Source organism: Shewanella eurypsychrophilus (assembly GCF_007004545.3).
In the GTDB taxonomy this organism is placed as follows: domain Bacteria; phylum Pseudomonadota; class Gammaproteobacteria; order Enterobacterales; family Shewanellaceae; genus Shewanella; species Shewanella eurypsychrophilus.
The window spans coordinates 1,726,618-1,957,303 of sequence record NZ_CP045503.2; the positions used below are offsets into that span (position 1 = coordinate 1,726,618).

A 230,686-nucleotide genomic window follows, 5' to 3' on the forward strand; every position below is an offset into this window, starting at 1 on the left:
GATGAAAAGCCAAGCATGTCTTGGCTTTTGTTTGAGGATGGCCGTATTGAGTTTATTCCGGCCATCATCCCTTTGCTGAAACTGTCGTTTTTATTCAATCTTATGTTCCGCCTATCTCGTATTATTTATCCATCGAAAGCGAATTGTCTATTAGTAAGCGATTCGTTTCCCAAATACATTTTTAGGTACAGAGCAAAGCCATGTTAGAAATTAAAACGCTTGGATCCTTAAGCGAGATCACTGAGCTAAAACAGCAATATTTTGCACTTTCAACCGTTCCACTCGATGGAATGTGGCATTTCGGTTTTGTGCCTATGTCTGCCCATTTTGCTTTTTTTGAGGAGAGTATCCCAGTAGGTTTCTGCTGCATCAATGGTGAAGGCTATATGTTGCAGTTTTATCTATCGCCAAGGGCAAAATGCCAAGTGACAGAGTTGTTTACTTTGATTGCGGAGCAAAAAAGTGATGTTATTGGTGAAGTACAGGGTGCATTTGTTAGTACAGCGGAAACAGCTTACCTTTCACTCTGCTTAGATAGCTCATCTTCATTCAAGATTAATGCCTTAATGTACCAGCAGAACAAACAGCAACAGGTTGGGACGTTTGAGCCGTTAGAGATGGCATTGGCAAATCAGCAACAGCTATCTCATTTCGTTAGCTTTGCTGCTGATAATATTGGTGCCCCAGAGCAATGGTTGTCGGGTTACTATGCTAACTTGATCCAACGCCAAGAGTTATGGGGTTACTGGTGTGAGGGCAAGTTATTAGCCACTGGAGAGTGCCGCTTATTTGATGAGTATCAGGTTGGATATGCCGAGCTAGGAATGATCGTCGCTGAAGCTGAGCGTGGTAAAGGTATAGCAACACGTGTGCTCAATCATTTGATAAATCATGCATCAAAACAAGGGTTAAAACCGATCTGTTCGACAGAAAGTAGTAATATTGGCGCTCAAAAAGCCATTTCTCGAGCAGGATTAATTTCTGAAAATCGAATTATCCAGTTTGAATTTACTAAGGGTAATTGACCATTTTTATAGATTCATGCCTATTTCTGTATGAGCCTATTTGCTTACTAAGCCAGTAAGCGAACTGTAATTATTGATGGTTTAGCATATAGTCATAATCCAAGATGACAGTTAGAGAATATAATGATCAATTGGCTTCAGGTGCCCAAGTCCCAAGACGTCGCCAAATATATTGAGTGCTATTGGCTTATTGAGAAACTCCCTGGTGCTGAAAGTTATCAGTATCCCAAGTTAAACCCAGATCCTGCGGCTCACTTAATCATCTCCCCTAGTCATCAAGCTTATCATTATGGTATGGATGTAGGCACAGCTGATGGTTATGGGAGTCATCTGCTGTTACCTCATTTGCAAACTTTTCAGCTCGATCATTCGAAGCCATTTATTCATTTAGGCGTTAAATTCAATATTGGCGCATTGTACTCTCTAGGGTTGTCAGCGTATTCCCATCCAAGCTTAGATGCTATTGAGGGTGTAAATCTTGCTAGCCTATTTAGTTCAAGTGAGTTTAATCAACAGAGGCTGATGGATATCGCTATCAATGATCCTGAAGCTTGTTGCGATCAATTGGATGCTTTATTTTTGCCTTGGCTTGATAAGGTGAAAGAAGATCAACATAGCGCATTGACTCGAAAAGCGCTTACCGTTCTGGACAGCACATCAATATCTGCAATGGGTGAGCAGCTTTTCTGCTCACAAAGAACATTAGAAAGGAGTTTTAGCCGAGTCACTGGATTGACATTGAAACAGTGCCAGACAATGAACAAGTTAGAGGCGATGTTGGAATACCTTTATCAACGCAATGCCGATGAGATCGATTGGGTTGACGTCGCGTTGAAGTTTGGTTTTAGCGATCAGCCTCACCTTATTCGTCACTTGAAAAAGCAGATAGGCCAAACACCGAAAAAGTACGCTAAAGACAGAGGCTTAACCATTGATGTTTACGGTGGTGTTAACTAATACCAATTCCATTAAACATATGATCAATTCAGAGCTTTCTCAGGGCTTTAAATTCAAGACGCATTGTTGACGAAATGGTTATTCCCTTTTGAGGCAATGCAACGCAGAAGTAGAAGCCCTGAGAAGCTCACGAAGTGCGGGTTTAAAAACACTTTAAGCTGCGAAAGTGGCTTTCGATATAGAATAACTATTAGCTTCAATCCCCTTATCTTGCCTACAGCGTTTTTAACTCCCGCTGAATGGTCACTTATTTAATGGAAATGGTATAAGGCTTGGATTGTAGAGTCTGGCGTAATACGTGTGAGCTGACACATCACCTCTGACTGATACCCGTTGGTATAAGAGGCATGGCGATGTGTTTATTGAGCGTAAGTGCCTATTGAATGTAAATGCTTTGGCCTATGACGCGTTAGCTTCTACAAAATCACTTTCACGAGCAAATTTAATAGCGTGCTCACATAAGTTAATTTTTTGCTCTTTGTTGGCAGAATTGTACTTAAGCATATGTTCGTCGAGTAGGTCGCTAGTTGCTTTTGACATTACCATCTCTTCAATACCAGCATTTCTATGTGCCGTCATCGACTGCCCCACAATAGCACCTTCAATTTGCATATCATTTTCGCTGTAAAAAGTGGTGCAGAACATTAAGCTTGCCATGCCAAGTGCGACATCTGTTTCAAGGTTCTTAGCGGATGCCGAACCCATAAATAAACAACTCATGAGCCCTGCGAGTAGTATTTTTTTCATTACAATAAACCCTATTCTGATTCCATCAATGCATCTGTTATCTAGATGATATTGCATAGCATTTCTAATTTATGTGAGTTGCTATGTTTCGATGGACGAGGCTAGCACGTATATCAAAGTTAGGTATGTGACGCTGCGCTAAGTTGATGATGAACAATTTGTTTTTGTGCTGCTTATCACTGTTTATTCAATGCTTGAAAGCGCTTGAGTGAGTTGTTTTATCTCGTCGTGTTCTCTCGTGATAGATTAAGGTATTGAGATTAATAGAATATGATTAATTTCCCATACGTTCATTCATGCATTCATATGAGCCGACTTCAAACTCTCGACAAACCCATGGTCGGTGCTCATAGATTGAACACATTAAAGTATCTCTATTTAGCGCAGAACACCTACCATCATCTAAACGCAACATTGTTTCATTCCCATAAAAATCAATATCGATATGATGATTGGGAACACCGGTATCTGAAATAATCCTGACTTCCAAACTGCAACAACATGCCTGGCAGGTTGAACATGTGACTTCGGGAACGGGTATGTTTTTTACTTTAATGGTCATAAACAACAACAATAAACTCAATGGCCAATAGGATACTCTATAATGATTGGGTTCTCGAGTTAATATAGCCTTAATACCTCGTAAGGTGCGACAAACCTGAATTCAACCTGCAAGGCACTAAGCTTCATTGTTGTTAACAAAGCTGACGAGCAGATGTTACTATCTGAGTTATCAGTATTAAATTGGATAACAGCAGTTGCAGGTTAAAACCTTAATATTCTCATTATTTACTATTATAGCTTTGACTCATTTTCAAGCTCGTGCCAACGAGCCCAAACAGCCAGCTGTAGTGAGCAATACAGAACTATCGAATGTAAAGAAGACCGATAAATCAGTACAAGTGAAAGCCACAGCCGATAAGGCTGCAGAGGTCATCGATCCCTGTTTAACCCATTCCGCCGATGATACCGCCTTCGATCAAGCCTTCGATTATCTCAATACTAAGTTTTGTCAGCCAGCTATCTGGTTCGATAGCTTCTTCGTCGATGAGCGCACACAAGAAGACGCTCGGGCCGGGACCTTAGTCCGCTGGACTAATGACTTCTCCTATTACGGCATCGAAGGCTTTAAATACAGGACAAACCTTAATGCCAGATTTAATCTACCCGGCGTGAATGAAAAACTTAAAGTCATCATAGATTCACAAGGGGAAGATGACCCGTTTGCTTTTCTGAAAGGGCCGAATGATGATGGCGAACGAGATATTGGTCTTAGGTATGACTGGTATGCTAAAGACAGAGTCAGCTTCAATATTAAGGCCAATTTTAAGCCTAAGCTAGAGGCTAGATGGCGTTATACCTATCCCATTTCACAAAGCACCATCACCCGGCTTACACAGAAAATCTATCAAGAGAAAAAGGTGACCGGAGAGTCGACAGAGTTTGATATTGAGCACTCTTTCGATGAAGATTTCTTATTGCGTTGGAGCGCTGTTGCTCAGTATGAAAATCGTGATAATGGCTGGGAGTTTGGTAGTAGCTTGAATCTGTATCATTACATCAGCAGCAAACAGGCGCTTAATTATATTGCCAGTATCTATGGTGTCGATACGCCGTATCATTATGTTGAAAATGCCAGAATCGCGGTAACCTATCGACAAAACTTCTTACGTGAATGGTTGTTCTTCGAGATCACCCCCGAATATAACTGGAGCAAAGAGTTGGATAAAGACAGGTTAGATCAAGCCATCATCACCTTACGGTTAGAGGTGATGTTCCAGAATATTTAAACACTACTGACACTATGGTGTCAGTAGGCCTGTTTTATGCTTGTTTCATCGCTAAGGGACAAACACTCATATTGAGTGTTAGCTTAGTTATTACAAGGAGTTCAACATGTTACAACAAGCACCGTTGGTTTGGGGCGAAATAGCCGTCGAAAACATGGATAGAGCCGTTGAGTTTTATGGCAAGCATTTTTCTGTCAGCTTCAGACGTGAAACCATGAACGATATGGAGATGGCTGTTCTGGAGACTGAGGATAAGGAAGCGGCCAGTATTGGCTTAGTTAAACATGAAATGATGAAGCCATCAGCCCATGGTAGTGTGTTGTACCTTCACTTGAGTGATGAACTAACACCTTTGGTAGACAGTATTGCTAAAGCTGGCGTGAAAGTGCTACTGCCTGTGATGCCAATCAAGGAAGGCGAATGTGGCTTCATCGCCTTATTTGAAGACAGCGAAGGCAACACGGTCGGTCTCTGGTCAAAAAACAGATAGTGACCGCTTAAGCCGAATAATATTCGGCTTAAGCTCTGCTTAGACTGCATGGTTTTATTGAAGTAAGACTGTATTGAAGTAAGGAAAGTGAATGAGTGAGATTAAGGACGTCATGGTATCACCAGAATTGGTTACTCAAGCGACCATATGTGTGTGTGGGCTGGCAGTAACGACATCGAATCACGCCGAACAAGATGTAGAGACACAGAAAATTGCCCCACTTTGGCAGCAATTTATGAGTCGTAGTGAAGTACAGAGCAATACTCAATCACCTGTTTATGGCTGTTACTATGACTATGAGTCCGATCATAATGGTGAGTTTTCTGTTCTTACGGGATTGTTGGCGGGTTTGAGTCAAGCGGGAGCTGGTAATGCTGAGTTAACTGAGCTGACGTTAGCTGCTGGGGAATACCTGTGTTTTAGTGCTAAGGGTGAGATGCCTGGGATTGTGATCAGCCTATGGGGCCAGATATGGCAGTACTTTGAAGCTAGCAGCTGTCAGTTTGAGCGCAGCTATAATACCGATTATGAATGCTATACCTCGATGGACGGGGTGGATATCTACATTGGTATAAAACAAAAATAGGCTAAGTTACTGTTTAATGCTGTAGATACTGAGACCTATTATGAGTGCTATACCGATTATAAATGGGGTGGATATCTACATTGGTATAAAACAAAAATAGGCTAAGTTACTGTTTAATGCTGTAGATACAGAGACCTATTATGAGTGCTATACCGATTATAAATGGGGTGGATATCTACATTGGTATAAAACAAAAATAGGCTAAGTTACTGTTTAATGCTGTAGATACAAAGACCTATTATGAGTGCTATACCGATTATGAATGGTGTGGATATCTACATTGGTGTGAAACAAAGGAAATAGGTTAAGCTCTGTTTAAATCGGTAGATACAAACATCAAGGAAAGATATGCGTCGAGCGGATCGGTTATTTCAGATAGTACAAGTTCTTCGAACTCGGCGATTAACGACGGCGCAGCAGCTGGCCGAACGGCTGGAAGTCTCGACCCGAACCATATATCGCGATGTCCAAGATCTGTGTTTAAGCGGCATCCCTATCGAAGGTGAAGCAGGAGTGGGTTACTTGCTTCGCCAAGAGGTGAATGTGCCTCCGCTGATGTTTAATGAGGCTGAACTTGAGGCGATTCAGGTTGGCATGCGCATGGTGCAGGCCTGGGGTGGCAAAGAGCTCTCCAGCGCTGCTAAACAGGCGATGATCAAGGTTGAAGCTGTCTTACCAGAACGCTTGCAGGATTATCAATCCTTGATGTTTGCTCCGGACTTTCATATCGATAGCGATGAGTTTAAGTTTCTCGATGTGCTCAGAAAGTCCTCACGATTAAGAGAGTATCTATTGATGGATTATCGCGATGCTAAAGAAGATACCAGTCAAAGGGAGATACGTCCTCTGGCCATCTATTTTTGGAAGGGAACTTGGACCTTGTTGGCCTGGTGTGAATTGAGAAATGATTTTCGTAACTTCAGAGTCGATAGGATCACCGGACTCATAAATCAGCAGCGACACTTTGCGGTATCACCGGGTGAAGAGATGCATGATTACATCGCGATGATGGAAGCTAAGTATGGTACGGAGTAGGGAGGGGAATCCAGCTTTGTAGACAGACTCTGCTCTAATCTTTCTTTAGTTTAAGATTGGCCGCATAAAATTTCGCTCATACCTTAAGATGAATTTGTGCTTTTTGGCATAATCAAATGCAACGAGACAATCGGCATCATTGGCTGATTCATTTCGGTAGGTCTCATAATCAGCCAGACTAGGAAATGAAAATAAGGCTAACGCGATATCATTTGCTCCCTCGCTAGGCAGAAAGTAACCATGATGCTGGCCACCAAACTTTTCAACCAACGGGATCCAGAGCTGGGCATAGTGCTCAAATTCTTCAATCATATCCGGATTGATTATATATTTAACATGACAGGTGACGTTCATTGTTGAGTGTTTCAAAGTTAAATTCCTATCTGATTAATGAATGAAAAAAAACAATCCCATGCTCACTACTGTAGTCAGTAAGACACTGCGCGTTGTGTATGCCAAAAATGCGGCTAAGATAGCGCATATCAAATAGCTGTTATCTAAGCTCAAATCTAAATGTTCTTCCCGAATAAAGACGATGGGAGCAAAAATGGCTGTGAGTACGGCTGGGGCTGAATAACTCAAAAATGCCAACGTATTCTTGCTGAGTCGTACCGGAAGTTTGGGCTCTAAAAACAGGTATCGGCTGCCAAATACTACAGCCGCCATGGCAAAAATTGTCAACCAGATCATGTTTTCTCTCCCGTAAGTTTGGCGTAGAGAGTACCGCAGGTCATACCAAGCAAGGCTGCGATAAGTAATCCTGCGGGAATGGCTAATAGCTCACAGACCACTGCGCCGACTAAAGAGACCAGTACACAAAATAGGACCGATGGTTTCTTCACCGAAGGCACGACAATGGCGATAAAGGTCGCAGCAATAGCGAAATCCAGCCCCCAAGTGTCCAGATTGGGAATTGTTTGACCCGCGATAATGCCAGCTGCTGTGGCGAGGTTCCAACCTAAGTAAAAGCTAAATCCACCGCCTAAGGCGTACCAAGGATTTAGCTTGTGCTGTTTACCTTGGTTGGCGATGGCAAAGAGCTCATCGGTAAGCAGAAAGCCTAAGACGAGTCGCCATTTGAATGGCATGGGACTGATTTGCGGCCGCATGGCCATGCCATAGAGAAAGTGCCGTGATGTGATGAGTAAGGTGGTGATTAAAATACTGGTTAAGCCAATTCCTGCTTTTATCATTCCAGTTGCAACCAGCTGCGCTGAACCTGCAAAAATAATGGCAGACATGGCCTGACTCTCGAAAGGAGATAAGCCGGCATCCAGAGCAAAAGAGCCTGCTAAAATCCCCCAAGGGATCACGGCTATGGTGAGTGGCATTACAGCTAAGGCGCCTTTTAAGAAACCGCTAAATTTCCCCTCTTGCTTTATTACTTGCGTCTGGGAACTCATTAATCTTTTGATCACTTTTATTGATAACATTAGCCATTAAGTTAACTTAACTGAGATACGCTGGCTTGTACAAACTTGCACTTTTTCTCATACCAGTAAACTCTTTGGCGTACTGTCCCGGTGTGACGCCCATGGTGCGTTTAAAGTGACGGTTAAGGTGGCTCTGGTCGTGAAAGCCGCAGGCTAAGGCGACATCCAGCAATTTATTGCCGTTTCGAATTTGTTTTTTGGCGAGCCTGATTCGCGCTTGGATTTGATAGGCATGGGGAGGCAGACCAAAGGTGTGCTGAAATTGTTTAATCAAATAGAAAGGGCTAAGTCCTGCTAATTGCGCCAGTTCTTCCAGTGATACATCGGCGCCAGGATGATCATCGAGAAACTGTTTCACCAGTGCCAGTTGAGGCTGAGCTAATGTCTGTGATTGCTGCTCGCCTTTGTGCTTGCTGTGACGTGCCATGAGCTTAATCATGGTGGCATAAACAACAGATTCTCGTAGTAGTCTGTTATCGGACTCTTTAAGAGTCTGAAATGTCATGCGAAGCATGTCGGCCATCGACTTGTCGTGGACCACGGCCTCGGGAAAATAAGGTGCACCTTTCGAGGAAAGTCCTAATTCTTGGTTAATCGAGGAGAACTGCTCAGGCAGCGGGTACATGGCACGATAAGACCAGCCATTGTCAGTGGCTGAGCAGCCGTTATGTACCTCATCGGCGTTGACCAGTATTATACTGTTCTGTGGTGCTAAGTGATTGCTGCCGGTACGGAAGAATTTCTGTGCACCAGTTTCTATCACCCCAACTGTGTAGCCTTCATGGCTGTGACGGGAGAAGTTCTGTTTTTGATAACTGGCATCGAGCAGCTCAATACCCCCTAGCTCTTGAGCCAAGGTAAAATCCGCTTTTTCGCTACTGTTTCTCTGCTTTGCAGAATCTTGCTTGTCTGCCTTAAGTGCCGTTTGCGCCATGATGCTCCTCGTTGTGCTGAGTCATCATAGCGCATAAATGGATATTGCTTTTGTACAAAATTGTTCGCTCGTTACATTTAACGATTATCAAGGGCAAGCTACAGTAGCGAGTCATTCAGTCGCCGCTCATTGCCGTTAATGCGGTGAACCTTTGCCCGTTAGCGGCATCTGTTTTGCCGCTGCTATGAATGCCTGTAGCTACGAAAGTTAGTCGCTATGAAGGCCAGTTGCTACGAGAGTTCTTGGTCATTGAATTGCCGCTGATTTTGCTCATTTTTCTCGACAAACTCTTGTATCAGCTGAGTCTTTTGCTCCTCTAACAGTTTGATCTGTGCTTCTTTCTGCTCATTGCTTAAGGTGTCACTTTTCGCAATGGCTTGTATTTGAGCTTCGATCTCATCTAATTTTTCACGGTCAATGCCAGTGCGTTTGTCCAGTATGGTCTGCATTACATCTTGTAAGCTGGCTCTTTGCTTGGCTTGTGAGCCAAGTTGTTCATAGGTGTCGGCTTCGGGCTTTTTAGAGGCTTGTGAGTCTGATGAAAGCGTGACTATGTCTTGATATTGCCTGTCTTGGTATTGTCTGGCTGGGTCGATGACATGACTCTGGGCTTGCGGAGTTTTGACTGAGTTTGACGCAATTGCCTGGCTAGCTTGAGTCTCTGCAGGCTTATTAATTTGTGTACCTGTATTTAAATAAGCATTGTAGCCATTAACTGTCATCATGTTACTGTCCTTCCTCTGGATACGATTGTTAAATCTAAAGCCTGAAGCCTTTAGCTATTTCTCTAACGATTTCTTTAAATTAAAGAGTTAGCAATTTCTGAACCAGATATTGGGGATTAATTGTAAATCTCAAATTCAAACTCAAACTCAAACTCAAACTCAATAACCACTTGGTCACTTAGCCACTTGGTTTAGAACTTGGCGTAACGTTTGGTTTAAGAGAAGGCCAGTTAAGCATGGTTAAGCAATAAAGGAGTGCCATGGAAACCAGAAATATCATCATCTTCGATGGTGTGTGTAATCTCTGCAATGGTGCGGTCAACTTCATCATTAAGCGAGATCCTAAGCAGAGGTTTTGCTTTACGCCTATGCAAAGCGAGGCTGCGAAAGACTTGATGAGCAGATATTCCCTTGTGAGTGATTATGGCGATACCTTCTTTCTTATCAAGCAGGGAAAATGTTACACCCGTACCGATGCGGCGCTTGAGATCTGTAAGGACTTAGCTGGTGTTTGGAAGTTACTGCTAGTTTTTAAGGTATTGCCACGTTCATTTAGGGATTTTTTCTATAACGGGCTGGGCAGTCGGCGTTACTCTCTGTTCGGTAAGCGTGATACCTGTATGTTACCTACAGAAGAGCTGCGCAGCCGGTTTATTGATTGACTCGCAATCCAATAAAGTATCGAGCTCAAGACAAGGCTAAGAAAGCCTCGAGTCACGAGCTATAGACTTAAGTTCGTCACTCGCTATTTGGCCGTTTCTAAACTGTGCTGCCGTTCTGGTTGGTTTTTCAGTATGAAAGTAGAACGGGGCGAGGAGGCACGCCTCGTCTGATAGCCGGAATAGAAAAACACACAGATGAAGATCAGTGTCATCAGCATGATGATGGTTGGCGCCGGGGCGCTATCGATAAAGAAGCTGAGGTAGACCCCCAAGAAGGAAGTCAGGGTCGAGATAAGCAGCGCGATTAGCATCATAGATTGAAACTTTCGGGTTAACAGGAAGGCGATGGCACCGGGGGCGATCAACATGGCGACAACCAGAATCATACCTACAGCCTTAAGTGCACCGACTATGGTGAGGGAGAGTATCGACAGTAGACCATAATGTAGCAGTCCCACAGGCAGACCTATGGCCTTGGCATGTTGGTGATCGAACACAAACACCAGCAGATCCCGCCCCTTGAATAGAATGAAACTGATGACAAGCAGCGCAATGCCACCCGCTTCTAGTATATCTATCCAGCTCACACCGAGTACATCGCCGAACAAGATATGATCTAGGTGCACCCCGGTCTCAATCTTAGTCATCAGCACTAAGCCTAAGCCAAACATGCTGGAAAACACCACTCCCATCACAGTGTCCTCCTTGAGACGACTATTGTCCTTGATAAATCCAGTGGCTAACGCGCAGAACATACCGGCGGCGAATGCCCCTATGGCATAGGGGATAGACAGCACATAGGCCAAGATAACTCCGGGGAGTACCGAATGGGAGATGGCATCCCCCATCAGCGACCAGCCCTTGAGCACTAGAAAACAGGAGAGCACAGAGGTGGGAATTGCCACTAACAGGACAATCGCAAAGGCTTGATGCATGAAGGTAAAGCTAAAGGGTAAGAGCAATGCGTCCAGACCCGAGTTAAATAAGCTGGTCATTGGGGACTCCTGTACTGGCTGCAATGTTTTTCGGCTTTTGTTTAGAGGCGGCTTTTAAGTTAGTGGCTGAGACGTGTTTTGCCCTTCGTCTTGTCGCCAGGTAGCCATGCTTAGGCGCGAACACAAATGTCAGCACGAAAACGCACGCCTGTAGCACCACAATAATGCCGCCGGTAGCCCCATCGATAAAAAAGCTCAGGTAGGCGCCGACTAATGAGGTCATCGCGCCTATGGCGACACTCAAGATGACGACAATGCCAAATCGGTCGCTAAGCTGATAAGCGGTCGCCCCCGGTGTCACGACCATGGCAATAACCAGAAACGCGCCTACTGTCTGCAACGCCGCCACTGTCGATGCACTCAGTAAAGTGAAGAAGAGGATCTTCAGGCCATTGGGGTTGAGGCCTATGCTTCTGGCATGGTGTTCATCGAAGAAAACCACCATAAGATCTCGCCATTTCAGCATTAATACGACCAGAGATATGCCGCTAATCAACAGGAGTTGTAGGGTATCTTCTGGGGTGATGGCCAGAATATTGCCCAGCACTATGGTTTGAATGTTCACCGAAGTGGGAGAAAGAGAGACCATAAACAGGCCGAGGCCGAAGAAGGAAGTGAAGATAAGTCCTATGATGGCATCTTCTTTGAGCTTAGAGCGTTGACTGAGAAATAGCATGGTCGTTGCCGCGAGCCCCCCGGAGAAGAAGGCGCCCAGCGCGAAGGGCAGACCTAACATATAGGCGCCGGCGACACCGGGAACGATAGAGTGTGACAGCGCATCGCCAATCAGGGACCAGCCCTTAAGCATCAGGTAGGCGGATAGGAAGGCGCATACACCTCCGACCAAGGCACTGATGAATATGGCATTTACCATGTAACTATATTCGAAGGGTTGTAATAGAGTTTCAATCATAGGATTCACTTTTTGTTGCTATTTACTAAGCGCTATTCGCTTCTGACCACTTGTGTGTCGCGCTCATCACCATATAGCACCACTGGCCGCTCATGATCTGTCAGCAAGGTTACCTGTCTGGCGTCATCATCCTGATGAAGATCTTTGCCGCCTAATACGAAGTGGCGCAACACGCCGCCAAATGCTTGCTGCAGATTCTCTTGAGTGAATACTGACTTGGTGGGGCCGGCGGCGAGTACGGTGCGGTTGATGAGGACGGTTCTGTCACAAAACTCGGGCACGCTGCCCAGATTATGGGTCGATACCAAGATAACCTTGCCCTCGGCGCGTAGCTCACGCAGTAGTGCCATGATCTGATCTTCTGTCTTCACATCCACGCCGGTGAAAGGTTCATCGAGCAAGATGACTTGGCCTTCTTGGGCCAGAGCTCTGGCGAGAAAGATGCGTTTCTTCTGTCCGCCGGACAGTTCACCGATTTGACGCTTGCGAAATGCCCTCATGTTGACTCTGTCTAGGGCAATATTCACCATCTCTTCATCACGCTTGTTGGCGATGCGAAACATGTTCATATGGCCATATCGCCCCATCATGACCACATCTTCCACCAACACAGGAAAGTTCCAGTCTATCTCTTCGCTCTGAGGGACGTAGGCCACTAGGTTGCTTTTTAGCGCCTGTTTAACTGACAAACCTAATATCTCAACCTTACCCTTTGCCAAAGTGACGAAGCCCATGATGGATTTAAATAGGGTGGACTTACCGCTGCCATTAACGCCGACCAGTGCTGTGATAGAGCCCTTGGGTAAGTCAAAGCTGGCATCGTGAATCGCTGTATGACCGTTGCGGTAGGTGACAGTAATGTCGTTGACTGTGAGTCCACTTGCTAATTTACTCATTTAGCCCCCTGGCTATGGTGCTCAGTGTCGTAGTGAGTAACTCGATATAGGTCGGCACCGGTCCAGAGCTGCTGCTCAGAGAGTCCACATAAAGCACACCGCCGTATTTAGCTCCGGTTTCTCTTGCCACTTGCTGAGCGGGTTTGGCCGATACCGTGCTCTCACTGAAGATGACGGGGATTTTCTGCTGCCTCATCTGGTCGATAACCTTTCTTACCTGCTGCGGGGTGCCTTGAGCATCAGCATTGATAGGCCAAAGGTAGAGCTCTTTTAGATCATAGTCTCGAGTCAGGTAGCTAAATGCCCCCTCGCTGGTCACCAGCCAACGTTTGTCTTTCGCGACTGCGTCTAACTGCGCCTTGAATGGTTCGACGGCGGCGAGGATTTGCGCCGAATACCGTTTGGCATTGGCGTTATAGCTTGGCGCATTTTTACTGTCATAGCGGACCAAGGCCAGACGGATATTTTCCACATAGATCAGGGCATTGGGGGCTGACATCCAGGCGTGGGGATTAGGCTTACCTGAGTAAGGGCCCTGAGAAATCCCCATAGGCTCTATGCCTTTGGTGACTATGGTGCGGGGAACCTCATTGAGATTGTGAAAAAACTTGTCGAACCAGAGTTCCAGATTGAGACCGTTATACAAAATGAGATCGGCTCCCTGGGCCCGACGAATATCTCCCGGTGTCGCCTGATAGTTATGAATTTCGGCATCTGGTTTGGTGATTGACTCGACAATAGCGGCATCGCCCGCCACGTTTCTCGCCATATCTGCGATAACGGTGAAGGTGGTGATGACCTTAAATTTATCACTCTGGCTGGCAAGCAGGTCTTGAGACCAGAAGGAGAGGGTGATAGTGAGCAGCAAACCAAATGTACGAAGCATATTTGTTCCTTGTTATGTGCGCTTATGTGCGGGAGGGAGACTCAAGGCTAGCAGGGAATAAAGAAAACCTCAATGCAAATGATAATTATTATCAATTAAGGGGGGTGAGAGTAGGGATGAGCATGGGGATGTAACTCGTAGGGGCAGGGTAGGCTGAATTCTAATGCTTTATAGCACCTGTTAGCTGATGCTAGGCCTCTGGTTAAGAGACTGGTGCAGACCACCTATGAAGCCATGTGGGAGGGGGTTAAATTGGTTAAACCCGGGATTAGAAGTTCTCAGCCCAGTGGAAGCACACACTTTTGTTGAGTGAGAATAGTGACAGAGGCGGGTTATGAGGTATTGAGTTTAGGTTTAAGGGAAGCGGAAGCCGTTTGATAAACGGCTTCTTTATGGTTTTGTCACATGGTTAAGACGAGTGAGAGGCGAGTGCTAACAGTTGCGGCAAGAACTTATTATCTTGCTTGGCTATCTCTATCTGCTCGGCTAGGACCTGTTGCAGTATTTCATGGGTGGTGAGGGGATTAGCCAAGACCACACGAAACACCACAGATTGAATATTGAGTCCGCTGCTACTTTCGGGATTAATACGGGTACGAGAAACAAATGAGGTGCCTTGTTCTCGTTGACGTTTCTGCACAAATTTAGTCAGGCCGTCGAGTAAGCCGTTAAATTCGATTAACTTTTCAGTGTTACCGCTCTCTCTTGCCTTTAACATTGCCTGTTGCACCGATTTGGGAACATAACGGTAAGTGAGTAGACAGAGTTCCGGTTCAGATACCACTTCAAAATCTTCATTTTTATGAATAAGCTCAGCAAAGTAACGAGCTTTTTCTAAGCTGTTATTTATTAGGATTTCGTAACCATCTCGGCCAATGACCTGCAGGCAGGCATGGACCAACATGGCCATACCCGGGCGTGAACCTTCCAAGGTTTGACTGCCTAAATCTTTAGAGCCCTTTCGTAAAATATATTCTGCATGATGCTTAATGGCGTTGGCAAAGCTTGGGTCTTTGAAGATAACCATACCTGCGCCCATGGGCACATACATCTGTTTGTGCGCATCGATTGTGACTGAGTCCGCACGCTCTATGCCCTTAAGCAGATGGCGGTACTTGTTCGATAATAGCGAGGCGCCACCCCAAGCCGCATCGACGTGGAAATGGCACTTAAGTTCACTTGCCAATGTAGCAAGCTCATCTAAGGGGTCGATATTGCCCGTCTCTGTGGTGCCCGCAACGCCGACGATGGCCATCACCTTGATGTTGTCATGCTTAAGCTGTTTTGCCATGGCGCGCATCTTATCCACATCGACCTTGTTATCACTCGATGTGGGGATTTTAATGATGTTCTCACGGCCTATGCCAAGCAAGTCTGCCGTTTTTGCTAACGAGTAATGACCACGCTCTGAGACTAAGATGGCTAAATCAGCATAGCCATAGTGACGCAGGGCCTTCATCAGGCCTTGAGCCGATACGCCTTTGAAGTCGCCATCTGCTTTTAACAGCTGATTGCGCGCTATCCATAGGGCTGTGATGTTAGCAACCGTGCCGCCTGAGCAAAATGCCCCGAGGGAGTAGTTAGCACTGTGCATCCAGTTTTTATAAAACTTATCGTCTTCACTGTAGATCAGGTGATGCATCATGCCTAAGACCTGACGTTCCAGTGGCGTGAAGGCCTTAGATGTCTCGATTTTTACCAGGTTTTGATTCAGACCAACCATCATCTTAGACAAGGGCAAGACGAAATATGGAAGAGCAGATGTCATATGACCGATAAAGCTAGGCGATGAGGTATGAACCGAGTGGGCCACTAAGGTCTTCATCATCTCATCGGCATAGTCTGAAACAAACTGAGGTGCTGAGGGAATTTGATGCTGCTGAAAGTCTAATTCTATCTCAGACAGAGGCTTCTCGATGGCAACCACACTTTCTTGCAGGAAGCCCATCAAGTTTTGCGATATGTTCTGTTCGATGACGCTTAATGTTGAATCAGGGGCTTCTGGTACGGTGAAGATACGCAGTAATGCCTCTTCAGAAGCTGTGGCTCGTCTTGGTGTCATCGACATGTTTATCTCTTAACTATCACACTATTCAACAGGAACTGCTATTTGTTGCAGTTTTCCAAAGGGGGGTCACTTTACTTTATGCGCTTTGGTGCATCAAGTGGCAAAGTTAAAACGATTCATGGGGAATGTAAAGCGATGGCGATTGTTTAGGCTCAGTGCCATTGAGGTTATCTGAAGACGGTAAACAGAGGAAGACTCCATTTTACCGTCTCTGGGATACTTATGACTGCTTTATTTTCATGGCATAGAGAGCGGCGATATTCTGTGAGGCGCTAAACAAGTTATGTTTAGCATTGGCCAGTACGTCTTCCAAAGGAAGTGCCCTTGGCGTGATAGAGAAGATGGCTGATATACCATGTTCGAGCAACACATTAGCATCATCACTGACACAGCCTGCGATGGCGATAACCGGGATCCCCTGTGCGTTGGCGACGCGTGTGACGCCCATAGGGGTCTTACCGTGCAGAGTTTGGCTATCGAGTTTACCTTCCCCTGTGATCACTAAGTCTGCGCCTCGTATCTTCTCATCGAGCTTAACCGTCTCCATAACGATATCTATGCCGGGTCTGAGTGTGGCGTTGAGGAAGGCCATGACCCCTAATCCCATTCCGCCAGCCGCGCCCGCACCTGGGGTGTGACGTTTATCTTCAAGTACTGTGTTATTGAGGTGTTTGTTGGCAATCGTGCTGGCAATAATATCCGCGTATTGGGATAGCGCACTGTCAAGAACTGTCACCATCTCGGGTGTTGCGCCTTTTTGTGGACCAAAAATAGCCGATGCTCCTTTATCACCGCATAAGGGATTATCTACATCGCACGCCACGATAAATTCACATTGCTGGATAAGCGGGTGTCTATCTTTCATCTCTATGGTGTGAAGCTCGTTAAGTGCTGAGCCGCCGACACTGAGCGCCTTGCCTGACTCATCGAGTAGATGAATGCCAAGGGCTTGGGCCATACCAGCACCACCATCGTTAGTGGCACTGCCGCCTAAGCCGATAAGAATGCGCGTGATGCCGCGATTTAGTGCATCACAGATAAGTTGTCCTGTGCCGTAGCTGGTGGTCACTCGAGGATCGCGCTTTTCAACTGAAACATGATGCAGGCCAGAGGCCGCTGCCATCTCGATGATGGCGGTCTTTCTATCTGACTGATACCCATCGCCCAGTATGCCGTAATGTGCTGCAACTCTGTTGCCCAGGGGGCCGATAACGTCGAGTTCGATAATGGAGCCCTTGGTCGCATCGACCATAGACTGCACTGTGCCTTCGCCGCCATCGGCAACAGGTAGTTTTAGATACTCTGCATTGGGTAGGACTGATTTAAAGCCGCGTTCTATTTCGTTGGCGACTTCCATGGCACTCAGGCTTTCTTTGAATGAATCGGGAGCGATAACTATTTTCATTGATTGGGATCCTAAAGCGGCTGTCGGAAGAACAAGGTGCTGAGTGAAGTATAAAATGTCAGTGGCTGCTGTGACAGCCACTGAACTGTGGGCCGAGCGTTTAAAGCAGAATGAGACTCAAGATATACACTAAGGTCATTGCGGTAAGACCTTGAACCAGCGTCGCCATGGTTTGCGCTTTATAGGCTTGTTTAACGCTCATGCGGCTAAACTGAGTCACGACCCAGAAGAAGCTGTCATTAGCATGAGAAACAGTCATAGCACCGGCACCGATTGCCATCACTGTCAGTACGCGGCCCATGTCACTGGCAAGGCCAATATCACCCAGCATTGGAGCAACCAATGCCGATGTAGCCACTAGGGCGACAGTTGATGAGCCTTGAGCTGATTTCAGTGCTGCTGCCACAATGAATGGCATAAATATACCGATACCTAATGCTGAAAGTGATGTACCTAAGAAGGCACCAATCTCAGTCGCCTTAAGCACGGCGCCAAATGCACCGCCAGCACCTGTGATTAACAAAATAGGCGCAGCAACGACTAAACCTTGAGTGATACGCTCGCTGAACTCTTTAACCTTTTCACTGCTTTTAAGTAGCGAAATAGACAGGAACAGACCAATCATCAATGCATTGACAGGCTGGCCTAGGAAGGCAAGTACGTCAAATAATATGCCATTGCCTAGCGGCGCCGAAGGGAAGTTAGCGACTGAGCCAAAACAGATAAGCAAGATAGGCACGAAGATAGGGGCAAATGCACGAGTAGGGCTCGGTAATGTACCGTAGGCTTCTTTTAGCGTGTCGAAGTCTTCTACATTATTTTTAAGCTCTTCGGCGCCTTCACCATCAGGTTCGACATTGGCAAAACGATTAGCCCACAGCGTGCCTGCTAGTGCGGCTACTGCTGCGACAAACACACCAACAAAGATGACTAAGCCAAGATTCGATTCTAGACCTAAGTTACCGGCAGCGGCAATTGGGCCCGGCGTCGGTGGGACAAATGTGTGAGTCGCGTACAGACCCGTCGCTAAGGCGACACTCATAGAGACACTCGAGACCTTCATGCGATTGGCCATCGACTGCTTGAGTGAGTTCAAAATAACAAAACCTGAGTCACAGAAGACTGGAATTGAGACCAGGTAGCCGATGATCGACATGGTCAAGGTCGGAAAACGTTTCCCCAGTACCTTGATGACTACGTCTGCCATGGTGATGGCCGCGCCGCTCTTCTCTAATATGGTACCAATAATGGTACCGAGTACGATAACCAGACCGATATAGCCAAGAATACCACCAAATCCGCTAGTGATAGTCTTGGCAATATCTGCGCTAGGAAGGCCATAGGCAAATGCAGTAAGGAATGAGGCTAAAATCAGCGTCAAAAATGGATGTAGTTTGAATTTTGAGGTGGCAATAACAATGAAAAATATCACTGCCAACAAGATCAGTACTTGGCTCATAGGGGGTCCCTGGTTTATGGGTATTATTAATAGCTATTTTTATGGGTTAACCCGGCTCGCTAGTCGTATTTAAGATCGACGGCTAAGGTATTTCAGGCTTTGGGTATTATCCTGTGCTAAGTACAATCAGGCATCGTGACTAGAGACTAATTTATCACCTTTATTAGTCAGTAATTTGTGCGTACGCACAAAAGTGCGTGGTGGTCAGATGAGATCCTGCAATAATTTGAGCGTTTAAACACTGTTGTTGAGGTGAGGTATAGGTATTTGCATTAATTTAATGCCGGATCATTCGTAAGCTGTTCTGCTAATAAGTCAACCAGACTGCGCACCTTGGCCGAACCATTGGGGCCCTCTCGATGGATGATGTGCACAGGCCTTGGCTCTGGCTCATAGTCTTCCAGTAAAATTTTAAGCTCACCCGAGGCGAGTTGCCCAGCGATTTGATATGAGAGTAAACGGGTGATCCCCAAGCCCTCGATGGCCGATGAGATGGCGGCGTCGTTGGTGGTGACGGTTAGACGGGGTTTGACCTTAACCGACTTAATCATTTTGCCATCAGGAAAACGCCAGTCTAGGCCATTATTGCCGGCCTTTGAGGCAATAATCGTGTGTTGATGCAGATCATCTGGGTGTTGGGGAAGGCCGTGGATCTGGATATATTGTGGTGATGCACAAAGCACCAACCTGACTGAGCCTACCCGTCTTGCACGCATACTCGAATCAGGCAGTTGACCTATCCTTACTCCCACATCTATACCCTCTTCGAGCATATTAACCACCCGATCTAGAAAGATGGCTGAGACTTCCATTTTGGGGTGTATCTGCAGGTATCGGACTATGGTCGGCATAACGAACAGACTACCAAACATCACAGGCGCCGTGACGGTAAGATGTCCCTGTGGCTCTGCGTTTATGCCCGTTACCGCTTCATCGGCAGCGCTAAGGTCTGCCAAGATACGCCTAGCATCATCTAAGTAACGCAGCCCAACATCGGTCGCCCTGACAAAACGTGTGGTGCGGTTGAGTAGTTTGACATTGAGCTGCTGCTCGAGCCCTGCGATGGCGCGGGTAACCGCAGGTGGCGACATGTTCAGTCTTCTTGCCGCGGCAGCGAACCCTTGCTCTTCAGCTACGGCAATAAATACTTTGAGAAGATGAAATCTATCCATTTGTTATTCCATTATTTCACTAGCCCATTACTTCACTAGCTATTAATTTACTAGAGTTCTTATTCCATTTACTGGAATTATAAAATGTAATATACGGGTATTCTTCTTTAAAGTGAAATTTGGCAATCTAGTTACCAAGCAAGCACAGAAGGCTTGTTACCGATAAACCAACGAGCAATTTATATAATGGAGAACGACCATGAGCCGCATTAATTTAATCGAAAACGAAACTGCCAATAATGAACAAAAAGCACTTTTAGAGGCGATTCAGTCTCAGCTGGGTATGGTGCCAAATTTCTTGAAAGTGTTCGCCAACTCACCCGCTGCGCTTCGCGCTTTTCTAGGCTTACATGGCATTGCCGGGGAAGGTAGCTTAACGCCGCTGACTCGTGAGCGTATTGCGTTAGCCTTGGCTGAACAAAACGGCTGTGAGTATTGCCTATCAGCTCACACGGCACTGGGTCGTAAAGCGGGTCTCAATGGTGATGAAATAGAGGCCAATCGCGCTGGCACCAGCCAAGATGCAAAGGCTGCAGAGGCGGTTAAATTTGCTACCTCTCTCGCCGAACATAACGGTGATGTGACCAATGCAGAGTTAACCGCGGTGCGCGCAGCGGGCTACACCGAAGCAGATATTGTCGAGATCATTACTCATGTCGGCATGAACCTAATGACCAACATTCTCGGTAAGGCGAGTCAATTAGATATCGACTTTCCAAAAGTGTCACTGAACAAAGTGGCTTAATTGACGTGAGTTGAAACAACAAAACTTGACACTTGTGTCAGATACTTGTTTCACTTGTATTAGGGCACTATTCTCACCTGTATTAGAGAGCTATTTTTAACTCTGCCAGGTGAGATACGCTGCTGTCACGCTTTAGCAGGCATATCAGCTAAAAAGTGACAGTCGGATAAGTTTATCGAGTTATTGGAGATAAAGTCATGGGTCATAAATTTGCTGAGATAGGCTTCACACTTGCCGTGAAAGAGGTCCAGGCGAGGCTTGGCAGCCGTAAAGGCTATGAGGGGATGGAAGGTGGCGAGGATTTTAATGATCGCCTTGGCGTTGCTGAAACAGCATTTATCCAGGCTCGTGACAGTTTCTATATGGCCAGTGTGAGTGAAACCGACTGGCCTTACATTCAACATCGTGGTGGGCCGCAAGGCTTTATGAAAGTGCTCGATGACAAGACCATTGGCTTTGCCGATTATAACGGTAATCGCCAGTATATCAGTACAGGTAATTTTGCTAACAATGACAAGGTGTCACTGTTTTTTATGGATTATCCCAACAAGACCCGACTTAAGTTGCTCGGGAGGGTAAAGCTTGTGGATGTGAATGACTCAGAAATGTTGAGTCAATTGCAGGACGATGATTACCGGGCTAGGGTCGAGCGCGCTTTCGTTATCCAAGTTGAAGCCTTCGATTGGAACTGCCCTAAACATATCACGCCCAGATATAGTGAAGCTGAGGTAGAGGACATTGTAGCGGCAAGACTCGCCGAAGCTAAGCGATTAGAAACTAAACAGCTTAAGCAAGCTGAAAGTAAGCCAGTGGAAAAGGCTGAAAACCTTGGCAGCCTGAGCCCTGCCACTTTAGGTGAGGGGACACTGAGTCTGGTTATCAGCGGCATACGTCAATTGACACCTGAAGTACGTGCCTTTGAATTTAAAGCGGCTGGTGGAGGAGAACTGCCTTTAGTGACTGCAGGTTCTCATATTCGAGTGCCGGTTCTGCTCAATGATGGCACTTTGGTGCATCGCTCCTACTCTATCTGCTCTAATCCTTCGCGCCGAAACTTCTATGAGATAGCCGTACTCGCTAAACGCTTAAGCTGCGAGACTGGCCAAGGTCTGGAGCATGTTCTGCACAAGAGTGCATCCCATTCGATCCACCATAACTTTCAAATTGGCATGGTGATTAACTGTGATCTACCAAGCAACCATTTCGATGTGCACTCAGGGACTGAGCCTGCAATCTTGATTGCTGGAGGGGTTGGGATCACTGTGATAAAGCCGCTGTCGCAATACCTAAAGTCGAGAGGCGTAACACTTTCACTGCACTATTGTGGGCGAAGTATTAAGGATATGGCTTTTAGGGATCGACTAGAGCGAGAGTTTGGTGAGTCGATATCAATTTATCCCAGTGACGACAATAGGCGAATGAATTTACGTCATGTGTTATCGAGGGCGCCCAAAAATACCATCTTCTATATCTGCGGCCCGCAAAAGATGCTCAGTGAGATGAAGTTTATGGCCAATGAGCTGGGTATCGATAGCGACCGCATCAGAAGCGAAGGCTTCGGTGGCGTTGTAGACGGATCAGTAGAAGATAAGGCATTCACAGTGGATCTTGTTAAGTCGAAACTGACACTTACAGTTGCTGCCGATGAGTCGGTACTCGATGCCTTACTCACTGCCGATATTGATACACCTTTTAGCTGTCAGTCTGGAAGCTGTAAACAGTGTGCGATACCTGTGATAGAGGGAAAACCTGAGCATAGAGACAGTGTGCTGTCCGATATTGAAAAAGAGCAGCTACAGTTATTTTGTCCCTGTGTTTCCCGAGCAAAGACGCAAGTGCTGACTCTGGATCTTTGATGAAAACGGCTTGATGGAGCAGCGCCACGCCAGCATCAATGATCTTAAGATTGATGAGAGTGAACGTAAGTTTCATTGGCCCATAGGACGCCGCCCAGATGAACATCCTGGTCTCACTGAATTAGGGCTTTAGCCATTAACTTAGCCATTAACTTGGTCTTAGTCATTTAGTTCTAGTCACTGCCCTGATGAATCAAAAGTTAGGCTATTTCGACAGACTTCAAACTCTTATAGATAAATCGGGCTAAAAACTTTCATATTAATAGACTTTTTTGATAATATTTAATGGCATAAACGTCTTACCCTCAGTCACCTTTTGAGAGATTAATGGAACTATTCTCCTTACTATTAAAAATTCGCACAGAGCTTGAATCTACTCAAGCTGAGATGGTTGAAAAGCTGTCTTTGCATCATGAGGTTTTTGCCAATCTCGATCTGATCACCTACAGCCGTTGGGAGCGTGGTGTTTCAATGCCCTCAACCTTGCGGATCATACATCTTCTCTCTTTCGCTCAATATGATGTCATACGTTATCTGGTTAAGTTAGATCTCAAACTGTCTAAAACTAAGATTAATCAGATGAGACGAATCGAGGCCCATGCTTACGATCAACATGACTTGATTCAGGGCGCTTTCTATCCTATTCCCGATGCCAGTTTTAAGCATCATAGTGGATCTGAGCCTTTGACCGATATGGATAAATTACAGAGAATTTGCGATAGCAGTGGGCGTTTTTTTAAATTCGATCATCTTGCTGTGCGGGAGAGGTGTGAGCGATCCATTATCCTGCAACAGAAGCATGCACTGCATATATTAACCTGTGAAGGTAAAGATGATTCTCTATACGCACATGCCATGTTATCCGTGCATAACATGCATGAGAGAGAGCAATTGAGAAGTGAGTTTAGACATTTTTATAACACGCCTCGCGCTGCTCAACTCAGTGGCGATAAAGTGATGTTTTTTCACTCTGTGATGCGGTTTAATTTGAAATGGTGGGAGTTTACCTGTTTATATTTAATTCAGGTTTTATGTCGTGAGCCTGATATTCAAGAACTTTTCATGATTGTCAGAGATAAAAGTGCTGCACAAATATATGCTAACTTTGGTTTTAAGGTTGAAGCCAAGGCTGAGAATGAAGATATAAACCCCTTCGGCGGTAGACGAAAGCTTATCAGTATTAGCCGAGATGATTTTCTCTCACACCATGGGATCATCGCTTGGTTAAAGGCTCATGCCGATCTTCTTAAAGATTAGGATAGCTCCTATCATCAGATAAAATCCTCCTTATATTCAGCTTCTATAGGCATAGTTAAGTTCTTTGTTGCTAAAGTGCCGCCTTCGCTTCTCTAAATGGTCACTATAACTGGTTAACTCTAGTAGGGTGCCGACAGGTCCGTGGAATAGCTTACCAAATTCGCAGGTGAGCTTTATCCACTTTTCCGTATCAATTTCAGCCTTATCAGAACCTTTTCAGCATTGGGCGATATTGAGCCTCGCTTGTCATCACGAATCACCCTGCCAGTTTCATCCACAAGCTCAAGGTAATCCTGCAAAGCAAAGTTTATCCCCTTAGGTTGATTAAAGCATTCATCACCAATAAATGGCAGTAACCTTGTCAGTTGCTTCCCATTTATTGCGGCTTTTATACGCAGCTGAAGACTGGTGTAGTCTGAGCTTTCTGGGGTTGTAGCCATCTTAGTTCGAATGGGGTGAGCTCCACATAAGCCATACAGGCCAACAGGGCTGCTTCATCGAGTAGCGCTTGGCTTTTGAAACGGCCCTCCCAAAAGTGCCCAGTGCAGTTATCCTCGATATTCGCCTATCTGTTAATTGAGAATGCATAAGCACAGATATCGATTGAGAAAACACCTGATAGTTCGAGGATTCTAGACTTGACCCAATCACGGCGATGCTCAAAGGATGGCCCCGTGTAACGGTCAACTCCGGTAAGGTAGGCTTTTCGTATGCATCTCGACACGCAGTGATAAAACGGTGTGTCTTCTAGACTGACTTGCGTGCTTCTAGGTCTGGCCATGGGAACCTCAATGCAATGACGCTCCCTTAAGCTTAGCCCCTCCCCAAACAACCACCAGAATTATGGGTGGCCATGTTATTTGATAAAAGGCCAATCCCAAATATAGGCGCTTTTGTTTTATATTTTCCCAGCTCGCCCTGTCATGTTTCATTGAAATGATTATTATCATCAGCTTTTCCGCCCGCCTTCGTCGGTTGAATTTTAAGCAGTGATTTGAGGTTATGATGAAATTATTTATAAAATATTTTTCACTTGTGGTGTTTATTTCAGTCTTATTTGGCTGTGGTAATGATAGCAGCGAACCAGTGTCTCCCCCTACGCCTCCTCCTGTTGTCGAATCACAGGTCACTGCTATCGACTTTCGTCAGGCCATTGAATTTGAAGCGCCACAACTGAACGAAGAGACGGGTATTATCAGTGTTAATCCATTGACCTTTAGTCTGTCTAATTATGTGACCTATAGCACGGCTAAAAACATTAAAGTAAAAAACATTAAAGTATTAACCGACTCAGAGAGTTGTAAAATAACGCACTTAGATACTGATAACCTGTCTTTTACCATTACCCCTGAAAAAGCGGGCAGCTGTGATTATCGTTATACGGTGAGTGACGGTAAAGAAGATAAAACCGCCTGGGCATCGATTAACTTTTCTGAAAAACGTGGTGTACAAATTGCCCGTAATGCTTTTCAAATTATCCCCAAGGCAAATCTATTACCGGATATTAAGCAAGCCACCTCGGTGGGTGAAGCGATTAAATTTAGTATTTACGATGAATTAGCTCCTGAATTATTAGCCATGACAAATCCGGTTTTTGAGAGTTCTACGGTGGTGGAAGGCAGTGGTATAGCATCGATGTCTGAAGGGGGCGATTTTAGTTATCAAGCCGTCGAGCTCGGCATGACCAAGGTATCCTATTCCGTAGTTGATGAGTATGGCTTAGCTTTTACCGGCCTTATTATTATTGATGTTTCCGGGGATAGTAATACTGCGCCTATTGCAAACGATGCGACCTATGGCCGTGTTCAAGGAGTGGGTGAAGAAACAACCTTTGATATTATGAATTTCCCTGGATTTGGGGCTTTAGTAGAAGATGCCGAAGGTGACAGAATTCAATTAGTTTCACTACAAGCTTTTGGTGCCGAGGTAAAACTACTCGACGCCAATGACGTGACCAATACCTCTTTTACTTTCCGTGGTGATAGTAAAGCTCTCTATACGGTGAACTATACCGTTTATGACCATGAGGTAGACGGTATTAGCAGTGGCACTATCACCATTGAAACCGATTATATCCGCGAAGGTATTCTTGAGTTTTCTTTTCATGGTTTTATCAAACTATTTGCTGATGGGGAACTGGGGGCGGCCGGCCGTTCTCTCTTAATGCGACCGTTTGAAGACGATTTAATACCTTATATGCACGATAATAGCCTCTATGCGACAGGACTTAAAAACATTGGTTTTGGTAATTTCAAAATTGATGTGAGCAGTGAAAATGGGGGTGAAAATGAAATCATATTATTTGCCGCCGATAATGAGCTGCAAGAGGACCTAAAAAATATCATTACATTACCGGCAACTAGTCAGGTTTATTATGGCCTCACCTATTCGGATCGTATCCTAGGTTATGGCGGGCTGATTTTTGAGGTAACAGAAGCGGGTAGCCTTAATGTGTTTAATCAAATCACTGGCACCGCTAACCTTACATACAAGAAATTCACCGACAAAATGAATACCTTAAACTTAACTGATGTTAAAAAAGTAGACAGCTTTGGTCCATATTCTGCGGTGGTATTTTTCGAAAATGGCACGGCAACTTATTACACTATTAACACCCCCAATGGCTCGTTATACAGCAAAGATTGGACAACACATATAGGCAAAGTAGCTCAATGCTGGGATGCACCCACTGAGGCTAGACAAATGGGTAGTTTTTATTGTCTCAACAAGGATCAGAGTAGTTACTCTTTTTGGAAAAATCAGTCAGATTTAGACCCCGATAAAAACCCTAACTTTTTTCTTCAATTTATCAAAGAGATGAATGACAAAGGTGTCAAGATAGTTAAAGCAACACAGGTGCTAAGAGGTATTGCTGCTTTAACCGATAAAGGTGACTTATATGTTTCCTTTAAGGGTAAAGATGCCGATGGGAAGACCTATCCTAAGGGAAAAAGAGTCGCAAGAAAGGTAATGAGTTATCAACAAGCGAGCAATTATGTCACTTATATGTATATGCATGAAGATGATGATTATCGCGCCGACAAAAACAATAGTGGCAGTAACGAAGCGCGTGATGATGATTATTATCTAGAATTTAATGGTTATGCACAGCAGCACCAAGAAAAATTACCCGATTCTGTGGGTGGTAAAACCGTGAACATGACACTCGATTTTAAAAAAATAAGTCACAGCAACCGTAAAAAAGTAAAGTTTTATGAAAATACCGCCAATGCAGTGGCGTTATTGATTGATGATGAATTAAAAATATTAACCCATAATGGCCTTAAGCCATACGGTGGTCGCGATCACCATAATAATATTATTGGCGATTCGGGAAACTCTACTGGTACTTATACCGCTACCTTAGGACAAGGCCTAAGTACCTTTTTTGCACGTGGCAATAAAACTGCCCATGAGGATCATTGGGAACTTTACTCTCCATTGGAAGAAGTGCATAAGAGCTTAACCTGTGAGGACAAACCTAGACACGGTGAAGTTTCTTATCCGTATATTTTAACCGGCTGTCTGTATCTTGATTTTAAAATGAATGGGGCAGTCATTGCGTCATCTGACGCTATTAGTGTTTATCCAGAGGTACGTTTTGCTAATGAAGATGCCAGTGGCAATGTTTACCCTGATTTAGTAGATTTAGATAAAGATGGTTTATCCACGGAAAGTGAAATTAAAAAATGTTTAGCTGATCGTACTACATATCACGCGGGGGATGTTGAATATTGCTCTCAGCCTATTTTATCCGACAGTGACGCAGATGATGTATTAGATAGCTTTGAATTTTTACATCAGGATAAAGGCGCGGGTAAAGGTAATTATAACAGCCGTTATAGTAATATTGTCGGCGATTATAAGGACAATACCATTGCTCCCTCTGATGGTAATAGAGATATCGACAATAATGGTCAGCTTGATAAATACGATAACTAGATTAATCGTATTTAATGGCTAGATATGCATCGAGCTATTTAATGAACTTAGCATTTAGCTAACTTGGCCTTTAATTAGTCAGGTTTAATTAGTTAAACATCGAAATATAAAATGGCAGCGTCTTTATTCAAGCGCTGCCATTTTTTTGCTTGAATAGTACCCAAACCTTCAAAACCTTCAAAACCTTCAAAACCTTCAAAACCTTCAAATATCAACTTCCAGTGAACAGCCTAATAATGCTTGTTTATTCTTCGGTTTGTAGTTTTTAGATCATAATTATTGCCATTCTAGTGTGTTTTTCAAACTAAGTAGGCGTTTTTGATTTTTAAATTTCAGTTTTGACCTGTCGGTAATATACCCAAGCGCTAATATGTACTCCGAAGTTTCACCTATCAAACATATATGTAACTAGCAAGGCATTTGACATAAAAGTGGTCTCGTCCTGCATGTTATGTAAATCGAATTTATAAAAGGATGTTGTTTATGAATGCAAAAATTTTATTACCAATCGCTCTACTTACCCTATCAGGCTCTGCTTTGGCTGGCGATATGGCTGATGCAACAACGACGCTGCATTGGAAAGGTATCGTACCGACAGTAGTACCTGGTGAAGCCGTTATCATCACAGGCCCTTCTGGTCGTATTCCATATATCGACTCTGCAGGCTTAGATGTGAAAGATACAACGGGTGTTTTTACTTCAGATCAGATCTCATTAGAGCTGCATTACCGTATGTGTAGTGATGGAAGCACTTCTGATGGTAGTTGTGGTGAAGCAGGGTATATGGAAGGTGAGGTGGCTGAAGCTGTTGGCGATCTTATTCCTGATGCTGATTGGACCATGACCTCGTTAGAGACAGTGATTGGTACGCTAGATACAACTGGTGTCGGCACCGTCGTTAAGATGGAAGGCACTAAGATGGATAAGTCTATTCCTGTTACTGCAACCACTGGCACTGTGACCTTTACCACCGAGAATGCTGAGAGCGTAGAAACTTCAATGGGCGCAGAGCTTAAACCTGGCCAGAACATTGAAGTCCATACCGTTATTAATTCAGCGAAAGCTATCTAATTTTCGTTAGTTAATCTTTGGATATATCAAGAGCATTTTTATGAAATATGTAAAAGCAATCTGTATTACATCTCTATGCTTTATAGCTAATTATGCCTGTGCTCTTGATATATCTTCATCCGATAAACAACACGAATTTAGCGTCGATACCCATATTGAGCTGGATAAGTTTTATGACAGAGACATTATCAAATTTGAGTTTGTAAAAAAGAACTGGGAACTGGAGTTCGATGGTCGCAATTACAAATTTAATGATATCTCCGATCTGCTGCAACTAGAAACCAGCATAGGCAAAAGTGATCCGCTTAATTCATATTCACTCAACTTAATTGAGAATAAATCACTCTGTTTTGACGTGAAAGGGGCACCAACGGATAGCCAAGATCTCGTCACTGTGATTGTTGACGGGGCAGAGATCAAAATTGGTGAAGGCCTGAATAATCTGGAGTTTGATGGTGTAAGCCGAGTCGGTAAATATAGCAACTTCGATGTAGAGCTTAAATTTAAGCCTGTGAGCTTAAAGGATGACTACTGCAAAGGGATCATTAAGATGAGCATAGAGTTAGATATATGAGATATAACAGACTAGCCTTATCCATTCTATTTTGTCTCTCTAGCAGCCTTAATCCGCTATTTTCATTACCCGCTTATGCGTCGGTAAAAAGTGAAGGCATTGAGATCCCTGCAGAGTTTGCCGACATGTATGCCGGCAGTACTGAACGTTTCACGTTCGAACTTGCCAGTGCTAATGAGCAACTTTCCATTGAACTAAATTCTACGCCTACCTCGGCTTCACTCAATACCTCTAGTCTTAGGGATGTCGAGCAGTATCTGTCCCGCTATTACGTTAAGAAAGAGTCTATTGCAGAGATAGTCTCTTCTATGAAGAATGTGGCCACATCATCTCTGTGCCAAGGTAAGATCTCTGAATGTAACTTGATGCCTGAGCGTTATGCATTCGCCTATGACTTTGAGCAGAAGCAGCTTACGCTTTTTATCAATGCAGGGTTAATTGATAGCCATAAGACGGCAAAGGCGTTTCATGATGCGACTAACGATCAATATGGGGCGATTAATAGTATCAATCTGAACTATCACTATTTCAGTGATGGGGGCTCATCTTTAATTGCCCGTGATGAAACTTTGGTGGGCTTAAAGTATGGCTCGATTACGTCGAGTATCTACGCCGATACCTCCAGTGATAAATTTGAAGCTGAGCAGCTTTCCTATGACTTTGAGACTGGGTATCACCGTTTTCAAATGGGTCATTTTAAATACGGTTATGAGCAGAATAGCACCTCATTTATGGACCTTTCTGGCAGCTACTCTCAGGATGTGATCAATCATTCATCTTCGAAAAATCTGATTGATGGCGGTAAGCAGAATAATCGACGTTTGTTCTATATTTTACCCAATAAGGGGCGTATCGAAGTATATCGTGATGGCCACTTAATCCACAGTCAGAATGTCGATGCAGGACAGCAAAGTATTGCCTTTCGTGACCTGCCCTATGGTTCGTACACTGCCACTATTGTTGTGATTTCAGCTGGGCGTGAAATCCTAAAAGAGCGCCAGCAGATATTTAATAACAGCGCGTTTTCTCTCAATAAAGGCGAATATGATTATAGTTTTTCTGCGGGTATTTTAAATGACCGCTATGAGGATATAGAGGACACAATCGATGGCCAGAGTCGTGAGATTAGGACGCTCCAAGATAAGTTAGGTTATCGCGTCGATGTGGATACGTTAATGAGTGATGGCATCTATTACGGTGTAAATGGAATGGCATTCGAACGCTACTTGCAGAATGAAAGCCAGGTTCAAAAACTGGAGTTAGAGACCAATAATTTTGTAGAGGGAAAGGCCAGCTACCAGTTAACCGACAGTACTATGATAGGGGCTCGAGTGTTATCAAATTCAGACAGTATGATGACTGAACTTGGTGTTAAACAGTCGATTAATGATGTGTCTACTGCCCAGCTTAAATATGCATCATATTCTAATGGCAGCCAGTTTATTGCTGGCGACGTTAACTTCTATAATGTCGGTGTCGGTTATGAGAGGTTCGACTCAGCCGATAGTGACTATGGGCTGGATAACTATATGTTATCTAATACTGGCTACGAGCGCCTTAACGTCAATGTTTCTTCCAATATCTTGGGTGGCCAAGGCTATCTCTTGTATGTCAATAACAAGGTCGATGAGGACAATGTGCCTGACTTGTATATCGAACAGAGCAACTATTGGTCGATAAGCGCCGGTTACTCTCACTCATTTGTTGCAGATTCGGTCATTAACTTCTCGGCGACTTTACAAGGTGGTCAAAGCTTCGGTATCAATGATGATTGGTATGCTGGAGTATTGTGGACTGTGCCGCTTTCAGCAGGTTGGAGTGCAAGCTCATCGGTATCGCTGAGTGCTCAAGGGCTTGATGAGTTTAGAAATAGTGTCGCCCATGATGTGCAGTTTGGTGATTACTTATCGATGAATAATGAGCTTGGCATTAGCTACAGGGGGACAGATGTAGATCAAAATATGAGTTCAGATCTTTCCAGTAATATCAGCTATAACGATGAGCATATTATGTCTGATACCTATGCCTATATTAGCTCGGATGGTACTAGCTCGGTCAGTACCAGCTTAAACAGTACCCAAGTGCTGTCGGGTAAAGGAGAGCTCTATTTTACTTCTCAGAAAAGTGACTCTTATATTATTGTCGATGCCGACAACCAAGGTGGTAAAGATACTCATCGTGGGCTTTTGTCTATTTATAACGATAACACCTTAAGTTATAGCGAGAATATCGATAGAGAAGACACGGTTGTTCCTGTCGATAAGTATAAGGCGTTCAACGTTCGCTTGGATACTGACTCGTCTAATTACATTAGTGATCAAGCCCACGAAGCAGCCGGGTATAGCTTGCCTGGTACTGTGATCTCTTTAGATATTGATTTAGTGAAAATTAAGACCTTTATCTCTTCATTCGATGATCTGAATAACAACTCCATTGCGAAAATTGAGTGCAGTGGTGAAGGCTGTGTCGATATCGAAGATGTTGCTCTAGGGGTGTTTAAGATCTCAGTGATCGCAGGATCTGATTATCAACTGGTTTCACAAAATCAAACCTGTGTGACGCCAAGCCTTGATAGATATTCAACTTATATCGTCAATACGGGTAATAACTACTGTTTACCTGGATTAGATAACGATGAAGCAAACATGCTTGCCAATGGCAGTAAATTACAGCCCGTCACTATCGATGGCAATGAATATTACTTTGTTGGTGTATTCAACAATGAAACCGATCTTATTAATACTGAGCGAACGCTCAATGATGTTGGCTTGTCTGTTATTACCCGAGCCGTAGGTTTGCGTAAATATATCTATGCTACCAATGAGTCTAGCTTAACGGTTAAGCAGGAAACGGTATTAAACGAATTAAGTCTTTATGCGAAGAGTCTGATTAAACAAGACAACTTTGCCAGTAACTGGAATTAAATTATGAATGCGATGAAAAGTTTATTGTTTATTTGCTTATCGTTTTTAGTGCTTGATGTTCAAGCGATGGCGATCAGCAGTTTAATGTTAACCAACCCAGACAGTAAAGCAGGGGTGTTTACCTTAGACAATACTGACGAAATTACCTATTTCTTGAAAACCTCAGTGTCTAAAGTCGAGATTGTGAATAATGAAATAATCAAGACGCCATACACCAGAGAAAATCTCGACTCGTGGGGGATAGCGACTAAGCCATCTAAACTGGTTATCGAGCCAAATATGGTCAAAGAAATTCAGATAGAAAGCATCTGCGGTGACAAGTGTGTGACAGATAGAGACCAAGTTTATCAGATCAATATTCAACCCGTGTCTTACAGCACTGATGATAAAGAGCAGTCAAAAATCAGTATGTTGTTTGGTTTTTCTCCCTATTACATAGTGCCAGCTAAAGAGAGCAAGGTTGAGTATCAATTTGACTATAGCGGCAATACTATCACAGCGAAAAATAGCGGAAATACCATGATAGATATCGTTATCGACCAGTGCAGCAAGGATAGCTTCTTTGATATCAATAGCGATGAGAAGAGTGATAAGGCGCTATGTAAAGCTAACTTCACTATTCTTGCTGGCAGAACCCGAGATGTGCATGTGCCAATCGAACTACAGCGTGATGAGCTGGAGGTGATAGTGCTCAATCATGATGAGTCTTTTAAGGAAGAGATCACCTTAAATCGAGGAGAGTAAGATGCATGCGCTATCGATAAAGCCATCTTTGGGTATTCACATTAGTGCTGTACAGAAGTTGTTAGCTATTAGTAGCTTGGTACTATTTTCATTGCTATGCGCACAACCTGCGACAGCATTTACCATCAACGGTAAGCTCACTGGTGATAAACTGGAGTGGGCTAATGCCAGCAGTGATGGTGAGTTTATTCGGCCTAACTATTGGTTCACACCTGCTAGGCTACCAGAGACCACCAAATGGGTGCCAGGAACCTATACCACGGCTACCAATATGAATATTGAGCTATCGAGTGGTTCAGATCATGTGTCAATGCCGATAAAAATGAGCGGGGTTAAGTACCAGGTCTCAGGTCAGTTTACTCAGACGCCATATGCCGATAGCTACGCAGTATGTGATCAATCAACGATTGCTGCTACTAGCACAGTGTTAAGCACAGGTGCTGGTGGTTTTTGTATTGCAAATCAGAGTATTAATTTCGATAACCCGACAGCACCTTTTAAGCGCTATCAGCCCATTATCCGTTTAGATAAAGGTCAATTAATTCAGCGCTTGAAGGGCAAGCCCAAAGGGATATATTCGGGCACGGTGACTGCGGTTATCAGCTATGGCTTTAAAGCTAACATCTCTGAGGCGGTTAAGACCTATCGCAATATCCCCATCACGTTTTCAATGCAGATTGCCTACAACCCGAGCATGATCAGTCGTATCAATGTGCTAGGTAACGGTCATATGGCACCTGAATATGACACCTATAAGCATACAGTGAGTGGTAGCACAGGTTTTAAGATCTCAGCGTTGGGTTATTTTCAGAATGGGCTTAAATTCACGCTTATTAATAAAGATGCCAATGACTATACATTGAAACCTGAAATGGGTGGCTCTACCAGTATTCCCTATAGCATTAGCTGTCAGGGATGTAGCTCTGCACCTGAGCTGGTCAACAGTGGCAGTTTAGTCGATGAAGGCATAGGGCAGATAGATGCTCCTGGTGCCAGCATTATCCCATTTATGTTGAATGTAAATTTTGAAGATGTGTCGATTAAAGATGTTGAAGAGAAGCATTATAACGACCATTTTACTGTGATGTTTGAGGTGCTTCTTTGAAGTTGCGCTGGCAGTTAAAGGTATTAACTATCAACAACTTAGGCATTTTAGCGGCTAAGGCTGTGAGTCTTCAGTTTATAGCTTGAGGGCGATAATACTCATGTATTATCGCCCTGCATTTATGTCTGTGCCAGCTTATTAGCTGTTGGCGTTCTTAGCCGCTATCCACTGAGACATATACTTAGTGCTCGCCATGGAGTGATGCTTCATCATGGCGCCGGTAAAGTTATTTAGCCTATGTTGGTCAATATTTTCTATTGTATGAGCCAACTTTTTCATCCAGTTCTGTCCTAACACCTCACCATCGTATCGCACGGTTAATAGACTCGAGGCGTGACTTTGAGCCTCTGTCCAGAGCGATTCTTGAGTGTATAAATCAACGGCGGCTTGTGCAAAGCATTCCACATCATCTGTGATATGTCCTGGCCACTGTTCATCGTCCATCATGCCTTCACTGCCGATACTTGTAGTGACGCTTGGGGTTTGCATGATCATGGCATCGAGCAGTTTTCCCTTTATGCCAGCACCAAAGCGAATGGGTGCTAAACAGACACGAGACAGCTCCATCACTTGATAAGCATCTTCCGCCCAGCCCTTAATGATAAAGCCAGTCTTGGGGTTATTGAGTGCGGTGGCTTTCGGTGGTGGGTAGGAGCCATAGATATGCAGTTCGGCTTGGGGGAGCTGTTTTCGAATTAATGGCCAGATTTTTTGCAGGTATAATACGGCGTCCCAGTTAGGGGCGTGGCGAAAGTTGCCTATGGTCATAAAGTGGTGACGTTCAGTGAAGCTTTTTGTCTGTGCTGGGCACTTGTTTAGATCCACCATAAATGGCAAATGATGCAAAATACTTGGGTCAATTTTAAACTGGCTTTGTAAAAGCGCCATCTCAAAACTTGAGATGATAAGTGAGATATCACAGCGAAGAATCGCGGCTATTTCACGTTTTGCTATATCGCTGAACAAGTCGGCTTGAGTTAGCGCTCGCTCACCCTTAACGGCTTGATGACGTGCATTACGCAGGCACTGCAGGTCTTCGGTATCGAGTATCTTTAATGCAGTAGGGCAGTGCTTTTCGACGCGCCAGCCAAACTGTTCTTCCATCATAAAGCGGTCAAACATCACAATATCTGGCTGATACTCCAAGATATAAGCATCGAAGCTGTCACAGTTAAGGCTAATGTTTTTACTGCTTATACCTTCTAAGCTGAGGTCTATCATGTGATCTGATGGCTGCGCCGGGGTGGCGAATTCGACCTGCCAACCTTGCTGCTTGTAAAGCCTCAATAGCGACAACATATGGGTACCTGCAGCTGACGAGTTGGGTTCAGGCCACACATAGCCGATCACTAATACTTTTTTCATTATTTCTCACATAATAGGTACTTTAATGGGAGGGTATTGTATACCAACTGAAGGTTCAAGCTTGTCGGATAACAAGTTGGTTAAATATCTATTCTGGGTTCATTTGGCTGGTTTTGGTATTTGGTTAGTTTGCTGAGTACCAATACAGTATTGGTATCAAACGCCTGCCCGGCGAGGGATGTGCGAACACTTCTGCGACACGCTGTGAACACATCCGTGTGCGCTCTACGGTTTCATCCCTGAAACCGAAGGTCACAGCCGCGTTCACACCTGATTATTTGTCTCTTCGATTGTAATTTTACTGGCCAGAAACAAAGTTAACTCTGACCCTACATACCTATCTAAATGATGGTGTCGATTGAGCAACGGGAAGATAAAAGCCGTTTGTTAGCGGCTTTTTTTTGATCTCATTGTCTAGTTTAAAAGATATCTATGTTGTTGAATTCTGATAATATATGCGCGTTACATGTGACTTTATAAGGACATATAAATCAATGCGTAAATTAACAATTTCTACTTTCGTTCTGTCTACACTTCTATTGGCCGCTTGTGGTGGTTCAGATTCAGCAATAGATACAGCCCCAGTGACAACACCGGATCCAATACCTTCGGTAGTGATGCCAAGCGGCGTTTGGCAGGGAACATATGTTTACCAGTCTGACGGCTTTACTACTCCAATTGTGGCTCTAATTACGCCTAATGGCGAAGCTAGACTTATTGTTGATAATGGTTATCAGGCGGAAGGGAAGTTAAACCTCGATGGACAAAGCTTTAGCGGTGATATGGTCTTTTATAGTATTGCGGGTTTCCACAGGGATAGCGGTACGTTTAAAGGTTCTTATACGCCGGAAGCCATCACAGCCGAAATGACAGTCCATGGTAATGTGATTAGCAAAGTAAGCTTAACTCTTGATTCAAGTACCGGGGCAGGGGCTAGCTTTGAGAAATTAGCCGGGACATTCGTAACCGAAGATCAGAAAACCAGTATCGGCATCGATAAGGGTGGCGCGATTTCAGGCAGTAACATGCTGGGTTGTACCTACGGTGGTTCAGTTCAAATTCCGGATGCCGATATCAATGTTTATGCTTTATCGATTGATGTAAGCAGTTGTGATGTGTTTGACGGTAGTTACAGCGGCTTGGGTACGGTTCAGCAAAAGGACGGTGTGACAGGTTTTATCTTCCAAGCTGATAACGGTCAATTTCTTATAACAGATTACATCTATAAGTAACTAAGATTAGTGTTGCTATGTAGTGGTCAACCTTTTTTGGCCACAGTTTTATACGCAAGCCAGAATCTTCTCCCTGACTCATTTGGTGTCAGGCCACTATTATATTGATCTGGCTGTAATATCCAACGATATAGTTAGTGATTGATGTTTTAGCTTCACTAAAGCAAGTGTAACCCGATGATGGTACCCATTCTGTTTTTAAGCTTCTAAAGAACGGTTCCATCGGAGAGTTGTCCCAGCAATTCCCTCGTCGACTTAAGCTCTGTTTTATTTGATAACGCCAAAGTAATTGACAGTATTTTCGACTCGTATAGTGGCACCCTTGATCGCTATGAAACATGATTCCTTTTGGTTTCCTCTTGATTCAAATGCCATTGATAATGCTTTTCTTGATAAGTTCGGACACGGTCCCTGTGGGCTCTGCCGTGACATCCATGTCACAGCCGAGTTCACACCTGAGTATTTTCTTCTTCGATTTTAGCTTTACTGGCTAGTAACACGTTGCTGGACAAAGCGTGCTAGAGCATTCGGCCTAACTCAACAGATATTTTAAAACTGAACAAAAGCGATTCACCACGGAGAACACAGAGGGCACGGAGAAAGGCAACAGTGAAAGCCTTTGGAGCTCTTCATCTTTACCTCCGTGTTCTTCGTGGAAGCGAAACGATCCGTGGTGATATTATGCTCGAGTTGAAGATGCCCCTTTCTGTAGAACACCCTGTGTAGGTACGGCTGCGAGCTTCGATTTCAGGGATGAAATCGCAGAGCTTATAGGGATATATTCACAGCGTCTCGCAGAAGTATCTGCATAAAAGCCCGCTGCAAGTGATAAATAACAATGAAGGGAAAAGTTATAAACAAACTACCCAATACAAACTCAGCCAAACGCTAAACAAGAAGATGTAATCAGCCTTCATTCGAAGGCTAGCTAATTTTGGGCAAAAGCAATTCACCACGAAGTACACAGAGGACACGAAGAAGAGCATAAAGAGCTAAATCGAAGAGATAAAATAACTCAGTGTAATGCGGCTGCGAGCTTCCGAAACATGGCCAAAAATGTTCCCTACATTTTCTGGCATTCCCCACATCCATGTGGGTCAGATGTTTTGGCAGAGCCCACACGGCCAATTTTGTTCCATACAAAATTTGGCATTTCCTCCATCCCTGGAGGTCAGAAGTGCTTGCGGCGTTTCGCAGAGCTTTCTCAAAACAAGAGTACATCCCCCCCGCTGGGAAGCGTTAGATTGCAATGAAGGGTCGACCTTCAAACACACTACCCAACATACAAGACTGGATTCCGGCCCAAAAGAGCTACCGGAATGACGGTTATACAAACAACAAGAAAATGCAATAAGCCTTCATTCGAAGGCTAGCTAACTTTCGGCAAAAGCAATTCACCACGGAGTACACAGAGGACACGAAGAAGAGCATAAAAAGCTCAATCGAAGAGAGAAAATAACTCAGTGCAGATGCGGCTGCGAGCTTCCAAAACAGGGATGTTTTGGTAGAGCCCACATGGATGTGTTCACGGCGTCTCGCAGAAGTAGCTGTACATTCCTCGCCGGACAGGCGTTAGGTTAAATTGAAGGGTCGACCTTCAAACATACTGCCCAATAACCCTTGGATTCCGGCTCAAAAGCTCTACCGGAATGACGAGAAGGAACAAGCAAAACAAAATGAACTAAACAAAAAATGTAATCAGTCTTCATTCGAAGACTGAGGATTATTGTTTACTCAATACCTGGCCCAGATATAGCTGAAGTAGGCCATCGAGCGACTGTATGTCTACACCTGTGAGCTGCTGAATCCTATCCAGGCGATATCTTAAGGTATTTCTATGGATAAAGAGTTCATTAGCACACTGCTGTAGATCGCCAAAATGCTGCAGGTAAGCGGTTAATGTTTTACTGAGTTGACCGTTTTTGTCAGCATCCACTAATGATTGATAGGGGGTGGTCAACTCATCTCCTCGCCAGTCTCCTCTGAGTCCAGAGAGGAGCACTAGTAGTGAGAAGTCTTCATAGAGGTATTTACTTTCATCGGGTCTGAGCTGCTGACCTAGAGCTAAGGTTTCCCTTGCTGTGGTGTAGGAGCGACTGATATCGGCAGGGCTAGGGAAAAAGTGGCCTAGTGCAATCTTTAATCGGACATTAAGTTCTTCGGGGATACGAGTGAGAAGCTGATCGATGCGCTGACTCTCAAGCTGTGGATCCCACTTGTTGCCATCCAGAAACGCGGGCTTTAAGATCACTAACTCAGTCATTGAGGTCATGGCGACCAAGTTACCACGTGAAGGGGTCTCTAACAGGTTGAGCACTTTCTTGAGTAAGGAGTTTGCAGAGGTTTGCTCTTCATCACCCTGGACTTGAATCACGGCGACCACACGTGGGGCGTCTATCTCTATGTTAAGCTGCAATGCCCAGTCTCTAAGCTGAGGAGAAAATTCAGTGTCTGATCTTAGCAGTTGTAGAATAAACTCCTCTTTTTGACGATATTGCCATTGGGCAAGCTCTAAAGAGTTAGCTTGCTCGACGATCATCTCGGCGGTCATTTTAAGTAGCTCACCGTAGTTCCTTAAGGTTTCAGGCTCACCTGTGATGCCAATAACGCCAATGATCTCGCCTTTATAGTGTAAGGGTAAGTTAATGCCTGCTTTTACCCCATGAAGATTAGCAGCCATGGCTGAATTAATTTCAACACTTCGATTTTGGCTAATCGCCAGCAGGGCACCTTCATGAGTGGAACCGATACGATGTGGGTCGCCAGAGCCTAAGATGACGGCTTTATCATTCATCACATTAATATTGTGATGGATAATCTTCATGGTTCGTTCAACAATCTGCTGGGCTAGGTTGGGATCTAGAAAATACACATTTAGGGTCTCGAAGGTGTTTTTAATAGCTTAAGGTATTTTGGAAGGGCTAACTATGAGATATGGCAAACTTTTATACCGATACTTTTGTTTACTGCTCTGGTTTACCGCTCTTGTTTGTCCATAGGCAGGGGACAGACAAGAACTGCGGCTTTTATGGCTCGATGGTATAAATAACGTTATTCGGAATAGTGATTTATTTGCCAGCTAGATGTTGTTCCAGGTTTGGCGACCAATACACTCAGAGTGTCATTTGACTCTTGAGTGATAACGGCTTGAAATAGATAATTGCTGGTGTTGCTGTAATCTGGCATTGTTCCCGAGGGGATGGCAAAAATATTGATCTCTGCCAGGCTTTGATCGTATTTAATAGGCGCAGATATTTGATTAAACGCTAAGTTTAGCACTATGGCAGTTTGCGCATTCGCGTTATAAATATCGATTTTACGAGGGTCTAAGGCATTGGCATGAAACAAGCGGTAGCTATTTGTCTCGCCTTCTAACTTGTTGACCCGGGTGATTGATACGGCTTGGGTTGATGGCCTCTCTCCTGTAGCCAATAAAAAGACATCTTTTTGAGTATTGTTATAGCCCATGATGTTTGTGCTGAGTGAAGACTGATTATTGAGTGAGTCTTTAACGATGAAAGTTAGATTGGCTTGCGATAAACCAGTCCAACCAAACTTTGAGGTTCTTTGTTGCGCTAAATAATCAATATTTGAGGCTATTTCAACTTCGTCTATGCCGGTATGTTTGTAGAACAGATCGACTTTAGTGTCGAGTTGAGAACTCGCAATTGGGATCAGATTTATAAAGTCAGCTGTAAATTGGTAGGTGTTTGAGCTGGCTGATGAACCATTCGCCTCTTCGCTGGAGTTTGCGCCGCCACCACCACATGCTGTGAGAATACTGATTGAAAATAGGGTGAATAACAGAGGTAAGTGAAATCGTGCCGTGCGTGAAGATACTGCTGAGGCCATAAGTTTAAGTTCCGTCTAAAATAATCCATTCAGTAGTGATTTTATAGGTGTTACTGGTGTTTCATCAAGGGATATATCCCGTTTTATCTCACATTAAAAGCGGCTTACGCTAAGGATGAGATTTTTTTGCAAGCTTATTTTGATACATGTATTCGTCGGCAACCTTTAATAAAGACTCTAGATCGCTTGCCTCACCAGGCTTGATCACCGCATAACCGAAAGAATATTTTATATCGGGCTTTAAGGGGCAATCCGATAAATGCTCATCCATTCTGTGATTAAACAGCTCAACGCAGCGTTCGTTTTCTGCATGGATCAACACCAGAAACTCATCGCCGCCCCACCTAGCAACTAAGTCACAACTACGGCTATTCATTTTTAGGGTCTTGGCGAAGATTTTTAAGATGTCATCGCCAATTTCATGACCGAAATTATCATTGGCTTCCTTGAAGTGATCGAGATCGAAATAAAGCAGAATAAGTTGCCTGTTGAGTCTTTGGGCTAAATCTTGAGTACTGATTAACAGATCTTCGAAACCGCGGCGGTTGTAAATTTGAGTGAGAGGGTCGGTATAGCTGAGTGTAAGAAGCTGATTTTCTTTGTATAGATGGCGAAGATCACTGTCGATAACCTCTTTAATGACTCCAAGTGCATTGATGTAAGTCTCAGGGTAATCTGTGACCTTAGTGTCCAGCACGCAAAGCGTACCGAATATACTGCCATCGGGCCATGAGATGGGTAGGCCTAAGTAAGATACATAGTTGTCTTCGGTGTACTCGGGGTTATTACACCATTGAGGATCGAGTTTGGCATCTCTTACATACAGTTCGCTTGAGTTCTTAACAACATGATGGCAATAGATATTAGTGTCTAAATCGACACTGCCAGGTTGATAATGGGTCTCTGGTTTCTCTGACGCTATGATGACCTCAATGCCTTTGAGGTTGGCTTGATTGATGAAGGTGGCGGGGGCGTTAAACATGTCTGCGACAGTATTAACCAAGCGTTGCCAGCGGCGCCAATCAATCTCTTCAATTTCAAGCTCTAAAATTGAAGTGTATGGGTACGGGATTGCAGTATTTTTGACATGCTGACTCACAAGCGCCTCTGAACCGTGTCATTTTTATTAAGTTTAGCAAGCAATGTTGTTTTGTGTTTGCTGGGCTGAAATAACTTATCCGAGTGGATTAAGGTGAAAGAATCTCTGACACTCTTTGTTTTAGCACTGGTAATATATCGGTCTCAAATTGAGGGTGGCGCTTAATCCAGATATTATTTCGCGGGCTTGGATGTGGTAAAACGATGTTTTCGGGCCAATACTCTTGCCAGTTCATTACAGCGTCAGTTACCGATAGTTTCTTGGGTTGAGCATTAGTTTTGGCTTGAGCATGAGTTAAGTGATAGTCGATAGCATATTGGCCAAGAATAATAGTGAGTTCAACGTGATTGAGCTCTTTTAAAACAGATGCTCGCCATGTCTTAGCACATTGGGCCATAGGCGGTTTATCACCGGATTTTTTACCATTTCTGATGATGGTGCCAGGGAAGCAAAACCCCATGGGCAGAATGGCAAAAAGCCGGTCATCGTAAAATTGCTCTTCTGTCACCCCTAACCAGTCTCTCAGCCTTTTGCCACTCGCGTCGTGAAAGGGGAGGCCTTTCTCGTGGGCTTTTATGCCTGGGGCTTGCCCGGCGATAAGTATTTTAGAATGTTGAGATAACTGAACTATTGGCTTTGCAGGCAGAGGCAGATCAGCCTGGCATAAGTGACAGGCTAATATTTGCTGTTTGAGGTTAATAACTGCATTCATGAGCATTATTCACAGGTATGAAGCATCATTATGACTCATTTATTGTGTGAAGGCTTGCCAGGTTTGTACTCCCCAGTTAGCGACAACTAAATACCCGCAAATAAGCACTAGTGCACTAGCTACTCGGTTTTTGATATTTGCATTGCTGATAAATGCGACATGGGCGGCAGCAATAGCAAAAATTGCAATGGGTTGTATCAGATAGGAGAGGGCCAGGAATCCTGCAGCCCCAATAGTGAGCAGCAAACTCGTGTAGCTATGTTGTTCTTTTTGATGCAAAGAGAGCTGCAGAGGCAATAAACTTAACCCTACAGCCACTACGATAAGACCCATGTTTATTGCCAAATCAGCAAAGCCCACGTGATTGATTAAGGTCCAAATAAGAGCTATGGCTGGTAAAACTAAGCTGATTATCGTATGGCCTTGGCTAAAACGTTTGCTGTGGTATTTACCTGCGAAAAAGAACAATCCATTTAAGATAAGGTTCAATAAAATAAAGCCGCCAAGCACTAAAATGATAAAAGCGGTCGCTGTGTAGGCTGACATGTTAACTCGTAGGGTTATAAATTTATTGCGTTACCTTCTCCTAAAGTAGCGATTAATTCAAGGCTTGTCAGTCGGTTCTGAGAGCTAGATGGTGATGAGATACTGAGGAAATGACTTCGTTGATACCAATAAAAATGCCAGCTGCTAATAAGTTAGCGGCTGGCATTTATGTTTCATCTAGTTTCTAGAACCTAGAACCTTATTACAACCTATAACTCATACTTAGCATGATCAGATGGGCGTTGTAATCGTGGCTGTTAGAGCCGAAGCTCAACACGTTCCAAATCCCGTCTGGTGCAATGTCATTGCCAGCATCATTGTCTTTATAGTTTTCCATCTTATAGTCGATGCGCACGTCCATTTTGTCGGTGGCACGATATAAGGCGTAAACGTTGACGTTATGTACTTTGGCGTAGTAATCACCGTAGTCACCGGTAACACCTTGAGTGACTTGAGTATTACTGTCTGAATTAGAGTAAGTATAATCTACGCCTACGCGTAACTTCTTCTCCATCAGGTTGTTGTAACTCCAGCCTGCACCGATAACATCGACCTGATCTTCAACGACGCCAAACCAGTTAGGACTACTGAAGTTAGTGCTACCTGCCTGATCTGATTCTATGTTCTGACGGTTATAAAACGCCGTTAATGTCATGTCATCATTGATCAAGTAACTTGCACTGACATCGTAGCTAATATCTCTCGATTCAGTTAAGCCGATCTGAGTGTCGTTGTAATCATCTAGTGCATAACGCGCACCGAAATCGATAGTCAATACATCAATTGGGCTATGAGTGATACGCGCTTCAACTTGAGTACGGTTTCTATCTGCTAAGTTGTATTTACGCAGTAGGTCGTTCGACTCATTAGAAGTCCACTCTGACGCTTGGTATTCAGAGCCGTCACGTTGACCGTAGCTACCTTTGACCCACATGTCCCACTTGTCGAATGCACTTAGACGATATTTTGCCCAAACAGTACTTTCTTCAGTGGTTTCGCGATCTTGATAGCTGCGTTCATCTTTACGGTAGTCATAACCACCTTCAAGCTTATGACCACGTGCTAGACGGTAGTCTGCACCCAGTTTAGCTTTGTTGGTGGTGATGTCGTAAGGCGTGTTGTAAGCCGCTTGCCCTGTGGTTGAGTCGATGCTGATCTGCGTCCACTCTTCCACGTTGGTCTGATTATCACGGTCGTTATAATCGTAACTCGCGTTTAAACGAAGTTGACGATTAATACGTGAAACAACCTTAAGGGTTGCACCGCGAGTTTCGACTTTTCCATCCAGAGATTCACTTGGCATCTGGTAACCATAACCGGATGTCGTAAAGTCTTGATCTTGTGTCATCTGGCCATAATGAACACGTCCGTTCATTATCGTTTTACCCGCAACATACTGACCCATCAAGGAAATAGTATGAGCTTCATTGTCTGGGTCTAGTGACATATAGCCTGTAGTCTGAGCACCGAAGGTGGGACTAAAGGCATTGTCGTAAGACAGCTCACTAAACTCATTTTTGAAGGTTGAGCCGTTATAGTTCAGCGCGGTAAACCAGTTATCGCCTTTGAGCCTGATACCAGCTTCAAGTGTATCTGTGGTGTAGTCAACGGGCTCAGCAAGCATCATAGATTGATTTGAGAAGCTACCAGAAGCTTGTTTTAGTCCGGTTTTGTCTTCACGCTGATAGTTGATATAAGTGCTCCACAACGAATCAGCTTGATATTCAAGGCCTAAGCCTGCTCTCTTACGCTTTAACGAAAGCTCTATTGGGTTAAGGCTTGAATTTAGGTTGGCCATATCCTGAGTGCTGCCGCCATGTACCCAGTCATCTGCCAGGGTAAGGTTATCACTGCCCACGCCTTGATAAGGACTCATTGCCTTATCAGTTTTGTAGGTGGCAATCTGACGGTAGTTTAGGTTCAGGTTATATTGACCCGACTTACCAACATTGATGTCGGCACGGCTGTTTTCCATGCCGATATTGTCGGCTTCAATACTCGCTTGATAGCCACTTTTACCTGCATATTTAAGGTCTGCATCGAGTTTACCAGCGAACTCATCCTCTGCGGCAAACGCATTGGCTGAACGAATATCATCGCTACTGTTGTATCCAACACCCACACCGACACTGCCGCTGTAACCAGTTTCAACTGCACAGCGCTTACAATCCCACTTCTCGAACTTAACTTTATCGGTATTCGCATTTTGAATACCGTAGCCGCCAGCTGCCATTGCTGTGCTGACAAGGCCAGCATTAGCGAGTAGGGCGAGGGTGACTAAATTTAATTTGAATTTCATCTTCTCGACTCCGTTTAGCGCTGAAATAGCTTGCCAGATGGGTGGTTAGAACCATGGATCTGGCTATGACAGTTCAAACAGCTGCGACCACCGGTGAACGCATTGCCACCTACGGTTGAGCCTTGATCTGTGTTGCCCATGTAGGCGCTACTAGCATGACCGTCACTGGCATGACATTGCTGACAAAGTTGTGGAGCACGCGTTTTCAGCATCCCTTCGTTCACCGAACCATGTGGATTATGACAAGCGACACAATCTTCAGTTACGGGTGCATGCTCCCACAATTTTGGGCCGCGCTTCTCTGCGTGACATGAATAACAGGTTTCATTGACCGTAGGTTTAACTAAGTCTGAATCTGCCATGGTGCCATGTGGATTATGACAATCACTACATACCATTTGAGCCCATTTCATTGGGTGGCTTGAGCGTTTGTTCATATCTGCTTTTTGCTTAGTGTGACAGCTAGTACAGACTTCCATTTCAGTGTTTTTAGACAAAACAGGGTCTTTATCTGTGTGTACTGAGTGGCAAGATGCGCAAGCTACGTCGGCGTTGTCATGGTGTCCACCATTCCAATCCATGCGCTTGTCATCTTTGTGACAGCTCATACAAACACTATTTTGTAGTTCAGCAGAAAGTGTTGAGTCAGGACCAAAAGCGATCATTGGCTCGTTGCCACCACGGTTATGTTTACCCATAGGTCCATGACACGCTTCACACTGAAGGCCTGCCATTGGGCTTTTACTTGAGTCGATTGAGCCGTGAACACCTTTGAAGATATCCATGACTTTTTCAGACTTTCTATGACACATAAGACAAGAGTCTGCGCCTTTAGGTGAATATTTACCTTCGGCAAACTTTTGATCTAATGTGGCTTCGACTTCATCGGGAGTCATCTTGGCATCCCACTTAGACGCGTGAGCGACTGAGGTCATACCTAGAGACAAGACTGCTGACACTATCAGTGCTGGTAGCACTGATAGTGAAGCAGATTTAAGTATTTTTGATAATTTCATATTTGGCTTCCTAATCTGCACAAATTCGCTTGAAAGTAGGGGGAGAGGACTCCCCCTTCAAACTCTCTACTGCTAAGGCTACAAAAATAGCGTTAACAAGAGTTGAGCAAATTACATCTTCACCGAAGTGTGATCATTGATGCTTGGGTTATGACACATGAAACACGTTTCAAGTTGAGCAGCTTCAGTCGCTTCTTCTTTAGTTACGTTAACTAATGCGCCTTGACCTTCTACGTGAGCCTTGAAGCTATCCATGTTGTAGCCATGACATGAGACACAAGTCGCAGCGATAGGAGTGGTGTAAGTACCACTTGCCGTTGCTAACGCGCCCTTCTTTTTGAATGCATCAAAATTGAAGTCGTTATGGCACTGGTCACAGTTCATGCCAGGAATAACAGCGTAATCACCTTGGCTATGAGTTTTGTGCAACTTCATCTCTAGTGCACCTTTGTTCGCGCCACCTGCGTATGTACCGTCAGGTGTGTGACAAGCCACACAGCCATCAACACCGACAATGGTTTCACCGTTTACGATTTGAGCAAGTTGCTCGCTCATAACAAAACCTGGGTGATGCGTCCCTTTATGCACTTCGAAGCTGTCGCCATGACAATTAATACAGGTGTTAAAGTTCACTGAATCTACATGACGCATGCTAGGAGCTTCGCCAGATAACGTTGCGAAGGTTAGATCAGCCTTCATGCCTGTATAGTAAGCGTCTACCAAGTAACCATCTTCATCAAGGTTTCCGTCCACTGCAACAGTGTCACAGTTAACAAATTCGCCTTTATCAGAACATAACGAAAGGCCGGTAAAGGTAAATGCAGTATCTGCATCCTCACCCGTAGCACCAAATGTGAGCGCTTTAGTGGTGTAGCTGATAGCCCCTGCTTCTGTGATAGTCGCTGCTGGGTTGAGCTGACCATTTAACACTAGGTTCAAGCTGTCTTTACCGTAGTAGCCTAACTTCACGTTGTTTGGACCGACGTTAGTGGTTGCTTCAACTCGTTGAATTTGTGGTAACAAGCTTGATGCATTAACCGCTTCACCGCTCGCGTCAACGAATGATACTGTCACTGTCGTAGTCATATCTTGATTGACAACTAGGCTGGTATTCATACCGTAAGAGTCGATCAGCGTCTTAGTTTGGGCAAAGTCACCTGTGTGCAGCTCTTCTGTCCAGCTCGCGTTATGACAAGCGATACAGTTGCTGTTGTCATTTTGCTGAGAGTGTCCTTTACCCGCTTTAAAGTCGATATTGGTATGACAGCTAGTACACGTTTCCATGGTTGGAACCCGTGACCAGTTGCCCCATTCAGCGAGTTCACCACTATCGGCGTCTGGCTCGACGTGACATGATTTACAGTTGTTTTGGATAAGTGCTTCTGCGGCTTCGCCTGTGTACTCTTTACCGTACTTATCTTCAAATGTCTTAGCTGTGTTGTGAATGTTGTGGATCAAGTGATTCCACTGCGATTCGGTAGACATTGAGCTGCTGTGACAAGTGGCACAGGTCTCTTGGGTATAGTAACTACTGTGACGCGTTGTTAGTGGCTTGCCTTCGGCGTGACAGTTAGTACAGGTTTCATGAGAAACGATATTCTTGGTGTATAAAGCTTCGTAGCCTTCACCTGAAAAGTCTTCAACCATTTCAGTGCGTGGAACAGAAGTTACGCCATCGGCGAGTGTAGAGCCTTCGCCGCCAGCGGTTACATTATAGCGCTGAGTCATATCAACGTTGTATTCACTGAGTTCAAGCGTGAATGTGTATGAACCATCTTTGTTGTCGACATAGTTATCAGCGCCTGAAACACGGGCTGTACGTGTCCACTGTGCGCTATTGCCTGCGCCAGTTGCACCTTGTGGTGTAAGCTGTGCTGCTACAACGCCAAGATCGATAAGGCCAACAACAGGTAAGTCTTCTTCGTTGGTCGCGAAGACTTTGACTGTCGGCATGCCGTCTTGATAAGTCACTTTAGTCACATCGAGATTAAGTACGTTAACCACGTTGGCAGCTGGGCCACCTGGGTTGCCGTCTTCACCACTGTTGCCATCATCTCCACCACAGCCCGTTAAGGCCAGAGACACAGCACTTGCTGCCAATAGCAGCGCAAACTTGTTATTTTTTACGTTCATCATTTTTTTCCCTGCATAGGTTTGACATTGGCTCAAGTGCTTGGTTAGTCAAACTAACCGTTTATCATCTAGATGATTTCATTATTAGTGGCTACTTAAGTCGATGCTGGAAATATTATTCCCTATGGAAAGGCTAACGTAACGAAGGCTTAAAATCTGCAAATCAGGTGCTAATGTGTGACCAAGATCAGTCTATTTATAAAGGGGTAGTTTAGACGGAGGTGAAACGCGGGTTCAGATCAATAAATGAGCGGGTTAGTTGATAACTATTCTCAGTTAAGTTGATGTTATGTATGGTAACTGTTTCTTTTTCTATTTTTGCGTTTAGCGGATAAAAACAAAGGGAGGCTAAGCCTCCCTTTGGGTATAAATGATGATGATTTAGCGGCTAGATAGCGAGTGCTAATTCATCATCTTTAGCCAGTACTTACCAGTGGTTTTAGCCAGTACTTACCAGTGGTTAATGACCAGTGATTAGTTACCGTGAAGTTCCATCAACTTCTCAGGTGAGTGACAAGTCGAACAAGTCTCTTTAGCGCGATTTTGAACGTCTTCAGCGCTGATCCCATCTAAGATACCACCGTTGGTTTCAATGTGAGACTTACCTGAATCACTAAGGTATTTCTGGTGACAGCTCATACAAGCACCTGCATCAGAAGAGACCCACATGTCTTCTCCAGTCAACATGTCACCGTAGCGCCATGTACGCTCAGGTGCACGACCCAATTTAATACCGTCATCAGTGTGACAAGTCATACAGTCAGTTTTAACGACAGTGCTTGAACCAACACCTGCATACTTGAGGTAATGTCCTTCAGCTTCATGGGCTTTATAGGCAAAGCTTGTCGGTGCGTTTCCGCCCCAAGCATTTAGACCTTTATCTGAGGTATGGCAGGTTTGACAATTTACACCATTATCATAATGAACAATCTCTTGGTTGTGACAACCCATGCACTTGCTGCTATCGATAATATCACGACGAGCTGTTGCAGGCTCGCTTGTGTCAGTATCATTCCAAGTAAAGCTTAGAGGTGCATCTTGGATATAGGCAGCATCGGTTAGTAGCTTAGTAGGGTCTGTTTCGTCATATTCACATGCTGTAGGCTCAACAAGTGGACGACCATAACCTCCCGATTTGAAGCAAGTTGCTACACCAGCAAATAACTCAACACTTTTACCATTAAGATTCACTGGTAACTCAAGAGCACTATTGGTGCTGTCGATGCTGAAGGTTTTTGTCTCTGCATTATAGTCAGAAACATCTGTGTTTAGCAGAGCAAAACCACGGGCACTGTATTTTGTTCCATCTGTGTATGCTGGATAGTCTTTGTCGGTATCCCAAGAGAAGTAGATGCTAGATTTAGTATACTGGCTGGTGTTTGCTATAAACTCTTTAGCAACAGCTTGGCCTTGCTCATCAAGGATTTGTACATCAAATGTAAGTACGTTGTCAGTGACAGTTACTTTGCTGAACTTAGCAGAGTAACTCTGGCTTTCCTTATAGCGCTTTGTTGCGTCTCCATGGGCTTCTTCAGCACTTCGGGCATAACCTTCTTGTATATGACAAGAGATACAGTTTTCATTGCTTGGGTCATGGTAGGCTTTTGGCATAGTCGTGTGACAAGCTATACATGCAGTATTACTCTTATTACCTAAGAATAGTTCAGCATCGGCAGGTGCAGTTTCACCTGTGACGTGACATGCTGCACAATCTGCTGCAGGCGTTTGCGGATACATAACCTTGCCGTAATCGTGAACGCCCCCACCGTATCCTATGACCTTGTAAGGTGCTGGGATATTGCCTTTTTCATCAGCATCAGGTGAGTCAGGGCTATAAGTCGTTCTGCTATTTCCTTTATGGATAGCGTGGATCATATAGGTGAAGTCGACACTGTTACCACTTTCAGGATCGCCTGAAGTAGCAGTATGACAAGATACACAGTTTTCTAGGTTAATACGGCGACCACCGTGAAACTCTAGGCTATCTGGCTGGTGACAGGTGTAACAGGTTTCGATAGAAACGACTTCACGAGTTTGAATGCCTTCAGTGGTACCTGTAGATGGCTGCCAATCATAATTTGCATTTGCAGCAAAGTTAGGTAATTCAAGCTCTAGTGTGGCACGTTGACTGTAGTCTGCGTTGTAAACGACTTCAACAGGCGTTGTGACGTTGCCAATATTTTGTTGGAAAGTGTAGGTATATGTCCCATCGTCATTATCAACAAAACAGGTTTCGCAATCACTGGCTTTTTCTACATTAGCCTGAAACTGTGTTTTTGGATCTAAGTGAGAGGTATCATCTGGCATTGAGCCAGGCTCTTTCTGACTGTTGATGTATGCTTGCCATTGGAAGCCACGATCATATTCAGTAGGAACGCCACCATTATCATTCATCGTCTCTGTGACATGAGCAAGTTGAGCGATACCGAATCTTAGGTCGTGGTCTTTGGTTAATCCAAGAACAGCGACACCGTTGTCATTTTCAAGAGAGAAGTTGACAGTAACCGCACCAGCATCAACAGCCGCATCAGTAAACACTACATTGACACTTTTAGCTGAATCTATTTGTACGCCTACTACACCATCTTCTCCATTTTCACCGTCTTTACCGTCGCTGCCGCAACCAGCAAGTGCAAAAGAGAGTATCCCTGCACTGAGTACAGCTTTGGCTGCTGCACTCTTTTTTGTATTAAAAGAGTTGAACTTTTTCATCATGATTATTCCCTGCAATAGTTTTAATCATCACTGAGTCACTACTTAACGGCTTGCTATATAAGCTTAACGGTATATAAGAGTGCTTCTTATTATCATTTTGTTGTTAAACAGTAACTTAGTGTGTGGAATTTATTTCCCTTGGTAAGGCTAACTAAGCAACGAATTTTTAGCAGTTGTTTTAGCTGCTTTATGTGAACTCGATCTGACTATTTCTTTAGGGGTAGATAAAAAGTGACTTTTTCAGTCGATTTTAAGCCTAAAATCAGTTTTAGAGCAGAGTTACCCCTGTGATGTTAACGTGATGTGAGTGTTGCTTTTCTTCGCTGTGAAAGTGTAGGTCTATGTGTTTTTTATTCGTCGGTAAGTTGTGGTTTATAAAAATGGTCATTGAGATGTATTTATACCGATTGGTTTTAGGAAGTGACTCTCAAGATATCAAGTTGACCAACTAGATATTTCAGAAGGTATTGTAGGGGAAGGTATTTATGTCAAAAATAAAAAAGCAGGAAGATTAACTTCCTGCTTTTAGTGACTAAATTAAACTATTTTCGTAGCTCGTAGCTCGTAGCTCGTAGCTCGTAGCTCGTAGCTCGTAGCTCGTAGCTATTAACTAATAACCGTTAATAGTTAGTTGGATGAACTTTATCAACACCGAATGACTTTCCTTCGGCGTGACAAGTTGCACAGCTTTCAGTGCCGTCATAAGTGCCAATAGGGGCACCGTAAACACCACCATTGCTCTCAACATGGCCTCTTAGGGAATCACTATTTTTGGTATGACAGCCAGCACAAGTTGCAGCAATAGGTGAGAACTCAACCGCATCACCGCGCTCAGTAGCACCTTCTCTTGCTGTGATGGTTGCTGGTAAGCTATGTAGCTCTTTCATCTCTAACTGGCCTTTATCATGACAAGTTGAACAGTCACCATAGTGGTTAGGGAATGTGATCGAGTCTACATCTTTATCACCATAAGACTTTGTACGCTTACTTGCATGAAGCGTATGTACAAGGTTGCGATAATCAAGAGTATTATTTAGCTGACGGAATGGCTGAATATCACCTGGTGTATGCTTCGAAGTTGCGTTCAGATACATAGTCATCTTGCTGTTATGGCAACTCGCACAGTTGCCATCAGTAAAGCTGGTCGCAGTAACTGGTGAGTGACATGCACCACAGCCAGAGTCTGATGGATTGCTATTACGGTTGTGAACGGCTTTGATGTCGAATTCACCTTCATGACAGCTAATACACTTAGCTTCAGAGGCTGCGTCTCTACGGTTTTCAGTTGCACCAAATACCGTACTTTCAGCAACGAGAGTGACTTCTAGCAGTTCAATTTCATTCTCATCACCTGCGGCCACTTCACAAGAAGTTAGCACTTGGCTCATTTTATCCGTACATACAATAGCTTTAGCCATAAGCATGCCTGAATGAGCGACACCAAAGTCATTGGCATTGATATTCTCAATAGTGAACTTGGTTGAGAATGCAGACTCTTCAGCTGAAACATTAGCATTTGATACTAGATCCCAGACTTTGCGAGACTGGTTATTTGCCACTTCACTGGTGAAATCGTTATCGACTTCGCCTGCTGCTGTTAACCATACATTGGCAACATTATCGGCAAACACGCTCTCTAAACCTTTATGGCTTAATGTGAATGTCATCGTCGATGCTTCACCCTCAACAAGCAGTGATGCATTAGTCAGCGCTAATTCGATGTCAGAGATGATTTGATCACGAGTGTTGGTATGAGCCATATGGAATATAGCTGCCCCTTGTGGGTTGCTATCGTCAGCATGACAGCTTGAACAAGACTGGTTTTCAAACACACCACGGACATCGGCACCTGCAACTCCATCGGTTTCTGGGTCGGCATAATAGTGGAAATAGTTGCCGACAAAACCGCGATCTTTGTTATCACCTGGAGGTGTTAGCCACTGTACATTATCGACAGGGTTGAAGTCAGCCATATGACATGACGCGCAAGCTTCTTGGCGATGGAACTGGAAGTTCTCGGCTTGAGCTGGAGAGTGTTCCTCATTGATATGACAAGTCTGACAATTGCCCATATCTGTTGGGAAGGTGGTATCAGTGTAATCGTGTACACTACCGCCGTAACCAGCCATTAGGTAGGTGCCATCATGGATGCGATGAAGCATTGAACCAAAGTCGATTGTCGCACCTGTTTCAGGATCGCCTGAATAGGAGGTATGACATACAACGCAGTTTTCAATCTCAATACGCTTGCTGCCATGCATCATTAACTTAGGTGCCCAAGCGTGTTCGTAATCATCACTGTGACAACGGATACATGAGTCTTGTAGATCAACTAAGTTACGCGTCTCATCTGCTTCGGCTGCACGGTCAAGTGCAGGCACAAAATCATAGTGAGTATTAACAAGCGTCGCTGAACTCAATGTGCTCGTTGGCTTTAGCTCTAATGTGACACGGTGAGTGAGCTCGCCATTGAACTCAGTATTAACAGCTTCAATCTGCTCATACTCTGATAATGTCTTCGAGAAGGTGTAGCGGTAAGTACCATGATCAAGTACTTCAATACACTCAGTTTTACAACTTGTCTCAATATTGGCTTGGATTTGATCGCCAGCGAGGTGGGTGTAGCCTTCTGGGATGTGATCAGGATTAGCACTTTTTACAGTGTTGATGTAGCTGGTCCATTGAGTAGGCTTTATTCCCTTGAACTGCTCGGGTGTGACTGGCTGACCGACGCTGTGCATGTCGCGTTTTTGCAGTGCATCAAGCTTTGCAATCCCGAAACCTAGGGTATTAATGTCTGTAAACTCTTCTAGGCCAAAGACTGGCACACCATTGGCGTTTAGCAGCTCAAAATCTACTGCAATAAGACCTTCATTGACTGTTGCATGTAGAATATTAGCGTTGAGGCTAGTGGCTTGCTGGATATCAACGCCAACCTTGCCATCTTCGCCGTCTGAACCATCTTGGCCGTCGCTACCACCACAACCAACCAGTGCAAATGATAATGCACCTATGCCGATTGCGGATTTTATAGCGGTACTAATTGGATACCGTTTCATCATTGTTTCCCCTGCATGAGATTGTGTCTCAGAGCGACAAGTTAGCTACATCGCTATGCGTTAGCTCTGAGTTTCTCTGGTTTTTATTTGAACTTTGCTTATGTTCAGATTTTTTGATGAGGAGTGGGATGTCTATTTGCTATTGCCTCAAATATTAATCAGCACCTCATAATGATCTTACCCAAAAGAGGTAGTATCAGAGAAAGGGCATATTATGAATTGTGAGGAATGTCAGGTTACTTTGTTTGCACTTGTTAAGTTTGTGAAAACTCCAATTAATCAACGGCTAACCTCTTGATTGGATAGAGCTGGAGGCAAAATTAATCTTGGTTTAAGTTACTGTGTTAAGTTATTAATTCAACCTTAAGTTAGCTAGAAATTTAGACGTGAAACTTGATTTTGATCAAATTTGAATAGAGTAAAATATAAGCTGATTATCAAGGGTTTAACAAATGAGACGCTGAGTTGTTAATGTATGGTTTTGTGAATATGTAATTGCGTGACACTTTCAGTATTTTTATTAAAAGGGATAATGAGACAATGCAATAAAATAACAAATAAAAGCGGCACTTAACGCACCGCTCTTACTTGGTAAAACTTATAGACTCACAATGAGGCTCTGTTTATTACCAATTCACAGGATGAACGGCATCGACACCACTCGTTTTACCTTCAGCATGACAAGTTGCACAGCTTTCACTACCGGGTACATAGCTGCCTCTGGTGTCATTAGCTGCACCGCCGTTAGCACGTATATGGGCGACTAATGAATCTTTGGTACCGTGACAGCTCACACATGTCGACGCAATCGGTGAAAACTCAACAGGGCCTAAAATAGAGTCTGTTGATGGTGTTGCGACCATAGCGCTCAATCCGTCCATCTTTAACTGACCTTTATCATGACATACAGCGCAGTTGCCATAATGTTCAGGGAAAGTGACTGGATCTTGGCTTGAGCGCTTACTGGCATGGTGAGCGTGAATACGTACTTTAAAGTCAATATGATCAACAATTGATTTTGAATCAGCGCCTGAACGTGTCGGGTTATGACACATCTGACATTCGCCTTCAAAGTTGCTGTAACTGCCACTGTGTTTGAAATCGATACCAAATTTACCGATAAACTTCTCATCATGGCAATTGGCACAGGTTTCGTTACTAACGACCACTCTTCTAGCCATCACACTGTCATCCCCATTGAGATTGAAAGCGATTAGCTCGCCAGTGATCACCGCAGGGTTAATTGACTCGTCGGTGCCAGTACCACAGACAACGCCCATTAAACTATCTCTGTCGACACACATCTTAGTCGAGATAACACCTGTTGCTGCTTGGCTGGCATCGGGGGTTAGTGACGTAGCTATTGTGTATCGATACACCCCATCACTGACGGTGGTAGGCGTGAGTGAACGCAAGTCTACTTTTTGAGTTCCTGTGCCAAAGTCTATCTCATTACCAAAACCAAAATAGATGGCGCTTAGAGAGATGCGAGCATCCGCATCTGGGCTCATTACAGTAGATGTAAGTGATGAATCTATAAATACGACATCAAACGTGATCATACCTGTGTCAATGGAGACAGAATCAGCCAGTAAAGTGGCAGAGTAAGCATCTTTAGCATTATCTTTAGCAATCGCATCTGTCATATGATGACCAGCACCTTCTTGGCCTTGATCGGCGTGACAGGTGCTACAGCTATGATCTGGCATGTACTTATCATGCATCTCATCTTTAATCACTGCAGGGTCGGTAGAATCAGAATGGCATGAGCCACAAGCAAGCGCTCTGTGGTGCTTAAAGTTGGCGGCATCTGCGGGTGCGGCTTCTCCTTCCATGTGGCACGTACGGCAATCATACATATCGGCAGGGAAGGTCACATCTTGGTAGTCATGGACTGAGCCACCGTATCCGACCATAAAGTATTGCGCCTTGTGGATCTTATGCACCATATAGCCCATGTCGATAGGCGCGCCAGTTTCTGGGTCGCCTGCATAGCTGGTATGACACATTTGGCAATTTTCGATGGCGTATCGTTTTGAACCATGCATTATCAATTTAGGTGCCCATGCATGGCCATAATCATCACTGTGGCATCGTAAACAAGAGTCTTCTAAAAACTCCACGGTGCGCGTTGCTTCACCACTTACCATTTCACCCGATGAAGGTAAGAAATCATAGTGGGTATTAACCAGTTTATTGATGTCACCATCGGCACGCATTTCCATCGTGACTCTGTGAGTCAAGCTGTCATCAAAGGTAAGGTCTAAATCTCCTACAGGCTCAATCGAGTTAAGGTTAAGCTGAAAGGTATAGCTATATTCACCCGCAGAGACTTTCTCTACACACTCTTGTTTACAACTTCCTTCTAGAGATGGCTGGATTTGAGGACCTGCCAGCTCTTCATATCCAGCAGGGATATTCTCTGCCACTGGCTCAACCATATTATTGATATAGCTGATCCACTGAGGTGTTTTATATCCTTTACCGCTTTGAGGAAGTAACTTGGCTACGCCCATCGCTAAGGTGTCGACGCCTTCATAGGTATCAAAATCTGTTATTGCTACGCCATTGGCGTTCTCAACGCTGAAATTGACTGTTACGACGCCATCAACAACGGCAACGGCGCTAATATTGGTCACGAGTTCATTGGCTTGACTAACAGAGAAGCCGACTTCTCCATCTTGGCCATCTTCACCGTCTTTACCATCACTTCCACAGCCGAGTAGTAGGGCAGAGCAGGTCAGTGCAATAACGCTTAGCTTCGAACCTTTTGTTTTGATATCCATAATTTGCGTTCCATTTTCTATACATCATCTCAGGTTGAGACATTCACTCTTTTTATGTGGCAGAGTTTGTTGAATGTCTCACACGTATTACTGATCCTTGGTTACTTGATTGGGTGAACAGCCAGTACATCGGCGGTTGCACCTTGTCCATGACAGGTTGCACAACTTTCTGTCCCAGCGATTGCATCTTCCTCGGTGCCCATAAATACCGCGCCTTGTTGGATCATATGATTACTGGCACTGGAATGACAATCACTGCAAATGGCTGCCGTAGCACTGGTAAATGTACCGTCGTCAAGTGACAGAGGCTGAACCGCACTATTTAATGGTAGCGCCGCGGTTAAGACTCCTGCGTCGCTATTGGTATGACATTGAGCACAGTTGCCAATTTGACCTGGGTAAGTGAGATCTTCATAGCCTTCGCGTTGTGAGCTATGTAAACCATGAATGAGATGTTTAAAGTCTGCGGTGGCTATTGATGGGTTCGCAGCACTGGCATCCGCCATCATATTATTGTTATGGCATAGCTGACATTGTTGCTCTAGATCGTTGCGACTGCCATGGAAATTGAGGGCTTGATCGCCATGACAACTTCCGCATGTCTCATTGGTTACGACGACACGTCTACCCTCAGTAGATAGTGCAGATTGATTGAAGAACTGATGGGAAGATTTGATATTAACCGTCGAGAAGCTCTCATCTGAACAATCGCCTAACTCTCCATCGGAACTACAAATTTTACCTTGCACGGCTAGGGCACCATGATCAGTTTCACTGCCAACCGGAATGGTTAGACCCGCTATCTCATAAGTATAGGTCCCCTCTTTACCAGATACTGGTGGTGTGTCCTGTAGCTTTATTGATTTAGCTGAGCGAGTAGCATAATCAAAGCTCGTTCCCCAGTTTGCAACAATGCGCAGATCATCGACAAAGCTGAGCTTATCGGCGCTATCAGCATAGACTTCACCTGATGTAGGATTACTTAGCTTAATACTGAAGGTGACATTTGTACCTGAAAGGCTCGCAGAGATTATCTCAGCATTAAACTGAGCTAATGCTTCAACATCGCCGCCATCATTATGAACATTCATAGTCCATTGCGAATTATGGCAGGCGACACAATTGCTGTTGTCTGCTTGAGCAGGATGTCCTTCGCCAGCTGGGAAGTTAATATCTGTATGACATGAACCACAGGCTTCCATGCCCGGCACTCGCGCCCAATTCATGTTCTCAGTCAATGTTTCATCAGCGACATGACAGGTTTGGCAATCAGCTAGAGAACCTGGGAAACCTGTAAGATGTTTAGCATGTATCATCTGTGGGAAGATATTGTCATTACTGCTAACTTTGCCTTCACTGTGACAGGTCACACAGGTTTCGACTTCATTGTACTTGCTGCCATGGAAAGCCAGATCGTCGTGGCAAGTATTACATGTCTCCATAACGATTAAATTACGTGTGTATGCAGCTTCACCCGAATCTTGCCAATCGAAATGTTGGTTGGTCGTTGGTAGCACGGTTCCGTCGGGTAGGCTATCTCCGCCAATTTTTATAACTATGCGCTGAGTCGCGCCAGACATATAGCTCATCTCATTCATGCCATCGAAAGTGGCACTAAAGGTATAGCTGTATTTGCCATTTTTATGATCGACAAGCTCACCGGTACACGAAGAGCTACAGCTCTCAGAAGTAAAATATTGCCATTGACTGCTGTTTCCGGCATTAGTGAAACCTTGAGGAAGCAGCTGTGCCGCAATATAGGTTGAACTCGGTATGCCGACAACGGGCTCGTCGTCTTGGTTGCTTACACGATAATTAATGGTCGCTATACCATTATTGAGTGCAACGTCATCAACCTCAACGATAAGTGAGGCAATGTCAGAGGCTGGGGGGCCTCCTGGTTCTCCAGGATTGCCTGGTTCACCATCATCGCTACCACAAGCAGCGACGAGTGCGGCTAACGTCATTAGCGATACACTTTTTTTGCTAAGCATAGATTTAATATTTGTTATTAATTTCATCATCTCTTCCTTGGAATACACTCACACCGGACTTTCCAAAAAACGGTTAATTTTTTTTATGTCTATAGAACAACTATTTGTTAAAGCTGGTAACTTAATGTCAGTCCAAAATAATGGGCACTGTAGTCGTGGCTTAAATCTCCGAATGTCAGCACATTAGGGATCGTGCTCATGCTAACGTCCTGATCACTCCAGTCTGCATCTTGATATTGCTCAAATATCCAGTCGAGACGAATAGCCATCGATTCACTAAATTGATAATCGGCAAATGCATTGACGTTATGGCTTGTTGAGAAGTAATCGCCGTAGGGCGTTACCAATCCTTGTTTAACTTCTGTATCACTTTGGCCATCCGAATAGTTGTAATCTATCCCCAGTGATAATTTCTTATCCACTAAGTTTTGGTACAGCATGCCTAAGCCAAGGATTGTCGATTGTTCATCTACATTTGCATACCAGTTTGCTGTACTAAAGTTGCTACTGCCTGCTTGGTCGCTATCACGCCAATCTTGATTGAAAAAAGCGTTAAAGCTGAGGTCTTCATTGGCTAGGTATTGCCCTGAGATGTCATAGCCAGAAGTGTCAATGTTAGTGAGCCCTATCTGTGTATCGGTATAATCTTCTTGGCTAAAATGTAGATTTGCGGAAGTAGAGAATGTATCAGAGCCTGTGTAATTGGCTGATAGTTTATATTCTTGACGTTCTCTATCTGCAAGATAGCTTTTTCTGAGTAAAGGGTTACTTAGGCTGTCTGTTCGAGTAACGGGTTTATATTCACTGCCACTTCGGTCTTGTGCTTTTGCTTTAAATGCAAAGGACCAAGCTTGGGAAGCTCGATAGCTTAAGCGACCATAAATACTAGATTCATGCAGTGTTTCTCTATCTAAATCACTGTAGTTGTTATGATCATAGTCGTAACCCACATCGAAATAGACATTACGGGTAAATCTGTATTTAGCGGCAAGTTTTGCCTTTTGACGGGTGCGGTCATATTCTGGATTAGCAGCAGTGCCTGAAAAATAGCTGTCAGTGATAACCTGAGGGTGATCATTAATCTCTGTTTTATTATCTCTGTCTCTATAGTCATAGCTGGCACGTAAGCTTAATTCACTGGTGATTCGGCCAGAATACTTAATGGTCATTTCAATCATATCGACTTGACCATCCAGGTTAACAGCAGGCAAGTCAGGAGAGGGGCCGTTAATCGTTGCAGGGAGAAAGGCTTGATCTTGAGTGAAACGGCTAAAACCTGTGTGCATTAGGATCTGTTGTCCATTAGCACCAAACTGAGCATTACCAGCAACACGGTAAGCTTTATTATCAGGGGCTGTAGCACTTTGTCCCGCATAGGCCGCACCAAAGGTTGGGGTAAATGCTGAATCCCAGTTTAATGCATTGTGATCGTTATTATATTGACTGAGCATGGTATCAATACCTGCGAGCCATCCATCGCCACTGAAGTAGATTTTAGCGCCTAAATTATCGATTGAATCGTCGATAGGTTGTGCCAACATGGCACTGTTTGTGAGTATGTTCCCACTGAAGGTACGTTTTCCTGAGCGTGCTTCGTGCTGATAATCCAGCTCTGCTTTATAGAAGTTACCTTTATAATGTGCATCTAGTGAAAATCGGTCACGCTGGGTCATTAGCTCAGCGGGTTTAGCGTTGTCGGCTAGTGTCGCCATCTGCCCGGTTGTGGCACCAGTTTGCCAATCTTGGGGAAGGACCATGGCATCACTTTTAACCCTATAAGGTGTCATAGCCTTGTCAGTATCGTAATTTGCGATACCACGATACCCTAAAGCGATTTGATACTGACCAGGTTTGCCTGTGGTCAGTGTTGCACTGCCATTGTCATAACCTAGCTTGTCCGCTTCAATTTTTGTTTGGTAACCAGATTCATTTTTCAGTGTGACATCGGCATCTAAGTGGCCGACGAGTCCGTCTGTGTCAGTTCCCGTAGTATTACCGAAGTGGCTATCTGAACCATCATTATAAGCAACACCTACACCGATACTCCCCGCTGCTTCTGTAGAGACCTTACAGCGCTTACACTCCCATTTATCAAGTTTTAAGCTGGTACGATTGACTTGTGCTAGGCTGTATCCGTCTGCCATAGCAGGCGAAAATACACTACTAATAGCCATGGCCACTAAGCTTATTGATACAGAGTGATTCGCTAGGGCTTTCATTGTATTACTCTTCATTACCTTGCTCCCTATTAGCGCTGCAGTAGCTTGCCGGATGGATGATTTGAACCATGCACTTGGCTGTGGCAGTTCATACAAGATTGCCCCGCGTTGAAGGCATTTTTTTGATTGGCAAACACGGCATTGGATGCGTGCCCATCTGATGCATGGCAGCTCTGACAAAGCTGAGGAGGTTTACTAATGAGCATCGCTTCATTCACACTGCCATGTGGATTATGGCAATTAGCACAATTGTCAGTGACAGGAGAGTGCTCCCAAAGTTTTGGCCCACGCTTCTCGGCATGACATGAATAACAGTTTTCATTCACGCTCATCTGCTTAAGGTTTGAGTCACTTAAACTTCCATGGGGGTTGTGACAATCACTACAAACCATCTGTTGCCACTTTAGCGGGTGAGAAGAGCGCTTATGAATATCGGCTTTTTGTTGTGTATGACATGAGGTGCAAACTTCGACTTCAGTTCTGCGGTTACTAATTGGATCGTCCCCAGTGTGGACTGAGTGACAGCTCGCGCAACTCACATCGGCATTGTCATGGTGATTGCCACTCCATGCCATTCGTTGCTCATCATTGTGACAGCTCATACAGACACTATTTTGTTTTTGCGCCGGTACTGGAGAGTTAGCGCCAAAGGTGATCATCGGTTCTTTTCCCCCTCGGTTGTGTTTACCGAGTGGTCCATGACAAGCTTCACACTGAAGATCTGCCATAGGAGAGCCTTGCACGTTTGCATGACCATGTACGCCGTCAAATAGTGCCATCACTTCGGCACTTTTTCTGTGGCACATTAGGCAGGTATCTGCGCCTTTGGATGAATATTTACCTTCGGCAAATTTTTGGTCAAGAATAGCTTCTACTTCAGCTGGGTCTTTATCATCCCAAGGAGCAGCTATTATGTTTAAACTGAATACTGTTAATAAAAATAACAGGCAAGCCAAAGCCTTGCTGTTTGTCCAAGCAGATCCCATGTTCATCATCACACATCCTGAGCGCAGTTAAGCTAATAATTGTTATATTAGTAATCATCTAATTTACCAATGCATAATAATAGAACATTTAAGTGACAAATGAGTAACAAGCGCGAATAAATTAACGGGTAAAGAGTGATGATTCTGAAGGATAAAACTTGAAGTGTGATCTAGATCACCGTCGGGGTGTGGGGAAAACATGATTTTTACTAAAGTAATAACTATTCGTATTTGAGTTCTTGCTAAATTTAATTAATCACAATCATTTATTAGTTGAGACTTTTGTCACATAATAAGGAATACAATTGAAAACTATTATCGTTTCGAATGCGAAAGATTGATCTAGGTAAAGTTATTCTTTTTTTTCCTCCGTTAAAATTAGTTCAAGTTTAAGAATTATTAAAACCTGTTGAAGGTATAAAAGCATAATGAAATTAAGCGATTTAAACCCTGGCGATCACGCCACTATTTCTGAAGTAGGTCAATTAGATTTGCCTTCTGTAGTTAAACGTAAATTACTCTCTATGGGTATCACCCCAAATACCTCTTTTCATGTGATACGAAAAGCGCCGATGGGATCTGGCTTAGAGCTAGATATCCGAGGCAGTCGATTATGTATGCGCCGTGATCTTGCAGACATAATTGATGTGGACAAAGTGAGTGTTTTAAATCTAGAGGTGGAGAAAACGAATGGCTAAGCAGTTTCATTGTGTCACAGTGGGTAACCCTAATGCGGGTAAATCGACACTTTTTAATGCCCTTACTGGTGCTAATCAACAGGTAGGTAACTGGTCAGGTGTGACGGTTGAGAAAAAAACCGGTCAATTTGCACTTAATGGTACCGATGTTTCTCTTACTGATCTTCCAGGTATCTATGATCTTTTACCTGCGGGTAATAGTTGTGACTGCTCTTTGGATGAGCAGATCGCGCAACAGTTTCTCGCAGAACAACAAGTTGACGGCATCATTAACCTTGTTGATGCGACTAATATAGAAAGACACCTCTACTTAACGGTTCAGCTCCGTGAGCTTGGCATTCCAATGGTTGTCGTGCTTAACAAAATAGATGCTGCGAAAAAACATGGCATTGAAGTTGATGTTGAACAGATGAGTAATACGTTGGGCTGCCCAGTCGTCGCAGTCTGTTCTCGTGAAGAGGGTGATATAGATAAAGTTAAGTCTCAGGTTATTGCTCTTCTCGAAGGGCGTGTTTCAGAAGAGCCCTTAGTGCTCAATTACGATCAAGACATTGAGAAAGGTGTCATTAATTTATTGGCAAGTGACGCTAATCTTAGTCGTGGCCGTGCTCTGGCGATGTTAGCCAACGGCATAGGATGTGGTCAGTGTAAAAATAGCCAGATGCAATCTGAAGTCAATCAATGTTCAGAGTCGATAGCAAGACAGGGCAAAGATATTGAAATTATGGTTGCCACCACACGCTTTGATTTTGTCCAAAACGTTTTTAACTCGTCTGTATCTGCAAATGGCGCAGAAACCATGAGTGATAAGTTAGACAAGGTCATACTGCATCCAGTCGCAGGCGTGCCTGTTTTCCTATTCGTCATGTATTTGATGTTCATGTTCAGCATCAACGTTGGCAGCTCGTTTATCGATTTCTTTGATATGACCGCAGGTGCTATTTTTGTTGATTACCTAGGCGCATTGATGTCTAGCCTAGGCTCTCCGACATGGCTGGTGACTATCATTGCTGGTGGTGTTGGCCAAGGTATTCAGACTGTTGCAACCTTTATTCCTGTTATCGCTGCACTTTTCTTGGCACTTTCAGTGCTTGAAGGCTCTGGTTACATGGCGCGTGCAGCTTTTGTGGTAGATGGGTTAATGCGACGCATAGGTTTACCCGGTAAAGCGTTTGTTCCTATGATTGTTGGTTTTGGCTGTTCAGTGCCTGCTATTATGGCCACCCGTACTCTAGGCAGTGAGCGTGAGCGTATCGTTACCGGCATGATGGCGCCGTTTATGTCATGTGGTGCACGTCTTCCCGTGTATGCATTATTTGCCGCCGCATTCTTCCCTGAGTCTGGACAGAACTTGGTATTCTTGCTTTACATTATTGGTGTATTAGCTGCTGTAGGAACAGGGCTTCTGCTTCGCTCAACCGTACTGCCAGGTTCTAGCAGTGCTGTAGTCATGGAGCTTCCAAGCTATGAGAAACCTAAATTCAAAACAGTAATGAACCGTACAGGTAAGCGTACTAAGAGCTTTATTCTTGGTGCAGGTAAAACAATTGTTATCGTCGTGACTTTATTAAACTTCGTCAATGCTATTGGTATTGACGGTACGTTTGGTCATGAAGATAGTTCTGAATCTGTACTCAGTGTAGCGAGTCAAAAAATAACGCCTTTATTTGCACCAATGGGCGTAGAGCAAGACAACTGGCCGGCAACCGTAGGTATTATTACGGGTATTTTTGCTAAGGAAGCGGTAGTTGGAACGCTAAATAGCTTATACAGCACTCCAGCTGGTGAAGATGAAGAGCTTGCGCCTTTCATTGAAACGCTAAACGAGGCATTGGCAACAATCCCTGAGAACTTGCTAGGTATTCAGGTTAATGATCCCCTTGGGCTTGATGTGGGCGATGTGACTTCACTTCAAACCGCCTCTGAAGAGCTTGAGGTTGATAGTTCAACGTTTACAGCACTTCAAGCTGGTTTCACTGGTATTGCAGCTGCATTTGCCTACTTATTGTTTATTCTGTTGTATACGCCATGTGTGGCGGCTATGGGCGCACTTGTTGGTGAGTTTGGTGGGCGTTGGGCGGCATTTGCAGGGGTTTGGACTTTTGCATTAGCTTATGGCACTGCAACTATCTTTTATCAAGTTGCCACATTTAGTGCTCATCCTGTGAGCTCTTCACTTTGGATTGGCTTCTTCTTGAGTGCTCTCGCTATATTCTATATTTGGCTCAAACTGAAAGCGAAACGCACAGAGATGCAGACATTGAATGTCAAAGTGATCACCGATTGATAAGGCTATTGATTGTTAAAAAAGCAGCGATTATTCGCTGCTTTTTTGTTTTATGAGGCTTTGTCGGGATTTTTTACTATTCAGCCGTTGTATCTCGCTCTGAGATAGTGGATCATCCTTCTAATTACATCAAATATTACCAACCTTGGCTGGTTTACCAATGAGTAAACTATCCTAGGTTGCTAGCGTTCTCTAAGAGGAATTCCATGAGTCAAGTGGACAGCGAAGTTCGTCCCAGTAACTTCATTCGTAACATCATAGATGAAGATTTAGAAAGTGGTAAGCATACCAGTGTGCATACCCGCTTTCCGCCTGAGCCAAATGGCTTTCTTCATATCGGACATGCAAAATCTATTTGCTTGAATTTCGGTATAGCTAAGGATTACAAGGGCCAGTGTAACTTACGCTTTGATGATACTAATCCTGAAAAAGAAGATATCGATTATGTTCATTCAATTCAGAACGACGTAAAGTGGCTCGGTTTTGAGTGGTCAGGGGATATTCGTTACTCCTCTAACTATTTCGATCAGCTACATCAATATGCTGTAGAGCTGATCACTAAGGGCTTAGCCTATGTCTGCTTCTTAAATAGTGAAGAAACTCGTGAGTATCGCGGTACCTTGAAAGCACCGGGTAAAAACAGTCCTTACCGTGATACATCAGCGGCTGAAAACCTTGAGCTGTTTGAGAAGATGCGCAAGGGTGAGTTCAAAGAGGGTGAATGTTCACTTAGAGCTAAGATCGATATGGCATCGTCTTTCATGTGTATGCGCGATCCTATCATCTACCGTATTCGCTTCGTTCATCATCATCAAACGGCTGATAAATGGTGCATCTACCCAATGTACGATTTTACCCACTGTATCTCGGATGCCATCGAGAATATCAGTCACTCTTTATGTACATTAGAGTTCCAGGACAACCGTCGTCTGTACGACTGGGTGCTGGACCATTTAGACGACTTTCAGGCGCCTAACAGAACTCGCCAATATGAGTTTTCTAGGCTCAACCTTGAATACACCTTGATGTCAAAGCGTAAGCTGAATGATTTAGTGACACGTGATCTGGTCAATGGTTGGGACGATGCGCGTATGCCAACAATCGCAGGCCTACGTCGTCGCGGTTATACGGCCGCATCAATTCGTGAATTTTGTTTACGTATCGGCGTAACAAAGCAAGATAATATGGTTGAAGTAGCCATGTTAGATGCCTGTATTCGTGAAGAATTAAACGATAATGCTCCACGTGCCATGGCTGTGATCAATCCGGTTAAAGTGATTATCGAAAACTACCCTGAAGGGCAGGTTGAGACTTTAAATGCACCGATTCACCCAAGCAAAGAAGAGATGGGTAAACGTGAAGTCATATTTGGTCGCGAGCTGTTTATCGATGCCGATGACTTCCGTGAAGAAGCGAACAAGAAGTATAAGCGTCTTGTGCAAGGTAAAGAGGTCCGCCTACGTAACGCCTATGTCATTAAAGCTGAACGCTGTGACAAGGATGCAGAAGGTAACATCACCACTATCTATTGTACTTATGATGATGAGACATTAGGTGTAAATCCATCTGATGGTCGTAAAGTGAAAGGTGTTATTCATTGGGTTGAAGCGACTTCTGCCAAACCTGCTGAATTCCGTATTTATAACCGACTATTTATTGATGCAAACCCTGCAGCGGCAGAGACTGTTGATGAAGTCATAAACCCTGACTCTCTAGTCGTGAAGCAAGGTTTCGTTGAAGCCAGTCTTGTGAGTGCTGCTCCTGAAAAAGCCTATCAGTTTGAGCGTGAAGGTTACTTCTGTGCAGACAGCAAAGATTCAACGTCCGACAACTTAGTCTTCAACTTAACGGTAGCACTACGAGATTCGTCTCAGTAGTTATTAGCTGACGTAAAATTGATGCATTAAAAAGGCTTTAGGTTTCCCTAAAGCCTTTTTTGTTATCCTAGTTTCCTAGTTTCCTAGTTTCCTAGTTTCCTAGTTTCCTAGTTTCCTAGTTTCCTAGTTTCCTAGTTTCCTAGTTTCCTAGTTTCCTAGTTTCCTAGTTTCCTAGTTTCCTAGTTTCTATTGATACATAGGGCCGAAACCCATACTCCATAAAATCACGCTCGATGCCATCAAGGCAACCAGCAGTACCAAGCCTGCTGTAACGACAGAGCTTGCATAGATAAAGCCCTTCTCTTCAGGAATATTCATGATGATAGGCACGCCTGTGTATAGCAGGTAGACTGAATATGCGAGTCCAATTAATCCTATAACCATCACGAACCAGACTGCAGGATAAAGTGCCGCTAAACCAACCATAAATAGTGGCGTTGCAGTATATGAAGCTAGCTCTAGTGCTTGAGTATAGCTAGGATCTGCATCAAAGGTTTTTGCCATCCAAAAAGCAAGATACGCTAGAGCAAATACCCCAGCGATGAGCCCAAAGTACATGCCTCCGGACATCAAGAGTGCACTTTCTTGTGTCAGGAAGAGTCGATCGCCAACACCTAAGTCCCATCCCAGTTCAGTAGCAGCGATGAAGGTACAGATCACTGGGATCAATGCAACGAGTAAAATATGGCTAAGGCTACTCTTTAGCGCTTCGTGATTTTGTTCAATCGTGTGCCACTCTTCTTTTGGATGAGTGTAGAGTCCCATTAAGTGATTTAATATCATTATAATTATCCTTGTTTAGCTTTAATCTTTTGCTCGCCAAACTTCAGACGAGCCTAAATGCCTATTGGTCTAATTCCCAAAGACCTTACGGCTCACGATACCCAACACCAATCAATGCCCTGTTAATCCATTTAAAATTGTTTCGGTATAAGTTTATTTATTGAACAAAACTACATGTTAGTCAAGCTCATATTGGCTAACTTGTTAAATATTTGTTTCGTGACTTGTGTCTGCGGCATATTGATCTAGCTCAAGTTACGGGGACAATGGTGGAAATACAGCAATTTGCTTGCAAATAGGCTCCTTACTAAGAAGGAGTCGATGATAGAATATCTAGCTATAAAGTCTGATAAATAATTATTTCGAGAATAGCACTCATGCAGCAATTGTTAGCTCCGATCCATGCCTTTTTAGGATGTGAAACACCAGACGCTTGGATTGAGGTGGCCAAAAGGCCAGAAAGTCTAACCAACTTACTTATTGATCACTGTAATTGTGAGTTAAAAGCTGCACAAACAGCCATGTCTCTTATTAGAAAGTACGCGGTAGATAAAGAAAGTGCTCAACTATTGCTAGCATGGGCCAAACCTTATGAAGAATTTATCTATCAAAAAGACAGAAATATTGAAAGCTTCTTATCCCGTGACAGCAAAAAAAATGACTTCGCAGGAGAGTTAGTTGCTAAACCTGGTTTTGAGCATGCTGCTGATTTGATCAGTAAAATGGTTAGGTTGATTAAAGAAGAGTTCCATCATTTTGAGCAAGTGCTTGAGATAATGCATAAGCGTGATATCCCTTATCAGAACATAACTGCTGGGCGATATGCTAAGGGTATGATGAAGCAAGTCAGAACCCACGAGCCAGCGGCATTGGTGGATAAACTCATTATTGGCGCTTTTATTGAAGCGAGATCTTGCGAACGTTTCGCAAAACTTGCACCCTATTTAGATAATGAGCTAAATCGATTTTACGTTTCCTTACTACGCTCTGAAGCTAGGCATTATCAAGACTATTTAGTGTTAGCTGAAATGGTACAAAGTTCAGCTATGACAAAGAAAAGTATCCCTGTGAATGAACGTGTTGAGATTATTCGTCATGCAGAAGCAGCACTTATCTTATCTAGTGATCCTGAGTTTAAATTCCACAGTGGCGCACCTGAAGTCTGATGTTGTTGCTAAAAGCCAGTAATGACTTAGCTAAATAGTGACAAGGTCATTACTGGGCTTGGAAGGGGAGGTTAGTTAATTCTAGATTATCTTTCGACACGCTAAGTACGCTACCTTGCTCGTACCAGTCACCAACAACAATTCGAAGTTTCTCAATGCCTGCCTGATTTTGTCCTAAATGATGAATATCTGGCCTATGGGTATGGCCGTGGATCATCTGTGTTGCGTCGCATCGATTCATTAGTTGACCGACAGCTGGATTCTCAACATCCATGATGGTGTTACTTTTGTTTACATTACTCGCCTGACTCTTAGCGCGTATGTTATTCGCGATATTTTGGCGAGTGCTTTTAGGAAGGTGTGAATATATCCACTTAACAACTGGGTTATTTCTGAAACGCCTGAATCTTTGATAGGACTTATCGAGTGTGCACAGGCTATCGCCGTGAAGGATCACAGTTGCAGTGCCATATAGGTCGAGGATATGGACTTCAGGCAATAAGGTCATGCCGGATCGCGTCGTATATTGGCTGCCAATCAGGAAATCTCGATTCCCATGGATGTAATAGATAGGGAGCTTTTTTGAGATGCCATGGAGCTTATCGGCTAACTCATTTGCGAAGGGCTCGGCAATATCGTCACCAATCCAGACTTCAAATAGGTCGCCAAGGATATAAAGAGCTTCTGCATCATCGAGTTGGGTATCGAGAAACTGATTGAAGGCTCGAGTAATATCAGGGCGATCTGCAGAGAGATGCAGATCGCCTATAAAAAGTGTGCGCATTAAGCTGCTTTACTCGCCAATGGTCACTTTTTCGATAATCACAGCTTCTAGAGGCACATCTTGATGCATCCCCTTGTTGCCTGTGCTTACCGCTTTAATCTTATTGACTACGTCCATGCCTGCACTGATTTTACCAAATACGCAGTAACCCCAGCCCTGTGCGGTCTCTGACTTGAAATCCAGGAAGGTATTGTCACTGATGTTGATGAAGAATTGGGCTGTAGCCGAATGAGGATCTGATGTTCTGGCCATGGCCACAGTGCCGATTACGTTTGATAAACCATTGCTTGCTTCGTTCTTGATGGTTTCACTGCAACGCTTCTGCTCCATATCTTCTGTGAAGCCGCCGCCTTGAACCATGAAACCATCGATAACGCGGTGAAATACCGTACCGTCATAGAAGCCTTCTTTAGCATATTTGATAAAGTTTTCGGCGGTTAACGGTGCTTTTTCTGTTTCGAGTTCCAGGGTGATTTCACCGTGGTTAGTATGAAGAGTGATCATGTTTTGATTCTCACTAAGTTTAGCAATAAGAAATTGTGGCAAGATTCTATCGTAATTGCCATTTCGCATAAAGAGCTAGTCGCTAATTTGCTTAAAGAGAATAAAAAATTGAATGCCAGAGCACTAGTGGTTAAAACTCATCCACATGCTAGATAAAAAGCTAAGTTTCATGGAGGGAGTCACGTAAAACAGATGGAAGCAACACGGGGGCAATGTTAAACTGTTTGACCAATTTTTATTGTTTTTTCGTTGAAGAGAATAGCGATGTTGAAGTTATACAACAGTCTGACCCGCCAAAAAGAGGAATTCAAACCATTACAGCCAGGAAAAATTGGTATGTATGTGTGTGGGATCACCATCTATGACTTATGTCATATCGGTCACGGTCGTACTTTTGTCTCTTTCGATATGATTGTCAGATACTTGAGATATTCAGGTTATGAGGTGAACTTTCAGCGAAACATTACCGATGTCGATGACAAGATCATCAAGCGTGCGGCTGAGAATAACGAATCTTGTGAGTCTTTGACTGAGCGCTTAATCGGTGAAATGCATCGAGATTTCGATGCATTAAACATGAAACGTCCGGATTTTGAGCCTAGAGCCACGCTGCATATGCCAGAAATTATCGATATGGTTGAGAAACTTATCGAGAAAGAGCATGCCTATGTTTCTGATAATGGTGACGTATTATTTAGTGTGTCATCTTTCCCTGAGTATGGTCGTCTTTCTGGTCAAAACATTGACCAGCTACAAGCCGGTGCTCGCGTCGAAGTCGAAGATACTAAGCGTGACCCAATGGATTTTGTATTGTGGAAGATGTCAAAACCGGGAGAGCCTACTTGGGAGTCTCCATGGGGACCGGGTCGTCCAGGATGGCATATCGAATGCTCGGCGATGAATAGTAAACATCTTGGTGAGCATTTTGACATACATGGTGGCGGCTCAGATCTACAATTTCCTCATCATGAGAATGAAATAGCGCAATCTTGCTGTGCCCATGACACGCCATACGTGAATTATTGGATGCACACAGGTATGGTCATGATCGACAAAGAGAAGATGTCTAAATCATTGAACAACTTCTTCACCATTCGTGATGTACTTAAGCATTATGATGCGACAACGATCCGTTACTTCTTGTTGTCGGGTCATTATCGTAGTCAGCTTAACTATTCAGAAGATAACTTAAAGCAAGCGAAGTCAGCGCTAGAGCGGCTTTATACTTCATTAAAAGGACTCGACCTTTCTGTTGCTGCTGCACCTGCTGAAGAGTATGTAGCTAAGTTTAAAAGTGCAATGGATGATGATTTCAATACACCAGAGGCTTATTCGGTACTTTTTGAGATGGTGCGTGAGATAAATCGTTTGAAAGAGGTTGATAGTGCTAAAGCATCTGCGCTTGCAGTTAAGCTTAAAGAGCTTGCTGAAGTATTAGGCCTACTGGAGCAAGATGTCGATACCTTCTTCAAAGGCGAAGGTAGCGATGATGAAGTGGCTCAAATTGAGGCCTTGATCGTCGAGCGTAATCGCGCTCGTGCCGAGAAAGACTGGCCAGCTGCTGATATCGCACGTGATGGCTTAAATGCCTTGGGCGTCATCTTAGAAGATGGTCCAAGCGGAACCACTTGGCGTAAGAAGTAAAAATTACTCTTTCCCATAAAAAAGCCTGCAGATGCAGGCTTTTTTTATGCTTTTTAGAACCTAGAACCTAGAACCTAGAACCTACTAATATCCAAGCCTAGAATCAACTAGTACTCAAGCCTAGAACTTATCTAGACTTTATCGTGATAAGTTTCGGCGGCGTATAAGGTGTTCTCCAGCAGACTAGCAATCGTCATTGGACCGACGCCGCCAGGTACCGGAGTGATAAAGGCGGCATTTTGCGCCGCAACATCGTATTGAACATCGCCCACTAAGCTGCCATTTTCGAGACGGTTAATGCCTACATCGATAACCAAGGCGCCAGGCTTGATCCAATCACCTGGAATGAAGCCAGGTTTACCTACTGCTACAACTACCAGATCGGCTTGTCTGACTTTTTGTTCAAGATTACGAGTGAATCTATGACAGGTGGTCGTGGTACAACCGGCAAGCAATAATTCCAGTGTCATGGGGCGACCCACTATGTTCGAGGCTCCCACTACGATAGCGTCTAAACCGAAGGTATCGACGCCGGTAGATTTAATCAGTGTCATGATCCCCATAGGTGTGCATGAGCGTAACACCGGAATGCGCTGAGCTAGGCGGCCGACGTTATAGGGGTGGAAACCATCGACATCTTTATCGGGTCTGATACGCTCGATGACCTTGGACTCTTCGATATGCTTAGGCAGTGGCAATTGTACTAATATGCCATCGATTGATGAATCGTTATTACATTCATCAATTAGCGTTAGTAGTGCTTCTTCAGATGTGCTGCTGTCTAAGTCATATGAGCGGGAAAGAAACCCAACCTCTTCACAGGCGCGTCTCTTGCTGCCAACATAAACTTGAGACGCCGGATCTGCGCCGACTAAAATCACAGCTAAACCTGGAGCTCTTTTGCCAGCCTCTTTACGGGCGGTTACTTTTTCTTTTAGCTGTGTTCGAATGGATTGAGCGATTGCCTTGCCATCGATTCTTTGAGCTGTCATGGGGGGTGGATATCCTTAAAAGGGCGCGATGTTGAAAACCGCGGTTATTTTAACAGGAGAGGCTATAGGTGTCATTGATTTCCCTGTGTAACAAACAGTTCTAAATTGCGGATAATTAAATTAGCAGTGAGCTTATTAAGCTGATAAACCAGCGAATTGTGATTAGCTTGGAATAGCGTCTGAACTTTATGACTTATTATTGGAGCTTCACACTTATATTTATTTGAGGTTAACTACTTATTTGGATCTTCATTAGTTATATAAAGTGTCAGTAACCTAGTTGCTACTGCTTAGTGCACTCACTCATGAGTGTCATAAAATAGGCAAGTGGCGAGCTTTTTATACAATCGCTACAAGATTAGTTTGTTAAATAGCCAAGCTCGCAATCTTTCAAAAAAAAGCGTTGACGCATCTTAGGGGAGGGGCTAATATGCGCTCCGTTCTCAACGAGAAGCTAGATTGTTCTCGAGGTAGACAGAAGATTGAATGTTCACTCCCAAATAGAGCATTCTAAATATTTTCAAAGTTAGTTTTCGGTGATTAGCGCAGCCGCTTTAGCATCCTTGTTTAGGATTAGAAGTGGAACAGAGGAAACTCTGGTGTTAGTTGTTAGAATCTATAAAGATAGACTTTCGGTGATTAGCGCAGCCCGGTAGCGCATCTGGTTTGGGACCAGAGGGTCAGAGGTTCGAATCCTCTATCACCGACCAAATTTATTAAAGTAGGTTGTAAACCTTCCTGCTTTAGGTCGATAAGGACTAGGAGCTAAAAGCTTCGAATCCTCACTCTTTATAAGAGAAGCCGACCAAATTTATTAAAGTAGGTTGCTAGTTTTCCTGCTTTAAGGTCGATAAGGACCAGGAGCTAAAAGCTTCGAATCCTCACTCTTTATGAAAGAGAGAAGCCGACCAAATATTTATTTATCTGAATACCAAACAGATAAATACGAAAGATACGTCTTTCAACGCTTGTTCAGGATGTGAGTTATCTCACTTTCGAAGCGCCCGTAGCTCAGTTGGATAGAGCACCCGCCTTCTAAGCGGGTGGCCGCAGGTTCGAATCCTGCCGGGCGCACCATATCAGTGGTGATTGTAGCTCAGTTGGTAGAGCCCCGGATTGTGATTCCGGTTGTCGTGGGTTCGAGCCCCATCAGTCACCCCATTTCTTTCAGAAGAAAGTAGAAAAGCGACCTTAGGTCGCTTTTTTTACGCCTGTAATTCGTGTTTTAAGGTCGACTCTGGGCTAAAGCCTAGCTATAATGTCGCGTCTTGATATTTATCAATCATAAATGGCTAGTGCCGGAATTCAGTATTGATGGGCTTCCTAGTCACATTTTAAGATCAAGAAACGAATACTTTAATAGTTGATTCTTCGACTATTACAAAGGACGTAAGACTTATTTCGAGGTAAAACAATGCAAGTTTCTGTTGAAACAACTCAAGGCCTAGAGCGTCGCCTAACTATTTCTGTTCCTGCTGAGCAGATTGAAAAAACCGTTAATGAAGCATTAAAGAGCGAAGCAAAGCGTGCTCGTCTTCCTGGTTTCCGTCCAGGCAAGGTGCCAGTAAGTGTCATCAACAAGCGTTATGGCAAGGCAATCCGTCAAGACATTACAGGTGAAGTGATGCAGCGTAATTTCGTTGAAGCAATTATTGCTGAGAAATTAAACCCTGCAGGCGCTCCTACTTTCGTACCTGGTGAGTCAGATACTAAAAGCTTCCAGTTTGTTGCGACTTTCGAGATCTACCCAGAAGTAGAACTAAAAGGTCTTGATGCTATCGCTGTTGAACAGCCTAAAGCTGAAGTGACTGATACTGATGTTGACGCAATGATTGAAACTTTGCGTAAGCAACATGCTACTTTTGAAGCTGTTGAGCGTGAAGCTGCTGACGGCGACAAGGCGATGATCAACTTCGTCGGTTCTGTTGATGGTGAAGAGTTTGAAGGCGGTAAAGCTGAAAACTTCGAACTACAACTTGGTAGTGACCGTATGATCCCAGGTTTTGAATCTGGTGTTGCAGGACACAAAGCCGGTGAAGAGTTCGAAATCGAAGTGACTTTCCCTGAAGATTACCATGCAGAAAACTTGAAAGGTAAAGTTGCTAAGTTCGTTATTACACTTAACGAAGTTCAAGCTGCAAACCTTCCAGAAGTTAACGACGAATTTGCTAAACTATTCGGCGTAAACGAAGGTGGTCTTGAAGCACTTAAAGCTGAGATCAGCAAGAACATGGGTCGTGAACTTGAGCAAGCACTTAAAGCAAGTGTTAAAGAGCAAGTACTAAACGGTCTTCTTGAGCAGAACGAAATCGACCTGCCTAAGTCGCTTATTGACGGTGAAGTTGAAGTGCTACGTAAGCAAGCTATGCAGCGTTTCGGTGATCAAGCTGCTAACATGCCTGAGCTACCAGCTGACCTGTTCACTGAGCAAGCAGAGCGTCGCGTTAAAGTGGGTCTACTTCTAGGTGAAGTGATCAAGACTAACGAGCTAAAAGCTGAAGATGAGCGTGTTCAAGGTCTAATCGCTTCTATGGCTTCTGCTTACGAAGATCCAAGTGAAGTTGTTGATTATTACAACAAGAACGAAGAGATGATGCAGAACATGCGTAACGTCGCTCTTGAAGAACAAGCTGTTGAAGCTTTGCTTAAAACTGCAAAATTAACTGATAAAGAAGTTAATTTTGAAGAATTTATGAACAAGGCTACACAACAAGGCTAAGCTTAGCTTGACTTAAATGGTGATTAACCATTTATAATGGCTCGTATGAGGTTCCTCATGCGAGCCGTTTTTATTTAGGGATTATTAATAATGCAAAATGCACCAGAATCAGTATTAAATGCACTCGTTCCTATGGTAGTTGAACAAACTGCTAAGGGTGAACGCTCGTACGATATCTATTCTCGACTATTAAAAGAGCGGATCATCTTCCTAGTTGGTCCGGTCGAAGAGCATATGGCTAACCTAGTCGTTGCACAATTACTGTTTTTGGAGTCGGAGAGTCCTGATAAGGATATCTTCCTGTATATTAACTCTCCAGGTGGTTCTGTTACTGCAGGTATGGCTATTTACGATACAATGCAGTTTATTAAACCTAATGTCAGTACAGTGTGTATTGGTCAAGCTGCGAGTATGGGTGCGTTTCTTCTCGCTGGCGGTGCTGAAGGTAAGCGCTATTGCTTGCCTAACTCTCGAGTGATGATCCATCAGCCGCTTGGTGGTTTCCAGGGGCAAGCATCAGATATCGCTATTCATGCCCAAGAAATCTTAGGTATCAAGAACAAGCTGAATAAAATGCTAGCTGAACATACCGGTCAGCCTTTAGATGTGATTGAACGTGATACTGATCGTGATAACTTCATGAGTGCCGATGAAGCCACAGAATATGGACTCGTAGATTCAGTGATGAACAAACGAAGCTGATTTTTGTCTTTGGCTGAGCTATGCTGAGTATTGAGACGTTAAATAGAATTAAGTAGTAGTGCAGACTGCGCAAGAGGTAGTGTAATGAGCGACAACAAAAGTACCGGTGACAGTGGGAAACTACTGTACTGCTCTTTTTGTGGAAAGAGTCAACATGAGGTTCGTAAACTTATTGCTGGCCCTTCAGTATATGTTTGTGATGAGTGTGTAGAGCTCTGCAACGATATTATTAGGGAAGAGATCAAAGAGATTTCACCGAAGCAAGATCAAGACAAGTTACCGACTCCACACGAGCTAAGAGCGCATTTGGACGATTATGTTATCGGACAGGATAGGGCCAAAAAAGTCCTTTCGGTTGCGGTTTATAATCATTATAAGCGTCTGAAAAATGCGAGTCCTATGGATGGGGTTGAGCTTGGCAAGAGTAATATCTTGCTCATTGGTCCAACGGGAAGTGGTAAAACATTACTTGCCGAGACATTTGCTCGTTTTCTGGATGTGCCATTTACTATGGCTGATGCAACCACATTAACCGAGGCCGGTTATGTTGGGGAAGATGTAGAAAACATCATTCAGAAGCTGCTGCAAAAATGTGACTATGATGTTGAAAAGGCTCAACGTGGCATCGTTTACATCGATGAAATTGATAAAATCAGTCGTAAGTCTGATAACCCATCGATCACTCGTGATGTCTCTGGCGAAGGTGTGCAGCAGGCACTACTTAAGCTGATAGAGGGCACCGTTGCTTCCGTACCGCCTCAAGGGGGACGTAAGCATCCACAACAAGAGTTTTTGCAGGTTGATACCTCTAAGATTCTGTTCATTTGTGGCGGCGCTTTCTCAGGTCTTGAGAAAGTCATCGAACAACGTAGTCATAAAGGAGCTGGTATCGGCTTTGGTGCCCAAGTTAAGGGAGAGGATGATAAAGCCACTATCTCTGAAATCTTGATGCAGGTTGAGCCAGAAGATCTGATTAAATATGGCCTGATCCCTGAGTTTATTGGTCGTTTGCCTGTGCTTTCAACATTGGCTGAACTCGATGAAGAAGCGTTAGTACAAATTTTGTCTGAACCTAAGAATGCACTGACTAAACAGTTTGCAGCCTTGTTCGAGATGGAAGACGTTGAGCTTGAATTCAGAGACGATGCACTCAAAGCCATTGCCTCAAAGGCGATGACACGTAAAACCGGTGCGCGTGGTTTACGTTCAATAGTGGAAAGTATCCTACTCGATATCATGTATGATCTACCTTCGGTCAATGATGTTGCCAAGGTTGTGATAGATGAATCTGTCGTTAAGGGAGAGTCTAGCCCTATACTCATCTATGAGAATAACGAGGCTCAAGCCGCTGGTGCAGAGTAAGTTTCTTAGAAACAGACTCATTTGAATTTAAAGGGAGCCCGTATGGCTCCTTTTTTATTCGCTCAGTTTATATATTTGTTGTTAGCCATTGAAACCAATGAATTCATCCCAATATAATCTTTAGTATTATCATCAAACGGAATCGAGCTATGACACAAGAGAGTGAAGCGCGAATCGAACTACCCGTACTGCCACTGAGAGATGTGGTGGTATATCCCCATATGGTCATTCCGTTATTCGTAGGACGGGAAAAATCTATTCGTTGCCTAGAAACGGCGATGGAGCAAGATAAACAGATTATTCTGGTTGCCCAGCGTGATGCTGAGCTCGATGACCCAAGCATTGATGACATTTTTGAAGTGGGTACCGTCGCTTCAATTTTACAGTTGTTGAAACTACCTGATGGCACAGTAAAAGTACTGGTCGAAGGTGGTAAACGTGCGCGCATAGATAAATACACCGATGAAGAGTCTTTTTTCGTCGCTACTGCACAATACCTCGAATCTGAGCCTATGGCTGAGAAAGAGGAAGAAGTACTTGTTCGTTCCGCTGTTGGCCAATTTGAAGGCTATATTAAGCTGAATAAAAAGATCCCACCCGAAGTATTAACCTCTCTTTCTGGTATCGAAGAAGCCGCTCGTCTTGCCGATACCATGGCGGCTCATATGCCACTTAAGCTCGAAGATAAGCAATCTGTGCTTGAGATGGTCGATGTCGCCGAACGCCTCGAATATCTGATGGCCATGATGGAGTCTGAAATCGATCTGTTACAGGTCGAGAAACGGATCCGTTCACGGGTCAAGAAACAGATGGAAAAGAGCCAGCGTGAGTATTACCTTAACGAGCAGATGAAGGCAATTCAAAAAGAGTTGGGGGATATCGATGAGTCTCACGATGAATTTGAAACTTTAGCCAAGAAGATTGAAGAGGCTAAGATGCCGGAGGAAGCCAAAGATAAGGCGACCGCTGAGCTCAATAAATTAAAGATGATGTCACCCATGTCAGCAGAAGCGACGGTTGTTCGTAGCTATGTCGATTGGATGATTTCAGTACCTTGGCGTCAACGCTCGAAAATCAAGCGTGATTTAGCCAAGGCACAAGATGTGTTAGACACTGACCATTTTGGTTTGGAAAAAGTCAAAGAACGCATTCTCGAGTACCTTGCGGTGCAGAGTCGAGTTAAGCAGCTTAAAGGGCCAATACTTTGTTTAGTCGGCCCACCAGGTGTAGGTAAAACCTCATTAGGACAATCTATCGCTAGGGCTACCGGGCGTAAGTATGTACGTGTCGCCTTGGGGGGCGTGCGTGATGAGGCCGAGATCCGTGGCCATCGTCGTACTTATATCGGTTCTATGCCGGGTAAAGTTATTCAGAAAATGTCTAAAGTCGGGGTTAAAAACCCACTCTTCTTACTCGATGAAATCGATAAGATGAGCTCAGATATGCGTGGTGACCCTGCATCGGCATTGCTAGAGGTATTAGACCCTGAGCAAAATTCTACCTTCAGTGATCATTATCTTGAAGTGGATTACGATCTGTCTGATGTGATGTTTGTTGCGACCTCTAATTCGATGAACATTCCGGGTCCGCTTTTAGACCGTATGGAAGTGATCCGCCTGTCAGGCTACACAGAAGATGAAAAACTCAACATTGCTAAGCAACACTTGTTGCCTAAGCAAATTGAGCGTAATGGACTCAAGCTTAAAGAAGTAACCGTCGATGATAGTGCGATTATTGGCATTATTCGCTATTACACTCGTGAAGCGGGTGTTCGATCGTTAGAGCGTGAATTGTCGAAGATCTGCCGTAAGGTAGTGAAGAGAATTTTGCTGGATAAATCAGTTAAGCATGTCGATGTGAACCAAGATAACCTTAAGTCTTTCTTAGGTGTGCAACGCTGTGATTATGGTAAAGCAGAATCAAACAATCAGATTGGTCAAGTGACAGGCCTTGCTTGGACAGAAGTTGGCGGTGACTTATTAACGATTGAAGCGACCTCTGTGCCAGGTAAAGGCAAGCTTAGTTATACCGGCTCTCTTGGTGATGTGATGCAGGAATCGATTCAAGCAGCCATGACCGTTGTGCGAGCTCGTGCGGAACAACTTGGTATTAATCCTGATTTTTATGAGAAACGTGATATTCATGTACACGTTCCTGAAGGCGCAACACCCAAAGATGGGCCTTCGGCAGGAGCGGCAATGTGCACTGCTCTTGTATCTAGTTTAACGGGTAATCCGGTACGTGCAGATGTGGCCATGACAGGTGAGATAACACTTCGAGGTGAAGTCTTGCCAATCGGTGGTTTGAAAGAAAAGCTGCTTGCTGCGCATCGAGGCGGAACCAAAGTGGTGCTGATCCCTAAAGAAAATGAACGAGATTTGGAAGAAATTCCAGCGAATGTCGTTGCAGACCTTAAAATTCATCCAGTGCGATGGATCGATGAAGTTCTTAACTTGGCGTTAGAGCGACCAATAGAAGGCTTTGAGGTGGTTAAAAATTTGGGCTAACGCAAGAAAATGCAGTTTTGCATTAAAATAAAGTGCAAAAAGTGCAAAAAGGGGCTTTTTAAAGTCCCAAGCTGTGGTAGCCTAGGTCGGTGGATTGCTCATTCTTCTCAAGCCCTTATGGCAACTGGTTTTGAGCGCTATCCAATTAAATTTATCTGCTTTTTCTACTAAGCTTGAGTTTTAATTTCAAGCTCGTTATAAAAGCCACTGCAGACCGCTCTTTAGAGGAATTTGGTTGCGGTGCAAAAATTACATTCAAGGGGATGACATGAACAAATCTGAACTAATCGAGAAAATCGCTTCTGGTGCTGACATTTCTAAAGCGGCTGCAGGCCGTGCATTAGATTCTTTCATTGGCGCTGTTACTGAAGGTCTTAAAGATGGCGAGAAGATTTCTCTAGTTGGTTTTGGTACTTTTGAAGTGCGTCAACGTGCAGAGCGTACTGGTCGCAACCCACAAACGGGTAAAGAGATCAAGATTGCTGCTGCAAACATTCCTGCATTCAAAGCAGGTAAAGCTCTGAAAGACGCTGTAAACTAAAATCAGTTTTATCGCTCTTATTTCAAGCTTAATACTTGCTAAAAGAGCTACGTAAAAAGCACTGCGTGAGCAGTGCTTTATTACAAAAATGAGTATATTAGGGATTAATCATTGTTTAATGTTAATCACCTCAAGTTTACGAAAAGGCGCATCTCAAACGTGATGCGCCTTTTTAATTTTAATCGCAACAAGCGAGAGAATAGATGTTAGAGAAGATTCGCGAAGGCTCACAGGGCGTGATTGCAAAAAGCATTCTGGTTCTAGTGATACTTTCCTTTGCATTTACTGGTGTAAGCAGTTATTTGGGATCATCAACAGAGGCGGCTGCCGCTACTGTTAATGGTGAAGAGATCAGTGAATCAGCCTTGGAGCAAGCCTATCAAAGTGAACGAGGTCGATTAGAACAACAGCTAGGTGAGATGTTCGAAGCCTTAGCGGCTGATGATGTCTATTTGGCCAGTGTAAAGCAGAGCGTATTAGAGCGTCTTGTTGCTGAGAAGCTTTTAGACCAATCGGCAACAGAGCTTGGCTTAAGAGTATCTGATGAGCAAATTAAAAATGCCATTATGACTGAACCTGCTTTCCAAACTGAAGGTGTGTTCGACAATGACCGTTACTTAGCTATCTTACGCCAGTTAGGCTATCAGGCTAACTCTTTCAGAAATATGATGCGTACCGATATGACACGTCGCCAGCTTGTTGCATCATTAGTCGGTTCTGAGTTCGTTCTACCAGGTGAAACTAGCTATCTAGCTGGTATCCAGGGACAGACTCGTGACATTCGATACCATATTGTTGATGCAAGTCCATTTATTGCTGATGCTCAGGTGACCGATGAGCAAGCACAATCATTTTATGATACGAATCTTGCACAATTCATGAGCCCAGAAACATTAAGCCTTGAGTATATAGAACTCAATGCTGCAGATATGGCTAAGAGCATAATTGTTACTGATGAAGAAGCACTGAGCTTCTTTGATGAAAATAAGCAGCAATATCTTAAGCCTGAGAAACGTCTAGCTGCACATATCCTTATCAACTTAGGTGATGATGAATCAGCTGCTGAAGCCAAGGCTGATGCGATTTATGCAAAGTTACAAGCGGGTGAAGATTTTGCAGAAATTGCCAAATCAGATTCTGAAGATACCTTTAGCGGTGAGCAAGGTGGCCAATTAGATTGGTTCGAGCAAGGTGTGATGGAGCCAGCATTCGATGACGTGCTTTACTCTCTTGTAAAAGATCAGTATTCGACGGTAGTGAAAACCAGTTTTGGTTTCCATATCATCAAGCTACTTGACCTACAACCAGCGGCCGAAGCACCTTTTACCGATGTTAAAGAGAAGATTGTTGCTCAGCTTAAAGATAAGAGAGCCATTGATACTTTCTTCGGTCTTCAACAAACACTTGCCGATGTGACCTATGAAGTGCCAGATACATTAAGTGAAGCAGCGAACGAATTAGGTGTTGAAGTTCAAACAACACCAATATTCACTCGTACTAATGCACCAGCGCCTTTTGATAAGCCTGAAGTGTTAAAGGCTGCTTTTTCAGCCAATGTGTTACTTGATGGTATGAATAGTGACGTGATTGAGGTTGAAGCTAACCATGCTATGGTTATTCGTATCAAGTCTCACACTGCAGCTGGTACTGTAGATTTTGCTAAAGTGAAATCAAGTATTGTTGAGCGTCTTAAGCAAGAGCAAGCTAACGAGATCGCTCGTGAGCAAGCCCAAACACTGATGAGCGATATTGATGCACAAGCGAGTACTGCTTTTATCACTAAGACTAAGATCGGTCGTTTTGAGCAAGGTGTTGACGGCGCAATCATCAACAAAGCATTTCAGATGGCTCAGCCTGTCGATACTGCTGTAGTTGATACAGTTGCATTGGCTAATGGCTATGCCGTTGTCGCTCTAGACAAAGTTAATGCAGCGGAAGGCATTGATGACAATGTACTTGGTGCTCTTAAGCAACGTTTGAGCGCCCAATACAGTGAAGGTGACTATCGAGCCCTGATTGCTACGCTAAAGGCAAAGGGTGAGGTGTCATATACCTCTGCTCAGTAAAGCTCACATAGTGAGTTTACTCACTTAAACTAAAGGTCAGCATTAGCTGACCTTTTTTATGTCTGTCCTACCTCTTCATTTTGAATCATGACACTTACCTAATTCGCTACGACCCCTTTATCTCGAAATGCAATCGGTTGCTTATTCTCATGAAGGGTTGACTAAAACGACACTCTGATTCACTCTCATAAAGGATAATGACGCCCTGCACGTCCAGAGGCTTAGGGATAGCCCATTATTGCAACTTGATAAAAATCTACAACTTCAGAAAAATCTGTTCCATTATAAGGAAAATAACGTGCAGACTATCAATGATTTCCGCAGCAAGTTTAACGTGTTGTTAGCACTAATATGTTTTCTAATCTTCGTGACAGCTTGTGATAGCAACGACAATGATACTCAAATACAATCAGACCTTTTAACCGAAAAGGACTTTGCGAATAATAGTCGCTTACGTGCTAACCCTGAACAAGGTACCGTTGCTTTATTTCTTGAGCCACCTTCGGCAACTGTAGAGGGTGACTCTAATGGCGAGTCAGGCTCCGATCTCATACCCTACCAATATTCGCGTCCCCTCAAGCATACATTTTGCTATGAAGATGGTAACAGCAATTCAAATCACTCTATGGTGCTTAACAATAGCAGTGGCGATGAAGTGCTGAGCATTACAGCCAATGATGAGTGCGTATCGGCAGTAATACCTGCGGGGGAATATCAGCTGGTACTGACCCACGGTCAGCACGTAGATAGCACTGATACTACCTTCTTAGTGACGACGCCTGATAGTGGTTCGCTGCCAGAAGCAAATAGCGTTAATTATTCGATTGTTTCCAGACTACTTAGTACCCTTGGCAATGCCCTGATAAGCCCAGCTTATGCAGACACTGCAGATGATAATGTGACTACGCTTATTTCAACGAACGCATGCAAGAATTGTGATTTGTCAGGCGCAGACTTGGATAATGCAACGCTCACATTTGCAGATCTTTCCGGCGCTGATTTAAGTGATGCCATATTAACCAATGTCGACCTGTTTGAATCAACGCTCACTGGAACCAACTTTAGTGGCGCCGATATGAGCAAGGGTGATTTTCGTGGTTCGGAAATGACGTATGCTGATCTCAGCAATGCCAACCTAAGCGGGGCTTATTTTTCCAGCGCGCAATTATCCCCTGCGGACCTTGATAAAGCGACTGTCACGGATACAGATTTTGATAACGCCAACCTTGTTGGCGCGACATGGATAGACGGAGGTATTTGCGATATCACCTCTGTTGGCTTTTGTAATTCAACAGCGGTTGCCGAGTCAGACCCGTGCGATTCTGTTAAGCAGGATGTTACCGATGATGGCAACACCGTCTATAAGTGTTTATTGCCAGCCGTTGATAAGGAAGTTTGTACCACCGAGTATGGTGGTGTTGATGGTGCCACGCCAATAACAAGCTGCGAAGCAAAAGATACTTCAGAGCTGGTTACGTCTGTTAATCTTGTTGATATCTTCAGCCAGGTTAGCTCATCCTTTGATACCACTCTGGACAACGACACTCCTATGGCCATTTTAGCTTGGGGGGGAGAAGGTGGCATTGGTTCTAGTGGTGGACTCTGGACCTCTGGTGGTGATGGCGGTAAGAGCGGTTTTGCATCGACAGTCACAACGTTATCTCATTTCCTAGACGATTATGGGCAAACATCATTCAATTTCTTCATTGGTGAAAATGGCACACTGAGTAATATCTATGGTGACGGTGGCTCTTCGACACTGGTCATGATTGCAGAAAGTAGCCCTGCTTCACTTGAAGACGATGTCATACTTATTGCTGGCGGTGGCGGTGGCGGGGACTCTTCTGGATGGCTTAACGATGGCACTGATGGCGGCGATGGTGGCGTTGCGGCCTCATCAATCATAGGTCAGGGAACCATTGGCGTAGGCCAAGCCATTATCAGTGTATCCGACGGTGGCAGCACGGATGAATGGGGGAATGGTGGAAATGGTGCCAATGACGGCAAAGATGGCATTGGTGGTCAAGGTGGACAAGGATTTTTAGGCGCTAATAGTGAATGGGTAAATGGCGATCCTGGGGTCGGTTCGGACGGCAGGGGCGGCAATGCAGATGATAGCTTTAGCGCTTCTGGCGGCGGTGGCGGCGGAGGTGGTTATGGTGGCGGTGGTGCTGGCGATGATGGAGCTGGAGCCGGTGGCGGAAGCTGGTCGATCATCCCAGCCACCACCTGTAATAGTGCGCCCACTCAAGATACGGCACCTTCAAATCCTGGTTCATCAGGTGATGACTTTGGCAGTAAAAATGGCGCTGTTGAAGTTTGGATATTTCCAAAGGGCTGTTAATCACAGATAAAACAAGCTGAGAGCGGGGCATTTTTCAGTTCTCAGCCAGCTCGATACTGCTGTAGTTGATACAGTTGCATTGGCTAATGGCTATGCCGTTGTCGCTCTTGATAAAGTTAATCCAGCGGAAGGCATTGATGACAATTTACTTGGCGCTCTTAAGCAACGTTTAAGTGCCAATACAGTGAAGGTGACTATCGAGCCCTGGTTGCGACGCTAAAGGCAAAGGGTGAGGTGTCTATACCTCTGCTCAGTAAAGCACACATAGTGAGTTTACTCACTTAAACTAAAGGTCAGCATTAGCTGACCTTTTTTATGTCTGGAACATTTATGAAGATTTACCAGGGATGGGTATAAATCTTCGTTATGTCTGGAACATTTATGCCAGCCCCCAGAGACGGGGTAGGGCAGGTATTTATGTCTGGCCATAAATGTTCCATTCGTTTATTGGCATTTCCGCCATCAAAGTTTGCTAGCCTTCGAATGAAGGTCTATTGCATTTTCGTTGATACGACCGTCTTTCCGGCAGAGCTTTTGAGCCGGAATCCAGCATTTGTTGGACTGTGTGTTTGAAAGCCGTACTTTCATGGCAACCTAACGCTTCCCTGCGGGGGCTATGCAGATGCTTCCACGAAGAACTCGGAGGTAAAGATTGAGCTAAAAGTTGAGAGTTGCAAAGACTTTAGCTGTTGCCTTTCTCCGTGTCCTCTGTGTTCTCCGTGGTGAATAGCTTTAGGATTGATGCTTTACCAAGAAACAAGCACTCTTACCACGGAGCGCTACGCTTGCACGGAGAACACGGAGGTAAAGCTAAAACCTACACCAGAAAGCCTTAGAGCTAGCTTATTTATGTCCAAAAGTGAGTTACGAACTGTGAACACAAACTGAACACAAATCGAAGATAAAAAATTCAGGTGTAGTTGCAGCTGTGAGCTTCGATGACATGGCCAAAAATGTTCCCTACATTTTCCGGCATTCCCCACATATATGGACCCATCCGGTTTGCAAGACATTCGATATCAATTCTGAGAAAAGTTCATTGCACCCATATATTCGGCCTGTTGTTGAGGTTATCCTCTGGCCCTGATGGATATCTGCTTCTACTCTCCTTATCATCCTTACGGCTTCTTTAGAGCCTATGGAGGGAACAGGTTTTAAGTAGAACAGTCTGACTGTCTCATCATCAAATCAATTGCCTAAGCAACTTGGTGGTGGGTTAAATCTTATCTTTATAACACTCACGGCGACTTTGATTTTTTAGTCGACCATTTGGTATTCTTCCTATCTCGCAGCGATGACCCACGCTATTCGAGCAAGCTTGTTAGCCACTGCAACACAGGCTCTGTTAAATCCTCGCCTTTCCGCAAGTGCGACTGCCCAGCGACTGAATCTATCCACTTTACCATCACTATGGCGCAGTACAGCTCTTGCTCCGTGGATAAATAAAGTGCGAAGATAAGCATTGCCGCGTTTGCTAATGCCAAGCAAATTATCTTTACCGCCACAGCTGTGCAGCTTTGGTACGAGACCACACCAAGCGGAAAAATGCCTGCCATTAGTAAAATCTTTGCCGTTACCTGCTGCCGCATAAAAAGCGGTAGCCGTCACAGGACCTATACCTGGTACTGCTTCTAAACGTAGGCATACATGGTTACTTTTGGTTTCTTGTAGTACTTGCGTATCACAATTTTTAAGCCTTGTATCTATATCCGTAAACTCTTCATACAGCTGATAAAATATGCTGCGACCTTTTACTGTTAGTGCATTATCAGCGTTTTCTAAAAGATCAGGCAGTTTTGACCTAAAAGATGCTTTGCCTTTTGCTATTACAATACCGTACTCAGCGAGCATTCCTCTTACTTGGTTGACTAGCGCTGTAGACTGCTTGTTTAGTCTTTCTCTCATACGGTGTAGCATCTGGACATCCTGTTGCTCGACAGGCTTAGGCTGTACAAATCGCATGTTAGGCCGTTGGGCTGCTTCAGCAATGGCAAACGCATCGTTGTAGTCGTTTTTATTTCCCTGTCTGTACGGGACAACGTATTGAGGAGCGATTAGCTTGACCTCATGACCCATTTTTTGAAACTCTCTAGCCCAATAATTAGCACCGCCACAGGCTTCCATTACGACAAGGCAAGGCTCTACTTGAGAAAAGAAGTGAATTAACTCGGTGCGTTTAATCATCTTCTTTCTGACTAGCTTTCCGGCTCTGTTCACACCCACAAAATGAAAAACAGACTTTGCGATATCTAAACCAACTGTAGTAATCTTCATGGTGGACCCGTCCTCTTTCTGATGAGTTTTAGCAACTACATCGTGGCCCATTGCGAGGCCGATTAAAAGTGGATGGGTCCATTCCATTATCCATGTAGGTCAGATGGGAATAAATCTTCGTTATGTCTGCCAATAAATGTTCCCTTCATTTATTGGCATTTCCACCATCAAAGTTTGCTAGCCTTCGAATGAAGACTGGTTACATTTTCTGTTTTAGCCTCTGCTGATTTTGTATTGGGTAGTTTGTTCGAAGGTCGTGCCTTCATTGTCATTTATAGCCTGCGGCTCGCTAATGTGCTGCTACTTCTACGAGACGACGCGAGTACGGTCCCTGTAGTCTCTGCGGCAGCGTCCATGCTGCCGAAGCTCGTAGCCGCATCAACACTCGATTATTTGTCTCTTCGATTTGAGTTTTGATGGTAAGCATGAACTTTAATTGGTAACACACTTTACCCAAAAATCAGTTTGGCACTTCAAAGCTAAGTAGATTGAGAAAACACTTGGATCTAGAAAACTGAATGTGGCAGATTTTCTATAACCTAAAAGGTTATGCCTGTCCTACCTCTTCAATGGGCATTTTGTGTTTGAAATATAGTTAACCATTCAAGAGGACAAATTTATTTCATATTCTTAGTTGTATGAGGTTGCCATATCTGACGTCTATACTTTCACAAATACCTATAATCTTTTTCAAAGCTTAAGTTCTAAGTCGTATCTGCCCCAAAGTTGCTTAGAATAAAAAATGGATTTATAACCTGCTGATGGCGTTTTACTATACCAAAAGTTATATGTACAGCTCTATTTTTCTAAGTAGATGAGTCACTTTCCAACAAAGTAAAAGATATCGACTTTTGTCCATACAATCCCTTTGTAAATACTTAGTACATGAATTAAAAGTATTTAAACTATTGTCATATTAAAATGGTGGAATAATAGGAAATGGCCTCTGGCCGTATGGAATAAATCATGGTGGGTTTATATGAGGTAATTAAATTATTAGTCGGGGTTGTGAAGCCTGATATTGCATGGCCTGAAATTCCAGAGGGGTATTTTTAATAAACATTCAGATGAAATTGATAGCTTTCATCTGAATGTTGTTCGGAAAGTAGAGCAATAATTACAATTAGAAATTGATCTATCGATTGACTCTATTTTAGCAAGGGAAATATTTCCTTAGCTTTAACTTGTTACGTTTTTATCCATGTTTAATTACTTTTAATTCTGTAGCTGACAAGATAAACCGCCACTTTTGTTAATTGTGCATTGGACTCTTCCACTGCCAATACTGGATGAGCTGTAGCGGTCAACAGACACCCCCATGCTGCTTAATGCTCGAACAAAGGATTCTAAATTATTATCATTCCCATTGAATATATAATTCGTAGCGTAAGAAGAATGATTAAATAATGGCACTTGGTTATTATCCGAATCCTGAACAACCGATAATGTTAAGAAAAATTCCCCTTTACTATCAATACCTGAAATGTTCAGGATTGCAATTATCTGCAAATCGAAATTCAACATAAAATTTCACATTTATAACTTTAACTGCAATAGCTAGAGCCGCTGCAGTATAGTGACCTATACGTTGATTAATGGTTTGGTTATCAGCAAACCAATCCTCAAGTTTCTGTTGTTCAGGTAGATTACCAATTAAATCGGTACCTCTTCCTATTAAACTTTCAGGAACGTCAAACCCTGTATCAAGATAATCTCTGGTGTTTTGTTGAGAGCTAAATAAAGTATCACGCTTTTGCATCTCTGTTGAAGACATAGATTTTTCTTTCACCAGTAAAACATCCGGTGATCCCGGCTCGAAGCTTGGCATAAATACTAGAGTGTACTTTTTCATTAATTTATCTTTACTATTAAATAAGTACAAAGTATCTGAAGTACCTGTCATATGCTGCGTTGCTGTACTTCTTGCGACAGCAGTATAATCTGATTGACTGATGCAGCTATCACATTGTTGAAGTATCGCTGCTTTTGTATCTAAACTGAAAATACATAAGACTAAAATAAAAAAACAATAAGGTTCTAAATAACATGATTCATCCTTGAAAAGTTATATAACTATTGAAGGATGACACTGCGCTTTAGCTCATATAGCAGTGTCACTATTGTTAACATGTTTAATTTTCTACAATGAAAAATTAAACAGCGATTTTGTTCTGTTTAGAATAATGACGGAAACAGTAATACCATCCAAGAGGGGGCAGTATGAAGTTTAATATTGTTGAATATAAACCAACAAGAGGAAGACTCTTTGACCTTGATTTTATTGCAAAATGCAAAGTGAGGAATATCACTGATAAATTTAGAATGAAAAAAATCTGACCAAAAGTAGTCGCGTTGAAATCCATATTGCTCTCCATTGCATCCTTGCATTATAAGTACATCCGTTAAATAAAGTCTGTATTGTAATTATACAATTTAGACTTTATGGAATATAAAAGCCCAAGTTAATTTTGTCAAGGGCAATTAATTATCTAAAAATAACTACTAAGACATATATGGACGCTCCCACTATGTCAAGACATGGCTCTCCTGGCCAAGAGCTAAAGTCCATTGAGCAGATCTCTTTTGACTCAAACAGATAAAGCACTGCGCAATCGCATCCGCTGTACTCCGGTTAGGTCGAAAGCCATAACTGTTTGGATCGGATGTGTTTCAGAGATAGGTTCCAGTGCGAGAAGGTATAGCGCTTGTTGCGCTCTATCTACCATGCAAGGGATCCCTAACGGTCTGAGCTTACCGTTTTTCTTGGGGATATAGATACGTCTGAGTGGTTGAGCTAGATAGCCTTTTCGACTCAGTTGTGTAACCGCAATCATACGACGCGCATCCGTGTTCCAGATGACGCCGTCTATTCCAGGCGTTTTACTGCCTTTGTTTTGTGATACTCGTTTAACAGCAAGAAGTTTTGCTGAATGCGAGTGAGTCAGTGTCCATTGCAAGGCTTTCACCTTACCTTGTCTACCTTCTCTGGTTGCTTTTGCAATGCGCATTTGAAGCTTTAATACATGCTTATCGATAGCTTTCCAATTATTGGATTGCCATTGAGCGCTGTTAGAAGAGGCACTCACTTCAATTGATGTGATCATTTGCGTTTCTCCTTAAATAAAGTTCTTCAAATCATCTTGCAACGGGAGACCAGCTGGAAGTGGGCTCACTTTCGTGATCAGACATGTGTCTGTATCTGCATCATTACAACACAGCCTTAGCTTTCTCCAGCCTCCTATACCTGCACCGCTATCGGCTAAATCAGCTTTCCCAGAGGGAGCGATACAGGCTTACCGAGTTCCGTATGTTACGCATGTCAGGTTAGATGCCCGCTATAGTGCGAAGAGCTATATTGATCACGAAAGAATATTGGACAACTTCTTTCCCACTCTCATTGCCATTTTGGCCACAGCGTATAAACCACTTCCGCTGTTTCTCACATAACGCACCTTATACGGATTCACTTATGTTCATCATACTGACTCCCTAGCACTCACCCGATTTGTGGTTATCAGGAGGAACGTCCTCTCACGATTTTGTTCCCGCTCAGTTATGGTACTGAACTTCGTTACATTGTCAGACTCGCTACTTTATTCAAAGTCCTAGGGTCATCTGGTGATACAGATGGTAAACTCAAAGCGGTGAACAGCGCTTCATACGACTTCTCGTCGCACGTCCAGAAACGTGTTATTAGCCAGTAAAACTAAAATCGAAGAAATATATACTCAGGTGTGAACGCGGCTGTGACCTTCCGTGACATGGCCAAAAATGTTCCCTACATTTTCCGGCATTCCCTATATCCATATAGGTCAGATGTCACGGCAGAGCCCACAGGGACCGTGCTTGCGGCGTGTCACAGAAGTGTTTGCACTTAAGGTCGCTCTTAGGCATCCATGCCTTCACGACATTCGTATATCCCTATACAGCACCCACGGCAGGTGATAAACACCAATGAAGCTTTGGTACCTAGCTCAACAAACCAAGTACTAAAACCTGCTAAATGAAGCTAACAATAAAAGATATTTCAGGAACTTGTTTAGCTGACACATTAGTTTCAATCGGAGAAATGAATAACCGGATGTAGATGCGGCAGTGGGCTTCCAAAACATGGATGTTTTGGTAGAGCTTACAGGGACTGTACTTGCAGCGACCCACTGAAGTATCTACATGTGAGCCTGCTGCAAGCAATAGATAACAATGAAGTCATGATTACCAGATAATAACCAAATACCAAATCAGCCCAATGAACCCACAATAGATATTTCAGAAACTTGTTATCCGACAAGTAAACCATTTGAGACGGGGGCTAACTCTTTATCTGGATAGTGCGAGTTGATGCTTGAGGTAGGAAAAAGCAAGAGCATAGACAAGTACCAATGGGTACAATGAGTTCATGCCCTTGTTGTGGGTTAGTCGATATTAGTCTACAGCAACCATCACGTTACTCGCTTTGATGATGGCGTAGGCATTGCCGCCGACAACTAGACCAAGCTCATTACATGATGCTTTGGTGACAACTGATGTGATCTCTACACCTGGAGCCAGTTCAATAACAACTTCATTGTTTACTGAGCCTTCCTGAATAGATTTGATTTTTCCGTTTAGTGAATTACGTGCGCTAATTTTCATGATTTTCTCTTTAAATAAGTAATGCCAATCTGTGGAAGTGATTGGAATAAAGAAGAAGTGTAGTTGAACAGCGAACTGTTAGGGAAAATAAATAAAAAAATGTGCATCACTTTTGAAGTGATGCACATTTATTAAATATTCTTATATAACAAGTGGATAAAAATTGTTCATCCTGTATATAGATTAGATCTGCTCTACATCGAAGCTCACTTCAGGGTTAACTTCTCGTTCATAATCCACAGACTCTATGCCAAAACCGAATAGTTTAAGGAACTCTTCTTTGTACTCACGATAATCAGTAAGCTCTGACAAATTTTCAGTGGTTACTGAAGGCCATAGTTCACGACAGTGCTGCTGGATCTCTTCCCGTAGTTCCCAGTCATCGAGACGTAGGCGGTTAGTATCATCGACCTTCGGCGCTTCACCATCTTCGCGAAAGAGACGTTCAGCAAACATGCGGTTGATCTGCTCCATGCAACCTTCATGCAAGCCTTCTTGGCGCATTTTCTTAAACACCATAGCGATATACAGCGGCATCACTGGGATTGCGGAACTTGCCTGAGTGACAACACTCTTAAGTACTGCAACGTTTGCGCTACCGCCAGTTACAGCGAGTTTATCGTCTAGGGCTTTAGCTGCGCGATCTAGGTCCATCTTGGCTTTGCCTAGTGCACCGTGCCAGTAGATAGGCCAGGTTAGTTCTGTGCCGATATAGCTGTATGCGACAGTTTTGCAACCATCAGCCAGTACGCCAGCGTCGCTAAGAGCTGCTAGCCATAGCTCCCAATCTTCGCCGCCCATGACAGTCACTGTGTCTTGGATCTCTTGTTCGCTGGCAGGCTCTACGCTGGTTTCGATAATGAGATCTTTATTAGTGTCTACTGCAGTAGCGCTATATGTCTCGCCAATTGGCTTGAGTGCAGAGCGAATAAGTTCACCTGAATCGGGTAATTTACGCACTGGAGATGCAAGTGAATAGACGACCATATCAACTTGGCCTAAATCAGCTTTGATTAAGTCGATCGCTTTTTGCTTGGCTTCATGGCTAAATGCGTCACCATTAAGGCTCTTTGAATACAGGCCTTCAGCTTTTGCAAATTTATCGAAAGCCGCAGAATTATACCAACCTGCGGTGCCTGGTTTTCTCTCTGTTCCAGGCTTTTCGAAGAATACACCCAGAGTTGCAGCGCCGCTGCCAAATGCGGCAGCAATACGAGAAGATAGACCATATCCACTTGAAGAACCTATGACTAAAACCTTTTTAGGACCATTTTTTAATGGGCCTCTTGCCTTAGTGATATTGATTTGTTCGAGTACATTAGCTTCACAACCAATTGGATGAGTAGTGGTACAGATAAAGCCACGTGTTTTAGGTTTGATTATCATGTTTCTGCTTCTCTTAAAAAAGTATCGATAGGATAATTAATCAAGCGCGAAATGGCACTGATTATTCCTCTATTTTGAACAATTAGCTCAGTGGTTGGAGCAGTTAAAAGGGATGTCTATGCCCTTGGCGTTAAAAATATATAGATCACTCCAGCAGCCACAAGCAAATCAGCGTTTTTGAGTGAGCAGAGCCTGCTCCTGTATTAGCCTTTGAGTGTATTCATGTTTAGGTGCATTAAAGAGTTCTTCTGTTGAGGCCTTTTCTATCATTTCACCCTTATGCAGTACCATTACCTTATCACTAAAATGGCGTATGATACTGAGATTATGGGAGACGAAAATATAGGAAAGTCCCATCTCTTTTTGAAGCTTCAGCAATAAATTGAGAATTTGAGAACGAACCGATAAGTCCAAAGCCGTTAATGCCTCATCGGCAATAATAATTTTCGGATCAAGCATTAAAGCCCTTGCTACAGCTACACGTTGTTTCATGCCTTCGGAGATCATATGCGGGTAGAACTCGGCATGTTCAGGTAAGAGCCCAACTTTTTTGAGTCTATCTACGACCTGCTCTCTACGCTCTTTAGCATTGAGTGTAGTATTGAATTTGAGCGGCTCATCGAGTAAATCACCTATGGTTAACTTTGGGTTCAAGGAAGTATTAGGATCTTGGAAAATCATCCTAATTAATTTACACCTTTGTTTCAGGTTCCTTTTTTCCAATGCTTCACCTTCAAAGAAGATCTCACCACTGCTTCGAGTTTCTGCACCGACTAAAATTCTAGCCAAGGTACTTTTCCCAGAACCCGCCTCACCGACAATGGCCAAAGTTTCACCTGTGTTGAGCTCAAATGACACAGGCTTCAGTGCTTTGTTATATTGGCGTTTGAAGCCTTTGTAACCGGTATAAAAACACTTACTTAGATTGCTAACTTGTAGGAGTGGTGTCTTCATTACATGGCTCTTCATTGTATGGGAAATGACAGGCAAAATAGCGATTTTTCTTATGGCATAAATTCGGTCGACGAACGCACTTTTTCTCAGCTTGAGGGCATCTAGGTCCAAGTCGACAGCCTATAGGAAGGTGTTGTAGTGCAGGGGCTGAACCGGGAAGGGTTCGCATCAGAGATTTATGAGGCTTCAGGCCTGTATAATCAGGTATATTATCCAGTAAAGCTTTGGTATAGGGGTGATATGGTTGTGCTATTATTTCAGCTGTAGGCCCCGACTCCATAATCTGACCACAATACATAACGGACAATTGATCGCACCAGACTGATAGTGTGTCAAGCTCATGACTAATTAGCAGTATTGATACGCCCTGAAGTTGATTTAATTTTGTGAGTAACCGAAAAATTTGTGCCTGAGTATCTATCTCCATCGAGTTGGTCGGTTCATCGGCAATTAATAATCTGGGGCTATTGGCAATAGCGATAGCTATCATCACCTTCTGACACTCTCCTTCAGATAATTCCCAGGCATAGCTGGACATGACTTTTTCCGTGTCTTTGATGCCAACCTTATGCAGCCATTTCTCGGCGGTTTTCTTTTTATCTTTATTTCTACGCCAAAAGGGTATTTTTTTATTATTTGGCATGGCCTCAATAAGCTGAGTACCGACGCATATAACCGGATCTAAGCTACTGGACGGGTCTTGAAATATCATGGCAATTTCGCTGCCCATCAGATTTCGTCGTTGCTTTGAATTCATCTCCAGCAGATTTTGCCCGTCCCACATCATGCGGTCAGCTTTGATAGTCCAATTATGACCAGGGATCCCAAGAACGGCTTTAGCTAACAAACTACGTCCAGAGCCTGACTCACCCACTAAACCATGGATCTCAGCGGGGTTTATCATCAAGCTGACCTTATCGAGAGCCTTAACGCGCCCATGGGGAGTGTCGAGTTCTATAGTAAGGTTACGAATGTCGAGTAAAGGCATATGCTAATATCAAAGTTTAATTATTGGTCGGCGACAATGCCGATCTTAAGCCGTCGCCGACTAAGTTAATCGCAAGCACGCTACATAAAATTGCTATACCTGGGATAGTGACAGTCCAGGGAGCAGTCAACAAGTTATCCATTCCCTGAGAGACCATAGCCCCCCATTCAGGGCTTGGGGCTTGTGCGCCTAGATTCAGAAAGCCTAGGGCCGCAATATCTAAGATTGCGGCGGAGATACCCAAGGTGACCTGGATAATCACAGTATCCCACACGTTGGGCATAATTACATACCAGAAGATTTGAAAAGGGTTTGCACCATCTAGCTTAGCTGCTGTTACATATTCTTTCTGTAGCTCTTCATGTATAGCTTGATGAATCGCACGCACAAACTGAGGTGTGAGCGCAATTCCAACAGCCCAAAATACATTATCTAATCCCGGCCCCATGACGGCAACGACGAGAATTGCCATTAATAGCGAAGGAATTGACAGTAATGCATCGAGTAAGTGGCTTAATATACTTGATTTCAGGCCTTTCATCATTCCTGAGATTGAACCGATCAAAAAGCCCAGAATCAAGGCCGTGGTGACAATTCCCAGAGCCATACCGAAGGTTAAATGTGCGCCATGCAAAAGTCGACTAAATATATCTCGGCCTAAATCATCTGTACCGAGGAAATGCTCAACAGTACCAGCAGGATCCCAAGACGGTGCAAGTAATAGTGCATGGGGATCTTGCTGCTCTGGCGCATAAGGGGCAATAAGAGGGCCAAATAATGCGAGTAATAGGAAACAGATAACGACCCATAATCCAGCGAAAGCAAATGGATTGTCTGAAAATGAATGCCAGACCCTTCTCATCGGAGAGGGTATGTCATCTGCCTGATAGATCTTAATTTGAGGCATAAAGTTCTTTCCTGCTCAATGGGTTGATGGCGGTATGAAGCACCTCAATCATAATACTTAAGAATATGATGATTAAAGCAACCGCGAGAACCCCAGCTTGGATAACGGTATAATCCCGTTGATAGATCCCTGAGACTAACCATGCGCCAACCCCTGGCCAGGAAAAGATGACTTCAACCACCATGGCATAGCCGGCAAACGTGCCGAGCATTAAGCCTAAGTTTTTAAGTACCGGTATTAATGCATTGGGCAAGGCATGCCTTAAGACAATACGCATAGTGTGCAAGCCTCTCGCTTCAGCGGCTTTAATATAGGTTTTATCCATAATCCCTATGATAGCGGATCGAGTGATCCTTACTACAACAGTAAAAGGTAAAACGGCTAAGGTTATTGCAGGCAAGATAATATGTAATATGGCATCAATGAATGCAGAGTGGGCATATTTCGAATCTGAAAGCAGTGTGTCGATAAGTATAAAACCAGTCACAGGCTCTATCTCGTAAAGTAAATTTAATTGTCCAGATATAGGTAGCCAGCCGAGCTGTACACCAAACCATAAGGATAAGGTTAAGCCTAGCCAAAAAACGGGAATTGAGTAGCCCGTTAAGGTGATGGCCATAATGGTATGTTGGGTGATTTTATTTTTGCTCATGGAAGCGAGCACACCTAAAGGAATACCGAAGATAAGTGCTAATAAGGCAGACACAATGGATAACTCAAATGACGCTGGCAATACCGCCGCTAATTCGTCTGCTACTGGTAGCTGGGACGTCGTTGATATCCCCAAATTACCGCTTAATCTTTGCTGTAAATAAGCGATAAATTGAGTGAGTTTACCTTTGTCTAACTTATAGTCCTGGTTAATTTGGGCTATCTGCTCATCATTTGGAGAATGTAATCCAGTCAGAGCAAAGCATTTTTCAACAGGAAACTGATGTGTGGCGATAAACAATACCGCAAATAACACTAAAGAGGTGGCAATAAACAGGTTCAATCTACGCAAGAGGTATCTAGCCATTATTTTTGTTCCTCGTTTGCTTCGAGTTGCTTGTTATATTTTTTAGCATTAAAGGAGATCCCACCGAAGGGGGTTAGCTGGCTGCTCTCAACGCCTTTTTGTTTGAGAACGAGTCTGGTCGCATGGGCAAAAGGCAGCATAGGTAACTCTTGTGCAAACAAGGCTTCGGCATCTTGATATAAAATTTTACGTTGCTCTTTATCTGTGATTGATTTTGCTTTAGCTAAAATATTATCAAAATCTTTATTACACCAACGTGAACGGTTGCTATTAGATAAAACAGATGCGCAGCTTAGTATTGGGGTGAAAAAGTTATCAGGATCGCTGTTATCCGCATTCCAACCAATCAATACCGAGTCATAGCTGCGATTGCTCAGCTTTTGATTGAAGACACTCCAGTCGTAGCTCACTATATTGACACTAACACCTATGTTAGCCAAATCGGCTTGTATTAGCTCGGCAGTTTTATGAGCATTGGGGTTATAGATACGCGCAACAGGCATTGCCCATATATCGATGGCGAGATTGGTGACACCAGCTTGCTTTAACAGTTGTTTAGCTTTGGCGGGGTTATAATCAATTAAGCCTTTGTTTTCTGAGTATGCCCATGACATAGGGGGGAGTATTCCCGTCGAACCAACGGCTGTCTTTTGGTAAACGGCTCTGAGAATATTGTCTCTATCAACAGCATGAGCCAATGCTTTTCGTACTCTGACATCATCAAAAGGTTTTTTTTGTGTATTAAAAGCCCAAAAGGCGACATTAAAGCCGGGAAGAGAATCAACCTCGAGTTCATCATGTGCGAATACGACAGACAGCTCACCGGCTTTAGGTAAGGCTGACACATTGCAATCACCTGTAATTAATTTTGCTAACCGAGCTGTACTTTTCGGTGTTATATCAAATACCAATAGTTCTGCAGTTGGCAGATGGCGCCAATACTTTTCATTTCTGTGGTAGCGAATGTAGTCATTTTTGACGTATTTGACCAATCGAAACGGTCCTGTACCAATCGGTTGTCGATCAATTTTTTCCTCTTGATGCTCAAGCAGCAGCTTGTCACCGTATTCGGCTGACAAAATGATCGCAAAACCTGAGGCTAAGTTAGACAACAAGGAGGCATCAGGATTGTTAAGATGAAAGGCAACTTCAGTATCTGATATCTTTTCAATATCTTTTATTAGATCAGCGAAGCCTATGCTCTGAAAAAAGGGATAGCCGGTTTTGGATATATGATGAAAAGGATGAGAGGGGTCAATAATTCTGTTGAATGAAAATAGCACATCATCAGCATTGAACTGTCGACTTGGAGTAAAATCCTCTGATAGATGAAAATTAACCCCTTGCCTTAGCTTAAACGTGTAGGTTAATTCATCATCACTAATTTCCCAGCCGATAGCTAAAGAAGGCTCAATTTGACCAGAATTTAAATCATAATCGACTAACCCATTGTAGATCTGTTGCGAAGTGGCATCGACGGTTGTTCCTGAGGTCACTAATTGAGGGTTAAAGGATTCAGGATTACCTTCCGAGCAATAGACTATCCCTGGAGGAACGAGCTTAGGCCCACATGCGACCAGTAGTAAACAGGTGCAAGAAAGGGCGGAATATAAAGATAAACGCTTAAGCAGCACTTTCATCGACAGATTAATTTTTCAGGACTTTGGCGACCATTTTAACAGTGCAGATCGCCGATGAGCAATGAACATATGTTATTAAAGTGGTTTATGTTTTATCCAGTAGGTTATATTTCTTCAAAATACCACGTAACTGGTGATAACTTAGCCCTAACAGCTCGGCTGTTTTCTTCTGATTAAATTGCCCTGCCTCTAGCGCTTGTTGCAATAATACAACTTCTAAGCCTTCACAGTGCTCTTTAAAGTCTATTGGAAAGACAACTTTTTCAGCACCCGCTTCTGTGCTACTTAATGTCGAAACCTCACCGTTCGAAATCACACTATTGCTCGATACTTGCTGCTGCCTTTCTCGTGTTTTGATTCTTGTGGTTGGGCGATAGGGTGAGGCAAATGGATCAACAACGATATTGGTGATGGCTTCATCGGTTTCAGGATTTCGATAAACACTGCGCTCGACGACGTTTTTCAATTCGCGGATATTGCCTGGCCATGGATGGTCCATCAATTGCTGCTTAGCCCTAGGGCTAAAGCCTGGAAAGAACTCATGTTTCAATTGTCTTGCCATGCCGACAGCAAAATACTCAGCTAAGGTCATGATGTCATCTTGTCTGTGGCGAAGAGGGGGTAAGGTGATCACATCGAATGCAAGTCTATCGAGGAGATCGGCGCGAAATTCACCAGCTTCTGCTAAAGAGGGCAGATCTTCATTGGCTGCACAGATTAATCGAACATCTGTTTGTACTGTTTTACTGCCACCAACGCGCTCAAACTCTCCGTATTCAATAACGCGTAGTAGCTTTTCTTGGATCAGTCCCGACGTGTTGGCGAGTTCATCCAGGAAGAGCGTTCCACCATTAGCACGTTCAAAACGACCTTCATGCTTCTTACTCGCGCCAGTAAAGGCACCTGCATCATGGCCAAATAGTTCACTTTCTAGTAAGTTTTCACTTAAGGAAGAGCAGTTGAGCTTGATAAAGCTTTGGTCCCAACGCTTGGAGAGGTAATGCAAACGCTCTGCGATCAACTCTTTGCCAGTGCCGCGCTCACCAATGATAAGCACAGGCTTTGATAGAGGTGCAATTTGAGAAACATGCTCTAGAACTTCGAGCAGTGCATTCGATTGTCCAATAAGATTATCTTGCTGAAATTGATTTGCCACAGTAAGTTTTAGTCTTTAACGCTAATAGTTGGTGAAAATAATAATAAGACCCTCTGTTAATAAAAGAAAGAAAAAGTTAATATATTGGGTAAGTCATTGTATTTAATGAAATATGAAAAGTTGGCACAGAAAGTGGATTAATATCTTCGAAACCAACGTTAATTTAAGGACAGTATTATGGGAATTTTCTCTCGCTTCGCAGACATTATTAATTCAAACATCAGTTCTCTTTTAGATAAAGCAGAAGACCCAGAAAAAATGGTTCGCTTAATCATTCAAGAGATGGAAGATACATTAGTAGAGGTGCGCTCTACTTCGGCGAAAGTATTAGCCGAGAAGAAAGAAATTCTTCGCCGTATCACTAAGGTTCAAGAGCAGGTGCTAGACTGGGGCAATAAAGCAGAGCTTGCACTGTCGAAAGATCGTGAAGACTTAGCTAAAGCCGCACTGATTGAAAAGAAAAAAGCCAGTGAGTTAGCGGATACCTTAACTCAAGAGCTTGTGATTGTTGAAGAGCAGATCACTCGACTCAAAGAAGAGGTTAATCTTCTGCAGGAAAAGTTGGTTGACGCTAAAGCACGTCAAAAAACAATTATCATGCGCAAGCAAACAGCCAGCTCACGTTTAGAAGTGAAGAAACAACTTGATTCTAGCAAGATTGATAATGCGATGAGCAAGTTTGAGCAATACGAGCGCCGCGTTGAAGGTTTAGAGTCACAAGTAGATGCCTATGACTTTGGCAATAAGAAAACCTTGAGCGATGAGTTTGCAGCACTAGAGGCTGAGGACTCTGTTAACGCCGAGCTTGAAGCATTAAAAGCCAAAGTAAAAAGTAACAAGGCTAAAGCTAAAAAATAATAACAAATCAGAGGTGAGTTATGAACATGGATATTTTAATGGCCCCAATTATTATCTTCTTGATAATCGTGGCCCCCATTTGGCTAATACTCCACTATCGCAGTAAGCGTCAAGTGAGCCAGGGACTTACTGAAGAAGAGTATACGCAGTTAAATGATCTCATTACCAGAGCCGATAAAATGGCTCAACGTATAGATACATTGGAAGCGATTTTAGATACCGAAGCCCCTCAATGGCGAACCCGTGATGAATAACTATTGCCTAGTTATTCATCATTAGAGAGTCAATTACATGAGCGTTAACTGATACATTGGAGGAAATAAGATGAGCGAATCAAATAGGCGCACCTTATATCGTATTCCCCAGACGGGTAAAGTTGCTGGGGTATGTGCCGGAATAGCCGATTATTTTAATTTTGAAACCTGGCTAGTTCGCGTTGCAGCAGCATCTATCTTTCTTCTCGGCGGCGGCGGACCAGTACTATTCATCTATATTTTGTTATGGGTAATACTTGATGCAAAGCCAGGGACTGAAAAGTCGGATGCTAAAGCGTACAAAGATATCGAAATTAAAAAGAAAGTGTGGCAAGCGGGAGAGCCAGCAAAAATGGCACTACGCGATGTGAGTGAGAAATTTAGAAGTTTAGAGAGAAGGCTTCAAAAATTAGAACACCATGTCACGTCAGATAACTTCGATTTAAAGCAAGAGATCAATAACCTTTAATCCTTCCAATGGGCGACGATGTCGCCCACATCACTTTTAAGTGCAGGCTATGAGTCGTTTCAACCGCTCCTTATCAAAATTAGGCCAATCGGTCAGTAATAAAACCCAATCATTTGGCCATCGAGCATCAGACCGAAATATAAGGCTCGCCGTGACAGGTTTATCAGGTGCTGGGAAAACAGCGTTTATTACAGGATTAGTCAATCAACTGCTCAATGCTGGTTTGACGGGGAAAGCGAATAACCTTCCGCTATGGCAAGTGACAAGAGATGAGCGGCTATATGGTGTAAAACGCTCGCTGCAACCCGACTTGACGGTAGCAAGCTTCGATTACGAGCAAGCGATGAGCTCGCTTAAGCAAGCCCTTCCGCAGTGGCCTGCATCAACGCGCAATATTAGTGAGTTGAGGCTGACATTGCGCTATCGGCCAAGTAAGGGCTTATTGGCTAAGTTAACTGACAGTGCCAGTCTGTACTTAGATATTATTGATTATCCTGGTGAGTGGTTACTCGACTTACCCATGTTAAAACTCGGATTTAGTCAGTGGTCTCACAGTCAAACTCAGCGTCAAAATATATTTGAGCGATCGCAATATTTTGAAGAGTTTGTTGCTTTAACTCATTCTCTTTCACTGGAAGCACCCGCAGAGGAAGCAGAGCTAAAGCAAATTGCTGAGGCATATCAGCGTCTATTAATTGATTGTGTTGAAGAGCATGGCTTTTATTATGCGCAGCCTGGGCGTCTATTATTGCCGGGTGAGTTTGCAGGTTCGCCTGTATTGGCTTTTTTTCCGTTATTGAACCTTGCGGAAGAGGTGCGGGCAAAGCTCGAAAGCTCAGATGAAAACTCTGCATACAAGGTACTAAAAAACCGTTACAAGGAATATCAGGATAAGGTGATTAGGCCTTTCTACAAGGATTATTTCTCGACGTTTGATCGCCAATTACTGTTAGTCGATTGCTTTACACCACTAAACAAAGGCAAAGCGCAGTTTGATGATATGACCCAAGCTCTCAACGGCATTATGGAAAGCTTTAAATTTGGTCAGTCAAACATACTTAAGCGTCTTTTTTCACCAAGAATTGATAAGTTATTATTTGCAGCTAGTAAGGTTGACCACATTACTCGTGATCAACAAAGTAATGTATTGGCTTTACTGACCCAGTTAGTAAAGGAAAGCCAAAGGCAAGCAAAGTTTGAAGGCTGTGAAGTTGAAACCATGGCGATTAGTGCGATTAAAGCGACTCAACACGGGATGGCAAAATCTGGTGCTCAACAAGTCGAAGTTGTTCAAGGAGTGGGCTTAGCAGACAGGCGAGCAGTGACTCTGTTTCCTGGAGAGGTCCCCAAGTCCCTTCCTCAAGCTAATTTTTGGCAAGATCAAGGCTTTGAGTTTGTTAACTTTGCCCCGCCGAACTATTCAGCTGGTGAGCAGGGAGCCGATTTTGAACATATACGTTTAGATCACCTCTTACAGTTTTTATTGGGTGACAAGCTTAACTAGCCCCTTGCTAATTTATGAGAAACGACCATGAGTGACAAAAATTTAGACATCAAGAAACAGCAGGTGTTTGATTCACTGCCAACCAGTGAAACGGCCATTTTACGTGAGTCGCAGCGATTTGAATCCCAAGATGCATTTATCAAGTCACCTATTGATGAGAACGATGCTGTAAACCATGATGGATCAGAGCAAGATATTGACATTGCGCTTGCGGGTGATGCCGATGTTTTTGCCGATAAACGGCATCGAACAGGAAAACGTTCATGGTCTTTATTAGCTAAGTTGACCACATTTTCGATACTTGTATTAGTTGTTATTGAAACAGGCTTAGGGCTGAGAAATGCTTGGTTAGAGAGTCCTTGGCTGTTTGCTGTATATGCGAGTGTGACCTCTCTGGTAGCGTTATGGGCTGGGAAAATAGCTTATAGTGAATGGCGCCAACTGCTCAGACTCAAATCAGTAGAGGATGCCCAGCAAGCTGGCGATAGACTCTCTCAAAGCATGCAGATAGGAGAAGCTGACAAATATCTCGGCAACATTATTTCTCAGCTGCCTGCAGAAGTGGATTGTAGTAAATATTTTAACTCAAGCCGAGATGGCCATAATGATGCTGAAAAGCTGATCTTGTTTGAAGAACTGGTTTTGTCTGATAGGGATTTAGTTGCGAAGAAGATTGTTCGCCGCTTTGCGCAAGAATCTGCATTGTTACTCGCCGCAAGTCCCTTAGCAGTGTTAGATATGGCGATCATACTTTGGCGTAACCAAAGTATGATCGTCAAAATTGCAGAGTGTTATGGGGTTGAACTGGGCTATTGGAGCCGAATTAAGTTAATCAGAGGCGTGATCACTAATATTATTTATGCTGGCACGAGTGAAATTGCCACCGATCTTGGTACACAATTACTTTCAGTAGAGATGTCTGGAAAATTATCGGCGCGTCTTGGCCAAGGTTTAGGCGGTGGATTACTGACAGCGCGTTTAGGTTATCAAGCGATGGCACTTTGCCGGCCCATCTCTTTCAAGGAATCATCTCGACCTAAATTATCCGGTATACATAGAGAGTTATTATTAGATCTTAAGGAGTTATCGTCTTCTTTGCTCAGAAGAGGTGAGAAAGAAAAAGTCCCTCGAGATAACGTGTCGTAACAGAAGTTTTACATCTCAAACTTGATTATTTTTCAACAAGTATTTACTCGGACCACTGCCAAGGTACAAGGTTAAATAAACATCGGTACTATCGTATATAAGAGTCGTATATAAGAGTCGTATACAAAGCTTCTTATAAAAAATATAAACCGCCGATGTAAACTTAAGACCAGACCTCGGAGATTTTTATGAAGGATAAGTGGGCTCTAGCGACAAAAATAATACATGCTGGACATATTAAAGACAGTTCAGGGGCCTTAGTTGCCCCACTATGCCAGAGTGCAACTTTTGTATTTGATAGTGCAGAGCAAGGTGGGGCGAGGTTTGCTGGCGATGAAACTGGATACATTTATACCCGACTCGGTAACCCAACGACTGCTGAACTAGAACGAAAAATGGCAGTACTTGAAGGCACTCAAGCCGCAGTTGCAACGGCTTCTGGTATGGCAGCTGTATCATCAGCCCTACTGGCCAACCTCTCTCATGGAGATCATCTGGTTGCCTCGAAAGCCGTTTATGGTTGCACATTTTCATTGATGAACAATCAATTATCTAAGTTCGGGATTGCGGTGACTCTCGTTGACTTTAGTGATCCCCAAGCAATTTCAAAGGCAATAACGCCTCAGACTAAAGTGTTATTCTGTGAAACCCCAGTTAACCCCCACCTCGACGTCTTCGACTTAGATGAGATAGTTGCTATCGCAAAAAAACACGGTCTAATCTCCATCGTTGATAACACCTTTATGACACCATTACTGCAACAGCCTATATTGCATGGCGTCGACCTCGTGGTTCACAGTGCGACTAAATACCTCAATGGTCATGGTGATGTCATTGCCGGCGTGATTTGTGGTACTAGTGAACAGATAGATAAAATTAAGTTCGAAACCGTGAAAGATCTTGGTGGCGTTCTGTCTCCCCATGATGCTTGGTTAATACTCCGTGGTCTGAAAACCTTAGATGTTCGAGTTGAGAGGCATTGCGATAATGCTGAGCGGGTTGTCGAGTACCTATTATCCCACCCAAAAGTCATTAAGGTACATTACCCAGGTCTTAAAGGAAGTAAGGGAGAATCTCTTATGGGGAAGCAGATGCGAAGAGGAGGGGGAGTCATCGCATTTGAGCTCGATGCTGATTTAAAAGCGTCGATAGCGTTCGTTAATCACCTGCAGTTATTCTCTATTGCAGTCAGCTTAGGCGATGCGGAGTCTTTGATCCAGCATCCAGCTTCAATGACGCATGCTACCTATGACATAGAACAGAGAGAAGCTGCTGGCATCGGTGAGAGTTTATTGCGGATCTCGGTTGGACTCGAAGCTGCTGAAGATATTATTGTCGACCTTGAGCAAGGCTTGGCGCAAGTGTAACGCTAGCTCAATATTAGATAATATTGGTTAATAAGAAGCCGCTTCATATTCATGTATGAAGCGGCTTTTTTATATCAATACCAATTGGTATGAGAGAGTGCTAGAAGCTCCAGAACGTATGTGACACAACATAGAGCACCAGCATACTAATAAAGTTGATGATGACACCGGCGCGCATCATCTCTGATTGCTTAATAAAGCCTGAGCCATAAACAATCGCATTAGGCGGGGTTGCAACGGGTAGCATAAAGGCACAAGACGCCGCGATACCAATCAGCACAGAGATCATGATAGGCGATAAGCCTAGAGGTTCAGCAATCGCGGCAAAAACAGGTACTAATAAAGCTGCACTTGCCGTGTTACTGGCAAACTCAGTGAGCATGACGACGAAGAAAATTACAGCAAAGGTAAACAGTGCCATATGCGTGCTACCAAAAATATCAGTCACAGTGTGAGCTAAAAAAACACTGGTACCAGTCGCTTTTAGAATTGCGCTTAATGTAAGGCCACCACCAAAGAGGATTAATACGCCCCAGTCCGTGGTACGTTCAATCTTTTTCCACTCGACTAATCCAAGACCCGCGAGGGTGACTACCGCACCTAGGGCGACAATGGTATCAAATTTAGAGATCCCACCCAGAGCCTGTGACAGTGGTTTACTGAATATCCAGCAACAAACGGTAGTGATAAATATGAGTAAAGTTAACTTACCCTGGAAGGTGAGTTTGGTATCCGTTTTTTCTACCTTACACACTACAGATAGGTCGGGCTTTAAAAACAGGTAAAGTGCGATCAACATACTAGGAAGCATAAGCGCCACAGTAATTAAACCGAACTCCAACCAGTCACTGAAACTGAGGCCGACTTGAGCTGCTGCAATAGCATTAGGAGGACTGCCGACTAATGTGCCTATGCCACCAATATTGGCAGAGTATGCAATACCAAGTAGCATAAATAGATAGGTACTTTTATGCTCTTTAAAGTCTAGCTGCTGCAAGATCCCAATGGCTAAAGGCAACATCATCGCAGCGGTAGCTGTATTGCTTATCCACATAGACAGCAATGCGGTAATACCAAATAGCAACATGCAGGCGGAGCTGAGCTTTCCTTTTGAGGCTGTTAGTACTTTTTCAGCTATTAGTCTATCAATCCCTTGATGGTTTAATGCGGCAGCGAGAACGAAGCCACCAAAGAAGAGGTAGATGATCGGGTTGGCAAAATTGCTCATAGCGACTTTGGTTTCAAAGACACCAAACAGGACAGCTAAAATAGGAATAAGAATGGCGGTAATACTTAAATGAATTGCCTCGGTTAGCCAAAGAATTGCAGCAAAAATAAGAATCGATAAACCAGTATTAATACCCTCTTCAAAAGGAAGAAAGTTATATAAGAGCGCAAAAAGGGCAATGTTAGCAAAGAGAATAATGAGTTTCTTTTGAGGAGGGCTCATTCCTGCCTGCTGGCCTGTAGGTGTTCTTTCAATTTGTTCCATGGTTTAGAGCTTCCTTTTATGATTTTATTTATGAGAATGAACATAACATAGAGCATGAATTCGACAAACAAAATTAATTTGTACCTTTATTACATCAAGGCTTTTTCATGAGGTGATCATTGTATGTTTTTAGTCGTTTACGTGATGCTTCTTACACCTTGGTGATCGGAAAAGTGCTGATTGAGTTTCAAAAGAGGAATTTAATAGGTTGGGCACAACCAAAATGAAACAATGTAAAAAACATAAAACTGTGACTCACTGCATAGTTTTTGATCTTGGGTTTGTTAGAGGGCAAATTATTGGCAAGAAGTGAGGGCTTGATCTACATTTAGTGAGTGGCGAAGGAATAATGGATGAGTTGCCACATTTTAATGGATTAAATTAAAAGGGAGTTACCTATGAAGATCACACTTGTATCTGCTGCATTTCTGGCCGCAACGCTTTCAATGAACGTATCTGCTGGTGATAACACAAGCCAAGCTAACGCTGTCAGTCAAAAACAAACACAATCAATGAGTCAAGCTCAAATTATCAATATCAATACATCATCAATCGAGCAGTTGGCACGACTTAAAGGAATAGGTGAATCAAAAGCGAAAGCGATTGTCGAATATAGAGAGAGCAATGGTAAATTCAAAAAAATTGATGAGCTGGTAAATGTGAAGGGCGTTGGCCCTAAATTAGTGGAGAAAAACAGAGCTATACTGAGTTTATAATACAGAAACTCGATAATCTGTTTATAGAAACAGCAATCAGTTCTAAACATGATGAAAGTAGACTTTTAGGACTTGATTGCTTGGCGGGCATAGTAGATAATGCTCGCCGTTCTCTGAGGTGTTTTACTCAAAGAAAGCAATGGTGACCTTAGGGTCCCCCCGCAATGATAACTCGTGAATTCGGCCAGGCCTGGAAGGGAGCAACCGCAGCAAGTGACTCGTGTGCCGGGGTGTGGCTCTAGGGGAACCTCCAATCTCTTAGTACATCAATCTCTTAGTACATCAATCTCTTAGTACATCAATCTCTTAGTACATCAATCTCTTAGTACATCAATCTCTTAGTACATCAATCTCTTAGTACATCAATCTATGCTCAACCAATCACTTAATTGAATGATAATTTGCGAACTCGGCTAGGCTTGGAAGGGAGTAACCGCACAGCAGGCGGCTCTTGTGACTAATGCACTGAATGTGGCTATAGGGGAACCTCTAAATTCCTCCCCTTACTTTACCTAGTTTCCTGCTCTTTTTAATATTTCTGTTTAATTTTTACTGTGTTCTTTATTCAAGTTAGCCTTGAGAAATGCTCTGGATTTTTCTAATGCTGTTTGGATTTCAGATCTCATTTCGGCAAGTTCACTGTAATCTTCAAAAAAATAGGTATCGACCAAGTGCCTTATGTAGCGAACAGGTAGCTGATTGAGGGTGACACAACATAGGTCTGCCAGATAGTCTTCCGGTAATTCGTCGAGTAAGCCTTCATCGGACAGTAACTCCATCAAAAGGACTTCATAATAGTTTCGAATTTCTAATTGCATACAGATGCTCCGTGACTGTTATCGTCTATTGCTGTTATAGCGAACAGGAAAGATAGTTCAGTGTGCAGTCATACTGACGTAACGGCAATAGAAAACTGCGTTATCTTTAAGATAATGTTAGCGCTTGTTTGTCAATCATGCCCAAATAGCTCCGATCCATAGAAAATCTTAATAAAAACGCCAGCGTTAATGCTGGCGTATTATTGAAATTTTTGATGCGTACTACCCATAGTGACTATAACTGTTGGATAGCCCAGCTCATAAATTCTTTACGAGTCTTACTATCGGCATGTAGCCACCAGTATTGAAGCATTTGTTGAGCATGAGCCGCTTCGCCTGCTTTATCTCCTGTGGCGGGTACGACGTTCATAGCATCGATGGGAGCGGGTTTACTCACGGGGGCGGTCGGCGTCGAAGCGGCAACAAGTGCTCCGCCAGTTGCGACGCTAGTTACCGTGGAGATATCTTGCTTGTTCCCACCACCAAAAAGGCTGGTCACAAATGAGTCTTCATTGAAGTCTGTTTGTTTAACTTTATAATTAACTTCACCATTATCACTACGTGTGATCACTACTTGAGGTGATTTAGCAAAAGACTTAGGTTTTTTGACTATACCACCATCGGCAGGCGCTAAGGTATATTCGTAATCACCCTCTACAGCCAAGGTTACGATGAAGGGGGAAGACTTAATAAAGCTTTCGCTGTCACTAAAATCATCCTGAACCATATCGTGATAACGAATCGCTATTTTGTGTGTCCCTTGATTTAATTCAAGATCAGCCTTGTGATTAAAAAGACTACTATCTATCTCCTTACCATCTACAGCGAGGTATTCGAACGACATAGGGATATTTAGATTAGCAGCTAGGGCCGATGAGGAACCAAGCAAAGCTAGGATCGCGGTGATTGGCATGAGTGACTTCATTGTTGCTCCTTAACGATTAAAACTCTTGTAGGTTTGAGAGAAAGGACGCTCAAACGCTTGAATACGGTCTTCTATATAACTTATGGCTTGTCGACACTTTCCTAGTCGTCTATGAACTAAAAGGATTTCATTTTGCATCTGAATTTTGTCAGCACTATGACAGCTGTCTAACTTAAATTGCAAATTAAGGATCTTCTGCTCAAATGTACTGACCCAATTAAGGTGTTTATTCAGCTCTTCGTAAAGTTGATGGCTATTGTGCATCACTCCAGCAGCAATCCAGTTAAAGCCGCTTTCATCATGAAACTTGTTTCTGCGCTTCTTTGCTGTCGCAATGCGGAAAGCTTTCTGATTAGCCGCCGACTTAACGCCCAATGATGTTGTGCTTAGGGCTCGTCTAACCGCTGAAAACCTGTTTTGGATCCGCTCACAACTTAGGGCTATGGTGCTGGTAGACATTTTTCCTTTAATCAGTTTTTCTAACTGCGAAATGCTTTTGCCTATCTGTTCTATGCATGGGGCTAACTTGGCACCTGACTGAATAAACAGTTCACTATTAAACCTGTCGACATCCTGAAGCAGTTTCTGTTCCCTTTTGGGGAGGTTGGCATCATGCGTTAGCACTGCTTGTTCAAGCTGCTTGAGTTGGACTGTTAAACGCTTGAGTAGTTCATTTGTATTCATCGTTACACCCATGCATCCCAGGCAAGTTTTGCAGCTATAAATAGCACCAGAATAATAAAAGCAGGTCGAATAAACTGAATGCCATACTTTATCGCTGTCCTTGCACCAATAAAGGAACCTAGCATCATACATAAGCCCATTGAAAGGCCTATGATGATGTTCACTTGTCCAAGTGTGAGGAAGATCACCAACGAAGTAAAGTTACTGGTCAATGTCATTGCTCTGGCCAAGCCACAACTGTGAAGAATAGGCAGTTTGTGATAGCCGGTACTGGTTATTGTCCAAAATGCACCTGTACCCGGTCCGGCAAAACCATCATAAAATCCAAGAGGGAATCCCTGTAACCATTGCTTTAATTTTGATGCGGGTTTCATTAATGGCGTGTACTGGCTACATCCCATGGCATTGGGTTTTAGTAATGTATAGACAGCAATAACCATAATCATCAGTGGCAGTAACTTTTCGAGCCAGTGATTATCAATTAGATAGACGATAAATGTGCCAGTTATAGCGCCAAAAAAGGTGGCTATAAAGGTGTAATACCATAATTTAGGGGTGAATAGGTTTTGCTTATAGTATGTATAAGCCGCCATTGAAGAGCCGAAACACGCGGCTAGTTTATTGGTGCCGAGTGCTGTGTGAGGGGGGATGCCAAGAGCCAGCAGTGCCGGGATCGAGAGTAAACCTCCACCTCCGGCGATAGCATCAATAAATCCAGCAAGAAATCCTATAGCAGTTAGGACGGCCCAAGTGCTAGGTTCAAACAGTAAATCCAAAAATAAGTCCTACTCAATTACGCGTCGAAATGGAGGTAGAGCATCGAGCAATGATTTGCCATACCGTTTAGTGACTAAGCGTCGATCTAAAATGGTGATACGGCCATAGTCTTGCTCATTGCGTAGTAATCTACCACAACTTTGGATCAGTTTGCGCGATGCATCAGGGATTGCCAGCTGTAGGAAAGGATTACCACCTTTTATCTTAATATATTCGGCATGTGCCTGTTCGACCGGTGAAGTAGGTACGGCAAAGGGGAGCTTAGTGATAATCAAGTTGGTCAAATAATCACCTGGAAGATCTAGCCCTTCGGAGAAGCTGCCAGTACCGAAGATAATGCTTGCTTCATTTTCATCACAACGCTTTTTATGGGTCTTGAGGATCTCTTGTCTAGAGGCTGTGCCCTGAATGAGTAAACCTGTTTTGATTTTACTTTGAACCAGATCGACCACCTTTTCCATCTGCCAGTACGAAGCAAAAAGGACTAAAGTTGCCATTTCACCGTCAACTAACGCCAATATTTGCTCGGCAAGTTCTTCGGTGAATTTTTCATCTGTGGGCTCATTAATCATTTTCGGCAAGAAAAGAGTCGCGTTTTGCTCGAAATCGAAAGGGGAGTCCATCGCCAAAAAGCGGCTGCCATCATTGATAGAGAGTCCAACTTGATGAGTGAAGTGGTTAAAGTTGTTCAAGGCTCGTAACGTCGCACTACATAGAACAACCCCTGCCGCTTTATCCCATAGCAGCTTTTCTAGCATGAAACCCACCTCGATGGGTGAAGCACTAAATAAGTAATCAGTTTGCTTACCCGTTAAGGCTTCTATCCATCGAGCCATAGGAGCCCCTTTCGGGTTGTCCTGTTTGGCCATCATTTTCCACAGTTTCTGCATGTTTTCCAGACGCTGTAACATAAAGCCTGTTTCAGTGAGTAACTGTTCGGCTTGATGCTTGGGGATCTCGCCATCTTTTATGGCTTCACTGAGTAAAACCAGCATTTTATTAAATTGCTTTAACGCAGTCGTCGATACAGTGGCTAAGTTTTCTGCTTGTATGATGAGCGCATCGGGCAGTTTACCGTGTTCGAAACGCAAACGACTCTCAGGGTTGTCAAATCTATGAATTTGAGAATCACAAAAGTGTGCAATTTGTGTGAGTTGGCCAGTGAGGTCGGTAATATGATCTTGCATGGCTTGTGCCGGGCTTATGATATGGTTACTTTTTATTTGGTTCTGTAGCTTGCTACAAGTCTTATCAATTTTCTCTAACCAATCGACAGCACCTTTGAGCGTGGACTGGGCACTGGAGAAATCCCTAGCGACCATAGGCAAGTGGTGTGCTTCATCGATGATGTAGTACAGCTCTTCAGGATCTGGCAAAATGACCCCGCCACCGAGTTCTAGATCGGCAAATAATAAGCTGTGGTTAGCGATTAATACATCCCAGCTATCGAGATCTTCACGGGCTTTATGGAATGGACAGTTTCTATGACTAGCAAGCTGACGATGACAACTGTGCTTGTCACATGCTATTTGCTGCCAAAGATGATCGGGAAGCTGCTCAATTAACGTATCACGTTCACCGTTCCACTTTCCTTCATGATATTGTTTGAGTAATCCCTGTAGCTGTTTTATCTGACTATTATCAGGTTTAGTCTGCCACATGGCCATCTGAGTGCCATTATCTGCTCCAACCAACATCTCCATCTTCGACAGACACACATAGCGTTGACGACCCTTTACTAGGCCGAACGTGAAATCCAGTTCTGAATGCTGTAAAAAGAATGGCAGATCTTTATGCAGCAGCTGCTCTTGCAGTGCTACGGTTGCCGTGGCGATACACACTTTCTTTTTACTGGCGAGAGCTAATGGTATTGAGCCTAAAATATAGGCGAGCGACTTACCAATCCCCGTACCAGCTTCGACGACAATAATGCGCCGATGTTTATCGTATTCACCCGCAAGTGTTTTTGATATCTCGGCGACGATATAGTTTTGCTCACGTCTGGAGCGAAAGCCAGGTAATGAGTTAGCAATACCTTTATATATAGAGCGGATCTGTGTCTTAACGTCGGCGGATAGCATGAAAGTACAGGCAAGGAAAATAGTGCTGTATATAATAACAGTTAATGTGAAGAGGTAAAGGTAATCGTGTTTAGCCAGTGGGGATAGTCGTTGATGATTGCGTTATTAATACATTAACAGCATTTGAGACCAGTACCGCTGGCTAGGATTTGCCTATTGCTCAAGGGTACAGATATGAAGATATTTAATGAGCTTAATTGAACAGCATTCATGGTACTCAGCTAATTAGTGAGATTGGCATTAATATAGTAATCTGTAAGCGATGAAAAACTTTGCTATACACAGAACCTGAATATGACCATCTCCAGTTCCCAGACCGTATCCGGCCGCATTTTAACTCGTCAGCTAGTTAACCACTCAGGCGAACTTAGCTTTCACTATTATATAAAGACCCAGTCTGGTCCTGTTCTCGTTAAAGTCCCTCAAGGGGAGTATGTTTGTTTCTGCTCAACTGAACAGTTAAGTCAGCTTGAACCTCACCTTCGTTTATTAAAAGTAAGGGTGCAGCAGTTAGCACTGAAGAGTTTTGCTAATGAGCCCGTTTCGGCAATATATTGTCGTTCATCCCAGAGTTTTAGACAGCTAACTCGTACGGCGACTGATCTTGATGTTCGTCTATTTGAAACCGATATTCGCCCTGAACATAGATTTTTAATTGAACGCTTTATTGCCTTAGACGTTGAGTTTATCGGCGAGTATGGCTTGAATATACCTAATGCTGGTCAGCCTAAGTCTGTTAGCTCTATGACTAACCTAGCCGTGTTTAATGCCACGAGAGCCAGAAAAAGTGATATCGATGTCAACTTAAAAGCCATTTCACTCGATTTCGAGTGCAGTATGTCTGGTGTACTCTACTCGGTTGGCTTGTATGGCAAGACTGCAGGTGAAGAATATAAGAATGTGATAATGGTGGGTGATGCATCTTCTATCTCTGCAGATAAAGTGGTGGATTATATTCACTGGGTAGAAGATGAAAAGGCGCTTATCCATAAACTGATTGACTGGTTTAATGAATATGATCCAGACATCATTATTGGCTGGGCAGTGGTCACATTTGATTTAGCTTTATTGTATCGACGGGCCAACTTTCATGGCATTCGTCTCTATCTGGGCAGAGGAGGGACTGAGCTAAGCTGGAAGGTGGCAGATAAGTTTCGTCCAGAAACGCTATCTTTACCGGGAAGGTTTGTTCTTGACGGTATCGATTGGTTAAAAGCGGCTTTTTATCGTTTCGATAGCTTCTCACTTGAGTCTGTTTCCCGTGCATTACTCGAAGAGGGTAAGGCGCTGCCCAGTGGCGAGAAAGGTGTCGATAATAGAGGCGGTGAGATAACCCAATTATTTAACACCGATAAAGCAGCACTGGCACATTATAACTTAACAGACAGCCGGCTAGTCTGGGATATATTCGATAAGGCAGAGCTGTTTGCCTTCGCCATTGAGCGATCAAGGTTAACCGGTTTAGAACTTGGGCGAGTCGGAGCCTCGGTGGCTGCATTTAATAACTTATATTTACCGCACCTGCATAGAGCGGGATTTGTGGCCCCTGCGATGGCCACTAGCCAAGGGTTAGAGAGCCCAGGTGGCTATGTGATGAATTCTATTCCTGGGCTCTATAAACATATACTGGTTCTCGATTTTAAGAGCCTTTACCCATCCATTATTCGTACATTTCTCATCGACCCAAAGGGTCTGATAAAAGGTTTGTCTGAGCCCGAGGCCGATAATGTTGCAGGCTTTTTAGGTGCTCAATTTAGCCGTCAATCGCCTATATTACCTGAATTGATTAAAACCTTATCTGAACACCGGGAAGTGGCTAAGGCTGAGAGTAACAGTCCGCTTTCACAAGCGATCAAAATTATCATGAATTCCTTGTATGGTGTGTTGGGCTCTCGTGGCTGTGTGTTCCATGATGCCAGGCTGGCTAGTTCGATTACCCTCAGGGGTCATCAGATAATGAAGCAGACCAGAGCTTGGATAGAAGAGTCTGGCTATCAAGTGATTTACGGCGATACGGACTCTACTTTTGTCTGGCTGGGTGATAAGCCTATCGAGGCTGATAGCATTAGCGACATTGGCAAAGGTTTAGTCGTAGATATCAATAAAAAATGGCGACAAAAGCTTACCGATGAAATGCAGCTCAAGAGCTACCTTGAACTAGAGTATGAATCTCATTACGAGCAATTTTTTATGCCGACGTTAAGAGGCTCAACAGAAGGTTCCAAAAAACGCTATGTTGGCGCCTACACAGACGAACAAAAACAACTGCAACTTGTGTTTAAGGGCATGGAGCAAGTTCGTAGTGACTGGAGCCCTCTAGCGAGGCGGATCCAAGCTGCACTATATTACAAACTGTTTTCAAAGTTGGATGTCATGGCTTATCTGCAGGAAGTCGTTAATGATTTACTCGAAGGTAAGCTAGATGAGGAGCTCATTTTCTCCAAAAGACTGAGACGAAACATTGAAGACTATACCGCGAAATCCTCTCCCCATGTCAAAGCGGCAAAGCTGATGTGCGAATACTCTGGTGAGCAACGTCATGCTAAAAAAGGCGCTAGAGTAGAATACCTGATCACGCTTAATGGTGCCGAACCTACAAAGTATAGACAGGCTGCAATTGATTATCATTACTATATAAACAAGCAGCTGGCTCCAGTCGCTGAACCAGTTTTGACACTGCTCGACAAACGTTTCTCCGATATTGCTTCTAAACAGCTGTCGTTAATTTAATAGATGCCATCTTAAGATTGTTCTGACTTTATGTTAACAGACAGTATATATTCTGCTGTGAAAGAGTTTTCTTAGTTAATTTGATGATAAACCATGATGTTTTTGTGACTTTCGTCTTTGAGTGATTGCTAATCTTTTGCTAATCTCACAGGCAACTAGGAAGGCAGCGAACGACGGAATGACACAAAGCAGAATCAAGCAGACTGAAAACATAAAGGTTAGACATCAAATGAAAAAGACTTTAGTAGCATCGGCATTAACAGCCGCGATATTCGTTCCGTCAGTATCGGCAATCGAAATTTATAAAGATGACAAAAACGCAGTAGAGATTGGTGGTTGGATGGATGCTCGCATCATCAACACTCAGGGTGCTACAGAGGTGGTAAACGGTTCATCACGCATCAATTTCGCTTTTACCCGTGATATGGGTGACGGCTGGAAAACATTTACTAAACTTGAGTGGGGCGTAAACCCATTCGGTAACAGCGATATTGTTTACAGCAGTGAAAGTACATTCGAATCTCAAAGTGATGAGTTTCTTAACAACCGTTTAGGCTATGCAGGCCTTTCTCATGATAAGTACGGTTCACTCTCTATTGGTAAGCAGTGGGGCGTGTGGTATGACGTAGTTTATAACACTAACCTAGTTAATACTTGGGATGGTAATGCGTCAGGTACTTACACATACAACAAAGCCGATGGCGCTGTAAATGGTACTGGTCGCGGTGATAACACTGTTCAATACCGTAATGCATTCGGCGATGTTAGCTTCGGTCTTCAGGTGCAGCTAAAGCAAGATAGCTTTGAGCTGACTGAAAATTCAACTGACGGGATCCCTTCTCCTTTCTCGACAGCTGATAAAAACTTCATGACTGGAAGCTCAGTTGCGACGACGAGTGAATCTTTAGGTACGATTGAATACAACAATACTGTAGGCGGCTCGATCACTTACGCTGCGACAGAGATGTTGACGTTAACAGCCGGTTTTAACTTAGGTGAGTTTGACGGTGCATTGGTTTCTGGCGAAGGTGTCTCAGAGACTGACTACATCTACGGTGCAGGTTTGACTTGGGGTGGATTTGAACAGCCTGGTTTTTATGCGGCAATCAACATCAACAAGAACGAATTCCATGATACAGACAACATGGGTCGTCTAATGCATGATGCTGTCGGTCTAGAATCACTGTTTAGCTATAAGTTTGATAACGGTCTTAAGCCTATCTTTGCTTATAACTACTTAAAAGCGGGTGATGCCTATGAAGCATTTTATAATGATGGCGAGTTTAAGCGTCAGTTCATCGTAGCGGGTCTTCACTTTGTGTGGGATGAGAAAACCATGCTTTATCTTGAAGCACGTAAGGATATGAGTGAGTTCAATGCTGCTAACCAAACGCCAGATGAAGATGATGGTGTAGCAATTGGTATCAGATACTACATGTAAGCTTATTTTTAACGTTATATTTAAGCTGTAAGAAACGTCCTATATGGGCGTTTTTTTGTGGGCGTAAATTGTTGAGATTAATTTATCTTGATATGAAAACTCATAAGTTTGAAAAATAGTCATCATTAGTGAGTTAAATTATAACTGTATTGTCAGTAATTATCTGTACATTAAAGTTTACGTAAGATGGAAGCTGTTAAATATCCCTAGAAGTAAGCAGGTAAAAATTGCTTAATAGAACCTTGAATTTTGGCAAATGCCAACAGCGTACAGTAAATGTCTACTTACAACTAAGAACATAACTTTACTACAATCTAACTTGTTAAAAAATAAATAAAATCTCCTTGTGTTTTTTAAGTTACCAACCAGAACATTAGCCTAGATCTAGTGAATATCCGCACTTCCCCATAAAAAATATCATTGCTAACACCATGAACAACCATATGCTCGTATATAAAATAAACACTCAGCAGTCACCCTTGTGAAATTTAGTGTTGAGTTGTTGCTTAAATGTTTCTGTTGTGGTCTTATTTGCTTGCGAATGTATTTAGTTGTAACGCTTTGTGTTGTTAAAGATACATTTCAGCAAAAAAATAAAAAATAAGAGTCCAGGGAGAAACAACATGTATAAGAATAGCCTTATCGCTAATTCAGTGCGTTTTGCACTAATTAGTGGCGCTGCTGCCGCAGCATTTACAGCACCAACTGTAATCGCAGCCGAAGAAGATAAAGTTGAACGTATTGAGGTCACAGGTTCACGCATTAAGAGAACTGACCTAGAAACCGCTAGCCCAATTACAGTCTTCTCTGCTGCTGATATTGCCGCTTCTGGTGTATCAACAATGGAAGATTTTATTCAAAATATTCCAGCCATTAACGGTGGTGCAGAAGGTTCTTCTGTAAACAACGGTAGTCGCGGTTTTGCAACGGCTTCATTACGTGGTCTAGGTTCTGGTCGTACACTAGTACTTATTAACGGTCGTCGATTTGCATCAGGTGATTTGAACTCAATCCCAACTGCTTACGTAGAACGTGTTGAAGTTTTACGTGATGGTGCATCAACCATTTATGGTTCAGATGCAATTGCTGGTGTAATTAACTTTATTACTAAGAAAGATTTTGAAGGTGTTGAATTTCAAGCTCAATATGATCAAGCAAGTGAAGGAGATGGTGAAAAGACTCTATTATCATTAACTACTGGTGCATCAAGCGACCGTGGTAATGTTGTTTTATCTCTACAGTATACTGAGCGTAAAAAGATTCTTCAGGGTGACCGTAGTTTCTCTGAGTGTCCTATTTTTGAGCGTGATGGCGAAAAAGTATGTGGTGGTTCAGGAACTATCCCTTATGGTCAGTTCTTTAATGACAACTATAGTGGCCATGTAAAAGATCCTGAAACTGGTACAGTACGTCCATTTGACCAAGCTATCGATGGATTTAACTATGCAACAACGAGTTACATGGTTACTCCACAAGAAGTTTTCAGTATTAATGGTGCGGGTCGTTTCGATCTAACTGATACAGTGAGCACCTTTATTGAAGGTGGATTTACAAACCGTAAATCAGACCAGTTAATGGCACCAGAAGGCACCTTCTGGGGACCAACTATGCCAGCAACAAACCCTTATAACCCCGTAGGTGAGGACATTTTTGTTGTTCGTCGTCTACGTGAAACAGCGGGTCGTGCATTTACTCAGGATTTTTCTGATTACCGTATGGTTGCCGGTTTAGAGGGTGTTGTATTTGATGATTTTGACTGGGATATTTCTTATAACTATGCACGTTTCGTCGATGCTCGTTTAGATGAAGGTCGTGTAAACCCTGACCGTATTGATACTTTATTAGATCCAGCTTTATGTGATGCCGATGCAGACTGTCCAGAAGTTTGGAATATCACTGAAGCGGGCACGCTTTCTGAAGACATGATTAACTATGCATTTGTTCCAAACTCTCCAATTGTTCGCGGTGAGACTCGTCAATTACAAGCTAATATTTCTGGTGGTTTATTTGGTCTAGAGCTTCAGGGCGGCGAAGTAATGTTCGGTGCTGGTTATGAGAAGCGCTGGGAAGAATATTCAAGCACTCCTGATGGTGCTGCATCAATTGGTCAAATTTATAGTGTTGCCGGTGAAGCGACTGAAGGACAATACTCAGTTGATGAGCTTTATGCTGAGATGGATTTCCCAATTCTATCGGGTGTAGCATTTGCCGAGTCATTACGATTCACTGCGGCTATTCGTTATTCAGATTTTGACTTCTTAGATGATAGCTCTACAAACACTAAGTTTGGTTTAGAGTGGGCACCTATTGAAGGTTTACTACTTCGTTCTACACTTGCTACAGGTTTCCGTGCTCCAAGTGTATCTGAGCTTTATTCACCTCAGTCAGAAACTAACCTAGCGTACAACGATCCATGTGAAAACTATGGTAGTGGTAGCCAAAGCGCGACAGTTAAAGCTAACTGTGCGGCAGAAGGTCTACCTGGTAATTTCGAACTTTCTTCAAACCAATCAAGCACTATTGTTGGTGGTAGCGAAGATCTTCAACCTGAAGAGTCTGATAGCTTAACCCTTGGTGTGGTTTATAGCCATGACAGCGGTTTCAGTATTGGTCTAGATTACTTTGATATTGAAATTACTAATGGTATCGGTACGGCTGGTACAGATAACATCGTATCTGGTTGTTGGGAAAGTACAGCTTTTTCGAGCCCACTTTGCGACTTTATTGAAGGCCCAGGACGTACTGGTGATGCACCACATGCGACATCTCCATACCGTACAGCTTTAGGTCCAGTAGCAGGTGTTGTATTAACTAATGCTAACTTGTCTACATTCCAAACAAGTGGTGTTGATTTTGATATCTCATACAAGACAGAAATCGGTGCTGGTGACTTTGGTGCAGTACTTAACGGTACCTACTTAGACAAGTACAACTATGTACCATTTGACGGTGCAGAGAAAGTTGAAACTGCGGGCAAAGTTGCTGCGGATCAGTGGGAAACAACTCTTGCAGTATTCTCACAATGGCGCACAAACTTGACACTTAACTATGTAATGGATGACTGGAGTGTTACTTGGCAGTCTCGTTACCAGTCAGAGGGTGAAGATTACTTCGCAAGTGAGGATAACCTAGATAATATCGCTGATGCAGTTTTCTATCACGATATTCAGGGTACCTACTTCGTACTTGAGAATACTTCTCTAACTCTAGGTATTAAGAACTTGTTTGACCAAGATGCACCTTACATCTCTAACAACCAAGATATGAACACTATCCCTGCTTCATATGATACTGCTGGTCAGTATTGGTATGCTCGAGTAAATGTAACGTTCTAAAAAACATGTGAAAATCTGTAAAAGGTCAGCTTATGCTGGCCTTTTTTATGCTAATTTATAGGTAAAGATTAGAGTGAGTAATGAGGTTGTATGGATAGGGAATTAGCTAATCAAAAGCTTCAAATGGGAGTAAGCCTAGTCAAGCAGGGAAGCTATCACAAAGCGTTAGCTCATCTTTTACCTCTCCATGATATCGCGCCTCGCGAGCCCAATATATTGTTTTTCATTGCTCTTAGTTATCGATATTTGAAAGATTATGATAGGAGCATTCATTTTTTTGAACAGCTTATAAAGCATCATCAACGACCGGGTTATCTTTGCTCTTATGCAAATATGCTGTTTGAACATAATTCAAAATCTAGAGCTAAGGCTTTACTAAATCTAGCCATAACTATCGATCCAAGCTATTTTGATGCTCATTATAATTTAGCTAGATTAGAGCAAGCCGAACAAAAGTTTGCTATCGCTCTAAAATTATATCGAGGCGCACAGCGATTACAGCCTAGCCATCGAGACTCAGTTTTAGGCTCTGGCCAATGTTTAGTAGGACTTGGAGAATACAAAAAAGCGATATCTGAGTATGAGCTATTTTTAAATGAATACCCTGATTCGATAAAAGTGCTTTATGCCTTGGCCTGTCAATATGCTCAAAGTAACCATGTGAGTAAGTCAGTGTGTTTACTTACAAAATGCGTAGAGATGGCGCCTAAGAATAAAACTTTTTTAGTTAAGTATGCTTCGGTAGTTGCAGATAAGGGGGAAACTGAACAAGCAATAGATATTTTACTTACACTTTTGGGTGAAGATCCATTTGATGTAGAGGTACACAATACGCTTTTTCAAATTAAATGGTTGAGTAAATCTGGAGATCCATTTAGCTACTTTAGTGAAGCATTCAATAGACAAACTACAAATATTTTGACGCTCACTTTTGTAAAGAAACTTATTAAAAATGATCAGTTATTAGAAGCTCGAGCTAGATTAAGCTCTTTTCTAAAGAGCAATGTTAAGCATGTTGAAGGGTTAATTATACTAGGCCATATCGAACGAGAATTAGGTGATTTCGATAAGTCATTGACAATTTTGGAGCAGATACCTAGAAGTTCTATGGGGCTAGCAGCAGTTTTAAATGAAAAGGTGATAACTTACTTATGTCTCAAACAATATGCTATTGCCGAGAGCATTGCTCGAAATCTTGTTCTTAGCGACCCCAAAAACCAAGGCTGGATAGCATTGTTCGCTACCTGCTTGCGGCTAAATAATAAGGCTGCGGAATATAATGAGCTTTATGATTATGAAAAGTTGGTTAAGTTCATAACAGTCAATGACGATATATATTTTAATAGTGAGCTGAAAGAAGACCTTATTGATTTACACAAAGCTAAAAGGCACCCATTGGAGCAATCATTAAGGCAAGGAACACAAACCAATGGCCAGTTATTTGATTCTGAAATTATAACAGTTCAAGAATTGAAGAAAAAGATAACGCCGGTATTCAACACATTTTTCGAGTCGTTATCTTTAAAGCCAAGTCATCCAGCTTTTGTTAAGATCTATAATCATTACTGTTATTTTGGGTCCTGGTCAGTTTTACTTGAGGAGGGAGGGCATCACTTGAATCACTTTCATAGTGAGGGAGAATTTAGTGCTTGCTACTATGTCTCTGTCCCTGATGCTGTAAAGAGAGGAGGACAAGGTTGGCTAAAGTTGGGGCAGCCAGAGTTAAGTCGATGGATTAAAATGGAACCCGATTATTGTATTTGTCCGCAAGAGGGGTCATTGGCAGTGTTCCCTTCTTACATGTGGCACGGTACTAACCCTATAATAGAGTCATGTGAGAGAGTTACTGTTGCTTTTGATATGAAACGGTTTAGTAAATAGAAGTTCGGTTAGTAACTGAAAACTGAGCTTTATAGATTGTCGATGAAGTAATTAGCTATTGTGAGCATGGTTGGTTATGAGTTAATGAAACCCATGATGTTTAGCTATAAAACAATGAAACAAACCGTGACGCAAGTCTCGTTATGTCAATCGGTGTGAACTTGGCTTGGTGTGGGTTTTGGCAAACTCAATAAGTTAGTCAAGGCTGGTATAAATTCAATAATTGAGTGAGTTTATATTAAATGTTGATGATTTTGTTTACTGGTGTAACCAGTTATGGTTAAATTTATGTTAAAACCCATAACAACGTGTTAACGGCGATAACGTCATGTTTTTTAGGTCTTTATAGCGTCACCACCCCCATGAGCTGAGTGATATTGTTAATATATAATTTACTTACTTGTCCAAAAAACTGCCTTTTGATGCTTTTCCACCCTCTACTGCCTTTTTCCACTAGTTTTAGACCGTTTCAATTGTTGACACAGGTCAACATTTTGTGAAATGATGCCAGCGGTGCTACACCTTTGCGGTGTAGAAAAATAAGATAATAATTAACAATCACAAGAGAAAGACATACTTATGAGCAGGAAATTCTCGCAAATATAAGCGGAATTCCATGTTGTTAATAAGTTAAACCTTTTTAATTTTACTTCAAATTGGTTGGGAACTATGTCCAAGGTAAGCAATAAAACAAAAATCGCTACGGCGCTCGTAGGCGCATTAGCCTTAGCTGGCTCAAACTTAGTGATTGCCGATCCGCTATCTGACGTTCAGAAGGCTGACGCTAAAATTCACGCTGAAGCAGCAACATCTCAGAATAAAGTCGATAAGTACTTTGACCAAGCTCAGGATATGGTATTCGAGTACGGTTCAGTTGCAGATGAACGTGAATCACTAAAATCTTACAACGATTACGTAGCAGGTTTGGTCGCTGACCAAGAAGCTACAATGAAATCAATTCAAGGTGACATCAACGGCGTTGACACACTTCGTCAAGGCGTTGTTCCTTTAATGTTTAAAATGGTAGATGCACTCGAGCAATTTGTCGCTCTTGATCTTCCGTTTAACAAAGAAGTACGTATTGGGCGTGTAGAAAATCTTAAAACGCTTCTAAACAGTGCAGAAGTGACTCTTGCTGAGAAGTACCGTCTTATTCTTGATGCCTACAGCATCGAGCGTGAATACGGCGCTACACTTTCTGTTAAAACAGGTAAGTTAGAGTTAAACGGTAAGGAAGTACTAGTAGACTTCTTTAACTTCGGTCGTGTTTCACTGTATGCAATGAGCCTAGATCAACGCTCTGCATGGATGTTTAATAACGATACTAAGGGCTGGGATAAGCTAGAAGACAGCACTTTACGTGAAATTACGAAAGGTATTCGTATTGCACGTAAACAAGGTGCACCAGATCTATTCGCATTACCAATTCCTGCTGCGGAGGCTGCACAATAATGAAGAAGTTAATTACTACAGCAATCGTTGCTGCAACCCTGGCTTTATCTTCAGGTATTGCTAGCGCAGCTGATGCGCCTAAGACAATCGATCAGTTACTTAAGCAAGTTCAGAGTGACCGTGCAGATGCTTCTAAGACAAACAAGAAGCGTGAGCAAGAATTTAAGAATGAGCGTGGCGATAAAGCGGCTCTTCTTAAACGTGAAAAAAATGCCTTAGCTGCCGAAAGACAGCGTGGTAAAGATCTAAACCAAGCTTTCCTTGATAACGAGCGTAAAATCGGTCAGTTAGAGGAAGATTTAAAAACAGCTCAGGGTGACTTGGGTGAAATGTTTGGTGTTGTTAAAGGTGATGCTGGTGATTTCGCTGGTAAGTTAGCGGGTTCAAACATTTCAGCTCAGTATCCTGAGCGTGATGTATTTATCGCTGAACTAGGTGCTCGCAAGCAACTTCCAAAAATTAATGAGTTAGAGCGTTTCTGGGAAGAGCAGCTGTTTGAAATGGCTGAATCTGGAAAAGTGGTTAACTTTGACGGTGCCGTAACTACGATTGATGGAAATGTTCACCAGACTACGATTACTCGTGTTGGTCCATTTAACCTTATCGCAGATGGCCAATACGTTGTTTACAACGCTGACCTTAACCTCATTCAGGAGCTATCACAGCAGCCTGACGGTTATCAGGTTAGAACTGCAGCTTCTTTTGCTGCAACTACATCAGGTGCGGCTCAACTTTATATCGATCCGGCCCGTGGTGTACTGCTAAACATCTTTACCCAAAAAGCGACAATCGAAGAGCGTATTGAAGCGGGTGGAACGATTGGTTATATCATTATCGTCCTACTTATTCTCGGTGCACTTATCTCTATCGAACGTCTAATTACTCTTGGTCTTGTTGGTGCTAAAGTTAAAGCGCAGCGTAAGAACCTAGATAATCCTGGTAATAACGCGCTTGGCCGTGTACTTAAAGCTTACCAAGATAACAAAGATGTTGATGTTGAAACCCTTGAGCTGAAACTTGATGAAGCAATTCTGAAAGAAACACCAGCACTTGAGACGCGTATCTCTATCATTAAGGTACTAGCGGCTATCGCTCCTATGATGGGTCTACTGGGTACAGTAACCGGTATGATCGCGACCTTCCAAAGTATTCAGTTATTCGGTACTGGTGATCCTAAGCTTATGGCTGGTGGTATCTCTATGGCACTGATGACTACTGTACAAGGTCTAGTTGCAGCACTACCGCTAATGTTGATGCACGCTATTGTAATTGCACGTAGCAAGTCAATCGTCCAGGTTCTAGAAGAGCAAAGTGCGGGCATCGTTGCTTCACACGCTGAGAAGAGGAACGCCTAATGTTATTCCTGATGGATATCTGGGATTCCGTCAGGGGCTTCATGGCCTCCGGGGGCGACGTCCTCTGGCTGGTTGCGGCTGTATTGTTTACCATGTGGGTATTGATGCTTGAACGTTACTGGTATCTAAATTGGATATCACCAAAGGAACATAAAGCAATCATTAGCGCATGGGAAGCACGAGAGGATTCAACCTCTTGGTATGCACACCGCATCCGTGAAGCTTGGGTATCCCAAGCGAAGCAAGATTTAACCGCTCGTATGCTGCTTATCAAAACACTAGTTGCTATCTGTCCTATGATAGGTCTGCTAGGAACCGTAACCGGTATGATATCAGTGTTCGATGTGATGGCAGTTCATGGCACGAGTAATGCTCGTATGATGGCAGCTGGTATTTCAATGGCGACCATGCCGACAATGGCAGGAATGGTTGCGGCGTTATCGGGTGTATTCTTTAGCACTCGTCTTGACGCAAAAATGAAAATCAGCCTAGCTAAGCTAAAAGATAGCTTGCCGCACCACTAGAGAGAGATTGATTATGGCACGTAGAAAGCATTCAAGCGTAGACGAGGAAGCTGAGATTGATATGACACCGATGCTCGACATCGTGTTTATCATGCTTATTTTCTTCATTGTAACAACATCGTTTGTTAAGCCATCAGGCCTTGATTACAACAAGCCTGAAGCGTCGCAAGCGACTAAGAAGCCTTCAGCTAACATCTTTATCGGTGTAAGCAAGACTGGCGTCATCATGATGGAAAACCGTCAGGTTGATATCGAGCGTGTAACTGCAAACGTTGAACGTATGCTTGCAGAAGCACCAGAAGCTGCTGTACTTATACAAGCAGACCAAGATGCCAAGCATGGCTTAGTGGTTAAAGTTTTGGATAACGTGAAAGCGGCTGGTATCGATAAGATTTCAGTATCGGCGGGGGCTGATTAATATGCTAAGAGGAATAGTATCACTGATAATTGGTGCTGCTGTGACTTTTGCTTTGTTTGTTTTCATGGCATTTTTGGTAGGTGGCGGTCCAACCCGCCACGATGCCTCGACAGAATCTCCTGTCATTGAAATTACCATGAACAAAGATGATGCATCAGCACAGAAAAAACCAAGGGTAAAGCCGAAGCCGCCTACGCCGCCAGAGCAACCCCCTAAGCCGGATATTACTCCGCCTGACAGTTCATCTGACATAGATACAAACATGTCATTTAACATGGGTGGTGTAGCAGCAGGTAGTGCAAATACTGGCTTCAAGCTGGGCAACATGATGACACGAGACGGTGATGCTACACCTATCGTACGTATCGAGCCTCAGTACCCGATAGCAGCGGCACGTGATGGCAAAGAAGGTTGGGTACAACTTAGCTTTACCATTAATGCACTCGGCGGAGTGGAAGACGTTAAAATTATCAAGGCTGAACCTAAACGCTTGTTCAACAAAGAAGCAAGGCGTGCACTTAAAAAGTGGAAGTACAAGCCAAAGATTGTTGACGGTAAAGCACTTAAGCAGCCAGGTATGACTGTCCAACTAGATTTCACCTTAGATAAAGGAGGCAGATAATGATGCGTAAACTAAGTTTTAAAACGACTAGTATTGCAGCTGCATTATTGCTTTCTCTTGGCGGAAGCCTAGCTGTCATTCCTGCGGCATCTGCCGCAGAGAAGTGTCCAATCGAGAAGCGTAAATCTAAAGCTGTTGGTCAAAGTGCTGCTAAGAAAGTGCAAAAATCTTTCGAAGCTTACACTGAAGGTGACGTCGACGCTGCAATCGCTATCTTACTTGAAGCTAATGCTAAGAACAGTTTTGATAAAGCGTACATTGCCCGTATGTTGGGTAATTTCTATGCCGAAAAAGCTCAGATGGGTACAGCAATTAAGTACCTTAAGACTGCCGTTGACGCTAATATTTTAGGTGGAACAGATCATGCTGCAACCTTGAGACTTTATGCTGATCTCTTGATCCAAGAGAAGCAGTTTAAAGAATCGATTACTTATTACTACAAGTGGATGGAGTTTACCTGTAAAGAGGATGCTCAAGTCTACCGTCGTATCGGTATCGGTTATTCAGAGCAGAAGAACTGGGCTAAAGTTCTTGAAGTCGCTGATAAAGGTTTATCGCTTTCTAACAAGCCAGATAAAGGCCTGTATCAGATGAAGCTGACGGCTTACTTCAACCAAAAGAAGTATCCTGAAGCGGTTCAAGTGTTAGAGACCATGGTGCCACTTTTCCAGGACGATAAACGTCTTTGGGTTCAGTTAGCTCAGTTTTATCTGATGACTGAAAAGTATACTAAGTCTTTAGCAACTTATGACCTTGCTTACAAGAATGGCTTTTTAGAGACCGCGGGTAATGTGACTCGCTTATCTCAGCTATTAGCACAGAATGGTTCGCCATACCGTGCTGCCAAAATATATGAAAAGCATATGAAGTCAGGCTTGATCAAAGAGGATGAGAAAACTCTTGCGATTTTGGCTGGTTTCTATCACAACTCGAAAGAGTTGAAAGAAGCTGCTCTTTATTATGGCAAAGCTGCTGAAGCTGGCAATAACGGCAAGTACTATCTACGTCAGGGCCGAATCCTGTCTCTAGATGACAAGTCAAAAGCTGCTGTTGCTGCACTGAAGAAATCATTGGATGCAGGTATAGATAATCCAGGTGAAGCTCAATTTGAGCTAGCATTGGCTTATTTAAACCTTAAGCAATACAAGTCTGCTTATTCTCGCGCTTTGAAAGCGGCGAAAGATAAGAAGACGGCTCGTTCAGCAAAAAGTTATATCTCTTACATCAAAGAGAAAGCACGTGTTCATAACGTGACTCTGTAATTTTTACTGATTAAAATGAGTAATGAAAAGCCCCGAAAGGGGCTTTTTTGTGTTTGGCCATAAATGTTCCATTCATTTCTTGGCATTTCCGCCATCCGTGGTATCAAACTTTTATAAAGATTTACTAGGGATGGGCATAGATTTTCGTTATGCTTTTTAGAACCTAGAACCTAGAACCTAGAACCTAGAACCTAGAACCTTCTATTATTGCATTCGTCTTAACTCAATATGCCTGCCTTTTTCCATCTCAAGCTCGTGGGTTAATTGCTCCACATCTTGAAATATCAGTTCAATACTGACATTTCTAGCCGGAGTACAGGTGTAGCCTGCTAATTCATAATCAACATAGCTGGTATGTTGCCTGCCATATTCTAAGTTAAATACTTTGATTTTCTCTTCTATTCTCTGTAGTACAACTTGAGTGCCTTCCTCATCGATATTGAATAATCCTAATGCAAAGCTGTTATTGTTGAGCCTAGCGACAAGATCTGTTGTTCTTAGTATTGCTTCTTGTACCTGTTTCATAAAAAATTCAAGCAGATGAGGTTGCTTAACTGTTTCATGTATGTGCGGGCAAAGATACAATAGTGCAAGACTTTGGTGATCGCGTATATGGCGATGCCATTCGCGATTAAACACCTCCATGAAGTAGGTTTGGTTATAGACACCAGTTTCGGGATCTCTAAATCCTGAGTTTCGAAATGAATAGATCATTGCCTGGCTCCTAAGCGTTCCGACTAAGTAAAATGTGAAAGTGACAGCGCAAATATTTACACGTTTGCAATAAGTATAGAAAATAACAAGCAATTGCACCGAATAAAGGAAAAGAAACAAATGAGAAGAGCTTTATTAGCCGTATCCATAGGGTTAGTTCTGGGAGTAAGTGGTTGTTCAGAAAATAATAACTCTGAGAACACAGTGACAAGTAACTCGGTTTCAACAGCTGTTGCTGATCCGAGTCAGCCTAGTGAAAAGCAAGCGCTGTCAGTTGAGCAAGCGTATCTTGCCTTGGTCGACGACTTCTTCAACGATTACTTAAAGCTCGAGCCCATTTATGCCACCTTTGTTGGTGTTAATGACTATAACGATCAGTTCGGTGGCGATTTAACTGAAGAGTATTTAAAGACACGTCACGATCTTAATACCAGCTATTTGGCGAGAGTAGAGAAGATCAATAGAGATGCTCTATCTCCTGAGTTACAGCTTAGTTATGATATGTTTGCCTATGACAGGAATATTGAGCTAATAGACGAAACCTTCCCGTCTCGTTTCATGCCTATGAACCAGTTTTACAGCACTGTGATCAGTATGGTGCAACTTGGTAGTGGAGAGAGCGCACAGCCATTCAACACAGTGGAAGATTACAATAACTGGGCATCGCGTCTAAGCGGGTTTATAACCTGGACCACACTTGCTCAGGAGCGTATGGATGAAGGTGCAAGGAGCAAGGTCGTATTGCCACGGGTACTTGTCGAACGTATTATCCCTCAACTTCAAGCGCAGCTTGTCGATGATGCCAGTAAAAGTTTATTTTACGCACCGATAAATAATTTGCCGACGAGTTTCTCTGATACAGATAAAGCAGAATTAACGGCAAAATACACCAAACTCATCAATCAAGAGTTAATTCCGGCATTAGCCTCCTTAACCGCGTATTTCGAGACTACATACCTGCCAGTAGCACGGGCGAGTGACGGTTGGTGGGGCTTACCCAATGGCAAAATTTGGTATCAGCATTTGGCTAATACCCACACTACTACCCAGATGTCAGTGGATGAAATCCATCAAATTGGTCTGAGCGAAGTGGCTCGTATTCTTTCTGAGATGGATACAGTACGTGAGCAAGTTAAGTTTGAAGGTGATCTTAAAGCATTCTTCGCCTCTCTTTCATCTGAGCCGCAATATTTCTTCACCGAGCGTCAAGGTCTTATCGATGGGTATATGACCCTTAAAGATCAAATTAATGCCGAATTGCCTAAGTATTTTAATGTGCAGCCGAAGGCTGATTATGTAGTGAAGCCAGTCGAAAGTTTTCGTGAGCAATCAGCAGCTGGGGCTTCTTATGAATCTCCTGCTGTCGACGGGTCACGTCCAGGTGTGTTCTATATCAACACGTATAACTTAAAAGCACAGCCTAAATGGGGAATGACAACCCTATCTTTGCATGAGGCTGCACCAGGACATCATTTCCAAATTGCCATCAAGCAAGAGTTAACCGGAGTCCCTGAGTTTCAACGTTTCAGTGGCTATACCGCATTTGAAGAAGGTTGGGCGCTCTATGCCGAGTATCTTGGTATGGAAATGGGCTTATTTAACGACCCTTACCAATACTTCGGCAAGCTTTCTGATGAGATGCTTCGTGCTATGCGTCTAGTGGTCGATACTGGTCTGCACGCTAAAGGTTGGACCCGTGAGCAAGCGATTCAGTATATGAAAGATAACTCGCCAATGGCGGAGTCTGACATCATTGCAGAAGTTGAGCGTTACATGGCAATACCTGGTCAGGCGCTGTCTTATAAAGTTGGCCAACTTAAAATTTTATCTCTTCGAGCCGAAGCTGAAGCTGCATTAGGCAATAAGTTCGATTTAAAAGCCTTCCATGATCAGATCTTAACTTCAGGTTCACTGCCAATGGCTGTGATGGAGTCAAAGGTTCATCATTGGATAAAAACTCAGAAGTGATCACTTAGCGTGCTACCAATATTGCACTAGATAAGAGAAAAACTTTTTAAACCCAGCTTTTATCAATATACTAGCTGGGTTTATTTACTCCCTACGGGATTAAATAGTGTGCTTCACCTTGTGAAGCCAAGCATTCAAGATGTTTGATTTGGATTAATTATTTTATTGTCACTTTCTATACTGTGTATAGATCAATTGGCAAGTTGTCAAAAATTTAGGAGTTATATCATGGTACAAGCCACAGCAAGACATCTACTCGTTAGCAGTGAAGAGAAATGTGAGTCACTTAAGCAGGAAATCTTAGCCGGTGCTGATTTTGGTGATGTTGCTAAAGCTAACTCATCTTGTCCATCAAGTGCTCAAGGTGGCGATCTTGGCTCTTTTGGTCCAGGCATGATGGTTAAAGAGTTTGACGAAGTGGTATTCAATGCGCCATTGAATGAAGTACAAGGCCCTGTTAAGACACAATTTGGTTTTCACCTGCTTGAAGTGACAAGCCGCGGATAATTGCCGATATAGTCAATTAGGAAGTACTTTATGCTCGAACTTTATACCGATAGGCTTAGATTACGCAGTCTAAGGCGCGATGATTGGGAGTTTTTTCTCCAAACTCATCAAGACCCTATTATTAATCAGTTTGTTCGCCGACCCGACGAAGAGTCAGTGATCCTGAAAAAGTTCGAGCATAGATTAGCGCCTTGGACCTATGAATCTGGTGATTGGTTGACACTCGTTATTGAAGAGGTCGATACCAAGACATTGATCGGTTTTACAGGTCTTTACTGTGCAAACTTCGATTGTGCCCATGCAGAGGTAGGCTACATGTTAGCAACTTCTGGTCATGGTAAAGGCTATGCCACTGAAAGTCTTAAAGCGGTTATTGACTGGGCGTGTTTGAGTTTTAACGTACATAAGTTTATCGGCTTATGTGCTAAAGATAATATCGCATCGGCCAAAGTGCTCGAGAAAAACGGTTTTAAGCTCGAAGGCATTTTAAGAGATAACTACAGAGTCGATGATAGCTGGATCGATGATTGTTCCTATGGGCTTCTTAGCCACGAAAGATCATGATGGGGATTATCCTTGTCGACTACGAATGCTATAATCTCAGTGATATTTTTGTTTAAAGGTAAATCGTGTGACAGCACAAATAGAAACCTTGGCCTTGTTGCCAGGTGAAGAATACATAGAGCTATATAAGATTTTGAAAGTCCAAGCCATGATTGGCGGGGGCGGTGAAGCCAAATTTGTTATTAGTGAAGGCAAGGTAACCGTTGACGGTGAAGTAGAGACCCGTAAACGTAAGAAAGTGAGAGCGGGTGAAGTAGTCTCATTTAATGGTGAAACAGTGCAGATCGTTGCTGCTTCATAGTCCTAGTGATGAGTCTTGACCCGGTACTGAATAAACGGAGTAAGTAATGCAATTTCCTGATGACGACAATGGCAAAATGCTCGCAGCGATGGCTGAAGCTGGTATTGATTTAACTAAGCAACTCGATGTTGATTTTTTCTTGGTTTTTGATGATCAGCGTGATGCTGAATCGGCGACTGAAGAGCTGGCAAAGTTGGAGCTTGAAGGCGAGATGGAACTTCAGCTTAACGATGAAGTTGGTAAGTGGGAACTTATCGTTTGTGTGCCTATGGTTCCTGAATATCAAGCCATTGTTGATCAAGAGCTTCAGCTAAACACATTTGCAGAAGAATTTGGCGGTGCAACCGATGGTTGGGGTGTCATGCAGCATCAAGAAGGCGATGATGATTTTGCTGACGAAGATGACGGTCATGAGTGCGGTGCAGACTGTAAGCACTAATCGATCTGCTGCGCATCTCGATTGATGCCACTTTGTGGCGGTTCCACTCATTTGATAAAGCTATTGCTAGATTGAAGCTAATATTTCCTGTAGAGCTTATTCTGGTTAATGTCGTGAGTCGATCTACTGTGTTTCACGATTGATGCCACTGCGTGGCGGTTTCATGACTAAGCCATGAGATGAGAATTTTTTATATTAAGCCGCCATTTGAGTGGCTTTTTTTATGTCTGTAATTCATCATGGTGGCAAATTGTTTACATGACGCCAACCTGGTTAACATGGGGGCTATTTCCCATTAGATGAACCGGATAGGTCAATAGCCACACAAGGAAAAGAGAATGGCAAAGCAGATAAGTTTCGGAACGCCAGTCAATGATGCCGAGCGCTGGGCATTTTCCTTATTAGCCGATGAGCTACCCGATAATTACATACTCCTTACCAATGTAGAGATCCCGACTAAATCTGGCCAAGCGATGGAGGTCGATGCGCTGGTTATCGGCGAGTGGGGGGTCTATGTTGTCGATGTAAAAGGTTATATTGGACGGTTAGATGCGGGTCTTCATGCCTGGTCTTTAGATGGCAGGCAGGTCGATAACAGTTTGGCTAAAGCGAACTATGTTGCTCGTGTTTTAGCGGGTAACGTCAAGCACAAGATCCCAGTTGGCGTCTATGCTCCTTGGTGTCAGGGCATGGTGTTTGTGACTGGGCGTAAAGGGGAGGAGATTGAGCTCGAGAAACAGCAAGGTTCTTTGAGTATCTATACGCCACAGCAAATTGTCGCAGCGCTCACCAAAGAGTGGGGACTTACAGCGCCACGCAGCCATCAGGTGACAGATGAGCAAAAAGAGATGGTGCTTAAAACCATAGGCCAGGTTGCACTTGTTGAGCAACGTAATAATAAAATTCAGGATTTTACCAAGCTAAAATGCCTATTTATTCAGAGCGGTTTAGAGGTCTGGCAGGCAGAATATAATCCAGGTGGCTGGACAGCGCCTTGGCTACTTAAAATTCTTACCCCAAACCAGTTTGCTGATAAAGAGCAATCAGAGATTCACGAAAACCAGTTAAGAGCTGAATTTAAACGTTTGCAAGCACTTACTGGTTGCAGCGGAGTGCCTTACTGTGCCCCCCTGATTCAAGATGGCGAGCAACTGGTATTACCGATCCGCATGCCACGTGGGGTGCCACTTAATATCCTCGAGGTAGAGAAGTTAACGACCTATCAATTACTGGAAATATTAAGGCGTTCAGTTTCTGGTTTGCAGCAGATCCATCGTCGGGGATATACCGTTGGTGGTTGGACTGATAATTGTGTCTTTGTGTCGGATCAGGGTGATGTTGAATTTATCGATATCAAAGATAGTGTTAATTCCAATCAAGATATACAGGCCTACTCGGCAGGTTTCTTGACCTTAGCCGAACAAACTAAGCAGCCACGTATTTATCAATGGTATCAACTTGCGGCGAAGGGAGGCACGGTTGATCTTGATGCGCTGCGTTGTGACTTATCGGCAGTCATTGACAATGGTGTGTGTGATACGCTTCCTGAGCGAATTAAGATCGAAACGGGTGCTATTATTGACCATCACTATCGTTTAGAACAGTTTATCAATGCGACTGAGCGTAGCCAGTTTTGGCGAGCGACTCACTTGCAGGGACAATATAGTTGTGGAGTCTCGGTTTACACTAAGGTCGAAGCTAAGTGGCCAACGTTAAGCAGCCTATATCGTAGCCTCTCTAAGCTCTATCACCCACATGTTGAAAAAGTGCTGGCATTCGGTCAGTTGCCTCAAAGCGAATCACTGTTCATTGCCAGAGCTTGGGAATATGGTGTTTCTCTCGATGAACTCGCTGATATCCAGATCGGTCAACCTGCGATGTGGTTTACCCAATTGCTTTCTGGCCTGCAATATATGCATCAGATGGATATTTATCATGGTGCACTCTGTCCTAAAAATATTATCTGTAATCAAGAAAAAGCCATTCTAGTCAATTTTGGTATTGGATTGGATATAGCGACCAGTCATTACGCCAGTCGTTATGCTGATCCTAAGCTTTGGGCCGCTGAAGGCGATGCCGAAAGAGATTTGTATGGACTCGTGGCGAGCTTTATCTCTACCTTAGCGCCAGTTTCTCTTCAGGGAAATGGCGGTCAAGAGGGGATAATTAATGCGCTGCACTCCTTCGATAAAGCGTGGTTTGGTGAAAAGACTTTCAATACTTGTCTTAAGGTGCTTAATTTCGAATTTGATGCGGCACCAGGTACAAATTACCTAGAAGCTTTTGATGTTGTAGAGAAATTAATTTAATACATCAGTAAGAGTCGTCATGTTTAAAGGAGAAGCTTGTTTTGAGTTTCTCCTTTTTTATGCTTGATACTCTGCGAGGTGCGAGGTGCGAGGTGCGAGGTGCGAGGTTGATATGACCCCAGTAAAGTGGACACAGGGTTTAAATTCTTGATTCAAATACTATGGGACTCACTCCATTTAGAGTCCCATGTCTTCTCACCATATTATAATAATCATCGATATAAAATCGACACTGTGTTGTCATTTCTTTTCTGCTTAGCTCTTCTAAGTTAGAGAACCATTCTTTCTTTAACTGAGCAAAAAAGCTTTCTGAGCAAGCATTATCCCAGCAATTCCCCTTTCTCGACATACTCACTGTGACCTTACGCTTCGTTAGCCACTTAAGTACTTCAAAGCTTCTGTATTGAGCCCCCTGGTCAGAGTGAAACATCAGCTCACTCCCATTTGGCCTTCGTTCTACCCAAGCTTGTTTGAGTGACTTCATCACCAGTTCGCTCGAATTTATGTAGCTCGTTGCCCAGCCCACCACTTTACGTGAGTACAAATCGATGATGACACATAGATACTGCCAGCCCTCTTTGCACCTAATTTGTGTAATATCTGATACCCAAACAGTATTAGGTTTAGCTACTTCAAACTCTCTGTTTAAGTAATTCGGCGCTCTTGTTTCAATCAACCTAGGCTTCACTACACCGAACTTCCTTTTACATGCTTTAGACCTGTAATCAAACACCTGTAACAAGCTTTGTACTCGCTTTTTATTACAATCGAAACCATTAGCTACAGCATCCAGCCATAACTTCCTATAACCCGCTATGCTCCTGTGCTCAGCTATCTTTTCTTTGAGAAAGTCAGACAGTACTTCGTTATCTTTATCGCGTTGAGAAGGCTTACGAACAAGCCAGCTGTAATAGCCTGAGCGAGATACACCAAAAATATCACAGAGCAATTTTATCGTTCTTCGAGTTGAGCAATAACCTTGGATAAACTGAAACTTTATCCCTGGTGTTTGTCGAAGAACTCCTTCGCCTTTTTTAAGATATCGTTCTCCAACTCTGCACGCTCTAATCGTTTTTTTAGCCCACGGTTTTCACGTTCAAGTTCAGCTAGCCCCTTATTAGGACCGACATTTTTAATAGGTTTAGAAGTGTGTTTCTTCGACGTCAATTGAGCTCTCCATTTACTGAGCAAAGCGGGATGGATACCTAATTTACCAGCTAAAGCCTTTACTGTATCGGGAGAGTTTAAGGATTGTTGAACAGCAGCCAATTTGAAGGCTGCTGTGTGGGTCTTACGAGTTATTATTTTCATGGCACCTTATCGCTTATATAAGGTGTCCACTTTTAGGGGGTCATATCAGTTCGAGTTCGAGATAGAGCGGAGAAAGCTATAAGTCTCGAGATAGAGCAGAGAAAGTTATAAGTCTAAAGCGAATCAAAACCACAGGTCATTCCGGTATGCTTGTGGCCGGAATCCAGTTTTTAGCTGGAAGGGACTAGTTACGATAGGGGGCAAATATCTCCAAAACCCAATCGATAAAGGCTTGTGCTTTAAGCGGTAAGTTACTCGACTTTGGTGTCAGCAGATAATACACATAGGGGCTGGTAAAGCCCGCATCGAAGGGGATCACTAAGCTACCATCAGCCAGTTGCTCTTCGATAAAAAATCTTGGAATAAGTGCGACTCCCATACCACCGGCTGCAGCTTGACTCAGCATATAGAAGTGCTCCATGCCAAACTTTTTGTCCGTGGTCAGGGTTAATCCAACCTGCTGCGACCAGTAAGGCCAAAGTTCAGGCCTTGTGGTGTGTTTAAGCAAGGTCATCTTGTTGATGTCCTCTAGGCGTTTGAGCTGTTCAGCTAATTGAGGTGCGCACACTAAACAAAGGTCTTCGTCCATCAGTTTGATAAAGTTAACACCCGTTGGCTCATGTTGGGCACTTCTGATAGCGATATCACAACGGCTATTATCAAAATCTACGGCAAAATCGCCAATAGAGAGATCCACATAAAGATGAGGGTGACGCCGCTTAAACTCTTCCATACGAGGAATGAACCAGTTAATGGTCAAGCTAGGTAACACATTGATAGCGAGTGTCTGAGCTCGCATCTGTTGCGATTTAATCTCATCGGTCGCATGATTAATGGTTTGTAGAGCCGATTGAACTTGGATCAGGTAGCGCTGCGCATCGTCAGTGAGCAACAATTTTCTATGTTGCCGGATAAACAGAGGGACACCAAGGTAGGTTTCCAGTCCCTTGACTTGTTTACTGACAGCACCATGAGTGACAAAAAGCTCATCTGCCGCCTTACTAAAGCTCAGATGTCTCGCTGCTGACTCAAAGGCCAAAAGTGAGTTCAGTGGAGGAAGACTTGTGTGCATGAGCCACCTATTTATTTTATTAGTGTGAGATTATCTCACACTAAGCGGACGATAACTCCTTTGCGCATCTTGTGCAAATATCGTCTAATAGCATCATTATTGTGAACTTATGTTTTATGAGACTTATCTATGCCATTGGAACTATCCTATGAACTTGTTGCACTCCTGTTTGGCGTGGCAATGCTGGCAGGCTTTATCGACGCAATTGCAGGAGGCGGTGGTTTAATTACTATTCCAGCACTTATGTGGGCAGGTCTTCCGCCTACTGCTGCACTGGCGACCAACAAGCTACAAGCCTGTGGCGGTAGCTTTTTTGCCAGCCTTTATTTTGTGCGTAAAGGCATGGTGAAACTCAGTGAGATGAAATTGGCTATCGGTTTAGCGTTTGTTGGCTCAGCCCTTGGTACCATCGCCGTACAGATGATTGATACAGCCTTCTTGGAGACATTATTACCATTTTTGATCTTAGGTATTGGCGGTTACTTTCTATTTTCGAAAAAGATCAGTGAAGAGGATAAGCATCAGGTTATGACTCCCATCATGTTCGGCTTCACCGCAGCCTTTGGTGTGGGCTTGTATGATGGCTTCTTTGGCCCAGGTACAGGTAGCTTCTTTGCATTGGCGTTTGTCTCATTAGCAGGATACGGCCTAGCCAAAGCCACTGCTCATGCCAAGGTGTTAAATTTTTCGACCAATATCGCATCACTGATCTTCTTCGCCATTGGCGGCAAGGTATTTTGGCTACTCGGTGGCATCATGCTGGTTGGCCAGGCCATTGGCGCAACATTAGGTTCTCGTATGGTGGTCACCAAGGGTACTAAAATAATTAAGCCTCTGGTGGTCACCATGTCGATAGCCATGAGTGTGAAGCTACTGTCAGCGCAGTATGACCTCTTCTTCTGGATATAAATGTGGCTATAGATTTACCTGGCTATAGATTTGGCTAGCCTTGGAATGAAGGCTGGTTTTACATTCTGTTGTTGGCCTTTCTATTGTTTTGTTCTTGTGTTGAACAACAGAGATAAGAACTTTGCGCCACGGAGCGCTTCGCTACACGCAGAGCACTGAGGTTAAGCTGGAGTAGGATTAAGGCTTTTAGCTGTTGCTCCTCTCCGTGCCCTCAGTGTTCTCCGTGGTGAATAGCTTTACCCAAAGCTTGTTAGTCTTGAAATCTCAGCACTCGTGCTCACTTAAACTAACATCAACATTTTCAATTTGAGCTTGTACAAATATTTAGCGGATCGCAGAGACTAAATAGTCGATAACGGCAGTTTCGGGCGTAACAGTATGCTGCAATGCAAATAGCGGTACTGGTTTTTCAAGCATGTTTCGTTCAACCATTTCGCTGATAATAGGCAAGTCGAGTAAGCCCGCTTTCCCTACTAGTAAGTTATCCAGTGGCATAGTTTTACTCAAATTCACTATATCTCTAAAGCCTTTTAGATAAAGGAAGTCTTTAGTAAAGCCACCCCCTCGATAGACTCGCGTGGTCAAGGTAAATGCTTGCTCTGTTGTTTGGCCATATTCCCGCATGAGTGTTTGGTAGGTCATCGAAAAATCACCTTGCTCAAGCATTAAATTAACCGCTATCACTCGCATCGCTAATATTTTCAATCGGTTCAGGGTTAAGTTACCCGAGCAATACTCGCTGTAAATCGCTACTCCCTCTTGAGTGTGCGTATTGCCCACTAGGCCAAGAGACAATACCCGTAATGGCTGGCTCCTAGCATTAATTGTGGTCAACATGTGCACTCCAAGCTCATGATATGCAAATGCGATGAGCTCTTTAGCGGTGAACATGGCCTCTTTATTAATTAACAGACAGCCCTTTTCATTGTTCACCATCGCTTTAGCAACAATACGAGATGACTTCTCTACCTTACACTTAAGTCCCCACGCATCCGCCTGCTTTTGGAATGACTTAACCGCATAATCAGCATCAAATATAGGCGCCTCATCATCGCCCACAATGGCCGGTGCACGCAGCAAGAATTCTGCATTGGCAATATCGTCTTTATCTGGCTGGCCATAATATTTAAGCGAGTTATAGACAAAGTCATCGGTGCCAATAGAGCAAAGTAGGTCAATCTTGGTCGCTAAATTGTCAATCACATGGCGATATAGCTGTTGAATATCGGCATCCATAACGTTTTCAACCGGTAACTTATACAGCTGTTCCCTAAACTGATAAGGATTCAAATTCAGCTGTTTGTAGTTAAATTCAGGCGCAACAGCTCCTTTACGGGCCAAGAATTTTTTACGTTCACTAGCGATATTAATCGGATTGATATATTTCAGTGTCGCGACGTTATTGGCCAACTTAAACAAGCTCTTATCAAGTGATAAGATCTCTGGCGGTAAGGTCGACGATAATAGGTCGACATTCCTAAACGACTTACGCTTGCCAAAGCGGCGCATAAAGTATGCTGCCGTTTCTGATATCGCTTGTTTAACGCCCGCTTTTAACTCCTCTAAAACCAAGGGATACAACTCACCTGTGGTTTCATCCATAAACACTTTTTTCACTTCTACAGGCAACACCAAGGTGTTATCAAAGTGCGCGTTAATATGAGCAATCAGATAACCGCGTCCTTGAAACACTTCATCAGTGGCAGCCCGCACATCGAGATTCGGTAGCTTTATCTGGCTCAGCTGCTTTTCAAAATGATGGCAAGTCGCGCCCCAACGCTCGATATCAATCTGACTGGTACCTATGTTAAACGTCGGCGTGTTGGCTTCGATACGCTGATGATTGTATGAGTGCACATCAAACACAATACTGTTTTTAAACTGCTTTTCTAAACGAGTAATGAGAGCCTCAAGTACATTATAAAATGACTGATGTTTAGCATGACTCTCACTGCGCTGCTTTGGCGTTAACGGCTTTTGCCAAACTTGCTTGTCCCATGCGGTTTTAAAATAGGTCGACAGTGCTTTAGGGCGATTTAAGTCGTATTCAAAACGTGAATCGTTGCCAATCATTACGATTGGAAAAGATGACAATAACTCATCAGTGTACGGGTCTTCTTCATAAAATCGCTCAGACTTGGTGAGTAAGAAGCTCTTGTTTAGGTCTGCTCGCAGGCGGTGGCCGTTATGAATTGCCGTGCATACCACAGGCGAGTATTCATCAATCTTAACGATGAATGAACCAGCATCGACCTCAGCGTGAAAGCACTCACCTTTGTTGATTAAACTAATACACTCTTTTTCAGTTAATCTGAGCATGGTCAATAGCCTTTCTAAACGCTGTTTTTCTGATGTTTAACGCTTCTTTGGCATTGACGACACTTTCAATAAAATCAATGACTTTCTTCTGAAGCTTAACCTTGTTCAACTTATTAATCCGCATGATCCCGCCAGGGCTTTGCACGTTAACTTCAATCAACTTCTCGTTAATCACGTCAATCCCGACAAAGAACAAGCCATCACGTACCAGCTTAGGGCCAATATGCTTACAAAGGGCTTTCTCATTCTTGGTTAGCGTATGCTTGACCACACTGCCACCGGCATGAATATTTGAGCGCACTTCGCCAGATGCAGGGATGCGCTTCATTGCGCCAATAGGTTCACCGTTTAGCATTAAAATGCGTACATCACCTTGCTCTGCACCTTCGACATACTCTTGCAAAATAACGTAGTTCCCGCCATTGCCGCTGTTGATGTAGAACTCGAGCAAAGAGTGAAAACTCTTTTGCGCCGTCTTCTCCACCAAGATGACACCTTGGCCGCCAAAGCCGTCGAGCGGCTTCATAATCATCTTGTCGGTCTTTGACTCTCGCAGCACCTCCTCTAAATACTCAGGTGTTTTTGACACATGAGTCACCGGAATGAACTGGTTGGTTGGATCGTCAAATGACGCGGTATACAGTTTATTGTTCGCTATACGTAGACCATCAATATCGTTCATGATAAAGACATCATCACGCACTGAATCAAGGAAATTAAGTGCAATGGTGTCTAGTGGTGGATTGGCACGCATAATTATGCTGTCAAAACCTGCCAGCGGTAATCGCAGTTTTTTAAATTGCGCTTTTTTATAAAATGACACGATATTGCTGGGTGTCGGCTGTTCTTTGCTAAACACCCGGCAAAATGCACTCGCTTCACTGTCGCGCATGGTTAAATTGCTCGTGGTAGCCAGTGCCACAGTATGGCCGCGCGCAACGCATTCATGGATCAACCGAATTGTCGTATCGGTTTCTGGTTCGATGTTTTCCCACGGGTACATCAAGAATAAAATTTTCAATTGGATCTCTTAATAAAACGGAATGCTCTAAAGATCTTGGGCCAGGGCTGGCTTGGGGAGGTGTAGAGTACTCAAAATAAACAACACAATGACTCAGGTAACATGACCTGGATCAGACTATGACATCTATCTATCAATACAAGTTTGAACTAGATAAGGCGGCGTAATTTACACCACTTTTTCAAAAATACAAATAAAAATATTCATTGAGGTGAAGTTTATTTTCCATACAAGTAATTATTTGATGAAAATCATGTTTAACCTCATAAGATAGGTAACAAAAAACTATTTACAACAAATAGATATGTGATGGTTCAAGGTTAACAAGCTGACCTTAAATGCATTTAATAACTAAGATATGAAGAGTTGTGATTAGAACAATTTTTTTAAAAAAGTGTTCATAGTGAATGACTGTTGATTTAAATGGAGTTAATTGGCAAGTGCATTAGAGAAAAGTGAATGCTGACCCGTTATGATGATTTAGATATTATACTTGCCTTTGTTGATAGTGGTGGTTTTTCAGCTGCCGCTGAAGCATTAGATATTCAAGTTGCGCGTGTATAACAACTATGACACCCAACATTGTCAGCGCCAAAATAACTAAAATTAGTTGCTACTATTAGAGTGAATGTCTCGGTTGTTTGGCCCAAAGTGAGTAGGCTTTGAATGAAAGCCTCCCTTTAACATAGCCACCCATAATTATTACCGCTTTATTGAGCGGCGACTAAGCTTAAATAGTCTCTCTTGCATTGAGGTTGTTATGGCTAGACCCAGAAGCACATTAGTCAGTATCGAAGATACACCGTTTTACCACTGTATTTCGAAATGTGTGCGGCAATCCTGGCTCACGGGAGTCGATAAATACACGGGCAAATCATATGAACATCGTCGAGACTGGGTTGAGTCAAGAATTCTTGAGTTAGCCGAAGTGTTTGCGATTGATGTAGCAGCTTATGCTGTAATGTCTAACCATCTTCACTTGGTATTGAGAGTCGATATCTTTGAAGCTAATTCATGGACAGATAGAGAGGTGGTAGAGCACTGGCATCAACTGTTCAAAGGCACTGACATTACTCAGAAGTTTGCTCAAGGAGAGGTGATTGAAAGCTTTGAGGTTGCAGGCCTAAAACACTCTATTGCTCAGTATCGAAGTCGGCTTAGTGATATTAGTTGGTTTATGCGCGCATTGAATGAACCGATTGCCAGGAGAGCGAATAAAGAGGATGGTTGTACTGGGCGATTTTGGGAGGGGCGTTTCAAATCCCAAGCGTTATTGGATGAAACAGCGGTTCTGGCTTGTATGGCCTATGTTGACCTCAACCCAATTCGAGCCAAGGTCGCTGACACCCCTGAAACCTCAGATTTCACCAGTATTCAAAAACGCATCAAAGCAGCAATAAAGGGAGAGCAACCCGAAGCACTTTTACCCTTTGTAGGCAATGAGCAAAAAGAGATGGTTAAAGGACTCATGTTCAGCGCTAATGAATACCTACAACTGGTTGATGAAACAGGACGAATAATCAGAGCCGATAAACGAGGCGCGATTAGTCCTGAATCACAAAAAATACTTAATAGACTCAACATCCCTCAGGAAAACTGGCTGAAACTCACCACCGAATTTAGTCGCTTGTTTAAAGGGCCAGTCGGTACAGTTCAAGAGTTAGGTGTCTATTGCGAGCACTTAGAGCGAAAACGCAGACAAGGGGCAGCTAATTGCCTGAGGTGGCTCGATAGCAGCTAACAAACAGTTAATGACCAAGTAAATAGTACACCTTAAAAAAATAGCAGACCGAATCTAAGTTTGGCCTTTCTTGTGCTTGAATCTAGGGAAATCACCTTATAATTTATAAATTTTAGTCACCTGGCTAAAATCCAGACAGTCTTGCCCATAATCACCTCAGTTTTGACTCTTTCCTAAAAAGTCATATAAAGCTATAAACGAAAGATACTTAGAATGGGTGGCTATGCTTCCTATAAACGAAAGATACTTAGAATGGGTGGCTATGCTTCCTCTTAGAATGGGTGGCTATGCTTCCTTGGCTTTGCCTTATCATGGAGTACGGTGCAGTTTATTTACAACTAGCATCACCTTTCACATCTACGCCTCACTGCGATCCGTCATTGTTAAGCTGAAAACAAATAAAAAATCCTTTTTTAATCCTCTGTTTTTGCTTGGTATTCTGATAGATGATTAAACCTCCACTAAAGGTTACTAAAAGTATACTGGTTGACTTAAGTTCTTAGGTTGCCATAATATACCACAATCAAGGGCATCAAGCATTTGTCCGCTTAATCACTTAATTGAACCTAGGATCATAAAATGAGTAATGTACTAATCATCAACGCACACGAACCTTCACCATTCTCTGAAGGTAAGCTTAACGCTACTCTTGTAGATAAGGCTCAAACCCAATTAGCAGCTAAAGGCCATGACGTACGTGTTGTGACTATGCAGGATGAAATTGTAGTAGAAGAGCAATTGGCACATTTTGAGTGGGCAGATCAAGTGATTCTGCAAAGCCCAGTCAACTGGATGACAATACCTTGGTCATTCAAGAAATACATGGATGAAGTATTTACCGCTGGTATGGGCGGAGGACTGTGTGATTTTGATGGACGTACAGCTGAGGAACCAAAGAAAAATTATGGCACAGGTGGTACTCGTACTAATACTAAATACATGCTGTCATTAACACTGAACGCACCTGAAGAGTCATTTAACGATGACAGTGAGTTCCTATTCCAAGGTAAGAGCGTCGATGACTTAATGTTCCACATGCATGCTAACTTCCGTTTCTTTGGTATGTCAGCCCTGCCAACCTTTGCAAGTTTCGATGTTATGAAAAATGCCGACGTTGAAAATGACTTCAAACGCTTTGAAGCCCATATCAACGAAAATTTTTAAGACTTAATGATGAAAACTCGAACTATCCAATTGATGGCCGGTTTGACTGGGTTAGGGTTAGCACTTGCTGCCCAAGCTCAGCTTAAAGATGAACATCAACGAGCCGATATTGAATCTCCCGAACAGTATGAAGTGATCCTGGAAAACGATCAGGTACTGGTATTAAAAATGGTATTAGAGCCTGGCGAAGCTGATATCACACATAGACATAATGATGAAACGGTTTACTTCGAGAAAGGGGGAGATCTGACGATTACTGAAAATGGCTTAGCAACCAAGATGGTGATACCAGATGGTTTCGTTATGTGGCATCAAGCATGGACACATCAAGTGACTAATTCTGGTGATACGCAAGTGACAGCTTTTATCGTGGAACAGAAGAAGTAACCAGCTTATATCAATTGGTATTATCGTTATTAACTAATGGAAAGTATTATGAGTCAATTTACATATTATACAGCAGGTACAGCACCTGAAGATTCTAAAAGGCTTGTAGAGCAGTCGCTAAAAGGTTTTGGCATGCTGCCAAATCTACACGCTATTTTAGCCGAAGCACCAGCAACATATGAAGCCTATAACACCACATTTGAACTGTTTATGAAGCAGACGACTTTCAGCCCGCTGGAGCAGCAAGTTGTCTTTATGACTGCAAATTTTGAGAACAATTGTCAGTATTGTGTGCCGGGCCATACCTGGATGATGAAAGCAGCAAAAATGCCAGATGGAGTTATCGAAGCGCTTAGAGAGGGTGATGTTATTCCTGATGAGAAGCTTCAAGCATTGCACGATTTTACCAAGGCCTTATTAGATAATCGTGGTCATGTTGGTGGTGAGTGTTTGCAGGATTTCTTTGATGCAGGCTATACAAAACGCCAAGCTCTGGAAGTGTTGACGGGATTATCTGCAAAGTTGATCTCAAATTTTACTAACGCATTAGCAGGCACTACGCCAGATGTACCATTTGAAAAGTTTGCCTGGACTCACCCATCCAAACGTTAGTATTACAATAGTTTTCTTGCTCTACAAAGCCTTGAAATTAGCAGTCTTGTTTATGCCTAAGCATTTAGCTCATTTAGCTCATTTAGCTTTTTGAGTGAGTTTGATGGTTTCCTATGCAAACCTTTGGTGTAAACTAGACTAGTGTACTGTTAGTTACCTACGTGAGGCTGTGATGAAAGCAGAAGTAAAGTCTGATACCAGAGGCCGCAAGACGGTAACCAATGTGTGTGTTGAACCCTGTGCGATAGAGAAGGGCATGCGTATTCTTGGAGCTAAATGGAAGGGCTCGATCATTTACCACCTAAAAGATGGCCCGGTTCGCTTTAATGATTTAGTGCGAATGCTGGGTGGAGCGAGTAAAAAAATGGTCGATCAGCGTCTTAAAGAGTTAGAAGATGAAAATATGGTGATCAGAAAAGTGATCAGCGACCGTCCGATTGCGGTTAGCTATGAGTTGACCGACTTTGGTCGCAGCGCGTTAGCCATATTAGATGACTTGCGAATTTGGTCTGAGACCAACCAGATCCAAGTGCGGAGGTAAACGATAATCATGAACATACCAGCTAATATGGATGGTATTTTCATGATTGCTTATCAAGCTAATAGCTTGTTTAGTCGTCAGACGTACCACGTATAGGGTAATTGTTGTTAGGATCGCGGGTCCAATTAAGTCCATTCGCTAGGGCACCTAACTCAGGACGAACAAACGGGTTATTTGATATATCGACCACATGTAACTTTCCATGCTCGTTAACCACAAATAAACCAGGCTCAGCAAACTTATGATCTGTCTCTTGCTCTGAACGTGGCAATGAGATGTACAAGCCAAGCGTTTTCATCTGTGCTTCACTCAAGCCATAGGCGATAGGGAAACTGATATTAAGCTGGGTTAAATGGGTTTCTAACTGAGGTTTTGAGTCCGCAGATACCGCGAGGATCTCCACTCCAGCCTCAGAAAATGCCTGTTTAAAACCTTCAAGAGCATTAAGGTAGCGCGTACATAGCGGGCAATGCTTACCTCGGTAGACAAACACGGCCTGCCAGCTTGCATCGCCTTGTGGTTTACCTAAGGTGACAGTTGATCCATCTAACAGCGTAGCCTCTATCGCAGGAAATTCACCGCCAGCCTTAAGTTTGTTTGAACTTGCCATAATTATTCTCTTTCACGTGAAAAATTCATACTAGGAACTATAGGTATTAGTCAGTGACTAAACAACCAGTTACCATTTAGTAACCTTGCTAAAAACAGTATATTTAGTGAATTACTTTTGCTATAAATATGAGTAATAAGCTGCGCTAGGCGAGATAATTGAATGTTAACCCGTTCTGATGATTTAGAGATTTTACTTACCGTTGTGGACTGTGGCGGCTTTTCAGCGGCGGCAGATGCATTAGATATTCAAGTCGCGCGCGTGTCACGGGCCGTGAGTAAAGTAGAAAAGCAACTAGGTGTATCGATCCTCAATCGCACGACCCGGCGTGTTGAGCTCACCGATGAAGGTCGTCAATTTGTTGAAGCTGTACGTATTGGCTTACAGCAGATGCAGCAAGCGGAAGAGGAACTCATCGCGCGCGGGGAGTTACCCCAAGGGCGTTTACGTGTCGATGCGGCCAGTCCGTTTGTGTTTCATCAGTTGGTGCCACTGATGCAAGGATTTAATCAAGCGTATCCGGATATCCAGCTTGAGCTCACCTCTAACGAAGGCTTTGTCGATCTATTAGAAAAGAAGACCGATGTTGCCATTCGCATTGGACTGTTAACTGATTCAACCCTTCATGCCCGCCCACTAGGAAAAAGCTTACTCTATATTGTTGCATCACCGGAGTACCTCTCTCGGAGAGGCTTTCCTAGGCAGGTCAGTGAGATCAATAGTCATGACACTATAGGTTTTTCGGGTCCAAAAGTACTCAATCAGTGGCCGATTAAAGGCTTTGAAGCGATAACGCCTACCTTTGCCTCCAGTAATGGAGAAACGGTTCGGCAACTGGTTTTAGCGGGTAATGGCATCGCCTGTTTATCTGGCTTTATGGTGAAAAAAGATCTCGAAGAGGGGCGATTAGTGCCATTGCTAGAGCCTGAGAAGCTCATCAACACGGGTAGGGAGCAGATAAACGCGGTATTTTACCGCTCCTCTTCCGTTGCCAAACGTATTTCGGCGTTTATTGATTTTATCCAGCCTAAGCTCTCACTATAATATATAAATATAACTGACCACTTCTATCTTTATTTTTGCAAATTTGACAATAATCATTTGTTGTTTTTGCTATAAATGATTGTTAGAAAACTTGGTAATATGCCCTCAACTTATTGAGAGGGCACATCATGACCACTTCACTGTTTCAGCCGATTCAACTCGGCAATATCTCCCTTAACAATCGTATTGTTATGCCACCAATGACGCGCTCTCGCGCTAGCCAACCTGGTGATCTGGCTAATGATATGATGACAACTTACTATGCACAGCGTGCTACAGCTGGCTTGATCGTTTCAGAGGGCACACAAATCTCCTCCATGGGTAAAGGTTATGCCTGGACGCCGGGGATCTACACGCCGGAGCAGATCACCGGCTGGAAGAAAGTCACTGATGCCGTACATGCTAAAGGCGGCGCAATTTTCGCTCAGCTTTGGCATGTGGGCCGTGTGACTCATCCAGATAATATTGGTGGTCAGCAGCCTGTCTCCTCATCGGCGATACAAGCCGAAAACGTTAAAGTATTTATTGATAATGGTACCAGCGAGCCAGGCTTTGTTGCAGCAGTTAAGCCAAGAGAGATGACAGTTACAGAGATTGCGCAGGTGGTTGAGCAGTACCGCCGAGCTGCGCTAAATGCAATTGAAGCGGGTTTTGATGGCATAGAACTCCATGCTGCCAACGGGTATCTCATTAATCAGTTTATCGATTCAGAGGCCAATAACCGTACCGATGAGTATGGTGGCAGCTTAGGAAATCGTCTTCGTTTTCTCGATGAGGTGGTCGCAGCTATGGTCGATGCTATCGGCTCTGAGCGAGTCGGCGTACGTCTTGCGCCGCTGACCACACTCAATGGCACCGTCGATGCTAATCCTATTGATACCTATACTGCAGCAGCTGCGCTTCTCAATAGCCATAACATTGTCTATCTGCATATTGCCGAAGTTGACTGGGATGATGCACCGGATACACCCGTTTCGTTCAAAAAAGCGCTGAGAGAAGCATACCAAGGCGTATTAATCTACGCAGGTCGTTATAACGCTGAAAAGGCTGAGCAGGCAATTGATGCAGGTCTTGCTGACATGATTGGTTTTGGCCGTCCATATGTCGCGAACCCAGATCTTGCGAGTCGTATTCAAAATGGCTACCCATTAGCAGAGCACATTGCAGAGACGCTCTTTGGTGGCGATGAGCAAGGCTTAACCGATTACCCCGTTTATCAAGTTGAGGTTAATGATGATTTTTGAAGCGATAAGCAATAGCTTACTTAAAGCAAAAAACCGTATCGTGATGGCACCAATGACACGCTCTCGTACCACTCAGCCTGGTGATGTGCCTAATGATATGATGGCTACTTATTATAAACAGCGCGCCAATGCAGGCATAGTAGTGACTGAAGGGGCACCAATATCCGCAGTCGGCCGCGGTTATTCGATGACACCTGGCATCTACACACAAGCACATATAGAGGGTTGGAAGAAGGCCACAAAGGCGATTCATGACGAAGGCAGTAAAACATTTATCCAACTTTGGCATGTTGGCCGTCGTAGCCATTCGAGTATTTCCGGCTCACAGCCGTTGGCACCTTCGGCGATAAAAGTGCCGGACCAAGTCTTTGGTCCATTGGAAGATGGTTTTGGCATGATAGAGACCGAGCAGCCTAAAGCGATGAGCTTGCAAGACATTGAAGATACCATTGCAGATTTCGTCCAAGCGGCTAAAAATGCCATGGAAGCGGGTTTCGATGGCGTCGAGATCCACGCCGCTCACGGTTATCTGTTTGATACTTTTATGCGTTTAGTGAGTAATCAGCGTGATGACCAATACGGTGGCAGCCAAGAGAATCGTATGCGTTTCATGCTCGAGACACTTAAAGCGGTTGCCGATGAGATAGGCAGCGATAAAGTGGCTGTTCGGGTGTCACCCCATGTGATTGAAGGCTTCGCTGACGAAGATACTGACATTGTCGATATGATGCTAAAAGCGCTTGAGAAAATGGCTAAAATGAATTTGGCTTATGTCCATTTTTCAGAGAACATATCTCGCCATATTGAAGTGCCGGAATCGTTTCGCCAACAGGTTAGGGCTGTTTATCCCAACCCCATCATGGTTGCTGGTAAGTTAACCAAAGAGAGCGCGCACCTTCTACTTAAGAACAAGTATGCCGATCTCGTGGCATTTGGTACGCCTTATGTGACCAACCCTGATTTAGTCGCTCGCTTTAAAAACGATTGGCCGCTCGCTCAGTTTGATGCCGATGCTCGCCTGACTCTTTATGGTGGTGGCGAGGAGGGCTATATCGATTACCCTGAATATCGAGCATAGTTTTTACTTTTACCCAAAGGCCTAGCAGAGGCTAGTCACCTTTGGGAGGTCATACAGGTAGATCTTATATTTTTAAAACAATTTTTCCTATGTGCTGTTTTGCCAAGAATCTCTCTTGAGCGATATTTATCTCTTCCAGTGGGAATGTGTGTGCGACGAGCGGACGAATTTTACCTTGTTCAATACAGTTAACTAAATTTTGGAATACGCCAGCATCAAGCACAGTACAGCCAAAAAAGCTTAAATCTTTCAGATAAAGGGTCCTGACATCCAAGTCAACTAAGGCTCCGCCAATCGCACCAGAAACGGCGTATCGACTGCCTGGCTTTAACACTTGTAAAAACTGCGGCCACTGCTTGCCTGCGACCAGATCGATAATCACATCAATACTGTTTTCACCTAGCACTTCGATTAAATCAGCATCTCGGGCTACGACTCGATCTGCGCCAAGCTCCAGTAGCTGCTGATTTTTGCTTGGACTGGTGATGGCAATAACATGTGCGCCGCGCGCTTTGGCAAGCTGAATGGCTGCCGAGCCAACTCCGCCAGAAGCGCCAGATATAAGTACTGTGTCTTGTGATGTGACATTTGATCGTGTCAGCATATTCTCAGCAGTTGAGTAAGAGCAAGGAAATGACGCTAACTCAGTATCAGACAGAGGGCTATTCACTGCATAAGCATGCTGGGAATCGACAAGGGTGTATTGCGCAAATCCACCATCACATTCTGAGCCATAGTACCAAGGTGAGTTAAGTGTTTGACCCTTAGCGGCTCTAAGGCAAGGTTCTATAATCACTCGCTCTCCAATACGCTTGCTATTGACCTTATCACCGACGGCCACAATGGTGCCGCAGACATCAGCGCCTTGAATGCGTGGAAAAACTAAGGTGTTACCAGACCAGCTTGCATCAGTACTGTTTGCATCGCTTTTTGAGTACCAAGCCGTTCTTGTGTTGATATCGGTATTGTTCACACCTGCGGCAGAGACACAGATAAGCACTTCATTTGAAGTGGGCGTAGGAACCGGAATATCATCACGGTACTGGAGCATTTCAAGGCCGCCATGACCGATAAGCTGGACACCTTTCATAGTTTTTGGGATCTCAGTCATCATGAATCTTCCTTTAAAAGTTGTAGGAGCACTTTTTGGGCTGAGTGTACCGCCTCTTTACCCAGTAAGGGCCAAGTGCTTGATACCCCTTCGTGCAGTAAAAACAACGCAGTAGCCAGATCGTCTCTCTGGCTTTGCTGAGCTAAAATTTGTCGTACATCTTGCTTGTGCTTTTCTACTGCCGCCTTGATTTGCGGGTTGTCGGGAAAAGCTGCAATCGCGTTCATCGAGAGGCAACCGTGTGGCGCAAATTCCTGCATCCACTTTTCAAGTTGACTAAAAATGTACAACACAGACTGCACACCACTTGAACAAGACTCATGAAGGAGAAAAGAGAGGTATCTTCGATGACGATACTCTAGCGCGCCGACGATCATCGCTTCTTTGGATGGATAGTGTTTGTATAGTGTCCGCAGGCTGACGTTACACGCTGTCTTTAGCTGAGCCACGCCCGGCTCGGCAAAACCATATTGACTGAATGCCTGTTCAAGGCTAGCGGCAATCTGTTCTCTCATCATATTCAACTCACAGGTAGAGTATTCGTTCTACTTGTATGGTAGAGCGTTCACTCTACCCTTGTCAATATATGAGATTAGATATTTTTCTATCTTCATTCCTTCTCGACAGAACTTAGGCACTAACATGTTTGCGTCCAAAATCTTGTCCAGTGATAAGTGACTAAAATTAAAGCTTAAATCGAATATATGTAGGTTAAAGTGTAAATGTCGGTGTGATTAACTCTGTGTCGCTAGTAATTAAACATTCGGCGGCATACATCTAAAAGTTGTGTAACTATTTGGTTGTGCTTTTGTTGTTTAATATGGGTTCCAACCCTTGATTAACTACTGCATAATGAGCCGATTAGGCATTTTTAAACAAGTATCATCTATGGAAAGAAGCAACATCAAGCGGATTGGCAATCGATTACGGGTTCAATATACGCTATTTCTGCTGTTCACCTCAGTATGTAACATGACCTATGCCAGCGAGCCTGCCATTAACGAAAACACTCTCGAAAACACAGTCGAAACGATGACTGTATTTGGTGAGCCACTGCGCTATCAGCCCAAGGTGCTTCCTCACGCCTATAGCTATTTAGATGAAGCAGAGTTGGCAAGGGTTGCATCTCCGTTAACCTTAAGTGAATACCTGAATAATTCACCAGGGGTATTCATTCAGGGGGGACAAAACTTCTCCCAAGATGAGCGTATATCCATTAGAGGTTTCGGGGCTCAGTCGAGTTTTGGCATTCGGGGCATTCAGATATTAGTCGATGATATTCCGCATACATTGCCGGATGGTCAGAGTCAGATTGATGGACTCGAATTACACAATTTAGCCTCAATAGAAGTACTAAAAGGCCCTAATTCAGCGCTCTATGGTAATAGCTCAGGTGGCGTTATAAATATCAGAACCCAGCAGAGCGACAGCGACGAGCTTAAGTTAAAACTCAGTCAAGGCAGCTTTGATACTCATCAAGCTTACCTCTATGCCAATAAAAATCTTGATAACGTTAATATTGGTGTCTCGGCAAAACATACCAAGAAAGAGGGTTATCGAGACCATAGTCAGTTTGAAACCACTATGCTCAACGGTCACGCCGATTGGCAAGTTAGCCCTCAGTGGTTGCTGCGCTTCAATAGTCAGTGGTTAGACAGCCCTCAAGCACAAGATCCCGGTGGGCTGACTCAAGCGCAATCTCAACTTAACCCTGAGTCAGCCAGAGATAAAAATGTCGAATATCAGGCGGGTGAGCAGGTTCAGCAAGTTAAAAATACCCTGTCTAGCCAGTATCAAGTTGATGAAAATAATAGTGTCAATCTGCAGCTGTATCACTATGACAAAGACTTCAGTAACCGATTGCCCTTCGAGCACGGCGGCCAAGTTGAGTTAGCGCGTAAGTTTTTCGGTGCTAATTTACAATACGCGACCAGCTTGCCTCTGCTGTTTGACGACATGCAGTTGATTGTAGGCGCCAACGTTCAGCAGCAAGATGATTTTAGGCAGAGGTATGATAATCATCCGGGCGGAGAGCGAGGGGAACTCACGCTTGCTCAGCAAGAGTTTATTGAATCATCCGCGCTTTATACTCAGCTAACGACTAACCTCACCACTCACTGGTTATTTAATGCTGGTGTTCGCTATGAACATGATCGCGTTGAAGTGATGGATGAGTTTCTTGGTGATAATAACCAGTCAGGCGATAAGAGCTGGAACAACACCAGTGTTAACTTAGGAACTAGCTATCAGCTGGCGTTCGGTGATGTGATATATGCCAGTTTTAGTCAATCTTTTCAACTGCCGACCACCACAGAGCTGGCAAACCCCAATACGGCCCTGGCTCAAGTTGCCGGGGGATTTAACCCTAATTTAGCGCCAGAAAAAGCCAATAATTATGAGATAGGCTATCGAGGACAGTTTAGTGAGGAGCAGATATACGATATTGCTGTGTTTTATATTGATGTGACCGACGCACTGACCCCTTTTTATAATGATGACCCTGATAATGAGACCACATTTTTTCAAAATGCCGGCCATTTAGTCCGTCAAGGCGTTGAGCTTAGCACTGTGCATCAACTGACAGATACCTTCTCACTGCGCAATCAATACAGCTACTCTGACTTTACTTTTAAGGATTTTTCGACTCCTCAAGGTGATTTCAGTGACAAGCAACAACCTGGGGTGCCCAAGCACAAAGCCTCTAGCGGCCTAAGTTATCAATCAGGCTCTGGGCTGTCCGTTAACGCCGATCTACTCTATGTTGGTGAGAGATATGTCGATAATGCTAATTCACAATCGGCCACCAGTTATTGGTTAACCAATATCGGTGCGAGCAAAATCATGGAGTTTGAGGATGTCAGTTTTAAGCTGTCATTCATTGTTTACAATCTATTTAACCAATACTACGACGACAACATAAGAATTAATGCCTACGGCGGCCGTTATTACGAGCCGGGGCCAGAACAACAATTTATGTTTACGCTAGCAGCAACTTTATAATTGAGGTGATCGAGTCATGAAAAAAGCACTACTGACTGTTTTAACTGGCCTAGGTTTATCAGGTTTAGGCTTCATAAGCATGGCTTTGAGCGTTTCGGCCTATGCGAGCTCCTATGAGCTTGAAGCCATTAATACAGATATTGCCATTCCATGGGGAATCACTCAGCTTCCTAATCGCGATCTACTGGTGACCGATAGGCAAGGGGATCTGTATCTGCAGCCCACTAAAGGTGAGGCCGTCAAGGTGACAGGTTTACCTAACATTGTGGTTAAACGGCAAGGTGGCTTACTCGATGTGGTACTGCACCCAAACTATCAAGAAAATGGCTGGATCTATATCAGTTACAGCGCCGGCACAGAGGACAAGCTCAATACCGCGCTTATCCGAGCTAAGTTACAACAGACTGGCTCGGACTCTGACTCAGGCTACGAGCTGATCAATATTGAGCCTTTGTACACGGCCGATAAATATGAAAGCGGCGCCGTACACTTTGGCAGTCGCATCGCGTTCGATAGGCAAGGTTATCTGTATTTCTCTATTGGAGATAGAGGCATGCGTGATGTTAACCCACAAGATATTAGCCGTGACTCGGGAAAAATATACCGTTTACACGATGATGGCCGTGTCCCTAAAGACAATCCATTTGTCGATGCTAAAAACGCCAAAACGGCCATCTACAGTTATGGCCACCGCAACTCACAAGGGTTAGCACTCAATCCACATACACAAGCTATTTGGGCTCATGAACATGGCCCTAAAGGTGGCGATGAGCTCAATATTATCCAAAAAGGTAAAAACTACGGCTGGCCTGTCATCAGTTATGGCGTCAATTACAGCGGCAGCTCGTTCACCGATCTCACTAAGAAAGAGGGCATGGAGCAGCCCATCACTTACTGGGTGCCCTCAATCGCACCATCGGGCATGACCTTTGTCACCAGTGAGCGTTACCCTGAACTCAACGGAAACCTGCTGATCGGTTCACTTAAGTTTGCAAAGTTGATTGTCGTGCATTTAGATGGCAATCAGGTAAGTAAACAAGAGGACGTGATGGAAAACCTAGGGCGTGTCAGGAGCATTTTTCAGGGACATGATGGTTATGTCTATATCGGTATAGATGGCCGAGGGGTGTTTCGTCTAATACCTGATGGGGCAGCGGATTAATTGGCTTTTATTAGCCTTCGAATGAAGGCTAGTTACATTTTCTCTTGCTTCATTTGGCTGGTTTTATATTTGGAAATGGGCTTGAAGGTCGACCCTTCATGGTTATCTATCGCCTGTCCGGCGAGGAATGTGCACTCTTTACTTTGAGAAGTCTCTGCGAGACGCTGCAAGCACTTCTGACCGCCATGGTCTTAAGCGTTCCAGACGCTTTAAAGACATTTCCCATATCCCTATGGGTCAGGGAGAGAATGCCAAATTTTGTATGGAACAAAATTGGCCCTGTGGGCTCTGCGGCAGCCTCTGATGTGAATGGATTCACAAATGCCGTGGTGACTGGATGTCATAGAACGGCCATGTTTTGGAAGCTCGCAGCCGTATCTACACTTGGTGATTTACAAGAATATTTGACCTTATTCGCTTCGACCCCTTTGTTCATAGAATGGATTACTCAATCTCAGCAATAAGAACCAACACCTTTGTTCAAAGTAGAAATGTCTAAATTTTATGGGTGTCCACTTATCCTAGTTGCATAAATATCATATTTTTATATTTATAATTCAAAATAAATCATTACCTTACAGGCCATTGAAAGCTCCTAATGTTAGGTTCGGTATGCGGCGAAATAGTCTTCAATTTATACTGGGTGGCTTGATAAATCTTTATTCAGCCTTAACAATAGCCTCTATTTAAGTCACAATGAACCTAGTATCCATCTAGACGGCTAAAATATGAAGAAGTCATTAAAGCAGCGCTCATCCGATCATCACCGTGGGATCTATTTTATTGGTACGACCCCACCTAAAATCGATACAGATTTTGAATCAGTCAGTACTATCGCAGATAAGCTATTGGCTCGCCTTGATGAGATTAGTTTTGATGGTTTGATCATTTACGATATTCAGGACGAAACCAGTCGCATTGACACGCCAAGGCCTTTTCCGTTTAAAGCCACCCATGACTCTGGCACCTACGCGCAACTGCTCAATCAAAAGTCTGGTAAGCCTGTTATCGCCTATAAGAGCGTTGCCGGTCTTGATGAACAGGGCTTTAATGAGTGGTTATCACGTGCTTGGTATCAAAACAGTGTAAGAGATTTAGTATTAGTGGGCTCGCCATCGACTCAGGTTGCAAGTTCATTGCCTCTCAATGACGCTTATCGTCTGTTAGCTGCACACTCTCAAGAGTTCTACCTAGGTGGAGTAGCAATTGCTGAACGCCATTTAACGAAAAAGAATGAACATATTCGCCTGTTAGGTAAGTCGACCCATGGCTGTGAGTACTACATCACACAGGCAGTGTATAACGCCCAAGCAACTATCGATATGTTAACCAGCTACGCTCAGGAATGTGAGCTAAATAATATCAAGCCAAATCGGATAATTTTGACATTCTCACCTTGCGGTAGTGTTAAAACCTTAGAATTTATCAATTGGCTAGGTGTCTCTGTTCCTGAAGCTACCAGCGAACGTATTTTGTCGGCTGACGATCCTCTGTATGAGTCAATTAAGGTCAATCACAGTAACCTTCAGAAAATTTTGGCCGCAGTTATCCCCCTGAATATTCCATTAGGGCTCAATATTGAAAGCTTAACTAACCGTAAAACAGAAATTGATGCGTCTATTTTGATGTACAAACTGCTTAAGGCCACCATGGACCAAGCCTTAGCTCAAAATCAAATTGATCAATTTGTGCAAAACAAATAACCCCCCTTAGCGGTTATAAAATTGCTCATATCCATATACAGCGCCTGCCACAAGTAACTTGATATCAATGAAGCATTGGTATCAAGTTAAACTATCAAAACGTAACATCACCACGAAGCGCTACGCTTTTCACGGAGAACACGGAGGTAAAGATAAAGAGCTACAAAGACTTTAGCCGTTGCCTTTCTCCGTGCCCTCTGTGTTCTCCGTGGTGAATCGCTTTTGTTCAGTTTTAAAATATTTGTTGAGTTAGGGCGAGTGCTCTAGCTCACTAATGTTTAAGCACGACTTAGAGTGATCGCACTAAGCAGTTTCAGCCCCAAAGTGTGTTTCGCAGTTATAAGGTAAATAGGGCGAGTACAGCTTTGACTATAGAAAAGTTAGTCTGAAAAGGCCACGTTCAACCTAGAAGTTATGCCTGTCCCGTCTTTTCGTCTTTTCCGTCTTTTGTCTTTACAAGAATATTTGACCTTATTCGCTTCGACTCCTTTGTTCATAGAATGGATTACTCGATCTCAGCAATAATCACCAACACCTTTGTTCAAAGTAGAAATGTCTAAACTTTATGGGTGTCTACTTATCCTAGTTGCATAAATATCATATTTTGATATTTATTTTTCAAAAAATCATTACCTTACAGGCCATTGAATGCTCCTAATGTTAGGTTCGCTATGCGGCGAAATAGCCTTCAATTTATACTGGGTGGCTTGATAAATCTTTGATATTACCATTCATGTAGTAGAAACGTCAGATGCGCATTTTTAGCGGGAGTATATGAGTAACCATTTACATCTGGTGTTGAGGATTGATATTGACTCGGCCAACAACTGGAGTGATAGAGAGGTTGTGTAAGGTAGCGAATCTAAATGGATAACGGTGCTTGTCACAACGAAGGGGCACCGTTAAATGGAGCTGGGATTGCTAAACAAGCCCCGTTACTTACCCCATGGATTGTTAGGATCTTGGGATGGTTGGGACCTATTCCCACCGGAGCGGGTGTTCTGCGCATAGGAATCTTGGGCTCTTGGCTTATCTTTGCTAAACCTTGCCCGGTCCTTGTTCTGCTTCATCGCCTCGTAACCGGCGCTCGACTTGGCGCGCATCTCTTCGATAAGCTCAATAGTCAAAGCTTGGGGCTTACGCGGCACTATGCCATTAGCAAAGCCACGTTCTCTGGGCTTGAGCTCAAAATGCGCCGTATCGCCTTTAGGCATGCGTTTGAAGCGATACAGATAAAAGTTCTCTACTCGCTCCCTGGCCCACTCAATATTCTTTAGAAACTTAAGGCATGCCAACATATTAGGGTTTGTCTTGAAACACGCCAGACGCAGCGAGGCATACAGTATCTCCCAATCGTAAAAATCCACGAGCTCGGTGAGCATAGTCTCTAACTTTAAGCCGTGTAATGGGCTGTTCTCTTGCTGTTCAATCATGGGGAATATCCAACTAACGCTATTTAAGTGTCTATAAAATGTGAGTATCAGGCTCAGCCTGTACGATGGAGCCATAATACCAAAAAATGCCTCGACTCACCTCCCCCTATTCCTATAGAAACTAATATGGACAGGCATAGTTGATGGCTCTGTCGATAAAAGAGTGGTACCACATGATCAGCAACGCCACGATCGCCGATGTGTTATTAGATCGCTTAATCCACAACTACCACCGAATAGAGCTGGGTGGTGAATCGATGAGAAAACGGATAAAGGGGTCAGAGCGAATTAGGGCTTTCGGAAAAATTAAGATACTTTTTCTCATCTGAACCACGAGTATTAGAGTAAAAAATCTAACCCATTTCTGTCCAACACCTAACGACTACAATCATTTTGTAGCCTGTGATCACCAACTCGAAGAGATAAACATTCAGGTGTGAACGCGGCTGTGACCTTCCGTGACAGGGATGTCACGGCAGAGCCCACAGGGATTGTGCTTGCGGCGTGTCACAGAAGTGTTCGCACATTCGGCGAGCCGCAGGCTATAGATTAGACTGAAGTTACGATATTGAAGAATCTATTCAGGTATCACTACCGTTAAATGGACCTTGGTCAAAGATATTTGAAACTTGTTATCTGACAAGTAAGTTAGTCTTGGGTGTAAGCCTTATTTACTTCTTCTGCTATGATTGCAATCCCATCGCGCATCTTGGCTTCATCTTGCACGTAGTTCATTCGCAGGCACTGATGGGCGTGGTCCCACTTTTCCATCGATTCGTCATCTTGTCCGAAGAAGAAATACTCGCCTGGTACTATCAATACACCGCGCGCCTTCAATCTAGCATAAAGCTCCATGGTGGTGATGGGGAGTTCATCAAACCAGAGCCAGAGGAACATGGCGCCTTCGGGTTTATGGATCTTGAATCGGCTATCGCTGATGGATTGCTGCAACAAAGACAGGGCAAACTCTGATTTTTGTTTATAAAAAGGTTTAATTACCGATTCGCTCAAGCGTAGCAGGTCGCCTGACTCAATCATGTGCTTGGCAATTGCAGGGCCAAAACCACCTGGGGCTAGGCTGATAATGCCATTAAGATTGGTCAGTGCCTTCGTTACCTCCTCATTGGCAATCACGATGCCGCAGCGTACGCCGGGTAAGCCGAGTTTGGATAAGCTCATACATAGTATGGTGTTGCTGTTCCAAAAGGGTGTCACCTCTTCGAAGATGATATTGGGGAAAGGCGTGCCATAAGCATTATCTATGATAAGGGGAATGCCCTTATCACGTGCGAGTTGATCTAATTTAGCGACTTCGTCATCGGTGAGTACATTACCTGTGGGGTTCGTTGGTCGTGACACACATATCGCTGCTACCGAGTCATCCACTTTTAGCTGCTCAAAATCAACATGATACTTAAATAGGCGATTTTCTAGCATCTCGATTTCGGGGCGGTAAGAGACAAAAATGTCATCATCAAGGCCGGCATCGTTGTAGCCGATATATTCGGGGGCGAGAGGTAGGAGGATTTTTTTGTGGCTGCCATCAACTTGCTTGCCTGCAAGCAGATTAAATAGGTAGAAGAAGGCGCTTTGGCTACCATTGGTCAGGCTGATATTTTTCTCGCTTATGTCCCAACCATAAGTGTCTCGTAACAAGTCAGCCAAGGCTTTTAAGAAGGTGTCTTTACCTTGCGGCCCATCATAATTACCTAATGCAGCTACCAGCTCTCCGTTTACCAGCATCTCGCTTGCTGCTTGGTGAAAGTAATCCTGCATCGCCGGGATCGTGGCAGGGTTACCACCACCGAGCATAATGGCGCCTGGTGTACGCAGCCCTTCATTGAGATCATTCATCAATTGATTAATGCCGGAGTTGCGATTAAATTTTTCACCAAACTTTGAATACTGCATGACACCTACACTTGAAAAAATCGAAATAGCTTAGAGTGCCTGTAGTAACAATATTCAGCGAAAAACGCACCCATTATTTGAATTTTTAGTGACTAATTTGGAATACATCATGTTTTGTTAGCGAAATCGCAATTTATTTGTTCACTTGTCTCGTTTAGGCTTATGGGAATAGGGGGAGATATGCGTTGCTGTCGTCTCTGTATTTTTTAGTTTAAAAATTCGACTTGTACAATTAAGCCTGGTTGATTATCCAGTAACTCTATTTTGCCGTTATGCAGTTGTATAATGGCTTTTACTAAGGTCAAGCCTAAGCCAAAACCTGCTACACCACGGCTTTTTTCTATGCGATATAAGCGCTGAAAAACTTTGTCCTTTTCGATATCACAAATACCAGGTCCATTATCGCTGACAGTAAAACCACGGGGTGTTAAGTGAACGCTGATTTGTGCATTATTTCCGGCGTACTTACTGGCATTTTCTAGCAGATTATATATGGCTCGGAACAATAGCGTTGCGTCACCTTGAATAGAGAAGGGCTCAGTGCTTTCTATACTGACAACTTGCTGTTTCTCTTCTGCAAGCGGCTCGACTAAATCCACGGCATCGATAATGACTTGCTGTAAATCAACCGTTTTAAAGTGTTGGCTGTTGCTCTCTTTCTGTTGCTGAAGCCTAGTTAACTCAAGCATTGCACTAAAGGTAAATAAAATCTCATCAAGCTTATCTAGCATAGATTCTAGCTGCTCACTGGGGTGATTCAGTTGCTGTTTAGTTAATATCTCCGATTCAATTTGCTGCCTTAAGTGGCTCAGTGGCGTACGTAAATCATGAGCAATCGCATCAGTAATTCCGGAAATTGTTTCAAAGGAGTGCTGCAATTGATTGAGCATGGTATTGATATGTAAGGCCATATGATCATATTCATCATTATGGTCTGATACTGCTACACGCGCGCTCAATTGGCCTGACTCAACCCGTAATGCGACTTGGTTAAAGCTGTTAATGCGTTTTAACACCCGCATTGAGAAAACCAAGCCCGTTATGATGCCGAGCAATACGGCCAGTAATAATGCAACGGCTGAAGCACTGATAAATTGCGCTTTTAGTTCATATAATGATTCATCGTCGACAGCAACAATGAGGGTTCCAGAGGCCATAGGCTGAGCACAACCTGAAACCAGTCTGATCTCATCAAATTGGTCTAACCAAATCGGGAAACGCGATAAGCTCGGGCATTGTGTTAAGCCCGCAGGGATTTCGCTAAGTCGACCAAAAAGCTTTTGATCTATTTGATAACTCAGAATGTATTGGCGTGAACTTTGAGCCTGCAGCTTAAATTGTTCGAGAAACTGCTCAGTCGTTAACTGCTCAGCAAGCATGTTTTGCTGAGCAATAATATTAGCCATTTGCAGGCCTTGTTGGCGGTTCATTTGACCAATGCTTAATTGATACAAGACGATTAGTAAGATGGTCACTACCGATAATAATAAGCCAGTATACAAACGGGTTAAACGCCATACCGAGTGGGCGGTTTTAACCCTGCTCCACCATTCTGTAACCGACGCCACGTACTGTTTCGAGTAAAGGGGTGAGACCATCAAATTCTACCTTTTTACGCAATCTTGCCATATGAACATCAATAACATTCGTTTGTGGATCAAATTGATAGTCCCAAACGGCTTCAAACAGTAATGAGCGAGATACGACTCGTCCGTTATGCTCCATCAAATAACGTAACAGCTTAAATTCTTTTGGCTGCAGGGTTATTTCAGTTGAGCCTCTAAACACCTTATGAGAAAGCAGATCCATTTTAAGATCGGCAACATGCAAAACACTGGTTAGCTTTTCGCTGTGTGTGCCTTTGCGCTGAATGAGTATCTCAATACGTACGAGCAATTCAGAAAGTGCAAAAGGTTTAATGAGATAATCATCACCGCCTTCACGCAAGCCTTTTACGCGTTCAGAAACGCTATCTAAAGCACTTAAAATCAGTACTGGTGTTTGTTTACCTGCATTTCTTAACGTCGATAGTACCGTTAAGCCATCTAATTTAGGTAGCATCCGGTCAAGCACAATTAATTGGTAGTCGCCCTCAAGGGCTAAGAATAAACCATCTTGACCATTATCAGCTAGATCAATCTCATAGCCCTGTTCTTGAAGGGCTTTTTGTAAGTATTGACGAGTCGTCTGGTTATCTTCAATAACAAGAATCCGCAATTTTCTTCCCCTAGGGGGAGTGCAACTCCCCCATAAATGTTGGCTGAACTAGCGCTTCATCACTGGAATGACTTTGCCAGTGGTTACATCCACAATGACACGTGTAAGGCCTTGCTCACCCATGAGTTTAAACTTGTAGAATGTAATACCTTTTTTGTTCTCTAATTCAAATTCAAAAACGTCAGCACTGTATTTTAGCTGTAATTGGGCTATGGTCGCGCCTAAGTTAAATTTTGATGCTTGTAACTCTTTCAATGCTAACAGGTCATCATCATCTAATCGCCTTAAGCTATCTTTGGTTTTATGTTTTAACACCGCGCCATCAGCAAGGCTTAATTCTATGTCATGTTTTTGCTTTTTTTCCAGATTGATCGCTTCAATATCATAGGTTGCTTGATTATCATGATCATCAATTTCAAATTCGACAATGTGCTTAGCGTAATCTGTACTGACTTTTTCAATCGCCTGCTCTAAGGTGAAATTAGCGCGTTGTATTGCGAGTGCGGACAGTGCGTCGTCTTCACGATCCGCAAATGCTGATAGTGAGGTGAAGGCCAGCGCGACACAGATTAATTTAGACCATTTCATTTTGTTATCCTAGTGGGTTGTTGCTTGAGAACTGAATTGTACGTGTTGTCCCTTGCACCAACGTGGATGAATCATTACAAAAAGTTAATCCTCTAACTAGGTATTAACGGCGTCATTAAATACCTGAGCCACTTCAAGATGCTCGTTTCAGAGTGCCTGTAGTAACAATATTCAGCTAAAAACGCATCTATTATTTCATTTTAAGTGACGTATTTAGATTTCATCAAGGTCTACTAGATAAATCGCAAATTATTTGTTCGCGTGAGCAGCTGTTCAAATTAGACAACAGAGAGGTGAGGGGCCTTAGAATGAGATCTGATTGTTTATTTGGGATTCATCTGGCTATTTTATTCATGTGATAGCCCTAGTATGTTGTCGCGTTAAGTCACACCTAAGCCCTTTATTTGCTGTGCTATTAATTGTTTTATCTGCTGCCATTGTGCTTCTTGCCATTGACCGTCATGGGGCAGCATTGAAAAATGATCGGCTTCTTCGATGATTATCTGCTCAACGTTTCCCTTTGCTTTACTACAAAAGTGCAGAGCTTGTGATACTTCGACACAAGCGTCTTTCCTGCCATGCACCACGGTTAAATTCATGTAAGTATTATTTAAAAAACAGGGATCACAAGCTCGATAACGCTCAGGATGAGTTTGTGGACTTCCGCCCATCAGTCGTTGTATTTGAGCCGGCTGATCGACATCTTGCAATGCATGCAGGTTTAAAATGCCAGCAATAGAGATGATTCTTTGTATTGGTAGAGGGCTTTCAGAATAGAGCTCACTATCAGAATTAATGCTAGCTCTTGATGCAGCCCATGTGGCCAAGTGACCTCCTGCAGAATGTCCTATCAATAAAATACGATTCAGATCTAACCCTTCTATATCTTTGATAGTACGAAGGTGATCAATACCATCGGCAATATCCTTGAAGGGGGCCGGCCATGGGGCTTTAATATTTTCTCCCTCAGCATTCATACGTCGATACTCTATATTCCATATCGCAACTTCAAACGTTTGTAAGTAATCAACAATTGAAGAGGTCGCATAAGAATCAAGGTTATGATTATCTTTCCAATAACCACCATGAATGACAATAACTACAGGTGTGTTATTTGCACATTTTGCGTTGTAAAGTTGTGCAAATTGTTGACTATAATGGCCATAGAAAATATTTTGTTTAAGGGCGTTTCTCATAAATATAATCGGCATCGATTCGAGAATAATAAGTGGAAGGTATAACAGGTACACCATCAATTCAATCATTTACTTTATTTATCTACAAAAGTGTAAAGGTGCATATTATTTGATCAGTTTAAATTATTTCATATACATTCATCGTCACACTGGTATGATAGCAAAATAGGTTAACAAGCAGTCGATACTGTGTTAAGGAACTACACATGCCAATTACCATTAAACGCCCCATTGAAAGAAAAAAATTATCTGAAACTGTTGAAGAAGAGTTGGAGTTGATGATCCGTCAAGGTGAAATCGCTGTAGGTGATCCACTTCCCTCTGAAAGAGAACTAATGGCTGCGTTTGGTGTTGGTAGGCCCTCTATTCGTGATGCTTTATCTGCACTTGCGCGTAAAGGTTTAGTCAAAATTAGTAGTGGTGAGAGAACTCGAGCGACCAGGCCCTCACCAGATACGATCATCTCTGAGTTGTCAGGTATGTCGAAAGATTTTTTAACCCAGCCTAATGGTTTGCAGTATTTTGACCAACTTAGAAGCTTCTTTGAATCAAGCTTAGTACGCCATGCAGCTGAGTTTGCGACAAAAGAACAAATTGAAGAGTTAGAAAAAGCACTTGAATTAAACGGTAAAGCGATTAACAGTGACAGCCAATTCAAAAAAACAGATGTCTATTTTCATCGTGTCATAGCCTCAATACCGGGCAATCCAATATTTTTAGCTATTCATCAAGCTCTGGTTGATTGGGTTATCGATGCAAGAGCTGAAAAAGCCAATGCCAAAGAATTGAATGCTCAAAGTCATCAAGATCATGTAGAGATTTTAGCGTTCATTAAAAATCATGATGTCGAAGGGGCGGATAGGAAGCTAACTCAACATTTAGAATATGCTTTTGAAAGACATTACGGTGAGTAGTATATCATTTAGGTATTAAATCAAATATTTACCAAGTAACATGTTACTTAAAGGCTACCGCGAGGTAGCCTTTTTTATTGCTGTATTTTTTTCAATACTGTGCAGTTAGCTCTCTGAAATAATTTTGCAACTTCTCGCTACGATATTTAATGTTTCGATAGCATTAGCTTAACACTGGTGGTATAACAGGTACACAGTACAAAACAATACCAGATGAGTCAGTATGATTACTAAGATGTTTAAATCAGCAATCATTTTATTTTTGATGATGCCGTTATTTGCGAATGCTCAAACACTGATCAATTGGCAGCAAGTCGATACTTCTGCTGTTGATAAATTTAACATAGGCAATGGCGCCTTTATCAGTAAGCAAAATGATAGTTTGCTGATCTCTTCTGGGATGAATATTGGAGATGCGGCTAGCAGAGGCCCTGTTGTTGCTGAACGATTTATCGCTAGTGAGGGTCAAGCAAGCAGCATGTTAATTGTCACAGGTGACAATATGCTTACACCTCATTTAACCGCAGAGTTCGGTAACAGAGCTTACGCAGCTACAGCAGACTTTCATGACGCTACACTTGTTATTGGTGGTATTGCCAGTAAAGAGGCGTCAGCCTTAGTTAATCTAGTCAAGTGGCAACCCGGCTCAGAAACAGTACAAAGTTATTCGCTGCCCCCATTACCTAAAGACGCCAACTCCCCTTCAGCAGTGATAATTGAAAATACTGTTTATGTGCTAACTGGCTCTGACGCGAGTAATGAATTTTATGCGTTAGACTTAAGCGCATTATTAAATATTGAGGGGGGATTATCTTTTAATCATAGAGATATCGCATACTTTACGGCGCATAATTTATGGACTGTGTTACCGGGATTACCATTAGCCAGCAATGAGCAGCCTTATCAAAATGCGATAAAACTAGCGGTGCAAAATGATGGTCGTGGCAAAAAAATATTTGCTATGGGGGGCTATCAACTTTTGGAGGATCATCTTGCTAGCCAAGATGAGTTGTTAGCAGTTACTCGTCATTGGAAGTATGATCCATTGGCTCTGAGCTCTGAGCAGGTGTGGCAAGATCTCGGTGATATTACGATAACTAAAAATACCCTAAAAGAGCGAATTAATGCGTTAAGTACCTTAGGTCAATCTCATATATTAGCGTTTACCAATCAAGGTAATACGCTGTCATTCAATGCCATTACCAGTAGCTGGACACAATATTTTGCCAGTACTATTCGTCCAGAGGCTGAAGCTGGCATAGCGAGTCACAAAAGCCAAAATTCAGCGCAATATATCAGTGAAACCGTGAGTTCATCAGCCGGTGAGATCTATTCATTAAATCGTGTCGCTAATCATCGAGGATCGTTGCAGCTGTGGCAGGTTTCGCTCAAACAACCAGAAAAGAATTTTGGCTGGGTCAATATGACTGTTTTAGTGGTCTACTTAATTGGTGTGGTGCTAGTAGGATTATTTTTTGTCTTTAAAAACAGAAATACCGATGACTATTTCCGTGGTGGTCAATCTATCCCTTGGTGGGCAGCAGCCTGTTCCATCTATGCAACAATGCTGAGTTCATTGACTTATGTCGCACTGCCTGCCGTGGTCTATCAAAGTAACTGGCTATTACTAATAGGTATATGGATGATCATCGCCGTTGCGCCCATTGCTATCTATGTAGCGATACCTTTTTTTCGTCAAATAGATGCGACGAGTGCTTATGAATACCTATCCAAGCGTTTCAATATGGGCGTGAGGTTATTCGCCAGTGGCCTGTTTACCCTTTTTCACATCGGTCGCATGGGCATAGTGATGGCGTTAACTGCCTTAGCACTTTCAGCGGTTACCCCCTTGTCGGCCAGCGACAGTGTCTTGATCATGGGGGTGTTATGTTTGATCTATTGCACTATGGGTGGGATTGAAGCGGTCATTTGGACTGACACCTTGCAAACAATCGTATTAATTATTGGGGCGATAACGTGTTTTGTCACCATAATCTTAGGCTTAGAAGGGGGGCTAACTGACTTTATCAGCATTGGTATGCTTGATGATAAGTTTACTATGGTCAATGCAGATTTTAGTTTAGATAGCATAACCACTCTCTCTATCTGGGTGATCGTTATTGGTGGGATTGGGCAAAACTTATCGAGCTATACGGCCGATCAAGCCGTGGTACAAAGATATATGGTCACCAAAGATCTCAGTGAGGCTAGAAAATCAATTTGGGCAAATGCCATCATAGCTGCTCCAGGTGCGTTACTGTTTTTCTGTATTGGTACCGGTCTATATGCTTTTTATCAGTCACATCCAGAAAAATTAGATCCTAGTATTCAAATTGATCAAATATTTCCAACATTCATCGCCACTGAGCTGCCTATTGGTGTAGCAGGTCTTATTGTTGCTGGTATTTTTGCTGCTGCACAATCAACGGTATCAACCAGCATGAACTCTATTGCGACCACTTTAGTGACAGACTTTATACGCCCGTTCAATCTAGTGAAAACAGAAAAAGGCTATATGCGCTCTGCGCGCTGGTTAACATTTATCATGGGCACATTAGGTACATTAGCTGGACTCATTTTTATTGACCCTGAAATTCGCTCATTAATGGAAGCCTACTTTAAAGTCATTGGCATGTTTATGGGGGCATTGGGAGGCTTATTTGTACTTGGTGCGTTAACTAAAAAAGCGAATTCATTTGGCGCTAGTGTGGGTATTTTAGCCGGGGTGACCACCATGATATCAGCATGGCAGCTAGGTTGGGCTAATGGCTACTTATACGCCACCATAGGCATAGTGTCATGCTTAGTGGTTGGCTACATTGCCAGCTTATTAACCCAAACAGCAGAAACAACGGCAAAAGATTTAACTGGACTCACCTTGTACACAATGCGAGATCCCGCGACGTAAATTGTCAAAAAATTATTTAGCTTCTAGGAAATCTGTATGTCAGTCGTAAATCAAATACTGGAACAAAAGCTGTTGTTGTCATTGAAACACGCTTTAATCGCCTCTTGTCAGCCGGTTGATGATGGACCAATGGACAAGGTTGTACATGTTGTTGCTATGGCTTTGGCTGCAATTGATGGTGGTGCGAAAGGGTTAAGAATAGAAGGTGTTGAGAATGTTACTGCCGTTGCTAAGGCAACCTCAACGCCCATAGTTGGTATTGTTAAAAGAGATTTAACTGACAGTCCAATACGCATTACTCCGTTCATCGATGATGTGAAGGCATTAGCGCAAGCTGGTGCCAGCATCATCGCCTTCGATGGTACTGATCGGAAGCGTCCGACCGCTATGTTAGATCTGCTTGATGCTATTCATCAACATGGCTGCGTGGCTATGGCTGATTGTGCAGACTATGAGACCGGCTTAATGCTGGCAAGGCATGGATGTACTTTTATTGGTAGTACCATGTCAGGTTATACCGATTTAAATAACACTCCGAATGAACCGGACTACCCCTTGATCTCTCGCTGGGTTGAGCAAGGAGTCAATGTCATTGCTGAGGGCCGATATAATTCACCACAGCGCGCAGCCAAAGCCATTGAGCTTGGTGCTTTTTCTGTGACGGTTGGATCTGCCATCACACGTGTTGAGCACATTACACAATGGTTTGTCGGCAGTATTGATAATGTGGCTAAAACCACACCCGTATAGCGAAGCTGGCTAAATTCGAACTTATAGCTCAGATGAAAATGAAGGGAAGAGGTTAATGATCATAGCAATTGATGTGGGCGGCACTAAGATATCAGCAGCGCTCATCTCCAGCAGCGGCGTTGCTAATGGAAACGTCGCTAACGCTAACATACTTGATCTCAAAATAGTAAAACAACGAAAAATTGAATCAGTCATACACAGTGATTTAATTAACTTGAGTGATTACTTAGTTGAGCTTTGCCAAGGCTGGCTTGAGCAAGCGACACATGTGTCTATTGCTTGTACGGGCCAAATCGGTGTTGAGTACGTTAATTTTCTTTCTGCTAAGCAAAATTTACCGCTAAAAGCCCAGCTTGAATCGGCTTTTAAATTGCCTATTACTATTATCAATGATGCAGCCGCCGCAGCTTGGGCTGAGTACAGTGCTTTGAATAAGCTTACAGCAGAAGCTCATGAGGATTCTAATACCAGTCACGTTAATCACAAGCGTGACGACAGCTTAGTTTATATTACCGTATCGACAGGTATTGGCGGTGGCATGATCCAAAATGGGCAATTAGTTACCTGCACTGATGGCTTTTGCGCCCATTTAGGCCATGTATCGGTACAACATGGCAGTCAGCAATCAATACAGTGTCATTGTGGTCGAGTCAATTGCGCCGAGGCCATCGCCTCGGGTACTGCTATAGCAAAACAAGCTTCAGTCATTTTAAACAAAACGGTGAGCTGCAAAGAGGTCTTTGAGCATTACTTAGCTGTGCCAGAAATAGCGAACCTTGTTGATGATGCAAGTAGTGCTATCTGCGATTTAATTGCCAATATTAAAGCTGTAACAGGAACTCGTATTGTTGTTTTAGGCGGAAGTGTGGGCTCAGTGGATATATTCCAGCAACAAATACAGGCCAAAGTTGCCAAATTACCAACAATTTTCCAAGTGAGCATTATTCCTCCCCAAATGGGTGCCGATGCCGATTTATTAGGTGCAGCTTTTTACGCACATCAATATTCAAATATTATTTAAACACTAAATAATCTTCTACTTGTCAATATAGAGCAGGATATTCATGCAAGTCATAATATTAGAAAATGCACAACAGGTCGCACAACATGCTAGCCGGTGGGTTGTTGAACTCATCTCTCAAAAAACGAACCCAGTACTAGGTTTAGCTACGGGGAGCACACCTATTAGTCTTTACCAAAAATTGGTAAAAAGTCATCAAGAAGATCAGGTAGACTTTGGCCATGTAACCAGCTTTAATCTCGATGAATACCACAATATAGATGCTGAGAATGAGCATAGTTATCGTACTTTTATGAAAAATAATCTTTTTGATAAAATAAACATTGATCAAAAAAACACTCATCTACCAACTTGTAATAAAGGTGAAAACCCACGAGAGCAAGGTATCGCTTTTGAAGATAAAATTAGATTGGCTGGTGGGATTGACCTACAAATATTGGGGATCGGTGCAAACGGTCATATTGGATTTAATGAACCCACCTCAAGCTTATCCTCTCGTACCAGGCTAAAAACGTTAACTAAGCAGACGCTTGAGGACAATAGTCGTTTATTTCAACCTGATGAATATCAACCGACGATGGCGATGACCATGGGGATATCAACGATATTAGACGCACAATATATTCTACTCATGGCAACAGGTAAAAATAAAGCTAAAGCCGTTAATGAGATGATAACGGGTCCACTCTCAGCGAAATGCCCCGCATCAGCACTGCAGCTACACGAGCATGCGGTTATTATTTTAGATAAAGCGGCTGCAAGTGAACTCTCTAACCAAGAATACTTCAACTTGGCTAATAATGAACATCAAGAAATAAATAAAGAATATGGTTTTTATATATAAAGAAACCAATTATTAAGTAGATAACTATTTCCTGTTTCGGTAATTGAAAAGCTGACAAACAATATCAGAAAAATATAAATTCAGTGAGTTAGTATTAAATATATCAATCTACAATATATCAACATGCAGTGACTTTATTTCAAGCGTAAAGTGACCACGTCACCAATGTAATCTAATCAAAACCAACCAACAAAAATCATAACCATTGATTTTGATTTTTGTTGGTGAGTTTTTATTGTGTGCATTGGCAACCAAGAATGTAAATACAATATTGGCAGCATATCCAGGCAACTAATACATAGGCAGTAAGCATTTTAATCTAGCTCTCACTTGAAAGTAAAAAAGCCATCAACAATTGTTGATGGCTGTATATAGATAAAGTTAATATAATCGCTATGGAGTAAAGCGAGTAAGTTTGGTGATATAAATGAATAAAACCTGTTGTTAATCCTTATTTACATACAAAGCCTGGGGAGGTAAAACGTTTTAATAAATCCAGTTTTATCGCTGCACTTATATCATCTTTATGTGATTCATAAATCCTGCCGCTTTCATTTTAGCGACCACATCTTCTTTCTCTTGTGCAGAGAGCGCGCGAATTGGAAGGCGTGGATCACCAACATCAATACCGTGAAGAAGCATTGCAGCTTTGCCTGCAGCAACCCCACCATATTCAACGAGTGGTCGGATAAGAGCGATAACCTTATCCATAAGGGCTGTGACAGTCGCTTGATCTCCCTCTTTGAAAGCTTCGATGATATCTAAGTAAAGGGCGGCAGCGTAGTTGTAGGTACTGCCGACAGCGCCAATGGCGCCCACAGCAAGCCCGCCCGGAAGGAATTCATCAACACCAAATGGGATATCGAATTTACCACCGCAAACTCGCTTACAACGTTGAAATTCATAGAGGTCGACATGGTTGAATTTAATACCGGCGAGGTTTGGAATAAGCTTATCAGCTTTGATAAGGAACTGTTCCATATCTAACATAACTCCCGACATACCAGAGTGATAATAATAAAAGGCTTTTGTTGGAGCCGTTGCAGCGACGGCTACGCAGTAGGCAACGAGTTCATCAACCGAACCTGGCTTGAAAAAACAGGGGGCGATCACTGAAGTCGCAAAGATATCGAGTGTTTCGGCATGCTTAGTTAATTCCAGTGTATCAACAATTGACAATGCCCCAGTGTGAATCGTAATACTTAGTTGACCCTGAGCCGCTAAAACCCAGCGCTCAGCTACGGCTTTACGTTCAGCAACAGAGCAGTTGAGACCTTCACCTGTTGTGCCGCAGATATAAACACCACCAACTCCCTGTTCAATGAGTAGTTTAGCAATCTGATCGATAACCGTAAGGTTAACCGCGCCGTCTTTATCAAATGGTGTATGAGGAGCGGAAATTAATCCAGTAAGTTTTTGCATTGTAAGCCTCTGTTAGTTCAGAATATTTGTTTGCCGTCAATCCATGTTTGGCTAACATGTAAAGCAGAGTTATTATCGTATTGAAGTATTGTAAAATCAGCATTAGTGCCGATAGCTAGCTGAGGAGTGTGTCTATTCAAACCAAGAAAGTCCGCCGGATAGGTACTTGCCATTCTCAAGGCTTCTTCTAATGTCACATCTAGCATCAATTGGGCATTATTGACCGCCGTTATCATATCGAGTGCCGATCCGGCTAACTGCCCAGTTTGGCTTGTTAGCTTGTCTCCAGACCGTTGAATTTGATGCCCATCAAATTCGAACTCCTGTTGATCACTGCCAATGGTAGACATTGAGTCGGTCACTAACATCATCTTGCCATTAAGTTTGGCACTAGTTGCTAGCTTTGCCGTTGCAGGATGAACGTGGTGACCATCTAATATCATGCCGCACCAAGTGCGTTCATCAAGTAGTGCAGCGCCAACCATATTTGGCTCCCGAGACGTGAGTCCGGACATGGCATTAAACAGATGGGTGAAGCCTTCTGCCCCCGCATCGATTGCCGCCTGAGTTATTTCAAAATTTGCATTTGAGTGGCCTAAACAAACTCTTACGTTATGGTCAGTCAAGTATTTAATTTGCTCTGTGGTGACATTTTCAGGGGCGAGGGTGACAATTTTAATCCCCAGATCATCTCGGCAGTAAATGGCTAGTTCTCGCTCTGATAATGCGCGAATGTGCTCACTACGATGAATGCCCTTTTTGGGCTCACTAATATGTGGCCCCTCAAAATGTACGCCGATTATACCCGGCAATTTCTGTTTAATTGCCAAGGAGACAGCGTTTGCGGCGTCATTAATTGTGTCTAAATCGCTGGTGATCAGCGTGGGTAGTAAGCCTGTTGAACCGAAACGACTATGCGCTAAAACCATAGCTTTAAGCGCCAACAAGCTGGTGTCATGGTTAAATAAGTACCCACCGCCGCCATTAACTTGTATATCAATAAAGCCTGGGGTCAGTAAGCCTGCAACCTGTATTTCTTGCGCGCCTTCTACTGTTCCGAGGGCGATAACCTTTCCATATTCAAAGCTTATTGCCTGATTATTTATGATGTTTTTACCATCAAATACTTGCTCTGCAATTAAGGTGGTGATCATGATTTCTCTATTGGGTTATTTCTTTAAAAAAACAAAAAATCGTATTTGATTTCAAACTGAGCCGCTATTGTTATCTCATCACAGGCTTAGGCAGTAATAGCAAATCTCACCCATCGGCATGATTACTGGTACGCAGTTAACCTGTCATACCAATGTACCATTAAAGAATGATATTGCAAAGTGTAAATGTTACATTTCACTAACATTAGTCGAGGGGGGACTTATATTTACATTAGGTATCAGTATAAACAGACGAGTCGAATGGCCATTGTGTTAGGAGAAGTATTATCGATGCTAACTAGCCCTGTTTTACTACAATAAAACGGGTTATAAACTGTGATATTGCTAATAACCTTATTTAATTTTTTTCAAACTCAATATTAATAATCTTCAGTAGTTTATTACCTGTTACTTCATAGATAATCTAGATTGAATTGTTATGTAATATTGATAATATCGGCATAGGTACTCACGCCATAAACTAATAGGTGCGGAGTGCAAAATGTCACACCTTCCCCCAGTGTAAAAGCTTTACAAATAGAAGCTTAATCGCGAGAACTAATCGGTAATATTCATTGAAAAAGATGCCGTTACATTTATCCATTACGCAGTCATCATTGCTCTGTATTGGCCTGATTTAAAGAGTATTGAATAAAAATAAATAAGAGGTATACTTGTTATACCATCACCTTGTTGTGATGAGCTCTATCTTAGAAGGTATACTCTTTCTTATGTAAAGAACGTCTAATCCTTAAATTAAATTTTCTGGTGTAAATATGAAACCTGTTGTTTGTTTTGGCGAAGTGTTAATTGATTTTCTTAATATCAGGAAAGTTGAAGATTCAGGTACGTTATTAGATGAATACCGTCAATTCCCTGGGGGGGCGCCGGCAAATGCTGCCGTTGCTATTGCTCGATTAGGCGGTTTTTCCTTTTTTGCGGGACAAATTGGCTCGGATATATTTGGTGACTTTTTGAAAAGATCACTGGATCAATATCGAGTCAATACCCGATTTTTAATGCAACACTCTACGGCGAAAACGGCGTTAGCTTTTGTTACTTTAGATGACGATGGAGATCGTCATTTTACCTTTTATCGAGAGCAAACAGCGGATGTGTTAATGCAACCTCAGCAGGTATCTAAAGACTGGTTTTGTGATGGAGGCTTGTTTCATTTCTGCAGTAATAGCTTAACCAGCACATTAATAACACAAACAACGTCTCGTACTATTGAGCTTGCAAAACAAGCAAATAATTTGATCAGCTTTGATGTCAACCTAAGAGAAAATTTATGGAAAAACAACCATATAGATATTTCACTAGTCAATGAGTTCATATTCAGGAGCGATGTGATCAAGTTTGCTAGAGAAGAAATCGAGTATCTAGCACAAGGGCAAACTGTTGAAGCATATATTGAAACATGCCTGCAAAATACACCTTGGCTTATCGTCATTACGGACGGACCAAAGGAGATTGAATATTATTTCGGTGAGTATAAATATTCAATTCTACCTCCAAAAGTAGATGCTATTGATACTACAGCTGGGGGGGATGCATTTAGTGGTGGACTTTTATTTGGCTTAAGTTCTTTAGCTAATCCTAGTGAGATCATTGCCAAACCTGACGCGTTAGCACAGTTAATTAAATTTTCTGCTGTATGTGGTTGCTTAGCTGTATCTAGATTAGGCGCATTTCCAGCATTACCAGTACTCAGTGAAGTGAGTACAGCCTGGGAAGCATTCAACAACACTATTTAATAAGGTGCTACTATGGAATTTTATAATCCCCAATTTATTACAGAGCATTGTCAAAATATTTTAAGATTTTATAATGAACGAGTCATTGATAATACGGGCGGGTATTTTCAAAGCTATCATAATAATGGTCGTTTGTTTAACGAAAAGTTCAGGCATTTAGTGAGCAGTACTCGAATTGTAATAAATTATGCAACGGCTGGTCATTTCTTCAATAATAAAGAGTACCTTGAAATTGCTCGCCATGGTTTAAATTATGTTGAGCAAGTTCATTGGCAAGAAGAAAGTCAAAAGTATGCATGGCTAATGGATAACCATAAGCCAACAGATATGACCCAGCAGGCATATGGTTATGCATTTGTATTGATGATGTACGCGGCGGCTAAAAAGGCTGGACTTGTCACTGACGAGAAACAAATATTAAAAATATACAAGCTGATTGAAGACATGTTTTGGCAGGAAGAATACGGCCTATATGCGGATGAAATATCCCCGGATGGAGAGTTAAGCACATATCGTGGTCAAAACTCGAATATGCATATGTGTGAAGCCATGATCTACTGTTTTGAAGCCACTCAAAATACCCTATATTTGAAAAAGGCTGAAATAATTGCCTTTAATATCGTTAAGCGACAGGCTAGCCTAACTGATGGTTTGATTTGGGAGCACTTCACTGAGAATTTTCAACCCGATTGGGAATACAACAAGGACGATCCTAAGAATATATACCGCCCCTGGGGATTTCAGCCAGGTCATCAAACTGAGTGGTCACAGTTACTGGTTTTATTAAACCAATACTCCCCAAAAGACTGGCTTATTGATAGTGCTAAAGAATTATTTGACCGGGCATTTGATAAGAGTTGGGATAATGAGTATGGGGGCTTATTTTATGGCTTCTCTCCCGATGGTGATATCTGTGACAGTGACAAATATTTTTGGGTGCAATCTGAGAGTATTGCTTCAGCGGCCATGTTATTCAATGAAACTCAAGATGATAAATATCTAATGTTTTATGACAAGCTATGGGAATATAGTTGGGAACACTTTGTCGACCATAAGGAAGGGGCTTGGTATTGGCTTCTTAAGAATGATAACTCGCACTACTCAAATCAAAAGAGTGTCTCGGGCGCAAAATGTGATTTCCATACCATAGGGGCTTGTTTTAAAGTGTTAACTAGCATGGGCATCTCAACTATCGATGACTTGGCATAATATATTTAAATAGCGGTCAACCTCGTTGGCCGCTATAACCGCTAATTGTTCATAATACTTACAGTGCCTTGATACACGATTGGACTGCGAATAACGGGTTTAACCTCACCAGAAATCCAGAATACCTTATTTTCTTTTTGTTCAATATTCAATGGACCTGCACCACCAGGAAATGGAACATCATCGCTCGATACATCCCATGAATTTTCTTTTATATTGTAGATAACCTGGCGATGGCTAAAGTGAAAGTCTTTTGGTTCCATAGCAAAATAGGCTTGTTTAAATTCATTTAACTCTTCATTTTGCAAACTGCCAAGTTGATAGATAGCATGATCAAATATCTTTTTATTTACCCCTCCGAGTAACAGTAATTTATTGCTTGATAGGCTTGCAACACCACCACCGGTTACCGCAAACGCTTTTCCATCTAGGGTTGTTGGTGATAATACTTGCCAACTCTTACTTTTAAAGTCAAACGCATAAGAGTCAGTTAACACATACTCATCTTTTTCCCCTTCGAAATTCATCCCACCAAAAATATAGAAAAGCCCATTATGATTGATCGAAGGAAACTGAACTCGATTTACACCCGGTATCGCAGGGGTGTCTTCGGCATTAATACAAGTGCCTTTCTCAAATGAAAACCGACATACTTTATTCGTTGGTTTGGTATTTTGTTGGCCAGCAAAAAGGTACAGCGCGTTATTTTGCCATGCAGCGCTCCCTAATGCCCAAGTAAAGGGGAGTTTAGCTATTACTTCAGTTATAGGTACCTGATTATCATCTAAGGTCAGCTTGATAATAGAATCCAATGCTTGTTCATTATTTTGTCCACCAACCAAATATAGGCTGTTACCGACAACGACAGTGGCACCATATCCAGATTTAATGGGTAAGTGCCCATTTGATACCAGCTTTAATTGGTCGTTACTCACATCGAAGACAAAAATATCAGAATAATACTCTTTTTGCCCATTTTGAAAAACGGGGTGGCCTTTAGGAAAGTTAGCGCCACCAGCAACAATCAAATAATCACCTAAGAAAGCAGTGTAAGCCGCGGAAACACCAAGTGACTCTAAGAACCCTTCTGGAGCCGGTAAACTCCCCGATTTTTTCCAAAGAATTTGGATTTCAGCCGATGCTTGCTTGTTAGAATTATTGAACCGTTCGCTAGAATCACCAAGAGTCGTCGGCTTCTCAACGGCGTTAAGATATAAAGATAAACATAGAGAAAATAGTATACACATTTTTAAATATTTCAATGGTATATCCTTGTTTTTATGACTATAAACAGCATTGTCTAGGGTTGGGTTAAGTTTGAATGTCATAACCCTAATATCAACGATATAATCTATTTAAACCAAAAATCAAACCTAATCTGCACAGATTAGGTTTGATTGATTTGTCAGCTAACATTACCGAATTAATGGACTCTCATCCATTAATTCACTTCAATTAAAACGTGAGTTTCATTCCAGCAAAGTATTGACGGCCAATAACATCATAAGCTCTAGGCTCAGTGTTTGTACCTATTGCAGCACCACGAGCTAAAATATCAGGTTGTTGGTCAAGCAAGTTGTTTGAACCAAGATAAACATTTATCGCATCATTAATTTGGTAGCTAGCTCTAATATCCACATACGTTACAGCGTCCATTGTATTTATATCTTCAGACAAGTTTGCTGTTGAATCATCGCCAGGAACGTTATCAAGATAAGCTTCTGTTTCAGAACGATATGTCACTTGAGCAAAAAGATTAAAGTCTTCTGTAATATTGTATGAGGCATTAAAAGCCAAACGCATTTCAGGAAATTGTGGACGGCCAACAAACTCTTCAATACCGCCAGCCGTTTCCTGATCCCATTCAGATAAAAAGTTTGCATTAAGCATCAGGCTTAATTCATCCAATGGTGAATAGGCAACTTCAAAATCAAAGCCGCTAGTATTAATGGTATCGGCATTGATCAGTGTTGAACGTAAATCTAAGATTGGACCCGCTGCCGTATCTCTGACTAGATTGCCGCCACAGGTCTCATCAAAACTACCTGGGTCCACATCATGACAACGTTCAACAAAAGTAGAAGCACTGACTCGAGCAATACCATCTTCAATCTTAATAGAATAGTAATCTAGTGAAATTGATAAGTTATCGAGTGGGGTAAACACAGCACCTAATGTTAATGCATCAGCCGTTTCTTCTGATAAATCCTCTGAGCCTGTTTGTAATAACGTTGTATTGTTAGTTTCAGATGCAATTAAGTTAAATTCACCATTAGGATCCGCTGCCATACGAGCTGCAATTGCAGAGACTGATGCACAGTTTTTATCAATATTGCTAGTACCCGTATTGCTTGTACCATTACATATATCAGTATCTGTTCCTGCAACAGACGATGAGCCTGAAGCGAATAAATCACTGACGTTAGGGGCACGAACTGAACTCGACTGACTCCCACGTAAACGAATCCAATTATTAACTGGTGCATCAAGACCTAAACGGTAAGTAAAGGTAGTACCCACTGTCGAGTACTCAGCCACTCGTCCTGCAAGACTTACATTAAGCCAATCTGCAACAGGGACATAAAGCTCACCAAATGCTTCGACTACATCAAATGACCCCTTGATAGGCTGGACACTTGGCGAACGAGAAAAACCGAGCTGACGGAAACTATCTGGTGTTTCTTCTGCTGATTCTTTTCTGTACTCAACACCCGCTGCAAAGCCCATGTTGTCGGCACCAATGGAAAAATCAAGTTCACCAGAAACCACACTTGTTAGCACAGTTTGTTCGACTCTACCCATTTGACTAGAATCGATTTTAATATATTTAATCGCGTCTTCAGAGAAGCCAACAATACCTGCTTGACCGGCTAAACTGTCAGCTGTGCTAAAAGGGTTAACCGGTAAACAACCTTCAATTCTGGCATATTCATTAGCACACTGGTAACCGCCATTACCGTCTGATTCTATGGTCACAGCTTCACGCATATTAGGCAGACTAGTATCACCAGTAATTACCGCTTGTGCACTGGTAACACCGTAAACAGCACTTGTTTTCCATTCCATGTCATTATCAAACAAGTAACTATAACTACCGGCAACTCTAAAAGTATCGCGGTTATTCGAAATTCCACGTTCACCAAATTCCCATAATCTTCTATTCGTTGTTACATTAGAAAGATTAGTATCGCCACCATTAGCATTCATTTCGGCTAAAAGTTGTGCCCCAGCACTACTACCCACAAAGTATGGGCTAGTTGCTACATCAATAGGGTTTGTACCACCGGCACCCGTTTTAAATAAGTTACCATTAACATCGATAGGTGCTTCTTCTATCGCGGTACTGGCTGAAGTCGCTGCGTAGTTCAGTTCAAATTCAATAAATTCTTTGTCTGAGACATCAAAAGTTATCCCTGAAGCAATAGTAAAACGCTCATAGGGTGTGACAATAGTTCGGCCCGCATGCTGGTTATCATAATCCGTCGTACCTACTCGGTTATAGTTACTGTCCAGTGTAGGTTGGTTGGTATTGAATGGGTCACCGTTACCAAAAATTTTCACATCACCATAACCAAGGTAAGCACCATCTACATGGCTAGGACCATTACGTACAGCGAGGGAGTTTCTGATGCCATCGCCAGTCGTATCAATAAAGCGTAATTCATTAGCAGCAAAGTCTCTGTCTCTTGACATGAGTTTTTCTTGTTTTGTAAAGCTGCCAGATACCCAAGCGTTACCTGCATCGAAGTTTTGACCGAAGGTAAAATCAATGTTTGATCTTTCGGCGCCTTCATCGGCTGAAGAAGCTAGAGCGTTGATTTCAAAGCCTTCAAAGTCTTTCTTCGTGATGATGTTAATAACACCGGCAATGGCATCAGATCCGTAAATGGCTGATTGACCACCTGTTAATACATCAACACGTTCAATAATGGCGGTTGGGATAGAGTTTAAATCGACACCATAACCATTGTTAGCAGACACTCCTGATACATAACGACGACCGTTAACTAACACTAAGGTACGTGCAGAGCCTAAGTTACGTAAAGATGTTGTTGCAACACCAACATCTCCTGCGCCACCACCAACAGAAATATTACTCGATGACCCATTAATGTCAGAAGTTATCGAGGGAACTCTGTTTAAGACATCACCAATAGATACTGCACCAATACCTTCTATAGCTTCTTTGTCAATCTCAGTGATCGGTGCCGATGACGAAGCATTAGCACTGCCTTTAAAAATGTTAGAACCGGTAACCGCAATACGCTCGAAGGGTTCTGGTGTTACGTCTGTATTTTCTTCTGCTGCGATTACTGTTGGGCTAAGTAAAGCGGCAATACATACAGATAATGCTGTTCGGTGAAATGCTCTCTGATTTAAATTCATAACTTCCCTCTATGTGTTTTTTAATTTTTTTAGGCACTACAAATTACAGCTATACAGTATCTAGTGAATCAATATTGTACAGTCAACCTATCATACCAGTATGCATTCAGCAACACTCGCGCAACAAATGGTTAAATATAATACTTAGACTGGTTATTAGCGTTTACATTTATGGGTGCGCTCATTGCACAAGACAGAAGAATAGAAGCTTGCAGCCTCTGCTCGGTGACACTTAGCGGTAATAGATAAATGGGTATGCCATTTCAGTGTGTCTCAAAAGTGTCCCCATACAAGCTGCGAGCCCTTGTGAAAAGGGTCGAGTTTTCTTACTATAGAAAAATAGAAACTCACCACTATCTCCCTCATTTTTAAACGAGAATGCATGAAATTTATCCATACTTCTGACTGGCATATTGGCAGGCAACTTCATAATCAGAGCCTGCTTGACGACCAGCGCTTCGTTCTTAATCAGATTGTCGAGCTTGCAGTCCTGCATGATGTCGATGCGCTGATTGTCGCAGGTGATATTTACGACAGATCCATTCCGCCAGCGAGTGCCGTGGCCCTGCTTGATGAGGTGGTCAATCGTGTGGTGAATGAACTTAAGATCCCCATAATAATGATCGCCGGTAATCATGATGGTCATGAACGTTTGGGCTTTGCGTCGAGACAGATGATCGATAGCGGCTTGCACATAGTCGGCCCGTTAACAAAAACGGTTACATCTATTGAGCTTAAAGGTAAGCAGGGCAGTGCGATGTTTTATGGTCTGCCCTATGCCGATCCTGCCACTGTGCGTCACGTATTGGATTGTGAGGTGAGTACTCATGAAGCCGCGATGGATAAATTGCTGGAACAGGTGCATGAACACGACAGCAATGGTTTACCTAAAGTGGTGATCAGCCATTGTTTTCTCGATGGGGGCAGCGAGTCTGAGTCCGAACGTCCTCTGAGTATTGGCGGCGCCGATAAAATATCACCCAAACTATTTACGCCCTTTAACTATACGGCGCTGGGTCACCTTCATGGGCCGCAGTACAAAGGCAGCGATCATGTCAGGTATTCAGGCTCTATGCTCAAATACTCTTTTAGTGAGCAGCATCAGAATAAGTCAGTGACTTTAGTTGAGTTAGATAGTGAAGGGAAAGCTCACTTTGAGTTGCTGCCATTATCAGCCATGAGAGATGTGCGCATTATAGAAGGCAAGTTGGCCGAATTACTTAAAATCGGTAAAACCGATGTTAATCGTGAAGATTATCTGATGGTGAGATTGAGTGATAAGACAGCTATTTTAGATGCCATGGGCAAGCTCAGAAGCGTGTATCCCAATGTGCTGCATTTAGAGCGTACTGGCTTGATGAGTGATAACGGCAAGGTTGAACTGAGCCGGGATCATATCAAGAAGGGTGAGATGGATATGTTTAGTGACTTCTTCACTCAAGTGTCCGGTGATGCGATGACAGAGGCGCAGCAACAAGCGATGACAGCAGCCATCGATGAGCTACATAAGTTGGAGCGCACATCATGAGACCACTTACCTTAGAGATGTCTGCGTTCGGTCCATTTGCATCGACTCAAGTTACCGATTTTTCAGCATTAGGTTCAAACCCGCTGTTCTTGATCAATGGACCAACGGGCGCAGGTAAAACGACTTTGCTTGATGCCATCTGTTTTGCTTTGTATGGCAAGACGACGGGTGATGAGCGAGAAGGCAGTCAGATGCGCTGTGACTTAGCCGCTGACACCTTACTAACCGAAGTGACGTTCAGTTTTGCACTCGGTGACAAGCAATACCGAATTCGACGAGTCCCGGAGCAGCAGCGCGCCAAGAAGAGTGGTGATGGATACACGGTGCAAAAGCCGGAAGCGCAGCTTTATCGCATCGATAATGATGGCACGGAACATTTGTTAGTGGCCAGTAAAGTATCGGAAGCAACTGCCGAAATTGAGACGCTGACAGGGCTGGATGCCGATCAGTTTCGTCAGGTGATGGTACTGCCCCAGGGGAAGTTCCGTGAGCTGCTGATGGCGGATTCAAAAGATAGAGAGAAAATATTTAGCCAGCTATTTCAGACGCAAATTTATCGCAAGATTGAAGATAAGCTGAAGTTTCAGGCATCAAGCATAAAGGCTGAGGTGAGAGACCACCGCAATAAGCGTGATGGGATTTTGGAAAGTGTTCAGCTTGACTCAGATGAAGCGTTAGCCAGTGAGCTTAATGAATTATCGCCTAAGCTAACTGATGCACTAGAGAGTAAAGATAAAGCTCAACTCATGCTCATTGAAGCGAATAAGCAGCTCGAGTCGGCTAAGTTATTGGTTACTGATTTCGATAATCTGGATAAGTTGAATCAGACTGCCGCCACGTTATCTGGCCACAAAGAGGCTATTAAGCAGCGCCAATTCCAGCTTGAGCAGGGTCAAAAAGCCCAGCAGTTACAGCCTGTGTTAGAGGGGGCAATCGCGCGGGGCACCGAAGTTGCTCAAGCGCAAGAGAGACTCACTCAGGTTCAATTAGCTAAGCAGAGCAGCGAGCAGGGTTTAGCCCTTAGTCAGAGCCAGTTTGATTCTTTGCCTGAGCAAGAGCTGCAACTGCAACAAGTCCAGCGTGAAGCCCAGCAGTTAACCTCGTTAGTGCCGCAGCTTCAAGGACTAGATGCACTGCAACAGTCTTTGATTCAGGCAACAAGTGTGCGGGAGCAAGCCAAAGAGAAAGGAATCAATGAAAAGGCGACATTAGATGCTTTAGTTACAGACAAAAATGTAGCAGAGCAACTTATCCCTCAGTTAGAGCAAGCTGCTAATGAGCAAGTTAATGCTCAGCAAGCCTTAACAGCACAAAGTGATCTGATAGAGCGTTATTTGCAGTGGCAGAAGACGAGCAGCGAAGCCAGTCAGACCGAGCAGTCTTTGAGCTTGGTAAAAGATAAAGGTCAGCAACTTAGTACTCAATTTACAGATGCCAAAAAGAATCACCAAAAACTGCAACTGGTCTGGCATCGTGGTCAGGCAGCCAGTTTAGCCCAGCAGCTTAATCCTGGGCAGCCATGTCCGGTATGTGGTAGTGGCGAGCACCCAAGTCCAGCGCAAAGCGAAGAGCAACTGCCCACCGAAGAGGAGCTGCAACAGGTGCAGCGTGCTGAAGAGTTGGCCAGTGAAGCCCTGAATCAAGCCAGAGCCGATTATTCTGGTTTAAATACTAAGCACCAAGAGCAGATAAAGCAGTTAGCGCAGCAGCAACAAAGGTTAGGCGATGGCTGCGAGCAAGGCATTGAGCGCTTACAGTCACAGCTGCAGCTGCTACAGCAGCAGGTGAACTCAGCCAATGCAGCAGCGCAAGATTTGATTAAGCTTAGAGCGCAGATACAAGACTGGCAGCGACAGGAGAGAGAGTTACAAACTCAGCTTGATGTTGAGCGAGAGCAATTTCAAGCGCTGCAAAATAATGTCTTTAGTCTTAAGGGGCAGGTGGAGCAAGCTCTAGCTGCGATACCTGAGCAATATCGAAGCTTAGATGCACTCAATGCAGGGCTGAGCAATGTAAGCGCTCAAGTCACTAAGCTAGAGCAAAGCATCAAGCGTACCCGAGAATCTCACACCCAGGCGCTTGAGCAAGATGCAGCGCAAACAGCGGCGTTATCCGGGGCGCAGTCGAGCCAGGAACAGGCAAAAACGCAAAATGACAAGGCGTTATCTGAGCTTAATACTCAATTAGCCACATCGGGCTTTACTGATAAATCAGCGTTAACTCAAGCTTTGTTACCCGTTGAAACACTGCAAAAGATTACTGATGAGCTCGCCAAGTATCAGCAGGACACCATTGCCAACCAAACGAGTCTACAACAGCTCAATGGAAAGTTGGATGGGCAGAGAAAACCTCAATTGAGCCTACTTGAGTCATCAGTGGCAGCAAGTCAGTTCCAGCAGCAAGAGGCAGAGCAAACCTGGCAGCTTATTCAGGGGCGAGTAACCCAGTTAACTCAAACCCAAAAGCAGCTTAAAGATGCAGACACGCAGGCTAAGATGCTCGAAGATAAGTATGCCATCATTGGCACATTGTCCGAGGTGGCGAATGGCCAAACGGGTAATAAGGTGAGCTTACAGCGTTTTGTACTCAGTGTGCTGCTCGATGATGTGCTGCTCGAGGCCAGTCACCGCTTACAGCTGATGAGTAAAGGTCGATACCGCCTGCTGCGCAAGGAAGATCGTGCCAAGGGCAATAAGGCCTCTGGTCTAGAGTTAGAAGTCGAAGATGCTTATACCTCTAAGGTGAGGTCTGTGGCAACCTTGAGTGGTGGTGAAAGCTTTATGGCAGCACTGTCGATGGCGTTGGGATTATCCGATGTAGTGCAAGCATATGCTGGTGGAATTAAGCTCGATACTCTGTTTATCGATGAAGGCTTTGGCAGTTTAGATCAAGACTCGCTTGATTTAGCCATTCGCACATTAATGGATTTGCAGTCTTCTGGTCGCATGATTGGGGTGATTTCTCACGTTTCTGAGATGAAGGAGCAGATTGGTACCCGAATCGATATTCTTAAAACTGCAGTCGGTAGCGAGGTCACTCTGGTGCTGCCGTAATTAGGACGACAAAGACAGAGATTAATTTGGGGCGATAATCACAGCCCCTTAATATTTGTTAATTAAAACGCTCTTTACACCTGTTGCTGTGAGTAACAGCAATTTGCAACAACAAGCCATAAAGAGTTGCAAGCTTCAACTCTTTATGGCTGAAATCATCATCACTGGTTGAATATTGATCAGCATAATGAGTGGCTTGCAGCTATAAACTTTTACAGGGATCTGTGTTACTGGTCCACATTAAGAATAATTATTCAAAATTGTGTAGTCGATCAGTTTGTACTTTAGCTTAATTTTGGTATAAGTTATCTCGATTGTTTCACCCTATGGGTAAACAAGCTAAATCTATAAGAATGTAATAAAACCGTGTGTTACAGCCAGATAACGCGAGTGAAATGTTACTTATTTTGCTTTTGTGTATAAGAGCTGATGACACTTTATTGACAGGATAGCTCCGGTTTTCAAAAACAAAGATGTTATATGGGGCTCAAGTGCAAACGAGTAAACGTTCATTTTCTAGATTCGATTTTTTAAAGTCATCAGTACTGAATTTTCAGACATTCTTTACAGCTCAAGAGACTCGCTTACATAAGAGGGTCATTTTAGGTGCTGGCCTGCTCATTGGAGCCGTCATACTCTGGCCAACGAATAAAGAGTTATTGCCACAGCGCATTCCTATCGATCTGGATATTGAGTCATTAGTGGCTCAACTTACACCAGCTACTCCAATGACAAACATCATTAGTCGAGCAGATTTCAACCATGAGATCACCAGTGGTGACACCCTCAGTGGCTTGTTTGTACAGGCCAGTGTTGATCAGCAGACCATGTATCGTGTGTTAGAAGCCGATCTCAATGTTCTGGCGTTAGATACGTTAAAGCCGGGTAATTTAATTAAGTTCTGGCTTGATGATCAAGGCGAGTTAACAAAACTTGAGCTGTATTTTTCTGCGGCACGTCAGGTGGTGTTTACTCGGTTCGATGATGGCAGCTTCAATGTCGATGAAATCAATGTCGAAGGGATTTGGCGCAATCGAAACTTAAGCGGAGAGATCCAAGGTTCTTTTTATCTTTCTGCAAAGAGAACGGGTTTAAGTGCCGCTGAAATTCAGCGAATCGAAACATTATTAAAAGAGAAACTTAATTTTGCCAGAGATCTACGTGCCGGTGACCGTTTCTCTGTATTGATGAACGATCAATTTATAGATGGCAGTTCAACTGGGGCGAGTGATATTTTAGGCGTTACGATTCATCGTGGCCGAAGTGATATCACCGCTTTTCAAAATAGTGATGGCAACTATTATGATGATCAAGGACGCAGCTTATCCCGTGCATTCCAGCGGATCCCGCTGCAGAGTAATTATCGGATTAGTTCGCGTTTCAATCGCCATCGCCATCATCCAGTGACGGGGCGTACTTCACCTCATAATGGGACGGATTTTGCGACACCAATAGGCACTAAAGTGGTTGCACCTGGTGATGGTATTGTCTCTTTGGTGACCGACCATAGATTTGCTGGTAAATATGTGGTGATAGAGCATGGTAATAACTATCGCACGCGCTACCTTCACCTCTCCAAATCTTTAGTGCATAAAGGTCAGCGAGTATCACGAGGTCAGGTGATTGCTTTATCGGGTAATACAGGCCGTATTACTGGGCCACATCTTCATTATGAGTTTCATGTTAATGGACGACCGGTCGATCCGATGAAGGCCAATATTCCCATGGCCAGCAAACTGTCTAAAAAGCAGATGAGTGAGTTTGAACAGCTGGTTAAAGTCCGCAAGATGATGATGGGCCAAGCATAAGCGTTTATCGTTAATCAGCGAGGTCATCAATAAAAAATATCAGCTATAGGCTGATATTTTTTTGCCTAAAATCCATATTAATATCCTTAGATTATATTTCTCTCTTAGGGGATTATTGTTTAATAACAAGTTGTTGAAGGTTCAACTTTCTCGCTGCAGAAAGTTGAACGTTCAAATTTGCTTAATTACCTCTGATTAGTCGAGTCGCAAGTATCGACTTGGTAGTTTGTAGAGAAGATTATAATTAGAACGATAAGGCGATTTGATGAAGTTACCAAACTTAGTGTTTCCTATAACGTTGTCAGTAATAGTGCTCACAGCTTGCAATAATACCGGTAGTCCTCAGAAGCAGGATTTGTCACTCGACGTTAAACAGGTCTCACAAACTGATGGACGCCTAAGCGATAGGTTATCGACTGTGGAGGAGCGAGTTGAGTCACTACTCGCGCAGATGACGCTTGAGGAAAAAATATCTTTAACTCATGCCAATGCAAAATTCTCAATAGCCGCCATCGAGCGCTTGGGCATTCATGAGATGTGGATGTCAGATGGCCCCCATGGGGTGCGCCATGAAATTGAGCGTTATAGCTGGAGTTCTGCTAACTGGAATAATGACTACTCAACTTATCTGCCGCCCTTGACTGCGGTGGCAGCAAGCTGGGATCCCAATATGGCCACTCTTCATGGCAATGTATTAGGCAGTGAAGCGCGTCATAGAAACAAGGATATCATTTTAGGTCCGGGTGTGAATTTAGCTCGCTTGCCTCTCTATGGACGAAATTTTGAGTATTTGGGTGAAGATCCTTTTTTAGCGGCCAAGTTAGTCGTCCCGCAAGTTAAAGCGATTCAGAGTAATGATGTCGCTGCATCAGTGAAGCATTATGCCCTCAATACCCAAGAGTTAAATCGAACCGGAGTGGATGCTAAGCCTGACGAGCGCACCTTACGTGAGGTTTACCTTCCAGCCTTTGAAGCTGCAGTGAAAGAGGGAAACACCCAAACGATTATGGGCGCATATAATCGTTATTACGGCACCAATGCCAACCAGAGTAAGCACCTGGTGATGGACATTTTAAAAGGGGAGTGGGGCTATAAAGGCGTATTGCTGACTGATTGGAATGTGGATATTAATACCTTTGATGCCGCCATGAATGGACTCGATATCGAGATGGGGACTGAGGTTGAGCATTATGATGATTATTTTTTAGCCCAACCGCTCCTTGAGATGATCCAATCGGGTAAGGTTCCCGTTGCTGTATTGGATGATAAGGTCAGACGCGTCCTTAGGGTTCAGCTCACCATTGGCATGATGGATAAACAGCGCTTGTCTGGCCAGCGTAATATTAGCGAGCATCATCAAGCCGCGCGAGACATTATCGCAAATGGCGTCGTACTATTAAAAAATGACGATAAGCTGTTACCGCTAAAAGAGGAGAAAATTAAAACCATATTGGTGCTTGGCCCAAATGCTGAGCTGCTACACAGTCAAGGCGGTGGATCATCTGAAGTGAAAGCGCTTTATGAAGTCTCACCCCTGCAAGGGTTAAAAAACCGTTTAGGGGACAAGGTAAATATCACCGTGATGCGAGCACAAAACGGTGCGACCATCTCACCGATTGCCACAGACTATATGGCTGCACGGCATTGGACAGGGACGCCACAGTGGGAGCTGACACGTTATAAAGACGGTCAGCATAAAACAATACTACGAGGCGATGACTGGATAGCGAATTCAGCCTATCAAGTCAGCGAACCTGGGCAAGTGGAACACGTTCGACTTAAAACATTGATAAAACCGTTAGCAACAGGAAGCCATACGCTTAAGCTAGTACTCGAAGGTGAAGCGAGTCTATTGATAGATGGTAAGCAAGTGCTCACAACAAAGGAGTTAAGCAATCATACAAGAGTACAAGGAAGCTTGAACCTTATTGAGCATGAAATCTTGTTAAGCGCAGATCAAACTTACACCTTCGAGCTTAATTACAGTGGTCCAGCCAGTGTGGTCTTAGGCTGGGAAGCGCCAGGTGCCTTGTTTACTGCTGAGAGTGAGTACTTATCTGCAGCTAAGTCTGCCGATGCGGTGATCTATTTTGGGGGACTCTCCCATGCCGATGATAGGGAAGCGATAGATCGTACCGATATGAAGCTGCCAAATGATCAAGATACCGTGATAACTAAGCTTATCGCCGCGAATCCTAATACTGTGGTGTTTCTCAATGGCGGCTCAGCGGTAGAGATGCCTTGGGTTGAACAAGCTAAAGCGATTGTTTGGGGCTGGTATGGTGGCATGGAAGCGGGGAATGCTTATGCTGATATTCTCTTCGGTGATGTGAACCCGAGCGGTAAGATGCCTATTACCTTGCCAGTCAGAATTGAAGATACAGCTGCTATTGCACTCAATGACTACAACGCCGTGGAATCACTGTATAAAGAGGGCGTATTTATCGGTTATCGCTGGTTCGAACAGCAAGGTATTAAGCCTTTGTTTCCCTTTGGCCACGGCCTCTCATACACCCAGTTTGAATACAGTGACATTCAGTTATCATCTGACACACTTTCAAAAGATGAAGCTCTAACTGTAACCGTAAAGATCACCAATACTGGACAGCGTGCTGGTAGCGAAGTTGTGCAGCTCTATCTTCATGATATTGATGCCAGTGTGCCTCGTCCTCTAAAAGAGCTTAAAGGCTTTAGTAAGCTAGCCCTAAAAGCGGGAGAGAGCGGGTTGGTGTCAATAAGCCTGAATAAGCGCGACCTGTCTTTTTGGGATATCAAAACCAATGACTGGTTGGCTGAGTCTGGGGAGTTTGAGGTAATGCTAGGATCATCGGTTGAAGATATACGTCAGAAAGCCAAGTTTACCTATCGCTAACCTTTGTTCTTTGAAGCGCAGCGGCTCAGAGTGATGAGGCTCGCTGCGTTCTTGGATTTTAGTGATATCAAGCGGCCGCTTCTTGTTGTGTTTTATGGTACTCCTTTCGAAATTGAGTCGGCGTCAGTCCTACAGTTTTCTTGAAGAAGGTATTGAAGGTCGCTTTACTGTTAAACCCAGCCAGCTCCATTATTTTGAGCATAGTCACCCGGCTGTTTTCACTCATCTGCAGCAGCTGTTTACTCTCATCGATACGGTAACTATTGATGAATTCAAAGAAGTTCTGCTTAAAATGTCGATTAATTATCTGAGAAAGATAGCGCGGCGGGAGCTCTAATTGATTCGCTAGGTTTTCTAGCGTCAGCAGGTGATTTAGGTAGGGCTTTTGAGTTTTCATAACCCCTAAGATCTTGTTGACAATATCAAGGTCTATAGGGTGTTTATCAACTTTCAGGCTGGTTTGTTCCCTTGGTTGTTCTATTCCCTTGAAGACGCTTGAATGCCTAAGGCTGAAGAAAATAAGCACACTGATCAGCAGTAAAACGGTGTAGTTTGAGATAAGGCCTAATACTTCATAATTGATAATAAGGTCGAACTCGAACGAAGAGAACATGGCTAGCGAAACCAATATTGCATCGGTGCGAATAAAGAGAAAGCCAATAACCAATATTTTGAGCCAGGTAAGGGAAACCGTTTCTATATCGGCAAAACAGTCTTTGATTTTCTTTTGATAGCCTTGTAGCTCAATTAAGCACAGTACTCCACAAAATAGTCTAAAACATTCTCTAAATAGCCCAATAAAACGTGATTGCAAAGGCTCATCGGCAGGATGGAAATTGCTAAGGGTGGTGATTTTTGTGGCGCTATCTAGTAAATACCAGTCGTTAATGTCATAGGTGATATAGATAATCAAAGGGACAAAAAGCAAAAAATCATGCTTTTTAAAAATAAACTCTTTATAGATTAAGGAGCGAACATAAAACAGTAACAGTACAGCTTCAAGCCAATAAGCGTAACCGAATACCTTAAACATATTGGGAGAGACATTGAGAATATAACCTCTAAATGCCTCGCCATAATTGATTAAGGTATCGAGAGGAATAGCAGCATATGACAGCAGAAAAAGGGCCAGCAGAACATTATTGTGCTTATTGCCTTTTCTGAAGGACAGCAGGAAAAAAGCAAATAACACACACTGATAAATAGTGATAATAAGCACAATATCGTGAGTGTTAAACAGCACTGTTTTCATATCATTTCCCAATCTATAATTGTTATTTGTCTCGGGTATTGGCGTAAATTTCATACTAACGTGAATTGTTCTACTTGTCAGTGTTAGCGCTTACATTTATTCGGGTATTTATTGTATAATAAATACCCTCTGATGAGTTTTTAGTTTTTTATCAAGTGTTTGTGATAGTCAACTAAGGAGGTAAAGTGACAATGTTACCTAAGATTGGTATTCAACTTTGTTCAGTTAACAATGAGCTGAGAGAAGATTTAGTGCAAACATTAACCTTGCTTAGCGCGATGGGTTTTGAAGGGGTTGAGTTTGCAGGTGAGTTTGGTCAATTTATCGATGATCCTAAGGGATTAAAACGTTTACTCGATACCTTAGGATTAGAGTCCTGTGGAGCGCATATTCAACTGTCGCAATTTACCGCAGAAAGCATTGAAGGACAGCTTAAGTTCTATCGAGATCTCGGTGTAAAGCTATTGATTGTTGCATGGGATGAGCGTGCTTGGAGCGCAACAAATTTATATGAGCTGATTGACGAGTTAAATCAATTACACTCCCGTATTCTTGCTTATGGTTTTCAACTTGGCTTTCACAATCACCAGCATGAATTTGATCAATTTGAACAGGCTACATTTTGGGATGTGATTGCTCAATCGACTCCCCAAAACTTTGTCATGCAGATGGATGTGGGCTGGTTAGTCTATGCAGGCAAAGATCCTATTGAATATGTTGAGCGCTTTCCTGGCAGGACACATTCCACCCATTACAAAGCAAAAATGAAGCAAGGCATTTCAAGTAATGGGTTGATATCATTGTTAGGCGCAAACACAGATAGTTGGTTGAGGTTGCTGAGTGCCAATATAAGAGTTGGAGGTACTCAGTGGATTGTGATTGAGCACAATGAATGTCTAGAAACGCGATTGTCATATGATGTTATAGGCCAGGCAAAATCTCAGTTAGATAAGCTAATGAAATCCCTCTAGTGCGAAAAATACTAAGGTTCTCTGCCAACATCTATAATCATACTATATGGCTTATTTTATGGTTTTCATCTATGACTTTTTATTTATGGCAATGAGATTAAATCACTTAGTGAAGGCATTGATGGCTCTGCTGCTTTTACTCTCTTTATCAACGAATGCTGAGACACTCACTATTGCTTCTAGTGAGGGGCCGCCCCATACCATTAATGATATTCACCACGGTATAGACTTAGACATTGTTGAAGCTGTGCTCATGCGTCTTGGCTATGATGTAGATTATCAGTTTATGGGGCTCAAACGAGCACAGCATGAATTGAAGATGGGTCATGTTGATGTGACTGCGCCTACCTTTATGCAATCTGATATCGAGGGAAGTTTTACCTCTGCACCGATAGTGCAATATCAACCTATGGTGTTCTCCTTGAAATCAAGCAAGCTAACGCCAATTTCAATCCTTGATATGCAAGGTCATAGCGTAGCGACTTTTCAAGGTGCGCCGGGTTACTTTGGTGCTGACTTTATTGAGTTAGCTAAGGGAAAACAATATAAAGAGATAACAGATATGGCTGCAATACCTGAGTTGTTAGCCAAAGCCAGATATGATTTTGCTGTCCTCGATAAATATATCTTTTATTACTTCTATCGACTCAATGACAAAAGTCGAGATGTCAGTATTTTTACAGAACATAGGTTGATCCCAGCCGTTGCGGCAAGCGCTTCCTTTCATGATGCTGCGATCAGAGATGCTTTTAATAACGAATTACCAGAATTTTTAAACAGTGAAGAGTGCAAACAGATATTTGAGCGTTACTTAGGTTCTGCACTTTTGAGTTTGGAGCCTAATAGGCAAGAGTTGAGGTTTAATTAAGAGGGAATTAGCATTCGCCGCTAATTATTTGTCGTTGACGCTTAGTTTAATCTGCTAACTCTACTATTGGCCTTTATAGCACACTGACAACGACCCGCTTTAAGTGCTGGACAAGCACCGCAAGGCTGAGCTTTTAAAGGTTGTAGCTCTGAAACTATCAGTTTGTCGAGGGGGGATTTTAGAGAAGCTGGGATCGTTAGTTGAGCATTGTTATTAATTACCGTCGAGGGGCTACTGCTGCTTTTAGTGTGATCTTGATGGCTCTCTGGTATAGGGTTAAGCTCAATATGAGCGAGTTTAAATTGATACTTTTGGATTTTACCTAGGTACTTTATCTGCTTACTGACGCGTTTTGATAGCTTTGCTAGGTTGGGCTGTTCAGTGATCATCTTGAGTTGGTTTAGCTGTAGCTTTTTCTTAGCTTTTGCTAGTTTGTAAACATACTTTTGCTGCTGTTTACTTAAAGCATGACCAGTATCCAGATGCATCGAGGTGACCAATTCAAAGAGTGAAACCTGATTATAAATGACAATCATTATCAATCAAGTTATTTTCTTGGTTATTACACTTCAGTCACCACTCCATATCAATGCCGCTATCAACTAAGGTCAGTAACAGCCTGAGGTCAAACTCTAGTTGGTGATAGTCGCCCTCCATATGACAGCACAGCTGGTAAAATGCCTTGTTGTGATCTTTCTCTTTAAGGTGCGCGAGCTCATGCACGACGACCATGCGTAGTAATGACTCAGGTACGCGCTTCAACCGGGAAGAAATTCGTATTTCATTTTTGGCTTTTGTCTTACGCCCTTGAGCTCTAGAGACAAAAGAGTGCAAACCCAGTGCTTGATGGGTTAAAGAGATCTTGTCATCGTACTGTATTTTGGCAAGTGGCTGAGACTTACGCAGATAACGATTTTTTATCGCCATAGTGTAATCGTATAGTGCTTTATCACTACGGATATCGTGGATATGCGGATGACGACTGAGCAGCACAGACTGTAACTTATCATTTTCTAGTAAGCTAGATACTTGATCTTGTATTTCTTGGCGGTAGCCGTTTAGATATTTAAGCTGATTTTCCATGAGTTTTTTTGCTTTTGTTAGAGGCATAAAAAAGAGGGCGTTTAGCCCCCTGATTCACTGAGCTTAAAAGCTCTGTATTACAGACTTAGCTGTCTGTCTGCTCATTACCCCAAACATTAAAAATATGTTGGTTATGGTAAGCATAAGCCGCATCAAACGCTGATTGTTGGAAGCGCTTTAGGCCCAATCCTTCAAAATCAACTTGAGGTGGGTTACGCTTTAGACGTTCTTTGACTGTCACTGGCGAAATTAAGATAACTGGCAGCTCAATTAACTGGATCGCAGCTTCAGCTTTAAAGCTGGTGGCACTGCCTGCAAGTTTGCCCTTCTGTTCACGCGCAATGATCACGACTTTATCTATAGCATAATCTTCCATCAGCTTCTTGAATGCAAACTGGAAGTCACGAATAGACTCTGTTGTTTCTGAATGTGAAATGATAAATGACTGCTGGCGACAATCTGGTACATTGTAGGTTTCGCCTTCGTAGCTCAATAAGCTAATTACCGCTTCGCCGCCTTTTAATTCTACGCCACAAACTCTCATGTTAACCCTTTAAAAATGTTGTTGGTTACGCTAGATATTATTAGCTAATAACCTGAAATTTATTTTACTTACCGCCAATAACATCAGCGGCTATGAAATTGTTTACTCTGGTGTTTCCTGAAGCTTAGATTTTGGTTTTCTAAGCATAGGCGCATCACCAACATCGACACCGGTAATAAAACGTTTATCTAGCTGTTTAGGTTTAGCCTTAGCTCTATTTTTGGCTTTGTTCGCTGGGGCTCTCTTTGCCGTTGTCTTGGTTTTCTTCTTCGTCTTAGGCTTATCTTTCAAACCTGAGAACTTAGCGGCTAAACCATCGATAACACTGAGGTCAAAGCTCTTCTTAAGGAATTGCTGTACTTGCTTATAACTCAGCCAATCTTTAGGACCGACCAAAGAGATTGCATCTCCTTTAGCGCCAGCTCGACCAGTACGGCCAATTCGGTGAACATATTCCTCAGCGAATTTCGGCATATCAAAATTGATCACCAAAGAGACATTTAACAGATCGAGTCCACGAGATGCGACATCTGTGGTCACTAATATCTGCTGTAGGCCACGGCTAAACTGATCCATGATCTGGCTACGAGCCGATTGTTTTAAATTACCGCTGAGTGCTGCAGTGTTAAAGCCACCTTCTGCCAACTTAGCGGCTAATCTATCTGTGTCTTCACGGGTAGCAGTAAAAATAATGATCTGCTTATGCGGCTCATTCTTCAAAATATGATTGAGTAACGCTTCTTTATGATCTAAATGATCCGCAAGAAAGATACGCTGAGTAATATCTAAGTTTTCGACATTACCCGCTCCCACTGCAATATGCACTGGAGACTTAAGTAGTTCGGCGGCAATGTCATTAATCTCACCATGATCCAGAGTGGCGGAAAACATTAAAGTTTGACGACGTTTATGATCGGCGGCGTTGTTAATCGCTTTTAGCTGGTCGGCAAAACCAAGATCTAGCATACGATCGGCTTCATCTAAGATAAGTAGCTCTAGGCCATTCAAATGTAAGTGGCGTTGGGCTAAGTGATCGGCTAAACGACCTGGTGTTGCCACAACAAAGTGTGGATCGCGAGCTAAAGACTTGGCTTGATCATTAAAGTTTTCACCGCCCAATATCTTAATTGCTTTGTATTGTGTATTGGCAACTAAAAGTCGTAGCTGACTGTATACCTGATTAGCCAGCTCGCGAGTTGGCAGTAATATCAAGACCCTAGGGTCTTTTTTACTCAATGCTCTAGTGGAAATGATCCTCTGCATCGCCGGAAGCAAAAACGCTAAGGTTTTACCTGAGCCTGTTTTTGATGACGCCATCAGGTCTTTTCCTGATAGACCGACTGGTATAGCCTGCTGTTGGATCTCTGTAGGCGTTGCAATGCCCATATGACCTAAGGTATCTAACAGACGTTTATCCAGTGAAAAATCGGTAAATTGCAAAGGTGTACTCCAAATTTGATATGACTGCGTATTATAACCTGACTTTGTTAGTTTGAGCTATAAACATCATTAAAATCGATGCTCAGCGCTGCTTAGGGGCAAGTTGAATATTCAATTAACTGAACCAAATCACGGTTTTCATTGTGTGTAATGCCAAACGGATAGAGCTAACGGGTGATAAATACTGATTGATGTTTATAATTTCTTTGTAGTTTTTGTAACTTAAGAATAAAATTGGCCCAGTGAGCCAATCAGCATGACTTAATCATGCGTTCTTCGTTGGATGGGATACATTAAGGGATTAAAGAATGAAACTGTTGAGACCCATTTCTATTTTGTGTAAATTTTCGGCTTTATCTTTACTAGCCACAAGTTCATTTCTAGCCTTGGCTGAAGGCACATATCAGTCCGATTCAAATCCACACACTACAGATGACAACTTTTTTTATCTTGGCGCTAAAGGTGGTTGGGTTAATTATCAAAATGCTTGTGAAGCTTCTGCTGTCGACTGCGATGCTGATGACAGTGCTTGGGGCGGATTTTTTGGATATCAATTTCACCGCAACTGGGGAGTTGAAGCTGGCTATAATGATTTTGGCCAAGCATCAGCTATTTACCCTGAGAGCGGGCTGCTCAACGAATATATTGGCACCATGAAAGGCTGGGAATTTTCAGTTAAAGGAAACCTACCACTGACCGACAACCTGGATCTGTTTGGTAAAGCCGGGACATTGAAGTGGGATGGCAATAACGTGGGACCTTATTCAAATCAAAGTGATGATGATTGGGCACCTATGGTGGGTATAGGGCTTGAATATAAGTTGACTCCATCTTGGGTTGCCAGAGTTGAATATCAATATTTTGACTCGGTAGGCAGCGATCTGCTTGGTGGGAGTAATATTCATTTTACCAGTCTAGGGCTGAGTTATCGTTTCGGTCAAACAGCGACTAACAAGCCTGCAGCCGTGAAGCCGATAAAAGAGGTTAAGCCGGTTGTTGTCATTATGCCGCCCAAGCCACTTATATTGCCTAAAATCACTCAAGTTGTTCATTTCGAGTTTGATAGTAGCGTACCAATCCAAACTGATGCTTTAGTTAAGGTCGCTGAAAGGTTAAATCGTTACCAGAACGCCAGAGTCACCATTCAAGGTTATACGGATTCAGTAGGCGCCTCTCAATACAATATGAAGTTGTCAAAGAGACGTGCTGAATCTGTGGCAACATATTTGAAAGAGCTCGGCGTTGATGGGGAGCAGATCAGTATTGAGGCACTGGGTGAGACTTTACCTGAAGTGGATAATGAAACCACTGAACACAGAGCCAACAATCGTAGGGTTTATTTAACGTTACCGGCGCTAAATATCCCTCAAGAACAAAATAAGCCAGCACACTAACGGTGTCATTATCTAGACGGTATTTAGGGGAACTTAAGTGGCTAAAATTGGAATTGCGTTAGGCAGTGGCGCAGCTAAAGGTTGGGCACATATTGGCGTGCTTAACGGGTTGGCAAAAATGGGCATCTACCCGGATAAAGTGTCTGGTTGCTCCATAGGTGCGCTTGTTGGAGCCGCTTATGCTAATGACCAACTCGATGATCTTGAAAAGTGGGTGAGAAGCTTCTCAAGCTGGGATGTATTGGGACTGATGGATTTAAGCTGGCGTAAAGGTGGCTTAATTGGTGGTGATAAAGTGTTTGATGTTATTCAAAACCATATTGGTGACCTACAGATAGAACAGCTGAAAAAGCCCCTTATTGCAGTGGCCACCGATCTTTACTCTGGCCAAGAGATCTGGTTTAAGGAGGGAGACCTTCGCCATGCTATTCGTGCATCTTGTTCTATGCCAGGCATATTACCCCCAGTGAAAGTGGGCGAGCGGTGGCTTGTTGATGGTGCAGTGGTCAACCCTGTTCCCGTTTCGGTCAGCAGAGCGATGGAGGTCGATCTGGTTATTGCTGTCGATCTGAACGGGCAACGTCGTGGCCGAATGCAGGTATTGCCTGTCGATATGACTTGTAACAAACCTTCGGCTGAAGAGAGTGAGAAAGCACTACAACATTCTGATACAGGGTTTATGGATCTACTCGCTCGTGGGAGAGACTATGTCACTCACCTCACTGATAAGTTCTCTTCGGGTAAAGAGTCTAATCCTGGCATGTTAGCTGTTATGTCGCAGTCTATGGATATTCTCGAGCAGCGTCATAAACGTGCCAGATTGATGGGTGATCCACCGGATATCTGTTTAGTCCCTGATTTAGGTGATATAGGGACGATGGAATTTCACCGAGCAGAAGAAGCAATCAAAGCGGGTGAGTTGGCTGTTGAGCAAGCTAGACATCAGATTGAAGCGATTCTTAGTGGTCATTGAACGATTAAAATATGATTAATTAGTCGATCTCATTTCATAAAAAAAGAGCCTTTTGGCTCTTTTTTTCAATCTTTATTTTGCTAATGATTATTTGAGGCTTACTAGCATTTTTCCTCGGTTTTTTCCTTCGAATAAACCGATGAACGCTTCAGGTGCTTTTTCAAGCCCTTCATAAACAGTTTGCTCAGCTTTGATGGCATCAGTAGCAAGCCATTGACCCATCTTTTTGGCAAATTGCGGATAGCTATCCCAATGTTCGAATACGATAAAGCCTTCGATTTTTAGCTTCTTGATGATGATCATAGCCAGGTTATTCGGACCTGGAGTCGGTGTCGTATCATTGTACTGAGAGATCATGCCACAAACGGCAATTCTTCCATGGTCATTCATATTATTGAGTGCGGCGGTGAGATGCTCGCCACCGACGTTTTCAAAATAGACATCAATACCTTGTGGAGCCGCATCACTCAGTGACTGGCTCAAGTCCTTTGTTGTCTTGTAGTTAATGACGGCATCAACACCTAATTTGCTAAGGTGTTGTGCTTTATCATCGCTGCCTACAGAAGCGATGACTTTTGCTCCCATCAATTTACCTAACTGACAAACGATACTGCCTACAGCGCCGGCAGCACCCGAAACAAATAAGGTTTCACCCTCTTTTAAATTGGCTATCTTATTTAGACCTGTCCATGCAGTCATACCTGGCATACCTAAGACGCCCAGAAAATGTGACTCGTTAATGGGGGTCTGTGGTAATAAGGTGTGATCTGCACCATCGGTGACATAGTGGCTACGCCATCCATTCATCGCGCTGACTTTACTGCCTACAGGGAAGGCTTCATTGTTAGATTTGATGATTTCTCCGATCGAACCGCCCTCTAGCACTTGGCCAATAATGAAGGGAGCGATGTAACTTTCTCTGTCAATCATACGTCCACGCATATAAGGATCGACTGACATCCATAAGTTTTTTACCAGAAACTCACCTTGCTCCAGTGCTGGTAGCTCAACAGAGACCTGCTTGAAGTTAGCTGCAACTGGCATACCTTCAGGGCGAGAGTGTAAAACAATTTGATTGGCGTTCATAAATCCTCTTTTACTTTGCGTGCAAACTAATTGTGGTAGACTCTACAAGTAAAATGAATTCCGCGCAACTAGTTTGCGCGCAAATTAATATGTGGAGTAGAAGTGTGTCGTCTGAGCTTGATACTGATCAACAAGTGAACATGGATGATAAACAAGCGAGCAATTGTTTGTCGGAGAATGTGTGTTTTGCCTTGTATACAGCGGGAAATGCCTTGGTTCGTGCATACCGGCCTTTGCTCGATGAGTGTGGATTAACCTATCCGCAATACTTGGTGATGCAGGCGTTATGGTTAAATGATGGAGTCAGCCTGACTCAGCTTTCATTGGCTACGCGCTTAGATTTAGGCACACTCACGCCGATAGTAAAGCGATTGGAGGTTAAGGGTTTTCTAAATCGCCGTATCGATACTGAAGATGAGCGTAAAAAAGTGATACAAACCACTTCAGAAGGACTGACATTGAAGCAGGAAGCGCTAGCCCTTAAACAGGTACTGCTGAGTAAAGTTTCACTCAATGAGGCCGAAATTGAATCACTGAGAGACTTGTGTATGACACTTATCGACGATCTTAATAACAAAGAGTAAAGATTAGGTTCAATTCATCATATTTATTCTGAGTGTTAGTTTCGGCATGTTTCCTGCTTAACACCGATATATCTCTTTTTATGTCGGTATTTTGACAATGAACCCTATTACTAACTCAGCTAGCCAAATCAATTCAGCGATTAACGCAGGTGTTAATGCCACAGCTGGGAATGCTGGCAAGAGTTTAGTTGACAGTTATGGTGTTAATAGCCAGAAAACTGATGCTGGGATCAGCAGTGACAAGGTGAGCCTGAGTCAGTCAAAAGAAGCCACTGCGGGACAAAATAGAGATGGAATTAAGGATGAGTCAGTCTCTTTATCACCCAGAGCTGCTAGAGCGCAAAAAATCGAGACAATGGCGAAAGACTTTTTTTCCAAAGGCGATTTTTCTGCCGCAGACTTACCTAAGCTTATTCAGCGTCTACATCAAGACGGGATCTTATCAGACTCTCAATTGAATCGTTTATCTGAAGGGGGCTTTGATTTACCTCAAGTCAAAGGTCAACCTGATGACCTTAAGAGCTTTATTGAAGATAAGCGAAAAGAGCTAACGGCAGAAGGAGAGGTCGAAGGCATGTCTGCTGTTCTGGTTAGCTTGCTCAATGATGCCGACAGTGTGCTCAATCAGATGGACAATGCACAGGGTAAAGAGGTGAGCCAGAAAGCGACCCGTGTTTCGGCCCAGTTAAACGTATATCTTCAGAGCGATGCACAGATGTCTGTTAGTGACAGGGAGCAGTGGCAAGGTCTTAAGTCTACCATGCAGTTAGCTTCATCAATGGGTGAAAATCAACAAGCTGTCGGTATGGTAAATAGTTATCTTAGCCTAGGTAAGTACTAGATTTCTCCATTACCCGCCTTGTCCGTATTGTCTGTTTACTAACCATTGCACTCTTCCCATCTAGCCTGCTTTTATCGGAGCGTCAAGGCTACTTTTTCTGATCAGTGGCCTTCTTGGCAGGAATAATTGCTAGTTAAAATCCATCGGTATAATCATGATCTCGATCAATGTTCTTTTCTTGGGTTTGTAGCTTAATACGCAACATATTGTGCTGAACGTTTGTTAAAACACTAGATGTGGTGTTATTTTCAGCGTCACTTGAGGAGAGATTAAACAATGCCAGTGGTTATTAAGCGGGATGGTTACCGCACGCCTTTTGACGAAACAAGGATTAGAGATGCAGTATCAGCTGCAGCTAACTCGGCAGGTATTGATGATAAAGCCTATGCGGCCCAGGTCGCGAATGTAATTGCGAGCAGTGTGTCTATGCGTGAAGAGATAGATATTCACGATCTACAAGACCTCGTTGAAAATCAGCTGATGGAAGGGCCTTATAAATCCCTTGCACGTGTTTATATCGAGTATCGCCATGACAGAGATCTGCATCGTGAAACGAGCAGTCGATTAAACCAAGAGATCCGTGGCTTAGTTGAGCAAAGTAATGCTGCTTTAATGAACGAAAATGCCAATAAAGATTCCAAAGTGATCCCAACTCAAAGGGATCTGCTCGCGGGTATTGTGGCCAAACATTATGCCACTCGACATATTCTGCCAAAAGATGTGGTCGCGGCACATGAGGCTGGCGAAATTCATTACCATGATCTGGATTACGCACCTTTCTTCCCTATGTTCAACTGTATGCTGATCGATCTCAGTGGCATGCTGACTCAAGGGTTTAAGATGGGTAATGCCGAGATTGAGACGCCTAAGTCTATCTCGACAGCGACCGCAGTAACGGCTCAAATCATTGCGCAAGTCGCCAGTCATATCTATGGCGGCACGACTATCAACAGAATTGACGAAGTCCTCGCACCATTCGTAGCTAAGAGCTATGACAAGCAATATCAGTTAGCACTGGACTGGGGCATTACCGATGCTAAAGCGTTTGCAACGGCTCAGACAGAAAAAGAGTGTCATGATGCTTTCCAGTCGTTGGAATATGAGGTCAACACCTTACATACCGCAAACGGCCAGACACCGTTTGTTACCTTCGGTTTTGGTTTAGGCACTTCATGGGAGTCTCGACTCATTCAAGCGTCGATGATGAAGGTGCGTATTGCAGGTCTAGGTAAGAACCGTAAGACGGCAGTTTTCCCTAAATTGGTATTTGCTATTCGTGATGGCATCAACCACAAGGTTGGCGATTGCAATTATGATATCAAAAAGTTAGCCCTAAAGTGTGCCTCTACTCGCATGTACCCAGACATTCTTAACTACGAGCAAGTGGAAAAGGTGACGGGATCATTTAAGACCCCTATGGGGTGTCGAAGCTTCTTGGGAACCTATGAAGAAGAGGGTGAGTTAGTCCATGAAGGACGTAACAATTTAGGCGTAGTCAGCCTCAACTTACCAAGAGTTGCGCTAGAGTCAGGCGGTGATGAAGCTGAGTTTTATCGTATTTTAGATCAACGCTTAGTGATTGCGCGTAAGGCATTAGATACCCGTATTGAGCGTTTGGAAGGGGTTAAAGCCCGTGTCGCTCCTATTTTATATATGGAAGGGGCTTGTGGGGTAAGATTGCGCGCCGATGAAGAGATCTCAACCATCTTTAAAAATGGCCGTGCCTCGATTTCTCTTGGATATATTGGTTTACATGAAACCATTAATGCGCTTTATGGCACTGACAAGCATGTCTATGACAGTGAGCTATTAAGAGAAAAGGCGATAGCTATCATTGAGTACATGAAAGCTGCAACCTTGAAGTGGAAAGAAGAGACTGGCTATGCGTTTAGCTTATACAGCACGCCGAGTGAAAACTTATGTAGTCGTTTCTGTCACATAGATACTAAACGTTTTGGCGTGGTTAAAGGGGTTACTCAAAAAGGTTATTACACCAATAGCTTCCATCTTGATGTAGAGAAGCAAGTGAATCCCTACGACAAGTTGGATTTTGAGCAGCCATATCCTGCATTAACCAATGGTGGCTTTATTTGTTACGGAGAGTATCCGAATATGCAGAATAATCTTGAAGCCTTAGAGGATGTGTGGGACTACAGCTACAGTCGCGTGCCATATTACGGCACCAATACACCGATTGATGAGTGTTATGACTGTGGTTATACCGGCGAATTCGAATGTGCCAGTAAAGGGTTTACCTGTCCTAAGTGTGGCAATCATGAGCCAAGCCGAGTCTCAGTAACCCGTCGAGTATGTGGATACCTAGGTAGCCCAGATGCGAGACCATTTAACTTTGGCAAGCAAGAAGAAGTTAAGCGACGGGTTAAACACTTATAATACCAATCAGTAGAGTTATCTGCTTAGGCTAAAAGCGCCATATTAATTTATGGCGTTTTTCTTCATTTATAACCGCTAAAACTAGGTCGTACTTTTAATGAATTATCACCAATACATGCCTATCGATGTCATTAACGGGCCCGGTACGCGAGCGACCTTATTTGTGTCAGGGTGTGAGCATCAATGCCGAGGTTGCTACAACCAGTCGACCTGGAACCCGTGCCATGGCCATGAGTTCGATCTGCAGATGCAACAGCAGGTCATCAATGACTTAAAAGATCAGCGAATTAAGCGAAGGGGTCTATCACTTTCTGGTGGAGATCCCCTTTATCCGGGGAATCTGGCATGTATATTAGCATTAGTGAAACGTGTTAAAGCTGAGTGTCCCGATAAAGATATATGGCTGTGGACTGGCTATCTATTGTCAGAGTTAAGCATTGTTCAGCGAGCGATAGTTGATTATGTGGATGTGCTTGTCGATGGTAAATTTGAGCAGGATAAAGCCGACCCAAGCTTAGTGTTTCGTGGCAGTAGTAATCAGGTAATTCATAATCTTGCACAAAAGCGATAACTGTATTCATCGACTACTGTTATAATAGCTGCCATAAGGTTTCAACAGATTAAAAAAACAGCCATTTCATTTAGGCTGTTTTTGCATTTTTATAGATTATTTTAAGGCAAGACCATGAATTTAAAGCAAGAGCTTCACGAGCTAAGCGATAAGCTAGAAACGTTTCGTCGTAAATTAGCGGCAGCGGAGAAGCGCGGTGACCAAGCTGTTATGTTGCAGTTTAGGAAAGAGATCAATGCAATGACTAAGCGCATTGCGAGCACTAAAACTCAACAGACTCGTGAATTAAGTAAGCAGGGAGGCACTGTTGTCGGCATGAAATTCAATCGTCCTCTGACGAAAGCCGAGCAAGCTGATATGGGTAAACTGAAAAAGTCTGTAAAAGGACTGATTGTTGTACATCCTATGACGGCATTAGGACGTGAAATGGGCGTAAAAGTTGTGACTGGTTTCGCTGCTAAAAAATTCTAATATTTGATTTTATATCAGCTAGATGATTCATCTTTAGTGAGCGACTTCAAGTTATTGTCTTGTCGCAAGGCGTATCCTCTGAGCCTAATGGTGACGGGATTGTGAGTCTTTGGTGAATCAATAGCCGATTAAAACGCTAAGGTATTTCACTTACTGGTAAAACCAGCTAAAATTCCTCCCTTCAGTTCGAGTTAGAATGAATGGGTAGGTTTATAAAATTGTTGTTTTATAGACTCAGGTATTTCTCGTTGTTTTTCTGATTTTAGTCATCTCAGGGAAAGAGAGTCTTTAAGGTTATTTCATGTCGATTAAGTATATCGCTTCTTCAAAACTTCCAACGCCTTGGGGTGTTTTTGCCATGCATGGTTTTGAAGACACAGAGACTGGAAAAGAGCATGTCGCACTAACGTTAGGTGAGCTGGACTCCGAGCAACCTATCCTTGGGCGTATTCACTCTGAGTGCTTAACTGGTGATGCATTGTTCAGCTTACGTTGTGATTGTGGTTTTCAGTTACAAACAGCAATGCAAAATATTGCCGATGTGGGTCAAGGCTTTATTCTTTACCTTCGTCAAGAAGGGCGAGGCATAGGCTTACTCAATAAAATTAGAGCTTATGAGCTACAAGATCGGGGCGCCAATACTGTTGAAGCCAATGAACAATTAGGCTTTGCCGCTGATATGCGTAAATATGACATGATCTTGCCAATGATGGAAAAAATGGGTGTTAAGAAGGTCAAGTTAATGACTAATAATCCCCGTAAAGTCAAAGCAATGAAAGAGTTAGGGATTGAAGTTGTTGAGCGCATACCACTTCAAGTCGGTAAGAATCGTTATAACGAATCTTATTTGAAAACTAAATCCACCGAACTTGGCCACTTGATGTCAGAATATCACTTTTCTGATGAAGAAAAAGATTAACTGAAGTTATAGATTTTCCTTCAATCTGCCGCTATATTCAGAACCATAAATATAATAATTATTTTTATCTATGGTTCTGAAAAATCTTATTTTCCTAGTATCTTTTTTCATCTCAATCACTGTTTCTGCAGAAGAAGATTTTACTCACTATGCCTTTGCCAATTATTTAGGCAGTGGTATCTATAAAACCTCAGGTCAAAATGCGACTGTAGTCAATATCCCCATTAGTTTTGATATTCGAAACGACGATACTTCATCCTTGATCTTGCGCACTCCAGTATCCTTGGGCTTCTTTAATTTTACCTGGAGCGACCTGCCAGAAGGTGAGTTCCCCGACAATGTCGGCACTATGACTGTCACTCCAGGTATTGAGTATCGGGTCAACACCTCCGACGACCATGAGTTTCAGGCCTATATCGATCTGGGTTATGGCAATAATTTTACGTCAGGGACCAATGTTGCCATATATTCAGCTGGTGTCTCTAGTTTGTTAGATTTACAGCTTAGACAAAGCGATCCTGTATGGGTCAATAGACTCTTCTTTGCCGGTTATTCAAGTTTCGATGGCAAGCAGAATGAAACATACTCTGCACTGCAATCTGGTGTCGATATCGGCACGGATATCTACTGGCGCTGGGATTGGCTTGGTGTCGATGTTGAACCTAGATTTTTTGCTGCCGGATATTGGTATTTCGATAAATTAAGGTTCGCGACTCCCTTTGGCGAAGATGTTTTGGTGTCTCATAGCTTAGAGATCGGTGCGACATTGGCATTTTCTAAACCCATCTTATGGGAGTGGATGGGCATAGATAGACTCGGCTTAAGTGTGAGAGCCGGTGACGGTGTTCAGGCGTGGCGTTTGATTTTTGAATTTCCCATCTAAATTTACTTACCAAATAACCTTCAAAAAACAAGCTTACTGATGCGTTGTTACTATAATTAAAGGACGTTTAGTTTGCAGTTCAAAGTTGATGTCTAAGTCACTTTGGCATTAACTTGTCTGCGTCTTTTAGTAGGGCACTTGTCATGATCACACCACGTATACTGGTTTCACTTGTCTGCGTATTCCTATTTGTCTTTGCCGATATTCAATTGGCTTTAGCTAACTCCAATACTGAGGTGAGTCAAGAGCTGACAACCCTCTATCGTGCTGCCAGAAAAGTCATCTCTGTCAATCAACAGCATATTAATGATGCTTCCATAGGCGATAAACAATTATCGGGAAAGCTGGTGGCAGAGCAGGCTCTAGCCAATTATGCCGAGGCCAGTGGCAGTGCTCTTGATACCGAAAAACTTACTGATGCTCAGAGTGCAATGCTAAAGGCTGTTGAAGATGTGATGGATGAAAATCAAGAGTTAATTAATGAGCAAGGTGTTGGGTTTAAGGGATTTTTACCTGCAATTTTTGCTAGGCAGGTTGCTAATAAATTCAGTGCCAGTATGGCTGGAAAAATGAAAATTAAGCTGACTGCACCTAAGAGCTATGTGAGAAACCGAGCTAACAGGCCTGATAAGTGGGAGCATAATGTCATTGAGACCATGTTTAAGCGCGTCGATTATCAGAAAGGAACCCCATTTTCTGAAGAGGCGAGTGTAAAAGGAAAAGAGGCATTTAGATTTATATTGCCCGAATATTATGGCAAGTCCTGTTTAGGCTGCCATGGCATGCCAAAAGGTGAGAGAGATATTACTGGCGGTAAAAAAGAAGGAGGTGTGTTGGGTGAATTAGGTGGGGCGATCAGTTTGATCATCTACCAGTAGAGGTTGTAGTGGTATGTTTAAAAATATGACAATATCGACCAAGTTAGTCGCTGGGAGTTTTGGCTTTTCCGCAGTCATTGCAATCGCATTGATCTATGTACTGACTACGGTAGAAAGTATCTCTTCAATTAGCATTGAGCAGCAAGAGTTGGTTGAGCAACAAATTGATGCGATTAGGCATCAGGAAGAGATGCAAACCCTTCAACAAATTGAGCGTAATAAATATCTTCTTGCAGGCGAAATAGACAGAGAGTTTCGAGATCTTAGGGCATGGATGCTGGATCTATCTGTCAGCTGGTTAAATGAAGCCGAAGATCAGGCAAATGCAACACAAGAACATCTCAACAGTAAGCTTGATGAGTTGTCGAAAATTGATGCGAGCCTTGCCAATGAACTTAAGAATAAAACTCAAGCGTTTTATGACCTTATGCTAGAAGCCGTCGATGCCTATGTTGATGATAACCGAGTGAAAGGAAATTCATTAATTGCGGGAAGTAGGGCACAGGCGGAAGAGATAGAGCTGCTCATACTCAGTTTTCAGCAAGTTGCGAATATCAGTTTTGAAAATGTCAGCTTGAAGGCTAAATCGGCCAGTGCAGAGGTTACCCGCTCCGGAAGTTTAGTCAGAGATGCCGCTGCTCAGGTAGTGCAAAAAAATTCTGAACTGTTTTTTCTATCCATTACCCTGCTAGTTGTCATTATTCTGTTGAGTATTATCTATACCTATGTGATGCGTCGTGAGATCTGTACCCCAATAGAGCGGCTTCGCTCAACGGTTGAACGGATTGAGAAAGAATCAGATTTAACCAGTAGGTTTGAGGTCAGGAGCCTAGATGAAATTGGGATAACTGGAACTGCATTTAATCGCATGATGGCGCAGTTTGCCACCATAGTGAGTAAAGTGACCGATGCATGTCAGCAGTTAGATACTGCGGTATCCGATTTAGTGAAAATTATGCGTGAAACGAAACAAGGCGTCGTCGATCAGCAAGATTCGACGGAACAAGTTGCAGCGGCAATCAACCAGATGGCCACTACGGTTCAGGAGGTTGCGCAACATACCGAACAGGCGACGCTGGCAACGCTCAATGCAACCGAGGCAGCCTCTCATGGTCGTCAAATGGTTGAGAATTCAGTGACGCAAACATTAGGCCTGACTAACATGATCGCTGATGCTAATCTGGCTATTGCTAGAGTCGAGAAAGACAGTAGTGCCATAGGTAAAGTTCTGGATGTGATCAGAGGGATATCAGAGCAGACTAATCTACTTGCACTTAATGCGGCTATTGAGGCTGCAAGAGCGGGAGAAGCGGGTCGAGGCTTCGCCGTTGTAGCCGATGAAGTACGTACTCTTGCGCTGCGAACTCAGGAATCTACAGAAGAGATTAATAAGATTATCAATAATCTGCAATCGGGCACTCAGCATGCTGTCAGTATCATGTCTCAGGGCGATGAGGATGCTAAATCTGTACTCGAACAAGCACAGAAGGCAGGGGATGCTTTAAAGACGATAGAGGAGCAAATTACTGAGATTAATGAGCTCAATGCCATGATCGATACTTCTGCCGAACAGCAGGCCGTTGTGGCTTCAGAGATTAATCAAAATGTTGTCTCAATCAGCGATGGCTCAATATCAACGACAGAGGCCGTTGAGAATACAGTTTCAGCCAGTGAGAACTTACTGCTATTGTCTCGTCATCTAGCCAGTTTAGTACAGCAGTTTAAAGTCTAATACCAGTACAATCACAGTTTAACCATTCGCGAAGATAACGGACCTTGGCTTAACTCCCGGCCCGCTAGCACTATTAGCTTTTATACCGATTTGCCTTATTCACATTGAGACTTTCCAGCTTCATAGCAACTTGGTTTCCTTGGGCACACAGCTCCTCTGGAACAGATTAATCTGGCCTGGGTATCAATACCTCTCTCGACCCAGTTAATATTTAAAATTTTTGCCACGCTCATGAGGTTTTTCTTAATGGCTTTAGGGATCTCGGCTTCGCCACCACTGTTTACACAAGCTTGCTTTAATTCGGCTGCGATACTGAGTGGATCTCCACCTTGAGCTTCAATAGCTGGGTTGAGGTCGATACCGGCGCAAAGGACATGGTTATTACCTGCCATGTCCTCCACTTTTACTGACTCACAGCAGTAGATCCTTGGTTCATCATCGACATCTAAAATAGACAGTTGCGCCGAAGAGCCTGTACTGGCTTCATTAATTTTTCTAAAGACGGCCCAATGTTGACAGGGATCTTGTACCAGTCGCATATTACCCCAGGGAAGAGGGATCCCATTACCACGATATACCGCTTTTAATTTTCCTGGAGCGTATGCATCAAAATAATGCCAATGTGGATAAGGTGAAACTACAGTCATACGACGCATGGCAACGGACGCAGATACACCGACTTTTTCATGTATATTAATTTCGTAACCATGACGGTCTAATAACTGTCTAAATGGGACTTTAGGGCAGAGCAGGGCACCTGCAAAAAAACTAGACTCGAAATCACGCCAGGCATGTAAGATATCTTGGGCATTAACTGTTGATGACTGAGGTGTGCCATTGTCCATCTGGGTACTGACCTGGCTTCGCCCTGTGGTGAGTACTGACTTTAAACCATCTTTATTGTGTAAAACACAATGTCCTATATGCACTGCTAAATCGTATTTTAGACGTGTTGGATTCGATTTTAGTTTTTTGTTGATGTAGATGGTTGAAGGTGGCTCAAAGAAAGAGGTGACCAGTTGTGTTGATGTGACACCCATTTCATCGACAACATCTTGGGGCGTCCTATCTATCCATTTTACTTTGAGCCCCAAGCCCTTGGCAATATCCATTATGTCTTCCAAGGCAAGCGGTAAACGTTTATGGCCTATCTCTTCGGCAGCGCGTTCGAGATCTGGGAAATGGTTTTGATGATGTTCTTGATGGGCTCGGATCAACAGATGAGCAAATTGGCGTCCGGTGATCCCTGTCTGGGATAACATTTCTGGAATGGCTATTTGTAATATGTCTTTAGAAAACAAAAAGCTCGGTTCGAGTGCCATGCCATTGATCCCGCCTCGTCGGCCTTTTTCCGGCGTGATGGCATTATCTTCAGGAACATCGTCTAAAAACCAATCGACCTCTTTTTGAAATACGGCTGCGATCACGGCCAACATGCCGGCACTTGGCACGCGTTTGCCTCTTTCTATCATAGATAAATAGGACACAGATGGTGACGATTCTGGATCGACTCTTATGCACCTGGCAGAGAGATCTTCCATGGTGAGATGGTTTCTTTTTCTGAGGTTTCGGATCTTTGTCCCAAGAAAATGTGACTTTCGCATTAAGCTTTTTGTAGTTCTCATTTTGTAAAATTCACACTGTAAAATTTTAATTGTGAAATTGTAGTAAAAAATTAGCTAGACTACAAATCAAGCAATCGGAAAAGATATTAATTATTCATCACAGTAGTTAAACAGTAATAAAAGTTGATGTTTATTGATGATACTGAATTTATCCAGTTGTTAATAATAGAAAAATAACCCGAGATTGAGTTGAGAGGATAAGGCTATGGATATATCTACTACTAGCAATGAGTACAGTGAACAGAATTTTACAAACCTTATCAATGCCGGCATTGTGAATGTGAATAAAGCGGAAGTTGTCAAAAAATGTGACACTATGGCTAATGCGAAACAGTTCCTTGATAGCACATTTCCACTGGCTAAAGGCTCACATAAAGATGTACGCAGTTATGTTGTTTATTATCAGCAACTGCTTATGTTTTTTGCCGATGGCACTCATACTGGTCTTAGGGATTCTGGACAATTTGTAGCGTTAAATGGTCATAAGAGCGAGCCAGAGGCAATTTTATTGAAGAATAACGGCACCCATATCGAATTAAGCTTTGATCGCTGCGGTGCAACGGGTATTAAAGATCACGCTCATATCGAAGACATCAGATTGGAAGGCCATGAATACTGGATAAGCCTGCTGAATATTGAACAGAAGCGTGGCATTCATAGTTCACAAGGAACACAGATGTTTACCGCTAAAGATGGTGAAGATTATCCGTTAAAAGGCTAAGCATTACATATAAAAAAGCGGGATAAACCATTTGGTTTATCCCGCTTTTTTATATTATTACATTCAGTATTAGACCGATTGGTATTATAGGTTTAAAGCAGGCGCTACTTGCCCCAAATACTCTTGTTTACTTCACTGTCATCATCTGAACTGGCGCTAGAATCTGATGTTGCATGATTTGTCATTCTGTTATTTGCAGCACGTACACTTTTATCACTTGCTTGATAGTGATCATCTCTTGGTTTTCTTGCTGGCAAGGGTAATTTGTTCATCTTCAAATAAAGATATTCAACTTTCTCTCTCGCCCAAAGGGTTTTACGTAGAAATCGTAAGCTTGATTTAATGCTGGGATCATGATTAAAGCAACGAACATCAATCCTTGCGCCTAGCTCTTCCCAGCCGTAATGTTCGACCAAATCTGTGAGAAGGTCAGCTAGCTTGATGCCGTGTAGCGGGTTGTTTGCTTGGGTCATAATGTCGTTGTGTCAATTGATATTGAGTTAATTATACCAGCATCAGGGAAAGGTTGAATAGCAGAGCTGAGCAGATTGATGAAAAAGAGGGCACAAGGCCCTCAAAATAGTTAATCAAAGTTCATAGGATTACTGAAAAGTCAGTTCCCAACTATTTATCGTACCAGTATCACGTCTTGCACTATCTACCGCCTTGAGTGCCCAATCACCAGCAGACTCAACACCTGTCATATCGACAGTGTAGCTCTGAATGAGATCGTTTGAGCCACCACCTGCGTTATCATGCAAGATACTCACTTGGCCAGTCGGGCTGTGTAGCTCAACCTGTAAATCACCAATATAGGTGTGACTAATGTTAACGTTCACCGTCACAGTGCCTGAATCACCGGTTCGAGTTGCAGATATTGGACTGGTAATACCTACTGAATTGTTATCAGGAATTGAGTAGCTGTTAGTGTTGGTGTAGCTCGCTGGACCGCCAGTGTTATCGCCACCGCCAGTAGATTCAGTGAAATTTGCCACTAAACTGACGCCATCAAAGCTGCTATAACCTTGAACCATGACATAGTAGGTACCAGACTGTACGTTGCTAATTGGACATGACTCATTGTTGCCGCCTTCCCATGGACGACAATCGTAGCTGCCAGTTGTTGGGGCTGCTGCATATTGAACATACAGATCTGCATCGCCACTGCCACCGCTCATAGTAAAGCTCAAGTCTGTAGCATTTGCTGGAACATCGAGCGAGAAGTGAAGCTCATCATTCTTAGCACCTGTTAGATTGCTCTTTGCTACACCGTTTTCAAGGACTGAGTCACCAGGACCCGTGCCCGGATCGGTTGGACCATCACAAGATTCATCTAGGTATGCTTTCGCTGCAACTGCGTCGATAAGACCATAACCTGTCTGATTATCACGACCCGCAGAGCCAAGATCTTCTGCGGTTGCATTTAATGCCGAGCGGATCTGAGCGGCGTTACACTCTGTATGATGACTCCAGACTAAGGTTGCAACACCAGATACATGTGGTGTGGCCATTGAAGTCCCGTTGTAATATTCATAATCTTCATTGGCAGTATTGGCGACCGTTACACTTGAACCTAACTGTGCTTGGAGTGCCTGACCCGTTGCGCGATCGACAGATACAGAAACCAGTAAGGCTTCGTTATTGGTATCGACTAGGAAAGGGTTTTGTAGGCCAGGTAACTCGGTATTACCATAAACGATAACAGCGCTTGCTCCTGCTGAATTACAGGCCTTGATTGCATCAATTTCAGGGTAGCTTGCACCTTGGTTACCGACGCGCTCAACTAAACACACCTTAGCATTCATATCGCCACAGTTAAATGTGCTACCAGATACTGCACATTCTGCTAATTCACCAGTAATGCTGCCATTGATAGGCGTGACCACATGATTAGTACCTGATTTGATATAACGGTTATGGGGCACGACACCGTTATCAAAATAAGACTGGCCGCCAATAGTGATGTTCGCCAAGCGGCCTTCACCTAATGTGACTGTAGATAGAATTGCTTCACCTGGGCCCGAAATTTCAACTTGATTGGTGTATTGAGAAAATGCTGCGTGGTCTTTATTACTATCAACGGCAGCAACAGACATGACAGCATCATAAGAGGCCGGATAACTGTGAGTACTATCGCCAGCATTACCCGCAGCAGCAATTAATAGTACGCCATTATTCGAATGAGCTGTCATGGCATTTTTCTCTGTAGTGCTTGAGCTACCACCACCTAGAGACATAGTCACGACATTTGAGCCATTAGTCACACAGGTGTCGATTGCAGAGACGAGAGAAGATGAGTAGCCCCAGCCTGCTTCATTAAAGACCTTGATAACATGAATATTGGCAGTCTGGTTTGGCATTACACCAACCACACCCGAATTATTGGCTATGGCGGCAATGGTTCCTGCAACATGGGTACCATGGGCGTTATTATTGCCGGGGTCATACCAGTTACCTGTGCCTGAATTGTTAGTTCCTGTTACGTTGTTGCCACTTAAATCTCCGTGTGAGCGATCATAACCCGAGTCAATAATACAGATGGTACGATTACCAGCCATTGAGTCACTTAAGTTAGTCGAACCGACATAGGTTTGCCCCCAAGGTGTCGTCTCGCTGAGAAAGTGTCTTTGAGCATCTTCTTCAACATAAGCAACATCACTGCGCAGGCGAAGTGACTTGATACTTTTATCATCGAGTTTAACGCTATAACTGTTGCTGCGACCAATACGTTTCATCTCTTTAGCTGAGGCACTATTTAGTGCTCTAAAGTGAGAGAAAACTTCATTAGCTCTAGGTTCATAATCCATTGCAAGCATATCTTCAGCGCTTGTTTGGATGTTTGATCCCGCTTGGGCATTGTTAAACTTTACAATATAACGTTTTGGCAGGGGTGAGCTCTGTTTAACGTTAGCTGCCGCTGATTGAAGCACCGGGGTAAAAGTCGGCGCTGCATGTACATTCGCTGAGATGGCGATTGCTAAGGCTGATAAGCTGAGTGAAACAGATATTGTGTTACTGATTGTCATAATTTATTTCCATATATATTAGAATTTATCATTATTATTAGATGGCTTTTTAGTCGAAGCTAAATTAAACCGGTTACTCAATAGTGAATGTATCTATATGTATGGTTGATGTAAATAAGTCGTTAACACTTGTGTCTATTTGTTTCTTCTGGGAGTAATGAAAACTTTACTGAATAATTATTGCGTTTAAAACGCATTTAATTTGGTTTAATTCGCTTGTTAAATGCATGCTTATGCTCAATTTACGATTATATTGATTTTTGTATTCAATATAACTTATTGATTTTAAAATCATGATGGTCAATTATTTTATTTAAGCCATTGAATTTATTGGCTTACAGTTTAGCTGGGTAATAGTTATAACATATAACTAAAAGTAATGAGCTTGCTTGTTTTGGTGGGTCCTGGACGCTAAATTTTATAGATTAGCGCCTGTATATAGCAAGCTGCTTATAATAATCAGATATTTATCGTTTGATCTTTTGATTGGTTGGGGGATTATGCTGCTGAAATATTAAGGCAATCATTGATAACTCGGTAACTAGGTTTTTCCGAGTTATCAAAGTGGATAGAGAGTGATTACTGAGGTTTTTTGAATTGACTCAAGGTTTGAAAGCCGCCGCCATTATAACTCTTGGTGTAACCTTCAGAAACTAAGGTGTCGAAAGCGATACCGCTGCGCCTACCACTACGGCAGTAGAGTACGACAGATGTATCTTTTGCAATACCCCGTTTTTTAAACTCTACGGCTATCTCTTCAAAAGGGATGTTAATGGCATTTTCCAAGTGACCAGCAGCAAACTCCTCGGCTGTTCTGACATCGACGACCATGGCACCAGCATCAATTTTAGTCCATGCGACTTTTGCATCTTTATCTGCCGCCAACGCTAATTGACTTACCATTAGGCTAAGTAACGCAAAGATGATCATATAGCCGAAGCTTTGAATACTTTTCAGCGTGGTATTTCTGTGATTATTCACTTTATTTTCCTTATATTTATGAATGAATAGCGTATTGTACGACATATTACCCACTTGTATACGAATCAAGTTAGCCCAAGGTCAATGAGTGAGCTTAGGCTAGTGTATTTAGTATAATACTTAGCTTGTATAGGGTAAATGTACATTGTATTGATGAAGGTATTTAGCCTCTAATCTTTGAGATAATATGTAAGGGTCGACACGACTCTTACTCGTTTAATATGGGGAGTATTACTGTCTCTATCTGAGATACTAAATTGACCTTGAGAGGCACTTTTTATTTTTCCGAGTACCGAGTCTGAGTCTTGGGCAAATTTATTGGCTATTTGTCTTGCGTTGATTGTCGCTGCTTGCACCATTGTCGGCTTGACGGCATTGAGCTCCGTGAATAGGAACTCTGTCTTACTGTTGTAATCTTGACTGGAGATCGCTATGCCTTCTTTAGCCAGCTCAATCATATTCTTTCGGCTAGCTAATAACAGATCGACCCTCTTGGTATAAATAGAGATGGTGACTTTGGCCGCATAGCGATATTTTACATTGGGATCAACATAACCCTGAGCTTGTCTGTCTTCTATTGAGGGCAGAGAACTGGATATCTCATCGACTGTAAACCCTTGCTTTAATAGGAAGGAGATCACCTTGTCAGTTTGAATTTGAACGGTCTGATATAAGGTGGAGAGATCGTTATCGACTTCGGTAAAGCGAATTGGCCAAATAGCGATGTTGGCTTTAACTTCTTGTTCAGCGAGACCCTTGACGGTAACCGTTCTTTCCATTGATTTTATTTCGATTAGACTTTGGCCAATGCCATTACCGAGTATAACCAGACCTAGGCAGAGCAGAGAGCCTAATATCAGAGCACTTATCGCGTTGTTTTTATTCATGGTAATACTGAGCCTAGGGGGAGTTTGAAGTAACAGTATAGATTTTTTTCGTTATCTAAATCTAGTGAATAAATCTTAATTGTCTCTAGTGTAGCGCTTTCTTTTAAAAACAAAAAAGCCGCACATGTGCGGCTTTTTCATTAACTAACTACAAACCAATTTAGAATTTGTAGTTGTACTGCATAGAGTAGTATGTGGCGTTGGATAGTGTTGTTGCATTAATAGGGGTCGGGGTTTGCTGATAAATTGCGCTGTACTCAACAAGGTCAGTCTCTTCGCCGCGAATCACAGCAATACCAAAATCTAGACTTGTGTGCTTAGATAGGTTGTATGTTGCACCCGCTGTATACCATTGACGATCAGAGTCTGGGATAGAGATAGAGCTGATTTCACCCACAACACCTTGGTCATACATGTAACCTGCACGCAGTGTCCAGCTGTCGTTAAGAGTATACGTACCACCTACACTGTATAGCCATGAGTCATCCCAAGCGTAATGCTTAAGCTGAGCATCGATAGGATCAGAGACTGAGATCTCATGGAAATCGCCCCATGTCGTTAACTGAGCCGTGTAATGAATAGCAATTTTCTCAGTTAACTGATGAAAACCTGCAACTTGAAAGATATCAGGGATAGGGATATTGATCTCTTCAAAATCAGTTCCGCCGTAGTTCACTGTACCATCAGCACTGAATTCAGGGCTGAAACGGTAACTCACACCGAAGCGGTGATCGGCATTGATTTCATAAACTGCGCCAACAATACCACCGAATGCGATGCCATCGGCATCCACATCGACAAGATCCATGTGTATAGGATCTCCGCCTTGTGGGTTAGGTACTGCACCGCCACGAGTCAGAACACCGGAACCGTAAATGACGTCTACACCAGCACCAACACTGAAGTGGTCGTTGAAACGGTATGAAGCACTTAGGTTAAAGTTAATGGTAGTTACTTCTGTTTTACCTAATAGGTCAATTGGTGCAGGTACTTTGCCGCCAACTATATTGTTAGACAGTTCAGTCGTGTCGGTACCTGTACCGAAGTTACTGAACATAGCCACACCGTAGGCAAACTTGTCATTGACTGGGCTTACATAGTAAAAATTAGGGATAATTTTTGCTTCAGCAGCGTCATTTACACTACCAAAATGCACATCCCCCATTGCAACGTCTTTAACTTCTACTTGGACATCGGCGTAAGTGAGGCCCATTGATAGCTGCTTTTCATCAAAAAGCGCCATAGCGGCTGGGTTACGTGAAAGTACAGATGCATTATCGGCAATGACTGCATCACCAGCGAATGCACGGCCAATACCTGTTGCTGATTGGCTGTTTAGTTGAAAACCTGCTGCCATGGCTTGTGAACTTGCAAGCGTAACGGCTACAGCTAATAAAGTCTTGTTGAAGTTATTCATTATTATCATCTCTGTAATGTTTAATCTGGCTATTTTCGAGTAAAGCTTTTTTCTGCCTTTTGAGACTCGATGCCTTTTATACTTGTTAGACCAGTGCATCTTAGGGATGGTCTTACCCATCAACAACTCCGACCAGTGGCGAATGTCAGTTGCGTTTTTGTTAATTAAATCAGGTATTTTAGGCTTGATGATGTGTGTTAATTTTAACCGTGAGCTGGAGCACCTATTGCTAGGCCTATCAAGGCTTTTCAGTGATTTGAATTTAAGTTGCGGGCTTGTAAAATAGAGGAGGGAAAATAAATCATAAAAATAGCGTACACCTGTACGCTATTTTTACTTTTTTAGAGGCTAAGACCTTATTTTTAGTGTTTATAGTTTTGAAGTAAATACTCTAAACTGCTCTTTAACACTATCAGATGGAGCCGACATTTTACTCACTATGACCCCCGTTAGTGTTGCAAAAACAAATCCTGGCAAGATCTCATATAAGTCAAAAATGCCACCTGAAAGTTGCTTCCAAACCACAACGGTGATTGCACCGACCAAGATCGTGGCTACAGCGCCGTTTCGACTGTAAGCGTTCCAAAAGAGTGATAAGAGTACAACCGGGCCAAATGCGGCACCAAAGCCTGCCCACGCATAGCTGACCAGTCCTAATACACTACTTTCTGGGTTAAGCGCAACGATACCGGCAATGACTGCGATAGCCAGTACGCCAATACGGCCCACTAACATCAGCTCTTTACTGCTGGCTTGTGGTCGTAACCACTTTTTATAGAAGTCTTCAGTGATCACACTTGAACAAACCAAGAGCTGCGAATCGATTGTGCTCATGATAGCCGATAAAATGGCTGCGATTAGCAGACCACCAATCCAGGGATTAAATGCTGCGTGTGCCAGATGAATGAATACTGTTTCAGGGTTGGCTAGTGGATCGCTAGCGAAATATAAACTACCAGCAATCCCCGTTGCTAAGGCGCCAACAAGGGCAATGAGCATCCAGCTCATCGCGATACGGCGAGACAATGGGATATCTTTAGGACGCGCGATAGCCATAAAGCGTGAAAGAATATGTGGCTGACCAAAATAACCTAATCCCCATGCTAGTAGCGATATTAAGCCTATGGCCGTGGTGTCTTCATTAAACATAGACAGCATCGCAGGATCGATACTATCTAAACCATTTTGAGTTTCAGGCTGGCTGAAAATGGCCACAGGAACAATCAACAAGGCGACCAACATAAGACAGCCTTGAAAGAAGTCAGTCCAGCTGACGGCGAAGAATCCGCCTACGAATGTGTAAGCCACAATAATGGTGGAGCCGATAATGAGTGCTAAGGTGTAATCGAGTCCAAATACTTTTTCGAACAAGATAGCTCCGCCGACCATGCCAGAGGAGGCATAAAAGGTAAAGAAAACCAAAATGGTGACAGCCGATACTAGCTTGAGTAACCCTTTACTGTCTTCAAAGCGTTTCTCGAAGAAGTCGGGTAGGGTAAGTGCATTATCGGTAAATTCGGTGTATACCCGCAGACGTTGAGCCACGAATAGCCAGTTCAACCATGCGCCTATCACTAAGCCAATACCGATCCAAGCTTCACCCAGCCCGCCTAAGTATACCGCTCCAGGTAAGCCCAGTAGTAGCCAGCCTGACATATCAGAGGCTCCGACACTCAGGGCTGTGACTGCGGGGCCCATGCCTCTGCCACCGAGTATATAATCGTCAACTGAATCTGTTGCTTTATAGGCCCATAGGCCAATTCCCATCATTAGGGCAAGATAGCCGATGAAAGTAATTAATATCGGTAATTCAATGCTCATGCTTATGCCATTACTTTTTATTTTTTAAATGTGGACGACATGCTAGCAGATGTTTGATGCCAAGCTCAATATTGATTGAAAATGTGAGACTGATCGGTCCTGTGGTGATGGCTACCACCACAGGTTGTTATGGCTTTAGATGAATGTTTGTTGGATCTCTTTCTTAACGTAACTTAGGTCGTTAATGTTTTCACCTACTAGTAACATGTAAGCATTGTCGGTTTCGAAACCTTCACCTTGATACTTATTATCAGCAAAAACCTGTTCTAACACCATTCGTTCTTCGACTGGCACGATAAAGAGAGTCACTTTGCCTTGCTCACCTTGCATGACCAAGTGCAAGCTTTTCACTCCCTGGAAATCACAGAAGGTACTGTAGTAAACCTTTCCAGGTTGTTGTGTAAACTGCGCGTTACCCGTCGTTCCCATCGAAGCCAGTTGAAAATTGACATCATTAAAACTGACATTCTGATCGGTACTTAATGCTTTGGACTCATGATAAACGTGTGCGAGTGCGTGTTGGCCTAAGTCAACGGGGGCCATTCTTAACAGAGTAAAACTGATCCCAGCGATGAAAGCGACAGATGCAACTAGCGCTAACGTGAAGCCTGATTTGCGTCTTTGACTTTGATGTTGATGCAGTTGCTGATTAAGCAGTAACTTAGCGGCTAAATCTTCAGGTACATCAATTTTAAAAGCACGATCTAACTTTTTATCTAGTTTCTTTAAATCATTGATAAAAGCTTCGCGTTCAGGAGCCGCTTTCATTGCAGCTAGAAAGTCATCATCCTGACAGTTTGGCTCTCCATAGGCCTGGCGTCTAAACTTCAGCTCATCCATTGGATTGACCTCTTACTTGTGGTTGATCTATTAAATCTTTTAATTGGTTTCTGGCGCGAAAGAGTCGAGTCATCACCGTATTACGATTAAGCTCTAGAATTTCTGCTATCTCTTCACCACTGAAACCGCCAATAACTTGCAAAAGTAAAGGTTCACGGTACTCAATTTCTAACTTTGAGATCTGTCTGCGGATCAAATGTAGTTCCGCATTATCCTCAGTGCTACTTGAGAGGTGATCTTCGAGTTGGTCTTGTTCGACATCGGAATAATCAAACTGTTTGCGTTCAAAGCGACGTGCATTTTCCCTACGAACAATGGTGATAAGCCAAGCTTTCGCTGCCTTATCATCTTTTAATGATTCGAGTGAACGCCACGCTCTAAGAAACGTTTCCTGAGTGATGTCCTCCGCAATATGCTTATCGCCGCATAGCCAATAGGCATAACGGAAGATGTCTGCATGGAGTGCCCTGACAAGGCTATCGTATCGTCTTTGTTTACTTAGCATGTCAGAATTGACCGAGGAACTCGGTTTTTTATTTCGCAGGCGGTTAAACATTTTTAAATAAGTGCTCGATTAAATAGCCACAATACCTGCTAGCTTAACCTGCTTGAGAGGAATGGCAAGAAGTTAACAATAAAAAAACATAAAGAAAACTTCTTGCCAATCAAGGGGGATTAAGGATTTAAATCAACTAACGCTGACTTTCTTTTTTGTGTGGATGTGGCTTGCATCGATTTTACCGCAGAGAGAATAAATTGATAATCGATGGCAACAGGATTTTTACTAAAAGCCGCTTGTTGTAAATGTGAAATGGCTTGATTTAACTCTGACGAGAGAGCAGCGATATCACTCAGGCTCATGGGTTTTGAGTATTGTTCAGTAAAGTAGGCTTGGGCTGCAGTTAATACTTTGCCTGGATTCTCCTGCTGACAGGCTTGTACTAATGCGGTTAATTTACTGAGCTGTTTTGCCGAAACTCTGACACTTGCATGTGGTTGCTCATGTTGTAAAGTATCGCTATTGGATCCTGAAGTGGCTAGCTGTATTTCAGTGGTATCAATAACTTGTTGTTTGAGCTGCTTACGGCTCTTTTGCCACTGTTGCAAGGTGATGAGCCAGAGCAGTGCGAATATTAAGGTCAGCCAAGGCCAGTAACCGGCTGACGCACTTCCGCTCTGTACTTGAATGCTTGGCAAGCTCACTTCTGGGGTGTCACTGCTGATCACGATAATTTTTCGTGCTGGTAATCTGGCTTGCTCTTGACGTTTTGTGTGTGGATTCCACCAAGGAACAGTAATCGCAGGTAAGGTATATTCTCCGGCTTTAGTAGGCACAATGGCTAAGGTTTGAGTCAGCTGAGAAACCATCTGTTTATCGCGTAAAAAAGTCTTTCTTTGTGATTTCTCTGGATATGTCTTAAGCCCATCGGGTACCGGGATTTGCAGCTCAGGTAAACTGGTTTCATCTGTGTTCGATGCCAGTAAGGATATTGTGCGGGTGATCGGGTTACCGACTTGATATTCTTGTTGTTCTTGAGGCCAATCTTCATTGAGTGCGACAAGATCTGAAACTAACCACTCGCCGTGAAACTCAGAAGGCACAGGGTTGATCAATAAGATAGATTTAGCCGCTTTGGCTTGCATTGGACGACTCTCGTTGAAAGAGAACATGCCACCACGGCGAGAGCCTTGTATTAATACATCGCCAGAAAATCCGGTGCCATCAATGGTGAGTTCACCTGGCTGGTCGGCGATAATGCCATAAGTACGCGAGATAACGCGATAGCGTCTGCCATTAAATATTTCTGTTGTATCAAGATCTTCACCTAGCTGTTTAATTTGGGCACCATCGAGTGTGGGGGCACTGAGCACGCCTCGCTGGAGGTCTACGGCTAAGAATAATTTAACCTTATAGGTAATGAGTTGACCGACATAAGCTTCTTCGGTTGATAAGCTCGTGCGAATAAACAGGTTTTTCATCTGTTCAGGTTGGCTGCCTGATGCGACCACACTTAAACTAATGGATTTAGAGCTGACTCCATCAATACTCAGTGCTGGGATGACTAGGTTACCCACTTTTTTCGGGGCCAAGAGTACTTGCCAACGAGTTTGTTTTTTTGAGTCAAAGTTAACAATCTGAGTGCTGCGACTCACACTTGTCCGGCCGACAATAAAGTCTTTGAGTAAAACTGAGGTATCCAAGTCTCCGGTTTTAACATCATCATCAGCAGTGATGGTTAATACTAAATATTCACTTTCCACAGCAGGGTTTCTATCAACGGATGTTTCAAGCACGCTGATAGCGAAAGTCGGGAAGGAGAGCATGAGCATGATCAATGCTAGATAAACACGTCTTGATATTACCATTGCTGCTGTTCCTTAGTGTGGGCATTTTGTCTTGCACGTTTTTGATATTCGAGTTGCATCTTGTTTCTTAGTAATACTTGGGGATCATCCACGAGGGCTCTAAGCGCTCGCTCCATTTCGGGTGGCAGATCATCGGGTCCTTCAACCATTTGAGCGGCTTCAGTCTCTTTTTTAGCTTGCTCATTATCATCAGCTTCTTCAGCTTGAGCATTTTGGGGCGCTGCAGATTGTTGCTGTTCTGGCTGGTTTTGTTCATCAGCCTTATCTTGTTGCGCTTGCTGACTCTCAGCATCAGATTGGTCATCATCAGAGGGCTTTTCATTGGGATCTGCTTGCATATCAGCATCATTTTCTTGATTGTCAGAGCTGTCATCTTCAGATGCATCGTTTTCTGATGATTGCTCAGATTCAGATTCAGATTGTTCTTTCTGTTGTTGCTGTTCTTCAGATTGCTCACCTTGGTCTGAATCTTGTTGATCAGATTTCTTGTCTTGCTGATCTTCTTGTGAGTCTTGGTTTTTATCAGACGGGTCTTGCTCTGATTGGTCTTTATCAGAACTCTCCTTTTGCTGCTGTGCTAATTGCTTAGCCAGTTCAAGGTTTGCCTTAATCGCTTCATTATCAGGTGCTTGAGCTAATGCTGTCTCATAACGTTCAATGGCTTGAGAATAATTTTGCTGTTGAAGTAGGCTGTTACCTTGATTGTAGAAGCCTGTTGCTGAGTCATCTTGCTCGAATAATTCAAGCGCCTGATCATATTCGCCGGCTTTATAAAGCGCGCTGGCTCTCCATTGTGGAAATTGAAAGGTATCTGCTGCTTGCTGATAATCTTCCGAGTTATAAGCTTGCATAGCTTGTTGGTCTTGAGTCTTCCATAAGTCATCCCAGCTTGAAGCATGCACTGGAGCAGGTATGTATACGATGACAAGCGCAATAGCGGTAACTAGACCATGTCTAAAACTCATGAGAACGGGTAAGAGTAGTAGCAGAGCAATATAAGGTCCGGCGTCTTGCCAAACTTCACCATCAAGTTCTGTAGCCTTAGTATCACCCGTTGTGGATAGCCAAGCTTGTAATTGTTTAAGATCTTCACCGTCATTTCTAAAGGGAATAAGTACCCCCTTTGCATTTTTAGCTAACTCATTGAGTAGTGAGTAATTGGTTTTAGCAACGACAACTTGATTGGCATTGTCTCGCAGTAATTGGCCGTCAGGCAGACGAATGGGTGAGCCTTGCTCACTGCCTAAGGCTAAGATGGCTAAGCGATATTGACTGCCTTTTAGCACCGATTTAGCTTCACTCATTTGTTGAGTGGTGACGCCATCGGTTAGCAGCAGAATATCACCGCGAATATGTCCGCCTTGTGAGAGGAGGTTTTTGCCTTGCTCTAATGCCGCCACCAAGTTTGAACCACGAACCGGCATGATATCTGGAGAGAGCGTGGGAAGCAGGTTAAGTAGTGTTGCCCTGTCGCGTGTTAATGGACTAATGGTAAAAGCATCTCCCGCGTAGGCCACTAATCCAGTTTCACCCTCTTTGAGTTCATCGATGAGATCGGTTGCCTTAAACTTTGCCTGTGACAGTCTATTTGGGGATAAGTCTGTCGCATACATAGACAAGGACATATCCATCACGATGACACGACCTTGAGCCGCTTCAAATACTGGCAGCGATTGCTTAGTCAATGCCGGACCCGATAAGGCAAACACGGCAATGAACCAAGCAAAGGCAAGGTAACCGATTTTACTGCGTTTAACTTCATTGGTTTGGCTAACCAATATATTGGCTAAGTGAGGCGCAATATAGCGATTCCAAGTCGAACTCTTACGTTCACTGCGCCAAAGCAGCAGTAAAATCAGGACTAAAGGAAGCAGGGCAAATAACCATTCAGGACGAATAAAATGCATATTTAATTTCTTCCTTGACGAGCTGTAAATCTAAAATTGATACGATTAAAAAACGGAAGTTGTGATAGTGCCATAAGTATTGTGATCAACAGTGCTGCCGCTAATGGCAGATAAAAGAGTTCTGATTGTGGCCGATAGCTAAGTTGATCACGACTGATAGGTTCCAGCTTGTCGATTTCTTGATAGATTTGTTCTAAATCCTGTGAGTTTCTGGCTCTGAAATATCGACCGCCAGTGGTTTGTGCCAAGGAGGTGAGTTGTTCTTCATCGAGATCCATGGAGGGATTGACACGTTCGGTTCCAAAGATTGAACGCCTTTCCATGACATCGGCGCCGACGCCAATGGAATATATTTTAACGCCACGCTTGGCGGCTATTGCAGCTGCTTGCTCTGGAGAGATAGAGCCTGAGTTATTAGAACCGTCAGTCAGCAATACAAGGATACGGTTACTTTCTTCAACCATATCAAATCGTTTAACGCCTAAGGCAATGGCTTCGCCAATGGCGGTTTGTTTTCCTACTAGGCCTATCTGTGCCTCTTTTAGAAATTGTGCCACTGAGCGTCGGTCTTGGGTGAGTGGCGCCTGTAGATAGGCGTGATCGGCAAATAAGATAAGCCCAATTTTGTCACCCTTGCGTCGCTCAATAAAATCACTCACAACATGTTGGATCATGGTAAAGCGGTCAACGGTTTGACCATTGAGCACCATGTCTTCAATTTGCATACTGCCTGACAGATCTACCGCCATCATCAGGTCGCGTCCTTTACTGGGTAGCTCTATAGCGTCTCCCATCCATAATGGTCTTGCTACGGCGATGACAAGAAAAAACCACACTAGCCAGTATGCTTTACGAGAATTCGGCTGTTGTTGAATTTGTTCTGCGCCATTCTCACCGACACCGGGCAGGTGAAGGTGACCGCTAACCTCGACAGTCTGTTGTTTCTTTCTGAAAATAAGCGGGAGTGGGAGAAGTAAGAGTAACCAGGCCCATGCGAGTGTTAACATTGTGCTTCCTTGGTATCCTGATTGCATTTTTTTGTTGAAATAGTGCTCAGAGGCAATGCTTGTTTGAACCAGTTTTCAGCGAGCGTCTTAAGCTCGTTGGCTTCTTCAAGGTTTAATCCTGCTCTCTGGTACCGCCTGTCTAGCAAAGTCGTTAACCGAGGACTGGGCGATTTGACTTGTCGATCCATCCATAGATACCAAGCCCCTCCTTGAAGACCGGCGATTTGCTCTCGCGATAAGTAGCTCATCGCCGCGCGTTTGATTAGGCTATTGATCTGCACCGATATTTCAGTAGCATTATCTTGAGTCACCGCTAAGGCGTTAAGTTGAGCTAAAACCTCTCGTTTCACCGCTCTTTTAAGCCACTCTTTTCTTAGCTTCACCACGAAGAAAATAATCGCAATACTAACGATGGCAAGCACTAACCAATAACCCATGGCAATGGGCATACTAGTGATGACGTCTGGGGTTTGGATATCGTGCATACTATTAAGTGCTGGGTTGGATGTTGGCTCCATTATCTTAACGCTCCAAGTTGATCGTTAAGTGTCATGCCTGCATCGACAGTACGGGTTTGTACATTCAACTTTTGCATCATTTGTATAAATTGCTCTTGAGTGTGTAGCTGATTCTTTAGCCAGTCATCATATCCCGCTCGATTTAAAGTCAGCTCTTTATTACCTTCTTTAACCGGAAGTTGGAACTGTTTAGGCAGCTTCAGCTTGCCTTGTCTTAAGGGATCTGTGATTAAAAAGGCGCCCATATCACAATGACGTTTTAGATCTGATAATGGGGCGAGACAAGCTTGATTGAAGTTGCTGCCATCACTGATTATCCAGATTAATGAACCAGGCTTTGCGATCCGTCTGAGCCTTTGACACGCTCGGAACATATGCTCGGGCTCAGGTTCATGGGTTGCCATTTGGTTAAGCTGTTTGCTGTGGAGAGATTCGATGCCTGAAATAAGTTGTAAAATGCCCTTCTGACGGCTTCTGGGTTTTAACTCTAGATGTTCATTCTCGGTGGCGATGAGCGCACCTAGCCTATCGCTATGTAAGATAGCACTCCAACCTAAGGTGGTTGCTAAGTGCGCTGCCTGGACTGATTGCAACAGAAGGCTCGAGCCAAAATAGAGGCTATGACTGAGATCGAGCAAGATGAGAACAGGGCGTTCTCTTTCTTCAACAAATAGCTTGGTATGCGCCTTACCTGTACGAGCTGTGACTCGCCAGTCTATGGTTCTGACATCATCACCGGGTTGATATTGACGTACCTCCGCAAATTCCATTCCGCGGCCTTTAATTAAGCTGGCACGGTGACCGGATAAGCTAGCACGAGCCTTGGAGCGCTTCTCGGGAAGTGCTCTGGCGATATTTTGACACGCTAATAGCTCTTTTTGATTTAGGTTAACCCCATCGGCAAAAAGAGGCAGGACAATTTCAGACACTTAAGGCACCGCAACTTGAGATAAGATATGGTCGATAACCTGATCGCTACTCACGCCCTCGGCTTGGGCCTGATAACTGAGCAGTAATCTATGCCTTAATACATTTGGTGCCACGGCTTGAATATCTTCAGGTGATACAAAGTCGCGTTCTTGTAACCAGGCACGCGCTCGGGCACAGCGTTCTATTGCTAATGTCGCTCGAGGGCTAACACCGTATTCGAGCCAGCTTGCCAGTTCGTCACTGTATCGCTGAGGCTGCCTAGTTGCCATTACAATATCGACAATATATCTCTCTAACGGCTCAGCAAGGTAAAGCTCTAAAGATTCCTCACGAGCTTCAAAAATATCTTTTTGGATAATAGGCTCAACAGTCGGTGCCGCTTGTTTCAAGGCCTCTTTACGAGACATACGCATGATCTCAAACTCTGTCTCTGCACTTGGGTAGTCAAGATTAAGATGCATTAAGAAACGGTCAAGTTGTGCTTCGGGTAGCGGGTAAGTGCCTTCATTTTCTAAAGGGTTTTGGGTCGCCATAACCAGAAACAATTCTGGCAGTTTATAGCTATTTTTACCGACGGTAACTTGACCTTCGCCCATCGCTTCAAGCAGTGCAGATTGGACCTTGGCTGGGGCACGGTTAATCTCATCGGCTAAGATTAGGTTGTGAAATATTGGCCCGGCCTCAAATTCAAAGGTGGCTGTTTGTGCACGGTATATGTCAGTACCAGTTAAATCTGCTGGTAACAGATCCGGCGTAAATTGAATGCGGTGGAAGTCACCTTCAACGCCATCACAGAGGGCTTTTACTGCTCGAGTTTTAGCAAGACCCGGAGGCCCCTCAACGAGTAAGTGTCCATCTGCGATCAAGGCTATTAGTAAGTTCTCTGTTAGGACTGGTTGTCCTAGAATTACCTGGTTTAGGTATTCGCGTAACGCGTGAAATCGGCTCAAAGGCATGATGCTACTCGGTTTATTTTAAATTAGTTAGGTATAGACCATCAACATGGTAAAAAATTCCCATAGGGTTTGGCTAGTGCCAATTTACCTTTAGGGCATAAATTCATAGTAATTGTATGATTTATCGAAACACTCGATTGTCACTTCTACTATATTTGCTCACTATTAATATGTATAAATAGGACAATAAAAATCAAAATAAAATTCATTAAACATTGTTAATAAACACTTTTTATATATTTCTGAGACTAAAAACCAAACAAGTGTTTAAAACTTTCTTATAAGAAGTTAGAATCAGATCACACTTTAATGGTCAGACCTGTTATCTGCAATACAGTCGGACAGATTAAATGCGCAAGGAAAATAATATCGTCGATAGCTAACAATCGGCTAGACGTATAAGAAGAGGGCGGCAAATGAGTGACAGACAACAGGTAACGAATGCCAAGGGCGATCGTATTGCAATAGTAACGGGTTTAAGAACGCCATTTGCTAAGCAAGCGACTGCATTTCATGGTGTTTCGGCATTAGATATGGGTAAGATGGTTGTTAACGAGATGCTATCTCGTTCAGAAATTGACCCTAAGCTAATTGAGCAATTGGTATATGGACAAGTTGTACAAATGCCAGCGGCTCCTAATATCGCTCGTGAAATTGTTTTAGGTACGGGCATGAATGTCGGTACCGATGCTTATAGCGTTAGCCGGGCATGTGCCACCAGTTTTCAGTCTACGGTCAATGTCGCTGAATCTATCATGACAGGTAATATCGACATAGGTATTGCTGGTGGTGCCGATTCATCTTCTGTACTGCCTATCGGTGTCTCTAAAAAGCTGGCACACGCTTTAGTCGACTTAAATAAAGCGCGTTCATTTGGTCAAAAACTTGCCATTTTCAGACGTTTGGGGATCAAAGATTTACTGCCTGTTCCACCGGCGGTTGCTGAATTCTCGACCGGTCTTTCAATGGGACAAACTGCTGAGCAGATGGCTAAGACCTATAATATTAGCCGTGCAGATCAAGATGCATTGGCGCATCGTTCACATACATTGGCTACAGAGACCTGGAATGCTGGTCATCTTAAAGATGAAGTGATGGCGGCCCATGTGCCACCTTATAAAGGTTTTATCGATCGCGACAATAATATCCGTGAAAACTCCAGCATCGAATCTTATGCCAAGTTAAGACCAGCCTTCGATCGCAAACATGGCACAGTTACAGCCGCGACAAGTACCCCATTAACTGATGGCGCATCGGCCGTATTAATGATGAGTGAGAGCCGCGCTAAAGCGCTGGGTTATGAGCCTATCGGTTACATCAAGAGTTATGCTTTCAGTGCCATAGATGTGTGGGAAGACATGTTGATGGGACCTTCTTATGCGACGCCTCTAGCTCTACAGCGTGCAGGTATGGAACTTGAAGATCTGACGTTAATCGAGATGCACGAAGCGTTTGCTGCACAAACATTGGCCAATATGCAGATGTTCGCATCGAAGAAGTTTGCTGAAGAAAAGCTCGGGCGAAATCGCGCAATCGGTGAAATCGATATGAGTAAGTTTAACGTGTTAGGTGGCTCACTTGCTTATGGTCACCCATTTGCCGCTACAGGGACACGTCTTATCACCCAAGTATGTCGTGAACTCAAAAGACGTGGCGGTGGAACAGGGTTAACCACGGCTTGTGCGGCTGGTGGTTTAGGTGCGGCTATGATAGTAGAAGTGGAGTGATCTCATGGAAAAGACATTTAATTTAAGCCGTCGCGAAGACGGTATCGCTGTACTGACCATCGATGTGCCTGGTGAGTCTATGAACACACTACGTGCAGAATTTGGCCCTGAGATCACTGATGTATTAGCAGAAATTAAAGCCGATAGCAGTATCAAGGGTTTGGTTATCGCTTCGGGCAAAAAAGATTGCTTCGTTGCCGGTGCTGATATCTCTATGCTAGATGCCTGCAAATCTGCCGCTGATGCTAAAGCACTGTCTCAACAAGGCCATGTGGTTTTCAACGAACTTGAAGCGCTCAATATTCCAGTTGTGGCTGCTATCGACGGAGTCTGCTTAGGGGGTGGACTTGAGTTAGCGCTAGCTTGTCATCTACGTGTCTGTAGTCTAAATACTAAAACCATGATGGGAGTGCCTGAGGTTCAGTTAGGCCTGCTACCTGGCGGCGGTGGAACCCAGAGGTTGCCGAGATTAGTTGGTATCACAACGGCTCTGGATATGATGCTCACGGGTAAGCAAATTCGACCTAAACAAGCGCTTAAGATGGGCTTGGTCGATGAGGTTGTTCCTGAATCTATCCTGTTAACTACAGCAGTTGAAATGGCGTTAAAAGGCAAGCGAACAGCTAAGAAAGTTAAAAAGTCATTGGTCAATAAGCTGCTTGAAGGCACGCCAGTAGGCCGAAATATTATTTTTGATCAGGCGAGTAAGCAGGTTCAGAAGAAGACTCAAGGTAACTACCCAGCCCCTGCAAAAATCATCGACTGTGTCCGCCAAGGCATGGCCAAAGGCAAGGCTAAAGGCTTAGAAGTCGAAGCGAG

Annotated in this window: 182 protein-coding genes, 3 tRNA genes, 1 other RNA gene and 7 pseudogenes (1 of these 193 cut by a window edge); 101 read left to right on the top strand and 92 right to left on the bottom strand. The window is 43.3% G+C overall.

The genetic code is table 11. The features are described from left to right. Positions 1-200 precede the first annotated feature (200 nt). Both FM038_RS07255 and FM038_RS07260 read left to right on the top strand, forming a co-directional pair. Positions 201-1,025, top strand: coding sequence for a GNAT family N-acetyltransferase (locus FM038_RS07255; protein WP_142872627.1), 825 nt, complete (start codon positions 201-203; stop codon positions 1,023-1,025). Between the two features lie 123 nt (positions 1,026-1,148). Further along, positions 1,149-1,982, top strand: coding sequence for a helix-turn-helix domain-containing protein (locus FM038_RS07260; protein ID WP_142872628.1), 834 nt, complete (start codon positions 1,149-1,151; stop codon positions 1,980-1,982). A gap of 399 nt (positions 1,983-2,381) precedes the next feature. On the opposite strand, the gene FM038_RS07265 is transcribed toward FM038_RS07260, so the two are convergent. Together FM038_RS07265 and FM038_RS07270 are read right to left on the bottom strand one after the other, a co-directional pair. Then, positions 2,382-2,729 carry a hypothetical protein gene (locus FM038_RS07265; RefSeq protein ID WP_142872629.1) on the bottom strand — a complete coding sequence of 116 codons (348 nt, stop codon included), beginning with the start codon at positions 2,727-2,729 and terminating at the stop codon, positions 2,382-2,384. Between the two features lie 274 nt (positions 2,730-3,003). Beyond that, positions 3,004-3,291, bottom strand: a complete 288-nt coding sequence (locus tag FM038_RS07270) for a YkgJ family cysteine cluster protein (RefSeq protein WP_142872630.1) — start codon at positions 3,289-3,291, stop codon at positions 3,004-3,006. Positions 3,292-3,580: 289 nt separating this feature from the next. On the opposite strand from FM038_RS07270, the gene FM038_RS07275 reads away from it, so the two are divergent. From FM038_RS07275 to FM038_RS07290, 4 genes are all read left to right on the top strand, one after another. Beyond that, positions 3,581-4,519: a hypothetical protein gene (locus FM038_RS07275; RefSeq protein WP_223293017.1), complete on the top strand. Its 939-nt coding sequence runs from the start codon at positions 3,581-3,583 to the stop codon at positions 4,517-4,519. Between the two features lie 106 nt (positions 4,520-4,625). Beyond that, complete coding sequence (locus FM038_RS07280) at positions 4,626-5,009, top strand: VOC family protein (protein WP_142872631.1); 384 nt, start codon at positions 4,626-4,628, stop codon at positions 5,007-5,009. Between the two features lie 91 nt (positions 5,010-5,100). Continuing rightward, the gene (locus FM038_RS07285) at positions 5,101-5,595 is read left to right on the top strand and encodes a GyrI-like domain-containing protein (RefSeq protein ID WP_142872632.1); all 495 of its coding nucleotides are present in this window, start codon (positions 5,101-5,103) and stop codon (positions 5,593-5,595) included. Positions 5,596-5,943: 348 nt separating this feature from the next. Continuing rightward, entirely contained in the window at positions 5,944-6,630 is a 687-nt protein-coding gene (locus FM038_RS07290; protein ID WP_142872633.1) for a helix-turn-helix transcriptional regulator, read from the top strand. Positions 6,631-6,675: 45 nt separating this feature from the next. Here the strand turns inward: FM038_RS07290 and FM038_RS07295 are convergent, their stop codons facing one another. From FM038_RS07295 to FM038_RS07315, 5 genes are all read right to left on the bottom strand, one after another. After that, positions 6,676-6,984, bottom strand: coding sequence for an NIPSNAP family protein (locus tag FM038_RS07295; protein ID WP_142872970.1), 309 nt, complete (start codon positions 6,982-6,984; stop codon positions 6,676-6,678). Between the two features lie 33 nt (positions 6,985-7,017). Further along, positions 7,018-7,320, bottom strand: coding sequence for an AzlD domain-containing protein (locus tag FM038_RS07300; protein WP_142872634.1), 303 nt, complete (start codon positions 7,318-7,320; stop codon positions 7,018-7,020). After that, on the bottom strand, positions 7,317-8,033 hold the full coding sequence (locus tag FM038_RS07305) for an AzlC family ABC transporter permease (protein ID WP_142872635.1): 717 nt from the start codon (positions 8,031-8,033) through the stop codon (positions 7,317-7,319). Before FM038_RS07305 ends, FM038_RS07300 begins: the two co-directional genes overlap by 4 nt. A gap of 46 nt (positions 8,034-8,079) precedes the next feature. Then, a complete protein-coding gene (locus tag FM038_RS07310; protein ID WP_142872636.1) occupies positions 8,080-8,997 on the bottom strand; it encodes an AraC family transcriptional regulator in 918 nt (305 codons plus the stop codon). Positions 8,998-9,227: 230 nt separating this feature from the next. Next, positions 9,228-9,722, bottom strand: a complete 495-nt coding sequence (locus tag FM038_RS07315) for a hypothetical protein (protein WP_223293018.1) — start codon at positions 9,720-9,722, stop codon at positions 9,228-9,230. A gap of 260 nt (positions 9,723-9,982) precedes the next feature. Between FM038_RS07315 and FM038_RS07320 the strand changes: the two genes are divergently transcribed. Beyond that, entirely contained in the window at positions 9,983-10,384 is a 402-nt protein-coding gene (locus FM038_RS07320) for a thiol-disulfide oxidoreductase DCC family protein (protein ID WP_142872637.1), read from the top strand. Between the two features lie 83 nt (positions 10,385-10,467). On the opposite strand, the gene FM038_RS07325 is transcribed toward FM038_RS07320, so the two are convergent. From FM038_RS07325 to FM038_RS07360, 8 genes are all read right to left on the bottom strand, one after another. Then, complete coding sequence (locus FM038_RS07325; protein ID WP_142872638.1) at positions 10,468-11,379, bottom strand: metal ABC transporter permease; 912 nt, start codon at positions 11,377-11,379, stop codon at positions 10,468-10,470. Continuing rightward, complete coding sequence (locus FM038_RS07330; RefSeq protein ID WP_142872639.1) at positions 11,363-12,292, bottom strand: metal ABC transporter permease; 930 nt, start codon at positions 12,290-12,292, stop codon at positions 11,363-11,365. Before FM038_RS07330 ends, FM038_RS07325 begins: the two co-directional genes overlap by 17 nt. A 32-nt stretch (positions 12,293-12,324) precedes the next feature. Beyond that, positions 12,325-13,188, bottom strand: coding sequence for a manganese/iron ABC transporter ATP-binding protein (locus FM038_RS07335; RefSeq protein ID WP_142872640.1), 864 nt, complete (start codon positions 13,186-13,188; stop codon positions 12,325-12,327). Further along, positions 13,181-14,074, bottom strand: a complete 894-nt coding sequence (locus FM038_RS07340; RefSeq protein ID WP_142872641.1) for a metal ABC transporter substrate-binding protein — start codon at positions 14,072-14,074, stop codon at positions 13,181-13,183. The genes FM038_RS07335 and FM038_RS07340 overlap by 8 nt, the downstream gene beginning before the upstream one ends. A 409-nt stretch (positions 14,075-14,483) precedes the next feature. Continuing rightward, positions 14,484-16,142 (bottom strand): pyridoxal-dependent aspartate 1-decarboxylase PanP, encoded by a 1,659-nt coding sequence (gene panP / locus FM038_RS07345; protein ID WP_419555622.1) that lies wholly within the window; start codon positions 16,140-16,142, stop codon positions 14,484-14,486. 220 nt (positions 16,143-16,362) lie between these two features. Continuing rightward, a complete protein-coding gene (locus FM038_RS07350; RefSeq protein ID WP_142872642.1) occupies positions 16,363-17,547 on the bottom strand; it encodes a glycerate kinase in 1,185 nt (394 codons plus the stop codon). A gap of 100 nt (positions 17,548-17,647) precedes the next feature. Continuing rightward, the gene (locus tag FM038_RS07355; RefSeq protein ID WP_142872643.1) at positions 17,648-19,006 is read right to left on the bottom strand and encodes a GntP family permease; all 1,359 of its coding nucleotides are present in this window, start codon (positions 19,004-19,006) and stop codon (positions 17,648-17,650) included. A gap of 272 nt (positions 19,007-19,278) precedes the next feature. After that, the gene (locus tag FM038_RS07360) at positions 19,279-20,178 is read right to left on the bottom strand and encodes a LysR family transcriptional regulator (RefSeq protein ID WP_142872644.1); all 900 of its coding nucleotides are present in this window, start codon (positions 20,176-20,178) and stop codon (positions 19,279-19,281) included. 199 nt (positions 20,179-20,377) lie between these two features. On the opposite strand from FM038_RS07360, the gene FM038_RS07365 reads away from it, so the two are divergent. The 4 genes and pseudogenes from FM038_RS07365 (at position 20,378) to FM038_RS07380 (ending at position 24,036) form a co-directional block, all read left to right on the top strand. After that, the gene (locus FM038_RS07365) at positions 20,378-20,923 is read left to right on the top strand and encodes a carboxymuconolactone decarboxylase family protein (protein ID WP_142872645.1); all 546 of its coding nucleotides are present in this window, start codon (positions 20,378-20,380) and stop codon (positions 20,921-20,923) included. 197 nt (positions 20,924-21,120) lie between these two features. Next, complete coding sequence (locus tag FM038_RS07370; RefSeq protein ID WP_142872646.1) at positions 21,121-22,779, top strand: 2Fe-2S iron-sulfur cluster-binding protein; 1,659 nt, start codon at positions 21,121-21,123, stop codon at positions 22,777-22,779. Continuing rightward, positions 22,769-22,912, top strand: a pseudogene (locus tag FM038_RS07375) (DUF1348 family protein); the annotation flags it as partial. The gene FM038_RS07370 and the pseudogene FM038_RS07375, both read left to right, overlap by 11 nt. Positions 22,913-23,106: 194 nt before the next feature. Further along, a complete protein-coding gene (locus FM038_RS07380; protein ID WP_142872647.1) occupies positions 23,107-24,036 on the top strand; it encodes an XRE family transcriptional regulator in 930 nt (309 codons plus the stop codon). A 36-nt stretch (positions 24,037-24,072) separates the two neighbouring features. Here FM038_RS07380 and FM038_RS07385 read toward each other — a convergent pair. Continuing rightward, a pseudogene (locus tag FM038_RS07385) lies at positions 24,073-24,817 on the bottom strand (transposase). A gap of 224 nt (positions 24,818-25,041) precedes the next feature. On the opposite strand from FM038_RS07385, the gene FM038_RS07390 reads away from it, so the two are divergent. The 6 genes from FM038_RS07390 to FM038_RS07415 all read left to right on the top strand — a co-directional run bounded on the left by FM038_RS07390 (position 25,042) and on the right by FM038_RS07415 (position 34,396). Further along, positions 25,042-27,978, top strand: a complete 2,937-nt coding sequence (locus FM038_RS07390) for a hypothetical protein (RefSeq protein ID WP_142872973.1) — start codon at positions 25,042-25,044, stop codon at positions 27,976-27,978. Positions 27,979-28,461: 483 nt separating this feature from the next. Further along, positions 28,462-29,049 carry a hypothetical protein gene (locus FM038_RS07395; RefSeq protein WP_142872648.1) on the top strand — a complete coding sequence of 196 codons (588 nt, stop codon included), beginning with the start codon at positions 28,462-28,464 and terminating at the stop codon, positions 29,047-29,049. A 40-nt stretch (positions 29,050-29,089) separates the two neighbouring features. Further along, complete coding sequence (locus FM038_RS07400; protein WP_142872649.1) at positions 29,090-29,623, top strand: hypothetical protein; 534 nt, start codon at positions 29,090-29,092, stop codon at positions 29,621-29,623. After that, positions 29,620-32,547 (top strand): TcfC E-set like domain-containing protein, encoded by a 2,928-nt coding sequence (locus tag FM038_RS07405; protein WP_142872650.1) that lies wholly within the window; start codon positions 29,620-29,622, stop codon positions 32,545-32,547. The genes FM038_RS07400 and FM038_RS07405 overlap by 4 nt, the downstream gene beginning before the upstream one ends. A 3-nt stretch (positions 32,548-32,550) precedes the next feature. Beyond that, positions 32,551-33,291: a fimbrial biogenesis chaperone gene (locus tag FM038_RS07410; RefSeq protein ID WP_142872651.1), complete on the top strand. Its 741-nt coding sequence runs from the start codon at positions 32,551-32,553 to the stop codon at positions 33,289-33,291. 1 nt (position 33,292) lies between these two features. Next, complete coding sequence (locus FM038_RS07415) at positions 33,293-34,396, top strand: hypothetical protein (protein ID WP_142872652.1); 1,104 nt, start codon at positions 33,293-33,295, stop codon at positions 34,394-34,396. A gap of 138 nt (positions 34,397-34,534) precedes the next feature. Here the strand turns inward: FM038_RS07415 and FM038_RS07420 are convergent, their stop codons facing one another. Next, positions 34,535-35,761: a glycosyltransferase gene (locus tag FM038_RS07420; protein ID WP_142872653.1), complete on the bottom strand. Its 1,227-nt coding sequence runs from the start codon at positions 35,759-35,761 to the stop codon at positions 34,535-34,537. 494 nt (positions 35,762-36,255) lie between these two features. Between FM038_RS07420 and FM038_RS07425 the strand changes: the two genes are divergently transcribed. Beyond that, positions 36,256-36,993, top strand: coding sequence for a metal ABC transporter substrate-binding protein (locus FM038_RS07425; protein ID WP_142872654.1), 738 nt, complete (start codon positions 36,256-36,258; stop codon positions 36,991-36,993). Between the two features lie 26 nt (positions 36,994-37,019). Here FM038_RS07425 and FM038_RS07430 read toward each other — a convergent pair. The 15 genes and pseudogenes from FM038_RS07430 to FM038_RS07500 form a co-directional block, all read right to left on the bottom strand. Beyond that, positions 37,020-37,389, bottom strand: a pseudogene (locus FM038_RS07430) (DDE-type integrase/transposase/recombinase); the annotation flags it as partial. Between the two features lie 1,327 nt (positions 37,390-38,716). Beyond that, complete coding sequence (locus tag FM038_RS07435; protein WP_142872655.1) at positions 38,717-39,865, bottom strand: sugar diacid recognition domain-containing protein; 1,149 nt, start codon at positions 39,863-39,865, stop codon at positions 38,717-38,719. 179 nt (positions 39,866-40,044) lie between these two features. Next, positions 40,045-40,845, bottom strand: a complete 801-nt coding sequence (locus FM038_RS07440; RefSeq protein WP_142872656.1) for a hypothetical protein — start codon at positions 40,843-40,845, stop codon at positions 40,045-40,047. A 109-nt stretch (positions 40,846-40,954) separates the two neighbouring features. Continuing rightward, entirely contained in the window at positions 40,955-41,944 is a 990-nt protein-coding gene (locus tag FM038_RS07445) for a sensor domain-containing diguanylate cyclase (protein WP_223293019.1), read from the bottom strand. Positions 41,945-42,032: 88 nt separating this feature from the next. Further along, positions 42,033-42,662, bottom strand: coding sequence for a uracil-DNA glycosylase family protein (locus FM038_RS07450; protein ID WP_142872657.1), 630 nt, complete (start codon positions 42,660-42,662; stop codon positions 42,033-42,035). A gap of 33 nt (positions 42,663-42,695) precedes the next feature. After that, positions 42,696-43,202 (bottom strand): hypothetical protein, encoded by a 507-nt coding sequence (locus tag FM038_RS07455; RefSeq protein ID WP_142872658.1) that lies wholly within the window; start codon positions 43,200-43,202, stop codon positions 42,696-42,698. 202 nt (positions 43,203-43,404) lie between these two features. After that, positions 43,405-45,501 (bottom strand): MtrB/PioB family decaheme-associated outer membrane protein, encoded by a 2,097-nt coding sequence (locus FM038_RS07460; RefSeq protein ID WP_142872659.1) that lies wholly within the window; start codon positions 45,499-45,501, stop codon positions 43,405-43,407. 14 nt (positions 45,502-45,515) lie between these two features. Next, on the bottom strand, positions 45,516-46,517 hold the full coding sequence (locus FM038_RS07465) for a DmsE family decaheme c-type cytochrome (protein WP_142872660.1): 1,002 nt from the start codon (positions 46,515-46,517) through the stop codon (positions 45,516-45,518). 111 nt (positions 46,518-46,628) lie between these two features. Beyond that, positions 46,629-48,653 carry an OmcA/MtrC family decaheme c-type cytochrome gene (locus FM038_RS07470; RefSeq protein WP_142872661.1) on the bottom strand — a complete coding sequence of 675 codons (2,025 nt, stop codon included), beginning with the start codon at positions 48,651-48,653 and terminating at the stop codon, positions 46,629-46,631. A gap of 471 nt (positions 48,654-49,124) precedes the next feature. Next, positions 49,125-51,365: an OmcA/MtrC family decaheme c-type cytochrome gene (locus tag FM038_RS07475; protein WP_142872662.1), complete on the bottom strand. Its 2,241-nt coding sequence runs from the start codon at positions 51,363-51,365 to the stop codon at positions 49,125-49,127. A 620-nt stretch (positions 51,366-51,985) separates the two neighbouring features. Next, positions 51,986-54,427 carry an OmcA/MtrC family decaheme c-type cytochrome gene (locus FM038_RS07480; RefSeq protein WP_142872663.1) on the bottom strand — a complete coding sequence of 814 codons (2,442 nt, stop codon included), beginning with the start codon at positions 54,425-54,427 and terminating at the stop codon, positions 51,986-51,988. A 623-nt stretch (positions 54,428-55,050) separates the two neighbouring features. Continuing rightward, a complete protein-coding gene (locus FM038_RS07485) occupies positions 55,051-57,210 on the bottom strand; it encodes an OmcA/MtrC family decaheme c-type cytochrome (protein WP_142872664.1) in 2,160 nt (719 codons plus the stop codon). A gap of 101 nt (positions 57,211-57,311) precedes the next feature. Beyond that, positions 57,312-59,204, bottom strand: coding sequence for an OmcA/MtrC family decaheme c-type cytochrome (locus tag FM038_RS07490; RefSeq protein ID WP_419555640.1), 1,893 nt, complete (start codon positions 59,202-59,204; stop codon positions 57,312-57,314). 107 nt (positions 59,205-59,311) lie between these two features. Continuing rightward, positions 59,312-61,438, bottom strand: a complete 2,127-nt coding sequence (locus FM038_RS07495) for an MtrB/PioB family decaheme-associated outer membrane protein (RefSeq protein WP_223293020.1) — start codon at positions 61,436-61,438, stop codon at positions 59,312-59,314. Positions 61,439-61,452: 14 nt separating this feature from the next. Next, entirely contained in the window at positions 61,453-62,415 is a 963-nt protein-coding gene (locus tag FM038_RS07500) for a DmsE family decaheme c-type cytochrome (protein ID WP_185965790.1), read from the bottom strand. A gap of 422 nt (positions 62,416-62,837) precedes the next feature. Between FM038_RS07500 and FM038_RS07505 the strand changes: the two genes are divergently transcribed. From FM038_RS07505 to glnS, 3 genes are all read left to right on the top strand, one after another. After that, positions 62,838-63,107: a FeoA family protein gene (locus FM038_RS07505; protein ID WP_142872667.1), complete on the top strand. Its 270-nt coding sequence runs from the start codon at positions 62,838-62,840 to the stop codon at positions 63,105-63,107. Next, positions 63,100-65,394 carry a Fe(2+) transporter permease subunit FeoB gene (gene feoB / locus FM038_RS07510; protein ID WP_142872668.1) on the top strand — a complete coding sequence of 765 codons (2,295 nt, stop codon included), beginning with the start codon at positions 63,100-63,102 and terminating at the stop codon, positions 65,392-65,394. The genes FM038_RS07505 and feoB overlap by 8 nt, the downstream gene beginning before the upstream one ends. Positions 65,395-65,600: 206 nt before the next feature. Then, the gene (glnS, locus tag FM038_RS07515) at positions 65,601-67,271 is read left to right on the top strand and encodes a glutamine--tRNA ligase (RefSeq protein WP_142872669.1); all 1,671 of its coding nucleotides are present in this window, start codon (positions 65,601-65,603) and stop codon (positions 67,269-67,271) included. A 186-nt stretch (positions 67,272-67,457) separates the two neighbouring features. On the opposite strand, the gene FM038_RS07520 is transcribed toward glnS, so the two are convergent. Continuing rightward, entirely contained in the window at positions 67,458-68,054 is a 597-nt protein-coding gene (locus FM038_RS07520) for a Yip1 family protein (RefSeq protein WP_142872670.1), read from the bottom strand. Between the two features lie 377 nt (positions 68,055-68,431). On the opposite strand from FM038_RS07520, the gene miaE reads away from it, so the two are divergent. Beyond that, positions 68,432-69,220 carry a tRNA isopentenyl-2-thiomethyl-A-37 hydroxylase MiaE gene (gene miaE, locus FM038_RS07525; protein ID WP_142872671.1) on the top strand — a complete coding sequence of 263 codons (789 nt, stop codon included), beginning with the start codon at positions 68,432-68,434 and terminating at the stop codon, positions 69,218-69,220. Positions 69,221-69,269: 49 nt separating this feature from the next. On the opposite strand, the gene FM038_RS07530 is transcribed toward miaE, so the two are convergent. Next, a complete protein-coding gene (locus FM038_RS07530; RefSeq protein ID WP_142872672.1) occupies positions 69,270-70,004 on the bottom strand; it encodes a UDP-2,3-diacylglucosamine diphosphatase in 735 nt (244 codons plus the stop codon). Positions 70,005-70,013: 9 nt separating this feature from the next. Continuing rightward, positions 70,014-70,508, bottom strand: a complete 495-nt coding sequence (locus FM038_RS07535; RefSeq protein ID WP_142872673.1) for a peptidylprolyl isomerase — start codon at positions 70,506-70,508, stop codon at positions 70,014-70,016. A gap of 264 nt (positions 70,509-70,772) precedes the next feature. On the opposite strand from FM038_RS07535, the gene cysS reads away from it, so the two are divergent. After that, the gene (gene cysS, locus FM038_RS07540) at positions 70,773-72,152 is read left to right on the top strand and encodes a cysteine--tRNA ligase (protein WP_142872674.1); all 1,380 of its coding nucleotides are present in this window, start codon (positions 70,773-70,775) and stop codon (positions 72,150-72,152) included. A gap of 131 nt (positions 72,153-72,283) precedes the next feature. Here the strand turns inward: cysS and folD are convergent, their stop codons facing one another. After that, entirely contained in the window at positions 72,284-73,144 is an 861-nt protein-coding gene (gene folD / locus FM038_RS07545) for a bifunctional methylenetetrahydrofolate dehydrogenase/methenyltetrahydrofolate cyclohydrolase FolD (protein WP_142872675.1), read from the bottom strand. Between the two features lie 633 nt (positions 73,145-73,777). Here folD and FM038_RS07550 point away from each other — a divergent pair. From FM038_RS07550 to FM038_RS07600, 11 genes and pseudogenes are all read left to right on the top strand, one after another. Next, a tRNA-Pro gene (locus FM038_RS07550) sits at positions 73,778-73,854 on the top strand. A 290-nt stretch (positions 73,855-74,144) separates the two neighbouring features. Continuing rightward, a tRNA-Arg gene (locus tag FM038_RS07555) sits at positions 74,145-74,221 on the top strand. An 8-nt stretch (positions 74,222-74,229) separates the two neighbouring features. Further along, positions 74,230-74,305: transfer RNA gene (locus FM038_RS07560), tRNA-His, on the top strand. 253 nt (positions 74,306-74,558) lie between these two features. Next, positions 74,559-75,863 carry a trigger factor gene (gene tig, locus FM038_RS07565; RefSeq protein ID WP_142872676.1) on the top strand — a complete coding sequence of 435 codons (1,305 nt, stop codon included), beginning with the start codon at positions 74,559-74,561 and terminating at the stop codon, positions 75,861-75,863. 90 nt (positions 75,864-75,953) lie between these two features. Continuing rightward, positions 75,954-76,565, top strand: coding sequence for an ATP-dependent Clp endopeptidase proteolytic subunit ClpP (gene clpP / locus FM038_RS07570; protein WP_142872677.1), 612 nt, complete (start codon positions 75,954-75,956; stop codon positions 76,563-76,565). Between the two features lie 84 nt (positions 76,566-76,649). Then, the gene (gene clpX / locus FM038_RS07575; RefSeq protein ID WP_142872678.1) at positions 76,650-77,927 is read left to right on the top strand and encodes an ATP-dependent protease ATP-binding subunit ClpX; all 1,278 of its coding nucleotides are present in this window, start codon (positions 76,650-76,652) and stop codon (positions 77,925-77,927) included. A 149-nt stretch (positions 77,928-78,076) separates the two neighbouring features. After that, positions 78,077-80,434, top strand: coding sequence for an endopeptidase La (lon, locus tag FM038_RS07580; protein ID WP_142872679.1), 2,358 nt, complete (start codon positions 78,077-78,079; stop codon positions 80,432-80,434). A gap of 268 nt (positions 80,435-80,702) precedes the next feature. Continuing rightward, complete coding sequence (locus FM038_RS07585) at positions 80,703-80,975, top strand: HU family DNA-binding protein (protein ID WP_142872680.1); 273 nt, start codon at positions 80,703-80,705, stop codon at positions 80,973-80,975. A 203-nt stretch (positions 80,976-81,178) separates the two neighbouring features. Continuing rightward, positions 81,179-83,041 carry a SurA N-terminal domain-containing protein gene (locus FM038_RS07590; RefSeq protein ID WP_142872681.1) on the top strand — a complete coding sequence of 621 codons (1,863 nt, stop codon included), beginning with the start codon at positions 81,179-81,181 and terminating at the stop codon, positions 83,039-83,041. A gap of 298 nt (positions 83,042-83,339) precedes the next feature. After that, on the top strand, positions 83,340-85,385 hold the full coding sequence (locus FM038_RS07595) for a pentapeptide repeat-containing protein (RefSeq protein ID WP_142872682.1): 2,046 nt from the start codon (positions 83,340-83,342) through the stop codon (positions 85,383-85,385). A 52-nt stretch (positions 85,386-85,437) separates the two neighbouring features. Beyond that, positions 85,438-85,670: pseudogene (locus FM038_RS07600) on the top strand (hypothetical protein); the annotation flags it as partial. 996 nt (positions 85,671-86,666) lie between these two features. Here FM038_RS07600 and FM038_RS07605 read toward each other — a convergent pair. The 11 genes and pseudogenes from FM038_RS07605 to pspF form a co-directional block, all read right to left on the bottom strand. After that, positions 86,667-87,659, bottom strand: coding sequence for an IS110 family RNA-guided transposase (locus FM038_RS07605; protein ID WP_142872683.1), 993 nt, complete (start codon positions 87,657-87,659; stop codon positions 86,667-86,669). Positions 87,660-89,130: 1,471 nt separating this feature from the next. Next, positions 89,131-89,511, bottom strand: a complete 381-nt coding sequence (locus tag FM038_RS07610; protein ID WP_142872684.1) for a hypothetical protein — start codon at positions 89,509-89,511, stop codon at positions 89,131-89,133. 707 nt (positions 89,512-90,218) lie between these two features. Beyond that, positions 90,219-90,763: pseudogene (locus FM038_RS07615) on the bottom strand (reverse transcriptase N-terminal domain-containing protein); the annotation flags it as partial. Between the two features lie 1,318 nt (positions 90,764-92,081). Continuing rightward, entirely contained in the window at positions 92,082-92,291 is a 210-nt protein-coding gene (locus FM038_RS07620) for a TOBE domain-containing protein (protein WP_142872686.1), read from the bottom strand. A 183-nt stretch (positions 92,292-92,474) separates the two neighbouring features. Further along, positions 92,475-93,677 (bottom strand): enoyl-ACP reductase FabV, encoded by a 1,203-nt coding sequence (gene fabV, locus FM038_RS07625; RefSeq protein WP_142872687.1) that lies wholly within the window; start codon positions 93,675-93,677, stop codon positions 92,475-92,477. Between the two features lie 168 nt (positions 93,678-93,845). Beyond that, positions 93,846-94,631 carry a peptide ABC transporter ATP-binding protein gene (locus tag FM038_RS07630; RefSeq protein WP_142872688.1) on the bottom strand — a complete coding sequence of 262 codons (786 nt, stop codon included), beginning with the start codon at positions 94,629-94,631 and terminating at the stop codon, positions 93,846-93,848. Further along, positions 94,606-95,619, bottom strand: a complete 1,014-nt coding sequence (locus tag FM038_RS07635; protein ID WP_142872689.1) for a peptide ABC transporter ATP-binding protein — start codon at positions 95,617-95,619, stop codon at positions 94,606-94,608. The genes FM038_RS07630 and FM038_RS07635 overlap by 26 nt, the downstream gene beginning before the upstream one ends. A 16-nt stretch (positions 95,620-95,635) precedes the next feature. Continuing rightward, positions 95,636-96,526 (bottom strand): ABC transporter permease subunit, encoded by an 891-nt coding sequence (locus FM038_RS07640; RefSeq protein ID WP_142872690.1) that lies wholly within the window; start codon positions 96,524-96,526, stop codon positions 95,636-95,638. Further along, on the bottom strand, positions 96,513-97,544 hold the full coding sequence (locus FM038_RS07645) for an ABC transporter permease (protein ID WP_142872691.1): 1,032 nt from the start codon (positions 97,542-97,544) through the stop codon (positions 96,513-96,515). The genes FM038_RS07640 and FM038_RS07645 overlap by 14 nt, the downstream gene beginning before the upstream one ends. Further along, the gene (locus tag FM038_RS07650; protein WP_195873223.1) at positions 97,544-99,184 is read right to left on the bottom strand and encodes an ABC transporter substrate-binding protein; all 1,641 of its coding nucleotides are present in this window, start codon (positions 99,182-99,184) and stop codon (positions 97,544-97,546) included. Before FM038_RS07650 ends, FM038_RS07645 begins: the two co-directional genes overlap by 1 nt. Positions 99,185-99,269: 85 nt before the next feature. Continuing rightward, complete coding sequence (gene pspF, locus FM038_RS07655) at positions 99,270-100,340, bottom strand: phage shock protein operon transcriptional activator (protein WP_142872692.1); 1,071 nt, start codon at positions 100,338-100,340, stop codon at positions 99,270-99,272. A 177-nt stretch (positions 100,341-100,517) separates the two neighbouring features. On the opposite strand from pspF, the gene pspA reads away from it, so the two are divergent. The 6 genes from pspA to FM038_RS07685 all read left to right on the top strand — a co-directional run bounded on the left by pspA (position 100,518) and on the right by FM038_RS07685 (position 105,938). Further along, the gene (gene pspA, locus FM038_RS07660) at positions 100,518-101,198 is read left to right on the top strand and encodes a phage shock protein PspA (protein ID WP_142872693.1); all 681 of its coding nucleotides are present in this window, start codon (positions 100,518-100,520) and stop codon (positions 101,196-101,198) included. 20 nt (positions 101,199-101,218) lie between these two features. Continuing rightward, positions 101,219-101,452, top strand: a complete 234-nt coding sequence (gene pspB / locus FM038_RS07665) for an envelope stress response membrane protein PspB (RefSeq protein WP_142872694.1) — start codon at positions 101,219-101,221, stop codon at positions 101,450-101,452. A gap of 70 nt (positions 101,453-101,522) precedes the next feature. Continuing rightward, positions 101,523-101,921 (top strand): envelope stress response membrane protein PspC, encoded by a 399-nt coding sequence (gene pspC, locus FM038_RS07670; RefSeq protein WP_142872695.1) that lies wholly within the window; start codon positions 101,523-101,525, stop codon positions 101,919-101,921. A gap of 49 nt (positions 101,922-101,970) precedes the next feature. Then, the gene (locus tag FM038_RS07675) at positions 101,971-103,425 is read left to right on the top strand and encodes a YcjX family GTP-binding protein (protein WP_142872696.1); all 1,455 of its coding nucleotides are present in this window, start codon (positions 101,971-101,973) and stop codon (positions 103,423-103,425) included. A 27-nt stretch (positions 103,426-103,452) separates the two neighbouring features. After that, positions 103,453-104,571, top strand: coding sequence for a TIGR01620 family protein (locus tag FM038_RS07680; RefSeq protein WP_142872697.1), 1,119 nt, complete (start codon positions 103,453-103,455; stop codon positions 104,569-104,571). A gap of 188 nt (positions 104,572-104,759) precedes the next feature. Next, on the top strand, positions 104,760-105,938 hold the full coding sequence (locus FM038_RS07685; protein ID WP_142872698.1) for a trans-sulfuration enzyme family protein: 1,179 nt from the start codon (positions 104,760-104,762) through the stop codon (positions 105,936-105,938). A 100-nt stretch (positions 105,939-106,038) separates the two neighbouring features. Here the strand turns inward: FM038_RS07685 and FM038_RS07690 are convergent, their stop codons facing one another. Next, on the bottom strand, positions 106,039-107,430 hold the full coding sequence (locus FM038_RS07690) for an SLC13 family permease (protein ID WP_142872699.1): 1,392 nt from the start codon (positions 107,428-107,430) through the stop codon (positions 106,039-106,041). A 398-nt stretch (positions 107,431-107,828) separates the two neighbouring features. On the opposite strand from FM038_RS07690, the gene FM038_RS07695 reads away from it, so the two are divergent. After that, positions 107,829-108,146: a ComEA family DNA-binding protein gene (locus tag FM038_RS07695; RefSeq protein ID WP_142872700.1), complete on the top strand. Its 318-nt coding sequence runs from the start codon at positions 107,829-107,831 to the stop codon at positions 108,144-108,146. 148 nt (positions 108,147-108,294) lie between these two features. Next, an RNA gene (gene ffs, locus FM038_RS07700) (signal recognition particle sRNA small type) lies at positions 108,295-108,391 on the top strand. A 297-nt stretch (positions 108,392-108,688) separates the two neighbouring features. Here ffs and FM038_RS07705 read toward each other — a convergent pair. From FM038_RS07705 to dinG, 5 genes are all read right to left on the bottom strand, one after another. After that, complete coding sequence (locus FM038_RS07705; RefSeq protein WP_142872701.1) at positions 108,689-108,964, bottom strand: late competence development ComFB family protein; 276 nt, start codon at positions 108,962-108,964, stop codon at positions 108,689-108,691. A gap of 235 nt (positions 108,965-109,199) precedes the next feature. Beyond that, positions 109,200-109,889, bottom strand: coding sequence for a DUF2057 domain-containing protein (locus tag FM038_RS07710; protein ID WP_142872702.1), 690 nt, complete (start codon positions 109,887-109,889; stop codon positions 109,200-109,202). A 9-nt stretch (positions 109,890-109,898) separates the two neighbouring features. Beyond that, positions 109,899-110,573: a primosomal replication protein gene (locus FM038_RS07715; protein ID WP_142872703.1), complete on the bottom strand. Its 675-nt coding sequence runs from the start codon at positions 110,571-110,573 to the stop codon at positions 109,899-109,901. A 2-nt stretch (positions 110,574-110,575) separates the two neighbouring features. Continuing rightward, the gene (locus FM038_RS07720; protein WP_142872704.1) at positions 110,576-111,349 is read right to left on the bottom strand and encodes a sulfite exporter TauE/SafE family protein; all 774 of its coding nucleotides are present in this window, start codon (positions 111,347-111,349) and stop codon (positions 110,576-110,578) included. 9 nt (positions 111,350-111,358) lie between these two features. Then, positions 111,359-113,431, bottom strand: a complete 2,073-nt coding sequence (dinG, locus tag FM038_RS07725; protein WP_142872705.1) for an ATP-dependent DNA helicase DinG — start codon at positions 113,429-113,431, stop codon at positions 111,359-111,361. Between the two features lie 288 nt (positions 113,432-113,719). On the opposite strand from dinG, the gene FM038_RS07730 reads away from it, so the two are divergent. The 10 genes from FM038_RS07730 (at position 113,720) to FM038_RS07775 (ending at position 128,451) form a co-directional block, all read left to right on the top strand. Beyond that, the gene (locus FM038_RS07730) at positions 113,720-116,161 is read left to right on the top strand and encodes a DNA polymerase II (protein WP_419555641.1); all 2,442 of its coding nucleotides are present in this window, start codon (positions 113,720-113,722) and stop codon (positions 116,159-116,161) included. A 229-nt stretch (positions 116,162-116,390) separates the two neighbouring features. Beyond that, positions 116,391-117,602, top strand: coding sequence for a porin (locus FM038_RS07735; RefSeq protein WP_142872707.1), 1,212 nt, complete (start codon positions 116,391-116,393; stop codon positions 117,600-117,602). Positions 117,603-118,225: 623 nt separating this feature from the next. Next, on the top strand, positions 118,226-120,937 hold the full coding sequence (locus tag FM038_RS07740; RefSeq protein ID WP_142872708.1) for a TonB-dependent receptor: 2,712 nt from the start codon (positions 118,226-118,228) through the stop codon (positions 120,935-120,937). 90 nt (positions 120,938-121,027) lie between these two features. Further along, on the top strand, positions 121,028-122,818 hold the full coding sequence (locus tag FM038_RS07745) for a tetratricopeptide repeat protein (protein WP_142872709.1): 1,791 nt from the start codon (positions 121,028-121,030) through the stop codon (positions 122,816-122,818). Between the two features lie 669 nt (positions 122,819-123,487). Then, the gene (locus FM038_RS07750; protein WP_142872710.1) at positions 123,488-124,270 is read left to right on the top strand and encodes a DUF3450 domain-containing protein; all 783 of its coding nucleotides are present in this window, start codon (positions 123,488-123,490) and stop codon (positions 124,268-124,270) included. Then, complete coding sequence (locus FM038_RS07755) at positions 124,270-125,625, top strand: MotA/TolQ/ExbB proton channel family protein (RefSeq protein WP_142872711.1); 1,356 nt, start codon at positions 124,270-124,272, stop codon at positions 125,623-125,625. The genes FM038_RS07750 and FM038_RS07755 overlap by 1 nt, the downstream gene beginning before the upstream one ends. Continuing rightward, positions 125,625-126,149 carry a MotA/TolQ/ExbB proton channel family protein gene (locus FM038_RS07760; protein WP_142872712.1) on the top strand — a complete coding sequence of 175 codons (525 nt, stop codon included), beginning with the start codon at positions 125,625-125,627 and terminating at the stop codon, positions 126,147-126,149. The genes FM038_RS07755 and FM038_RS07760 overlap by 1 nt, the downstream gene beginning before the upstream one ends. A gap of 13 nt (positions 126,150-126,162) precedes the next feature. Further along, positions 126,163-126,567, top strand: a complete 405-nt coding sequence (locus FM038_RS07765) for an ExbD/TolR family protein (protein ID WP_077752233.1) — start codon at positions 126,163-126,165, stop codon at positions 126,565-126,567. A gap of 1 nt (position 126,568) precedes the next feature. Then, the gene (locus tag FM038_RS07770; RefSeq protein WP_142872713.1) at positions 126,569-127,189 is read left to right on the top strand and encodes an energy transducer TonB; all 621 of its coding nucleotides are present in this window, start codon (positions 126,569-126,571) and stop codon (positions 127,187-127,189) included. 2 nt (positions 127,190-127,191) lie between these two features. Beyond that, positions 127,192-128,451, top strand: coding sequence for a tetratricopeptide repeat protein (locus FM038_RS07775; protein ID WP_142872976.1), 1,260 nt, complete (start codon positions 127,192-127,194; stop codon positions 128,449-128,451). 204 nt (positions 128,452-128,655) lie between these two features. On the opposite strand, the gene FM038_RS07780 is transcribed toward FM038_RS07775, so the two are convergent. After that, complete coding sequence (locus FM038_RS07780) at positions 128,656-129,165, bottom strand: diguanylate cyclase domain-containing protein (protein WP_142872714.1); 510 nt, start codon at positions 129,163-129,165, stop codon at positions 128,656-128,658. A 120-nt stretch (positions 129,166-129,285) separates the two neighbouring features. Here FM038_RS07780 and FM038_RS07785 point away from each other — a divergent pair, with 120 nt between their 5' ends. From FM038_RS07785 to FM038_RS07810, 6 genes are all read left to right on the top strand, one after another. Then, the gene (locus tag FM038_RS07785; protein WP_142872715.1) at positions 129,286-131,133 is read left to right on the top strand and encodes a DUF885 domain-containing protein; all 1,848 of its coding nucleotides are present in this window, start codon (positions 129,286-129,288) and stop codon (positions 131,131-131,133) included. 228 nt (positions 131,134-131,361) lie between these two features. Then, positions 131,362-131,640: a peptidylprolyl isomerase gene (locus FM038_RS07790; protein ID WP_142872716.1), complete on the top strand. Its 279-nt coding sequence runs from the start codon at positions 131,362-131,364 to the stop codon at positions 131,638-131,640. Positions 131,641-131,670: 30 nt separating this feature from the next. Then, positions 131,671-132,204 (top strand): GNAT family N-acetyltransferase, encoded by a 534-nt coding sequence (locus tag FM038_RS07795; protein WP_142872717.1) that lies wholly within the window; start codon positions 131,671-131,673, stop codon positions 132,202-132,204. A 67-nt stretch (positions 132,205-132,271) separates the two neighbouring features. Continuing rightward, positions 132,272-132,505: an RNA-binding S4 domain-containing protein gene (locus FM038_RS07800; protein WP_142872718.1), complete on the top strand. Its 234-nt coding sequence runs from the start codon at positions 132,272-132,274 to the stop codon at positions 132,503-132,505. Between the two features lie 46 nt (positions 132,506-132,551). After that, positions 132,552-132,944 carry a ribonuclease E inhibitor RraB gene (locus FM038_RS07805; protein WP_142872719.1) on the top strand — a complete coding sequence of 131 codons (393 nt, stop codon included), beginning with the start codon at positions 132,552-132,554 and terminating at the stop codon, positions 132,942-132,944. A gap of 338 nt (positions 132,945-133,282) precedes the next feature. After that, a complete protein-coding gene (locus FM038_RS07810) occupies positions 133,283-135,253 on the top strand; it encodes an NERD domain-containing protein kinase family protein (protein ID WP_142872720.1) in 1,971 nt (656 codons plus the stop codon). Positions 135,254-135,392: 139 nt separating this feature from the next. On the opposite strand, the gene FM038_RS07815 is transcribed toward FM038_RS07810, so the two are convergent. Together FM038_RS07815 and gcvA are read right to left on the bottom strand one after the other, a co-directional pair. After that, a protein-coding gene (locus FM038_RS07815; RefSeq protein WP_142872721.1) for an IS3 family transposase occupies positions 135,393-136,564 on the bottom strand; the annotation gives its coding sequence in 2 pieces (ribosomal slippage) (positions 135,393-136,294 and positions 136,294-136,564; 1,173 coding nt in all). 184 nt (positions 136,565-136,748) lie between these two features. Continuing rightward, positions 136,749-137,636 carry a transcriptional regulator GcvA gene (gene gcvA / locus FM038_RS07820; protein ID WP_142872722.1) on the bottom strand — a complete coding sequence of 296 codons (888 nt, stop codon included), beginning with the start codon at positions 137,634-137,636 and terminating at the stop codon, positions 136,749-136,751. A 129-nt stretch (positions 137,637-137,765) separates the two neighbouring features. Between gcvA and FM038_RS07825 the strand changes: the two genes are divergently transcribed. Next, positions 137,766-138,545: a TSUP family transporter gene (locus FM038_RS07825; RefSeq protein ID WP_142872723.1), complete on the top strand. Its 780-nt coding sequence runs from the start codon at positions 137,766-137,768 to the stop codon at positions 138,543-138,545. Between the two features lie 324 nt (positions 138,546-138,869). Here the strand turns inward: FM038_RS07825 and FM038_RS07830 are convergent, their stop codons facing one another. Together FM038_RS07830 and gshB are read right to left on the bottom strand one after the other, a co-directional pair. Continuing rightward, complete coding sequence (locus tag FM038_RS07830; RefSeq protein WP_142872724.1) at positions 138,870-140,864, bottom strand: flavohemoglobin expression-modulating QEGLA motif protein; 1,995 nt, start codon at positions 140,862-140,864, stop codon at positions 138,870-138,872. Then, positions 140,848-141,885, bottom strand: coding sequence for a glutathione synthase (gshB, locus tag FM038_RS07835; protein WP_142872725.1), 1,038 nt, complete (start codon positions 141,883-141,885; stop codon positions 140,848-140,850). Before gshB ends, FM038_RS07830 begins: the two co-directional genes overlap by 17 nt. Before the next feature lie 459 nt (positions 141,886-142,344). Between gshB and FM038_RS07840 the strand changes: the two are divergent. The 6 genes and pseudogenes from FM038_RS07840 to FM038_RS07865 form a co-directional block, all read left to right on the top strand. After that, positions 142,345-142,446, top strand: a pseudogene (locus FM038_RS07840) (LysR family transcriptional regulator); the annotation flags it as partial. Between the two features lie 199 nt (positions 142,447-142,645). Further along, positions 142,646-143,626 carry a transposase gene (locus FM038_RS07845; protein WP_142872726.1) on the top strand — a complete coding sequence of 327 codons (981 nt, stop codon included), beginning with the start codon at positions 142,646-142,648 and terminating at the stop codon, positions 143,624-143,626. A gap of 579 nt (positions 143,627-144,205) precedes the next feature. After that, on the top strand, positions 144,206-144,790 hold the full coding sequence (locus FM038_RS07850) for an NAD(P)H-dependent oxidoreductase (RefSeq protein ID WP_142872727.1): 585 nt from the start codon (positions 144,206-144,208) through the stop codon (positions 144,788-144,790). A gap of 9 nt (positions 144,791-144,799) precedes the next feature. After that, positions 144,800-145,177 carry a cupin domain-containing protein gene (locus tag FM038_RS07855; RefSeq protein ID WP_142872728.1) on the top strand — a complete coding sequence of 126 codons (378 nt, stop codon included), beginning with the start codon at positions 144,800-144,802 and terminating at the stop codon, positions 145,175-145,177. Positions 145,178-145,225: 48 nt separating this feature from the next. Next, entirely contained in the window at positions 145,226-145,789 is a 564-nt protein-coding gene (locus FM038_RS07860; protein ID WP_185965775.1) for a carboxymuconolactone decarboxylase family protein, read from the top strand. 172 nt (positions 145,790-145,961) lie between these two features. Beyond that, positions 145,962-146,330 carry a winged helix-turn-helix transcriptional regulator gene (locus tag FM038_RS07865; RefSeq protein ID WP_142872729.1) on the top strand — a complete coding sequence of 123 codons (369 nt, stop codon included), beginning with the start codon at positions 145,962-145,964 and terminating at the stop codon, positions 146,328-146,330. A 70-nt stretch (positions 146,331-146,400) separates the two neighbouring features. Here FM038_RS07865 and FM038_RS07870 read toward each other — a convergent pair whose 3' ends face one another. Continuing rightward, positions 146,401-146,940, bottom strand: a complete 540-nt coding sequence (locus tag FM038_RS07870) for a redoxin domain-containing protein (protein WP_142872730.1) — start codon at positions 146,938-146,940, stop codon at positions 146,401-146,403. 162 nt (positions 146,941-147,102) lie between these two features. Between FM038_RS07870 and FM038_RS07875 the strand changes: the two genes are divergently transcribed. The 3 genes from FM038_RS07875 to FM038_RS07885 all read left to right on the top strand — a co-directional run bounded on the left by FM038_RS07875 (position 147,103) and on the right by FM038_RS07885 (position 150,306). Next, positions 147,103-147,984, top strand: a complete 882-nt coding sequence (locus tag FM038_RS07875; protein ID WP_142872731.1) for a LysR family transcriptional regulator — start codon at positions 147,103-147,105, stop codon at positions 147,982-147,984. Positions 147,985-148,112: 128 nt separating this feature from the next. Then, positions 148,113-149,228 (top strand): alkene reductase, encoded by a 1,116-nt coding sequence (locus FM038_RS07880; RefSeq protein WP_142872732.1) that lies wholly within the window; start codon positions 148,113-148,115, stop codon positions 149,226-149,228. Beyond that, entirely contained in the window at positions 149,215-150,306 is a 1,092-nt protein-coding gene (locus FM038_RS07885; RefSeq protein ID WP_199242733.1) for an alkene reductase, read from the top strand. The genes FM038_RS07880 and FM038_RS07885 overlap by 14 nt, the downstream gene beginning before the upstream one ends. Positions 150,307-150,370: 64 nt before the next feature. Here the strand turns inward: FM038_RS07885 and FM038_RS07890 are convergent, their stop codons facing one another. Further along, positions 150,371-151,417 carry an alcohol dehydrogenase family protein gene (locus FM038_RS07890; RefSeq protein WP_199242743.1) on the bottom strand — a complete coding sequence of 349 codons (1,047 nt, stop codon included), beginning with the start codon at positions 151,415-151,417 and terminating at the stop codon, positions 150,371-150,373. Continuing rightward, positions 151,417-151,935, bottom strand: coding sequence for a TetR/AcrR family transcriptional regulator (locus FM038_RS07895; protein WP_142872734.1), 519 nt, complete (start codon positions 151,933-151,935; stop codon positions 151,417-151,419). Before FM038_RS07895 ends, FM038_RS07890 begins: the two co-directional genes overlap by 1 nt. 370 nt (positions 151,936-152,305) lie before the next feature. Between FM038_RS07895 and FM038_RS07900 the strand changes: the two genes are divergently transcribed. The 5 genes and pseudogenes from FM038_RS07900 to FM038_RS07920 all read left to right on the top strand — a co-directional run. Then, a complete protein-coding gene (locus tag FM038_RS07900; protein WP_185965776.1) occupies positions 152,306-154,417 on the top strand; it encodes a TonB-dependent receptor in 2,112 nt (703 codons plus the stop codon). Positions 154,418-154,433: 16 nt separating this feature from the next. Further along, positions 154,434-155,579, top strand: coding sequence for a PQQ-dependent sugar dehydrogenase (locus FM038_RS07905; protein ID WP_142872736.1), 1,146 nt, complete (start codon positions 154,434-154,436; stop codon positions 155,577-155,579). Between the two features lie 248 nt (positions 155,580-155,827). Beyond that, on the top strand, positions 155,828-156,043 hold the full coding sequence (locus tag FM038_RS07910) for a hypothetical protein (RefSeq protein WP_142872737.1): 216 nt from the start codon (positions 155,828-155,830) through the stop codon (positions 156,041-156,043). A gap of 264 nt (positions 156,044-156,307) precedes the next feature. After that, positions 156,308-157,282 carry a methylenetetrahydrofolate reductase gene (locus tag FM038_RS07915; protein ID WP_142872738.1) on the top strand — a complete coding sequence of 325 codons (975 nt, stop codon included), beginning with the start codon at positions 156,308-156,310 and terminating at the stop codon, positions 157,280-157,282. A 774-nt stretch (positions 157,283-158,056) separates the two neighbouring features. Then, a pseudogene (locus FM038_RS07920) lies at positions 158,057-158,131 on the top strand (transposase); the annotation flags it as partial. A gap of 86 nt (positions 158,132-158,217) precedes the next feature. Here FM038_RS07920 and FM038_RS07925 read toward each other — a convergent pair. Further along, positions 158,218-158,715, bottom strand: coding sequence for a VF530 family protein (locus FM038_RS07925; protein ID WP_013050275.1), 498 nt, complete (start codon positions 158,713-158,715; stop codon positions 158,218-158,220). Positions 158,716-158,858: 143 nt separating this feature from the next. Between FM038_RS07925 and FM038_RS07930 the strand changes: the two genes are divergently transcribed. Continuing rightward, positions 158,859-159,044: an ATP-binding protein gene (locus FM038_RS07930; RefSeq protein WP_419555623.1), complete on the top strand. Its 186-nt coding sequence runs from the start codon at positions 158,859-158,861 to the stop codon at positions 159,042-159,044. A gap of 319 nt (positions 159,045-159,363) precedes the next feature. Here FM038_RS07930 and FM038_RS07935 read toward each other — a convergent pair whose 3' ends face one another. The 5 genes from FM038_RS07935 to FM038_RS07955 all read right to left on the bottom strand — a co-directional run bounded on the left by FM038_RS07935 (position 159,364) and on the right by FM038_RS07955 (position 164,696). Continuing rightward, entirely contained in the window at positions 159,364-160,626 is a 1,263-nt protein-coding gene (locus FM038_RS07935; protein WP_142872739.1) for a valine--pyruvate transaminase, read from the bottom strand. 206 nt (positions 160,627-160,832) lie between these two features. Further along, a complete protein-coding gene (locus FM038_RS07940) occupies positions 160,833-162,224 on the bottom strand; it encodes a HAMP domain-containing sensor histidine kinase (RefSeq protein WP_142872740.1) in 1,392 nt (463 codons plus the stop codon). After that, complete coding sequence (locus FM038_RS07945) at positions 162,160-162,843, bottom strand: winged helix-turn-helix domain-containing protein (protein WP_142872741.1); 684 nt, start codon at positions 162,841-162,843, stop codon at positions 162,160-162,162. The genes FM038_RS07940 and FM038_RS07945 overlap by 65 nt, the downstream gene beginning before the upstream one ends. A gap of 48 nt (positions 162,844-162,891) precedes the next feature. Beyond that, the gene (locus tag FM038_RS07950; RefSeq protein ID WP_142872742.1) at positions 162,892-163,431 is read right to left on the bottom strand and encodes a PepSY domain-containing protein; all 540 of its coding nucleotides are present in this window, start codon (positions 163,429-163,431) and stop codon (positions 162,892-162,894) included. A 380-nt stretch (positions 163,432-163,811) separates the two neighbouring features. Then, positions 163,812-164,696 (bottom strand): alpha/beta hydrolase, encoded by an 885-nt coding sequence (locus FM038_RS07955; protein WP_142872743.1) that lies wholly within the window; start codon positions 164,694-164,696, stop codon positions 163,812-163,814. Between the two features lie 137 nt (positions 164,697-164,833). On the opposite strand from FM038_RS07955, the gene FM038_RS07960 reads away from it, so the two are divergent. The 5 genes from FM038_RS07960 to nagB all read left to right on the top strand — a co-directional run bounded on the left by FM038_RS07960 (position 164,834) and on the right by nagB (position 171,064). Then, positions 164,834-165,541: a transcriptional regulator NanR gene (locus FM038_RS07960; RefSeq protein WP_142872744.1), complete on the top strand. Its 708-nt coding sequence runs from the start codon at positions 164,834-164,836 to the stop codon at positions 165,539-165,541. Between the two features lie 223 nt (positions 165,542-165,764). Continuing rightward, positions 165,765-168,449 (top strand): sodium:solute symporter, encoded by a 2,685-nt coding sequence (locus tag FM038_RS07965; protein WP_195873224.1) that lies wholly within the window; start codon positions 165,765-165,767, stop codon positions 168,447-168,449. A 36-nt stretch (positions 168,450-168,485) separates the two neighbouring features. Then, a complete protein-coding gene (locus FM038_RS07970) occupies positions 168,486-169,199 on the top strand; it encodes an N-acetylmannosamine-6-phosphate 2-epimerase (protein ID WP_142872746.1) in 714 nt (237 codons plus the stop codon). Between the two features lie 55 nt (positions 169,200-169,254). After that, positions 169,255-170,220 (top strand): ROK family protein, encoded by a 966-nt coding sequence (locus FM038_RS07975; RefSeq protein WP_142872747.1) that lies wholly within the window; start codon positions 169,255-169,257, stop codon positions 170,218-170,220. A gap of 43 nt (positions 170,221-170,263) precedes the next feature. Next, the gene (gene nagB, locus FM038_RS07980; RefSeq protein WP_142872748.1) at positions 170,264-171,064 is read left to right on the top strand and encodes a glucosamine-6-phosphate deaminase; all 801 of its coding nucleotides are present in this window, start codon (positions 170,264-170,266) and stop codon (positions 171,062-171,064) included. A gap of 513 nt (positions 171,065-171,577) precedes the next feature. Here the strand turns inward: nagB and FM038_RS07985 are convergent. Both FM038_RS07985 and nagA read right to left on the bottom strand, forming a co-directional pair. Further along, complete coding sequence (locus FM038_RS07985) at positions 171,578-172,486, bottom strand: dihydrodipicolinate synthase family protein (RefSeq protein ID WP_142872749.1); 909 nt, start codon at positions 172,484-172,486, stop codon at positions 171,578-171,580. A gap of 17 nt (positions 172,487-172,503) precedes the next feature. After that, entirely contained in the window at positions 172,504-173,640 is a 1,137-nt protein-coding gene (nagA, locus tag FM038_RS07990; RefSeq protein WP_142872750.1) for an N-acetylglucosamine-6-phosphate deacetylase, read from the bottom strand. Between the two features lie 776 nt (positions 173,641-174,416). Here nagA and FM038_RS07995 point away from each other — a divergent pair. Continuing rightward, the gene (locus tag FM038_RS07995) at positions 174,417-175,397 is read left to right on the top strand and encodes a carbohydrate kinase family protein (protein ID WP_195873225.1); all 981 of its coding nucleotides are present in this window, start codon (positions 174,417-174,419) and stop codon (positions 175,395-175,397) included. Between the two features lie 12 nt (positions 175,398-175,409). Next, positions 175,410-176,606: an AGE family epimerase/isomerase gene (locus FM038_RS08000; protein WP_195873226.1), complete on the top strand. Its 1,197-nt coding sequence runs from the start codon at positions 175,410-175,412 to the stop codon at positions 176,604-176,606. 41 nt (positions 176,607-176,647) lie between these two features. Here the strand turns inward: FM038_RS08000 and FM038_RS08005 are convergent, their stop codons facing one another. Next, positions 176,648-177,868 (bottom strand): cyclically-permuted mutarotase family protein, encoded by a 1,221-nt coding sequence (locus tag FM038_RS08005; protein WP_185965777.1) that lies wholly within the window; start codon positions 177,866-177,868, stop codon positions 176,648-176,650. 193 nt (positions 177,869-178,061) lie between these two features. Further along, a complete protein-coding gene (locus tag FM038_RS25290; RefSeq protein ID WP_142872753.1) occupies positions 178,062-180,992 on the bottom strand; it encodes a TonB-dependent receptor domain-containing protein in 2,931 nt (976 codons plus the stop codon). A gap of 382 nt (positions 180,993-181,374) precedes the next feature. Between FM038_RS25290 and FM038_RS08020 the strand changes: the two genes are divergently transcribed. From FM038_RS08020 to FM038_RS08035, 4 genes are all read left to right on the top strand, one after another. Continuing rightward, positions 181,375-182,520 carry an exonuclease SbcCD subunit D gene (locus FM038_RS08020; RefSeq protein WP_142872754.1) on the top strand — a complete coding sequence of 382 codons (1,146 nt, stop codon included), beginning with the start codon at positions 181,375-181,377 and terminating at the stop codon, positions 182,518-182,520. Further along, the gene (locus FM038_RS08025; protein ID WP_142872755.1) at positions 182,517-185,573 is read left to right on the top strand and encodes an AAA family ATPase; all 3,057 of its coding nucleotides are present in this window, start codon (positions 182,517-182,519) and stop codon (positions 185,571-185,573) included. Before FM038_RS08020 ends, FM038_RS08025 begins: the two co-directional genes overlap by 4 nt. 545 nt (positions 185,574-186,118) lie before the next feature. Further along, positions 186,119-187,381: a peptidoglycan DD-metalloendopeptidase family protein gene (locus FM038_RS08030; protein ID WP_223293084.1), complete on the top strand. Its 1,263-nt coding sequence runs from the start codon at positions 186,119-186,121 to the stop codon at positions 187,379-187,381. Positions 187,382-187,832: 451 nt separating this feature from the next. Next, on the top strand, positions 187,833-190,253 hold the full coding sequence (locus FM038_RS08035) for a glycoside hydrolase family 3 C-terminal domain-containing protein (protein WP_443216845.1): 2,421 nt from the start codon (positions 187,833-187,835) through the stop codon (positions 190,251-190,253). Between the two features lie 67 nt (positions 190,254-190,320). Here FM038_RS08035 and FM038_RS08040 read toward each other — a convergent pair whose 3' ends face one another. Next, positions 190,321-191,505 (bottom strand): helix-turn-helix domain-containing protein, encoded by a 1,185-nt coding sequence (locus tag FM038_RS08040; protein WP_185965778.1) that lies wholly within the window; start codon positions 191,503-191,505, stop codon positions 190,321-190,323. Positions 191,506-191,690: 185 nt separating this feature from the next. Here FM038_RS08040 and FM038_RS08045 point away from each other — a divergent pair, with 185 nt between their 5' ends. Then, positions 191,691-192,476 carry a sugar phosphate isomerase/epimerase family protein gene (locus FM038_RS08045; RefSeq protein ID WP_142872758.1) on the top strand — a complete coding sequence of 262 codons (786 nt, stop codon included), beginning with the start codon at positions 191,691-191,693 and terminating at the stop codon, positions 192,474-192,476. A 58-nt stretch (positions 192,477-192,534) separates the two neighbouring features. Beyond that, positions 192,535-193,344, top strand: a complete 810-nt coding sequence (locus FM038_RS08050; RefSeq protein WP_223293021.1) for a substrate-binding periplasmic protein — start codon at positions 192,535-192,537, stop codon at positions 193,342-193,344. Between the two features lie 41 nt (positions 193,345-193,385). Here the strand turns inward: FM038_RS08050 and FM038_RS08055 are convergent, their stop codons facing one another. The 4 genes from FM038_RS08055 to FM038_RS08070 form a co-directional block, all read right to left on the bottom strand. Continuing rightward, entirely contained in the window at positions 193,386-193,880 is a 495-nt protein-coding gene (locus FM038_RS08055) for a hypothetical protein (protein ID WP_142872759.1), read from the bottom strand. Between the two features lie 37 nt (positions 193,881-193,917). Then, positions 193,918-194,427 carry a M48 family metallopeptidase gene (locus FM038_RS08060; RefSeq protein ID WP_142872760.1) on the bottom strand — a complete coding sequence of 170 codons (510 nt, stop codon included), beginning with the start codon at positions 194,425-194,427 and terminating at the stop codon, positions 193,918-193,920. An 85-nt stretch (positions 194,428-194,512) separates the two neighbouring features. Continuing rightward, positions 194,513-194,971 carry a DUF3010 family protein gene (locus FM038_RS08065; RefSeq protein WP_142872761.1) on the bottom strand — a complete coding sequence of 153 codons (459 nt, stop codon included), beginning with the start codon at positions 194,969-194,971 and terminating at the stop codon, positions 194,513-194,515. Between the two features lie 102 nt (positions 194,972-195,073). Next, the gene (locus FM038_RS08070) at positions 195,074-196,411 is read right to left on the bottom strand and encodes a DEAD/DEAH box helicase (RefSeq protein WP_142872762.1); all 1,338 of its coding nucleotides are present in this window, start codon (positions 196,409-196,411) and stop codon (positions 195,074-195,076) included. Between the two features lie 308 nt (positions 196,412-196,719). Here FM038_RS08070 and FM038_RS08075 point away from each other — a divergent pair, with 308 nt between their 5' ends. Both FM038_RS08075 and rssA read left to right on the top strand, forming a co-directional pair. Continuing rightward, entirely contained in the window at positions 196,720-197,805 is a 1,086-nt protein-coding gene (locus FM038_RS08075; RefSeq protein WP_142872763.1) for an OmpA family protein, read from the top strand. Positions 197,806-197,842: 37 nt separating this feature from the next. Continuing rightward, positions 197,843-198,778 (top strand): patatin-like phospholipase RssA, encoded by a 936-nt coding sequence (gene rssA / locus FM038_RS08080; RefSeq protein WP_142872764.1) that lies wholly within the window; start codon positions 197,843-197,845, stop codon positions 198,776-198,778. Between the two features lie 87 nt (positions 198,779-198,865). On the opposite strand, the gene FM038_RS08085 is transcribed toward rssA, so the two are convergent. Beyond that, positions 198,866-199,864, bottom strand: a complete 999-nt coding sequence (locus tag FM038_RS08085; protein ID WP_142872765.1) for an NADP-dependent oxidoreductase — start codon at positions 199,862-199,864, stop codon at positions 198,866-198,868. Between the two features lie 140 nt (positions 199,865-200,004). Between FM038_RS08085 and FM038_RS08090 the strand changes: the two genes are divergently transcribed. The 9 genes from FM038_RS08090 (at position 200,005) to FM038_RS08130 (ending at position 209,137) form a co-directional block, all read left to right on the top strand. After that, entirely contained in the window at positions 200,005-200,448 is a 444-nt protein-coding gene (locus FM038_RS08090) for a MarR family winged helix-turn-helix transcriptional regulator (protein ID WP_185965791.1), read from the top strand. 97 nt (positions 200,449-200,545) lie between these two features. Next, positions 200,546-201,289: a hypothetical protein gene (locus tag FM038_RS08095; RefSeq protein WP_142872767.1), complete on the top strand. Its 744-nt coding sequence runs from the start codon at positions 200,546-200,548 to the stop codon at positions 201,287-201,289. A gap of 276 nt (positions 201,290-201,565) precedes the next feature. Next, positions 201,566-203,683 (top strand): anaerobic ribonucleoside-triphosphate reductase, encoded by a 2,118-nt coding sequence (nrdD, locus tag FM038_RS08100; RefSeq protein ID WP_142872768.1) that lies wholly within the window; start codon positions 201,566-201,568, stop codon positions 203,681-203,683. A 97-nt stretch (positions 203,684-203,780) separates the two neighbouring features. Beyond that, entirely contained in the window at positions 203,781-204,254 is a 474-nt protein-coding gene (gene nrdG / locus FM038_RS08105) for an anaerobic ribonucleoside-triphosphate reductase-activating protein (RefSeq protein WP_142872769.1), read from the top strand. A gap of 114 nt (positions 204,255-204,368) precedes the next feature. After that, positions 204,369-204,725 (top strand): YibL family ribosome-associated protein, encoded by a 357-nt coding sequence (locus FM038_RS08110; protein WP_142872770.1) that lies wholly within the window; start codon positions 204,369-204,371, stop codon positions 204,723-204,725. Between the two features lie 301 nt (positions 204,726-205,026). After that, positions 205,027-205,644 carry a GTP cyclohydrolase II gene (gene ribA, locus FM038_RS08115; protein WP_142872771.1) on the top strand — a complete coding sequence of 206 codons (618 nt, stop codon included), beginning with the start codon at positions 205,027-205,029 and terminating at the stop codon, positions 205,642-205,644. Positions 205,645-205,714: 70 nt separating this feature from the next. Further along, positions 205,715-206,527: a hypothetical protein gene (locus FM038_RS08120; protein WP_142872772.1), complete on the top strand. Its 813-nt coding sequence runs from the start codon at positions 205,715-205,717 to the stop codon at positions 206,525-206,527. Positions 206,528-206,670: 143 nt separating this feature from the next. Beyond that, positions 206,671-207,405, top strand: a complete 735-nt coding sequence (locus FM038_RS08125) for a Tll0287-like domain-containing protein (RefSeq protein WP_142872773.1) — start codon at positions 206,671-206,673, stop codon at positions 207,403-207,405. 13 nt (positions 207,406-207,418) lie between these two features. Further along, positions 207,419-209,137: a methyl-accepting chemotaxis protein gene (locus FM038_RS08130; RefSeq protein ID WP_142872774.1), complete on the top strand. Its 1,719-nt coding sequence runs from the start codon at positions 207,419-207,421 to the stop codon at positions 209,135-209,137. A gap of 95 nt (positions 209,138-209,232) precedes the next feature. On the opposite strand, the gene FM038_RS08135 is transcribed toward FM038_RS08130, so the two are convergent. Beyond that, positions 209,233-210,762: a DUF3612 domain-containing protein gene (locus tag FM038_RS08135; RefSeq protein WP_142872775.1), complete on the bottom strand. Its 1,530-nt coding sequence runs from the start codon at positions 210,760-210,762 to the stop codon at positions 209,233-209,235. Between the two features lie 205 nt (positions 210,763-210,967). Here FM038_RS08135 and FM038_RS08140 point away from each other — a divergent pair, with 205 nt between their 5' ends. After that, entirely contained in the window at positions 210,968-211,483 is a 516-nt protein-coding gene (locus FM038_RS08140; protein ID WP_142872776.1) for an aldolase/citrate lyase/malate synthase family protein, read from the top strand. 104 nt (positions 211,484-211,587) lie between these two features. Here the strand turns inward: FM038_RS08140 and FM038_RS08145 are convergent, their stop codons facing one another. The 14 genes from FM038_RS08145 to FM038_RS08210 all read right to left on the bottom strand — a co-directional run bounded on the left by FM038_RS08145 (position 211,588) and on the right by FM038_RS08210 (position 228,140). Beyond that, positions 211,588-211,956, bottom strand: a complete 369-nt coding sequence (locus tag FM038_RS08145; protein ID WP_142872777.1) for a VF530 family protein — start codon at positions 211,954-211,956, stop codon at positions 211,588-211,590. Positions 211,957-212,085: 129 nt separating this feature from the next. Next, positions 212,086-214,509 carry a S8 family serine peptidase gene (locus FM038_RS08150; protein ID WP_142872778.1) on the bottom strand — a complete coding sequence of 808 codons (2,424 nt, stop codon included), beginning with the start codon at positions 214,507-214,509 and terminating at the stop codon, positions 212,086-212,088. A 579-nt stretch (positions 214,510-215,088) separates the two neighbouring features. Beyond that, on the bottom strand, positions 215,089-215,439 hold the full coding sequence (locus tag FM038_RS08155; RefSeq protein ID WP_185965792.1) for a rhodanese-like domain-containing protein: 351 nt from the start codon (positions 215,437-215,439) through the stop codon (positions 215,089-215,091). Positions 215,440-215,660: 221 nt separating this feature from the next. Continuing rightward, positions 215,661-216,377 carry an SIMPL domain-containing protein gene (locus FM038_RS08160; RefSeq protein WP_142872780.1) on the bottom strand — a complete coding sequence of 239 codons (717 nt, stop codon included), beginning with the start codon at positions 216,375-216,377 and terminating at the stop codon, positions 215,661-215,663. A 160-nt stretch (positions 216,378-216,537) separates the two neighbouring features. Beyond that, complete coding sequence (locus tag FM038_RS08165) at positions 216,538-217,794, bottom strand: OmpP1/FadL family transporter (protein WP_142872981.1); 1,257 nt, start codon at positions 217,792-217,794, stop codon at positions 216,538-216,540. A gap of 369 nt (positions 217,795-218,163) precedes the next feature. Then, complete coding sequence (gene putP, locus FM038_RS08170; protein WP_142872781.1) at positions 218,164-219,615, bottom strand: sodium/proline symporter PutP; 1,452 nt, start codon at positions 219,613-219,615, stop codon at positions 218,164-218,166. Between the two features lie 135 nt (positions 219,616-219,750). Continuing rightward, positions 219,751-220,455, bottom strand: a complete 705-nt coding sequence (locus tag FM038_RS08175; RefSeq protein ID WP_142872782.1) for a DUF3379 domain-containing protein — start codon at positions 220,453-220,455, stop codon at positions 219,751-219,753. After that, the gene (locus FM038_RS08180; RefSeq protein WP_142872783.1) at positions 220,448-221,011 is read right to left on the bottom strand and encodes a sigma-70 family RNA polymerase sigma factor; all 564 of its coding nucleotides are present in this window, start codon (positions 221,009-221,011) and stop codon (positions 220,448-220,450) included. The genes FM038_RS08175 and FM038_RS08180 overlap by 8 nt, the downstream gene beginning before the upstream one ends. 119 nt (positions 221,012-221,130) lie before the next feature. After that, positions 221,131-222,822: a BatD family protein gene (locus FM038_RS08185; protein ID WP_142872784.1), complete on the bottom strand. Its 1,692-nt coding sequence runs from the start codon at positions 222,820-222,822 to the stop codon at positions 221,131-221,133. Further along, positions 222,816-224,729, bottom strand: coding sequence for a VWA domain-containing protein (locus tag FM038_RS08190; RefSeq protein WP_142872785.1), 1,914 nt, complete (start codon positions 224,727-224,729; stop codon positions 222,816-222,818). Before FM038_RS08190 ends, FM038_RS08185 begins: the two co-directional genes overlap by 7 nt. Positions 224,730-224,731: 2 nt before the next feature. Beyond that, on the bottom strand, positions 224,732-225,736 hold the full coding sequence (locus tag FM038_RS08195) for a vWA domain-containing protein (RefSeq protein WP_142872786.1): 1,005 nt from the start codon (positions 225,734-225,736) through the stop codon (positions 224,732-224,734). Next, positions 225,730-226,254: a DUF4381 domain-containing protein gene (locus FM038_RS08200; protein ID WP_142872787.1), complete on the bottom strand. Its 525-nt coding sequence runs from the start codon at positions 226,252-226,254 to the stop codon at positions 225,730-225,732. Before FM038_RS08200 ends, FM038_RS08195 begins: the two co-directional genes overlap by 7 nt. After that, complete coding sequence (locus tag FM038_RS08205) at positions 226,254-227,183, bottom strand: DUF58 domain-containing protein (protein WP_142872788.1); 930 nt, start codon at positions 227,181-227,183, stop codon at positions 226,254-226,256. Before FM038_RS08205 ends, FM038_RS08200 begins: the two co-directional genes overlap by 1 nt. Then, positions 227,184-228,140, bottom strand: a complete 957-nt coding sequence (locus FM038_RS08210; protein WP_142872789.1) for an AAA family ATPase — start codon at positions 228,138-228,140, stop codon at positions 227,184-227,186. 416 nt (positions 228,141-228,556) lie between these two features. On the opposite strand from FM038_RS08210, the gene fadI reads away from it, so the two are divergent. Beyond that, the gene (gene fadI / locus FM038_RS08215; protein ID WP_142872790.1) at positions 228,557-229,867 is read left to right on the top strand and encodes an acetyl-CoA C-acyltransferase FadI; all 1,311 of its coding nucleotides are present in this window, start codon (positions 228,557-228,559) and stop codon (positions 229,865-229,867) included. A 4-nt stretch (positions 229,868-229,871) separates the two neighbouring features. Next, positions 229,872-230,686: the start of a fatty acid oxidation complex subunit alpha FadJ gene (gene fadJ / locus FM038_RS08220; protein WP_142872791.1), read on the top strand. 1,312 nt of this gene lie beyond the right edge of the window; 815 of the gene's 2,127 nt are visible here — the first part of the coding sequence; it begins with the start codon at positions 229,872-229,874; the stop codon falls past the right edge of the window.

Bases quoted from the DNA above. Each gene is read 5' to 3' on its own strand.
- FM038_RS07255 (WP_142872627.1), top strand. From the start codon at position 201: ATGTTAGAAATTAAAACGCTTGGATCCTTAAGCGAGATCACTGAGCTA.
- FM038_RS07260 (WP_142872628.1), top strand. From the start codon at position 1,149: ATGATCAATTGGCTTCAGGTGCCCAAGTCCCAAGACGTCGCCAAATAT.
- FM038_RS07265 (WP_142872629.1), bottom strand. From the start codon at position 2,729: ATGAAAAAAATACTACTCGCAGGGCTCATGAGTTGTTTATTTATGGGT.
- FM038_RS07270 (WP_142872630.1), bottom strand. From the start codon at position 3,291: ATGACCATTAAAGTAAAAAACATACCCGTTCCCGAAGTCACATGTTCA.
- FM038_RS07280 (WP_142872631.1), top strand. From the start codon at position 4,626: ATGTTACAACAAGCACCGTTGGTTTGGGGCGAAATAGCCGTCGAAAAC.
- FM038_RS07285 (WP_142872632.1), top strand. From the start codon at position 5,101: ATGAGTGAGATTAAGGACGTCATGGTATCACCAGAATTGGTTACTCAA.
- FM038_RS07290 (WP_142872633.1), top strand. From the start codon at position 5,944: ATGCGTCGAGCGGATCGGTTATTTCAGATAGTACAAGTTCTTCGAACT.
- FM038_RS07295 (WP_142872970.1), bottom strand. From the start codon at position 6,984: ATGAACGTCACCTGTCATGTTAAATATATAATCAATCCGGATATGATT.
- FM038_RS07300 (WP_142872634.1), bottom strand. From the start codon at position 7,320: ATGATCTGGTTGACAATTTTTGCCATGGCGGCTGTAGTATTTGGCAGC.
- FM038_RS07305 (WP_142872635.1), bottom strand. From the start codon at position 8,033: ATGAGTTCCCAGACGCAAGTAATAAAGCAAGAGGGGAAATTTAGCGGT.
- FM038_RS07310 (WP_142872636.1), bottom strand. From the start codon at position 8,997: ATGGCGCAAACGGCACTTAAGGCAGACAAGCAAGATTCTGCAAAGCAG.
- FM038_RS07315 (WP_223293018.1), bottom strand. From the start codon at position 9,722: ATGATGACAGTTAATGGCTACAATGCTTATTTAAATACAGGTACACAA.
- FM038_RS07320 (WP_142872637.1), top strand. From the start codon at position 9,983: ATGGAAACCAGAAATATCATCATCTTCGATGGTGTGTGTAATCTCTGC.
- FM038_RS07325 (WP_142872638.1), bottom strand. From the start codon at position 11,379: ATGACCAGCTTATTTAACTCGGGTCTGGACGCATTGCTCTTACCCTTT.
- FM038_RS07330 (WP_142872639.1), bottom strand. From the start codon at position 12,292: ATGATTGAAACTCTATTACAACCCTTCGAATATAGTTACATGGTAAAT.
- FM038_RS07335 (WP_142872640.1), bottom strand. From the start codon at position 13,188: ATGAGTAAATTAGCAAGTGGACTCACAGTCAACGACATTACTGTCACC.
- FM038_RS07340 (WP_142872641.1), bottom strand. From the start codon at position 14,074: ATGCTTCGTACATTTGGTTTGCTGCTCACTATCACCCTCTCCTTCTGG.
- panP (WP_419555622.1), bottom strand. From the start codon at position 16,142: ATGTCGATGACACCAAGACGAGCCACAGCTTCTGAAGAGGCATTACTG.
- FM038_RS07350 (WP_142872642.1), bottom strand. From the start codon at position 17,547: ATGAAAATAGTTATCGCTCCCGATTCATTCAAAGAAAGCCTGAGTGCC.
- FM038_RS07355 (WP_142872643.1), bottom strand. From the start codon at position 19,006: ATGAGCCAAGTACTGATCTTGTTGGCAGTGATATTTTTCATTGTTATT.
- FM038_RS07360 (WP_142872644.1), bottom strand. From the start codon at position 20,178: ATGGATAGATTTCATCTTCTCAAAGTATTTATTGCCGTAGCTGAAGAG.
- FM038_RS07365 (WP_142872645.1), top strand. From the start codon at position 20,378: ATGAGCCGCATTAATTTAATCGAAAACGAAACTGCCAATAATGAACAA.
- FM038_RS07370 (WP_142872646.1), top strand. From the start codon at position 21,121: ATGGGTCATAAATTTGCTGAGATAGGCTTCACACTTGCCGTGAAAGAG.
- FM038_RS07380 (WP_142872647.1), top strand. From the start codon at position 23,107: ATGGAACTATTCTCCTTACTATTAAAAATTCGCACAGAGCTTGAATCT.
- FM038_RS07390 (WP_142872973.1), top strand. From the start codon at position 25,042: ATGAAATTATTTATAAAATATTTTTCACTTGTGGTGTTTATTTCAGTC.
- FM038_RS07395 (WP_142872648.1), top strand. From the start codon at position 28,462: ATGAATGCAAAAATTTTATTACCAATCGCTCTACTTACCCTATCAGGC.
- FM038_RS07400 (WP_142872649.1), top strand. From the start codon at position 29,090: ATGAAATATGTAAAAGCAATCTGTATTACATCTCTATGCTTTATAGCT.
- FM038_RS07405 (WP_142872650.1), top strand. From the start codon at position 29,620: ATGAGATATAACAGACTAGCCTTATCCATTCTATTTTGTCTCTCTAGC.
- FM038_RS07410 (WP_142872651.1), top strand. From the start codon at position 32,551: ATGAATGCGATGAAAAGTTTATTGTTTATTTGCTTATCGTTTTTAGTG.
- FM038_RS07415 (WP_142872652.1), top strand. From the start codon at position 33,293: ATGCATGCGCTATCGATAAAGCCATCTTTGGGTATTCACATTAGTGCT.
- FM038_RS07420 (WP_142872653.1), bottom strand. From the start codon at position 35,761: ATGAAAAAAGTATTAGTGATCGGCTATGTGTGGCCTGAACCCAACTCG.
- FM038_RS07425 (WP_142872654.1), top strand. From the start codon at position 36,256: ATGCGTAAATTAACAATTTCTACTTTCGTTCTGTCTACACTTCTATTG.
- FM038_RS07440 (WP_142872656.1), bottom strand. From the start codon at position 40,845: ATGGCCTCAGCAGTATCTTCACGCACGGCACGATTTCACTTACCTCTG.
- FM038_RS07450 (WP_142872657.1), bottom strand. From the start codon at position 42,662: ATGCTCATGAATGCAGTTATTAACCTCAAACAGCAAATATTAGCCTGT.
- FM038_RS07455 (WP_142872658.1), bottom strand. From the start codon at position 43,202: ATGTCAGCCTACACAGCGACCGCTTTTATCATTTTAGTGCTTGGCGGC.
- FM038_RS07460 (WP_142872659.1), bottom strand. From the start codon at position 45,501: ATGAAATTCAAATTAAATTTAGTCACCCTCGCCCTACTCGCTAATGCT.
- FM038_RS07465 (WP_142872660.1), bottom strand. From the start codon at position 46,517: ATGAAATTATCAAAAATACTTAAATCTGCTTCACTATCAGTGCTACCA.
- FM038_RS07470 (WP_142872661.1), bottom strand. From the start codon at position 48,653: ATGATGAACGTAAAAAATAACAAGTTTGCGCTGCTATTGGCAGCAAGT.
- FM038_RS07475 (WP_142872662.1), bottom strand. From the start codon at position 51,365: ATGATGAAAAAGTTCAACTCTTTTAATACAAAAAAGAGTGCAGCAGCC.
- FM038_RS07480 (WP_142872663.1), bottom strand. From the start codon at position 54,427: ATGATGAAACGGTATCCAATTAGTACCGCTATAAAATCCGCAATCGGC.
- FM038_RS07485 (WP_142872664.1), bottom strand. From the start codon at position 57,210: ATGGATATCAAAACAAAAGGTTCGAAGCTAAGCGTTATTGCACTGACC.
- FM038_RS07490 (WP_419555640.1), bottom strand. From the start codon at position 59,204: ATGCTTAGCAAAAAAAGTGTATCGCTAATGACGTTAGCCGCACTCGTC.
- FM038_RS07495 (WP_223293020.1), bottom strand. From the start codon at position 61,438: ATGAAGAGTAATACAATGAAAGCCCTAGCGAATCACTCTGTATCAATA.
- FM038_RS07500 (WP_185965790.1), bottom strand. From the start codon at position 62,415: ATGAACATGGGATCTGCTTGGACAAACAGCAAGGCTTTGGCTTGCCTG.
- FM038_RS07505 (WP_142872667.1), top strand. From the start codon at position 62,838: ATGAAATTAAGCGATTTAAACCCTGGCGATCACGCCACTATTTCTGAA.
- feoB (WP_142872668.1), top strand. From the start codon at position 63,100: ATGGCTAAGCAGTTTCATTGTGTCACAGTGGGTAACCCTAATGCGGGT.
- glnS (WP_142872669.1), top strand. From the start codon at position 65,601: ATGAGTCAAGTGGACAGCGAAGTTCGTCCCAGTAACTTCATTCGTAAC.
- FM038_RS07520 (WP_142872670.1), bottom strand. From the start codon at position 68,054: ATGATATTAAATCACTTAATGGGACTCTACACTCATCCAAAAGAAGAG.
- miaE (WP_142872671.1), top strand. From the start codon at position 68,432: ATGCAGCAATTGTTAGCTCCGATCCATGCCTTTTTAGGATGTGAAACA.
- FM038_RS07530 (WP_142872672.1), bottom strand. From the start codon at position 70,004: ATGCGCACACTTTTTATAGGCGATCTGCATCTCTCTGCAGATCGCCCT.
- FM038_RS07535 (WP_142872673.1), bottom strand. From the start codon at position 70,508: ATGATCACTCTTCATACTAACCACGGTGAAATCACCCTGGAACTCGAA.
- cysS (WP_142872674.1), top strand. From the start codon at position 70,773: ATGTTGAAGTTATACAACAGTCTGACCCGCCAAAAAGAGGAATTCAAA.
- folD (WP_142872675.1), bottom strand. From the start codon at position 73,144: ATGACAGCTCAAAGAATCGATGGCAAGGCAATCGCTCAATCCATTCGA.
- tig (WP_142872676.1), top strand. From the start codon at position 74,559: ATGCAAGTTTCTGTTGAAACAACTCAAGGCCTAGAGCGTCGCCTAACT.
- clpP (WP_142872677.1), top strand. From the start codon at position 75,954: ATGCAAAATGCACCAGAATCAGTATTAAATGCACTCGTTCCTATGGTA.
- clpX (WP_142872678.1), top strand. From the start codon at position 76,650: ATGAGCGACAACAAAAGTACCGGTGACAGTGGGAAACTACTGTACTGC.
- lon (WP_142872679.1), top strand. From the start codon at position 78,077: ATGACACAAGAGAGTGAAGCGCGAATCGAACTACCCGTACTGCCACTG.
- FM038_RS07585 (WP_142872680.1), top strand. From the start codon at position 80,703: ATGAACAAATCTGAACTAATCGAGAAAATCGCTTCTGGTGCTGACATT.
- FM038_RS07590 (WP_142872681.1), top strand. From the start codon at position 81,179: ATGTTAGAGAAGATTCGCGAAGGCTCACAGGGCGTGATTGCAAAAAGC.
- FM038_RS07605 (WP_142872683.1), bottom strand. From the start codon at position 87,659: ATGAAGATTACTACAGTTGGTTTAGATATCGCAAAGTCTGTTTTTCAT.
- FM038_RS07610 (WP_142872684.1), bottom strand. From the start codon at position 89,511: ATGAAAAAGTACACTCTAGTATTTATGCCAAGCTTCGAGCCGGGATCA.
- FM038_RS07620 (WP_142872686.1), bottom strand. From the start codon at position 92,291: ATGAAAATTAGCGCACGTAATTCACTAAACGGAAAAATCAAATCTATT.
- fabV (WP_142872687.1), bottom strand. From the start codon at position 93,677: ATGATAATCAAACCTAAAACACGTGGCTTTATCTGTACCACTACTCAT.
- FM038_RS07630 (WP_142872688.1), bottom strand. From the start codon at position 94,631: ATGAAGACACCACTCCTACAAGTTAGCAATCTAAGTAAGTGTTTTTAT.
- FM038_RS07635 (WP_142872689.1), bottom strand. From the start codon at position 95,619: ATGCCTTTACTCGACATTCGTAACCTTACTATAGAACTCGACACTCCC.
- FM038_RS07640 (WP_142872690.1), bottom strand. From the start codon at position 96,526: ATGCCTCAAATTAAGATCTATCAGGCAGATGACATACCCTCTCCGATG.
- FM038_RS07645 (WP_142872691.1), bottom strand. From the start codon at position 97,544: ATGGCTAGATACCTCTTGCGTAGATTGAACCTGTTTATTGCCACCTCT.
- FM038_RS07650 (WP_195873223.1), bottom strand. From the start codon at position 99,184: ATGAAAGTGCTGCTTAAGCGTTTATCTTTATATTCCGCCCTTTCTTGC.
- pspA (WP_142872693.1), top strand. From the start codon at position 100,518: ATGGGAATTTTCTCTCGCTTCGCAGACATTATTAATTCAAACATCAGT.
- pspB (WP_142872694.1), top strand. From the start codon at position 101,219: ATGAACATGGATATTTTAATGGCCCCAATTATTATCTTCTTGATAATC.
- pspC (WP_142872695.1), top strand. From the start codon at position 101,523: ATGAGCGAATCAAATAGGCGCACCTTATATCGTATTCCCCAGACGGGT.
- FM038_RS07675 (WP_142872696.1), top strand. From the start codon at position 101,971: ATGAGTCGTTTCAACCGCTCCTTATCAAAATTAGGCCAATCGGTCAGT.
- FM038_RS07680 (WP_142872697.1), top strand. From the start codon at position 103,453: ATGAGTGACAAAAATTTAGACATCAAGAAACAGCAGGTGTTTGATTCA.
- FM038_RS07685 (WP_142872698.1), top strand. From the start codon at position 104,760: ATGAAGGATAAGTGGGCTCTAGCGACAAAAATAATACATGCTGGACAT.
- FM038_RS07690 (WP_142872699.1), bottom strand. From the start codon at position 107,430: ATGGAACAAATTGAAAGAACACCTACAGGCCAGCAGGCAGGAATGAGC.
- FM038_RS07695 (WP_142872700.1), top strand. From the start codon at position 107,829: ATGAAGATCACACTTGTATCTGCTGCATTTCTGGCCGCAACGCTTTCA.
- FM038_RS07705 (WP_142872701.1), bottom strand. From the start codon at position 108,964: ATGCAATTAGAAATTCGAAACTATTATGAAGTCCTTTTGATGGAGTTA.
- FM038_RS07710 (WP_142872702.1), bottom strand. From the start codon at position 109,889: ATGAAGTCACTCATGCCAATCACCGCGATCCTAGCTTTGCTTGGTTCC.
- FM038_RS07715 (WP_142872703.1), bottom strand. From the start codon at position 110,573: ATGAATACAAATGAACTACTCAAGCGTTTAACAGTCCAACTCAAGCAG.
- dinG (WP_142872705.1), bottom strand. From the start codon at position 113,431: ATGCTATCCGCCGACGTTAAGACACAGATCCGCTCTATATATAAAGGT.
- FM038_RS07735 (WP_142872707.1), top strand. From the start codon at position 116,391: ATGAAAAAGACTTTAGTAGCATCGGCATTAACAGCCGCGATATTCGTT.
- FM038_RS07740 (WP_142872708.1), top strand. From the start codon at position 118,226: ATGTATAAGAATAGCCTTATCGCTAATTCAGTGCGTTTTGCACTAATT.
- FM038_RS07745 (WP_142872709.1), top strand. From the start codon at position 121,028: ATGGATAGGGAATTAGCTAATCAAAAGCTTCAAATGGGAGTAAGCCTA.
- FM038_RS07750 (WP_142872710.1), top strand. From the start codon at position 123,488: ATGTCCAAGGTAAGCAATAAAACAAAAATCGCTACGGCGCTCGTAGGC.
- FM038_RS07755 (WP_142872711.1), top strand. From the start codon at position 124,270: ATGAAGAAGTTAATTACTACAGCAATCGTTGCTGCAACCCTGGCTTTA.
- FM038_RS07760 (WP_142872712.1), top strand. From the start codon at position 125,625: ATGTTATTCCTGATGGATATCTGGGATTCCGTCAGGGGCTTCATGGCC.
- FM038_RS07765 (WP_077752233.1), top strand. From the start codon at position 126,163: ATGGCACGTAGAAAGCATTCAAGCGTAGACGAGGAAGCTGAGATTGAT.
- FM038_RS07770 (WP_142872713.1), top strand. From the start codon at position 126,569: ATGCTAAGAGGAATAGTATCACTGATAATTGGTGCTGCTGTGACTTTT.
- FM038_RS07775 (WP_142872976.1), top strand. From the start codon at position 127,192: ATGCGTAAACTAAGTTTTAAAACGACTAGTATTGCAGCTGCATTATTG.
- FM038_RS07780 (WP_142872714.1), bottom strand. From the start codon at position 129,165: ATGATCTATTCATTTCGAAACTCAGGATTTAGAGATCCCGAAACTGGT.
- FM038_RS07785 (WP_142872715.1), top strand. From the start codon at position 129,286: ATGAGAAGAGCTTTATTAGCCGTATCCATAGGGTTAGTTCTGGGAGTA.
- FM038_RS07790 (WP_142872716.1), top strand. From the start codon at position 131,362: ATGGTACAAGCCACAGCAAGACATCTACTCGTTAGCAGTGAAGAGAAA.
- FM038_RS07795 (WP_142872717.1), top strand. From the start codon at position 131,671: ATGCTCGAACTTTATACCGATAGGCTTAGATTACGCAGTCTAAGGCGC.
- FM038_RS07805 (WP_142872719.1), top strand. From the start codon at position 132,552: ATGCAATTTCCTGATGACGACAATGGCAAAATGCTCGCAGCGATGGCT.
- FM038_RS07810 (WP_142872720.1), top strand. From the start codon at position 133,283: ATGGCAAAGCAGATAAGTTTCGGAACGCCAGTCAATGATGCCGAGCGC.
- gcvA (WP_142872722.1), bottom strand. From the start codon at position 137,636: ATGCACACAAGTCTTCCTCCACTGAACTCACTTTTGGCCTTTGAGTCA.
- FM038_RS07825 (WP_142872723.1), top strand. From the start codon at position 137,766: ATGCCATTGGAACTATCCTATGAACTTGTTGCACTCCTGTTTGGCGTG.
- FM038_RS07830 (WP_142872724.1), bottom strand. From the start codon at position 140,864: ATGCTCAGATTAACTGAAAAAGAGTGTATTAGTTTAATCAACAAAGGT.
- FM038_RS07845 (WP_142872726.1), top strand. From the start codon at position 142,646: ATGGCTAGACCCAGAAGCACATTAGTCAGTATCGAAGATACACCGTTT.
- FM038_RS07850 (WP_142872727.1), top strand. From the start codon at position 144,206: ATGAGTAATGTACTAATCATCAACGCACACGAACCTTCACCATTCTCT.
- FM038_RS07855 (WP_142872728.1), top strand. From the start codon at position 144,800: ATGAAAACTCGAACTATCCAATTGATGGCCGGTTTGACTGGGTTAGGG.
- FM038_RS07860 (WP_185965775.1), top strand. From the start codon at position 145,226: ATGAGTCAATTTACATATTATACAGCAGGTACAGCACCTGAAGATTCT.
- FM038_RS07865 (WP_142872729.1), top strand. From the start codon at position 145,962: ATGAAAGCAGAAGTAAAGTCTGATACCAGAGGCCGCAAGACGGTAACC.
- FM038_RS07870 (WP_142872730.1), bottom strand. From the start codon at position 146,940: ATGGCAAGTTCAAACAAACTTAAGGCTGGCGGTGAATTTCCTGCGATA.
- FM038_RS07875 (WP_142872731.1), top strand. From the start codon at position 147,103: ATGTTAACCCGTTCTGATGATTTAGAGATTTTACTTACCGTTGTGGAC.
- FM038_RS07880 (WP_142872732.1), top strand. From the start codon at position 148,113: ATGACCACTTCACTGTTTCAGCCGATTCAACTCGGCAATATCTCCCTT.
- FM038_RS07885 (WP_199242733.1), top strand. From the start codon at position 149,215: ATGATGATTTTTGAAGCGATAAGCAATAGCTTACTTAAAGCAAAAAAC.
- FM038_RS07890 (WP_199242743.1), bottom strand. From the start codon at position 151,417: ATGACTGAGATCCCAAAAACTATGAAAGGTGTCCAGCTTATCGGTCAT.
- FM038_RS07895 (WP_142872734.1), bottom strand. From the start codon at position 151,935: ATGATGAGAGAACAGATTGCCGCTAGCCTTGAACAGGCATTCAGTCAA.
- FM038_RS07900 (WP_185965776.1), top strand. From the start codon at position 152,306: ATGGAAAGAAGCAACATCAAGCGGATTGGCAATCGATTACGGGTTCAA.
- FM038_RS07905 (WP_142872736.1), top strand. From the start codon at position 154,434: ATGAAAAAAGCACTACTGACTGTTTTAACTGGCCTAGGTTTATCAGGT.
- FM038_RS07910 (WP_142872737.1), top strand. From the start codon at position 155,828: ATGCCAAATTTTGTATGGAACAAAATTGGCCCTGTGGGCTCTGCGGCA.
- FM038_RS07915 (WP_142872738.1), top strand. From the start codon at position 156,308: ATGAAGAAGTCATTAAAGCAGCGCTCATCCGATCATCACCGTGGGATC.
- FM038_RS07925 (WP_013050275.1), bottom strand. From the start codon at position 158,715: ATGATTGAACAGCAAGAGAACAGCCCATTACACGGCTTAAAGTTAGAG.
- FM038_RS07930 (WP_419555623.1), top strand. From the start codon at position 158,859: ATGGCTCTGTCGATAAAAGAGTGGTACCACATGATCAGCAACGCCACG.
- FM038_RS07935 (WP_142872739.1), bottom strand. From the start codon at position 160,626: ATGCAGTATTCAAAGTTTGGTGAAAAATTTAATCGCAACTCCGGCATT.
- FM038_RS07940 (WP_142872740.1), bottom strand. From the start codon at position 162,224: ATGGTCTCACCCCTTTACTCGAAACAGTACGTGGCGTCGGTTACAGAA.
- FM038_RS07950 (WP_142872742.1), bottom strand. From the start codon at position 163,431: ATGAAATGGTCTAAATTAATCTGTGTCGCGCTGGCCTTCACCTCACTA.
- FM038_RS07955 (WP_142872743.1), bottom strand. From the start codon at position 164,696: ATGATTGAATTGATGGTGTACCTGTTATACCTTCCACTTATTATTCTC.
- FM038_RS07960 (WP_142872744.1), top strand. From the start codon at position 164,834: ATGCCAATTACCATTAAACGCCCCATTGAAAGAAAAAAATTATCTGAA.
- FM038_RS07965 (WP_195873224.1), top strand. From the start codon at position 165,765: ATGATTACTAAGATGTTTAAATCAGCAATCATTTTATTTTTGATGATG.
- FM038_RS07970 (WP_142872746.1), top strand. From the start codon at position 168,486: ATGTCAGTCGTAAATCAAATACTGGAACAAAAGCTGTTGTTGTCATTG.
- FM038_RS07975 (WP_142872747.1), top strand. From the start codon at position 169,255: ATGATCATAGCAATTGATGTGGGCGGCACTAAGATATCAGCAGCGCTC.
- nagB (WP_142872748.1), top strand. From the start codon at position 170,264: ATGCAAGTCATAATATTAGAAAATGCACAACAGGTCGCACAACATGCT.
- FM038_RS07985 (WP_142872749.1), bottom strand. From the start codon at position 172,486: ATGCAAAAACTTACTGGATTAATTTCCGCTCCTCATACACCATTTGAT.
- nagA (WP_142872750.1), bottom strand. From the start codon at position 173,640: ATGATCACCACCTTAATTGCAGAGCAAGTATTTGATGGTAAAAACATC.
- FM038_RS07995 (WP_195873225.1), top strand. From the start codon at position 174,417: ATGAAACCTGTTGTTTGTTTTGGCGAAGTGTTAATTGATTTTCTTAAT.
- FM038_RS08000 (WP_195873226.1), top strand. From the start codon at position 175,410: ATGGAATTTTATAATCCCCAATTTATTACAGAGCATTGTCAAAATATT.
- FM038_RS25290 (WP_142872753.1), bottom strand. From the start codon at position 180,992: ATGAATTTAAATCAGAGAGCATTTCACCGAACAGCATTATCTGTATGT.
- FM038_RS08020 (WP_142872754.1), top strand. From the start codon at position 181,375: ATGAAATTTATCCATACTTCTGACTGGCATATTGGCAGGCAACTTCAT.
- FM038_RS08025 (WP_142872755.1), top strand. From the start codon at position 182,517: ATGAGACCACTTACCTTAGAGATGTCTGCGTTCGGTCCATTTGCATCG.
- FM038_RS08035 (WP_443216845.1), top strand. From the start codon at position 187,833: ATGACGCTTGAGGAAAAAATATCTTTAACTCATGCCAATGCAAAATTC.
- FM038_RS08040 (WP_185965778.1), bottom strand. From the start codon at position 191,505: ATGAAAACAGTGCTGTTTAACACTCACGATATTGTGCTTATTATCACT.
- FM038_RS08050 (WP_223293021.1), top strand. From the start codon at position 192,535: ATGGTTTTCATCTATGACTTTTTATTTATGGCAATGAGATTAAATCAC.
- FM038_RS08055 (WP_142872759.1), bottom strand. From the start codon at position 193,880: ATGATTGTCATTTATAATCAGGTTTCACTCTTTGAATTGGTCACCTCG.
- FM038_RS08060 (WP_142872760.1), bottom strand. From the start codon at position 194,427: ATGGAAAATCAGCTTAAATATCTAAACGGCTACCGCCAAGAAATACAA.
- FM038_RS08065 (WP_142872761.1), bottom strand. From the start codon at position 194,971: ATGAGAGTTTGTGGCGTAGAATTAAAAGGCGGCGAAGCGGTAATTAGC.
- FM038_RS08075 (WP_142872763.1), top strand. From the start codon at position 196,720: ATGAAACTGTTGAGACCCATTTCTATTTTGTGTAAATTTTCGGCTTTA.
- FM038_RS08085 (WP_142872765.1), bottom strand. From the start codon at position 199,864: ATGAACGCCAATCAAATTGTTTTACACTCTCGCCCTGAAGGTATGCCA.
- FM038_RS08090 (WP_185965791.1), top strand. From the start codon at position 200,005: ATGGATGATAAACAAGCGAGCAATTGTTTGTCGGAGAATGTGTGTTTT.
- FM038_RS08095 (WP_142872767.1), top strand. From the start codon at position 200,546: ATGAACCCTATTACTAACTCAGCTAGCCAAATCAATTCAGCGATTAAC.
- nrdD (WP_142872768.1), top strand. From the start codon at position 201,566: ATGCCAGTGGTTATTAAGCGGGATGGTTACCGCACGCCTTTTGACGAA.
- nrdG (WP_142872769.1), top strand. From the start codon at position 203,781: ATGAATTATCACCAATACATGCCTATCGATGTCATTAACGGGCCCGGT.
- FM038_RS08110 (WP_142872770.1), top strand. From the start codon at position 204,369: ATGAATTTAAAGCAAGAGCTTCACGAGCTAAGCGATAAGCTAGAAACG.
- ribA (WP_142872771.1), top strand. From the start codon at position 205,027: ATGTCGATTAAGTATATCGCTTCTTCAAAACTTCCAACGCCTTGGGGT.
- FM038_RS08120 (WP_142872772.1), top strand. From the start codon at position 205,715: ATGGTTCTGAAAAATCTTATTTTCCTAGTATCTTTTTTCATCTCAATC.
- FM038_RS08125 (WP_142872773.1), top strand. From the start codon at position 206,671: ATGATCACACCACGTATACTGGTTTCACTTGTCTGCGTATTCCTATTT.
- FM038_RS08130 (WP_142872774.1), top strand. From the start codon at position 207,419: ATGTTTAAAAATATGACAATATCGACCAAGTTAGTCGCTGGGAGTTTT.
- FM038_RS08135 (WP_142872775.1), bottom strand. From the start codon at position 210,762: ATGAGAACTACAAAAAGCTTAATGCGAAAGTCACATTTTCTTGGGACA.
- FM038_RS08140 (WP_142872776.1), top strand. From the start codon at position 210,968: ATGGATATATCTACTACTAGCAATGAGTACAGTGAACAGAATTTTACA.
- FM038_RS08145 (WP_142872777.1), bottom strand. From the start codon at position 211,956: ATGACCCAAGCAAACAACCCGCTACACGGCATCAAGCTAGCTGACCTT.
- FM038_RS08150 (WP_142872778.1), bottom strand. From the start codon at position 214,509: ATGACAATCAGTAACACAATATCTGTTTCACTCAGCTTATCAGCCTTA.
- FM038_RS08155 (WP_185965792.1), bottom strand. From the start codon at position 215,439: ATGATCATCTTTGCGTTACTTAGCCTAATGGTAAGTCAATTAGCGTTG.
- FM038_RS08160 (WP_142872780.1), bottom strand. From the start codon at position 216,377: ATGAATAAAAACAACGCGATAAGTGCTCTGATATTAGGCTCTCTGCTC.
- FM038_RS08165 (WP_142872981.1), bottom strand. From the start codon at position 217,794: ATGAATAACTTCAACAAGACTTTATTAGCTGTAGCCGTTACGCTTGCA.
- putP (WP_142872781.1), bottom strand. From the start codon at position 219,615: ATGAGCATTGAATTACCGATATTAATTACTTTCATCGGCTATCTTGCC.
- FM038_RS08175 (WP_142872782.1), bottom strand. From the start codon at position 220,455: ATGGATGAGCTGAAGTTTAGACGCCAGGCCTATGGAGAGCCAAACTGT.
- FM038_RS08180 (WP_142872783.1), bottom strand. From the start codon at position 221,011: ATGTTTAACCGCCTGCGAAATAAAAAACCGAGTTCCTCGGTCAATTCT.
- FM038_RS08185 (WP_142872784.1), bottom strand. From the start codon at position 222,822: ATGGTAATATCAAGACGTGTTTATCTAGCATTGATCATGCTCATGCTC.
- FM038_RS08190 (WP_142872785.1), bottom strand. From the start codon at position 224,729: ATGCATTTTATTCGTCCTGAATGGTTATTTGCCCTGCTTCCTTTAGTC.
- FM038_RS08195 (WP_142872786.1), bottom strand. From the start codon at position 225,736: ATGTTAACACTCGCATGGGCCTGGTTACTCTTACTTCTCCCACTCCCG.
- FM038_RS08200 (WP_142872787.1), bottom strand. From the start codon at position 226,254: ATGGAGCCAACATCCAACCCAGCACTTAATAGTATGCACGATATCCAA.
- FM038_RS08210 (WP_142872789.1), bottom strand. From the start codon at position 228,140: ATGCCTTTGAGCCGATTTCACGCGTTACGCGAATACCTAAACCAGGTA.
- fadI (WP_142872790.1), top strand. From the start codon at position 228,557: ATGAGTGACAGACAACAGGTAACGAATGCCAAGGGCGATCGTATTGCA.